Origin of the sequence: Candidatus Regiella endosymbiont of Tuberolachnus salignus (assembly GCF_964020115.1) — a bacterium.
GTDB lineage: Bacteria > Pseudomonadota > Gammaproteobacteria > Enterobacterales > Enterobacteriaceae > Regiella > Regiella insecticola.
This window is the reverse complement of record NZ_OZ026542.1, coordinates 2,880,520-3,111,205: the sequence shown is the minus strand read 5'-3', so window position 1 is coordinate 3,111,205 and position 230,686 is coordinate 2,880,520. Positions and strand designations below refer to the sequence as shown.

The 230,686-nt window shown below is 43.0% G+C and carries 194 protein-coding genes, 5 tRNA genes and 15 pseudogenes (2 of these 214 running past the window's edge); 101 read left to right on the top strand and 113 right to left on the bottom strand.

The genetic code is table 11. The annotated features are described in order from the left end of the window. The 5 genes from AACL30_RS15400 to AACL30_RS15380 all read right to left on the bottom strand — a co-directional run. Positions 1–521, bottom strand: the 5' portion of a protein-coding gene (locus AACL30_RS15400; RefSeq protein WP_339057244.1) for a hypothetical protein. 52 nt of this gene lie to the left of the window's left edge; the window shows 521 of its 573 coding nt (coding positions 1–521); the start codon lies at positions 519–521; its stop codon lies off the left edge, out of view. Positions 522–1,053: 532 nt separating this feature from the next. Beyond that, complete coding sequence (locus AACL30_RS15395; RefSeq protein ID WP_339057243.1) at positions 1,054–1,797, bottom strand: YebC/PmpR family DNA-binding transcriptional regulator; 744 nt, start codon at positions 1,795–1,797, stop codon at positions 1,054–1,056. 24 nt (positions 1,798–1,821) lie between these two features. Next, positions 1,822–1,947 (bottom strand): hypothetical protein, encoded by a 126-nt coding sequence (locus tag AACL30_RS15390; protein ID WP_339057242.1) that lies wholly within the window; start codon positions 1,945–1,947, stop codon positions 1,822–1,824. A 22-nt stretch (positions 1,948–1,969) separates the two neighbouring features. Next, positions 1,970–3,745: an aspartate--tRNA ligase gene (aspS, locus tag AACL30_RS15385; protein ID WP_339057241.1), complete on the bottom strand. Its 1,776-nt coding sequence runs from the start codon at positions 3,743–3,745 to the stop codon at positions 1,970–1,972. A 189-nt stretch (positions 3,746–3,934) separates the two neighbouring features. After that, complete coding sequence (locus AACL30_RS15380; protein ID WP_339057240.1) at positions 3,935–5,047, bottom strand: porin; 1,113 nt, start codon at positions 5,045–5,047, stop codon at positions 3,935–3,937. Here AACL30_RS15380 and AACL30_RS15375 point away from each other — a divergent pair. Beyond that, positions 5,040–5,222 carry a hypothetical protein gene (locus tag AACL30_RS15375; protein ID WP_339057239.1) on the top strand — a complete coding sequence of 61 codons (183 nt, stop codon included), beginning with the start codon at positions 5,040–5,042 and terminating at the stop codon, positions 5,220–5,222. The two genes, AACL30_RS15380 and AACL30_RS15375, sit on opposite strands and share 8 nt — an antisense overlap. A gap of 159 nt (positions 5,223–5,381) precedes the next feature. On the opposite strand, the gene asnS is transcribed toward AACL30_RS15375, so the two are convergent. Next, on the bottom strand, positions 5,382–6,794 hold the full coding sequence (gene asnS, locus AACL30_RS15370) for an asparagine--tRNA ligase (RefSeq protein WP_339057238.1): 1,413 nt from the start codon (positions 6,792–6,794) through the stop codon (positions 5,382–5,384). 253 nt (positions 6,795–7,047) lie between these two features. Between asnS and pepN the strand changes: the two genes are divergently transcribed. The 3 genes from pepN to AACL30_RS15355 are packed head-to-tail and all read left to right on the top strand — an operon-like array spanning position 7,048 to position 10,936. Then, the gene (pepN, locus tag AACL30_RS15365; RefSeq protein ID WP_422389557.1) at positions 7,048–9,714 is read left to right on the top strand and encodes an aminopeptidase N; all 2,667 of its coding nucleotides are present in this window, start codon (positions 7,048–7,050) and stop codon (positions 9,712–9,714) included. A 1-nt stretch (position 9,715) separates the two neighbouring features. Next, positions 9,716–10,726: a quinone-dependent dihydroorotate dehydrogenase gene (pyrD, locus tag AACL30_RS15360; protein WP_339057237.1), complete on the top strand. Its 1,011-nt coding sequence runs from the start codon at positions 9,716–9,718 to the stop codon at positions 10,724–10,726. Positions 10,727–10,780: 54 nt separating this feature from the next. After that, positions 10,781–10,936: a hypothetical protein gene (locus AACL30_RS15355; protein ID WP_339057236.1), complete on the top strand. Its 156-nt coding sequence runs from the start codon at positions 10,781–10,783 to the stop codon at positions 10,934–10,936. Here the strand turns inward: AACL30_RS15355 and AACL30_RS15350 are convergent. From AACL30_RS15350 to AACL30_RS15340, 3 genes are all read right to left on the bottom strand, one after another. Continuing rightward, positions 10,868–12,313: a hypothetical protein gene (locus tag AACL30_RS15350; protein ID WP_339057235.1), complete on the bottom strand. Its 1,446-nt coding sequence runs from the start codon at positions 12,311–12,313 to the stop codon at positions 10,868–10,870. The genes AACL30_RS15355 and AACL30_RS15350 overlap by 69 nt on opposite strands. Then, positions 12,313–14,637, bottom strand: a complete 2,325-nt coding sequence (locus tag AACL30_RS15345) for a TcfC E-set like domain-containing protein (protein WP_339057234.1) — start codon at positions 14,635–14,637, stop codon at positions 12,313–12,315. The genes AACL30_RS15350 and AACL30_RS15345 overlap by 1 nt, the downstream gene beginning before the upstream one ends. A 187-nt stretch (positions 14,638–14,824) precedes the next feature. Continuing rightward, the gene (locus tag AACL30_RS15340; RefSeq protein WP_339057233.1) at positions 14,825–15,358 is read right to left on the bottom strand and encodes a hypothetical protein; all 534 of its coding nucleotides are present in this window, start codon (positions 15,356–15,358) and stop codon (positions 14,825–14,827) included. Between the two features lie 522 nt (positions 15,359–15,880). Between AACL30_RS15340 and AACL30_RS15335 the strand changes: the two genes are divergently transcribed. From AACL30_RS15335 to AACL30_RS15325, 3 genes are all read left to right on the top strand, one after another. Further along, a complete protein-coding gene (locus tag AACL30_RS15335) occupies positions 15,881–16,627 on the top strand; it encodes a hypothetical protein (protein WP_339057232.1) in 747 nt (248 codons plus the stop codon). Positions 16,628–16,747: 120 nt separating this feature from the next. Beyond that, on the top strand, positions 16,748–17,269 hold the full coding sequence (locus AACL30_RS15330) for a CS1 type fimbrial major subunit (protein ID WP_339057231.1): 522 nt from the start codon (positions 16,748–16,750) through the stop codon (positions 17,267–17,269). A gap of 199 nt (positions 17,270–17,468) precedes the next feature. Then, positions 17,469–18,461 carry a hypothetical protein gene (locus AACL30_RS15325; protein ID WP_339057230.1) on the top strand — a complete coding sequence of 331 codons (993 nt, stop codon included), beginning with the start codon at positions 17,469–17,471 and terminating at the stop codon, positions 18,459–18,461. On the opposite strand, the gene AACL30_RS15320 is transcribed toward AACL30_RS15325, so the two are convergent. From AACL30_RS15320 to AACL30_RS15285, 8 genes are all read right to left on the bottom strand, one after another. Further along, complete coding sequence (locus tag AACL30_RS15320; RefSeq protein WP_339057229.1) at positions 18,458–18,778, bottom strand: heavy metal-binding domain-containing protein; 321 nt, start codon at positions 18,776–18,778, stop codon at positions 18,458–18,460. The genes AACL30_RS15325 and AACL30_RS15320 overlap by 4 nt on opposite strands. A 243-nt stretch (positions 18,779–19,021) precedes the next feature. Then, positions 19,022–20,152 (bottom strand): radical SAM family heme chaperone HemW, encoded by a 1,131-nt coding sequence (gene hemW / locus AACL30_RS15315; protein ID WP_339057228.1) that lies wholly within the window; start codon positions 20,150–20,152, stop codon positions 19,022–19,024. After that, a complete protein-coding gene (locus AACL30_RS15310) occupies positions 20,145–20,738 on the bottom strand; it encodes an XTP/dITP diphosphatase (protein WP_339057227.1) in 594 nt (197 codons plus the stop codon). The genes hemW and AACL30_RS15310 overlap by 8 nt, the downstream gene beginning before the upstream one ends. A gap of 140 nt (positions 20,739–20,878) precedes the next feature. Beyond that, complete coding sequence (locus AACL30_RS15305) at positions 20,879–21,652, bottom strand: hypothetical protein (protein ID WP_339057226.1); 774 nt, start codon at positions 21,650–21,652, stop codon at positions 20,879–20,881. A gap of 247 nt (positions 21,653–21,899) precedes the next feature. Beyond that, complete coding sequence (locus AACL30_RS15300) at positions 21,900–22,454, bottom strand: YggT family protein (protein ID WP_339057225.1); 555 nt, start codon at positions 22,452–22,454, stop codon at positions 21,900–21,902. A gap of 9 nt (positions 22,455–22,463) precedes the next feature. Next, entirely contained in the window at positions 22,464–22,658 is a 195-nt protein-coding gene (locus tag AACL30_RS15295) for a hypothetical protein (RefSeq protein WP_339057224.1), read from the bottom strand. Positions 22,659–22,668: 10 nt separating this feature from the next. Beyond that, complete coding sequence (gene proC, locus AACL30_RS15290; protein ID WP_339057223.1) at positions 22,669–23,490, bottom strand: pyrroline-5-carboxylate reductase; 822 nt, start codon at positions 23,488–23,490, stop codon at positions 22,669–22,671. Positions 23,491–23,511: 21 nt separating this feature from the next. After that, on the bottom strand, positions 23,512–24,204 hold the full coding sequence (locus tag AACL30_RS15285; protein ID WP_339057222.1) for a YggS family pyridoxal phosphate-dependent enzyme: 693 nt from the start codon (positions 24,202–24,204) through the stop codon (positions 23,512–23,514). A gap of 307 nt (positions 24,205–24,511) precedes the next feature. Between AACL30_RS15285 and AACL30_RS15280 the strand changes: the two genes are divergently transcribed. Then, complete coding sequence (locus tag AACL30_RS15280) at positions 24,512–25,507, top strand: PilT/PilU family type 4a pilus ATPase (protein ID WP_339057221.1); 996 nt, start codon at positions 24,512–24,514, stop codon at positions 25,505–25,507. Between the two features lie 236 nt (positions 25,508–25,743). Here AACL30_RS15280 and AACL30_RS15275 read toward each other — a convergent pair whose 3' ends face one another. The 7 genes from AACL30_RS15275 to znuA all read right to left on the bottom strand — a co-directional run bounded on the left by AACL30_RS15275 (position 25,744) and on the right by znuA (position 33,147). Then, the gene (locus AACL30_RS15275) at positions 25,744–25,878 is read right to left on the bottom strand and encodes a hypothetical protein (protein ID WP_339057220.1); all 135 of its coding nucleotides are present in this window, start codon (positions 25,876–25,878) and stop codon (positions 25,744–25,746) included. Positions 25,879–25,951: 73 nt separating this feature from the next. Then, positions 25,952–27,898, bottom strand: coding sequence for an ATP-dependent DNA helicase (locus AACL30_RS15270; RefSeq protein WP_339057219.1), 1,947 nt, complete (start codon positions 27,896–27,898; stop codon positions 25,952–25,954). Positions 27,899–27,946: 48 nt separating this feature from the next. Then, the gene (locus AACL30_RS15265; protein WP_339057218.1) at positions 27,947–28,111 is read right to left on the bottom strand and encodes a hypothetical protein; all 165 of its coding nucleotides are present in this window, start codon (positions 28,109–28,111) and stop codon (positions 27,947–27,949) included. A 22-nt stretch (positions 28,112–28,133) separates the two neighbouring features. Further along, positions 28,134–29,603, bottom strand: a complete 1,470-nt coding sequence (gene zwf / locus AACL30_RS15260; protein ID WP_339057217.1) for a glucose-6-phosphate dehydrogenase — start codon at positions 29,601–29,603, stop codon at positions 28,134–28,136. A 126-nt stretch (positions 29,604–29,729) separates the two neighbouring features. Beyond that, on the bottom strand, positions 29,730–30,692 hold the full coding sequence (gene lpxM / locus AACL30_RS15255) for a lauroyl-Kdo(2)-lipid IV(A) myristoyltransferase (protein WP_339057216.1): 963 nt from the start codon (positions 30,690–30,692) through the stop codon (positions 29,730–29,732). A gap of 15 nt (positions 30,693–30,707) precedes the next feature. Beyond that, a complete protein-coding gene (gene mepM, locus AACL30_RS15250) occupies positions 30,708–32,027 on the bottom strand; it encodes a murein DD-endopeptidase MepM (protein ID WP_339057215.1) in 1,320 nt (439 codons plus the stop codon). Between the two features lie 175 nt (positions 32,028–32,202). Continuing rightward, a complete protein-coding gene (znuA, locus tag AACL30_RS15245) occupies positions 32,203–33,147 on the bottom strand; it encodes a zinc ABC transporter substrate-binding protein ZnuA (protein ID WP_339057214.1) in 945 nt (314 codons plus the stop codon). A 77-nt stretch (positions 33,148–33,224) separates the two neighbouring features. Here znuA and znuC point away from each other — a divergent pair, with 77 nt between their 5' ends. From znuC to AACL30_RS15230, 3 genes are all read left to right on the top strand, one after another. Continuing rightward, a complete protein-coding gene (gene znuC / locus AACL30_RS15240; protein WP_339057213.1) occupies positions 33,225–33,941 on the top strand; it encodes a zinc ABC transporter ATP-binding protein ZnuC in 717 nt (238 codons plus the stop codon). A 3-nt stretch (positions 33,942–33,944) separates the two neighbouring features. Then, positions 33,945–34,730: a zinc ABC transporter permease subunit ZnuB gene (znuB, locus tag AACL30_RS15235; protein WP_339057212.1), complete on the top strand. Its 786-nt coding sequence runs from the start codon at positions 33,945–33,947 to the stop codon at positions 34,728–34,730. A 214-nt stretch (positions 34,731–34,944) separates the two neighbouring features. Beyond that, complete coding sequence (locus AACL30_RS15230; protein WP_339057211.1) at positions 34,945–35,439, top strand: ferritin; 495 nt, start codon at positions 34,945–34,947, stop codon at positions 35,437–35,439. 105 nt (positions 35,440–35,544) lie between these two features. On the opposite strand, the gene AACL30_RS15225 is transcribed toward AACL30_RS15230, so the two are convergent. The 12 genes and pseudogenes from AACL30_RS15225 to trmJ form a co-directional block, all read right to left on the bottom strand. Further along, positions 35,545–35,619: transfer RNA gene (locus tag AACL30_RS15225), tRNA-Gln, on the bottom strand. 37 nt (positions 35,620–35,656) lie between these two features. Beyond that, a tRNA-Gln gene (locus tag AACL30_RS15220) sits at positions 35,657–35,731 on the bottom strand. Positions 35,732–35,931: 200 nt separating this feature from the next. Beyond that, positions 35,932–36,016, bottom strand: a tRNA-Leu gene (locus tag AACL30_RS15215). 10 nt (positions 36,017–36,026) lie between these two features. After that, a tRNA-Met gene (locus AACL30_RS15210) sits at positions 36,027–36,103 on the bottom strand. A 168-nt stretch (positions 36,104–36,271) separates the two neighbouring features. Next, the gene (locus AACL30_RS15205) at positions 36,272–37,009 is read right to left on the bottom strand and encodes an oxidative stress defense protein (RefSeq protein WP_339057210.1); all 738 of its coding nucleotides are present in this window, start codon (positions 37,007–37,009) and stop codon (positions 36,272–36,274) included. A 104-nt stretch (positions 37,010–37,113) separates the two neighbouring features. After that, positions 37,114–38,025, bottom strand: coding sequence for a small-conductance mechanosensitive channel MscS (mscS, locus tag AACL30_RS15200; protein ID WP_339057209.1), 912 nt, complete (start codon positions 38,023–38,025; stop codon positions 37,114–37,116). 209 nt (positions 38,026–38,234) lie between these two features. Then, the gene (gene fbaA, locus AACL30_RS15195; RefSeq protein ID WP_339057208.1) at positions 38,235–39,311 is read right to left on the bottom strand and encodes a class II fructose-bisphosphate aldolase; all 1,077 of its coding nucleotides are present in this window, start codon (positions 39,309–39,311) and stop codon (positions 38,235–38,237) included. Positions 39,312–39,498: 187 nt separating this feature from the next. Next, positions 39,499–40,677 (bottom strand): phosphoglycerate kinase, encoded by a 1,179-nt coding sequence (locus AACL30_RS15190; RefSeq protein ID WP_339058498.1) that lies wholly within the window; start codon positions 40,675–40,677, stop codon positions 39,499–39,501. Positions 40,678–40,816: 139 nt separating this feature from the next. After that, positions 40,817–41,843, bottom strand: a pseudogene (gene epd, locus AACL30_RS15185) (erythrose-4-phosphate dehydrogenase). 155 nt (positions 41,844–41,998) lie between these two features. Next, on the bottom strand, positions 41,999–43,990 hold the full coding sequence (gene tkt / locus AACL30_RS15180; RefSeq protein WP_339057207.1) for a transketolase: 1,992 nt from the start codon (positions 43,988–43,990) through the stop codon (positions 41,999–42,001). Between the two features lie 235 nt (positions 43,991–44,225). After that, positions 44,226–44,804 (bottom strand): hypothetical protein, encoded by a 579-nt coding sequence (locus tag AACL30_RS15175; protein ID WP_339057206.1) that lies wholly within the window; start codon positions 44,802–44,804, stop codon positions 44,226–44,228. 121 nt (positions 44,805–44,925) lie between these two features. Next, a complete protein-coding gene (trmJ, locus tag AACL30_RS15170) occupies positions 44,926–45,708 on the bottom strand; it encodes a tRNA (cytosine(32)/uridine(32)-2'-O)-methyltransferase TrmJ (protein ID WP_339057205.1) in 783 nt (260 codons plus the stop codon). A gap of 108 nt (positions 45,709–45,816) precedes the next feature. Between trmJ and suhB the strand changes: the two genes are divergently transcribed. Together suhB and csiE are read left to right on the top strand one after the other, a co-directional pair. Further along, entirely contained in the window at positions 45,817–46,629 is an 813-nt protein-coding gene (gene suhB, locus AACL30_RS15165) for an inositol-1-monophosphatase (RefSeq protein ID WP_339057204.1), read from the top strand. 202 nt (positions 46,630–46,831) lie between these two features. Beyond that, positions 46,832–48,148, top strand: coding sequence for a stationary phase inducible protein CsiE (gene csiE, locus AACL30_RS15160; protein ID WP_339058497.1), 1,317 nt, complete (start codon positions 46,832–46,834; stop codon positions 48,146–48,148). An 89-nt stretch (positions 48,149–48,237) separates the two neighbouring features. On the opposite strand, the gene AACL30_RS15155 is transcribed toward csiE, so the two are convergent. The 7 genes from AACL30_RS15155 to AACL30_RS15125 all read right to left on the bottom strand — a co-directional run bounded on the left by AACL30_RS15155 (position 48,238) and on the right by AACL30_RS15125 (position 56,502). Further along, positions 48,238–49,197: an SPFH domain-containing protein gene (locus AACL30_RS15155; protein WP_339057203.1), complete on the bottom strand. Its 960-nt coding sequence runs from the start codon at positions 49,195–49,197 to the stop codon at positions 48,238–48,240. 115 nt (positions 49,198–49,312) lie between these two features. Continuing rightward, positions 49,313–50,383 carry a 5-(carboxyamino)imidazole ribonucleotide synthase gene (gene purK / locus AACL30_RS15150; protein ID WP_339057202.1) on the bottom strand — a complete coding sequence of 357 codons (1,071 nt, stop codon included), beginning with the start codon at positions 50,381–50,383 and terminating at the stop codon, positions 49,313–49,315. After that, positions 50,380–50,904, bottom strand: coding sequence for a 5-(carboxyamino)imidazole ribonucleotide mutase (gene purE, locus AACL30_RS15145; protein ID WP_339057201.1), 525 nt, complete (start codon positions 50,902–50,904; stop codon positions 50,380–50,382). The genes purK and purE overlap by 4 nt, the downstream gene beginning before the upstream one ends. A gap of 160 nt (positions 50,905–51,064) precedes the next feature. After that, positions 51,065–51,859, bottom strand: coding sequence for a thymidylate synthase (gene thyA / locus AACL30_RS15140; RefSeq protein ID WP_339057200.1), 795 nt, complete (start codon positions 51,857–51,859; stop codon positions 51,065–51,067). An 11-nt stretch (positions 51,860–51,870) separates the two neighbouring features. Continuing rightward, positions 51,871–52,776 (bottom strand): prolipoprotein diacylglyceryl transferase, encoded by a 906-nt coding sequence (gene lgt / locus AACL30_RS15135; RefSeq protein ID WP_339057199.1) that lies wholly within the window; start codon positions 52,774–52,776, stop codon positions 51,871–51,873. A 122-nt stretch (positions 52,777–52,898) separates the two neighbouring features. Continuing rightward, complete coding sequence (locus AACL30_RS15130) at positions 52,899–53,522, bottom strand: two component system response regulator (RefSeq protein ID WP_339057198.1); 624 nt, start codon at positions 53,520–53,522, stop codon at positions 52,899–52,901. A gap of 196 nt (positions 53,523–53,718) precedes the next feature. Then, positions 53,719–56,502, bottom strand: coding sequence for a two component system sensor kinase (locus AACL30_RS15125; RefSeq protein WP_339057197.1), 2,784 nt, complete (start codon positions 56,500–56,502; stop codon positions 53,719–53,721). Between the two features lie 329 nt (positions 56,503–56,831). Between AACL30_RS15125 and AACL30_RS15120 the strand changes: the two genes are divergently transcribed. The 5 genes from AACL30_RS15120 (at position 56,832) to rep (ending at position 62,571) form a co-directional block, all read left to right on the top strand. Next, on the top strand, positions 56,832–57,221 hold the full coding sequence (locus AACL30_RS15120; RefSeq protein ID WP_339057196.1) for a type III effector: 390 nt from the start codon (positions 56,832–56,834) through the stop codon (positions 57,219–57,221). Between the two features lie 298 nt (positions 57,222–57,519). Further along, entirely contained in the window at positions 57,520–59,001 is a 1,482-nt protein-coding gene (locus tag AACL30_RS15115; protein ID WP_339057195.1) for an EscC/YscC/HrcC family type III secretion system outer membrane ring protein, read from the top strand. Between the two features lies 1 nt (position 59,002). Then, positions 59,003–60,217, top strand: coding sequence for a type III secretion system inner membrane ring subunit SctD (gene sctD / locus AACL30_RS15110; RefSeq protein ID WP_339057194.1), 1,215 nt, complete (start codon positions 59,003–59,005; stop codon positions 60,215–60,217). 13 nt (positions 60,218–60,230) lie between these two features. Then, complete coding sequence (locus AACL30_RS15105; protein WP_339057193.1) at positions 60,231–60,458, top strand: EscE/YscE/SsaE family type III secretion system needle protein co-chaperone; 228 nt, start codon at positions 60,231–60,233, stop codon at positions 60,456–60,458. Positions 60,459–60,525: 67 nt separating this feature from the next. Beyond that, positions 60,526–62,571, top strand: coding sequence for a DNA helicase Rep (gene rep, locus AACL30_RS15100; RefSeq protein ID WP_339058496.1), 2,046 nt, complete (start codon positions 60,526–60,528; stop codon positions 62,569–62,571). A 112-nt stretch (positions 62,572–62,683) separates the two neighbouring features. Here the strand turns inward: rep and smpB are convergent, their stop codons facing one another. Continuing rightward, entirely contained in the window at positions 62,684–63,169 is a 486-nt protein-coding gene (gene smpB, locus AACL30_RS15095; protein ID WP_339057192.1) for an SsrA-binding protein SmpB, read from the bottom strand. A gap of 28 nt (positions 63,170–63,197) precedes the next feature. Here smpB and AACL30_RS15090 point away from each other — a divergent pair, with 28 nt between their 5' ends. The 3 genes from AACL30_RS15090 to AACL30_RS15080 all read left to right on the top strand — a co-directional run bounded on the left by AACL30_RS15090 (position 63,198) and on the right by AACL30_RS15080 (position 64,607). Next, entirely contained in the window at positions 63,198–63,383 is a 186-nt protein-coding gene (locus tag AACL30_RS15090) for a hypothetical protein (RefSeq protein WP_339057191.1), read from the top strand. Between the two features lie 194 nt (positions 63,384–63,577). Then, positions 63,578–63,796, top strand: coding sequence for a transcription antiterminator/RNA stability regulator CspE (gene cspE / locus AACL30_RS15085; protein ID WP_339057190.1), 219 nt, complete (start codon positions 63,578–63,580; stop codon positions 63,794–63,796). Between the two features lie 322 nt (positions 63,797–64,118). Beyond that, entirely contained in the window at positions 64,119–64,607 is a 489-nt protein-coding gene (locus AACL30_RS15080; RefSeq protein WP_339057189.1) for a hypothetical protein, read from the top strand. Positions 64,608–64,656: 49 nt separating this feature from the next. Here the strand turns inward: AACL30_RS15080 and AACL30_RS15075 are convergent, their stop codons facing one another. The 6 genes from AACL30_RS15075 to AACL30_RS15050 form a co-directional block, all read right to left on the bottom strand. Next, complete coding sequence (locus tag AACL30_RS15075) at positions 64,657–65,628, bottom strand: hypothetical protein (RefSeq protein ID WP_339057188.1); 972 nt, start codon at positions 65,626–65,628, stop codon at positions 64,657–64,659. Positions 65,629–65,663: 35 nt separating this feature from the next. Then, complete coding sequence (sctE, locus tag AACL30_RS15070; protein WP_339057187.1) at positions 65,664–67,571, bottom strand: type III secretion system translocon subunit SctE; 1,908 nt, start codon at positions 67,569–67,571, stop codon at positions 65,664–65,666. A gap of 5 nt (positions 67,572–67,576) precedes the next feature. Then, positions 67,577–68,071 (bottom strand): type III secretion system translocator chaperone SicA, encoded by a 495-nt coding sequence (gene sicA / locus AACL30_RS15065; RefSeq protein WP_339057186.1) that lies wholly within the window; start codon positions 68,069–68,071, stop codon positions 67,577–67,579. A 432-nt stretch (positions 68,072–68,503) separates the two neighbouring features. Further along, positions 68,504–69,691 carry a type III secretion system gatekeeper subunit SctW gene (gene sctW, locus AACL30_RS15060; RefSeq protein ID WP_339057185.1) on the bottom strand — a complete coding sequence of 396 codons (1,188 nt, stop codon included), beginning with the start codon at positions 69,689–69,691 and terminating at the stop codon, positions 68,504–68,506. Between the two features lie 35 nt (positions 69,692–69,726). Beyond that, a complete protein-coding gene (sctC, locus tag AACL30_RS15055; protein WP_339057183.1) occupies positions 69,727–71,460 on the bottom strand; it encodes a type III secretion system outer membrane ring subunit SctC in 1,734 nt (577 codons plus the stop codon). Next, positions 71,457–72,239, bottom strand: coding sequence for a helix-turn-helix domain-containing protein (locus AACL30_RS15050; RefSeq protein WP_339057184.1), 783 nt, complete (start codon positions 72,237–72,239; stop codon positions 71,457–71,459). The genes sctC (AACL30_RS15055) and AACL30_RS15050 overlap by 4 nt, the downstream gene beginning before the upstream one ends. A 462-nt stretch (positions 72,240–72,701) precedes the next feature. Here AACL30_RS15050 and sctC (AACL30_RS15045) point away from each other — a divergent pair, with 462 nt between their 5' ends. The 13 genes and pseudogenes from sctC (AACL30_RS15045) (at position 72,702) to AACL30_RS14985 (ending at position 85,443) form a co-directional block, all read left to right on the top strand. Further along, positions 72,702–74,435, top strand: a complete 1,734-nt coding sequence (gene sctC / locus AACL30_RS15045) for a type III secretion system outer membrane ring subunit SctC (protein WP_339057183.1) — start codon at positions 72,702–72,704, stop codon at positions 74,433–74,435. 135 nt (positions 74,436–74,570) lie between these two features. After that, positions 74,571–74,819 (top strand): annotated as a pseudogene (locus AACL30_RS15040) (FHIPEP family type III secretion protein); the annotation flags it as partial. A 91-nt stretch (positions 74,820–74,910) separates the two neighbouring features. Further along, positions 74,911–75,674, top strand: a protein-coding gene (locus tag AACL30_RS15035) for an IS5 family transposase (protein WP_422389587.1) whose coding sequence is annotated in 2 segments (ribosomal slippage) — positions 74,911–75,271 and positions 75,271–75,674 — 765 coding nt in all. Because the reading frame shifts where the segments join, the coding sequence is not laid out codon by codon here. Then, positions 75,668–77,497, top strand: a pseudogene (locus AACL30_RS15030) (EscV/YscV/HrcV family type III secretion system export apparatus protein); the annotation flags it as partial. The gene AACL30_RS15035 and the pseudogene AACL30_RS15030, both read left to right, overlap by 7 nt. A 21-nt stretch (positions 77,498–77,518) precedes the next feature. Continuing rightward, positions 77,519–77,929, top strand: coding sequence for an SPI-1 type III secretion system chaperone SpaK (spaK, locus tag AACL30_RS15025; RefSeq protein ID WP_339057182.1), 411 nt, complete (start codon positions 77,519–77,521; stop codon positions 77,927–77,929). Then, complete coding sequence (gene sctN / locus AACL30_RS15020; protein ID WP_339057181.1) at positions 77,929–79,224, top strand: type III secretion system ATPase SctN; 1,296 nt, start codon at positions 77,929–77,931, stop codon at positions 79,222–79,224. The genes spaK and sctN overlap by 1 nt, the downstream gene beginning before the upstream one ends. Further along, complete coding sequence (locus AACL30_RS15015; RefSeq protein WP_339057180.1) at positions 79,208–79,678, top strand: type III needle complex assembly protein; 471 nt, start codon at positions 79,208–79,210, stop codon at positions 79,676–79,678. The genes sctN and AACL30_RS15015 overlap by 17 nt, the downstream gene beginning before the upstream one ends. After that, positions 79,648–81,360 carry a type III secretion system needle length determinant, SpaN/EivJ family gene (locus AACL30_RS15010; RefSeq protein WP_339057179.1) on the top strand — a complete coding sequence of 571 codons (1,713 nt, stop codon included), beginning with the start codon at positions 79,648–79,650 and terminating at the stop codon, positions 81,358–81,360. The genes AACL30_RS15015 and AACL30_RS15010 overlap by 31 nt, the downstream gene beginning before the upstream one ends. After that, a complete protein-coding gene (locus tag AACL30_RS15005; RefSeq protein WP_339057178.1) occupies positions 81,357–82,376 on the top strand; it encodes a FliM/FliN family flagellar motor switch protein in 1,020 nt (339 codons plus the stop codon). The genes AACL30_RS15010 and AACL30_RS15005 overlap by 4 nt, the downstream gene beginning before the upstream one ends. 13 nt (positions 82,377–82,389) lie before the next feature. Next, the gene (locus AACL30_RS15000; protein WP_339057177.1) at positions 82,390–83,049 is read left to right on the top strand and encodes an EscR/YscR/HrcR family type III secretion system export apparatus protein; all 660 of its coding nucleotides are present in this window, start codon (positions 82,390–82,392) and stop codon (positions 83,047–83,049) included. A 78-nt stretch (positions 83,050–83,127) separates the two neighbouring features. After that, on the top strand, positions 83,128–83,388 hold the full coding sequence (locus tag AACL30_RS14995) for an EscS/YscS/HrcS family type III secretion system export apparatus protein (protein ID WP_339057176.1): 261 nt from the start codon (positions 83,128–83,130) through the stop codon (positions 83,386–83,388). Positions 83,389–83,391: 3 nt separating this feature from the next. Further along, on the top strand, positions 83,392–84,156 hold the full coding sequence (gene sctT / locus AACL30_RS14990) for a type III secretion system export apparatus subunit SctT (RefSeq protein WP_339057175.1): 765 nt from the start codon (positions 83,392–83,394) through the stop codon (positions 84,154–84,156). Between the two features lie 120 nt (positions 84,157–84,276). Beyond that, the gene (locus tag AACL30_RS14985) at positions 84,277–85,443 is read left to right on the top strand and encodes an EscU/YscU/HrcU family type III secretion system export apparatus switch protein (protein ID WP_339057174.1); all 1,167 of its coding nucleotides are present in this window, start codon (positions 84,277–84,279) and stop codon (positions 85,441–85,443) included. 203 nt (positions 85,444–85,646) lie between these two features. Here the strand turns inward: AACL30_RS14985 and flgA are convergent, their stop codons facing one another. Then, complete coding sequence (gene flgA / locus AACL30_RS14980) at positions 85,647–86,396, bottom strand: flagellar basal body P-ring formation chaperone FlgA (protein WP_339057173.1); 750 nt, start codon at positions 86,394–86,396, stop codon at positions 85,647–85,649. A gap of 207 nt (positions 86,397–86,603) precedes the next feature. Between flgA and flgB the strand changes: the two genes are divergently transcribed. The 6 genes from flgB (at position 86,604) to AACL30_RS14950 (ending at position 90,670) form a co-directional block, all read left to right on the top strand. Next, a complete protein-coding gene (gene flgB, locus AACL30_RS14975) occupies positions 86,604–86,951 on the top strand; it encodes a flagellar basal body rod protein FlgB (RefSeq protein ID WP_339057172.1) in 348 nt (115 codons plus the stop codon). Between the two features lie 2 nt (positions 86,952–86,953). Further along, a complete protein-coding gene (gene flgC, locus AACL30_RS14970; RefSeq protein ID WP_339057171.1) occupies positions 86,954–87,388 on the top strand; it encodes a flagellar basal body rod protein FlgC in 435 nt (144 codons plus the stop codon). Next, positions 87,388–87,693, top strand: coding sequence for a hypothetical protein (locus tag AACL30_RS14965; protein ID WP_339057170.1), 306 nt, complete (start codon positions 87,388–87,390; stop codon positions 87,691–87,693). The genes flgC and AACL30_RS14965 overlap by 1 nt, the downstream gene beginning before the upstream one ends. Positions 87,694–87,747: 54 nt before the next feature. Then, on the top strand, positions 87,748–88,938 hold the full coding sequence (locus tag AACL30_RS14960; protein WP_339057169.1) for a flagellar hook-basal body complex protein: 1,191 nt from the start codon (positions 87,748–87,750) through the stop codon (positions 88,936–88,938). Positions 88,939–88,964: 26 nt separating this feature from the next. Continuing rightward, complete coding sequence (locus tag AACL30_RS14955) at positions 88,965–89,696, top strand: flagellar hook-basal body complex protein (protein ID WP_339057168.1); 732 nt, start codon at positions 88,965–88,967, stop codon at positions 89,694–89,696. 191 nt (positions 89,697–89,887) lie between these two features. After that, entirely contained in the window at positions 89,888–90,670 is a 783-nt protein-coding gene (locus AACL30_RS14950; protein WP_339057167.1) for a flagellar hook-basal body complex protein, read from the top strand. Here AACL30_RS14950 and AACL30_RS14945 read toward each other — a convergent pair. Further along, entirely contained in the window at positions 90,667–90,816 is a 150-nt protein-coding gene (locus AACL30_RS14945; protein ID WP_339057166.1) for a hypothetical protein, read from the bottom strand. The genes AACL30_RS14950 and AACL30_RS14945 overlap by 4 nt on opposite strands. Before the next feature lie 130 nt (positions 90,817–90,946). On the opposite strand from AACL30_RS14945, the gene flgH reads away from it, so the two are divergent. The 5 genes from flgH to AACL30_RS14920 all read left to right on the top strand — a co-directional run bounded on the left by flgH (position 90,947) and on the right by AACL30_RS14920 (position 96,223). After that, a complete protein-coding gene (gene flgH, locus AACL30_RS14940) occupies positions 90,947–91,612 on the top strand; it encodes a flagellar basal body L-ring protein FlgH (RefSeq protein WP_339057165.1) in 666 nt (221 codons plus the stop codon). 21 nt (positions 91,613–91,633) lie between these two features. Then, positions 91,634–92,749 (top strand): flagellar basal body P-ring protein FlgI, encoded by a 1,116-nt coding sequence (locus tag AACL30_RS14935; protein WP_339057164.1) that lies wholly within the window; start codon positions 91,634–91,636, stop codon positions 92,747–92,749. A 119-nt stretch (positions 92,750–92,868) separates the two neighbouring features. After that, positions 92,869–94,248 carry a flagellar hook-associated protein FlgK gene (gene flgK, locus AACL30_RS14930; RefSeq protein WP_339057163.1) on the top strand — a complete coding sequence of 460 codons (1,380 nt, stop codon included), beginning with the start codon at positions 92,869–92,871 and terminating at the stop codon, positions 94,246–94,248. A 20-nt stretch (positions 94,249–94,268) separates the two neighbouring features. Next, complete coding sequence (locus AACL30_RS14925; protein ID WP_339057162.1) at positions 94,269–95,192, top strand: flagellar hook-filament junction protein; 924 nt, start codon at positions 94,269–94,271, stop codon at positions 95,190–95,192. 11 nt (positions 95,193–95,203) lie between these two features. Beyond that, the gene (locus AACL30_RS14920) at positions 95,204–96,223 is read left to right on the top strand and encodes a hypothetical protein (protein WP_339057161.1); all 1,020 of its coding nucleotides are present in this window, start codon (positions 95,204–95,206) and stop codon (positions 96,221–96,223) included. Positions 96,224–96,386: 163 nt separating this feature from the next. Here the strand turns inward: AACL30_RS14920 and AACL30_RS14915 are convergent, their stop codons facing one another. The 10 genes from AACL30_RS14915 to AACL30_RS14870 form a co-directional block, all read right to left on the bottom strand. Next, positions 96,387–106,781, bottom strand: a complete 10,395-nt coding sequence (locus tag AACL30_RS14915; protein WP_339057160.1) for a C80 family cysteine peptidase — start codon at positions 106,779–106,781, stop codon at positions 96,387–96,389. Positions 106,782–107,395: 614 nt separating this feature from the next. Then, entirely contained in the window at positions 107,396–107,794 is a 399-nt protein-coding gene (gene crl / locus AACL30_RS14910) for a sigma factor-binding protein Crl (RefSeq protein ID WP_339057159.1), read from the bottom strand. 67 nt (positions 107,795–107,861) lie between these two features. After that, positions 107,862–109,043, bottom strand: a complete 1,182-nt coding sequence (gene nhaA, locus AACL30_RS14905) for a Na+/H+ antiporter NhaA (protein WP_339057158.1) — start codon at positions 109,041–109,043, stop codon at positions 107,862–107,864. 363 nt (positions 109,044–109,406) lie between these two features. Beyond that, a complete protein-coding gene (locus AACL30_RS14900) occupies positions 109,407–111,503 on the bottom strand; it encodes a flagellar biosynthesis protein FlhA (protein WP_339057157.1) in 2,097 nt (698 codons plus the stop codon). A 97-nt stretch (positions 111,504–111,600) separates the two neighbouring features. Then, the gene (flhB, locus tag AACL30_RS14895) at positions 111,601–112,746 is read right to left on the bottom strand and encodes a flagellar biosynthesis protein FlhB (protein WP_339057156.1); all 1,146 of its coding nucleotides are present in this window, start codon (positions 112,744–112,746) and stop codon (positions 111,601–111,603) included. Then, positions 112,746–113,519: a flagellar biosynthetic protein FliR gene (gene fliR, locus AACL30_RS14890; RefSeq protein ID WP_339057155.1), complete on the bottom strand. Its 774-nt coding sequence runs from the start codon at positions 113,517–113,519 to the stop codon at positions 112,746–112,748. Before fliR ends, flhB begins: the two co-directional genes overlap by 1 nt. A gap of 5 nt (positions 113,520–113,524) precedes the next feature. After that, positions 113,525–113,797 (bottom strand): flagellar biosynthesis protein FliQ, encoded by a 273-nt coding sequence (gene fliQ / locus AACL30_RS14885; protein WP_339057154.1) that lies wholly within the window; start codon positions 113,795–113,797, stop codon positions 113,525–113,527. Positions 113,798–113,799: 2 nt separating this feature from the next. Further along, positions 113,800–114,558 carry a flagellar type III secretion system pore protein FliP gene (fliP, locus tag AACL30_RS14880; RefSeq protein ID WP_339057153.1) on the bottom strand — a complete coding sequence of 253 codons (759 nt, stop codon included), beginning with the start codon at positions 114,556–114,558 and terminating at the stop codon, positions 113,800–113,802. Further along, entirely contained in the window at positions 114,555–114,980 is a 426-nt protein-coding gene (gene fliN, locus AACL30_RS14875) for a flagellar motor switch protein FliN (RefSeq protein ID WP_339057152.1), read from the bottom strand. Before fliN ends, fliP begins: the two co-directional genes overlap by 4 nt. A gap of 346 nt (positions 114,981–115,326) precedes the next feature. Beyond that, on the bottom strand, positions 115,327–116,223 hold the full coding sequence (locus AACL30_RS14870; RefSeq protein WP_339057151.1) for a FliM/FliN family flagellar motor switch protein: 897 nt from the start codon (positions 116,221–116,223) through the stop codon (positions 115,327–115,329). A 392-nt stretch (positions 116,224–116,615) separates the two neighbouring features. On the opposite strand from AACL30_RS14870, the pseudogene AACL30_RS14865 reads away from it, so the two are divergent. The 9 genes and pseudogenes from AACL30_RS14865 to AACL30_RS14825 all read left to right on the top strand — a co-directional run. After that, positions 116,616–117,398, top strand: a pseudogene (locus AACL30_RS14865) (sigma-54 interaction domain-containing protein); the annotation flags it as partial. Between the two features lie 138 nt (positions 117,399–117,536). After that, positions 117,537–118,300 (top strand): IS5 family transposase gene (locus AACL30_RS14860; RefSeq protein WP_422389587.1). Its coding sequence is split into 2 segments (ribosomal slippage): positions 117,537–117,897 and positions 117,897–118,300, totalling 765 coding nucleotides; the frame shifts between segments, so codons are not numbered across the junction. A 30-nt stretch (positions 118,301–118,330) separates the two neighbouring features. Further along, positions 118,331–118,519: pseudogene (locus AACL30_RS14855) on the top strand (helix-turn-helix domain-containing protein); the annotation flags it as partial. 135 nt (positions 118,520–118,654) lie between these two features. Continuing rightward, the gene (locus tag AACL30_RS14850; RefSeq protein WP_339057150.1) at positions 118,655–119,065 is read left to right on the top strand and encodes a flagellar hook-basal body complex protein FliE; all 411 of its coding nucleotides are present in this window, start codon (positions 118,655–118,657) and stop codon (positions 119,063–119,065) included. A 9-nt stretch (positions 119,066–119,074) separates the two neighbouring features. Next, positions 119,075–120,739 (top strand): flagellar basal-body MS-ring/collar protein FliF, encoded by a 1,665-nt coding sequence (gene fliF / locus AACL30_RS14845; protein ID WP_339057149.1) that lies wholly within the window; start codon positions 119,075–119,077, stop codon positions 120,737–120,739. After that, positions 120,699–121,754 (top strand): flagellar motor switch protein FliG, encoded by a 1,056-nt coding sequence (locus tag AACL30_RS14840; protein WP_339057148.1) that lies wholly within the window; start codon positions 120,699–120,701, stop codon positions 121,752–121,754. Before fliF ends, AACL30_RS14840 begins: the two co-directional genes overlap by 41 nt. Before the next feature lie 5 nt (positions 121,755–121,759). Then, positions 121,760–122,605 carry a flagellar assembly protein FliH gene (gene fliH, locus AACL30_RS14835; protein ID WP_339057147.1) on the top strand — a complete coding sequence of 282 codons (846 nt, stop codon included), beginning with the start codon at positions 121,760–121,762 and terminating at the stop codon, positions 122,603–122,605. After that, the gene (gene fliI, locus AACL30_RS14830; protein WP_339057146.1) at positions 122,598–124,109 is read left to right on the top strand and encodes a flagellar protein export ATPase FliI; all 1,512 of its coding nucleotides are present in this window, start codon (positions 122,598–122,600) and stop codon (positions 124,107–124,109) included. Before fliH ends, fliI begins: the two co-directional genes overlap by 8 nt. 329 nt (positions 124,110–124,438) lie before the next feature. Continuing rightward, positions 124,439–124,864, top strand: a complete 426-nt coding sequence (locus tag AACL30_RS14825) for a flagellar export protein FliJ (RefSeq protein ID WP_339057145.1) — start codon at positions 124,439–124,441, stop codon at positions 124,862–124,864. Positions 124,865–125,308: 444 nt separating this feature from the next. On the opposite strand, the gene AACL30_RS14820 is transcribed toward AACL30_RS14825, so the two are convergent. Together AACL30_RS14820 and AACL30_RS14815 are read right to left on the bottom strand one after the other, a co-directional pair. Next, positions 125,309–125,734, bottom strand: coding sequence for a flagellar protein FlgN (locus AACL30_RS14820; RefSeq protein WP_339057144.1), 426 nt, complete (start codon positions 125,732–125,734; stop codon positions 125,309–125,311). Next, on the bottom strand, positions 125,731–126,063 hold the full coding sequence (locus AACL30_RS14815) for a hypothetical protein (RefSeq protein WP_339057143.1): 333 nt from the start codon (positions 126,061–126,063) through the stop codon (positions 125,731–125,733). Before AACL30_RS14815 ends, AACL30_RS14820 begins: the two co-directional genes overlap by 4 nt. Positions 126,064–126,232: 169 nt before the next feature. Between AACL30_RS14815 and AACL30_RS14810 the strand changes: the two genes are divergently transcribed. Further along, on the top strand, positions 126,233–126,628 hold the full coding sequence (locus AACL30_RS14810) for an inverse autotransporter beta domain-containing protein (protein ID WP_339057142.1): 396 nt from the start codon (positions 126,233–126,235) through the stop codon (positions 126,626–126,628). A 21-nt stretch (positions 126,629–126,649) separates the two neighbouring features. Here AACL30_RS14810 and AACL30_RS16615 read toward each other — a convergent pair. The 4 genes and pseudogenes from AACL30_RS16615 to AACL30_RS14795 form a co-directional block, all read right to left on the bottom strand. Next, a pseudogene (locus AACL30_RS16615) lies at positions 126,650–126,785 on the bottom strand (IS91 family transposase); the annotation flags it as partial. 8 nt (positions 126,786–126,793) lie between these two features. Next, complete coding sequence (locus AACL30_RS14805; protein ID WP_339057141.1) at positions 126,794–126,988, bottom strand: hypothetical protein; 195 nt, start codon at positions 126,986–126,988, stop codon at positions 126,794–126,796. Beyond that, positions 126,972–127,166, bottom strand: coding sequence for a hypothetical protein (locus AACL30_RS14800; RefSeq protein ID WP_339057140.1), 195 nt, complete (start codon positions 127,164–127,166; stop codon positions 126,972–126,974). The genes AACL30_RS14805 and AACL30_RS14800 overlap by 17 nt, the downstream gene beginning before the upstream one ends. A gap of 14 nt (positions 127,167–127,180) precedes the next feature. Continuing rightward, positions 127,181–127,327, bottom strand: a pseudogene (locus AACL30_RS14795) (recombinase family protein); the annotation flags it as partial. 426 nt (positions 127,328–127,753) lie between these two features. Here AACL30_RS14795 and AACL30_RS14790 point away from each other — a divergent pair. The 5 genes and pseudogenes from AACL30_RS14790 (at position 127,754) to AACL30_RS14770 (ending at position 143,862) form a co-directional block, all read left to right on the top strand. Continuing rightward, complete coding sequence (locus AACL30_RS14790; protein WP_339057139.1) at positions 127,754–142,438, top strand: C80 family cysteine peptidase; 14,685 nt, start codon at positions 127,754–127,756, stop codon at positions 142,436–142,438. Between the two features lie 168 nt (positions 142,439–142,606). Continuing rightward, positions 142,607–142,828 (top strand): annotated as a pseudogene (locus tag AACL30_RS14785) (IS3 family transposase); the annotation flags it as partial. A gap of 97 nt (positions 142,829–142,925) precedes the next feature. Further along, positions 142,926–143,002: transfer RNA gene (locus tag AACL30_RS14780), tRNA-Pro, on the top strand. Between the two features lie 198 nt (positions 143,003–143,200). Continuing rightward, the gene (locus tag AACL30_RS14775) at positions 143,201–143,704 is read left to right on the top strand and encodes an integrase arm-type DNA-binding domain-containing protein (RefSeq protein ID WP_339057138.1); all 504 of its coding nucleotides are present in this window, start codon (positions 143,201–143,203) and stop codon (positions 143,702–143,704) included. Beyond that, positions 143,701–143,862 carry a hypothetical protein gene (locus tag AACL30_RS14770; protein ID WP_339057137.1) on the top strand — a complete coding sequence of 54 codons (162 nt, stop codon included), beginning with the start codon at positions 143,701–143,703 and terminating at the stop codon, positions 143,860–143,862. Before AACL30_RS14775 ends, AACL30_RS14770 begins: the two co-directional genes overlap by 4 nt. A gap of 209 nt (positions 143,863–144,071) precedes the next feature. Here the strand turns inward: AACL30_RS14770 and AACL30_RS14765 are convergent, their stop codons facing one another. Together AACL30_RS14765 and AACL30_RS14760 are read right to left on the bottom strand one after the other, a co-directional pair. After that, entirely contained in the window at positions 144,072–144,785 is a 714-nt protein-coding gene (locus tag AACL30_RS14765) for a hypothetical protein (RefSeq protein ID WP_339057136.1), read from the bottom strand. 337 nt (positions 144,786–145,122) lie between these two features. Continuing rightward, complete coding sequence (locus AACL30_RS14760) at positions 145,123–145,524, bottom strand: hypothetical protein (RefSeq protein ID WP_339057135.1); 402 nt, start codon at positions 145,522–145,524, stop codon at positions 145,123–145,125. A gap of 105 nt (positions 145,525–145,629) precedes the next feature. Here AACL30_RS14760 and AACL30_RS14755 point away from each other — a divergent pair. Continuing rightward, positions 145,630–145,764: pseudogene (locus AACL30_RS14755) on the top strand (integrase); the annotation flags it as partial. Positions 145,765–146,192: 428 nt separating this feature from the next. Here the strand turns inward: AACL30_RS14755 and AACL30_RS14750 are convergent. The 3 genes from AACL30_RS14750 to tolC all read right to left on the bottom strand — a co-directional run bounded on the left by AACL30_RS14750 (position 146,193) and on the right by tolC (position 148,682). Then, positions 146,193–146,582 (bottom strand): transposase, encoded by a 390-nt coding sequence (locus AACL30_RS14750; RefSeq protein ID WP_339057133.1) that lies wholly within the window; start codon positions 146,580–146,582, stop codon positions 146,193–146,195. Between the two features lie 33 nt (positions 146,583–146,615). Then, complete coding sequence (locus AACL30_RS14745; RefSeq protein WP_339057132.1) at positions 146,616–146,981, bottom strand: transposase; 366 nt, start codon at positions 146,979–146,981, stop codon at positions 146,616–146,618. Between the two features lie 261 nt (positions 146,982–147,242). After that, positions 147,243–148,682 carry an outer membrane channel protein TolC gene (gene tolC / locus AACL30_RS14740; protein WP_339057131.1) on the bottom strand — a complete coding sequence of 480 codons (1,440 nt, stop codon included), beginning with the start codon at positions 148,680–148,682 and terminating at the stop codon, positions 147,243–147,245. 353 nt (positions 148,683–149,035) lie between these two features. Between tolC and nudF the strand changes: the two genes are divergently transcribed. The 3 genes from nudF to parE all read left to right on the top strand — a co-directional run bounded on the left by nudF (position 149,036) and on the right by parE (position 152,789). Beyond that, positions 149,036–149,686: an ADP-ribose diphosphatase gene (nudF, locus tag AACL30_RS14735; protein ID WP_339057130.1), complete on the top strand. Its 651-nt coding sequence runs from the start codon at positions 149,036–149,038 to the stop codon at positions 149,684–149,686. A gap of 161 nt (positions 149,687–149,847) precedes the next feature. Further along, positions 149,848–150,681 carry a 3',5'-cyclic-AMP phosphodiesterase gene (gene cpdA / locus AACL30_RS14730; protein ID WP_339058495.1) on the top strand — a complete coding sequence of 278 codons (834 nt, stop codon included), beginning with the start codon at positions 149,848–149,850 and terminating at the stop codon, positions 150,679–150,681. Between the two features lie 215 nt (positions 150,682–150,896). Further along, the gene (gene parE / locus AACL30_RS14725; RefSeq protein ID WP_339057129.1) at positions 150,897–152,789 is read left to right on the top strand and encodes a DNA topoisomerase IV subunit B; all 1,893 of its coding nucleotides are present in this window, start codon (positions 150,897–150,899) and stop codon (positions 152,787–152,789) included. Positions 152,790–152,908: 119 nt separating this feature from the next. Here the strand turns inward: parE and pgpA are convergent, their stop codons facing one another. The 12 genes from pgpA to queA all read right to left on the bottom strand — a co-directional run bounded on the left by pgpA (position 152,909) and on the right by queA (position 163,269). Next, positions 152,909–153,382, bottom strand: coding sequence for a phosphatidylglycerophosphatase A (gene pgpA, locus AACL30_RS14720; RefSeq protein WP_039907285.1), 474 nt, complete (start codon positions 153,380–153,382; stop codon positions 152,909–152,911). Continuing rightward, positions 153,366–154,379 (bottom strand): thiamine-phosphate kinase, encoded by a 1,014-nt coding sequence (gene thiL / locus AACL30_RS14715; RefSeq protein WP_339057128.1) that lies wholly within the window; start codon positions 154,377–154,379, stop codon positions 153,366–153,368. The genes pgpA and thiL overlap by 17 nt, the downstream gene beginning before the upstream one ends. Positions 154,380–154,444: 65 nt before the next feature. Then, entirely contained in the window at positions 154,445–154,951 is a 507-nt protein-coding gene (gene nusB, locus AACL30_RS14710) for a transcription antitermination factor NusB (protein ID WP_339057127.1), read from the bottom strand. Positions 154,952–154,967: 16 nt separating this feature from the next. Continuing rightward, entirely contained in the window at positions 154,968–155,444 is a 477-nt protein-coding gene (gene ribE, locus AACL30_RS14705; protein WP_006704621.1) for a 6,7-dimethyl-8-ribityllumazine synthase, read from the bottom strand. Between the two features lie 111 nt (positions 155,445–155,555). Then, a complete protein-coding gene (gene ribD, locus AACL30_RS14700) occupies positions 155,556–156,701 on the bottom strand; it encodes a bifunctional diaminohydroxyphosphoribosylaminopyrimidine deaminase/5-amino-6-(5-phosphoribosylamino)uracil reductase RibD (protein ID WP_339057126.1) in 1,146 nt (381 codons plus the stop codon). 52 nt (positions 156,702–156,753) lie between these two features. Next, a complete protein-coding gene (gene nrdR, locus AACL30_RS14695; RefSeq protein ID WP_039907287.1) occupies positions 156,754–157,203 on the bottom strand; it encodes a transcriptional regulator NrdR in 450 nt (149 codons plus the stop codon). 7 nt (positions 157,204–157,210) lie between these two features. Beyond that, on the bottom strand, positions 157,211–158,215 hold the full coding sequence (secF, locus tag AACL30_RS14690; RefSeq protein ID WP_039907288.1) for a protein translocase subunit SecF: 1,005 nt from the start codon (positions 158,213–158,215) through the stop codon (positions 157,211–157,213). Positions 158,216–158,224: 9 nt separating this feature from the next. Beyond that, positions 158,225–158,434 carry a hypothetical protein gene (locus tag AACL30_RS14685; RefSeq protein WP_339057125.1) on the bottom strand — a complete coding sequence of 70 codons (210 nt, stop codon included), beginning with the start codon at positions 158,432–158,434 and terminating at the stop codon, positions 158,225–158,227. A 106-nt stretch (positions 158,435–158,540) separates the two neighbouring features. Then, entirely contained in the window at positions 158,541–160,394 is a 1,854-nt protein-coding gene (secD, locus tag AACL30_RS14680; RefSeq protein ID WP_339057124.1) for a protein translocase subunit SecD, read from the bottom strand. Between the two features lie 30 nt (positions 160,395–160,424). Further along, positions 160,425–160,757: a preprotein translocase subunit YajC gene (yajC, locus tag AACL30_RS14675; protein WP_039907291.1), complete on the bottom strand. Its 333-nt coding sequence runs from the start codon at positions 160,755–160,757 to the stop codon at positions 160,425–160,427. A 126-nt stretch (positions 160,758–160,883) separates the two neighbouring features. After that, a complete protein-coding gene (tgt, locus tag AACL30_RS14670; RefSeq protein ID WP_339057123.1) occupies positions 160,884–162,026 on the bottom strand; it encodes a tRNA guanosine(34) transglycosylase Tgt in 1,143 nt (380 codons plus the stop codon). Position 162,027: 1 nt separating this feature from the next. Then, positions 162,028–163,269: a tRNA preQ1(34) S-adenosylmethionine ribosyltransferase-isomerase QueA gene (queA, locus tag AACL30_RS14665; RefSeq protein WP_339057122.1), complete on the bottom strand. Its 1,242-nt coding sequence runs from the start codon at positions 163,267–163,269 to the stop codon at positions 162,028–162,030. 299 nt (positions 163,270–163,568) lie between these two features. Here queA and AACL30_RS14660 point away from each other — a divergent pair, with 299 nt between their 5' ends. After that, a complete protein-coding gene (locus tag AACL30_RS14660; RefSeq protein ID WP_176487911.1) occupies positions 163,569–164,168 on the top strand; it encodes a peroxiredoxin C in 600 nt (199 codons plus the stop codon). Positions 164,169–164,211: 43 nt separating this feature from the next. Here the strand turns inward: AACL30_RS14660 and AACL30_RS14655 are convergent, their stop codons facing one another. The 3 genes from AACL30_RS14655 to brnQ form a co-directional block, all read right to left on the bottom strand. Beyond that, positions 164,212–164,643, bottom strand: a complete 432-nt coding sequence (locus AACL30_RS14655) for a DUF29 domain-containing protein (RefSeq protein WP_339057121.1) — start codon at positions 164,641–164,643, stop codon at positions 164,212–164,214. A gap of 161 nt (positions 164,644–164,804) precedes the next feature. Beyond that, positions 164,805–166,178: a proline-specific permease ProY gene (proY, locus tag AACL30_RS14650; RefSeq protein ID WP_339057120.1), complete on the bottom strand. Its 1,374-nt coding sequence runs from the start codon at positions 166,176–166,178 to the stop codon at positions 164,805–164,807. A gap of 226 nt (positions 166,179–166,404) precedes the next feature. Beyond that, positions 166,405–167,724 carry a branched-chain amino acid transport system II carrier protein gene (gene brnQ / locus AACL30_RS14645; RefSeq protein WP_339057119.1) on the bottom strand — a complete coding sequence of 440 codons (1,320 nt, stop codon included), beginning with the start codon at positions 167,722–167,724 and terminating at the stop codon, positions 166,405–166,407. 477 nt (positions 167,725–168,201) lie between these two features. Here brnQ and dnaB point away from each other — a divergent pair, with 477 nt between their 5' ends. After that, the gene (gene dnaB / locus AACL30_RS14640; protein WP_339057118.1) at positions 168,202–169,605 is read left to right on the top strand and encodes a replicative DNA helicase; all 1,404 of its coding nucleotides are present in this window, start codon (positions 168,202–168,204) and stop codon (positions 169,603–169,605) included. 197 nt (positions 169,606–169,802) lie between these two features. On the opposite strand, the gene uvrA is transcribed toward dnaB, so the two are convergent. Further along, positions 169,803–172,628 carry an excinuclease ABC subunit UvrA gene (gene uvrA / locus AACL30_RS14635; RefSeq protein WP_339057117.1) on the bottom strand — a complete coding sequence of 942 codons (2,826 nt, stop codon included), beginning with the start codon at positions 172,626–172,628 and terminating at the stop codon, positions 169,803–169,805. Between the two features lie 513 nt (positions 172,629–173,141). Between uvrA and AACL30_RS14630 the strand changes: the two genes are divergently transcribed. Beyond that, positions 173,142–173,936: a hypothetical protein gene (locus AACL30_RS14630; protein ID WP_339057116.1), complete on the top strand. Its 795-nt coding sequence runs from the start codon at positions 173,142–173,144 to the stop codon at positions 173,934–173,936. A gap of 498 nt (positions 173,937–174,434) precedes the next feature. Here the strand turns inward: AACL30_RS14630 and AACL30_RS14625 are convergent, their stop codons facing one another. After that, the gene (locus AACL30_RS14625) at positions 174,435–174,560 is read right to left on the bottom strand and encodes a hypothetical protein (protein WP_339057115.1); all 126 of its coding nucleotides are present in this window, start codon (positions 174,558–174,560) and stop codon (positions 174,435–174,437) included. A gap of 94 nt (positions 174,561–174,654) precedes the next feature. Continuing rightward, positions 174,655–174,912: pseudogene (locus AACL30_RS14620) on the bottom strand (helix-turn-helix domain-containing protein); the annotation flags it as partial. A 179-nt stretch (positions 174,913–175,091) separates the two neighbouring features. Between AACL30_RS14620 and AACL30_RS14615 the strand changes: the two are divergent. Further along, positions 175,092–175,484 carry a DNA-binding protein gene (locus AACL30_RS14615; protein ID WP_339057114.1) on the top strand — a complete coding sequence of 131 codons (393 nt, stop codon included), beginning with the start codon at positions 175,092–175,094 and terminating at the stop codon, positions 175,482–175,484. Between the two features lie 75 nt (positions 175,485–175,559). Here AACL30_RS14615 and ispB read toward each other — a convergent pair whose 3' ends face one another. Next, positions 175,560–176,543, bottom strand: coding sequence for an octaprenyl diphosphate synthase (ispB, locus tag AACL30_RS14610; RefSeq protein ID WP_339057113.1), 984 nt, complete (start codon positions 176,541–176,543; stop codon positions 175,560–175,562). A gap of 214 nt (positions 176,544–176,757) precedes the next feature. On the opposite strand from ispB, the gene rplU reads away from it, so the two are divergent. From rplU to cgtA, 3 genes are all read left to right on the top strand, one after another. Continuing rightward, a complete protein-coding gene (gene rplU / locus AACL30_RS14605) occupies positions 176,758–177,069 on the top strand; it encodes a 50S ribosomal protein L21 (protein ID WP_006707225.1) in 312 nt (103 codons plus the stop codon). A 21-nt stretch (positions 177,070–177,090) separates the two neighbouring features. Continuing rightward, complete coding sequence (rpmA, locus tag AACL30_RS14600; protein ID WP_006704285.1) at positions 177,091–177,348, top strand: 50S ribosomal protein L27; 258 nt, start codon at positions 177,091–177,093, stop codon at positions 177,346–177,348. 678 nt (positions 177,349–178,026) lie between these two features. After that, a complete protein-coding gene (cgtA, locus tag AACL30_RS14595; RefSeq protein WP_339057112.1) occupies positions 178,027–179,154 on the top strand; it encodes an Obg family GTPase CgtA in 1,128 nt (375 codons plus the stop codon). A gap of 173 nt (positions 179,155–179,327) precedes the next feature. Here the strand turns inward: cgtA and lpdA are convergent, their stop codons facing one another. From lpdA to epmB, 4 genes are all read right to left on the bottom strand, one after another. Then, the gene (lpdA, locus tag AACL30_RS14590) at positions 179,328–180,755 is read right to left on the bottom strand and encodes a dihydrolipoyl dehydrogenase (RefSeq protein WP_339058494.1); all 1,428 of its coding nucleotides are present in this window, start codon (positions 180,753–180,755) and stop codon (positions 179,328–179,330) included. Positions 180,756–181,033: 278 nt separating this feature from the next. After that, positions 181,034–182,350 carry a dihydrolipoyllysine-residue acetyltransferase gene (gene aceF, locus AACL30_RS14585; protein WP_339057111.1) on the bottom strand — a complete coding sequence of 439 codons (1,317 nt, stop codon included), beginning with the start codon at positions 182,348–182,350 and terminating at the stop codon, positions 181,034–181,036. Positions 182,351–182,379: 29 nt separating this feature from the next. Then, a complete protein-coding gene (gene aceE, locus AACL30_RS14580) occupies positions 182,380–185,037 on the bottom strand; it encodes a pyruvate dehydrogenase (acetyl-transferring), homodimeric type (protein WP_339057110.1) in 2,658 nt (885 codons plus the stop codon). Positions 185,038–185,328: 291 nt separating this feature from the next. Further along, entirely contained in the window at positions 185,329–186,345 is a 1,017-nt protein-coding gene (gene epmB, locus AACL30_RS14575) for an EF-P beta-lysylation protein EpmB (RefSeq protein ID WP_339057109.1), read from the bottom strand. Positions 186,346–186,380: 35 nt separating this feature from the next. On the opposite strand from epmB, the gene efp reads away from it, so the two are divergent. The 7 genes and pseudogenes from efp to AACL30_RS14545 all read left to right on the top strand — a co-directional run. Continuing rightward, positions 186,381–186,947 carry an elongation factor P gene (gene efp / locus AACL30_RS14570; protein WP_039906931.1) on the top strand — a complete coding sequence of 189 codons (567 nt, stop codon included), beginning with the start codon at positions 186,381–186,383 and terminating at the stop codon, positions 186,945–186,947. A 198-nt stretch (positions 186,948–187,145) separates the two neighbouring features. After that, on the top strand, positions 187,146–189,095 hold the full coding sequence (dnaK, locus tag AACL30_RS14565) for a molecular chaperone DnaK (RefSeq protein ID WP_339057108.1): 1,950 nt from the start codon (positions 187,146–187,148) through the stop codon (positions 189,093–189,095). A 341-nt stretch (positions 189,096–189,436) separates the two neighbouring features. Further along, a complete protein-coding gene (gene dnaJ, locus AACL30_RS14560) occupies positions 189,437–190,576 on the top strand; it encodes a molecular chaperone DnaJ (RefSeq protein ID WP_339057107.1) in 1,140 nt (379 codons plus the stop codon). Positions 190,577–190,691: 115 nt separating this feature from the next. After that, positions 190,692–190,754: pseudogene (locus AACL30_RS16610) on the top strand (tail fiber protein); the annotation flags it as partial. A 658-nt stretch (positions 190,755–191,412) separates the two neighbouring features. Next, complete coding sequence (locus tag AACL30_RS14555; RefSeq protein ID WP_339057106.1) at positions 191,413–192,324, top strand: GNAT family N-acetyltransferase; 912 nt, start codon at positions 191,413–191,415, stop codon at positions 192,322–192,324. A 161-nt stretch (positions 192,325–192,485) separates the two neighbouring features. Then, complete coding sequence (locus AACL30_RS14550) at positions 192,486–193,277, top strand: class I SAM-dependent methyltransferase (protein ID WP_339057105.1); 792 nt, start codon at positions 192,486–192,488, stop codon at positions 193,275–193,277. 201 nt (positions 193,278–193,478) lie between these two features. Then, positions 193,479–193,730, top strand: a pseudogene (locus AACL30_RS14545) (PTS transporter subunit EIIC); the annotation flags it as partial. On the opposite strand, the gene AACL30_RS14540 reads toward AACL30_RS14545, so the two are convergent. Beyond that, complete coding sequence (locus tag AACL30_RS14540; protein ID WP_339058515.1) at positions 193,679–193,834, bottom strand: hypothetical protein; 156 nt, start codon at positions 193,832–193,834, stop codon at positions 193,679–193,681. The pseudogene AACL30_RS14545 and the gene AACL30_RS14540 overlap by 52 nt on opposite strands. Between AACL30_RS14540 and istA (AACL30_RS14535) the strand changes: the two genes are divergently transcribed. From istA (AACL30_RS14535) to AACL30_RS14525, 3 genes are all read left to right on the top strand, one after another. Further along, positions 193,833–195,011, top strand: coding sequence for an IS21 family transposase (istA, locus tag AACL30_RS14535; RefSeq protein ID WP_339056344.1), 1,179 nt, complete (start codon positions 193,833–193,835; stop codon positions 195,009–195,011). The genes AACL30_RS14540 and istA (AACL30_RS14535) overlap by 2 nt on opposite strands. Beyond that, positions 195,008–195,805 carry an IS21-like element helper ATPase IstB gene (gene istB, locus AACL30_RS14530; protein WP_339058365.1) on the top strand — a complete coding sequence of 266 codons (798 nt, stop codon included), beginning with the start codon at positions 195,008–195,010 and terminating at the stop codon, positions 195,803–195,805. The genes istA (AACL30_RS14535) and istB (AACL30_RS14530) overlap by 4 nt, the downstream gene beginning before the upstream one ends. A gap of 268 nt (positions 195,806–196,073) precedes the next feature. Then, entirely contained in the window at positions 196,074–196,757 is a 684-nt protein-coding gene (locus AACL30_RS14525) for an ATP-binding protein (RefSeq protein ID WP_339057104.1), read from the top strand. A 34-nt stretch (positions 196,758–196,791) separates the two neighbouring features. Here the strand turns inward: AACL30_RS14525 and istB (AACL30_RS14520) are convergent, their stop codons facing one another. Continuing rightward, entirely contained in the window at positions 196,792–197,589 is a 798-nt protein-coding gene (istB, locus tag AACL30_RS14520; RefSeq protein ID WP_339058365.1) for an IS21-like element helper ATPase IstB, read from the bottom strand. Further along, entirely contained in the window at positions 197,586–198,764 is a 1,179-nt protein-coding gene (istA, locus tag AACL30_RS14515; protein ID WP_339056344.1) for an IS21 family transposase, read from the bottom strand. The genes istB (AACL30_RS14520) and istA (AACL30_RS14515) overlap by 4 nt, the downstream gene beginning before the upstream one ends. Between istA (AACL30_RS14515) and AACL30_RS14510 the strand changes: the two genes are divergently transcribed. The 5 genes from AACL30_RS14510 (at position 198,763) to AACL30_RS14490 (ending at position 201,917) form a co-directional block, all read left to right on the top strand. Beyond that, positions 198,763–198,894, top strand: coding sequence for a hypothetical protein (locus tag AACL30_RS14510; protein ID WP_339057103.1), 132 nt, complete (start codon positions 198,763–198,765; stop codon positions 198,892–198,894). The genes istA (AACL30_RS14515) and AACL30_RS14510 overlap by 2 nt on opposite strands. After that, positions 198,891–199,484, top strand: coding sequence for a DUF669 domain-containing protein (locus AACL30_RS14505; protein ID WP_339057102.1), 594 nt, complete (start codon positions 198,891–198,893; stop codon positions 199,482–199,484). The genes AACL30_RS14510 and AACL30_RS14505 overlap by 4 nt, the downstream gene beginning before the upstream one ends. A gap of 3 nt (positions 199,485–199,487) precedes the next feature. Then, positions 199,488–200,108 (top strand): lambda exonuclease family protein, encoded by a 621-nt coding sequence (locus AACL30_RS14500; protein WP_339057101.1) that lies wholly within the window; start codon positions 199,488–199,490, stop codon positions 200,106–200,108. A 103-nt stretch (positions 200,109–200,211) separates the two neighbouring features. Continuing rightward, positions 200,212–201,204, top strand: a complete 993-nt coding sequence (locus tag AACL30_RS14495; RefSeq protein WP_339057100.1) for an Rpn family recombination-promoting nuclease/putative transposase — start codon at positions 200,212–200,214, stop codon at positions 201,202–201,204. 149 nt (positions 201,205–201,353) lie between these two features. Continuing rightward, positions 201,354–201,917: a KilA-N domain-containing protein gene (locus AACL30_RS14490; RefSeq protein WP_339057099.1), complete on the top strand. Its 564-nt coding sequence runs from the start codon at positions 201,354–201,356 to the stop codon at positions 201,915–201,917. Here the strand turns inward: AACL30_RS14490 and istB (AACL30_RS14485) are convergent. From istB (AACL30_RS14485) to AACL30_RS14455, 7 genes and pseudogenes are all read right to left on the bottom strand, one after another. Then, complete coding sequence (gene istB / locus AACL30_RS14485) at positions 201,914–202,711, bottom strand: IS21-like element helper ATPase IstB (protein ID WP_339058365.1); 798 nt, start codon at positions 202,709–202,711, stop codon at positions 201,914–201,916. The genes AACL30_RS14490 and istB (AACL30_RS14485) overlap by 4 nt on opposite strands. After that, complete coding sequence (gene istA, locus AACL30_RS14480; RefSeq protein WP_339056344.1) at positions 202,708–203,886, bottom strand: IS21 family transposase; 1,179 nt, start codon at positions 203,884–203,886, stop codon at positions 202,708–202,710. Before istA (AACL30_RS14480) ends, istB (AACL30_RS14485) begins: the two co-directional genes overlap by 4 nt. A gap of 62 nt (positions 203,887–203,948) precedes the next feature. After that, positions 203,949–204,542, bottom strand: coding sequence for a hypothetical protein (locus AACL30_RS14475; protein WP_339057098.1), 594 nt, complete (start codon positions 204,540–204,542; stop codon positions 203,949–203,951). Positions 204,543–204,628: 86 nt separating this feature from the next. Next, positions 204,629–205,147, bottom strand: a pseudogene (locus AACL30_RS14470) (hypothetical protein); the annotation flags it as partial. An 80-nt stretch (positions 205,148–205,227) separates the two neighbouring features. After that, positions 205,228–205,686 carry a lysis protein gene (locus tag AACL30_RS14465; RefSeq protein ID WP_339056567.1) on the bottom strand — a complete coding sequence of 153 codons (459 nt, stop codon included), beginning with the start codon at positions 205,684–205,686 and terminating at the stop codon, positions 205,228–205,230. Next, complete coding sequence (locus tag AACL30_RS14460; protein ID WP_339056568.1) at positions 205,679–206,197, bottom strand: lysozyme; 519 nt, start codon at positions 206,195–206,197, stop codon at positions 205,679–205,681. Before AACL30_RS14460 ends, AACL30_RS14465 begins: the two co-directional genes overlap by 8 nt. After that, positions 206,194–206,391 carry a class II holin family protein gene (locus AACL30_RS14455; RefSeq protein ID WP_339057097.1) on the bottom strand — a complete coding sequence of 66 codons (198 nt, stop codon included), beginning with the start codon at positions 206,389–206,391 and terminating at the stop codon, positions 206,194–206,196. The genes AACL30_RS14460 and AACL30_RS14455 overlap by 4 nt, the downstream gene beginning before the upstream one ends. A 36-nt stretch (positions 206,392–206,427) precedes the next feature. Between AACL30_RS14455 and AACL30_RS14450 the strand changes: the two genes are divergently transcribed. From AACL30_RS14450 to AACL30_RS14440, 3 genes are all read left to right on the top strand, one after another. Next, positions 206,428–206,562: a hypothetical protein gene (locus AACL30_RS14450; RefSeq protein ID WP_339057096.1), complete on the top strand. Its 135-nt coding sequence runs from the start codon at positions 206,428–206,430 to the stop codon at positions 206,560–206,562. Positions 206,563–207,373: 811 nt separating this feature from the next. Continuing rightward, positions 207,374–208,090, top strand: a complete 717-nt coding sequence (locus AACL30_RS14445) for a hypothetical protein (protein WP_339057095.1) — start codon at positions 207,374–207,376, stop codon at positions 208,088–208,090. 77 nt (positions 208,091–208,167) lie between these two features. Further along, complete coding sequence (locus tag AACL30_RS14440) at positions 208,168–208,998, top strand: hypothetical protein (protein ID WP_339057094.1); 831 nt, start codon at positions 208,168–208,170, stop codon at positions 208,996–208,998. 204 nt (positions 208,999–209,202) lie between these two features. Here the strand turns inward: AACL30_RS14440 and istB (AACL30_RS16605) are convergent, their stop codons facing one another. Both istB (AACL30_RS16605) and AACL30_RS14425 read right to left on the bottom strand, forming a co-directional pair. Further along, complete coding sequence (gene istB / locus AACL30_RS16605; RefSeq protein ID WP_422389608.1) at positions 209,203–210,324, bottom strand: IS21-like element helper ATPase IstB; 1,122 nt, start codon at positions 210,322–210,324, stop codon at positions 209,203–209,205. Between the two features lie 13 nt (positions 210,325–210,337). Then, positions 210,338–210,847 carry a Mu transposase domain-containing protein gene (locus AACL30_RS14425; RefSeq protein ID WP_339057093.1) on the bottom strand — a complete coding sequence of 170 codons (510 nt, stop codon included), beginning with the start codon at positions 210,845–210,847 and terminating at the stop codon, positions 210,338–210,340. Between AACL30_RS14425 and AACL30_RS14420 the strand changes: the two genes are divergently transcribed. Both AACL30_RS14420 and AACL30_RS14415 read left to right on the top strand, forming a co-directional pair. After that, positions 210,799–211,587, top strand: a complete 789-nt coding sequence (locus AACL30_RS14420) for an Rpn family recombination-promoting nuclease/putative transposase (RefSeq protein ID WP_339058492.1) — start codon at positions 210,799–210,801, stop codon at positions 211,585–211,587. The genes AACL30_RS14425 and AACL30_RS14420 overlap by 49 nt on opposite strands. A gap of 150 nt (positions 211,588–211,737) precedes the next feature. Beyond that, the gene (locus AACL30_RS14415; RefSeq protein ID WP_339057092.1) at positions 211,738–212,496 is read left to right on the top strand and encodes a KilA-N domain-containing protein; all 759 of its coding nucleotides are present in this window, start codon (positions 211,738–211,740) and stop codon (positions 212,494–212,496) included. 411 nt (positions 212,497–212,907) lie between these two features. Here the strand turns inward: AACL30_RS14415 and AACL30_RS14410 are convergent. Continuing rightward, positions 212,908–213,805 (bottom strand): annotated as a pseudogene (locus AACL30_RS14410) (IS5 family transposase). A gap of 353 nt (positions 213,806–214,158) precedes the next feature. Here AACL30_RS14410 and AACL30_RS14405 point away from each other — a divergent pair. Continuing rightward, a complete protein-coding gene (locus AACL30_RS14405; RefSeq protein WP_339058224.1) occupies positions 214,159–214,842 on the top strand; it encodes a helix-turn-helix transcriptional regulator in 684 nt (227 codons plus the stop codon). A 65-nt stretch (positions 214,843–214,907) separates the two neighbouring features. On the opposite strand, the pseudogene AACL30_RS14400 reads toward AACL30_RS14405, so the two are convergent. Continuing rightward, positions 214,908–215,336, bottom strand: a pseudogene (locus AACL30_RS14400) (GNAT family N-acetyltransferase). A gap of 510 nt (positions 215,337–215,846) precedes the next feature. On the opposite strand from AACL30_RS14400, the gene AACL30_RS14395 reads away from it, so the two are divergent. The 6 genes from AACL30_RS14395 (at position 215,847) to AACL30_RS14370 (ending at position 222,049) form a co-directional block, all read left to right on the top strand. Next, the gene (locus AACL30_RS14395) at positions 215,847–216,044 is read left to right on the top strand and encodes a TraY domain-containing protein (RefSeq protein ID WP_339057091.1); all 198 of its coding nucleotides are present in this window, start codon (positions 215,847–215,849) and stop codon (positions 216,042–216,044) included. A gap of 275 nt (positions 216,045–216,319) precedes the next feature. Next, positions 216,320–217,083, top strand: a protein-coding gene (locus AACL30_RS14390) for an IS5 family transposase (protein ID WP_422389587.1) whose coding sequence is annotated in 2 segments (ribosomal slippage) — positions 216,320–216,680 and positions 216,680–217,083 — 765 coding nt in all. Because the reading frame shifts where the segments join, the coding sequence is not laid out codon by codon here. Between the two features lie 535 nt (positions 217,084–217,618). Then, positions 217,619–220,087, top strand: a complete 2,469-nt coding sequence (locus tag AACL30_RS14385) for an autotransporter domain-containing protein (protein WP_339057090.1) — start codon at positions 217,619–217,621, stop codon at positions 220,085–220,087. After that, a complete protein-coding gene (locus AACL30_RS14380; RefSeq protein ID WP_339057089.1) occupies positions 220,084–220,425 on the top strand; it encodes a hypothetical protein in 342 nt (113 codons plus the stop codon). The genes AACL30_RS14385 and AACL30_RS14380 overlap by 4 nt, the downstream gene beginning before the upstream one ends. A gap of 152 nt (positions 220,426–220,577) precedes the next feature. Then, a complete protein-coding gene (locus AACL30_RS14375) occupies positions 220,578–220,700 on the top strand; it encodes a hypothetical protein (protein WP_339057088.1) in 123 nt (40 codons plus the stop codon). 380 nt (positions 220,701–221,080) lie between these two features. Next, entirely contained in the window at positions 221,081–222,049 is a 969-nt protein-coding gene (locus tag AACL30_RS14370; protein WP_339057087.1) for a hypothetical protein, read from the top strand. Positions 222,050–222,100: 51 nt separating this feature from the next. Here AACL30_RS14370 and AACL30_RS14365 read toward each other — a convergent pair whose 3' ends face one another. Further along, a complete protein-coding gene (locus AACL30_RS14365; protein WP_339057086.1) occupies positions 222,101–222,514 on the bottom strand; it encodes a hypothetical protein in 414 nt (137 codons plus the stop codon). Positions 222,515–222,858: 344 nt separating this feature from the next. On the opposite strand from AACL30_RS14365, the gene AACL30_RS14360 reads away from it, so the two are divergent. Beyond that, the gene (locus AACL30_RS14360) at positions 222,859–224,634 is read left to right on the top strand and encodes a hypothetical protein (protein WP_339057085.1); all 1,776 of its coding nucleotides are present in this window, start codon (positions 222,859–222,861) and stop codon (positions 224,632–224,634) included. Here AACL30_RS14360 and AACL30_RS14355 read toward each other — a convergent pair. After that, positions 224,621–225,384, bottom strand: a protein-coding gene (locus tag AACL30_RS14355) for an IS5 family transposase (RefSeq protein ID WP_422389587.1) whose coding sequence is annotated in 2 segments (ribosomal slippage) — positions 224,621–225,024 and positions 225,024–225,384 — 765 coding nt in all. Because the reading frame shifts where the segments join, the coding sequence is not laid out codon by codon here. The two genes, AACL30_RS14360 and AACL30_RS14355, sit on opposite strands and share 14 nt — an antisense overlap. Positions 225,385–225,665: 281 nt before the next feature. Here AACL30_RS14355 and AACL30_RS14350 point away from each other — a divergent pair. Continuing rightward, the gene (locus AACL30_RS14350) at positions 225,666–228,680 is read left to right on the top strand and encodes an ankyrin repeat domain-containing protein (RefSeq protein WP_339057084.1); all 3,015 of its coding nucleotides are present in this window, start codon (positions 225,666–225,668) and stop codon (positions 228,678–228,680) included. Between the two features lie 39 nt (positions 228,681–228,719). On the opposite strand, the gene AACL30_RS14345 is transcribed toward AACL30_RS14350, so the two are convergent. Beyond that, the gene (locus AACL30_RS14345) at positions 228,720–228,866 is read right to left on the bottom strand and encodes a hypothetical protein (RefSeq protein WP_339057083.1); all 147 of its coding nucleotides are present in this window, start codon (positions 228,864–228,866) and stop codon (positions 228,720–228,722) included. Here AACL30_RS14345 and AACL30_RS14340 point away from each other — a divergent pair. Then, a protein-coding gene (locus AACL30_RS14340) for a toxin TcdB middle/C-terminal domain-containing protein (RefSeq protein WP_339057082.1) crosses the window boundary here: on the top strand, positions 228,859–230,686 show its 5' portion. It continues 236 nt past the right edge of the window; the window shows 1,828 of its 2,064 coding nt (coding positions 1–1,828); it begins with the start codon at positions 228,859–228,861; its stop codon lies beyond the right edge, outside the window. The two genes, AACL30_RS14345 and AACL30_RS14340, sit on opposite strands and share 8 nt — an antisense overlap.

Sequence of the window (230,686 nt, the reverse complement as noted above, 5' to 3'; positions counted from 1 at the left end):
AACTTACAACGAGCAGGATCCTGTTCGATACAGTCTTGTATCTCTTTATCCTTAGCATCCGGTTTCCATGCCTGACCGGAGCTTAATGCGAAAGGCTGTAAAGTTTGTAACGACGGGAACGGGGGAAGCGGTGGTAATGGCTGCACCGAAAGGTCTGCTAAAACCAGGGTCATTCCCATTTTATTCGGCTCCTTCGATTGGTAGTAACATTGGACTTTTTTATCTTCAATGCTCACTGCATTGAGGGTAACTCCCCTCTTTTTTAGATCACCTATATTGGCCTGACGATGATAACTGATCCATAGGTTTCCATCTATCATTGCCGTGTAATCAATGCGTTTGTCAGTTTCGTTCTTTATCTCCGTTATGTCCTTAACTGCTGGACAAGAACTCTTAAGCGGTGAGGCATGGCTAGTGCTAGTCAATGCTACAATGGCAGCGGTACAGGCTAAAATATTTCTCGTATATCTATTCATTAATAAAATTCTCCCTTTTTTAATAACTACTGTTTCATTCAACAAAATTAATTGTGCCGTAGGGCTCCATGGAAGAAGTGAATAACCTAAACACCTCTTCGTCATAAATACTAGGGAAACTACATTTGTTGTATAAATAACTTAATAAATTTCATCAGGATAAGCAAATAATGTTGAAAAATCATCCCAATTTTTAGGCTAAATATCCTACTATTAACGTCCACAGTTAATAAAGGAACTATTAAACCGCTTTTCTTTTATATATCCTTTACGTCGGAACAACTATTAATTCTAGGCACTATTTTATTAATTGTTATTGGAAAATACTTTTTTATTCTCAATAGTGGCATATGCCGTATTAATTAGGATCGATATGATGATTGTAAAAAGCAAATTTTTCTGCATACCCATATTCTCAAAATAATTGGGGTATTAATATTACATCCAATTAAAGTTATACATATGATCTCAATACGTTATATAGCGCCCGGAGCACAACAACCGCAGTGTACATGAATATGTGAGCACCGCGTAACGCAGAATTCACGCCACGCAGTAGGTTATGCAAGAAATCTAATTATAAGGTAGCGGCCACTTCATCAGAGATTTCACCATTGTGATAAACCTCTTGCACATCGTCTGATTCTTCTAGCATATCGATTAACCGTAATAATTTGGGCGCCGTTGCTGCATCTAAATCAACTGTGATAGCAGGAATCAAAGCAACTTCAGCCTGTTGTGCGATAAAACCCTCGGCATCTAAGGCGTCCTTCACCGCGCCAAACGTTTCCGGGGTGGTGAAAACATCAATAGCACCGTCGTCATAAACTTCAATATCAGCAGCACCCACGGCTAATGCGCAGTCCATCATCTTTTCTTCTTCCAGACCTGGAGCATAACTAATAACGCCTTTTTTGTTGAATAGATAAGATACCGAGCCGTCTGTACCCAAATTACCCCCCGTTTTAGTGAAAGCATGACGGACTTCCGATACCGTACGATTACGGTTATCGCTTAAACATTCAACCATCACCGCTATCCCTCCAGGGGCGTAGCCTTCATAAAGGATGGTTTCCATATTATTTTCTTCGTCATTACCCACCCCGCGAGCAACGGCTCGATTCAGTGTATCGCGGGTCATATTATTGGATAATGCTTTATCAATCGCCGCGCGCAAACGAGGATTAGCCGCCGGATCACCGCCGCCGAGTCTAGCCGCAGTCACGAGCTCACGAATAATTTTGGTGAAAATTTTTCCACGTTTTGCATCTTGGGCTGCCTTACGGTGTTTGGTATTCGCCCATTTGCTATGACCGGCCATAGGAATCTCCCAAAATCATTTTATTTAAGATTTATACCCTTCGCCTTTCAAGTTACGGCTTTGTTGGCTGCGGGTGCTCGCCGAATCACATAGTCTATCTACGCTCATCGGTCTCCCCCCCTGGCTGCCTTGCCGTAACTCGAAATCCATTGGGTATAATGCTGCTGTTTTTTTACTTTTTTTTATTATCCGTCTTGATAGAAAGTTCTGCTAAAACATCAGGATTAGCAAAGCTAGGCGCTTCCGTCATTAAACAAGCGGCAGCAGTGGTTTTTGGAAACGCAATCACATCACGAATATTATCGCAGTCAGTCAATAACATCACTAAACGATCAAGACCAAAGGCCAAACCAGCGTGGGGCGGCGCGCCGTATTTTAGCGCATCAAGCAAGAAGCCAAATTTTTTACGTTGTTCTGCTTCTTCAATACCGAGTAAAGAAAAAACCTGTTGTTGCATTTCACTGCAATGAATACGAACCGATCCACCACCCACTTCATAACCATTAATTACCATATCATAAGCATTCGCGATGGCAGCAGTTGGATTAGTACTCAATTCAGCTGATGTCATCTCTTTGGGCGAAGTAAAGGGATGGTGCATGGCGCTTAAACTGCCCTGATCATTTTTTTCAAATAGAGGAAAATCCACCAGCCATAGCGGCTTCCAACTATTCGGTTGAATTAATTTTCTGTCATGACCCAACTGCAAACGCAATGCTCCCATCGCCTCAGTGACCGTATTAAAACTTCCTGCCGCCAAAAATAACATATCGCCATTGTTAGCCTGAGTACGCTGCAAAATATTTCGCAACATATCCGCATTAAGAAATTTACCAATCGAACCTTGCACGCCGGCAACCCCAGCCCGGCTGTCGTTTACCTTTAAACAAACCAGGCCATTAACACCTCGTTGTTTGATAGTTTCAGTGTATTCATCAATTTGTTTACGACTAATTTGTGCCCCTTTTTCAACACATATCGCAACGACTCGCCCTGTTATATTATTGTTAGGATTGAGCACATCGGCAAAAAGCGGCAACTCGATGCCCTGAACCAAATCGGCAATATCAATTAATTCTAGCGGATTACGTAAATCCGGTTTATCCGAACCAAAACGGCGCATGGCTTCATCAAAACTGAAGATAGGAAAGGTACCGAGATCAACTCCTCTGATTTCTTTCCATAGCTTGCAGATTAACTGCTCCATTAAATCCCGCAGCTGTTTGGCAGTCATAAAGGAAGTTTCAACATCAATTTGAGTGAATTCAGGCTGACGATCAGAACGTAAATCTTCATCACGGAAACATTTAACAATCTGATAATAGCGATCAAATCCTGACATCATCAGTAACTGTTTGAATAATTGAGGGGATTGTGGCAACGCGTAAAATTTGCCTTGATGGACTCGACTGGGAACCAAATAATCGCGCGCACCTTCTGGTGTGGCTTTGGTTAGCATCGGGGTTTCAATATCAAGAAAGCCCTGGTTTTCCATAAATCGTCGCACCAGCGCGGTGATTTTAGCGCGAGTTTTTAACCGTTGCGCCATTTCTGGACGCCGCAGATCCAAATAACGATATTTTAACCGTTGTTCTTCACTGTTAATGTGATTGTTATCCAGAGGCAAAGGAGCACTGGCATTAATAATGGTGAGTTTCGTCGCAAAAACCTCCACTTCACCGGTTGGCATGTCATGATTGATTTTATCTTTGTCCCGCGCATGCACGATACCGGTGATTTGAATACAAAATTCATTACGCAGTTTTTTTGCTTCATCAAGAGCCAGGGGTTGATCTTGATCGAAAAATACTTGGACAATACCTTCTCGATCACGTATGTCGATAAAAATGGATCTCCCGAGATCTCGGCAACGATTAGCCCAGCCACAGAGTGTGACTTCTTGATTTACATGGGACAAATTTAACCGCCCACAATACTCAGTACGCATACTTTATCCTTAATGAAATCTCTTTTTTCACTGCCATGCGGCGAAGGCGAAATAGGATATCACCCTATTGAAAAACGTCATCCATTTTATAGCCGAATCAAATTAAACTGATTTGGCTATAACAGCAAAAAGCAGAGTCGAAACTCTGCTTTTTGGTTTATTCACCTTATGTTAGACAACAATAGATGATTAGAACTGATAGAATACGCCAATAGCGACAACGTCTTTAGTATTCACAGCATGGTATTCAGTAAAGTCATTTTTCTTCAGCAAATTAACTTTATAATTAACATAGGCGCCGAAATTTTTGTTGAAGTTATAGTTAGTACCAACAGTCATATATTTCAACAAGTATTCACTACCCTTATTCCCTGCGGCATTTGAGCCTTCGCCTTTAGATTGCACATAAGAAACGAAAGGCTGTAGACCAAAATCTAACTGGTAGCGGGCGAGGAGTTCAATATTTTTTGTTTTCGAGGCAATACTATTTGCCACCTCTTCAGGTGTATTATGAGCGCTCTTGCTACCATAGGGGGTCATATTTCTGGTTTCTGCATACATTGCCGCTAGGTATAAGTCGTTATCATCGTATTTTGCCCCGATATTCCACGCTTCCGCTTTGTTACCCTTCGCATAAGAAGCTCTTTGTGCATCGGTACGATTAGAAGAAGAGTAAGCCGCACCTACCGCAACTCCGTAACCGAGATCATAAGTAGAAGAGGCAGCAAAACCTTCACCATTCTGGTTTTTCACTTCATTTCTATTCTTATTTGCACCTTGGTATTGCAGCGCAACATTCAAGCCTTCAACCAAGCCAAATAAATTATTGTTACGATAAGTGGCTACACCAGTAGCACGTGAGGTCATGAAATTATCAGGATTAAAGATGGTATCACCACCAAAAATGGGCTGACCATCAGTCCAGGCGTTAACATCATACAGCAAGCCGTAGTTACGACCGTAATCAAATGAACCATAATCAGCAAATTTCAAACCGGCAAAAGCAAGACGGGTTCTGCTGCCTGAATAACTCGTAGATTCGGGACTATTGGCGTTAACTTCGTATTCCCAGTTGGCATAGCCGCTCAGGTCATCAGCAATCTGTGTTTCGCCTTTTAAGCCAAGACGTACGTAAGAATCATCACCCTTTTCAATGTCGCTATCGGAAAATTTATGGCGCACATCGGCTTTACCGTAAAGGGAAAGCCGATGGTCACCTTCATTATAAATTTCTAACGCATTGGCTGCATTAGCCGCCAGCAGAGCGGGAACCAGTATGGCGAGAATATTGCGCTTGAACATAGCTATTACCTTTATCGGTGTTATTGTTATACAAAATAATTATTTTAAAAATAATGATTTAATCATGATGCACAATTTTTCATTTTTGGGGAACTATTGTCAATACTTCGATGTCGCTTGTGCTATCAGCACTCAGTGTTCCATTCAAGAGGAAGTTAATCTACCTAGAAAGTGATACAAAATACATAAATTAGTTTCAATTTGAAACTAAGCGTAAGCAAATGTTAATGAGTAAGGTTTTTTAATAAAAATCGACTAGCTAAATATGAATAAAGCCAGCAAATACTGGCTTTTGTTTATTAAATCAATATAAATAATTATTAAAATAATGAAATTAAAAACTAACATTCCTCGGCGTGCGTGGAAAAGGGATCAAATCACGCACATTTGTCATCCCGGTGACATAAGCAATCAGGCGTTCAAAGCCTAGCCCAAACCCTGCATGGGGCACGGTGCCGTAGCGGCGTAGATCACGGTACCAACTGTAATCTTCTTTTTTCAATCCCATCGCGGTTAAACGCGCGTCGAGTACCTCAAGCCGCTCTTCACGTTGTGCGCCGCCGATAATTTCACCGATACCGGGCGCTAACACGTCCATGGCGGCAACGGTTTTATTATCGTCATTAAGGCGCATGTAAAAGGCTTTAATCTCTTTAGGATAATTTTTCACCACCACAGGGGCTTTGAAATGCTCTTCCGCCAAATAACGTTCATGTTCAGAAGAAAGATCGATTCCCCAAGTCACGGGGTTTTCAAAGGATTGCTTCGATTCCTGCAAAATTTTAATGGCGTCGGTATAGTCAACCTGTGCAAAATCTTTGCTGATAAAATCTTGCAGGCGCGTGATCACTGTTTTATCTATCCGCTCAGCAAAAAACGCTAAATCATCCGCACGTTCATTTAATACTGCTTTAAAAAGGTATTTCAGCATTTCTTCTGCTAAACCAGCGACATCATCCAGATCAGCAAAAGCCACTTCCGGTTCAACCATCCAAAATTCGGCAAGATGGCGGCTGGTGTTAGAATTTTCCGCGCGAAAAGTAGGGCCGAAAGTATAGACTTTTGATAGCGCACAGGCGTAAGCCTCCGCATTTAATTGGCCTGATACGGTGAGAAAGGCTTCTTTACCAAAAAAATCTTTATCGAAATCTATCTTGCCATTCTCAGTACGTGGCAGATTTTCCAGATCCAATGTCGAAACGCGGAACATCTCACCGGCGCCTTCGGTATCTGAAGCAGTGATCAGCGGGGTTGATAGCCAAAAATACCCTTTTTCATGGAAAAAGCGGTGAATGGCCTGGGCTAAGGTGTGGCGAACACGTGCAACCGCGCTAATCAAATGAGTACGTGGACGTAAGTGCGCAACTTCACGTAAATATTCAATACTGTGACATTTTGCCGCCATGGGATAAGTCTTAGGATCATCCACCCAGCCCTTCACCACCACCTCGGTCGCTTGCATTTCAAACGCTTGTCCTTTTGCCGGCGAGGCAACAATTTGCCCGCTAATTTCCACCGAACAACCGGGAGTCAAGCGCAGTATTTCTTTTTCATAATTAGCCAGCGAGTTATTAACGACCACCTGTAGTGAAGCAAAACAGGAGCCGTCATCAACAGCGATAAAAGAGAGACCCGCTTTAGAATCCCTCCGAGTGCGTACCCAACCGCGTATCATAACTTCACTGTTCTCGGGGGCTCGCCCTTGCAATACATCTACAATAGGAAATACGTTAAGCACTATGCTCATAAGTTTCTCTCTGTTAATAATAAAAATAGGGTTTTTGCGAAAATATAGCCGAATCAGTTTAATTTGATTTAAGGCGGAGGAGCACAGACAGTACAAATAGTACGGCAAATGACGACGACACAGAATCAAATTAAACTGATTTGGCTATAGTGAGTTAACAAACAGAGCACAACTCAATACAATGACGTCACACTATGTTACTGGTGACGATCCTGGACACAGGTAACAATCATTGATGAGGCCAAAATTTTTTATGACAACATCCACAACTCAACCGTCTACCATCAAATCAGAGCCACCGGTTAAATACCGTCACGATTACCATCCCCCGGATTATACCATCACCGATATCGATCTGGATTTTACTTTAGATGCAGAAAAAACTACCGTGACGGCAGTGAGTAAAATTAAACGCCAAATAAAAGAAAATGCGCCTTTGATCTTAAATGGCGAGAATTTAGTTTTACTGAGCGTCTGTGTCGATGGGCAGCCATGGAAAAAGGCTTATCAACAAAGTAATCGCCTGATCCTCGAAAATTTGCCAGCCGATTTCACGCTAACCATTGTCAATGAAATTAATCCCGCCGCAAATACTGCCCTTGAAGGGTTGTATCTGTCGAATAACGTATTATGTACACAATGCGAGGCAGAAGGTTTTCGCCATATTACTTTTTATTTAGATCGCCCTGATGTACTAGCGCGTTTCACTACCCGTATTACCGCGGATAAAGCGCGTTATCCTTATTTGCTTTCCAATGGGAATTGTATTGAGAAAGGGGATTGTACTGATAAAAAAGGGCAACCGGATGGTCGTCACTGGGTGAAATGGCAAGATCCTTTTCCAAAACCTTGCTATCTGTTTGCGCTGGTCGCAGGGGATTTTGATCTGCTGCGCGATCACTTTATCACCCGCTCTGGCAGAAAAGTCTCATTAGAACTTTTTGTCGACCGCGGTAATTTAAATCGGGCAGAGTGGGCGATGACCTCACTAAAAAGCGCCATGAAGTGGGATGAAACGCGCTTTGGCTTGGAATATGATCTGGATATCTACATGATAGTGGCGGTTGATTGTTTTAATTCCGGCGCGATGGAAAACAAAGGGCTGAATATTTTTAATGCCAAATATGTATTGGCAAATGCGGAAACAGCGACGGATAAAGACTATCTGGATATTGAAGCCGTGATTGCCCATGAATATTTTCATAATTGGACTGGCAATCGTGTGACCTGCCGTGATTGGTTCCAATTGAGCCTTAAAGAAGGGTTGACGGTATTTCGTGATCAGGAATTTAGTTCAGATTTCGGCTCGCGGGCAGTGAATCGTATCAAAAATGTTCGGCTGATGCGTTCGGCTCAATTTGCCGAAGATGCCAGCCCCATGGCGCATCCTATTCGCCCCGATAAAGTCATGGAAATGCGAAATTTTTATACACTAACGGTGTATGAAAAAGGATCTGAAGTGATCCGCATGATCCACACTTTATTGGGCGAAGAAAAATTTCAAGCTGGCATGAAACTCTATTTTGATCGCCACGATGGCTGTGCGGTGACCTGTGATGATTTTGTCCAAGCGATGAGTGATGCCAGCAACATTGATCTCGAGTTATTTCGTCGCTGGTATAGCCAATCTGGCACGCCATTACTAACCATCCGCGATCACTATGATGCCGAAAAACAGCAGTATCATTTAATGGTCAGTCAAAAAACATTGCCCAGTCGAGAACAAGCGGAGAAATTGCCATTACATATTCCGTTAGATATTGAGCTCTATGATGATAGTGGCAATGTGATTGCGCTAAAAATGAATGGCGTGGCGCAGGACTCAATACTGAATGTGACAGAAGCAGAGCAGCGTTTTACTTTTGATCAGGTTAATTGCCGACCGGTTCCTTCTTTATTGCGTGAATTTTCCGCGCCAGTAAGGCTAGATTATCCTTACTGTGATCAGCAATTAACTTTCCTGATGCGGCATGCACGTAATGCATTTTCACGTTGGGACGCCGCCCAAAGCCTGTTGGCGATCTACATTAAACAAAATGTGGATCATGCACAGCCAGGCGCCCTCTTGTCTTTACCGCCGCAGGTTATTGATGCTTTTCGGGCTGCATTGTCAGATAAAGATATCGATCCCGCTTTAGCCGCCGAGATAGTCACCTTACCGGCTGAAAATGAGATGGCGGAACTCTTTACCATCATTGATCCACACGCCATTCGCCGGGTTTATTACGGCTTAACCCGTTGTCTGGCGAAGGAATTAGCCGAACAATGGCAAACGCTATATCACAGCAACAAAATCACTGTTTACTCAGCAACACATGGCGATATGGCTAAACGTGCCTTAAGTAACATTTGTCTCAAATACCTTGCCTTTGGTGATAACACCGACGTAGCGGATGAAACCGTTAGCACTGCATACTATCAAGCCAATAATATGACCAATGCCCTGGCAGCACTGGCGTCTTCGGTGGCAGCTCAACTGCCTTGTCGTGATGAACTTTTGGCGCACTTTGAACAGCGTTGGGAGCAAGATGGCTTAGTGATGGATAAATGGTTTACATTACAAGCCACCAGCCCGGCTGACGATGTACTTGATCGCGTGAAAAAATTACTGGAGCATCCTTCATTTAGCTTAAATAATCCTAACCGCACACGTTCACTGATTGGCAGCTTTACTGCCTCCAATCCAGCGGCCTTTCACGCCCTCGATGGGAGCGGTTACCAATTTTTAGTGGAAAGGTTATCTATTTTAAACAGTAAAAACCCACAGTTAGCATCACGTCTCATCGAACCATTAATCCGCTTTAAGCGCTATGATCCTGAACGTCAAAAATTAATGCGTAATGCACTGCAACAGTTAAAAACATTAGCTAATTTATCGAGTGATATGTATGAAAAAATAGAAAAAGCATTAGGAGAATAATATGTACTACCCCCTCATTAAAAAAGTGCTATTTCAACTTGATGCTGAACGAGCACATGAACTCACCATGCAGGGATTACAACGGCTAGCAGGCACACCCCTAGCGTTTTTATTACGTCAGTCGGTACCAACTAAAGCCCTCAGCTGTATGGGGCTATCCTTTAAAAATCCGTTAGGGCTTGCCGCCGGATTGGATAAAGACGGTGAATGCATCAACATTTTAGCCGCAATGGGATTCGGATTTATTGAAATTGGCACCGTCACGCCACGTCCTCAAGCGGGGAATGATAAACCCCGTTTATTTAGAGTGGCGAAAGCCGAAGCCTTGATTAATCGCATGGGTTTTAATAATAAAGGCGTTGATAATCTGATCAAAAATGTAAAAAAAGCGCGTTTTGATGGCATCTTGGGCATTAATATCGGCAAAAACCATGATACCCCGCTGGAACAGAGTAAAGAGGATTATTTGACCTGCATGGATAAAATTTATCCTTATGCCGGCTACATCACCATTAATATTTCATCGCCTAACACCAAAGGATTACGCTCATTACAATACGGTGAGCTGTTAGATGATTTATTGGTGTCGATTAAAAATAAACAAAACGAACTGCATCAGCAGCAAGGTCGCTATGTTCCAATCGCCATCAAGATCGCGCCGGATCTAACCACCGATGAATTAATTCAAGTGGCTGACCTGTTAGTGAGACACCGTTTGGATGCGGTTATTGCCGCTAATACCACCTTGGATCGTACGTTAATTCAGGGGCTCGATTACTGTGAACAAAGCGGTGGCTTGAGTGGTCGGCCGTTGCAATCACGCGGTACTGAAGTGATCCGCCTGCTATCACAAGAATTAAAAGGCCGCCTGCCGATCATCGGTGTTGGCGGTATCGATTCACTGATGGCAGCGCGAGAGAAAATAGCCGCAGGAGCCTCTTTGATTCAGATTTATTCCGGCTTGATCTTTCATGGGCCGAAATTGATCAAAACTATCCTGGCTGATCTGTGAAATGAAATACCCACAGCCCTTGAAGTTGCCTTCGGCTGCCAGGGTGTGAGACCGATGAGCGTAGACATACTACGTGATTCGGCGAACACCCGCAGCCAACAACGCGGCGGCTTCAAAGGCGAAGGGTATTTTAGAGAAAGGTTAATTATGAATATTGGCATCAAATACAATGGTGACATTGCCTTTATAGGTATCCGGCGGATCAGTTAATAAAGTGTCAATGTGTTCTTTGCCACTGACTTCAAAATCAATATGGCCGGGATAATTTTGCGCTGGGCTATTGGTGTGAAAGATATTACGGCTGGTATTTTTATCGATATAGAGTTTTTGTGCAGTGACTGATTTTGTCGTGTCTTTCTGCACAATATTGCTGGCAAGGGTTAAAAAAGCGCTGACAGGAACCTTTTTATTCTTGTGTTTTTCGCTGGTTAGCGCACATTCTCCCTTGTCTTTGTTAAAGTTTTTTTCACATTGCAAATAAACAGTAAATTCCCCCGAAGAAGACAACCTGAATTTACTGCGACCGGTAAGCTTAGTCGGTTTGCTACCGCCACTAAGATAGCGATCCCAGCCGCGCTGACTGCCGTCTTGTGGTACCAGGATAACCTTTTCAGCACCGAATTCCGGCGTGACTTTGAGATCATGAGCCACCTCGAGCTTGAACTTTAAGGTGACGTTCTGATCACCATCCCATCTAAAATTATTGCCAAAATCAATATCGTCGCCTGTACTATTGCCGATAGTGAAGGCCAAGGTATCAACATTTGTATAGGTGCCGCTGGCCATGGATAAAGGGGATGGCAACTTTAATGCATAGGCAAAACTGATAGCTCGCAGCGTTGCCACACATTCCGGATTTTTAGCTAAACATCTACTTTTATTAGAATTTGGTGCTTCCGGAGCCGCCCCACCATTAGCATAATAACTCAGGGATTCAGTATTATTTTTAGGGCGAGCATAATGCGATTTTTTGACACAGATACCATTGGGTGACATCTCCCATATAAAGTGGTAAGCACCATATGACCCAGACTCCTGGTGTCCAATGCCCTGAGTGCCAAGACAGGAGGGAGGCTTGGAATCGGATCTCTCGGGAGAACCATCTACCCAGGCCTCATTAGTCCCCCACCCATAAGCCCGATTCTCCTTTATCCTTACGTAAAAACGATCTCGATAGCTAGCACCGAATCTTGTTATGGTAAATTGTGCCGGCTCTTTTGCTGGTTTCGAATCTTTGTCTTGTAACTTAATATCCAAAGGATTACCCGGTGGAGCCGGAAATTTAACATAAATACTGTCTCTCTCCTCACCATTGGCTGGTATATCCTTACTTTGCATCGCATCACCGGGCAACTCAATGCTAAATATTTTTTTCGCTTTACATTGCCCTGCAATAGTAGAACTAGGAGCACATATCCCCGTACTCTCGGTTCTATTCTGAAAACCATCCTGTCCCCTGTTCAGCAACGATGGCCGGAATTCCGCTTTAATTTCGATCTCTTGTGCCCTGCTCTCACTCACCAGCCCCCATAACAACAGCATCACCGCCAATAGGCGGTGAGCACTGTTTTTGCGGGAGCGGATCATCATGATAAAGGCGATGCTGAAGGGGTTAATACATCGACAAAGCGCACCTCATCGCGTTCACCCTCTGGGCTCGGCGGCAGTGAATAGACTAAACGTGGTTTGCCATCGTCGCCAGTCACTGTGATCTGCGGTTTGGCGGCACTGACCTCGAGTGTGAACACCCCCTCGCTATTAATACGCGCTTTACCGACATCACTGGCTACCTCTTGATTATGCAGCAAATTACCTTGTTCATCTTTAAGCATACCGACCACCGTTTGCGTTTTGACTGCCCGTAATTTTAAGTAATTGACGCTGCCGCGATTCATGCGTAATGAATAATCTTCCGGATAGATCCTAACGCCATCCTCGCCCTGCCCATGAAACTGCAAGCGTTGCTGCTGCCAGGTTGAGACCCCGACAATATTTTTGCCGGGCTGTAAACGGGGCGTTTTCCCTTCACCGCCCGAGACTTCCAGTTTTATATCGGGTTGATCACTTTCTACATCGATGATCACCGCTGCTTGGCTGCTGCGCAATTGCTGACCGGTGGCGATGCTGCCGCCGCCGAGTACTAAGCTGTTGCGTAAATTCGCGCCGCCGTAGAAATTCTCTGATTTGGATCCGCGTTGCAAATAAACATCACCATTCAACCAACGGTTATCGAGCCCGGCGTTACCACTGAAGGCTAAACCGTCTGGATTGGCGGTAACGGTCGCACCGGCGTACTCTATGGTGCCGCGCTCTTCAGGACGCCAATTGTAATTGAGATTAGTGTAGGGTTTGCGATCCTGCAAGCCAAACTGCGCCGAAACACTGTGCGTTTTACGTTTCCGCTCTAAACTAAAGGACAGGCCGATTTCCGCGCCGCGATCACGCTGTTGTTCTGTGCGATAACTTGGTCGATCATAGCCTATCAAACGCACACTGACATCGCGCCCTGCTAGCGTGGCGGTGGTATTTAAACCAATATCCGCCGACGCCCCACGACGCGCACCGGCCGTTGTATACTCGCCTCTCAAGGTCATCGAGCTGCGATAGGGTAACGTTTGGCTCAGTGTCATCCCCCAGCTATCACTGCTTTTTTGTTTATCTTTGCGGTCTTTATCATCAAGCACGTAATTCATATGGCGCCAGTTGAGGCCAATACTGCCGCGATGATAATTGCGTTGATAACGCAAATCGCTCGAGGCGGTTTGGCCGTTGCCAGTGCTCAGTTGGCCGTACAGGGTGTCGCGTTCACCCAGGGTGATCTCAGAGCGCGCACTGATATTTTGACGCCTTCCTTTATGCGCTGCGGCCATGCCGACGATCACCCGCGGATGCAGCAGATAATCGGCAGCGCCGCCGAGTGCTAACGGACGGTGTTTATCAGCGCTGGATGAGACGCTGTTTAATTGACCTGACCACAGATTATAACGCCAGCGTTTGCTGCTATCGCCCCAACGTGAGGGTTTATACACCTGCGCACTTTGCTCGCCGATTTTTTTGCCGTTTTCCATAATATTGATGGTGACATCATAAATGCCACTGGGCAGCCGTTGCGTGTCCAGCGGTTGAATACCGGCTTTCAGCGGTTGGCTGTAAATTAAGCGGCCGTTGCGATAGATTTCCGCTATCGATTCATTTTGTCCCGTGACATAAATCGGGTACAGGCTAACGCTGTCGTATTCCGCCAATAAGGTGTCGGAGCTGCCCCACATGCCACCTATCGCATTGTCACTGCCAAAACCACTGGTTTGTACATTGCCGGTATCAGAGCCGGGGCTAAAATAACCCAAGCGTAAAAAATGGCCTTGCCATTCTTTCTGTGTGTAAAATTCGTATAAATTAAAATTATTTTTATCGGCGCGATTGGCTTCATAGGCGACCGATTGAAATGACAGCTTTTGGCTCCACCCCATTAAGGAGGAAGTCCAGGAAGAATTAAACCTTGAGCTGTGTGAGCTGTTTTGTCCGCCGGAATAATTAATATCATTATTAATGATCAGCCCTGCCGCAGTATCGGTAGGCACATCAAAATAACGGCTTTTTATTTTTTCTTTATCATAATTATTGCTGTAAAGTTTTAATGCCGAGGCATCCAAACTGTATTCTGCCGCCATTAAACCCAACGGATGATTATTTTGTTTTTTGCCCAAAACAATACCTTGAGTTAATTGTTTTTCCCAACGGCGTATTTCTTCTTTTTGATAATGAGTGCTATCAAAGTTAGTCACCCGCATTAAGGTCACCTGACCTTGTTCGGTCATGGTGATATCCCCTTCAAATAATAACTTGTCATTTAAATAAACCAGCACCGGAATTTCGGAATGATAAAAGTAATTTTTAAAATCATCCGGCATTGCCTGTGAATCAGTCATTAATGCTAATGGGCTGTCAGTATGATTACTGGCCCCAGCAAATAGGGGTAAAAGTAATATAAAGAGTGTCGTTAAACGCATAGTTTTTATTTTTTATTAAGGCCTAATTATTATTAGGCCGAGTGAAAGGGGGTGATGCTGTGTGGGGTGGAGATTAATTTTACTATTATTATGTAGTAACTTCGAAAACAATAGTCAAATCTGCCTGATAAGATCCTGGTGCTGGATTAGCAGGGTCTTTTGCATTAATAGTAATACTTTCTTGTTGCACGTCATTTACACTGCCAGTGTGGATCTTAATTGGGGCGGACTCACTCAGTATTATTTTTTGCTTATCTTTTTTAATATATTGAACTAATAATGGAATCCTTGCACCAGTTTTACTATCATATAATGATGAATGACCACTAATAATTGCTTCTGTGCCGCCGCCAGTATTTTTAAAATTCACTGGAATAACTGCTTCTCCTAATTTTTTCGTGATTTTATTATAAGGCAATACTTTTGTCTCACCATCATTAACATTATCTTGACGAAGAACTTGGAATTCATCTGAAGGAATATCCGCTGCAAGTTTAATATTCAAATTAGTTTGATCTCCTGCTTTTACTGTTGAGTCCGCATGACTCGCCGTAAATAAAGTACTCAGTGCTAATACCGCAGTAGCAAATAGGGGGGCATTTTTAGTGATGATCTTTTTCATGTTTTCTCTTCTTTAATTTATTTAGATTAATATTATTCCCGTGCGGGAAAGGTTATTTATTTATTACTCAATCGCTCATCTCCAAATGAGCGTTTTTTGTATGTTGTTATCCTTGTTCTGTTGTTATCCTAGCGTTGAATTTATTTTTGCTGCCTTGCTGAACTGGTGGCTATCATGCCTGAGGGAATAAGAATGATCCTGATGAAATCATAATGATTTATGATGATTTATGATGGAAAGAAAAAAGGATGATGATAAAAATGGCTTGCCTATATCGCCTTCGCCTTTCAAGTTTCCGCCGCCAACAACGCGGAAACTTGAAAGGCGAAGGCGATATAATTGATCCTATCATTTCATAAATAGCTGCAAACACGTCTTGCACGCCTCAATAACCGATAAAAAAATCTGCGGTATGCCAAGCAGCGACTAAAATAAAGTATCACCGTAAAGATTATCCGCGGAAAAGGCGTGAAAGCAGCGCTTTCACACAAAATATCATCAGCTTATTTGACGGATCAGGCCATGAATAAATACCTTGTGCTCTTTGTTTTATTAACCGCCTTTTTGTTTACCGGTGCCGCCTACGCAGGCCCGATGATTAACATTGGCAGCATGTACGACATGATGATGTCTGGCGAAAAAACGTTCAGTAAACGGGTGTATAACGGCGGGGATACCACTGCTTTCGTACGCATTGATATCTTACAAATGGTTATCGATGCTAAGGGCAGTTTGGACACGCCGATTAAACAGGTTAATGATGGCCAATTGAATAAAGAAATGCTGGTTGCCACACCGCAGCGGCTGATTATTCCCCCCGGTGGCTTTCAAAATGTGCGTCTAATTTGGCCGAGTAAACGCGATAAGGAATATTACTACCGCGTGCGCTTTACGCCCGTTTTACCGAAAAGCAATGAAGGTTTTAACGCTACTGCTGAGCAATTAAAAGAATACGAGACCGATCAAGTGAAAGCCGGGGTGAATGTGTTAACCGGTTATGGCAGTATTTTATTTGTGGCGCCAGATACCCCGCGTTTTGACAGCCACATCACGCAAGATAAGCAAACCATGACAATAAAAAATAACGGTAATGCCACCATCGTGTTAGAAAAAATCCAAACCTGTCAGCAGCCCAGCAACAAATGCGATGAAGAAGGCCGTTCATTTGTCCTGCCCGGTGGCAGCCATCAATTAAAGAAAAACAGTGAGCAAGAAACGATTAAATACATGTTAGTGGAAGGTAAAAACGAACAGGCAAAGTCGTTTTAATTTAGCTTACTTACATTGTTTTGTTGCGCTTAGTCTATTACGAAATCTTCTTTAGCAAGCACCAGAGATTTCTAACAGGCTATTTTTCTTCCTGCCCATAGCTTATTTGAGGAAAATGCCATGAAAAAAAAGAGCGCTTTATTTGCCAGCGCCCTGTGGGTACTCAGCAGCTTATGGGCTGTTAATCTTGATGCCGCAGATGGGGATGAGAAGGGGATATCTAAACTTCCAGTAGAATTAGAGATCAAGGTGCCTAGCAAAAAGTTTTATATTGTCCCTCTGGATGGTCGGCAGGATGTGCGGCAGATCCGCTATGATCCGATCCGCAAAAAATTTTTTCCCTTGCGAATATCGTATCGATTTTTCAATCACAATGATCAGTTTATTAGCGCCAAATTGAATACTCAGGCAGAACTTACCCGAAAAGGGAAGAGCAATAAAATTCCATTGACAGTAGAAATATCTACTGTCTCCATCACGACGAATGCAGCGACTACCATTCCGGGTACCAAAGCAATGAAGCAGCCAAAAGTAGAAGATATTGTTATTTCGGTTGTTGAGCAAGATTCATCGCCCCCACCCGGTATCTACCAGGGCACAGTAAGTCTTATTTTCGAATCGACCATAGCCGAATCATTTTAATTTGATTCTTAGTAAATAGGCTGGGAGTGCCTCATTAATCTGATTTGCGTTTTTTCGCTCATTTTTTCCTCGTCTGCGCGCAGCTCAAAGAAAATTTCGAATAAGCGCTTAGAGTATTTTTATTAAAAAAGATAACGTAGAATATAATATTATTTAAATTGATAGCTATTTTAATATTTTCTACTCGGTTTATAAAAATATGAATATTGTTTATTTTCGTTTAGGGTTGTGGCTATTCTTTAGCTGTATTTCATGTTCTGTTATTGCCATCTGTTGCCAACATCCGCAAACACCCGTGGAATATAGCATCTGTAACAACAATGATTTACGTTGGCTAGACGATATATTACATGATATTTATTGGGAAAATCGTGTTAATAAAGATAGAAAAAAAGTGGATCAACAATGGTTAGATTGGCTGGAACGACGTAACGGTTGTACTGACGATAAATGTATTGAACAGGTTTATTATCATGGAATTGCTTTATTTTCTGATATTGACCTTCAATTTAATTGGGCTGGGAGTTGGTGGAATTTAACAGCAACCAATGGCAGTGGTGGTAATATATTGATTAATGATATAAAAAATGGGAGCGCCCATTTAGATAGTAAGATTTGGTCTGGTATTAATCGTGGTGATTATCAGGCTGAAATATATAAAAACATCGGATTAGGCATCGTCAATAATATTGCTGATACCAGTAACTGTAAATTGCTATTGATTCCATTAAAAACCGCGGCGATTAAAGTACATAGTAATGGCAGCAAAGAATGTCAAATATCTATGCCTAAAGATGTGTTTATTGATGGTTGTTATATTCGAGCAGATAAAGATCCGCGACCTGAAGCAACATTGCTTTCTATCGGTATATTTACTGAAGCCTATTTAGAAAAATCATTTAAAGAATTGGTCGGTGATCATTATAGCCGCTTTATTAAAACCGCTAATGTTTATGTTTATCGTGATGATTTAGATAATATCGGTGCGAAAGTGATTTCACTATGGGTGAGAGGGATGGCAAATAAACAAGCGGCGATCATCATGTATACGCCCAGTGGAAAAATATGGGCCGCCCACGTCGAGCCAGATCATTTAGGGCAGCCAATGATGGGTTATTGGAGTAATGTTTCTCCTGATAACGATAAAATGCCAAAAACATTAAAAATGTGGCAACGAGATTTGATGGATTAGCCTAATTTGACCGCGGTTCCGCTAAGACTCAACATCAGCATATTGCCGTTTTTACCTACTACATGATAGTCAATCGTTATACCGACGACGGCATCTGCTGCTAACTTTTCAGCCTGTGCTTGCAGTTTAGTAAAAGCGATTTGGCGTGCTTTGTGTAACTCTACTTCGTAACCACACAGACGCTTTCCAATAAGGTGGCGTATATTAGCAAAAAAGCCATGGAAAATATTGACACTGAGCATCGCTTCGCTACTGACAATGCCGCAATATTGCGCAATGGTAGATCCTTGCAAGGTTGGAGTCGTCGATAATTGCATAAGGGAGCACTCATCAAAAAATAATAATAATCTTAAATTGTGACGCGGGGCATCACAAAAGTATTTTTGTATTCTATACCCTTCGCCTTTCAAGTTACGGCGGCGTTGGCGCGGCGGGTGCTCGCCGAATCACGTAGTCTATCTACGCTCATCGGTCTCACACCTTGGCCGCCTTGCCGTAACTCGAAATTCATTGGGTATATAGCGCGCATAACGAATTACTGTTTTCGAAGCGTTTTATTTTTACAAAAACAACTCTAACAGCGAATTGAGAAACAACTTGCCTTTTTCGGTGATCTGCCAGTGTTGTTTTGTTTCTAACAAGTAGCCTTTAGCTAACGCCTGATCCAATGGCAAACGAATGCTACTTTCTGCCAATCCAGTCAAGTGGTAAAAATCGGCACGCGGAGCCGCTTCAAATAGTCGAAAGCGATTCATAAAAAACTCAAATGGGCGATCAGCAACCACAACATTATATTGTTGATCAAGGTACTTACCTTGCATAAAACCACGCGGATGCTTTGTTTTTACTGTACGTAATATTTCACCGTTACTGCGGGTGATTTTGCCATGCGCCCCACAGCCGATACCAATATAATCACCAAAACGCCAATAATTTAAATTATGCTGACATTGATAGCCAGGCTTTGCATAAGCCGAGGTTTCATATTGCTGATACCCGGCACCTTGCAAAATCTGCTGACCTTGTTGAAAAATAGCCCATAACACATCTTCATCAGGCAGTGTGGGGGGGCGAGAACTAAAAGCGGTATTGGGCTCGATAGTGAGTTGATACCAAGAAATATGCGCGGGATCTAATGCGATAGCCTGGTGCAGATCATCGAGTGCCTCTTGATGCGATTGATCGGGCAAGCCGTGCATCAGATCCAGATTCACGCTACGAAATTGCAGCAAATTTGCCAATATTGCCGCCTGTTTTGCTTCGTCAGAACCGTGTACCCGCCCTAATTTTTTTAGCTTACTGGCACTAAAACTTTGTACGCCGATAGAAATACGATTGACGCCTGCTTGCTGATAGTGGCGGAAACGTTCCGCTTCGACAGCCCCTGGATTCGCCTCCATAGTAATTTCAGCGTGCTTTGCCAATTTAAGCCGTGCGTTAACGCCCTCCAGTAATTGCGACATGGCCTCAGCACTCAGCAAACTGGGCGTTCCTCCTCCGATAAAAATACTGTTAATTTTTCGCCCATCGATCAATGGCAAATCGGCATCGAGATCGGCAAGTAAATGCTCAACATATTTTTGATGAGGAATATCGCCTTTTAACGCATGAGAATTAAAATCACAGTAAGGACATTTTTGGATGCACCAAGGAATATGAATATAAAGGCTCATTGGTGGCAATTTAAGCATTTTTTAAGGCATCCAACAGCAGTTTTAACGCTTGGCCACGATGAGAAATTTTTTGTTTTTCTACCGTGCTTAATTGTGCCGCAGTGCGTTTTAGTGCGGGAAGATAAAAAATAGGATCATAACCAAATCCATCCTGGCCAATAGGCTTATCAGTAATTTTTCCCCGCCAGCTGCCGTGAAACACCAAGGGGGTAGGATCAGTGGCACAATGAAAATAAACCAATACGCAATGATATGCTGCCCCTCGTTGCTGATCAGGAACCTCTGCCATCTCCGCCAGTAATTTTGCTACATTTTGTTGATCGGTGGCATTACAGCCTGCATAGCGAGCCGAATAGAGACCAGGTGCTCCGCCCAGTGCATCAACCACTAAGCCAGAATCATCAGCAATGGCAGGAAGCCCCGTCATTTGTGCTGCATGACGTGCTTTTAAAATAGCATTTTCAACGAAAGTAAGACCCGTTTCTTCAACCGAAGTGACGCCTAATTCGTTTTGTGCCACGACATTGAGATCCCAAGCGGCCAGTAAATTGGCTAACTCACGCGCTTTACCTGGATTACTGGTCGCTAAAACAATTTTTTTCATCATGGATCCTAAGGCAACGAAGAGAGAGAATTTTTTTATAGCCGAATCAGACTGATTGGTTATATGATAAAAATCGACAACGGCGACAGCCTCAGCAGAGGCTGTTTATAAGGTGAATGCTAACAGGCTGGCTCAAGAACTTAAAGATTATCTTTATTTTGCTTGGTGGGGCTTTCTATCTCAGCCTCAGCTGTTAACGGTAACGTGCTGATCTTCTGTCGTTTGTGATTTTCTGCCTCAGTGTCTTCATTTGCGGCACGTTTTAGTTCAGTACAAAAAGATATCGGAATTTTTAATTGCGTGGGCCAACCTTTCAGGGTGGACTGTTTTATGCCGGTCAATGCGCCTAGCTTCCCTTCACGCATAGCAAACCCGTTATCGCTCATCATATAACAGGCAATGTAATGACATTTTTCAGGGTAGGGGCCTCTTAATACCTCGCGCCGTTTACGAAACCAAATAAGAGCTTTGATTAAAATATCTTGATCGGTTTCTTTAACGGTATCTTTGAAGTCAGCGGTTATTTTATCGTTAGGATACGCTAAAATTTTCTTTAATTTCGGCTCTGGGTTTATATCCACTTTGGCTTTGTGATTAGCCAATATATTGACTGGACTGCTTTGTTGTGAGACAGGTGGCTGGTGGATACTGGTAGGATCAAAATATTGGATTGTTTTTACAAAAGCTATGGGCAAAATATCGTTAGGGTTGACACAACCAAGCTTTAAATCTTCTTCTTCTTTTTCATCAAAAGAACCAAAATTTGGTTTTTCCGAGTTTAGTTTTTCAAAAGAAGAGTAGACATCTATCAAATTTGAACACACTGGATTAATGAATGCAGGATCATTTTCTGTCGTATCGGTGGTTTGTATTATTGTTGGCCAATCGCCGGATAATAGAAGATCATTTGGCATTTTAATTTCCTTCTCTAGTTAACGAAAACAGGTAAGAAAAGGTTCTGGTGATTAAAATGAATAGCCTAACGATTAAAGATACTAGATAAAAATAATGCGTTTAGATGTTCTTTAATTAGCCTATATTGAATATGTACTGAGTTTTTATCTCTCTCTATATTCAGCATAGTCAACGGAAAAATTATTTTCCTCCTCAATTCTTTATTTTGCTTTTGAGGAGAGGAGGAAGAAGATTTGGAATAGACGTTTAGAGTACGAACCAAAGCTCTCCTAACAGATCCATTCCCAGATAATTAATTAAATATAAAAGGAGTATTACTATCATCGGAGAAAAATCAATACCGCCCATTGATGGAACCACGCGGCGAATTTTTGTTATCAGTGGATCAGATAATTGGTATAACAAATAATCCATTGGGCTGTTCCCTTGGCTAATCCAACTCATTAATGCCCTAATAATCATTACCCAAAAAATAAGATGCCCGGCGGCTTTAAGTAAAGAGATAACACCAAAAAGAAGATTATAAGGGCTTAATACCAACCCCCCGCCTTGAATTAATAATAACAGCGGATATTTTATCGTCATTAATAAAAATGCAAACAATAAGGATGCACTCTCAATAGGGCCTAATGAAGGCAGTATTCTGCCTAAAGGGCCGATGATTGGTTGAGTCAATTTGGCAACAGATTGTGTAAAGGGGTTGTAAAAATCACTATTAACCCACCGCATCCAAATGCGCAGTAATAGTAGCATCACGTAAAGGTCGATAACGGTTTTAGTCAAAAAAATCAGCGTTAACATGGATAAATTTTAATCCTTGATATTATGTTTCAGATAGCGTTTACAGTAGATATACCCTTCGCCTTTGAAGCCGCCGCGTTGTTGGCTGCGGGTACTCGCCGAATCACGTAGTCTATCTACGCTCATCGGTCTCACCCCCTGGCAGCCGAAGGCAACTTCAAAGGCGAAGGGTATATATCGAAAGAGGTCTAGTTTTTCATTCATTTGGTATTTTTCAAAACGACTTTTCCATTTCCTCTGCCCGGGTGATCGCGGCTTGCATCGCTTGGGAGACAATATTTGCCATATTATTTTCTTCAAATATCTTTAGTGCAGCCTCGGTTGTGCCTCCCTTCGACGTGACTTGATGACATAATTCTGATAAAGAATATTGTGGTTTGGCTTCCACTAATGCTGCCGCACCAGATGCCGCTTGTTGTATCAGCAGCCTTGCTTTTTCGGCATCAAAGCCCTGTTTTATCGCTTCTTGCTGCATGGCGTCCATTAATAGAAAAAAATAAGCAGGCGCACTGCCCGCCGCTGCGATCACGGTATTAATATCGCTTTCAGCATTTAACCAGCAAACCTCACCGACTGAACGCATAAAATCTTCAGCAAAATTAAGGTCAGGTTGATCTGTGTTTTTTGGTGCGAATAACCCACACATTCCCTTTCCGACCGATACAGGAAGATTAGGCATGATCCGGATTATATTAAGTTTATCGCCCAATAGAGCATAAAAACGCGCAATGCTCATTCCAGCTGCGATAGATAATACTAATTTTTTAGAGAAATCAATCTTCTCTTTCAGTGAATTACACACTGTAGCCATGATTTGGGGTTTAACAGCGAGCACGATAACCTCTGCTTGCTGAGCTGAAACGATATTATCAGCGCTACTAATAACGCCAAATTCTTTCGCCAAAGTGTCACGATTCTGCCCAGAAGGGGCATAAACGCTTATCTTTTCGCTGGGATACCCCCGATGACACAATCCAGCAATAATTGCACGAGCCATATTGCCCGCGCCGATGAAAGTAATACTGCGATGTTCCATAAAATTTTCTCTTAAAATTGATTATGTTTTACCTCGACTACCAAAAATAGCCGTCCCAATACGCACTAAAGTACTGCCAGCATGGATAGCCGCTGTCATATCATGGGTCATCCCCAAAGATAAGGTATCTACTTGCGGATAATTTTTTTTGAGTAACAGAAAAGCCTGATGCATCTGCTGAAAAATCGCTAGTTGGCGCGGATAATCATTATCTGCCGCTGGAATCGCCATTAATCCACGTAACTGCAGATTGGGCAAGGTATAAATGTTCTCCGCCAATTGTGATAGTTCATTTAATGAAATGCCTGATTTGCTTTTTTCACCACTAATATTAATTTGGATAAGAATATTTAACGCGGGCATATTAACCGGCCGCTGATGACTTAGTCGCTGGGCTATCTTCAGGCTATCTACCGTATGGCACCAAGTAAAATATTCGGCAACTGAACGACTTTTATTGGATTGCAATAAGCCAATAAAGTGCCATTCCAGTTTCGAGTGGTGCGCAAAATAAGCAATTTTATCTATCGCTTCTTGCACATAGTTTTCGCCAAAGGCGTATTGTCCAGCGTCGATCGCTTTTTTGATCGAGCTCACAGATTGAGTTTTACTCACTGCAAGCAGAGACACTTCTTTGGGCGAGCGTCCGCAATTCTCTGCTGCTGATGCGATTTGTTTTTTAACATCATGTATATTTTGTTGGATAGTGATCATGTCATGCTCACATGAATTGAAGAGCTTATATCCTTCGCCTTTGAAGTTGCCTTCGGCTGCCAGGGTGTGAGACCGATGAGCGTAGATAGACTACGTGATTCGGCGAACACCCGCAGCCAACAACGCGGTGGCTTCAAAGGCGAAGGGTATATGCGAAATTTTCTCTGAGCCATACTTAATGTGGCGCACAGCAACCGCAGTGTACACAAGTACATGAGGATTGCGAGTACCGCGTAATCTAAAACTTCAAAGGCGAAGGGAATATCAGCGAGCACAAGAGATTTCGAATAGGCTCTGAGGGATTGCCATGGATTTTGAACAATTAATCGTGCTGAGTACGAAACATAATGCATCTGATCTGCATCTTTGTAGTGGCCATTACCCTCGGTTACGTATTGATGGCCTACTACGTCCTTTCCCAGAATATTCACCAGTAAATAATAATGAGCTACAAGCATTATGCCAACAGCTATTAAACGAGGCGCAACGCTTAAAATTACGACAGGACGGGCAATTGGATTTCGCCTACACGACAAAAAATAAACAAAGGCTTCGGGGAAATTTTTTTCAGCAACAGCACGGTTTGTCGGTGGCCTTCCGGTTGATATCCAGTCACTGCCCTCAGCTGACTGCCCTCGCGGTGCCGGACGTCATTGAGCAACTAATGCAACAGAAAGATGGATTAATTTTGATCACTGGCGCTACGGGTAGCGGTAAGTCAACCACATTGAATGCGATTATTGGGGCGATTCATCAGCAAGGAGGACGGCATATTATTACGTTGGAAGATCCTATTGAATATATTCATGAGCAAGGTGCAGGTCTGATTCAACAAAGAGATTTGGGGTGTCATACGCATTCTGCTAGTGCAGCCTTAAATGCAACACTGCGTCAGGATCCTGATATTATTTTGCTGGGTGAATTACGTGATACCGAAAGTATTCGCCTGGCATTGACAGCAGCTGAAACAGGGCATCTTGTATTAGCGACTTTACACACTCGGACAGCAGCACAAGCGATTGATCGACTCATTGATGTTTTTCCAGCAGCAGAAAAAATCGCTGTTCGCGGACAATTAGCCGCTGGGCTGGTTGCGGTCATCGCCCAAAAGCTTGTCAATAAGCAAGGAGGGGGACGTATCGCTTTATTTGAAATTTTAACGCGCAGTACTGCGGTTAGTAACCTGATCAGAGAAGGTAAAACACATCAACTAGAAGGTGTAATGCAAACTAATGGGCAACTGGGTATGCAAACTTTTATTCAAGGAATGCAACAGCGCCAACGACAAGGGCTATTGGCATAGCCTGCCGATTTTGGATACTAAAACAGCATTCGACTTGTTGCCTAATAATATACCCATAGTCCTTCAAGTTGCAGCGTCGCGCCCAGGGCGTGAGAACGGTGAGCGCGTAAACCTAATGAATTTCGAGTTACGTCAAGGCGGCAATCAATCTAATCCTATGAGTGTATACCCAATTCTGTGTTGTCATCGCTTGCCGTACTATTTGTACTGTCTGTGCGCCTCTGCCTTGAATCAAATTAGACTGATTCGGCTATATACCCTTCGCCTTTCAAGTTACGGCTTTGTTGTCTGCGGGTGCTCGCCGAATCACGTAGTATGTCTACGCTCATCGGTCGGTCGCCCTTGCCGCCTTGCCGTAACTCGAAATTCATTGGGTATAAGTAACGCAAAAACGACGCCAAAAAATGCCTAAAAAAAGTTCTTTTTATTTGTTATCGCTTGTGTTTAAAGTCTTTGTGGTTTAACGAACTCAATAGCGGTGGTTAAATCACGTGTGCGTGGTGTTGGTGGCAGACTGTTAAGAAAAATAGCACCGTAAGGACGTGTTACTAATCGGTGATCACAGATAACCAATAGCCCTCTATCGCTAATATCACGAATTAAACGCCCAACGCCTTGTTTTAGCATAATAATTGCGTCAGGTAACTGAACGTCATTAAAAGGATTTCCACCCCGTAAACGGCAGTCTTCCATTCTCGCTTTCAACAAAGGATCATCGGGAGTAGTGAAGGGCAATTTATCAATAATGACACAGGACAATGTATTTCCTCGCACATCGACGCCTTCCCAGAAACTATTGGTTGCCACCAACAAGGCATTGCCAGCGGTAATAAATTGATTTAATAACGCCTCTTTACTGGTTTCTCCTTGTACTAAAACAGGCAATGTCATACTGGCGCGAAAAGCTTCTGCCAGTTCACGCATCATTTGATTGGATGTACATAAAAAAAAGCACCCTCCATGATTGGCTTCGATCACAGGTTTAAGCATATCCACTAATTTTTGTGCTACATCGAATTGATTCGGTGAGGGTAAATGGCGTGGTACACAAAGTAATGCCTGGTTGGCATAATCGAATGGGCTAGGTAACAGCAAGGTTTTGCTTTCTGTCAATCCGAGACGTTGAGTAAAATGCTCAAATCCTTCATTAACGGAAAGCGTTGCTGAGGTAAAAATCCAACTACTGGGTTTTTCGATCATTAATTCCCGAAAACGCTCAGCAATAGAAAGAGGGGTTAACGCCAGTATAAAGTGGCGGGGACTACATTCATACCAGTAGCTAAAACCAGAGATCGTGACTTCTTTGAGTCTTTTAAATCGATTAAGGTACAGCATCACTCGTTCGTAAAGGGTATCAAGTGTAGTGGAACGCCCAAGGGATGACTTGACGGTGTCATGACAAAATACCAATGCCTCTTCCAATAATCCCAGTGCTTGTTGCAACGGTGCGGTTCGTCGTAAGTTCTTTTGTAATAGATCAGTCAAATCTCCTCGAAAATTACCCAAAAAGTGAGATTGAGGCGTGAGGGAGCCAAAAGCTGAGCGGAGATCTTGTATGTATTTAATCAATTGATCAGCACTGGTTTGTAATTGAGATGTGTCCTGTAGTTCCGTTCGATAGATAACGATAATATCTTTGGCTAAATTCATTAACTGACGGCTGGTCAATTGTTGCCCGAAATACTGGCTGGCAATATCAGGAATTTGGTGAGCCTCGTCGAAGATCACTGCATCAGCACAGGGAATGAGTTCAGCAAAACCACTTTCTTTCACCACCCTATCGGCCATAAAAAGATGATGATTGATGACGACGATATCAGCATCCATCGCTCGGCGCCGAGCCTTTACGACAAAACAATCTTGATATTTTGGGCAATCAGCTCCTAGACAATTATCATGGGTACTGGTTACCAATGGCCAGATAAGACTGTCTTCTGCTATTTTAACGCAGGTATTGATGTCGCCGTCCTCTGTTGTTGATGACCAACGGCGTAAGTAGGCAAGATCCTTTAGTAGGTTATCTGTCTGTTGATTGCCAACGAGCAATTGTTGAGCCAAACGCTCGAGACAAAGATAATTTGACCGTCCTTTTAATAAAGCCAACTGGCCTTTAAAATCTATTGCCTGCACGATGGTAGGTAGATCTCGCCCATAGAGCTGATCTTGCAACGCCTTGGAGCCGGTAGAAATGATAATTTTACATTTTGCCCGTAATGCTGGAACTAAATAGGCGAAGGTCTTGCCAGTTCCCGTACCGGCTTCCACCACTAACTGTTGTTTGGCTTTTATAGCTTCGCGGACTGCTTGCGCCATTTTTTGCTGTGATTCTCGGGGGTTAAATCCCGTGATGGCGCGTGCTAACACACCCTCTATTGCAAAATCATTCGTCACACGATGCCTCGATAAAAATCACCGTTAAAGCGATTATACCTTTCGCCTTTAAAGCCGCCGCGTTGTTGGCTGCGGGTATAGTCGATTTTTTAATATATACCCAATGAATTTCGAGTTACGGCTTTGTTGTCTGCGGGTGCTCGCCGAATCACGTAGTATGTCTACGCTCATCGGTCGGTCGCCCTTGCCGCCTTGCCGTAACTCGAAATTCATTGGGTATAGCCGAATCAGTCTACTATTCGTTCCATGAACGACTATCATTGGTGAGCATATCAGCAGAAGTTTTTGGCCCCCAGCTACCTGATTCATAGGGTTCTGGTGCCTGATTTTCAGTTTTCCAAGCTGCCATAATGGAATCAACCCATTTCCAGGCTTCTTCCACTTCATCACGACGGACAAATAATGCTTGGATGCCTCGCATGACTTCCAATAGTAGACGTTCATAAGCATCAGCAAGATGTTCTTGATGAAAAGTTTCCGAAAAGCTTAAATCAAGTTTAGTTGTTTGCAATCGGTGTTTATGCTCTAAGCCGGGTACTTTATTGAGAATTTGTATTTCGATGCCTTCATCAGGTTGTAAACGAATGGTTAATTTATTTTGTGGTAGTTCTAGATAAGATCCCGTAAATAAATTGAGTACTTGATTTTTGAAGTACACCACGACTTCAGAGCATTTAGTTGTCAGCCGTTTACCAGTACGTAGGTAGAAGGGTACCCCTGCCCAACGCCAATCATCGATATCCACTCGGATTGAGACAAAGGTTTCGGTAATGCTATTTTTATTTGCCCCGTCTTCTTCCAGATAACCGGGCACCTGATGGCCTTGCACTTTTCCAGCGATATATTGGCCACGAACGGTGGTATCACGCACGTTACGATGATCGATACGGCGTAAAGATCGTAATATTTTCACTTTTTCATCACGGATATCATCGGCATTAAGCTTGGCAGGAGGCGCCATAGCAATCATAGTGAGGATCTGCAATAAATGGCTTTGCACCATATCTCGCATTTGACCTGCTTCATCAAAATATCCCCAGCGCCCTTCAATGCCAACTTCTTCAGCAACGGTAATTTGTATGTGATCGATAGTACGGTTATCCCAGTTAGAGATAAACAGGTTATTAGCAAAACGCAAGGCCAGCAAATTGAGCACGGTTTCTTTGCCTAAATAGTGATCGATACGATAAACCTGAGATTCGTCGAAATATTCAGCGACTTGATTGTTAATCACCTGTGATGAGGCAAAATCTTTGCCTAATGGTTTTTCCATCACGACTCGATTGGGGGGGCTATTTAATCCTGCTTGTGCTAATCCTTTGCAAATCGAGCCAAAGGTACTTGGTGGCATAGCGAAATAATGGATCGCAGGATGATCTTTCTGATCAAGCAATTCTTTTAATTTTTTAAAATGTTCATTGTCTTCGACATCTAGCTTACAAAAATTTAATCTCGCTTGGAGTTTAGACCAGAGTAAATTATCTAACTTTTCTTTTATAAATTTGTTAAGGGATTCTTTCACTTGCTTGCTATACTGCTCTTTATTCCAATCGGCACGAGCCATACCAATAATTCGTGTATCCGGATGGAGATGACCGGCTTTTTCTAGCTGGTAAAGTGAAGGCAGTAGTTTTCGGCGTGCTAGATCACCTCTAGCGCCAAAAATAACGAGATCACAGGCGGGTGTAGGATCGCTTGCTGCCATATCAATGCTCCTTGATTATCCTATGGTTGTGTATTAGAGCTTATTCAAAATCTTTTTCGTCCCTTTTTTCCTCGTCGGAGCGTAGCTCAAAGAAGATTTCGAATAGGCTCTTAGTGGACGGTGGGATTAAAGATCCTTACGCAAATAAGGTTGTATCTCACCGTGTTTTCGGGTTTTAATGAATTTCAATATCCAAGCGTAATGTTCTGGATTTGGAGTGATCAATGTTTCTATTTCTTCGTTGACTCTCCGTGCGACATAAGCATCATCTGCACCGGTTAAATCATCCATCGGTGGGCGAATATAAATATCAAAACGATGTTTATTGTAATCGTAGACAGAGAACATGGGCACAATTGCAGCGTTGCATATTTTCATTAAGCGTCCAAGCGTTGGTAACGTTGCTTTATAAGTGGCAAAAAAATCCACAAATTCGCTTTGATCATTTCCGTAGTCTTCATCAGGTAAATAACCACCCCAAAATCCTTGACGTACCGAGCTAATAAAGGGTTTTATGCCTCCCTCTCGTGAATGAATACGGCCACCAAAGCGTAGTCGGGTGCGATTCCACAAATAATCGATGAGTGGATTACGTTGATGATGGAACATGCCGGCTACTGGTTTTCCTTCTGCTGCCAACAACATGAAAGGGATATCTATCATCCAACCGTGAGGAACCAGTAAAATGATATTACGTCCCTGCTTTTGTACATCGTCCCATATTTCTCTGCCATGCCAATGTACACGTGAACACAGTGATTTAGTGCCACGTAAATATAATTCAGCCAGTATCACCATGGGTTGTGCTGCGGCCGCAAACATGTCATCAATCAGTTTTTCGCGTTTTTTTTCATCTAATTGCGGCATACAATAGCAAAGATTGATACGTGCACGCCGCCGTGCACCTTTAGCAAATTTTCCGACGAGGCGTCCGAGGCTAGCCCAAAATGGATCCCGTATTCTAGCAGGGACATAAGCTGAGACAATAAGAAGCATAATGCTAAACCAAATTAGCCAATAACGAGGATAAAGAAATGATTTTTGAAAGCGTGGAATAAACCCTTCGTTTTTATTTTTTTCTTGATGCATAACACACTCTGTCGATTAATTAAAACGCAGCTGCGATACAACTTGTCTGGCTGTTGCCATATATTTCCGGCGACTTTGGCCTGTTAACCCTTCAGAACGTGGCAACTTTGCGGTGACAGGATTAACAGCTTGCTGGTTAATCCATAATTCATAATGCAAATGAGGCCCGGTGGAGCGTCCCGTATTACCGGATAAAGCGATGCGATCTCCCCGTTTTACTTTTTGCCCTGGCTCAACCAATAATTTTTTTAGATGCATATAGCGCGTGGTGTATTGGCGCCCGTGACGGATAACAACATAATTACCTGCCGCACTGCTTCGTGTGGCTGTCAACACTTCACCATCCCCGATGCTGAGTACCGGTGTCCCTATTGGCATCGCAAAATCTACCCCTTTATGTGGGGTAATCCGCCCGCTGACCGGATTAACACGGCGTAGACTGAATCCAGAAGAGATACGGAAGTGTTTCATCGTCGGAAAACGCATAAAACCCCGTGCTAAACCGGAACCATGGCGATCATAAAATTTACCGTCGCTGGCGCGAATCGCGTAATAATCTTTACCGTCTGAAAGTATATGGACGCCAAGTAGTCGGCTTTGCTCATGACGGCCTTCAAATTTTTCCCGTGACATCAATACTGAAAACCGATCGCCGCCTTGCAGTTTATTAACGTTTAATTGCCATTGTAGTGCTTTAGTAACAGCACGTATTTCGGCGGTATTTAATCCGGCATTTTTTGCACTTTTGATAAAATTTCCTTCGAAACGCCCTTTTAGTACACTGTCATGCCATTCACCTTGTTGCAATACTTTTTTTTCTTTAAAGTGATTGCCGATGCGATCATAAGTACGGCTTTCGCGAGCTGAGACCTCCCAAATCAAGCGTTGCAAATCACCATTTTTATCGATAGACCAGGAAATCTGTTGACCTACTTTTAGATGACGCAATGCCCGATGTTGTGAAGCCAACAAGGCAATATCCGCCTTATCGATGCCATATTGAGTCAGAATATTGCCTAAGGTATCCCCTGACGAAATCACATATTCATTGGTGCTGGATCCATTAGGAGACTTGGTATCCAGTTCATCTTGGAGAATTTCATCAGGTTCGGGTATTGTTTGCTCAAGCGGTTCGTTGACATCAAGGGGTAATGATCTTGGCTGAGTGAGGTTAAGTGTTATGTCTTTGCTGATAGGCTCATTTTCTGGAAGATGAACAGCAGGTTGCCAAATAAACACAGCCAGCGTTACTAGAATCAAAGACCCCAGCATTATACGGTGTGGGCGTGATAGGCTGTTATACGTTAAAGTGATAGTTCGGACTACCTGCTGCAATTGTTTTTATCCTTACAATGTATACCCTTCGCTTTTTGAGTCACGGCGGCGTTGGCTGCTTACTCTCATCCTCTGTCATGTACTACCTGTATCCTCTTCGTCTTTGAAGGGGATACACTTCTAAGATTCGATTGATTGCCACCTTGCCGTAACTCGAAATTCATTGGGTATCGATCTATTTCAGGCAGCTTAGATATTGATCGGACAATTGAGATAAAAACTCTACATAGCTGTCCTTGCGCAACTCGATGCTTCCCCCCAGTGGATCTAACATACCTACACGTACATCTGTACCTTCGGCAATAGCATTGATCACGGCTGGCCTGAATTGTGGCTCAGCAAAAATACAGGTTGCTTTTTTATCAAGCAACTGGGTTTTTATTTGATCTAAACGTTGTACTCCAGGCGGTATTGCGGGATTGACGGTAAAATGCCCCAATGGCGCTAAGTTAAACCGTTCTTCAAAGTAGCCGTAAGCATCATGAAAAACAAAATATCCTTTGTTTTGTATAGGCTTAAGCATCTTAGCAATTTTTTCCTCGCGTTGCGCTAGTTGATCTTTAAATTGACGCAGATTTTCATCTAGTTTGTCTTTGTTTTGCGGCATAAGTTCCAATAATTTATCATGAATCGCGATTGCTGCTAACTTGGCTATTGGAGGCGATAACCAAAGATGCATATTATAATCGCCATGATGATGATGATGATGATCATCATCTTTTTCTGCTGTTACCTGTTCAGAAACGGGATGATCATGTTCAGTGTCTCTGATTAATAACGCTTCAACTTTAGGTAATTGTGCAATGGCGATCTGTTTATTAGTAGCAAAACGGGCTAATGGTTTACTAAGAAAGCTCTCCATGTCAGACCCAATCCAAATAACTAAATCTGCATCGCGCAGCAGTGTTAGATCCGATGGACGTAAAGCATAGTCATGAGGCGAAGCGCCATTAGGCAATAAGACTTTTGTTGACGAGACACCTTCTGTGATAGCAGCAGCAATAAATCCCAATGGGCGTATTGACGTAACTACAGTGGCAAAAGCAAGATTAAAGGTGTTAAAGGTGAGGCATACAATAGTGAGAGCCGCGTACTGCTGCCATCTCTTTTTCTGGAACATAAAGTAAATTTTCTCGTCGTGTGAATCAATCAAATGTAATATTATAACATTAAATTGATTTTGCAAATGTGATCATTATGTCCACGCTAATAATGCTTAATAACATCTCGGTTACCTTAGGTGAAAAACGAGTACTCAGTGATATTTCTCTTTGCTTGCAATCGGGGCAATTACTGACTTTACTCGGCCCCAATGGGGCGGGTAAGTCAACGTTAGTTCGGGTAGTTCTGGGGCTTCTCGCGCCCACGAGCGGTACGTTGACGAGAAAGCCGGCTCTACGTATCGGCTATGTGCCACAAAAATTGTATTTAGATGCGAGCTTACCTTTGACAGTAAACCGTTTCATGAGCCTACAGGCAAAAAGCCAATCAGCAGATATTTTGTCGGCACTCAACCGAGTTCAAGCCCTTCATTTGTTAGAAAGCCCGATGCAGAAATTGTCTGGTGGTGAAAGTCAGCGTGTATTACTGGCCAGAGCATTACTGAATAAACCCCAATTATTGGTATTGGATGAGCCGACACAAGGTGTGGATATTAACGGGCAATTGGCACTTTATGATTTAATTGAGCAATTACGAATGGAATTAGGCTGCGCTCTGTTGATGGTTTCACATGATTTACATTTAGTTATGGCTAAAACTGATGAAGTACTTTGCCTCAATCAGCATATTTGCTGTTCAGGTACGCCTGAAGCGGTTTCTATGCATCCTGAATTTATCGCGATGTTCGGTAAAAGTGGCGCTGAACAACTGGCGATTTATCGTCATAACCATCGTTATGAAGTGGAGCGATGACCGATGATTGAACTGCTTCTTCCCGGTTGGTTAGCTGGCATGTTATTAGCCACGGTAGCAGGTCCATTAGGCTCTTTTATCGTATGGCGTAGAATGTCTTATTTTGGCGATACGCTGGCGCATGCTTCTTTACTCGGTGTGGCTTGTGGCCTGCTACTACATATTGATCCATTTTATACTGTGATAGTCATTACATTAATGTTGGCATTAATATTAGTGTTGATGGAGCGAAAACCACAGCTTGCTGTTGATACTTTACTTGGTATTTTAGCGCACAGTGCTTTGTCTCTCGGTTTAGTGGTCGTCAGCTTAATGCATAATGTGCGCGTTGATTTAATGGCTTATTTATTTGGTGACTTGCTGTCGGTTAGTTTAAGTGATATTTGGCTTATCTCCAGTGGAGTCGCTTTGGTATTACTGATGCTTTGTTGGCAATGGCGTCCATTTTTGTTGATGACCATCAGCCCTGAACTGGCTCACGTGGACGGTGTTAATTTGCAACGATCCAGGATGCTACTCATGCTGATTACTGCCATTACCATCGGTTTGTCGATGAAATTTGTCGGAGCGCTAATTATCACTTCGCTGTTGATCATTCCTGCTGCTGCTGCTCGTCGATTTGCACGCACTCCGGAGCAAATGGCAGGGATAGCGGTGGTTATTGGCATGCTAGCGGTAAGTGGAGGACTCATCTTGTCAGCTTGTTATGATACACCCGCCGGCCCGTCTGTCGTTCTTTGTTCCGCTGTTATGTTTATACTCAGTTTGTCACGAAAAGCGCGGGGTTAGTCTTTAGATAGTTTTATTTTAAGACTCCCTATGTAAGGTATTGCTCTGAGTCTTTATCATTATAATTTTGTTTTTAAAATATGATTTTAAATCGATTAAACTATAAATAGTGATAATTATTTTTTCGGTAAGATATTTTTATTATGGCATACTGAATTTAATGGATACTCTCTACGGTTTTGCAAGGAGTCTAATAAAATAATCAGGAGTCAGTATGTTGAAAAAAGAGATAGAAAAGCGACTTACGCAGCAATTAAATTTAGAATTTTCCTCGGCTAATCTTTATTTGCAGATGAGTGCTTGGTGCTGTCGCCAGGGTTTTGATGGTGCAGCTAGCTTTTTGAAGGCACATTTTCAAGAAGAAATACAACATATGTTACGTTTGGTTGATTACCTGAATGATCACGATGTTTCATTTGTGATTGAAGCTATCACGCCGCCCATTGAATCTAAATCGCTAGCAGCGATTTTTGAACAAGCCTATCAGCATGAATGTTGCAACACGAAAAAAATTGATGAGCTGGTGTCAATTGCTAAGGATTTAAAAGATTCTTCTACTTTTCATTTTCTACAATGGTATGTTGCTGAACAGAGTGAAGAGGAAAAATTATTTAAATCTATTCGCAACAAACTTAGGTTGGCGGGCAAGAGTGAAAGTAGTCTATTGCTTATAGATCAAAATTCAAGGACTTATGTAAAATCTCCTTAAGTGACACCAAAATAACATCATTTGTCGTCAATGGTCAGTTTTCTAGTATGTTTGCTCCGATAGTCATACGGATGAGGTGCAAGTTAAGTTTTATAAAAAATTTATTGGCTGGGATACCAGGATTCGAACCTGGGAATGCCAGGATCAAAACCTGGTGCCTTACCGCTTGGCGATATCCCAATAAATCAGAGGAAACTGTTGTAAATTTAAAAAATAGTGGCTGGGATACCAGGATTCGAACCTGGGAGTGCCAGGATCAAAACCTGGTGCCTTACCGCTTGGCGATATCCCATCTCTACCCTTCGCCTTTGAAGCCGCCGCGTTGTTGACTGCGGGTGCTCGCCGAATCACGTAGTCTATCTACGCTCATCGGTCGGTCGCCCTGGCCGCCTAGCGGCAATTTCAAAGGCGAAGGGTATCAATACATCTAAGAATCTATTCTAAATCTTTTGTACTCGCCGATACCTGGCGAATAAAGACTTCGATAATACATGGTGCGGAAGGCGAGACTCGAACTCGCACACCTTGCGGCGCTAGAACCTAAATCTAGTGCGTCTACCAATTTCGCCACTCCCGCAAAACACAGATGGTGGCTACGACGGGATTCGAACCTGTGACCCCAGCATTATGAGTGCTGTGCTCTAACCAGCTGAGCTACGTAGCCATCTTTACTTATTACCGCAACTTCATCAGTGTTGCGGGGCGCAATTATGCGGATATGCTGGATTTGCGTCAACTGCTTTTTCGTTAAAAAATGCGGAAAAAGTGTGATTGTTTGGCTTATAAGCGTTATGGAGATAATTTAATCAATTCATGGATGTTGATGATGAACTCACTTCGCCGCCGCTTTTGTTGGCTGTAATTCAAACACCACATCAACCTGATCATTAAAGCGAATACTTTGTTGCTTATAGGTTTCAGCAGCCTCATTTGACGCTGCGGGGGCGCTGTCTTGCATCCGCATCATCATCGGCACTGGCTGGTCGTTAACCGCACGGTAGCGGATGCTGTATACCGACCCGAGGGTGCTTTTAAAATCCTGTGCTACAGAACTCGCTGTGGATAAAGCATTGTCTATCGCTTTCTTACGCACCTCTTCACGATACTTTTTTGGATCGGCAACGTCTAAGTCTACTGCGCGAATTTCATTAAGACCTAACTTCAGTGCCTGATCAAGTAACTCGTTCATTTTGTCGAGATGACGCAATGTAACTCTAATCTGACGCACAGCACGATAGCCTTTTAGCACGGTCTCGCCGGCTTTTTTGTAATCGTACTCCGCTTGAGTCCGTAGATTAGCCGCATTGATATCTTTTTTATCGATATTTTGTTTTTGTAGAAAATCAAAATATTGTGCTACCCGTTGATCGACCTGTTTTTTAGCGGCAGCCGCCTCTTTAGTCAATTCACTTACTTCAATCGTTAAGATGGCAATATCTGGTACAACGTCAATACCGGCACTGCCTGAGGTAATAATATGTGGCCCAGCAGGCACTTCAGCAGCTGATAACACCGCAGGTAAAATACTGAATCCTATTAAGGTTGCTAAAGCGAGTGTATTTAATTTCACAATCCATGCCTCCCAATGATTTATTTTGACTTATACCCTTCGCCTTTGAAGCTGCCGCGTTGTTGGCTGCGAGCCCTCGCCCGAATCACGTAGTTTGTCTACGCTCATCGGGTCTCACGCCCTGGCCGCCTAGCGGCAACTTCAAGGGCTGTGGGTATATTCATATCGACTTTAGCCGGCGGATACAAATGTACATCCATTTGTGGATAGGGGATGCTGATATGATTCGCATCTAACGCTCGCTTAAAGTTTTCCATCAAATCCCAGTACACCTCAAATGAATCAGCGTTACTGCTCCACACCCGCACGATAAAATTTAACGAAGACGCAGCCATCTCATTTAAACGGATCGTCACCCCTCTGTCGTGTATGATCCGATTATCCGCGGCGACAATATCCCCTAATATTTTTTTTACCACATCAATATCTGCATTGTAAGCCACGCCCAGGGTGATCTCAGTACGACGTTCCGGATCGCGCGTGGTATTGATGATATTGCCACTGATAATTTTACCGTTGGGTACCACCACAATTTTGGCATCAGGTGTGCGCAGGGTAGTGGAAAAAATCTGTACTTGTAATACCGTCCCCGCTACGCCGCCTAAATCGACATATTCACCGACGCGGAAGGGACGCAATGCGACTAACAATACGCCTGCGGCAAAATTAGAAAGCGAGCCTTGTAATGCTAAGCCAACCGCTAAACCGGCGGCACCTATCACCGCGATGACGGAGGTGGTTTGCACACCCAGACGACTTAATACCGCAATGATAGTAAAAGCTAAAATACTGTAACGTATTATAGCCGATAAAAAATCGGCCACAGTGACATCGATAGCTTTTAGTTTCATCACGCGGTTAGCCGTGCGTGAGATCACTTTAGCGACAATCGACCCGATGATAAGTATCAACAGTGCCGCTATCAGATTGACGGTATATTGCAGCAAGAGATCTTTATTGTTTAATAACCAGCTTCCTAGGTTATTAAAGCTAGCGACGACGTTTATTGGTTCCATTATCCACCCAGTATGATCATAACCTCCCACGTGGCGCGGATTCGGCGTTACGTGGGAGGTTATGCGAAAAGTCTCATCACCTGTTCCAAATCTTCTTGAGCGACGCTCAGACAAGGAAAAAACGAGTGAAAAAGCGCAGTCTACATAAAGTAAATGCGCATTTTGAGCTCGTTTTTGACGAAGTATCAGCGAGCACAAGAGATTTCGAACTATAATACATCGACCGCATTGAGATCCTTGAAGGCTTGTTCTAAACGGGTCACCATGCTTGTTTGAGCTGCTCTCAGCCATACTCGGGGATCATAATATTTTTTATTCGGTTTCTCCTCTCCCTCTGGATTACCAAGCTGCCGTTGCAAATAACCTTCGTTTTTTTGGTAATATTGCAGCACCCCCTCCCAGCTCGCCCATTGGGTATCAGTATCAATATTCATTTTGATCACGCCATAGCCGATAGCTTCTCTGATCTCTTCCCTACTCGAGCCGGAGCCGCCGTGAAAAACAAAGTTCAAACTGTTATCCGGTAGGTGAAATTTCTCGGAAACATGTTGTTGGGAATTGTGCAAAATTTTTGGCGTTAACTGTACGTTACCGGGTGTATACACCCCATGAACATTGCCAAAAGCAGCGGCAATAGTGAAATTGGGGCTGATGGCGTTTAATTTTTCATACGCATAAGCCACCTCTTCGGGTTGCGTATAAAGTTTAGAATTATCCAAGTGGCTGTTATCGACCCCGTCTTCTTCACCGCCAGTACAACCGAGTTCAATCTCTAGTGTCATGCCGATTTTTGCCATACGTTTTAAATATGTTTCACAAATGGTGATATTTTCTTCTAACGGCTCTTCCGATAAGTCGATCATATGAGAAGAGAACAACGGCTTACCTGTGGCGGCATAATGTTTTTCCCCCTCATCAAGCAGGCCATCTAACCAAGGCAGCAATTTTTTCGCACAATGATCAGTATGCAAAATAACCGGCACGCCGTAATGTGCAGCCATTTGATGCACATGATGTGCGCCGGAAATAGCGCCAACAATAGCCGCTTGCTGACTTTCTAATTTTACGCCTTTGCCTGCGATGAAAGCGGCGCCGCCATTGGAAAATTGAATAATCACAGGTGCTTTTACTTTGGCTGCGCTTTCTAATACAGCATTGATAGAATCGCTATTGATACAGTTGACTGCTGGTAATGCAAAGCCTTTTTCTTTTGCGTAGGTGAAGAGTTTTTGTACATCATTACCTGTAATAACCCCAGGCTTTAAGAAATTAGGAATTTCTGACATGTTATTTGTCCTATTTGTCAGCCAATCAATAGACCTCTTCGGAAACTTACTGCGTGACACGGATCCTGCGTTGCCCGGTGCGCGCAATCCTCATGTATTTATAGCAACGAAGGTTGCTGTGCGCCGGGCGCCTTGACTCCGCATAACGAACTACGGTTTCCAAAGAGATCTAATAAAATGAAATGCTTTAACAGGCTGATTTAACCTGTTTAGCACGTGCTTCTAGCATCGCCACGGCCGGTAATTTTTTCCCTTCAACAAATTCGAGAAAAGCACCACCTCCAGTAGAAATGTAAGATATTTTATCAGCAATACCAAAAAGATCGATGGCCGCTAACGTATCTCCCCCACCAGCGATAGAAAAGGCGCTACTGTCAGCGATTGCTCTTGCTAAAATTTCAGTGCCTTGGCGAAAATTGGGGAATTCAAAAACACCCACTGGACCATTCCACAAAATGGTTTTGGCGTTTTTGATAATGTTAACCAGATTCTGGATAGAAGCATCACCCAGATCGAGGATCTCTTCATTATCGTTAATATCCGTCACGGGTTTCACTACCGCTACCGCATTTTCAGAAAACTCAGTGGCGACACGAACATCTATCGGCAAGGGGATATTACAGGTTTTTAACAGTTCTTTAGCGTGCGGCAACAAGTCTTTTTCATACAACGATTGACCGACGTTATGACCTTGAGCGGCAACAAAGGTGTTTGAAATGCCGCCACCGACAATCAGTTGATCGGCGATCTGCGCTAAGCTATCCAACACCTTGAGTTTAGAAGAAACTTTAGCGCCGCCAACAATCGCCACCATCGGGTGCGCTGGGTTATCTAAGGCAGTGGCCAATGCCGTCAACTCTGCTGATAACAATGGCCCTGCACAAGCGATAGGGGCAAATTGGCCAACGCCGTGCGTTGATGCCTGCGCACGATGTGCGGTGCCAAAAGCGTCCATCACATAAACATCACAAAGTGCGGCGTATTTTTTTGCCAAGGCTTCATCGTTTTTTTCTTCGCCTTGATTAAAGCGCACGTTTTCTAACACCACCACTTCACCCGCACCTACCTCAACCCCATCAAGATAGTTTGTGGCTAAACGCACCGGAATCGACAGTTTTTTTTGTAAATAATGCACGATGGGCAGGAGTGAAAAAGCGTCGTTATATTCGCCTTCAATCGGTCGCCCCAGGTGAGAGGTCACCATGACATGCGCCCTTTTATCTAGTGCGGCTTTGATCGTCGGTATTGATGCGTCAATACGCGCTGTGGAAGTGATTTCCCCCTCTTTAATCGGTACATTGAGATCGGCTCGGATCAGTACACGTTTCCCTGTTAGGGCTAAATCAGACATATTAATTACAGACATGTTATAACCTCTTTTTAATGCGTTATACCCTTCGCCTTTCAAGTTACGGCGGCGTTGGCTGTTCGCACTCATCCTCTGTCATGTACTATCTGTACACTCCTGGGATTCGATTGATTGCTTCCTTGCCGTAACTCGAAATTCATTGGGTATAAAATCCGCTTTTCGCCATGGCTAAGGTGGTATCCAACATTCTATTGGCAAAGCCCCATTCATTGTCACACCATACTAAGGTTTTAATCAGATGTTGTCCGCTAACCCGGGTTTGTGTGCTGTCGACAATAGCACTGTGTGGATCATGGTTAAAATCGGTCGAAACCAAGGGCAATGTGGTGTAATCGACTATACCATGAAACGCTTTTTGCGCTGCCTGTTGTAAGCATTGGTTGACTTGCTCAACTTGCACGGTTTCAGTGACCATTACCGTTAAATCGATAGCGGTGACATTAATGGTGGGTACCCGTACGGAAATGGCTTCAAATCTGCCCTTAAATTTGGGCAAAATACGAGCAATGCCAGCAGCCAATTTGGTATCGACAGGAATAGATGGATTGACTGGCGGCACGCGTGCGGCGTAAATCTTGATGATAGGCATCAATCACCGGTTGGTCATTCATCAATGAATGGATGGTGGTCACCGCGCCGGATTCAATCTTATAGGCGTCATCCAGTATCTTAATAATGGGAATGAGGCAATTGGTGGTGCAAGAGGCGTTAGAGACAATTTTATGTTCAGCCAGTAAATGCTGATGATTAACACCATAAACCACGGTGGCATCTAAATCGGCTGCCCCGGGATGGGCAAATAACACCTTTTTAGCCCCGGCGGCCAAATGCGCTTTACCGTCTTCGCGACTGCCAAAAACACCACTACAATCCAAAACCACATCGATGTTTAACCCATACCAAGGTAAATCTTTAATTTCAGCTTGATGCATTAAGCGGATAAAATCGCCATCGACATAAAGACCATCATTTTTCAAGCTCAGCTCACGAGCAAAGCGCCCATGGCTCGAATCATATTTCAATAAATGTGCCATTGCCTCGGCACTGGCCAATTCATTGATCGCCACCACTGACATGTGGGCTCGTTTATCCGATTCATACAGCGCCCGTAAAACATTACGCCCGATACGCCCGAAACCATTGATTGCGATGTGGATTGTCATATTATTACCTGCTGATATCCCCTTCGTCTTTGAAGTTACGGCGGCGTTGGCTGCTTGCTCTCATCCTCTGTCATGTACTACCTGTACACTCCTGGGATTCGATTGATTGCCGCCTTGCCGTAACTCGAAATTCATTGGGTATATTTATTAGACCTCTACTGCAATAAAGCCTCTGCTTGTTCAATTACATTTTCAACAGTGAAGCCAAATTCTTTAAACAGTAATTCCGCCGGCGCAGATTCGCCAAAAGTATTCATGCCGATCACCGCGCCCTTTAAACCCACGTATTTATACCAATAATCAGCACTGCCCGCTTCTATTGCCAGGCGAGCACTAACGGCAGATGACAATACCGATTCACGGTAAGTCGCTTCTTGCTGATCAAACAGATCGGTCGAGGGCATTGATACCACGCGAACCTGATGGCCTTTTTCGGTCAATTGTTTAGCGGCATCGATAGCGAGTGAAACTTCTGATCCGGTGGCAATCAAAATCAGCACAGGTTGACCAAGGCAATCTTGCAGTACATAGCCCCCTTTGCTGATATTTTCTACTTGTTGCTCGGTTCGCGGTTGTTGTATCAAATTTTGCCGAGAAAAAAGCAGGGCACTGGGGCCATTTTGGCGTTGCAACGCGCATTGCCACGCCACCGCTGATTCGACCTGATCACAAGGGCGCCAGGTGCTTAGATTAGGTGTCAAACGTAGACTGGCGATTTGTTCCACCGGTTGATGGGTCGACCCGTCTTCACCCAGCCCAATCGAATCATGGGTATAGACAAAAATACTGCGTATTTTCATCAGCGCCGCCATGCGCACCGCATTACGTGCATATTCGACAAACATCAAAAAAGTGGCGCCATAAGGGATAAAACCGCCGTGTAACGCAATACCATTCATGATAGCGGACATGCCGAATTCACGTACACCGTAGTGAATGTAGTTGCCATCGTGGTTTTCCATCAGCGGTTTAGAGCCTGACCAGTTGGTCAGATTACTGGGGGTGAGATCCGCGGAGCCACCCAATAATTCCGGCAGTATTTTTCCAAAGGCTTCTAATGTATTTTGCGATGCTTTACGGCTGGCGATATCAGCGGGTGTATTTTGCAACGTTTCAATAAATTTTTTAGATTCCATCGCCCAATCATCAGGCAATTGGCCTTGGACACGGCGTTCGAATTCCGTAGCCAATTGAGGATAGGCTTGGGCATAAGCCGCCCATTTTGCGTTCCAAGCGGCTTCTTTTTCTTTGCCTGTTTCTTTAGCATCCCAAGCGGTATAAACAGCGGGCGGAATTTCAAAGGGTGGATAGTGCCAGTTGAGTGTGACGCGGGTAGCAGCGATTTCTGTATCCCCCAAGGGCGCACCATGAACATCATGACTGCCGGCTTTATTCGGTGATCCTTGGCCAATAATGGTTTTACAAATCAGTAGCGAAGGTTTATCCGTTACTCGCGCTTCGTCAATCGCCTTTTTAATCGCCTTCGCATCATGACCATCGATATTCTCTATCACATGCCAACCATAGGCGACAAAACGCGCGGCGGTATCATCAGTAAACCAGCCTTTAACATCACCATCAATGGAAATACCATTATCATCATAAAAAGCGATGAGTTTGCCCAATTGCAGAGTGCCCGCAAGTGAACAGACTTCATGAGAGATCCCCTCCATCAGGCAGCCATCGCCGATAAAAACATAGCTGTAATGATCGACTATTTTGTGATCGGGGCGATTAAATTGTGCCGCCAAGGTGCGTTCAGCAATGGCAAAACCGACCGCATTTGCCAGACCTTGTCCCAAGGGACCGGTGGTGGTTTCCACGCCGGGCGTGTAGCCATATTCAGGATGCCCTGGTGTTTTGGAATCGAATTGGCGAAAATTTTTCAGCTCCTCCATCGACAGATGATAACCGGTAAGATGAAGCAGGCTGTATATCAACATCGAGCCATGGCCGTTAGAGAGTACAAAACGGTCACGGTTGATCCAATGGGGGTTGCAGGGATTATGCTGCATATAATCACGCCACAGTACTTCGGCAATGTCCGCCATCCCCATCGGGGCGCCGGGGTGGCCAGATTTGGCTTTTTGCACCGCATCCATGCTCAATACACGGATAGCGTTAGCAAGCTCTTTACGAGAGGTCATGTTTTTCTCCTGGTGGGATTAAAAAAGCGTCCAAGGCTAACATTCTCTCAGACAGAGGATTAAAACAGCAATGATTAAAATTCAGCAGAAAATGTTGTGAGGGGTTTCTTTTTGAAAAGATAGCCAGTGCTTTGCGGAAGAGTAAACGAGGATGAGATACTTTGTTATAAGTGACGATGCCAAATCCCTCACTGGAATTTGGCATGTTTCTCTAAAAATGGTGTGTAGAGGAAGATTAAATCTGTTTTGCAAGTTTTTTTTCTTCCGCAAGCCTTTGCGTCACACGCTGTTGCCGTGCTTCTATTTGCTGCTTGATATGTTCCTCGCGATCTTGCTGCGCCACGCTTTCTTTTTCTGCTTCGGAGGCTTTTATTTCATCGATTTTTTCTGGGTTATTATACGCTTCTTTAGCGTCGTCATTAGAAATTCTTCCGGAATTTTGTAATTTTTGCAAATATAAATTGTCAGAAGCTTTCATATTTTTCAACTCTTGCAAAAAATTAGAAGTACTTTCAAAAATTTTTTTATTTTTAAACATTAGATCAAAATGGGTTTGAGAAATTTTTCCTTCTTTATGTAATCTATTCACATAGTATAGTTCTCTCGGTGTCAAGTTCGGTGATTCATGAAAATATAAAACATTATTATGCAACCCTTGACGATATTTTTTTTGTAATTCAGTTACTGCATTTGGGGCTTGCTTCACCGCTATTAGGGCTTTCTGTACCTTGCTAGCAACTGCTGGTGTTGAACATGCTGATACGCTTGTTTTTTCAAAACTGGAGCTGGATAATGATGTAATTCCTGTTGGCATTTTATAAATCCTCGGTTAATTTAGTTAATTTAAAAATATCTACCTTTGTTGACAGATATTGATAAATATACAGAAAATTTATATAAAACTTTTTCAAAAAACGCTCATTAAATAAACTAAATTAATCTTTCGGGTCACGATGTTTTTTACTTTTATCGATTAAATGCAGTATACCGCGCAGGATACTGAGTTCGACCGTCTCAAGGCGTGCGCGGGTAAACAAACGTCGCAATTTAATCATAATCTCTCCTTGATGGGCTTGGCGGATAAAACCAATATCGCCTAAAACCTGTTTTAAGCATTGATAAAAACGTTCAAGATCCTTGTTCGGTGGGTAGAGTGCTGTTTTTTGTTTTACTGCACAGGAGGGTAAAGAGGAGGGTAAGTTTGAGGGGGGCTCGGTGGCTACCCTTGTTGCATCGAGCCAAGCGTTTCGTATTTCATAAGCAATAACTTGTACTGCCATTGCGAGATTAAGTGAGCTGTATTCGGGATTGGTGGGGATCTCGACATGGAAATGACATTTTTGTAATTCATGGTTGGTTAAACCTGAACGCTCACGGCCAAAGACCAATGCCACAGGCGTAAAGTGAGCTTCAGCGACGCTTTTAACACCGCACTCCCGCGGGTGTAACATTGGCCACGCATGGGTGCGTGAGCGAGCGCTGGTACCTATCACAAGCGAACATTCTGCTACCGCTTGATCCAAATTATCAACAATCTTTGCGTTATCAATAACATTGCTGGCTCCTGCCGCTAACGCGATGGTATGAGAATCGATTTTTTCCAGTGGATCCACCAGATATAGCTCGGTCAATCCCATCGTTTTCATCGCTCTTGCCGCAGAACCGATATTTCCAGGGTGTGAGGGTTCAACTAAGATGATGCGGATGTTGTGTAGCATATGCGGTTTTGCCAGAAGTCTGTTGCAGATAATGGCATTTTAACACAGACCCCTGTTATACTGCGCCACTTCATTTTTTGTTCCTTAACATCCTAGTGGAAAAGACCCATGCACCCGATGCTGACTATCGCTATACGTGCTGCACGTAAGGCCGGCGATCTCATTGCCAAATATTATGCTGAACCCCAGGGTTCAATCAAAACGAATAAAAAAAACAGCAACGACTTTGCTGTTGATAAGAGTGCAGAGCGGTTGATTATCAATGTGATCCGTGATTCTTATCCCAGCGCCAGTATTATTAGTCAAAAATGCCCTGCGTTAAATGGTGGGGATAATGAGACGCAATGGATTATTTCATCGCTGGATGAAAATAGTAATTTTACTAAACGCCTCCCTCACTGTGCCGTCTCTATTGCTGTTCGTATAAAAACACATACCAAAGCACATACCGAAGTTGCCGTTATTTATGATGCCATACGTAATGAATTATTTACTGCTGTCCGCGGGCAAGGTGCTCAACTTAACGGTTATCGTTTACGCATTCCTGAATATAAAAATTTAACGGGCACTACGCTTGCCGCAGGTATTTCTATCAAAGCAAAGCAACATGCCCATGTCTATTATAATTTGCTAAGCCAACTGTCTGCTCAATGTGACAATATCCACAGCTCAGATTCACCCGCGTTAGATTTGGCCTATATTGCTGCCGGACGTGTTGATGGTTTTTTTGCGATAGGTTTGTCGCCTTGTAGTTTTGCTGGTGGTGAATTACTGGTTCGTGAAGCAGGGGCGTTAGTAACCGATTTTGTCGGTGGCGACAATTATTACAACTCCGGCAATCTTGTGGCGGGGTCTCCGCGCGTGGTTGAGACAATGCAGCGAATTATGGATGAAGAATTAACCGCGGCGTTGAGATGCTAATGCATCATTTTTATTGTATATCTTTGCGCCTGTTGGAGCCGCTGCCTTGTTGGCTGTGGTATGAAAAACAAGAGTAAATTACTCTAGATTATATACAGTGAGTTGTAAACCAATGTAAAAACGACGCCTTAAACCACCTCAATGTATCCTTTTTGCTATGCTTATATCTGTAAAAATAAAAACCGTTTTTGCAGAAGGCGATATGAGTCTAGACACCTTTCCAGTGATTAAATTATCCAATCAACAGCGACGATGCCGCGCGTTGTTGATGCTTTTTTCACCTATGTCTGCAGTGCAGTTAGAGACGATAAGTCGTTTCAATGGTGTTGCTCCTACGGTGAGTCGACAGGATATAGCACAGATTTCTGATGAAATTAATCAATTATATCACCTGGATATTTGTATCCAGGCTAATAATTTTTGCCAAATCGAAGGAAAATTATTGGATAAAAGATTATGTCTGATTGATTGCTTGCGTCGCGGGTTACGTTACTGTCCTGAATTTATTGATAACTATTTTTCTGTTGATCTCTATCGCGCCCTGGCGTTGGAATTACACCAGGTGAATAACTGGTTAAAACCACAATTGCAGAAAATAATGGAGTGTTGTGAAAAGTTACTCGCGCAACCTTTTAGTGAAAGAGATCGCCGGTTTTTACCGATTTATATTTTTTATTGTGCTTGGGAGAATCAACAGCAACGTAGCTTACATTTAAAAACAAATCAGCGGGATTGGCTGAATCAAAAGCGAGAACGCGCTGCGGCTAATATCTTATTTCATTCAATCAATCCGCTGTTACCTACGCCTTTAGCGACCATTGAACGAGATATGATCATTCTGATGCTGACAATGCTAAAAACCCATAATTATAACAATAGCAATTCAGTGGAAGACACTCGATTAATGAATTCTGTTCATAATATGATCGGCCGTTTTCAACGATTTTCAGCGGTGTCGTTCAGTAACAAAACCGCTTTGGCAAGTCAACTGTACTCTCATCTCGCCCCGGCTATTGCACGTTGCTATTTTAATATTGGCGTTGATAATCTGTTGTTAGATAGAATTACCAGTAAATATCCACGTTTATTGCGGACTACACAGCAAGCGTTAGTCGATTTCGAGCGAGAACATCAAATCCAATTTTCATCGGAAGAAATAGGTTTGATTGCCATTAGTTTTGGTGCTTGGTTGATGCAGAGCAATTCGTTGCAGGAAAAACAAGTGCTTTTGTTAACGCGAGATAATTCTCAACTCGAAGAGGAATTAGAGCGGCAAATTCGCGAATTGACGATATTGCCGCTCCATATCAAATATTACCCCCTGGATAAGTACCTTCAATGCAATACACCGCAGGATGATGCTTTAGTCATAACGCCCTATTTTGTTCTTTCCCCGCCTTTAACCTCTTCCTTGATACAAGCTTTACTTCCCTTAACGAAACAGCAAAGCGAGCAAATTCGGATTTTGTTGGAAGCGCCTCAACATCCGACATCAAATTCATTGGGTGTCCGCGCTTAAGTGCGTCATCACTCTTTATACCCTTCGCCTTTGAAGCTGCCGCGTTGTTGACTGCGAGCCCTCGCCCGAATCACGTAGTTTGTCTACGCTCATCGGGTCTCACGCTCTGGCCGCCTAGCGGCAACTTCAAGGGCTGTGGGTATAGCCTCTTTTTTGCTTTCGGCGATAAGTGCCCCGATGCCACCAATAGCCCCCATCAAATTACTGGCTTCCAGTGGCATCATGATAATTTTACTGTTATTGGCAGAGGCAATATTTTGTAAAGCATCGGTGTATTTTTGCGCAACAAAATAATTGACGGCTTGGATATCTCCGGCAGCGATAGCTTCTGATACCAGTTTTGTCGCTTGGGCTTCTGCTTCTGCGGCTCTCTCTCGTGCTTCTGCTTGTAAAAAGGCAGACTGGCGCTCTCCTTCCGCTTTTAAAATCTGTGATTGTTTCTCCCCTTCAGCCCGTAAAATGGCTGCTTGTCTGACACCTTCTGCTTCCAGAATATCGGCTCGTTTAGTTCTTTCTGCTTTCATTTGTGCATTCATTGCCGAGACGAGCTCCGCTGGGGGACGAACATCACGGATTTCAATACGTGTGATTTTGACGCCCCAGGGATTGGTTGCCTCATCGACAATATGCAGTAAACGACTATTGATGTTGTCACGTTGCGATAGCATTTCATCCAATTCCATCGAGCCTAATACTGTCCGAAAGTTAGTCATGGTTAAATTAACGATTGAGAGCTCTAAATTACTGACTTCATAAGCCGCTTTCACCGGATCAATGACTTGAATAAAGCAAACAGCATCAATAGCAACATTAGCGTTATCGCGCGAGATAATTTCTTGCGAAGGAATATCTAACACTTGCTCCATCATATTAATTTTACGACCGACACGGTCGACAAAAGGGACAACGATATTTAAGCCAGGCATCAGCGTTTTGGTATAGCGCCCAAAACGCTCGACGGTCCATTGATAACCTTGAGGCACAATTTTTACAGCGCAGAGCACCCCGATAACGGTTAGCATGATAATAATAGGGAGAATGCTTAACATATTTCACTTCCTGTTTGGCAAGGGATTAATTTTTTATACCCGCAGTCCTTCAAGTTGCCGCTAGGCGAACACCCGCAGCCAACAACGCGGCAGCTTAAAAGGCGAAGGGTATATACTACAATGACAGTTGTTCCTCTATCCATTCTAGACCACTTCGGTATTCATCAGGGAGTAAAGGCGCGAGCGCTGTCAATGTGGTATGGAGCTGTTGCATTGAGGGGGCATGCAAATTCAAATGACCCACTTTACGCCCAGGGTGTATGTCTTTTTCATACCAGTGTAAATGGAGTAGTGGTAATGTTAGCCATTCCGTATTCACTGGAGTGCCGATCAGGTTGATCATGACTGATTGCCCGCTGACAACCGGTGTCGGTAAGGGTAAATCAAGAATGGCGCGTAAATGCAGTTCAAATTGGCTAATAGAGGCGCCATTTTGTGTCCAATGACCACTGTTATGAACACGGGGAGCTAACTCATTAATCAGCAGTTTATCGTTGTCAATAAAACATTCCATCGCCATCACCCCGACATACTCGAGTCTCTCCATAATGGCGGACAACATGCTTTCGGCCTGTTGCTGCCATTTTGCTCTAACCTGAGGCTGGAGAATACTCACACGTAGTATCCCGTTTTCATGCAAATTATCGGTCAGTGGATAAAAAACCGTTTGTCCTTGGTGATTACGTGCGCCAATCAGTGACACTTCAGCAGAAAAATGGATGCCTTGTTCAACAATGCATTCACCGTATACATCTGGCGGCAAATCGGTTTGACCACCCCCGGTTAAACGCCATTGGCCGCGGCCATCATAGCCTCCAACGCAGCGTTTAACGATGGCTAAATCACCAAATTGCGCGAACACTTGTGGCCATTGCTCGGCATTCTCCAATAAGCGCCAGGGGGCTGTTGCTAAACTCAGGCTATCAAGCAATTTTTTTTGTGTTTCGCGATCGGCTAAAAGTGGAAAAACAGTACGATTAACAAAGGCCTTTTTTTCAGCCAATTGGCAGGTTAATTCGGTTTCAGGCCAACGCTCAATTTCAGCAGTAATGACACTTTCCTCATGAGGTACATGCTCTGGCCTAGCATCCAAACCAATAGGGTAAACCTTGATCCCCAGAGGCTCACCGGCCTGACGTAACATTCGTCCTAATTGACCGTTACCCAGTACGCAAACCGATTTCATATTTTTGACCTCGGATCGGCGTTTTTCAAGACGTCATCAGTTTGTTTTTGACGCCAATCGGTTAATCTGATGGCCAATTCGTTATCTTGCAGTGCTAAAATTTGCGCCGCTAACAAGGCCGCATTGGCGGCTCCTGCCTTACCAATTGCCAGTGTTCCTACCGGGATCCCCCGTGGCATCTGTACAATGGAATAGAGACTGTCGATGCCGTTTAGTACTGCGCTTTGGATCGGAACGCCGAGTACAGGTACTAACGTTTTCGCCGCTAACATCCCCGGTAAATGCGCTGCGCCGCCGGCTCCGGCAATGATGACATCAAATCCGTTTTCTTTAGCGCTATTGGCAAAGCTAAATAATTTGTCTGGAGTGCGGTGGGCTGAGATGATTTCGACATGAAATGCAATCTTCAGGTCGTCGAGTTGCTCGGCAGCACATTGCATTGTCGCCCAGTCACTTTTTGATCCCATGACGATTGCGATTTTAGCCTTAGCCGGGTTAGTCGAATCGAGATTGGTTGGCATGGAAGGAGGCTCCTTGTTTATATTAATGTATACCCTTTGCCTTTGAAGTTGCCTTCGGCTGCCAGGGCGACCGACCGATGAGCGTAGATAGACTACGTGATTCGGCGAACACCCGCAGCCAACAACGCGGCGGCTTAAAAGACAAAGGGTATAAAACCTGTTAAACGGCGATCGGCGCTTTAATAGCAGGGTGAGGATCATACCCTTCGATTTTAAAATCGTCGAAGCGATAATCAAACAACGAAGAGGGCTTGCGGTTGATTGATAAGGTAGGCAACTTGCGCGGCGCTCTGGTTAATTGTAAAGCTACTTGTTCCAGATGATTATGGTAAATATGAATGTCTCCCCCGCTCCAAACGAAATCGCCTACTTCCAGCTCACATTGCTGCGCCAACATGTGCACCAACAGTGCGTAGCTGGCAATATTGAAGGGTAATCCAAGAAATACATCGCATGATCGTTGATATAACTGGCATGAAAGTTTGTTGTCAGCGACATAAAATTGAAAAAAGGCATGACAAGGGGCTAACGCCATTTTATCTAGTTCACCGACATTCCAAGCAGAAACCACCAGGCGTCGTGAATCGGGATTTTTCTTTATCTCGTTAACCAGGAGATCGAGCTGGTCAATGTGACGACCTTCCGCCGTGCCCCAACTACGCCATTGTTTGCCGTATACCGGGCCGAGATCGCCTTGTTTATCCGCCCATTCATTCCAGATAGTAACGCCATTTTCTTTTAAATAGGCGATGTTAGTATCCCCTTTTAGAAACCATAACAGCTCATGGATAATCGCTTTTGTATAACAGAGTTTGGTGGTCACCAAGGGAAAGCCGTTCTGTAAATTAAAACGCATTTGATGTCCAAAGATCGACAGGGTACCGGTACCGGTTCTGTCCTTTTTAGCAGTGCCTTCTTCTAATACTTTTTTCATTAAAGCTAAATATTGTTGCATGATGCCCCTCTTTACAACACTGGGTTAGGACGGGATGTACCCTTTGTCTTTGAAGCTGCTAAACTACTTCGGCTATAGGACCAAATCATTATTATTACCCCAGTCAAAACCATCGGTATCGATAACAGTTGTCCCATACTGATGACACCATCAAGTAAACCGATTTGCGCATCTGGCTGGCGGAAATATTCTACGATAATACGGAAAATGCCATAACCAATAAGAAATAGGCCGGAAACACTTCCCATTGGCCGTGGTTTGCGAATAAAGAGATTCAGCAGGATAAAAAGCACGACACCTTCAAGGATCATTTCATACAATTGAGAGGGATGGCGCGGTAAGAGGCCGTATTGCTGTAGTATATTTTGCCAAGCAGCATGAGTAGGGGCTATTTTAATGTCTTCACTCTGCGAGGTTGGAAATAACATAGCCCAAGGGGTGTTTATTGTGACTCTTCCCCATAATTCACCATTAATAAAGTTACCTAAACGCCCGGCGCCTAAACCAAAGGGAATAAGTGGCGCGATAAAATCAGAGACTTGGAAAAAATGACGCTTTGTGCGCCGTGCAAACCATAACATGACAGCGATCACCCCGATCAGCCCGCCATGGAACGACATACCGCCATCCCATACTTTGAAGAGATAAAGTGGATCCTCGAGAAATTGGGAAAAATTATAAAACAGGACGTAACCGACACGTCCTCCGATAAACACCCCCAAAAAACCTGAATACAGCAGATTTTCGACTGCTTCTTTGCTCCAATGACTGCCTGGTTTATTCGCTCTGCGGATTGCTAGCCACAGGGCAAAAACAAAACCAATCAGATACATCAAACCGTACCAGTGGAGAGAAACAGGACCGATTGAGAAAATAATCGGATCAAATTGAGGAAACGCCAGATAGTTATCGATCACCTATAATAATCCCCGTTAGTCTATTTTTCCCCAGAAGGGTAAGAAGAATGGTATGGTAGCATAGCTCCGTTTGTTATTTTTTTGAAAGTACTCTGCTGATTTTTATTATCATAAATCCTATTTCATGAATGGGTTAATCCCAATCGACGTGACCATTCAATAAGATGTACAACTTTGTGTGCATCGAGCTTTCTCATCATATTAAGACGATGGGTTTCTACCGTTTTTTTACTGATGGTAAGCTTCTCAGCAATAATCCGGTTACAGGCTCCTTCTGTGATTAATTTGAGCACTTGTCGTTCACGGGGCGTCAGTAATTGACAGGTTTTCATCAGTTGTAATATGTGGTCGTGATCTAACGCAGGATCAATATAGCGCTTGCCTGCCATGATCGTTTGTATGGCAGCGAGCAGGACTTCTTGTGGACTTTTTTTCAATACATAACCCAGTGCCCCGATATTTAATATTTGACTAACATAATATTCTTCTTGTCGGGCAGTTAATGCCAGGATACGTAACCGAGGCCAACGGCGTAATAAATCTACGCTAACATCTTGCCCATCCATACCAGGTAATCCTAAATCAAGAATGACCATATCTGGCTCAGTTTTTTGACACATGTTACGAACATCCAGCCCATTTTCTACTTGACCCACAATTTGATAACGTGGGTAAGGGGAAAGCATATTTTTTACCCCATTAATAATGAGCTCATGGTCATCAACAATTAATATTTTGACATTCATGAATCTATTTCCTTTTATTTGCTACTGTAACAACTATCTTATAGTTGCTGAAACCTATTGTAATCTATACCCTTCGCCTTTGAAGCCGCCGCGTTGTTGGCTGCGAGCCATCGCCATCATGGTAGGTCTACACTCATCGGTCAGTCGCCCTGGAAGCCGAAGGCAACTTCAAAGGCGAAGGGTATATACAAGTAATTCAGCCAATCTTATCAACTGTAGCGTTTGCTATATCATCAAAATGAAAACTGATTAGCTGATATAGCGTCTCTATCTCTTTCTTCGTTACTGCACCACCGGCGTGAAGACAGGTTTCCAGCTCAGCAGTGTTGTTTTGAAGATCTGTCAGACCCGCCTGTCCGGCACAGCCTTTTAATGTGTGAAGATGATGTAACAAAGCGCTGGTATCGTCGATTGATTCAGTAATCTTTCGTACTAACGTCAATAATGCCTGCTTTATTTTCTTACTTAATTGATGATCAGTCAGATCAAGTATGGGTTTTGGGGCGACTGATTGCGGCAACAGCGGGATATCACGTTCTAATTGAAATTGTGTGGCTAAATCAATTAATTCAGCCAATTGCGCCATAGTGGCTGGTTTTGATAAATACTCATTCATCCCGGCTTGACATACCCGTTTTTTTTCTGCTGGGCTGGCGTTAGCGGTCAGTGCCGCTATCATGCATGCACTGTCAATATTTTTCGCATCGACTCGCCATTGTGCTGTTGTTTCTAATCCGTCTAATCCTGGCATCCTGATATCCATCAGCACCAAATCAAAGCGTTGTTGGCGGCCTAATTTAAGCGCCTGTTCACCGTTTTCAGCCAACTCGACCTGGTGGCCTAATTGTCTCAACATCATACCGGTAATATCACGGTTGGTTTCAGCATCGTCGACTAACAGAATTTTTATTTGCCAAGGTTGTAATGGTAGCTTCGATGGAGTGGGTAATGAATATTCGAAAAGACGTTGTTTAACATGAGTATAAAGACGCCCTGGCAGATAAGCGAGTTCGGCATCGGCAAAATCTTCATTACCATCATCTGATAAGCAGGTAATGCCCCATGCTTTAAGTTGTGGATGCAACGTGCTTGGTGCCGCTAAACTGCCGCTAAAAATGGGGGCAGAAAGTGTTTCGTTCAGAGGTAATTGCAGTGAAAAACAGGTTCCCACTTTAGGTGTGCTTTGTAATTGCAAGGTACCTTGCATTAATTTGGCTAGATTACAGGCTATCGCTAGCCCTAAACCGGTTCCCTGTCCGTGGGAGCGGGTTTGAAAAAAGGGTTCGAATATTTTCCGCTGATTTTCAGCATCAATACCACAGCCAGTATCTTGAACAATAAAATACAATTTATCTTTTTCACGTTCAACACGGAGGGTAATGGCACCAAATTCAGTAAATTTTACCGCATTACCTAATAAATTGATCAAAATTTGTCTTAAACGCAATACATCTAATTGCAATTTTAGCGGGACGTTTTCACCGACATAGGTACATAACGTTAATGATTTCGTCATCGCAGAACTTTGAATCGCCAGCATGGCTTGATCAAGCAGCGGCAGTAAAGCGGTTTCTTCCAATGCCAGCGTCATCTGTCCCGATTCAATACGAGAAAAATCGAGTAGATCATTAATAATGCCTAATAAAGAAAATGAACATAACCGAGCAGTATCTGCCAATCTTAATTGTGCGGGGGTCAGTGGGGTATTTTGCAATAATTCAATGGCACCTAAGGAACCATTGAGCGGCGTGCGAATTTCATGACTGATAGTCGTTAGATGTAAACTTTTACGGCGACTGGCTTGCTCCGCTTCTTGCTTAGCCTGTGCAAGCTCGAGGGTGCGTTCTTTAACTTTTAGCTCTAAGGTATCGTACTGTTCGTGGAGGGTATCCAATAGATGATTGTATGCCCGCGCAATATGTCCCAGCTCATCAGTACGAGTGGCAGGTAGCCGCGCATCCATTGCATCTGGGCCGGTAGCGCCAATAATATTAACAAAATTGGACAGCGGAATAGCTAAGTAGTAGCGGAGTAAGAAGAATAAAACCAGGGTGAGTAATACCAAAATCGCCAGTGCGAAGGGTAATTGATGCAATGAGGGTTTAGCCGCTTCCCAAGCGAAACCGATACGTGGATAGATCACCAATTGTTGCCATCTTGGTCCTTTAAGCTGAGTACGAAATATTAAATAGTCTTCGCTTTGTTGCCATCCGTCATGTAATTTCATTTGGCTCAGTTGCTCGAGAATTTTATTTAATTGTTCGGCAGGTGCGCTTTGTTGAGACATTGGCAATAGTTCACCGTTGCTATCTAATAATAAATTAATATCTTTTTGTTCTGTTACTCGGCCATGAGAAAGTATCCCATTCAGTTTTAAAGCAAAACCGGCTAACATTCCGCTGTTATCGGATACAGCAACAGAAACATGCCAACCATTATTAGGTGTGTAAACAGGTGTTCCCCAGAAAACATTGCTGTGTATTGGGAACGTTGGCAACTGAAATAACTCTCGACGGCGCTTGGCAAAATAGTCTTTTGATATTTTTTGCGGTGGTAGCAAAGTAATGCCTTCGCTGCGATCTATAATGAAGCTATCCAGATAATAAGTTTGATCGGCTGCACCGTATGCCTGAATGATCCAACAATCATTGCTACGTTCCGGTGACGTACAACTGCTGTCACCCGTTAATGGGATATAGAAGCTGTCATAATTATTGAGAGACTGTGGGGTTTCTGTCTGTGATTGATAATGTTCACGGCGGCTAGCAAGCAACCTGGCATCACGTTCTGCCCCCTCAAATTGCTGGTTGCTTAAATCTGCTCGCAAAATAGCCACGTGAGTTAAATCCTCAATCAAACGATGCCGCGTATTTTCAAACGAAAAAAAAGCATTAGTTGCTATGGATATTAACCATATTGCAACCAGAGTTGCACCCAATAATAATGTCAATCTAGTGACCAGTGATGATTTATTTTCCATAAAAGTCACCTAAATTATTTTTTTCAGTACGCCATAGGAAGCAATTGAGATCAAGAGTTAAGTGAATTTTGTTGTGAATTTTGATATATTGAATACATAATATTGAAATTAATGATTACTTAAGGTTTTTGCTCGATAGAAAATTATTCTATATAATTATTAGTTTAAACCAACAATTATACCCAATGAATTTCGAGTTACGGCAAGGCGGCAATCAATCGAATCCCAGAAGTGTACAATGGTACATGACAGAGGATGAGAGATGGTTGCCAACGCTGCCGTAACTTGAAAGGCGAAGGGTATAACCCTTAGCTCTGTAGGCTATACTTATGCTCGAAATATTGGAAACGCTTCCATTGATTGCGATTATTCCGGTAGTACCAGGGTCTAATACTGTTCGCTTTAAAGTGGATGACATTTTAGGTATGGCAAAGGATTATGGCCATTCTGCTTGTATTGGCTTATCGTTATTAGACAAAAATGGCATACCTGATAAGGCTCTGCAGCACATCACGTTATTATTAGCCTCTAGAGAAGAGACTAAAGATTATGCTTTGCAGCTGCATGAAGAGCGTTGGTGGCTGTGGCTGCGTTGTAATGCTGAAAGCAAAACTGAGGAACTCTCCATTTTATTAGAACAACTGCTTGCTCTGAGCCGATATATTATTTCTCAGGTATCTGTAATAACTTCTTTAGAGCCTACTCGAAATTTTCTTTGAGCTGTACTCAATTGGTGAAAAAATGGGCTAAAAAACGCAAAGGTCTTTTTTTATAAAAACAGAGTATTTTGAGCCCTTTTTTGACAAAAGAGTTCTTGTAAAACCGTAGCGAAGGGTATGAAGTCAAGGCGCATGGCGTACAGCAACCGTAGTGCTCATGCGATTACATAAGGATTGCGAACCGCGTAACACGGAATTCACACCACTCAATAGGTTATGCAAGAAATCTAGAGTATCAGCGAGTACAAGAAATATCGAATAGGCTCTTAATGAGAGGCAAGCAATAGGAAGTAGTGATATGAAAAAAATTGCTGGGTTGATCTGTCTGTTATCTAACCCACTGCTCTATGCACAACCGATTAATTGGCAGGGTTCTCCTTTTTTTATTTATAGTCGAGGAATAGCTGTTGCTAATTTGCTACAAGAATTAGGAAAGAACTATGGTATTCCGGTAATCGTGAGTCAGGAAATTACAGAAAGTTTTAGTGGCAAATTAAAAAACCAAACACCTGAAGAAATGCTTGCTTATTTATCAGCTAAATATAATCTTACTTGGTATTTTGATGGTGATGTGCTTTATTTTTATAAAACGCAGGAAATTAGAAAAGAAATTATATCACCCGATGATTTGTCAATAAAAACCTTGATTAACTATCTAAAAAACAGTGGGTTGTCAGATGGAAAAAACTGTACAGTCAAAGCGATCTCTTCACTAAATAGTTTAGAGGTAAGTGGTGTTCCTGTGTGTATTGAACGTGCTGCTAGATTAACAAAGTTGCTTAATCAACAGGTGCGAGACAATACTGATAATAAAGAAACGGTAAAAGTATTTTTACTGAAGTATGCGTCTGCAACAGATTCAAATTATCAATATCGAGACCAAGAAGTTCAATTACCTGGTTTAGTCACGGTTCTACGTGAGATGAGCGCTGGAAATGCACTACCGGTTAATACCGCTAATGGTGGAAAGATTGAAAATACCAGTTTGCCTCTTTTCTCTGCCGATCCACGCCAAAATGCGGTTGTTGTCCGTGATCGCCAGGTTAATATGCCAATCTATAAAAGTCTCATTAATCAATTGGATATACGTCCCATCGGCATAGAAATCTCAGTTACGATTATTGATGTAGATGCGGGGAATATTAATCAATTAGGCATTGACTGGACATCCTCTACGTCCCTAGCGGGCAATAAAGTTTCCTTTAGAAGTGGGTTAATACCGGGCAGCAACGATAGTTTCTCTAGTGTTATTGGCGATACAGATAATTTCATGGTTCGTCTTAAAGCATTACAACAAAACTCCCGCGCTAGGGTGTTATCTCGTCCCTCGGTGGTGACACTGAATAATATTCCAGCTGTACTGGATAAAAACATTACTTTTTATACTAAATTACAAGGCGATAAAGTTGCTAAACTTGAATCTATTACCTCAGGTTCTCTATTACGAGTGACACCAAGAATGATTAACGACAATGGGCGGCACGAAGTATTACTGAATCTTAATATTAAAGACGGGGTACAAAAAAGTTCGAATAATGCTACTGAACCCTTGCCACAAGTACAAGATTCTCAGATTTCAACACAGGCAACGTTAAAAATCGGACAAAGTTTACTCTTAGGGGGATTTATTCAAGATAGGCACAGTGAAGCAGAAAACAAAGTCCCCTTATTGGGGGATATTCCTTTCATTGGTGAATTATTTCGTAGTACTGATAAGCACTCACATAGTGTCGTTCGGTTATTTTTAATTAAAGCAGTACCGGTTGATACAGGGCATTAAAATGAATGCGCAGCTAAAAATGCGTCTGTTAAACGGAGAACTCAATGGACGTGAGATCCGTTTGCCCACAGGGGATTTCACGCTTGGAGAACAGGGATGTGATGTGCTTTTGCCGCTACAACAGGGTGAAGTATTGACGCTAAAAATAGAAGAAAATAAAGTTTTTATGCAAACGGCGGGGCGGGTTTGGGTCAATGGTCGTGTTTTTGACTCGCAAAACGCATTGCCTTTGCACGAGGTAGTCGAAACAGCCGGTCTAATTATGGTATTAGGAGAGCAGGACGATATACTTAGTGGCATAACTATTCCTCGTCGGTATTCTGGGCAAGAGTCATTGTTGTTATTATCAGGGGCTGTATTATTGCTACTGCTGTTAGTGTCTATGAGCTTATTTTGGTTATCTCATTCTAAAACGGGCAGTGTAGATCAAGCATTAGCACTGCAAAACCAGCTAGAAGAGCAACTGCAACTATTAGAATTAAAAGATGTTAAAAGTAGCTGGCAGCCTGATGGTAGTGTGATATTAAATGGCTATTGTTTATCTTCGGCTGCGATTCGGCAGTTACAAAATTTTTTGATTATGCACGGTGTCATATATCGCAACCAATTGGTATGTGACGATCATTTAATTGTTAGTGTTAGTGATGTGCTACGGCAATACGGTTATCAAGATGCTGAGGTGAGCGAAGGTAATCAACTGGGGCGTGTTACTATTCATGGCACCATTCAAGCGGGCCCGCAATGGGAAAAAGTGCAAGAAGTACTTACGCTGATGCCGGGATTAAAAGGATGGACGGTAATTAATCATCAAGGGGAGATGATTAATCTATTGATAAATAAATTAAGGGTTTCTGAATTACTTGGCTATTTAAGCTTGGCACAGAATAAAAAAAATATTGTTATCAGTGGGCAACTCTCTGGCGAACAGCAGCAAAAATTAAATGCAATATTCACCAGCATTCAGCAGGATCTGCCTGACTTTCCTCCTATTGTTTATCAAAATATCCCCGCTTCAGATCAATCCAAACAATTACTTCCGGCAGAAATTGTCAGCTATGGTGGTAATCAAAACTCTGAATTTATGGAACTGGCTAATGGACTTCGTCTGCAGCAAGGAACGATATTGCCCAATGGCTATAAAATTGTTTTTCTCAGTGCTCATGGTCTTCAATTAATGAGAGGAAATAATTTAGTGCATATTCCACTGAGTTTTTAATAGAGGTTAACACATGCAACGCATCACCGAACTGGAAAATTGTATTAAATATGATCATGAACAAACTCAAGCTAAGTTAGATGAATTGGCAGAAGCTTTAATTCAATTAAAAAAAATGACCTCGATACCGGAAAAACCTGATATTCAAAAACAATTTCTTCAGCTAACTGAAGCCGTATTAAGTGCACAAAAAATTATTGAGACGTTGACGTGTCGTTATCAGAAAAAGGGCGGCTATTAGTAATATGCAATACAGCGATACTAAAATAAATATTTCTTCTGATGATCCCGCCGAATCATCAAGCAAAATGCGAAATCCTCGCCAACTTAACGTTAGCCAACAACAGGCTGTTGAATTTGTCTCAGGTCCTTGTCTCGTATTAGCAGGTGCTGGATCAGGTAAAACCCGAGTGATTATCAACAAAATCGCTTATTTAATTCGTCATTGTGGTTACCATCCCCGCCGTGTTGCCGCCGTGACCTTTACCAATAAAGCGGCTCGTGAAATGAAAGAGAGGGTAGCGCAAACGTTAGGGAATAAAGAAACACGTGGTTTAATGATCTCAACCTTTCATACATTAGGCTTGGAAATTATTAAACGGGAATATGTGGCTTTGGGGATGAAAGCAAATTTTTCGCTTTTTGACGCTTATGATCAAATGGCATTATTAAAAGAGCTGACACAGCAATGGATAAAAGGAGATAAAATTCTATTGCAACAGTTGGTTGCCCGCATTGCTCATTGGAAAAATGAATTACAGGATCCGTTAACCGTTGCTGCTCAAACTGAGGGTGAGCCTGATAGATTGTTTGCCCATTGTTACGCATTATATGACGCTCATCTTAAAGCATGTAGCGTGCTCGATTTTGATGATCTCATTGCTTTACCGACGTTATTATTGCGAAACAATCAACAAGTGCGTGAACGTTGGCAACATCGACTAGGTTATTTGCTGGTGGATGAATATCAGGATACCAATACTAGCCAATATCAATTGGTTAAACTGCTTGCCGGTGATAAAGCCTGTTTTACTGTAGTGGGTGATGATGATCAATCCATCTATTCATGGCGGGGTGCTAATCCACAGAATCTACAATTGTTAAATGAAGATTTTCCACAATTACGTGTGATCAAGTTGGAGCAGAATTATCGTTCTTCTGGGCGAATACTTAATACTGCAAACATTTTAATTGCTAATAATTCTCATATTTTTGAAAAAAAACTGTTTTCCGCACAAGATTACGGTGAGAGATTAAAAGTGATCACCGCTGATAACGAAAATGATGAAGCGGAAAAGGTAGTAAACGCAGTGATCACGCATCATTTTATCAAAAAATCAAAATATGCTGATTACGCTATTTTGTATCGAGGAAATCACCAAGCCAGAATTTTTGAAAAAATTTTGCTGCAAAATCGTATCCCCTATAAAATTTCCGGCGGCGATTCTTTTTTCTCGCGGCCGGAAATTAAAGATTCTCTTGCTTATTTGCGGTTGCTAACCAATCCTGATGATGACAGTGCATTTTTGCGTATTATCAATACCCCTAAACGTGAGATTGGATCTGTCACTGTTCGGAAATTAGGCGAATGGGCAAATTTACGTCATAAAAGCCTTTTTAGCGCCAGTTTTGATCTGGGGCTAACGCAACATTTGACAAGCCGTAATGCCACTTCATTGCAGCGTTTTACTCACTGGATGGCAGAAATTATGCCATTGGTAGAGCGAGATCCTAGTGCAGCAATACAGCATTTGCGCAATGCGGTGGATTATGAAAGCTGGTTATATGAAATCTCACCCAGTCCGCTCGCGGCAGAAATGCGGATGAAAAATGTCAACTTATTATTTCTCTGGCTGGAGGAAATGCTGTCCGGCTCTGCATTGCACGAGCCCATGACATTAATACAGGCGGTCACTCGTTTTACTCTGCGCGACCTAATGGAAAAAGGAAAAAATAATAAAGAAGAGGATGAAGTACAGCTGATGACACTACATGCTTCTAAAGGGCTAGAATTTCCCTATGTATTTTTAGTTGGCATGGAAGAAGGATTATTGCCACATCAAAATAGCCTCGATGAAGGCCATCTCAATGAAGGTAATGTAGATGAAGAAAGACGTTTGGCTTATGTCGGCATTACCCGTGCTCAGCGCGAACTCTTTTTTACCTTGTGTAAAGAACGACGTCAGTACGGTGAATTAATCCGCCCAGATCCTAGCCGTTTTTTGTTAGAGTTGCCGCAAGATGATCTTGACTGGGGATCCGCACGACAAGAGATCAGCATTGAAGAAGGAAGACGTAAAGGGTTGTCGAATTTGGCTGCCCTTCGCGCTCAGTTAGCGAGCGTGCAAAAATAACGGGTGTCACTATTTCTTAACGACGTTAAGCGTTAGAGCCTGTTTGAAATCTTCTTGAGCTCGTTTTTGACGAGATATCACAGCGTGAGTACAAAAAGATTTCAAGCGGGCGCTAAGCGCGATTGGTGCTTTTCATGATTCGGGCTTTGTCCACGCGCCATTCTTTATCTTTCAGGCTTGCTCGCTTATCGTGATCTTTTTTACCCTTAGCCACCCCAATCTTGATTTTACTCCATGCATTTTTCCAATACATAGAAAGTGCCACCACGGTATAGCCTTCACGATTAATACGACCAAACAGGGAATCGATCTGGCGTTTATTGAGCAGCAATTTTCGGGTACGCATTGGCTCACAGATCACGTGAGTAGAGGCTACCGTCAGGGGAGTAATGGTGGCACCAAAAAGATGAGCTTCACCATTCTTGAGCACCACATAGCTATCACTAATATTTACTTTACCCGCCCGCAAGGATTTAACTTCCCAACCTTGGAGAACCAAACCGGCTTCAAACTCTTCTTCGATGAAATAGTCGTGCCGAGCGCGCCGATTTTGTGCGATGCTAGCTGAGCCGGATTTATTTATTTTTTTCTTTATCATAGTGTGGCTTATTATACTGAGTGCGTTGATGAATGAAATCATTTTTAGCAAAAATACACCCTTCGCCTTTGAAGTTGCCTTCGGTCGCCCTTGCCGCCTTGCCGTAACTCGAAATTCATTGGGTATAGACTTCTTGATTGAAAAAAATTTGGCCGCTCCTTTTAAAATTCGCCGCCCCTTTAAAAAAAAGATTGCTATTAAAGGCTCTTTATGAGTTAATGCGCCCCGGCCTGTGGTACAGATCTATTTATGCACGACATCTTGAGTAAAGCAGTTCATATTTAAAGCGTTATCATTGATAATTCTTCACTGACGAATTTCCTTCAATAAGTGCCTCCATAAGTAACGATTGATAACCGGCTATAACACGCCCGTGGTGGCAAATTTTTTAAACAAAGGAAATAATAAATGTCTAGTCAAAATAGTCAACAAGGTCAGGTAAAGTGGTTCAATGAATCTAAAGGTTTTGGTTTTATCACTCCAGAAGACGGCAGCAAAGATGTATTTGTACACTTCTCCGCCATCCAAGATAACGGTTTTAAAACCTTGGCAGAAGGACAGAAGGTAGAATTCGCTATAGAAAACGGTGCTAAAGGCCCGTCTGCAGTGAACGTCACTGCCCTCTAGTTCTTTCTTCACTACCGCGCCCTATGTTCGCTTCCTCGTCGTTAGGAAGCCGCTGGGCGCGGTTTTTTTATCCCGCCAATTAAAATATAGCCGAATCAGTTTAATTTGATTCAAGGCGGAGGAGCGCAGACAGTACAAATAGTACGGCAAGCGACGACAACACTTAAATCAAATTAAACTGATTTGGCTATAACGAATTAAAGTCTATTTACGATCTTTTGAGCCTCGTAATAAAGATATCAGGTCTGCTCCTTATTTTATGAAAAAGTTATCCGATATTAAATTGTTAACTATCATCGATATAAATTAAGGTCGGGTTATTATGAAGAATGATATTAATAATACTTTATTATCCTTTCCTGTACTTATTGATACGGAAAAAAAATTGCAGGAAATTTTTGATGATCAACAAAAAAATATCAACTTCTTTAAAAAAATTGTTGATATTTTTAGGTCGATTTTTACCGGTAAGAAACGGAATGAAAAGTTATCTACTATATTTTCAATGTTAACATCTAAAAAAATATCAGATAATCAAGGAAGAGATCAGTTATTTTCTTTTCTTTATTTGGTAAAAAACAGTACAGAAGATAAAAAAAAGAATTATACCTTTATGATCAGTGATGATAATAGAGTGGATCTTATCTACGATAATCTAATATTAAATTATTTTTATATAGACTGTACTCAAGTAAACCTCATCGGTAGTTTATTAAATTCAGATGGTTCTATTCGTACCAGTCATATACAAAAATTTATTATCAAATATCTCTCTATTATTCAAACTCATCAGGATTATGGTAAAAAATAACAATACCTATTGCTATCCCGCTTGATCAGCGGGCAATATGAATGTGTTATTAAATTCCCCGTGTGGTAGTTATTTGCTGGCCTGCTGCATTAGATTTTTCGTCTATCATCTTTTTAATTTCGTTCCACAGCTCAGTCATACGTTGCCCATACTTTTCTTCTATTTGTCTTATCAGCGCCTCGAAAGTCCTGAGCTCAGTAGAGGATGCATCTATATGAGACATTCGATACTGGGTAATACCATTAATTAAACCTGTGAAAGCGGGAATTAGATTACCTATAGCCTGAGCGGTCATTCTAAATCTATCTGCTTGTGCTATTGATTTGTTCATCGCTCTCTCGTGTCCCTCGGACTCGAGTCCAGCATTCTTGCTAGCTAAGAATAATGTTTCTTTGTCTTTGCCAGTGGCTTTTTCGGCTTTGTTTCGCAGATCTTTTTCCAGATCTCTGGTATTCTTTGCCAGTTCCTTCTGTTTGTTCGCCAGGTTTGTCTGTTTTACTGCCTTAACCTGCAGAGCCGTCGTGGTTGCCGTCAGGACAACAGCAGTTACAGCGGCTAATATCGCTCCTGCTAACGCCGTTTCTCCCTTATCCAATTCATTCTGCTTAAGCTGTTCCATTATGGCCATGCTGACAGCCACCGTGAGGGTGCTTCTCTCGTGGTTAAGCATTAATTTTCTTGCAACCTCATTTATCAGGAGGTCTATTAGATGAAAGAGAGAAGGGAGACTCATCAGTGTTTGCATAGCCGCATTTGAGACAGATATAGCGGTGCCCATCATTTTTTCTTCTGGCGTATCAGCAGCATTAAGCGACATAAGCTCTGTTAATGCGGCACTTAAATTGGCTTTTGCTGCCTCTAACTCGGTTGGGTTCTTATCCATGGCGCTTTTTACTATGGCGCTGTCTATATGGGTTAATGGGGTTTTAACCGAACTATCACCAGCAAAATTTGGGTCATGTCGTACTTGAGTTAGGCCACGTGATGATAATTTACTTTCATAATTTAATGTATTTGGCATTTTATTATTCCTCTATTTTATTTAAAATTAATCGATTAAGCTAACATAGCAAGTGATGTCTTATGACTGTTGCTCATGGAATCATAAAGTGCTTTTGTCATTTCATTATTAACATTGAATGATTCCATAAATGTTTCAACGGGTTTTAACGATAATTCTTGTAATATGTCTGCCATTTTTTTGATCATTATCATGGATGCTTGCATATCAAAAATCTGTTTCTTCGATACGCCATCATTGATATCAAAACCTGCTTTTACTGATACGTTAATCATTCTTAATGACATTGTTGTATAATCAACCGCGTTTCCATTTACTAAATTTTTTAAAACAAATTCATTTAATTTAGCGACCCATTCTTTGAGCTTTTCTGGTATCTTTTTTATTACAAATTTTGATATGTTCTGACCAAAATTCTTTATTACCGTGGCAAAAGCACTGGTAGCGATTTTGCTCATTATTTTAGTGAACATAGGTCCAAGCTGTTTTGCAATAAAACTGCCACCCACTTTCGCTACCGCCATTAAAACTACCATGCCTATTATTGCTGTGACTGCGGCTAATGCACTGGCAATGATCTCGGTAATATCTTTTCCGGCTGCTTTATTGATCAGATCACCTAGCCCGGTTTCTTTTAACATTTTTACGAACATCTTAGTAAGCCATTTTATTGCGGGTTGGACAACCTCGGTCATCAGCGGGCTCATCATCCTGGATGAGAGTGATTCCATCCCCGCGGCTTCCATCGCGCTGTCCGTTACGAGTAGCGCTATGCCAATCGCCGCAACCGCCAGGCTAGCGCCAGCCGTGAATACCGCTCCTATTACAGATACTGCCACGATGAGATAGGTAAGAACTTTAGCAATACAGGTGCCAATTTTTCCGAGTTTGGCTGCTTTTTCAGCTGCCTCTGTTGCCTCTTGCTCTTTTATTTTTAATTCATTGATATTGGCGAGCTGTACTTTTTCAATTATATTCTTATTATTATTTAATTTTTCTATTGAGTTTTTATTGCTTGTTTCAATAAACATTCCTATCACTAAATCCACCAAGGCTCTACCGTATAAAGTGATTTGCGCTAAATCTTGTTTTACTGATTGTGGATCAGCAAGAGGTATATTTTTTATTTCTTGAAGTAAATGATCACTTTTTACCAACTTTTCTGTTGCTACATTGATAGCCGTGAGGAAAGTTTCTTTAACATCATCGGGTGCCTGGTTCGTATTATCGAATTTTTCTAATGTTGTTTTATGTTGTGTAACATCCTGAATGGCTATCTTTAATTGCGCCATTTCTTTGCTAAATTGATCCGATACCTTATCCAAGTTCTCTCTCATTAGATTACGTTCTGTCGCGCGCAGGGATAAGGTTTCTATGATCTTTTCAGGCGTAAAGCCCTGCTCTAATTCACTCCATTTCTCCATGAAAACTTTTTGCTGACTCTGACTATTGTTATATAAGTTTTCAGTATTTTTTGTTTGCTGCTGACTTTTATTTTGTTCTTTTATTCCCTCTTGTTTTATATCTTGTTTTTTAGCGCGATCAGCTAAATTTTCTTTTCGCTGTTCCATTGATTCCTCATCAATCGAGGTCATCAAGTGTTCCATTTGTGTATACTGTTTACTGTTAATATTTTCAGTATTTTCTACTGCTATTTTTTGTATTATTGCTGATCGTTGTAATACATTTTTTTGGCTAATTAACCGTTCAGTTTTAGGTGGAGTCAATTCTGGTGCACCATTAGTATCTTCAAGAATCATTTCTTCGTTTGCAAGATCAACAGCTAGAACCTCATAAAATAATTTTTCGGCGTCACGACTAATAATCCGGATCTGTTCTTTGCTGATTTGTGTCTTCTCAGCAATAATTTGCGCCAATGGATGGTCGCCACGATTAATACTAGTAGACATACGTTTTATATTTTCTTTATCTATCTCAGCCATTTAATTTATTCCTTTTCAATTGTCTTTTCAGATTTTATGGAGGGTTTTATTGTGTCTAGATAAGCTTTTGCTTTAAAACATAATGTATTGTCATCACTGCTTTGATAAACCAATTCAAAGCATTGGATTGCACTTGATGTTTTACCCATGAGTAACTGGCATTGGCCGCTGAAAAATACCGGTTTGTAATCGTTTTTACTTAATGCAAAAGCGACTGCATATAAATCGGCTGCTTTCTGGTAATGTTTTTTCAGTTGGTACACTGCCGCCAGACCGGTAAAATAGTCAGGATTATAAAAATCGTACATACAAAGAAAACGAAAAAACGTTTCTGCATCATCAAGCCTGCCTTTTTTATAAAAGTCATAAGCATGTGCATACAGTCCCTCCATCATTTCGTCAGGTATGGAATGAATATCTTTTAATGTCGCAGAATCACTGATTGCCTCCAAAACCATCTCTGTCATTTGTTCTTCATTGGTATCGTCAAACTTATTCATAAAAACTCCGGTTATAATCTCACTACCAGAAACAGGGGTGTGAGTAAATTAAAGCAGAATAAAAAAAAGCAATCTTTCAAATATCGTCTATTTAAAATGCTGAGGCTTTTATTTATCTTTTTTTGTAAAAAAATGATTTTTCGATTAACTATTTTTAATTAAATCGATATTTAAATTTAATAATATTTTTATATGTAGAGCGATTTTTATAAAAACATTCTATAGAAAAATGATAATAATTTTTTATTATAATTAATTTACCTTAGTTAATCGTCATGAAATGTAATGTAGTGTATATATGTCATAATAAATATTATCAAGTCCATTTAAGCGCTTATTTTAAATTTTTTGTGCTCGCGATAAATAAACGCTAATAGCTGGCTAATTGTATTTTTATCTTATTTACAATAGGCAAATAGTAGGAAATGATCGCTATAAACTAAGCACTTCTCTCCGTTTATTTTGTTGTGGCCGATAAATAAATCCAGCTGATTTTTCATGTTGTTCCATCGCTCTTTGATGCTCAATCAGCTCTTGGCCATAGGCAATTTTTGCTAATTTTTCAAATTTTTCGGCTAAAAGCTGGCTGTAACCTGGTTCGATAAAAAGTTCCAGTGGCAGCGATTTACAAGCACGATAAATGACTTGCAATAATGAAGAACGCAATGCACTTCGACTAAAAAAAGTACGTTCACCAACGACTTCTGTTAAAAAGTCATCTAGACCATCAGGATCTTGTAAAATACAAAGCATAAAAAGCAACCAAGATTTTTCACTGTCATTAAAGGTGCGAACCAGTGGGATCCCAAGTATTTTTTTAATAAAAAGAGCATCGCTTGAACGTAAAAGTTTGAGCTGCCCCAGTTTACCGAGTAAATTACCAAATTCATGTCTCGAACAGCTTGGATCTTGCGAATCAATATCAGTGAGTAATGCGCCTTCCATAAAATCGACGATGGCAGCCCGTTTTTGATAGCCGTAGCTGATGATCCAATCTTGATATATTTCAATCTCTCTGGCATCGCTTTCTAGAAAATAGCGGTAACTCTGGCGAATTAATGCTGGATTAATGTTTAATGCCTTACCAAAGAGACGTGCCTTTAGTGCGGTATTGATCCCTGCTTTTAAGCGCCGTGGGTCTGCAGTCGCCTCAACGTGTTTGAGTAAAGTAAGCAGACGTTTTCTAATCAGTTCATCTAGATTCCGTCGCTTTAGTACTTCACGTAATACCAGCACCAGATCGCTATCGTCCATAAAGAAAAGGTGAGCATGACGCAATAGATTTTCAATACTCCCCTCTTGCAGCGAAGCGACCGCTTTTAATAATGCGTTGATTTTAGGAAATACATCTTCATCAAGAATGCGTTCAAAACTCTCTGATAAATCTCCTGATTTCTTTTCATAATCACGTCTATTACGAAACTGTGTCAGTGCCGCTGACATTTCATCGGTAGACTGATGAAAACGCTGTAATTGTGCTGCTGGGGAATCATCATCGAGGATCTCTAAATCGCCTCTCTGCATTGATTCTTCTCGTAGCATCTGTACTTTTTCATTTTCTTTTTCTGCTTTAACCTTTGCTGCTTTTTTAGCATTGTATTTAGCAGGGTTCATGATCATAGCAGGATTTATGATCACAGGTTGATGAGTGTATTTTATGTCCATTTTTGGCTATCCATATAATTCCGCATCCAATCCTGCAAGGGCTCGGCGTTGAGATCTTTTACCATCTCGCCGGCGATATCACTGGCATCACGGCTTAAGGGGCCTTCAATTTCGCGCGGTTGAATCAAAAAGACGCGGACGGTGTTGGCGCTGGCGCCTTGCCGGTAGCGAAAGAGTCCGCCGACCCACGGCAGGCTGCCTAAACCGGGGATTTTGGCTTCGGTGTTGTTACTGCTGTCGCGGGTATAGCCGCCGATCAGCAAGCTTTTGCCTTTTGGCACCCGTGCCACGGTACTGATTTTGGTGCGACCGACTTTCGGTAAGCTGGTTTTAATTTCGTTGTCGCTTTGGGCAATTTCATTGCCGTCTTCGATGTTTAACATCATTTCGATTTGGCTTTGTTCGGCAAAGCGGGGTAACACGCTGACGGAGGTGCCGTAGGTGACACTTTCTAAGGTCGCGACCCGATCGCCCTTGACTTCACTGTAGAAGGCACGGTTGTTATCGAAAATCGCCGGAATATTTTCTTGCGTCAGTACAATCGGGCGCGAGACGATATTGGCTTTATTTTGTTGACTGAGCGCCATGATAGAGGCAATAAAGCGACTGCCGTCCAAGGTGCTGGCACCGCCGCCGTTGAAACTGGCACCGAATTTGCCATTGATATTGATGCGCCCGTTAAAATTGACGCCCAGTTGGTCTAAGGCGGTTTTTTCTAAATCGATGATCCAGACAGACAGTTCGATATGCCGTTTCGGCTGATCTAATTGCGCGATCAGTTGTTTTACGAAAGCAATGTGTTCAGCGCGCCCTTTGACCAATAAACTGTTGGTGCTGGGATTGGCCACCACCTGCAATGCGATGTCGGAACGGACTTTACGCGCGGCGACCGACGGGGTGGCCACTGGCGTGCTTTGACGCATTTGTAATGATTCGGCTAACCCCATCGGCGCTTTGTAGGGCAGGGCGGCAGGGCGCTGCTCTGAAAAAGCCGGCATGGCAGGCGCATATTGACCGGATTCGCTTTTTTCTTGCGGCAAGATTTCAACTTGCTGCGGCTGTTGCTGGTTGGCCAACAGATTTTGAATGATTTTGGCCATCCCCGGCAGGCGGATGGTTTGGCCGCGGTAATCGTATTGACGATCATCGACAAAGGTATTATGGAGTTTGATCACCGCCACTTTTTCGCGGTTATCGACGCTTTCATTTTGGTTATCTAAAAATTTCGCGGTGCGGGTGATTAATTCGATGTACACCGGCGGGCCGGAGACATAGAAGGTGGTGCTGTTTTCATCGCCGCGCAGGGGATAGCGTTTATCGTACAGCTGCGCTTGAACCAAAAAGTTTTTCACCGCACTGAAGGAGCTGGTATGCAAACTTATCATGGTATTACGTATTTCTGAGGCGTCGTAGACATAGATGGACTGGCCATCGTGATACCAAATCAGCCCTAACTGGGTGGCCAATTGTGCTAACACCTGTTGCGGAGCAGTGAAATCAAAATGCCCGCTGACTTGTTTACGTGCCGCCAATTTGCTGAGCACCACCGGTTTGTTAAGGCGTGAAGAGAGCGCATCAAACACCCCTTGAATGCCTTCTTTTTTCGCCAGATAGCCTTGCGCCTCGCCTTGTGGCGCCATCAGGGGCGCTGATTGCGCCAGACTGCCCGGGATCAGGCTGAGAAAAAGTACCGATGTTAATAGACAGGATAATATTTTTTTCATAGACCAATCTTGTTTAAGTGAGTTGAATTATCTGCAATGATATGGCGCAGCCCTCGGGGCGAAACACCTAAGGTTTCTTTAAACTCATTAGAAAAATGAGAAAGAGATGAATAACCATGCTCAAATGCAATTTCAGTTAAATTTTGGTTTTCATCGATTAAAGCAAGTACTGCTTTTCCCATCCGCCAATCACGTAATGCCACTTTGGTGGTATTGCCTAATGCTTGACGACAAAGTCGACGAAAATGTGAAGTTGATAAGCCATAACGTTGACCCAGATCTTGCAATTTATTACTACCGGTAAATTCATCTAATAAAAAATACACTAACCAATACCACTCAGTGCTACGCAATAAATCAACAAAACCTTCCATACCAGGCTGTGGATTAAGTGTTTGTCGTAGCAACCAATATTCGAGCTCGCGCCGAGAAGTTAAAATTGAAATTTCGTCTGTTTTTATTAAAGAAAAATCGCATTGAGAAACATTTTTCTCTTCTTTCCTATTCATTGATTTATCAATAAAAGACTGTAATTTTGTCATTATCATTAAATCTATTTCATGAAAAAACAAATAACCTTTTTCTATTTTTAATGATAGACGTCTCATCGCTAATAGCCCTTTCCAACCAGGCATTAGGGATACTAGCTTATTTTCACCTCCCAACCTTATATTAATTTCACAGGGAAAATCGCCTACCGATATCAACCAAAGATTAGGTTCTAATATGTTTTTCTTCTGCCCATTTTTTAGTAATTTTTGAGCATGTTGTGTTTCCATTTATTACCACCGTTGGACTATTAAGTCAGCTGCTCCTATTAATTGACGGCGATAATGCCTTAAAAATAGAATGGGATCCTGATGTAAATATGATGAATAGAAAAAAATAATATTACCTTAGATAAATGTAATGTTTTTTCGATTTAAATAATAAAACGTCAATAAATAAATTCTGATTAAAATAAAAACAAGAATAATATAAAAATGATTATTTTTATTTAGACTGTTATAAAAATTCAAGATATGTAAGATATTATTTTTTAAACAACTGAACAGTTGACATTATGTTAAAACAGAGTGAGGCCATTTATTTATTTTTGTCTACATTATATTTCTTCATCATATTTACATCAGGATCCCATTCTATTTTTAAGGCATTATCGCCGTCAATTAATAACGCTATTGATGTGATATCAGTAAAGTTACTGCAGATAATTCAACTCACTTAAACAAGATTGGTCTATGAAAAAAATATTATCCTGTCTATTAACATCGGTACTTTTTCTCAGCCTGATCCCGGGCAGTCTGGCGCAATCAGCGCCCCTGATGGCGCCACAAGGCGAGGCACAAGGCTATCTGGCGAAAAAAGAAGGCATTCAAGGGGTGTTTGATGCGCTCTCTTCACGCCTTAACAAACCGGTGGTGCTCAGCAAATTGGCGGCACGTAAACAAGTCAGCGGGCATTTTGATTTCACTGCTCCGCAACAGGTGTTAGCACAATTGGCCACCCAGTTAGGGCTGATTTGGTATCACGATGGCCAGTCCATCTATGTCTACGACGCCTCAGAAATACGTAATACCATGATAAGTTTGCATACCAGCTCCTTCAGTGCGGTGAAAAACTTTTTGGTTCAAGCGCAGCTGTACGATAAACGCTATCCCCTGCGCGGCGATGAAAACAGCACCACCTTCTATGTCTCCGGCCCGCCGGTGTACATCGAATTAATCACCCGCACCGCGAAATTTTTAGATAACCAAAATGAAAGCGTCGATAACCGCGAAAAAGTGGCGGTGATCAAACTCCATAATACCTTTGTCGATGATCGTCAATACGATTACCGCGGCCAAACCATCCGCCTGCCGGGGATGGCCAAAATCATTCAAAATCTGTTGGCCAACCAGCAACAGCCGCAGCAAGTTGAAATCTTGCCGCAAGAAAAAAGCGAATCCGGTCAATATGCGCCTGCCATGCCGGCTTTTTCAGAGCAGCGCCCTGCCGCCCTGCCCTACAAAGCGCCGATGGGGTTAGCCGAATCATTACAAATGCGTCAAAGCACGCCAGTGGCCACCCCGTCGGTCGCCGCGCGTAAAGTCCGTTCCGACATCGCATTGCAGGTGGTGGCCAATCCCAGCACCAACAGTTTATTGGTCAAAGGGCGCGCTGAACACATTGCTTTCGTAAAACAACTGATCGCGCAATTAGATCAGCCGAAACGGCATATCGAACTGTCTGTCTGGATCATCGATTTAGAAAAAACCGCCTTAGACCAACTGGGCGTCAATTTTAACGGGCGCATCAATATCAATGGCAAATTCGGTGCCAGTTTCAACGGCGGCGGTGCCAGCACCTTGGACGGCAGTCGCTTTATTGCCTCTATCATGGCGCTCAGTCAACAAAATAAAGCCAATATCGTCTCGCGCCCGATTGTACTGACGCAAGAAAATATTCCGGCGATTTTCGATAACAACCGTGCCTTCTACAGTGAAGTCAAGGGCGATCGGGTCGCGACCTTAGAAAGTGTCACCTACGGCACCTCCGTCAGCGTGTTACCCCGCTTTGCCGAACAAAGCCAAATCGAAATGATGTTAAACATCGAAGACGGCAATGAAATTGCCCAAAGCGACAACGAAATTAAAACCAGCTTACCGAAAGTCGGTCGCACCAAAATCAGTACCGTGGCACGGGTGCCAAAAGGCAAAAGCTTGCTGATCGGCGGCTATACCCGCGACAGCAGTAACAACACCGAAGCCAAAATCCCCGGTTTAGGCAGCCTGCCGTGGGTCGGCGGACTCTTTCGCTACCGGCAAGGCGCCAGCGCCAACACCGTCCGCGTCTTTTTGATTCAACCGCGCGAAATTGAAGGCCCCTTAAGCCGTGATGCCAGTGATATCGCCGGCGAGATGGTAAAAGATCTCAACGCCGAGCCCTTGCAGGATTGGATGCGGAATTATATGGATAGCCAAAAATGGACATAAAGATTTCAAATTCTCTTTGTCCGAGCGTCGCTCAAGAAGATTTGTAACAGGCTATTTAGAAACAGAAATTTAGGAAAAAATGAGATTTATGATGATTGCTCGTAACTTTATAATACAGATAAATGGACAAAATCCATGATGAATAAGCTTTTATACCATATGCGTACTCGGCCAGAGCTCTTGATCTTAGCGTTGGTGATGATGATCGTCTCGATGTTGATCATTCCATTACCCACTTATCTTGTCGATTTTTTAATAGGTTTGAATATCGTTATCTCTATGCTGGTCTTTATGAGTTCGTTTTATATTGATCGCATTCTGAGCTTTTCGACTTTCCCCGCTGTGTTATTGATTACAACCCTTTTTAGACTCGCGTTGTCTATTAAGTAGTGTCGTCACGTAATAAAAAATATATTATCATGTAACAAATAACGACAACTGTTGAGATGATTCAATAATGAAAGATGATTCGGGAATGAATTTAGCCCATCGCCGCCACGATATATCCGATCATGTTTGGAGCCTATTGGAAGCTCATCTCCCGGGGAGAAAAGGCACTTGGGGTGGCATAGCCAGAGATAACAGGCAGTTTATTAATGCTGTTTTCTGGATATTGAGAACCGGCGCTCCCTGGCGTGATTTACCGCCTGATTATGGCGGTTGGAAAAATACTCATCGCCGGTTTTGCCGCTGGCGTGACAAGGGGCTATGGGAGTCTCTGCTCGAAGCGCTGATTGTGGAGCCAGATTTTGAATGGCTGATGATTGATGCCACTCATAGCAAAGTTCACCCTCATGCAGCAGGCGCAAAAGGCGGTAATCAGGATATGGAGCGCACAAAAGGGGGCTCAACAGTAAGATACATCTGGCCGTGGATGCGCATGGTATGCCGGTCAGAATTTTTATTACATCAGGTACCACAGCAGATTGTCAGCAAGCAACGAATTTAACCAAAGGTATTGCAGCAGAATATCTGTTGGCTGACAAGGGCTATGACAGTGATAACATCATTAAAAAAGCAGAAGAAGCCGGCATGCAAATCGTAATACCACCTAAAAAGAATCGTAAAATTCAACGTGAGTACGATAAAGCGCTCTACAAGCATCGACATCTCGTGGAAAATGCTTTTCTGCACCTAAAGCGCTGGCGAGGTATTGCTACTCGTTATGCAAAAAATACCTCCTCTTTTCTCGCTGCTGTACAAATACGATGCCTTGCTCTATGGCTCAAGATCTCATGACGACACTATATAGTACCAGTCGATTGATATTAAATGATGCTGATGCTGGTGAGATTATCGCGACCTTTGGATTATTTGTTATCGGTGATAATTTAGTGGTTGGGTTTGTTATCTTTGCCATTGTTACTATCGTGCAGTTTATGGTGATTACTAAAGGGGCAGAACGTGTCGCCGAAGTTGCCGCGCGTTTCTCTCTTGATGCGATGCCTGGTAAACAAATGAGCATCGATGCTGATTTACGTGCCGGCGTCATCGATGCAGAGGGCGCAAAAGAACGACGCAGTGTATTGGAAAGAGAAAGCCAGTTGTATGGGTCTTTTGACGGTGCCATGAAATTTATTAAAGGGGATGCTATTGCCGGTATTATCGTCATTTTCATCAACTTTATTGGTGGGATCAGCGTGGGCGTTAGTCAACAGGGAATGAGTATGTCTAATGCGTTGTCTACCTTCACTATGTTAACTATTGGTGACGGTCTCGTTGCACAAATTCCTTCTTTATTAATAGCTATCAGTGCTGGATTTATCGTGACACGGGTTAGCGGAGATGGTGACAACATGGGGCGCACCATGATGGGTCAATTGTTCTCTAATCCCTTTGTTTTGGTAATAACTGCAGGATTAGCAATGGCTATTGGTTTTTTACCTGGCTTCCCTCTGTTTGTTTTCGTTATTTTAGCGTCGCTGTTCGCAGGATTGTTTTTCTATAAACACCGTATGAAACAGCAGAAAAATAAAACCGCCGGGTCAGGAAAAGCTGAAAGCGCACCCGATGAAGCGTTGTTTAATGATAGTCATGCGATTGATAGTTCATTAGGATTAATTGGTGATTTGGACAAGATTTCTTCTGAAACCGTTCCTTTTATCATTCTTGTTCCTGCGAACCAGTTAGAAAAATTAGAAAAAGAAAAACTTTCCGATCATTTACGTAGTCAATTTTTTATCGATTATGGCATTAAATTGCCCGATTTATTATTGCGTGCTTCTAATACCTTGGCTGAAAATCGCGTCATGATCTTAATTAATGAGATCCGGGCTGATGAGTTCGTGCTGCACTTTAATCGTTTGTGTGTGGTTAATAGCACCGATGAATTAATGCAGCTGGGGATTGAAACCGTGATTGATGAGGGTCGCATTTGGATTGAACCACAGGACAAAGCCACACTGGTCAATCTGGGTTATCAACTGCGATCGGCTGTTGATGAGCTCTATCAAAACATGGCAGTACTATTGTCACGTCATGTCAATGAGTATTTTGGTGTACAAGAAACCAAAGATATGTTGGATAAATTAGAAAATAAATTCCCTGATTTATCCAAAGAAGCTATGCGTCATGCCACAGTACAGAAGATTGCCGAAGTATTACAGCGTTTACTTTCCGAGCGTATTTCGGTACGTAACATGAAGTTAATTATGGAATCTCTGGCCTTGTGGGCACCGCGTGAAAAAGATGTCATTTCTCTGGTTGAGCACATTCGTGGGGCATTATCTCGCTATATTTGTCATAAATTTGCGGTGAATAATGAGCTACGTGCTGTTGTGCTGTCCGCAGAAGTGGAAGATAAGTTGCGTAAAGGAATACGTAATACCTCATCAGGATCCTTCCTAAACCTGGAACCCGCAGTGTCTGATGAGTTGATGGATTTGTTTTCGGCTAATTTAGATAACTTATTCATCGCTTATAAGGATATTGTGTTGTTGTCGTCGGTAGACACACGACGCTTTATTAAGAAATTTATAGAAACACGTTTCCGTGATTTGGAGGTCATTTCGTTTGGCGAACTTTCCGAAAATGTATCGGTCAATGTGATAAAAACCATTTAATTATTAAAAGTAGAGAGAATTATGGAAAACGTAAATATTGCAGAATTAGTCCGTGGCGCACTGGAACAACAGGGATGTGATCCTCGTTTATTAGACAATTTTGATAGCCATTCCACCATTACATTAGATTTTAAAGACAGTCCTAGCATTCTAGTGAGTAGAGATGAAGAAGATGATGAAATTTGGGTTTGGGCGCGTATCGAAAATGTGTATGAAAGCGCTTATCGGCAAAGTCTTGAAAAATTGTTACTGCAACAACAGCAAGGATGTGATTTTACGCCGAGCCGGCAGGTTCAGTTTTATTTTCACGATGGTATCCTTGAAATTAAAGCACATGTACGCCGAAACTATCTAGAAAATGCAGAAAAATTTGCGCTGGTTTTAGACGGGTTTTTCCACATTTTGAAAGAATTTAATGAGGCTATCAAGTAATGAATGAGCTACGGTTGTTGCGTTGCCAAGCTCACCCCCTGCGATTATCAGGACCGATTATCGAGGCCAGTCTCACTGGTGTGAAAGTGGGTGAAATATGTGAAATCAGGCCGCATTGGTTGGATAAAAACACCGTCGCTAAGGCTCAAGTATTGGGTTTTAATCGCGATAGAGCTTTGCTGAGTTTAATCGGCAATGCACGTGGTTTATCACGAGAAGCCGTTTTATCGCCAACAGGTGCCGGTTTATCCGTTACTTTAAATGATTCACTATTGGGCACGGTATTAGATCCGTCAGGTAAAATTGTCGAACGTTTAAGCGATCAAACTGAAAATGCGCATAATAGTGCTATTCGGCCGATTGATACGCCGCCACCGTCTTATCTTGATAGAGAAAGTATCCAACAACCGTTTATTACCGGTATTAAAGCTATCGATGGCTTGTTAACTTGTGGGATCGGGCAGCGTATGGGGATTTTCGCCGCTGCCGGCTGCGGTAAAACATCATTAATGCATATGTTGATTGAACAAGCCGATGCCGATGTTTTTGTCATTGGTTTGATTGGTGAACGAGGGCGAGAAGTGACTGAATTTACACAGGAGCTTGTCAAATCTGGCCGTCAACAAAAATGTGTGGTGGTGTATGCCACCTCTGATTTTTCCTCATTAGATCGTTGTAATGCTGCTTTATTGGCGACTACCGTCGCTGAATATTTTCGTGATCAAGGTAAGAAAGTGGTGTTATTTCTCGATTCGATAACCCGATATGCTCGTGCATTACGTGACGTTGCTTTAGCCGCCGGGGAAGCCCCCGCGCGGCGCGGGTACCCCGCCTCCGTTTTTGACGCCTTACCGGCGGTACTTGAACGGCCAGGTAATACTAAAAATGGCAGTATTACTGCCTTCTACACTATTTTGTTAGAAAGTGATGAAGAGCCTGATCCTATCGCGGATGAAATTCGTTCTATTCTCGATGGCCATATTTACTTAAGCCGAAAATTAGCGGTACAAAATCATTACCCGGCAATAGATGTATTACGGAGTGTCAGTCGTGTATCTGGGCAAGTATCGAGTCGAGAACACCAATTATCAGCGTCAGAGATCAGGGCACTGTTAGCCAAAATTGAAGAATTACAAATGCTATTGGATTTAGGTGAATACACCAAGGGAGAAAATGCACAAAATGATCGGGCAATCGCCAAGCGGGATGCCTTATTACAATGGTTACAACAGGACATGCATGAAAATGCGCCTATTGATAAAACCTTGCAGGTTATGAATGCACTTACTAAATAAAATTGTTGCTCTATTGCGCCGTTGCGAAACGAATCAGCAACGTTGTGAATATTTGATCCATCAGGTCGCCAATAAAGTGCGTGCTTTAGATGAAGAGAAAAATTCTCTTGATTTACAAAAAAAAGCATTACAAACCCTACTGCGTTCACAACAACCTGAAGGCATGATCAGCAGAAGTGAGCTGTATGCTATTCAACGCCGTTTATCGATAGTCCGTCGCCAATTAAGCGAATTGGATCTGCAAGAAGTCGGATTAAAAGAAAAGCAGCTACAATATGAGGAAGAAAAGCATAAGTTATGGCAACAACGCCAACATTGGCGCAAAAAACTGGATAAATATTCACATTGGCAGACGGTGACCAAACGGTCACGTCGTCTTATGCAACTAAGACAAGAGGAAATAGAAATGGAGGAAATTATTACATGTCGCAAATCAATCCCAATCATGAATTAGGGCATTCATCCCAATCAGTCGTTGGTGTCATCGATGATCCTTACGAGCTGGTGTCTTTATTTGATAAATTTCAGCAAAAAGAGGAGAAATCAGAGGAGAAATTGCTTATTTTTATGGAGCAATATCCACAGATACCTCATTTATCGTCTGAATCTACTGCAGTTGGCAAAACCGCTTTAATAAAAAATAAAAAGAAAGAGGATCAGGCTGCTGTGGAGACGATTTCCCCCAATCCTCTTATTGCTGAAAACATTGACAGAAAAAATCAAGCGCCGGGTAAACTGGGTTTACGCGGTGATTTTTCATTATTGATGCCAGCGGCGCTACAAAAAAATGGCGTATTGTCATCGAAAGCATCATTGCAAAAGCCACTGGGTGATGCCATTGAACACAGAGTGAATAAAGAAGGGATAAAATCAACCAGCAGTGATGCTTTGATGCACTTAGCTTATGGTAAGAAAAGAAAGCTGAAACAAATGCCAGAGGTTGCTTCTTTTTTGTCTAACACGATTATGACTTCTCAGCCCGCACAATATAGCGTCGAGAACAACAAATATCCGTTAGCGACAACACTTTCTTCTCTACAGCAAAAAAATAGGATAAGCCATAGCGAAATGGGGCGATCAGCTAAAAAATCGCGCTTGATGCCACTGACAAAAAAAAATGAGCCTAGTTTGACGCCGCTAAAAGCAAATGAGCCTAGTTTGACGCCGCTGAAAGCAAATGAGCCTGGTTTGACGCCGCTAAAAGCAAATGAGCCTGGTTTGACGCCGCTAAAAGTAAATGAGCCTGTTTTGACGCCGCTAAAAGCAAGTGAGCCTGTTTTGACGCCGCTAAAAGCAAATGAGCCTGTTTTGACGCCGCTAAAAGCAAGTGAGCCTGTTTTGACGCCGCTAAAAGCAAATGAACCTGGTTTGACGCCGCTAAAAGCAAATGAACCTGGTTTGACGCAGTTTAAACAAAGCTCAGCTGAAATACCGTTACCCCCAGAGCCGTTAGCCGCAAAACCGGTATCCAATCAGCCATTATCTGGCGCTTTATTATCCAAAATGGGTGTTGCAGAATTGAAAAAAGGGGGAGTAGCTGCCGCGCGTCAAGAGACTGTTCAGAGCGCCCAGCTGGCAGAGAATAAAGGCTTGGTTTCTGTATCACCTGATAATGTGTTATTAAAAAAGCCGTTGCAGGGCTTAGTTGAACAAGAAACCACGATATTAATGAAAAATGACGCCTTAACGAAAGGAGCAGCACGCGCTGATAAACCACTGAAGGAAGAGAGTGATATTATTCAGAAAAGTGAGATGGCGCCTTATCAGCCGGTTAATCATGATAAACCGCAAGCGACCTTGTCAAAAACACCGACACAGTCACAGCATCTGCCTAACGAAATGACCCATGCTAATCCTCAGCCTTCAGAGATGAAACAAGCTGAGAATTCAGGCACGGTTTATCATTTTCAACGTTGGGGAAAAGGACATAGTGTCAATATCGTGCAGCAACAAGCTGACAGCGCAAAAGTGGTTTTCCATCCTTCCAGCCCGGAAGTAGGACAGCGTTTAGAGAGTCATTTACAACAGACAAACCCAAACCGAGCTGAACATTGGACACTAGCTCGTGATGATGAGCAGCAAAAGCATCAACCTCAACATCAACATCAACCACTGGACGATGAGGAACAACAGTGAGTCAATTACGATTACGCCAGTTCGTTCAATCACGTGAAGATCGGGCGGAAAAGCTGTGGTTAGCGCGTGGAATCACCGTCACGCGATCAGTACCCGACTCGGCTTGCGAATTACTGGAGTTTACCGCGGATGATCGCTGGCAAGGGATCATCAAACTGCGTGATTGGTTTCATCATGTCGCCCCTGATTTGGCCGCGTTGTCATCAAAGGCATACAGCAGCGAACAATTAAAAGCGCTTTTTATGACGACACCGCGTCCGTTTGAGTTGGGGATAGAAGAATTGTCCTATCAGAAATTGCAGGCTATAGGCTTACTGGATGCTGATCAAATCTCACCCGCATTGATGTTGTGTGTGGAAACGCCAATGGGGTTTGTTTGGCTGCGCCAATTACCCGATCTGGATTTTTTACCGTCCGAATCGATGCAAAAATTGCCGGTGTTAGGGCTGCCGTTGCCACTTTTATTTGAAATCGGCGTCAGCAGGTTGAGTTTAAAATGGTTAAAAAAGCTAGCCCTAGGCGATGTTTTGCTGATTACGCAAAAAACGTCTCATGTTATCAGTAATGGGGTTTGTATCGGCCGTTATCAAAAAAAGGATCAATACATCATGATTGAAAAAAAGACTGACTATGAAGAAGATGATAATGAAGACTTCGATTACGATGAATTAGAGGATGAGTTGGATGATGAGTTAGATATTAATGAAGAAAAAGATAATGATGATCATAACGACCAGCCACATTCACAAAAACCAGTGAGCGACAGTGAAAATCAAGCCGCCATCGTAGATACTGCTAAGGTGCCAATAAAATTGACCTTTATTCTAGATAAAAAAGATTCAACGGTGGCAGAATTGGCAGAGATGTATAAAGGGAAAAAAATTAAATTGGAGCCGAACGCTGAAAACAATATTAAAATCAAAGCGAATGGCCGCACTATCGCCAAGGGTGAATTAAAACAATTTGAAGATAGATTAGGTGTTGAATTAACAGAAATATATCGAACTATATCTTGAACGAGGGCGCTACATGTCAAACGACATTTCTCTTATTGCGTTTTTGGCTTTTTCTACGTTATTGCCTTTCCTTGTCGCCTCGGGCACTTGTTATATTAAATTTTCGATTGTCTTTGTGATGGTTAGAAATGCGCTGGGTTTACAGCAAATACCGTCAAATATGACGCTCAATGGGGTGGCATTATTATTATCCCTATTTGTCATGATGCCGATTGCTAAAGATGTTTATGTCAATGCAAAAAATGAAAATGTCGATCCCAGCAGCGTTGAATCAGTGAGCCAATTTGTTGAAACCGGTCTTGATGGCTATCGTACTTACTTGCAAAAATATTCCGATCCAGAATTAACGCGCTTTTTTAACAAAGCGCAAGCGAGCCGCAAAGACAGCGAAGTGGATGTTAGCCGAGAAGAAGAAAAAGCCTCCATTTTTGCGCTCCTCCCTGCTTATGCATTGAGTGAAATAAAAAGTGCTTTCAAAATTGGTTTTTATCTTTACTTACCTTTTGTTGTGGTTGATTTATTAATATCGAGCATTTTGCTGGCATTGGGGATGATGATGATGAGTCCAGTGACACTGTCTGTGCCGATCAAATTGGTTCTTTTTGTGGTGCTCGATGGCTGGAGTCTATTATCTAAAGGGCTGATATTACAGTATATGGATTTAGTAGGATAAACCGTCCTTCACAGGCGAAGGGTATACCCTATAGCAGAATCAAATTAAACTGATTTGGCTATATTATTGAGGTTTCACATGAACGATCTGGTATTTGCCGGCAATAAAGCGCTCTACTTAGTGCTGATGTTAACCGCGATCCCGGTTGCTGTGGCAACGATGGTTGGATTATTGGTCGGCCTGATTCAAACAGTGACACAGCTCCAAGAGCAAACTTTGCCGTTTGGCATCAAATTATTGAGTGTTTCACTTTGCTTGTTTCTACTCTCCGATTGGTATGGTGAAACCTTACTGAGTTTTGCGCGTGAAGTATTAACTATGGCGCTAAAGCGTCCGTAGCCCATGCAAAATACGCTGATTTTCGAAATATTTGACTATTTTTCCGTTACGGCTCTGTCTTCAGCTCGCATAGCCCCGGCGTTTTTCCTATTACCCTTTTTTAACAACAACGTATTAAGTGCTGGCATACGCATTCCCTTAACCATGTTGGTTGCCTTTGCATTATGGCCACATGCGCCGACAGAACGCCCTCCTTTTGATGCTTTGGTCTATCTGGGTTTAATTAGTAGAGAAGTGACCATCGGATTATTATTAGCCAGCGTCATTGCTTGGCCATTCTGGGTATTACATGCTGTGGGATCGATTGTCGACAACCAAAGAGGGGCGACAATCAGTAGTAGTATTGATCCTATCAGTGGGGTTGATACCTCTGAATTAGCTAATTTTTTTAATCTCTTTGCTGCCGTTATTTTTTTGCAAGGCGGCGGGATGACATTATTGCTGGAAGTTTATGATGCCAGTTATCGTTTTTGTGATCCCTTAACGGAGTGTTCCCCTGCATTATTACCGCTATTATCTATCTTGACTCAACTAATGGTTAAAGCGTTAGTTTTGGCGAGTCCGGTCATCGCGGCGCTATTAATGACAGAAGCCATATTGGGACTGCTCTCACGCTTCGCGCCACAGTTAAATGCGTTTTCTATTGCATTAACGATTAAAGGAACGGTTGCCTTTGTCATTATTATGATTTATTTCTCGGCTCGTTTGCCGGATATTATTATGCAACTTTCTTTTCATCCTGATTTATTAAACATCTGGTTTAATTAACTTTTAAAATAACGCGCATTACCTTACCTTTCATGACAGTTAACGCCATGAGCTTAATTTATAATACCCAAGAAAATTTTTCTGCTTATTAATAGATTAACGCCGAGTCGGACAAAATAAATGTCATCAAATAAAACAGAGAAACCTACCCAAAAGAAATTAAAAGATTCCGCTAAAAAAGGTCAATCCTTTAAAAGTAAAGATTTTATTATTGCCTGTCTTATCCTTTGTGGCGCGCAATACCTTATTTCAATGGGCTCTTTTGTCGAACTGATGGGCGCCTACCGGCGTGTTATCGCCAATGATTTTGACTATGATATTCATCGTTATGCGACGGCGGTATTATGGATAGGATTACAAATCCTGCTGCCTATTATATTGCTTTGCGTATTTGCTTCCGCGTTGCCTACGTTATTACAAACGGGCTTTGTCATCGCGACCAAAGCGTTAAAATTTAATTTTGGTGCCATCAATCCCGCCAAAGGTTTCAAAAAAATATTCAGCTTACGGACAGCAAAAGATGCCGTGAAATCTCTGCTTTATTTAGCGACTTTTTTTATTTCTGCGCTCCTGGTATGGCATAACAAGAAAGGATTATTATTCCAACAATTACATGGTACGCCTTATGATATGACGGTGGTTTGGGGTGAATTATTGCAAGCGATCATTTTCACTTGTCTTGTGTGTATTATCATTATTTTAATTTTAGATGCGTTAGCTGAGTTTTTTCTGTATATCAAAGATCTGAAAATGGATAAACAAGAAGTTAAACGTGAGATGAAAGAACAAGACGGTAATCCGGAAATAAAAAGCAAACGACGTGAGCTGCACAGTGAATTACTTTCTGAACAAATTAAATCTGACGTTAAAAACTCAAACTTTATTATTGCTAACCCGACTCATATTGCGGTGGGGATTTATTATAGACCTGATCCTGAAACCACTTCGCTCACTATCCCCTTTGTTTCGGTGTTGGAAACTAATCAGCGCGCATTAGCGGTAAGGGCTTATGCCAAAAAGGTGGGCGTTCCGGTCATTCAAAACGTTCCTTTGGCGCGCCGTATATTAAAAACCCATAAGCGTTATACTTTTATCAGTCTTGACGCGCTTGATGAGATTATACAGTTGATGATTTGGTTGCATCAGGTAGAAAATGCGGGATATGAAGAAGTCTCAAACGGTGATAATACACATAATGATAGTCAGGAAGAAGTAAAGGCTGAAAACAGTGAGAGTAAAGCGATCTCTAATAATGAGCATAAAGATAACGTAGAAAACGGATCCTAAACAACACAGAATCAAGTTAAAATAACCTGGCTATAAGAGGAATCGGTGAGCGCTAACATACCCTCACCGATTTTTTTTGCATTATGAGCTGTATTGCCAATTTTAATCTCTTTAACTGATCACCACGCTTTAGTAAAAACATAGTGATATAGTTGGAAAACACACATTCTCCATCGAGGCTCAGATTTTTATAAAGAGATCTACTATAGCCTTGGCCTCATTAGCATTTTTACCACGCCCAGATCATTGACGACGGCCTCTATTATTTTACCACTACTCAGATTTCTTACTTTTATTCGCTCTCCTTTTCGGCCATTTTTTAACACTTGGCCTAGCATTTGTGCAACGACACCTTCCTCTTCGGCGATCATAACAACCTGCTGCCCTCGGGTGACCAAAATAGGTTGTTCGAGATGGGAGAGTGATAAAGGTTGGCGATCATGAACACGACGTTTTACCATCAAGCCAATAATTTGATTGGCATCGGTAATGTAATGATCCGAAATAGTACTGATATTATGTTTATGTAATACGATATCTTCTTGACTGATTTTTGTGCCACGTTCAATAACTTTATTAGCGATCCAAATAGGTAAATGAATCTCGGGTTTTACCGTCACTGCAATTTCCCAACGCCGCTCATCTTCACATCGAACAATATAACGAAAACGCGCTAAATCATTACGACCACTACCGGATCCAGCAAGCTGCAACGGTGTTTTGCATAATAAAAAATGATCGATTTCATTAGGAATGAAAATATTCATTTTCACGCTGTAATGTTGCCAATTTTTGTCTTTGGCGATGCGCTTAATATCATGATTGGCCACGGAAACGGTTTTTGCATACAGCTGTTTTTTAGCGTTTTGCTCTGCACTGGCAACCTGGCTAGCGTAAAACAACAGACTAAAAAACAATGTCAATAATAGTACTGTGTCATGAAGAAAAAGCATCTGCTTCCAGCGCATTCGAGCATGATTAATCGTTTTTCGGAAAAGGATAATCAGGAAATTATATTTCCATTTTTGGAATGATAATGAATAAAAATATATATTAATCATAATGTTATTTACCTGGCATATGGATTGCATTAATAAAAATGAATTAAGAAGATATGCAAGCCCATTTTTAACATTAGATAAATAGATAGGAAGGATTTCGTGGGGATTAATTTTGACAAAGTGCTTGGTGTTAATGTTACCGCAATACAGCTTCGAAATATCAGATCAGAACTGATAGCGGCTAACTTAGCTCATGTTAATACCCCAAATTTTCAGGCTCAGGATATTGATTTTGTCAATGAAATGCAACGGGCAAAATATAAATGGGCAAGAAGAGCAATACAAAAAAAATATCGTATTCCTTATCAGCCCTCTATGGATGGCAATACAGTGACATTAAATGTTGAACAAACTGAATTTGCTAAAAATGAGCTCCATTATCAAACCAGTTTATTTTTTCTCAAGATGAAATTGGCGGGGATAAAAAAAGCAATAGAAGGAAAATAAATATGTCTTTTGACGCTATTTATAACATAACGGGGTCGGCGATGACGGCACAAATGATTAGGTTAAATATCATAGCCAGTAATTTAGCCAATGCTAATGTAGTGGCATCCAGTGCTGAAGAAGCTTATAAAACTCGCAGTCCAATCTTTGCGACATTTTATCCAATTAATAAAAAAATGTCGCGTAAAGAGAATAGGCTTAATGGTGCAGGGGTAGCAATAGCCGATATTGTTGAAACCGGCGAAGCAGAACGACGTTATATCCCTAATCACCCCCTTGCTGATCCTCAAGGTTATGTCTTTTATTCGAATGTTAATGTGATCGATCAAATGACCGATATGAAATCAACTTCCAGCAGCTTTGCCGTCAGCATGGCAGTTTTCAATGCGACCAAAAAAATGCAAATGAATATGTTAAAACTTGGAGAAAATAATTAATGAAGATTATGTCTCACAATCCGTCAGATCTATTGGCGAATAAAAAAGAGCAATTACCTATCGTTCCGAAAGAAGAAAAGAAATTGGATTTTAAACAAATTTTAATAAAACAAATGGCATCTCCCGATATAAGTGCGCTGATGGGTGATAATAATGGAGGGGGGAATCAGACCAGTATGGTGTCTCAAATGATGGTGATGACAGGGATGAATAATATAACTGAAATACTTAACGAACAGACAGAATTATTAAAAAATATTTCTGCATTCTCAGATGAGAAAAATAACAAATCTATTGCGGTATAAATATCGTTTAAAACCGTTATAAAACCTAACTAATTAATTTAATGGAATACAGATATGACTGATCTGATAGCTGCTTTCTCGGCGAATAAAATTGAGCAACAAGCTCACAGTAGTAATATCACTAATGCAAAAACCCCAGGTTATAACGAAGAAAACGTACACTTTGCGGCTCTCTATAATAAAGGAATAGTAGCAGGGATAAAAGTCGACAGCGTAACGCACAATATGGACAAACCAGGCGTTCAAAAAAATACTGACAGGGCATTAGATCTGGCCATTGAAGGTAAAGGCTATTTCATATTAGCTCAAGGTGAAGGCAATCTTCGCTACAGTCGTGTTGGTAATTTTGATGTTGATCGTGAGGGCAACTTGATTCGCCAAAAGAGCAACCTAAAAGTACAGGGATATAGCATCGGCGCTAATGGCGAAGTCAACACCGGTACGTTGAACGATATAAAAATAAGCCAGGCTTGCAAGCCTGCCAAAGCCACCGATACCCTGACCTCTACAGGTAAATTAAACCGCACAAAAGCGGCGCCTAGCATTGCTTTCAATGCGACTGATGAAAGCAGTTACAGCTTTAAGCGCATGGATACCGTATTCGATTCTAATGGAGAAAAACATGACTTTTTCCAATACTTCGTTAGGGATGCTGCGGATCCAAAGAAATGGACAGTGCACTACCAATTAGATAATCAGGGTGCAGGAACAGCAAATTTAGCATTTGATGACAATGGAAAAATTTCACCTGCTGACTTTACAGCCACTACCAATGCGCTAACACCTGACAACGCGCAACCGATGACAATCAACGTTGATTATACCAACCTCACGCTCTCTGTCGAAGCATCCAATCTCGGAGGCAGTAGCGCTAATGGTTATGCCTCAAGTGAGTATAAAGGGGCGAAAATTGATGAGACGGGGATTGTTTCTGCAGAATATGCTGATGGGAAGCCGCTGCCGGTAGGGCAAATTGTGTTAGCGAATTTTGCCGCAGAAAGTGAGTTGACATCAGTAGATGGAACCAATTTGGAACACAATAACCGATCAGGTGAACCAATATTAAGTACACTGGACAAGAATTCAACAAGGCAACTTAAATCGGGATACTTAGAAGGCTCCAATGTTGATATGCAAGGCGAGCTGATTGCGATGATGGATACCGGAATGCAAACGGCTGCCCTGGCTTCCATACTCAAAAGTACTAGAGAAAATACTGAGACGATAATGCGAGCAATAGGCTAGATGTTAAGCATAGCGAGGTCATAATAATGACGGCGGTATATATTGCCAATGAGGGTATTAAGTATCGGCAGAAGAGTATGGAGATGAGCTTGCAAAATTTGGCCAATGGGAGTACGCGCGGTTATCTGGCTGATGTCCCACAAGCGACCACCACGCCAATAGTGGGGGAAGGCTATCCTACTCAATTTCCTGTCGTCTTAAAAAATGTGCTGGTGGATATGACAGCAGGGGCGTTAGAAAAGACAGGCCGTGATTTGGATATTGCGGTGGAAAATGACGGATTGATTGCTTTGCAAGGAGATAAGGGGGAAGGTGAAGTTTACACCAAGAATGGTCATATGCAGCGTGCATCGAATGGGCAATTGACTATCAAAGGTTGGCCGGTGGTAGGTGAAGGGGGGGCTATTTTTTTGCCAGAGCGCTATGAGTCATTAGTCGTGACCAGTAACGGTACTATTACTGTTACGGTAAACAGAAATCTAGAAAATATCGGCCGTATCAAACTGGTCGATATTCCAAAGGCACAATTACGCACCTTACACAAAAATGATAACGGCTTGTTAGTGGCCGAGAGCCGTTCGTTGCCCCGAAGTGAAAATATCCGCGTAGTTCAAGGATATTTGGCAAATAGCAATGTTTCCCCGATACAGGAAACAATGGCAGTCACATCAGCAAAAAATGATTCTGCGGTGATGACCAATGTAATGAAGTCTGTATTTGAAATGGATCAAATGGGCAATAAAGTGCTTGAAAATTAGCAGTATGAATAGACTTCTTGCCACATATACCCTTCGCCTTTGAAGTTGCAGCTAGGCGGCCAGGGGGTGAGACCGATGAGCGTAGATAGACTACGTGATTCAGCGAGCACCCGCAGACAACAAAGCCGTAACTTGAAAGGCGAAGGGTATAGAAGGTTCGGCAAGAAGTCTAATAGATAAGGAGCAAAATTATGACGGATGCAGTAGTACAGATTGCGCAATCAGCTGTGGCAGTATTGCAGCAGAAATTAAACGCCCATGTCCAAAATATAGCTAATGGGAGTACCGAGGGTTATAAAGCGACTAATGTTACTTCTAGCGATAGCGGCTATTACACTCAGCGGGCAGCAGGCTCACCCGTAGATCAAAATAATAATTCGCCGACCGGTATTCAGTATGGAACGGGCACAAAAATTATCGCTACTGAAAGAAATTTCAGCCCGGGTTTAGCCAAACACACCGGTGAGGAGCTGCATGTTGCTATCAATGGTCAAGGTTTTTTCCAAGTAGAAAAAGCAGGTCGTCTCGCCTATACGCGCGCGGGTAGGTTGCAAAAAAAAGACGGGCTGCTGACCAATGCAGCGGGATTACCACTCGATCCCCCGATTAATATCCCCGAATCTTATGAAGAATTGATGATTAGTGGCGATGGTACTGTCACCGCCAAAATACTGGGAGAAGATGATGCGGTCGAATTGGGTCAGCTGGTGCTGTTTAATTTTAGTAATCCAAATGGGTTAGAAGCGATTGGCGACAATCTTTATCTAGCAACATCAGCCAGTGGAGAGGCGGTAGAAATAGATGCTGGGGAAGGGATGTCGGATCAAATTAAGCACAAATTTCTAGAAGAATCCAACGTAGACTCATTTACCGAATTGATGAGGATCATGCCTCTTACTGATCTTATGAAAGCCATCAGTAATGCAGTCAAAATGTGTGAAGAGGCACATAAATATATTATCGAGCATTCTTAGTCTTCTCGCCGATTACTTGAAAAGCGAATATACCCTTCGCCTTTCAAGTTACGGCTTTGTTGTCTGCGGGTGCTCACCGAATCACGTAGTCTATCTACGCTCATCGGCCTCACCCCCTGGCCGCCTTGCCGTAACTCGAAATTCATTGGGTATATACCTTTCGCCTTTCAAGTTACTGCGGCGTTGGCAGCGTCACTCATCCTAGTCATGTACCACACTCCTGGGATTCGATTGATTGCCGCCTTGCCGTAACTTGAAATTCATTGGGTATAGTGCATGAAAAAATTTTTAATATTAGCACCGGTGGTGTTAGTGCTTTGTGGATGCGAATCGCCAGCATTATTGGTGAAAAAAGATGATGTGGCTTATGCGCCGCCAGAAAGGGTGGTTCAACCGGATCCGATAGCGCGAGGCGGTGGATTATACCAATCCGCTTATAACTGGTCTTTGTTGCAAGATCGACGTGCTTATCGTGTTGGCGATATTTTGACCATAAAATTGGCCGAATCGACCCAATCGAGTAAGCAGGCTAGAACCAATTTTGGCAAAAAAAATGATATGGCCATCGGTGCACCTGAGGTGCTAGGTGTCAAAGTGGACAGATTAAACAGCCAATTTTCGGGTAAACGTAAATTTGATGGTACCGGGAGTTCACAACAACAAAATATGTTACGAGGATCGATCACAGTCGCCGTGCATCAGGTGTTGCAAAATGGCGTGTTAGTGATCCGAGGTGAAAAATGGCTGATGCTTAATCAAGGCGATGAATACATACGAGTCACTGGGTTAGTACGCGCTGAAGACATTGAGAGTGACAATTCAGTTTCTTCGCAACGTATTGCTAATGCGCGTATTTCTTATGCGGGTCGTGGGGCGCTGAGTGATGCTAATAGCGCGGGTTGGTTGGCGCGTTTCTTTAATCACCCATTATTTCCTTTCTAGGCACACAGGGGACTGTCAATTATGTTTAAGCGTTACTTTATTTTGCCTAGGTTATTATTCATTGGGTTATGGCTATCCCTACCGCCGGCTACCGCTCAATCACTCGGTTCGTTAGTCGATATCGAAGGGGTGCGTGGTAACCAGTTGGTTGGTTATAGCTTGGTAGTGGGGTTAGACGGAACCGGAGATAAAAATCAGGTTAAATTTACTGGTCAATCCATGGCAAACATGTTGCGTCAATTTGGCGTACAGCTCCCCGCAAAGATTGATCCTAAAGTAAAAAATGTCGCGGCGGTCGCCGTCAGTGCCACTCTGCCCTCGATGTATGGCCGTGGTCAATCGATCGATGTCACGGTCTCATCCATTGGGGATGCTAAAAGTCTACGCGGTGGAACGCTATTATTGACACAATTACGCGGTGCTGATGGTGAAGTTTATGCTTTGGCGCAAGGCAATGTGGTTGTGGGGGGCGTGAAAGCGGAAGGCAATAGCGGCTCCAGTGTGACGGTCAATACTGCTACAGTGGGGCGTATTCCTAATGGGGCGAGTATTGAACGCCAGGCGATCAGCGATTTTCAGACCAACAACCAAGTGATCCTCAATTTAAAACAACCTAGCTTTAAATCGGCCAATAATGTTGCGGTTGCACTGAACCGGAGATTTGGTGCTAATACCGCAACGGCGCAAAGTGCCACTAACGTGGTAGTCAATGCACCCCAGGATCCTGGCGCACGCGTGGCTTTTATGTCGATGTTGGAAGAGGTACAAATTAATGCGGGTAAACCGACACCACGTATAGTATTTAACGCCCGTACTGGCACGGTAGTGATTGGCGATGGTGTCGCCGTGCGAGCGGCGGCAATCTCTCACGGCAATCTAACAGTAAGTATTCGTGAAGATTACAAAGTCAGCCAACCCAATGCGTTAGCTGGGGGGGAAACGGCAGTGACACCGCAAAGTGATATTGATGTGAATAAAGAGGGCAACAACAAAATGATGATTGTCCCTGCAGGTACACGTTTACGCAGTATTGTTAATACTATTAATAGTTTAGGTGCTTCTCCAGACGATGTGATGGCTATTTTGCAAGCATTACATGAAGCCGGGGCATTGGATGCTGAATTAATTGTCATTTGAGGAAAAATCACCATGGTGGTGAATGTTAAGTCTAAGGCAGAGTGAGTCGTTTAGTTGTTAAAGATGAAATATAAAAAACGATTTATTATTAATTGGTTAATACGCAGGAAAATGTCGAAATGACCGATCATATACTGAGTGGAATAAAAGTTGCTCGAGCAAATTTAAATACTGTTGCCATGAATATGGAAAATAAACTGAATCCAAATTATTCAAGCCAAGAAGTGACAATCAGTACCATTGGCCCTGGCTTAAATAGTGGTATCAATCCGGGCAATGGGGTGAAAATTGAGGGTATTCACCGTAGGGTCAATGAATTTCATATTAAGCAAGAATCACAGACGAGTAGCGAGTATCATTATTCTGAAACCATGAGTGACTCTTTAACGTCACTGGAAAAGTCTGTTACCGTTAATTTAAAAAACCAATTGCAATTAAAGCTGAATGATTTTGTTGTCCAATTATCCGAAGCCGAACTTCATTCTACAGATCAAACTACCCGTCTTTCAGTCATCGAAAAAGCCAAGGGGCTGGCATCCACTTTTAATGATTTTAATCAACAGATTAATCAACAAAAAGAAAATTTGGCTGAAAAAAGTAAATCTGTGGTTAACGATATCAATCAATTGTGCGCTCAGATCGCTCAGGCTAATCAAAAAATCATCGAATACCAAAGCAATGGCACTACTAGTAATAGTTTATGTGATCAACGCGATGCTACTGTGAGAGAACTCAGTACTTTATTGGAAATGGATCTGCATAGAGATGCTAAGGGTCAGTATAATATTTCGTTGAAAGACGGCAAGCAGTTAGTGGATGGCAATATGGCAAGAAAGCTGGAACTCACGCCATTACCACAGGGGGGACAAACGGTAAAATTGCACTATTCACACACCTCTGATGCCATTAATCCCGCTTGTGGGGGGCAATTAGGCGCCATAAACGATCTCGCTTTCGAGACGCTAAGCGATCTGCAAAAAAATATTCAGACTATTGCAAAAACCCTCGCCGATAAATTTAATCAGCAGCTACAAGCGGGGTATGATTTAAATGGAAATAAAGGTGAGCCATTATTCAAGTTTTTTAATAATGATCCTCAAGGGAAAATATTGCAAGTTGAGGAAATCACCCCTGATCAATTAGCCTTTTCTGCTGATGCTACTTTGCCTAATGATAACGGCAATATAAAAGAATTAGAAAATTGTCTCATTCTCAATAAAGAAGTACGCATTAATACTATGAGTGAAATGACGATTAGAGAGACTCTCGATGCAGTGATTAATCAATTTACGGTGGGAGTAGCAGGACATCAAGAAGTCACTAAATTAGCAAAAATGAATTTGGAAGAAATATATCAAATACGTAAAAGTCTCAGTGAAGTAGACGAGAATGAGCAATGCGAGAAACTTATGGAAGTTACGCAACATTATCAAGCCATGATGAAATTAATATTGTCTTATAAAGAGATGTTTGATTCACTGTTAGCAGTAATAAAATAATAAAAAAGAGGAGGTCATAGATGAATGCTTCTGTTGGTTTTATGGAAAATGGAATGAGAAATCCTATTGCTAGAATGCAAAAAGAGATTAATCGGATATTCGAACAAATTGAAAATAAAAAACAAGTGAATCTCCCTTCAGAAAATCCTATCGCCAGTGCTTATAACGCTCTAATAGAGCGTGAAATAAAACAGTGGGGATCTTATAAGGAAATTAATCAACATCTCACCTCTAGCTTTTCGAACCAAAAAAATTACATAGGGGATATTCAAGAAACATTAGAGGGTATTCGAAATATATTATTGCAGGCAGAAAATGATGTTCACTCCACTGAAGATAGGCGGTTTTTTGGTCAGGAATTAGCCGGAGAGATTGATCAGATAGTGTCGAGTCTTAATGCTCAAGATACACAGGGACATTATCTTTTTGCTGGCACTAAAAGCGATAAGCCTGCAGTGAAGGAAGTCAATGGCAGTTATAGTGATAACGGTAATCAACAGTATAAAGAAGTGAGCGTAGATCAAAATAGAATGATGAAAGCTAACATTAATATCACGTCTGCTTTTTCAACCAATAATGACACTCGTTTGGATCTGCTCGATAGACTCAAAAAGCTCAGTGATGAGATGAAACAGGGCAAACCCCTGGCTGATTATCAAGATCATATTAATGCCCTCTTGGAGCCAACCGAAAATGCGATAAACAGTATCATCGCGGCAAACGCTGAATTGGCAATACGAATAGAAAGTCTAGTGTCGTTAGATGAAGATCAACAAACAAAAATTGAACTCCATGAAAATTTATCGCAACAACTGGTTGGAATGACTGAGGATGAAGAACACAAACATATAAATCAAATAATTGATTTATATTTAAGTCAAGAAAAGTATTCAAGGCTCCTTAGTAAAAAGTACGAATTTAATATTTGGCAAACTATTAGGTAAAGAAACACTCTATGTCGGTAAAATTACAGACCACCGCAGCAGCAAGCAAAGGGCTAAGAAAACAGCGGGCTGTGGCCAAAGTTAATCACAGCAGAGCGCAAAAAAGTCGTCAATTAATCACCACTTTTCCTGATTATCCGCTGATTTCTAGTAGGCCATTACGTTATAACGTGCAGCTAAATCAACAGCTCACCTCGGTTCAGCAAGCTTATGATTATTTAATTAAACTCGAATCTCAGTTATCCCATCTGTATTCGATAATAGATCAGGAAAAAGATCTGAATGTGATTCAACAGCAGGCAAATACATTATTCTCATTGTTATTGCAGAGAACCACACTTTCTGCTGGTACTGTGGATAGACAGCTAAAAATTGTATTGGCCGGCAGCGCAAAAGTTAATTTTTTCTCAGATGAGTTTGATAAGTTATTACAACAATCAGCAGGTGAAACCCTCCTCTTTTCTTTAGCGGGGCAAAAAGAGGAGATGATTGGGCTGAAGTTGCCAGAACAAAGCTTGCCGAAACAACGATTACTACAATTAAATAAAGGATTAGGGCGTTTAGGTATTCATGGCCGATACAATGATCATGATCAAGTGGTATTTACCATAAATGAAAGGCGTTGGAGCCGTCTCAATAATCATCTTAAAGTGAAAAGAGAAGGCCACTGTTATCCTGAAAATGAATTCGTTTTAGTCCAATTGCGGCTTGAAAGTGCATTGGAACAACAGATCCAGCAAATCATCAGCGATCCTAGCGGCGCTAAAAGCTATCTTGATCAGATAAAAGCCTCTTTACATCAGATAACACAACAGCTGCATTGGCTTGCAATACATAAAAAAAATGTCGGTAACCGTATTACAGCGATGTCTACTTTCCCTGAAGCCGGGGCGGCGATATTAGCTTCGCATGCTTTATTTCAGCAGCTCAGTGATGACAATATAAGTTACAGCACACTATCACAAGCCATTAGCGGGCAAGGCAATGTGCGTACTGCGACGGTGAAGAACTTGTTGTTGGGTTATGCGTGACGGCTCCCCGCCCTATTGGGCGAGGCTTCCCACTTCACAGGCCGCTGCTTGTGCATGACAAGTCTTATAGCCGAATCAAATTAAACCGATTCGGCTATAATCTTCCCTACTGAGTAGGGAAGAAAGTTATTGAGAGAACATCACTACGTTGCTACAACGAAACCTATACAGGCAATGAACTACTTGAAGCGGGTAGCCCGCCGGAAATGGTGGCTTGCTGCTTTGACTCAACGAATGACCCTATGGCCTGCAACCCAAAAAACGAACTCCCGGTAGATTGATCAACAAATGACCCCATCGTCTGTGTTAGCAGATCCAAGGTATTTCTGCTAGGCGGATCATCACTTTGTTGGAGTAAACTGCTCAGGGGGATTTCTTCTGTATCCTCCGCATTAAAGTCCATGACAGCGCTCAACAGCTGATGAATATCATACGCTTTGCCTGCTATCTGTAATGTTTCTAGGCGGTGATTGGCCAAAGAAAAGTGGTTTTCAACCTGAATTTCACCGGCATTTTTGCCCTCTTGGGCGGTAATTAATAGATAGAGATGGCTTCCTTGTCTTTTCAGCTGAATATCATCAACAGTAATGTCGCCCAAAAACCGCAGCGTATCATTGCCACCCATTTCTTTGATCTTATCATTGCCATCCCCTCGGCGGTATAAGTAGATGTCGTCTCCTTGTCCACCGGAAAGCCAATCATCGTCCTTGCCGCCATCCAATACATCATTACCGGTATGACCGAAAAGATAATCGTTCCCGGCATCGCCGCGCAGGTGATTATTGCCCGCCTCACCGTAAAGTTGGTCATCCCCCTCGCCACCTTCTAATTCATCATCCCCGCTACCGCCGTGAAGCACGTCGTTCCCTGTGCCGCCTGACAGTTTATCTCTTCCAGCATGACCCCTGAGGGTATCGTTTCCTGCCCCGCCAACAATGACATCGTCCCCTATACCGCCGTCTAGCTTATTGTCTCTCTCATCACCTTCAAGGCGCAGCGAGGTACGGGTCAGTAGTGCTTCGAGGGTATAAGATTGTCCGGCTATTTCGACACTATTACCGCCGTGGTAGCTCATGGTAATGAAATGGCTTTCATCATCATTACCACGACCATCCAGAGCAGGAAAAATAAGGTGAATATTATCCCCTACCACGCGCGTTCGAAGATTATCGAGGGTGATATCACCGAATAATTTCAGGGTATTGTGACCCTGGTTATCCATGATCACATCATTGCCATCACCCTGGAAGTACAGATAGGTATCATCCCCCTCTCCGCCCTCTAAACGGTCGTGGCCTTGGTTACCTCTCAGCATATCGTCGCCGACGCCGCCATCAAGGAAATCATCACCGGCTCCCCCCGCAAGAAAATCATTGCCGGCTTCGCCATAGAATCTTTTGTTTCCTTTTCTGGCTTTATCCACAACCAGGCTATCATCACCTGCACCGCCATAGACAGTGATAGCAAGGTCACTCCGATCAATGACCGTATCGTTACCGGCTAGCGCGCGGAAAGTATTTTCTGGCAATAGCGCCGCATTGGATAAGGTCACCCAGTCATCACCCGAGGTGGCTTGCTTTTGCAGATTATCTTGTTGTATGCCTCGTTTAAATCCACCGCTCTTCTTATCAAAATACGCAGAATAGATATGCGCCCTGTCGTCTTCCCCTTTTTCCACAAGATAGTAATCGCCGACTTTATCGAGGATAAGCGCATGTTGATAACGCTGATGCTGCATAAAGTGACGCAGACGGAGCTCAAGGATACCCACTGCGATATCGGGGGTCGCCGCCCTTAACACCAAATCACCATTGGGGTGCTCGGTCAGGGTATTCAATTGATCCATCGAAACCGAGTGCAGGATAATCAGATCGGTATCGGGCTTGGTGCTGGTATCTTCATTATCAATGGTGATGGTTTTGCTGATGTTGGGCTGATGGTAGAGATGATAGACATCGCTGCCGGCTTTTCCTTTCAGGCTGTCATTGCCCTGAACGCTGGATAAATCGTTGTTGCTGTCATCGCCCTCTATAGCATCGTTATAGCCGGTATCGCCCAATTGCAATCTCATCCATTTCGGCAATACCGTTTTTTGACCACCGATCGTTATCTCACTCTGTCCCTGCGCATTTTTCTGTATCAGTTCAATCGTACTTTGCTCTGCTGCGGCACTGGCCAAAAAGGCGCTTCTTTTACTGTCATAAATCGGCACATATTGCGCCGCTAGCACCGGCAGTGACCAGCTATGTAACCCGTTTTCATTGGTCGTTTTATCGGCTACCAGAAGAGTTTTTGGCCAACTGCTGGTATCGATTTGTAGGCCGTCACGGGTGGTTACGCTATAACGGTTGTGCAATTTCAGCTGTCTGCCATCCGCTGAGATCTTATAGGCATCTTCTAAATCAAGTTGAGTGGTGGTGCCGTTGTCGTTGGTCAGCAAGATACGCAGTGTATAATTGTCTCTCTGTTGCCAGCTTTCGTTTACCCAAGCCTTATCTTTTATCATCAATGTGATGGATTGGATTTGCACTGCATCCTGTTTCAATATCAGGTGGTTGTTCTCTGCGGCGGCACTGCCAGTGTCTATAATCGCTATTTTGACGTTTTCTGCGCTAGCGTTTTGCAAAATAATATAGCTGTCTTCTTCTGTCCCGCCATCGGCTACCCCCTCCGCTAATATGAGAATATCATTGCCGCCCATGCCATAGAGTTTACTGTGCCCGCCTTGCCCATTGAGTTGATTGTTATCCTCATCACCCCGTATCCAATCTTCCTGTGTAGCGTCCCCAATAACCGTATTAATCTTAGCAATAGTGGCTTTTAATGCCGGTAAAGAATAAGCATTGGGCTCTCTTGAAAGATTAAAAGAACGATCAGCCGGCTTTCGATTATCCAAAGACGCCACATACTGCGCCGCCAGCACCGGCAGTGACCAGCTTTCTACTCCCCCCACTGTTTTTTTATCGGCGACATTCAGGATTTTTGGCCAGCTGCTGGTATCAATCTGCACACCGTCATGGGTGGTTAAGCTATAGCTATTATGTGACTGCAATTGTGTGCCATCCGCTGAGCGCTGATAAGCGTCTTCTAAATCAAGTTGCGTGGTGGTGCCGTTGTTAGTGAGCAGGATACGCAGCGTATAATTGTCTCTGTTTACCCACCGTCTATTTACCCACGCGCGGTGTTTTTTGACCAAGGTGATCGATTGGATTTGCGACGCATAGTGTCTTAATATGACATGGTTTTTTTCTGCACTAGCACTGCCGGTGTCTATAATCTCTATTTTGGCGTTTTTTGCGCAGGAATTTTGCAAAATAACGTAGCTGTCTTCTTCTGTCCCGCCGTCAGCAAAACCCTGTTCTAGGGTGAGAACATCATTTCCTCCCATACCATAGAGGGTACTCACCCCACCTTGCCCATTGAGCTGGTTGTTATGTTCATTCCCTATCATGCGATCATTAAGTGTCGCGTGCCCTGTAACCTGTTCAATACCCGTAATGGTTGCTATCTTTTCGGCACGGTTTTCGTGGCGGCGGTAATACACTGACCCGGTAGAAAGATCAACATCATAACCGCTGATCTCTGCTGGGGTGGCGACAATAATCAGCGTATCTTCACCGGCTTTTCCGTCAAAATAACTGCCGAGGAAATCAGCGGCGGTGGCAGAGCCGCCGCGGCCTAAGTAGAAGGTGTCATTTAATGTGTTGCCCTGATAGTTTTTGGCGCCCTTACCGCCGAGAAAGGTATTACGTTTTCCGCTGTACCCTGTCGCCGTATCCTTGCCGTCACCGAGATTAAACAGAACGATGCCATCGGCGCGGCCATTTCCTAGATTGTCGAAGCGCACCGCGTTTTCTATCGTGCCAGAAGCACCGTCAACAACATCATCCACTTCCTTAAAAACCGGCGTGTAATAGTATTCGCCCGTTCTTCTCGCCTCAAGTGACCCGGTTACTGATTCGCCAAATTGCTCTATTAATGCTTGTCTTTCGCTGTCTAGGTCTTCTTCACGTATTCTACTGACGTATTCCTTTCTCATTCTACTGAAAGGCGGCAGCTTGAATTCCCAATATTCACGCGCTTCCAAATCAAAATCTTTACTACTGTAAACATAGTGGTAAATCGGCGTGATACCTTGCTTACGCACCATTTGTCGGGCATTTTCTATTAAGAATTCATCACACATTTCACGGTAGGTTGAGCGCTGTGTTTCAGCCATTTTATCTTGTATCGCCTTAGCGGGATGATTCCCCCAAAATACCCGCCAGCCGGTATCCCATTTTTCCCCCACCGTTAAATAAATATGTTTCTCTATCTCTTCCACTTGACGTGCTGCTGCATAGCCTAGACCCACGAGCAGCAATACGCCACCCACAATAAGACCAAGGGGCCCTGCCGCTGCCGCGCCTCCGATAAAAAAAGCAGTCGCTACCCCCAGGCCAACGATAGCATTGGCTACCGAGAGGCTGCCCGAGACGATCAGATCTTGCCGAGCCTTAGGATCAGTCTCAGTAAGCAGTTGTGAGAATGATCGACGGGCATCGTTGAGATCTATCGCCACACCGACGAGGCTCAAGATCCCACCGCCCACTTTAATCAAGCGCGCTTTGGTCGCCATGTTGCCACCGAGTTTCGCCGCACTGCCGCTCATCGATGATGCCATTCTACTCAGCCCATATTGCCCGATATCAACGGCGAAATTGGTATTAACAGTAAACAGAGCCAAATTGCGCTCAAATTCAAGCGCCTGCCTTTTTTCGGGCGTTAATCCTTGCTGCCTTAAAGCTTCCTCATAACCGACGATAGCCTTATATCCCAAATAATAACCCAGCACAGACATCCCCGACCCAGCGTAGCCCGTCACTTGGTTAACCCGATGCATCAGACCTTTGGGTTGCAGCGCTGCCATCAATGTCGGCTTTACCGTCAGCGTTCCGTCAGCGTTAACGCGGGTATGCGCACTCACCTGTTTGAGTAAGCTTAATGTCTTTCCTGAAATTTGCTGATCTTGCAGTAACCCCCGCGCCAACAGCGGTGAGCTATCCCCCGCTGCCCCGTCTATTCTTTTCCTGAGCAGACGCAGCGAAGGTTCGAGCGCCGGATCATTGAAATTATTTTTAGTTAAGAAATCGTGTAATTGTTGAGGCTGAAAGCGCAGTTTCTTTAACGAAGTCCCCTCAGCGGAAATCAGATGCTCAAGCGTCGTGGGTTTGCCTTCAAAAGTGGCGCCCATATCCAGCAAGATTTTTGTGGGCAGCGTCACGCCATCGAAGGTAACAGAGGACAATAGATTGCGTGTGGCCACTTGATTGTTAAGTAAGGTTTGCAATTTACCGAGCGGGGTGAGCGCGCGAGCCTGTTCAATATTCACCCGATAGGCATCAAAAGCGTATCCGGTGCTTGTCTTTTCAATGCCATACTGCTGAGCACGTGTTTGGCCGACACTATCTTTCCCTTGTAAATAGCTGTCCAGTAGGCTGTGTAACGCCGGGCGATTTTCCCCCGTACTGAGCGCGGTTAAATCGAAACTCCCCACCTGAGGATCATACAATGAATAACGGTAACCGGCTGATTCATCCTGATGAATATGCAATGCCACCGAATGGTATTTGCCTTTTAACAAATAAGCCCCGGGCGCAGGCGTGGCACCGAATAAATCCTGCCCGTTATGACGGGTAAAAATCGTGGGATTGTCAACAGAGAGCGCGGCGCTATTTTTTAATTGCTCGAACTGGCTATGCAGGTGATAGCTGTCAGCCAGTTCAGCCCCCGAGGCACTCTCCTCGATGATGCGCACTCGCCGCACGGCATCGGCCGCTAATCCAGCAGAAAAAATATCATATTGTGTTTTACCGGCCTGTTTAGCGTCTAAAAAAGCCAACGACCAGGCATCGCTATCGCGCCGGGTGTCAATGCCCTCTCTGAGCGAATACCAGGGAGGTATCAAGTGCGCGTTAATCTCCACCCTGGGATGCGCTTTTTGCGTCTTTTCGCCCGCTTGAAAAAATTCACGGCTACGCTGTTGTTGCTGCTGGATTGAGTGCTGTTGTTGCGCTAAAGCGGCCTGCACGCTTAAATTTGCCTGCTCATTATAAGTTGCCGGATCTTGTAACAATTGTCTGATAGCCTTATTCCATGCCTGACGCTTTTCTGGGCTATGCGCACTGAGCAGTAACTTTTGCTGATCTAACTGCCCATCGGGCAAATGAAAAGCGTCAGTCAACAGCGTATGCGAAACCCTGTCCAGCGATTGCACGGTGCGACCTGTCGCCAACTTATTTAATAACTCGTTGGTCCAACGGACTTTAGTCGGGAGATCGGCGACAATTTCATGTGTTACCCTTCCATCCTGATTTTTGTGATAAATGATTTTTTCACGGCGCGTAGTATCCACTTTACCCTGATCATCCAGGAAGAATTTACGCCCCTGCCCATTGATACCAATATCATGCAGATAGGCTGTGACTGAGACATTGGTTAGATCAAAAGATTGAGTGAATTGCTCGGCAAAACTGCGGGTGCTATCAGGGCTAAGGCTGCCTGACGAACAGCTGGCTAAAACTATGTGTTTGGGTTCAAAACCTTTACTCACGAAAAAGTGTTTCATCTCCTGGGCAAATGCTTGCGGGGTTTTACCCCCCAGGGTCATCGCGCCAGTATCGTCTATCTGACTATGCGCCACCACTTGCACCCGCAGATTATCGCCGCCGACATAGACTGTTTTGTTTTTCAGGCTCGGATGATAATGCCCCTCCGCTTCTCTGTTAAAAAGCAGTGAATGAGGGTGCTTGTCGGCTAAATTTTTCGCGGCATCGGCAGTAATCGAATCATTGCCAAATTGAATAATGACCTGCGTATCAAATCGGCTACTGTCTCCGTTATTTACTGGAATACCTAAGCGGGAAGGAATATCGTCAAGAACCTGTAATTTTTCTGTTGACAGGGTCTCCAATGCAGGCAGCCCTAGACGAAGAGCCATACCGGGTAAGAAGCTGGTTTCTGATTTACTGGATAAAAGATAACTTTGTGGATAAAGTGCGATGAATTTTTCATTTTTTAGTAGTTTTACTACCTCTGTCTCATTCACATCGCTTTTTTGCAGTTCACTTTCCGATTGGCTTGTTGGTTGTATAGTAACCAATTTGATACCTAGGTCACGAGCGCTCAAGCACAATTGCCCCAGGACAGTATTGAGTTTTTGCTCAGACAGCGTTTTAAAGCCCTTCATAAAGAGATCGATTTCACCCGATGAAAAAGAAGTCGATTTATCTAACCAGAGATAAATTTTAGTGCCACCCTCTGATTTGAGTCTAGCCAGAGAGCTGTGAATGTACCGTAGACTGGATTTATATTGAGCCTCATCCTTATAACCTAGTAGTAACTTTTTTTCTGCCGGTTTTAGCGTTGCAAGTCCTTGCACGACATTTTTTTGTTCGCTAAGCCGTTGGTTCAATGCTGCCCGTGCTGCACCTGCATACTGACTATCCCACTGATTTACCTCCGCTGTCGGGTAGTGAAGAGAGGCATCATAAACACGTTTTATCTCTGCAAAAGAGGCGGCAGTATTCGCTGAAATTCTTAGTTTATCGATCAAAAAAATCATTGCATCTGATTGGAAAGTTTGTGATAAGCCGGATACCCATTGATAGCACTCAACCACTAATGACAGATTATCTTTTGCAAAATTCGTGATTTTCTTTATATCAGACGGCCGCATTTGCGTAGTAAATAGAGTGGTATTAATTTGCTTATCTAGTCTCTGCAAGGCATTCCAACGTCTGAGATCCTGACGTTCTGCGGTGTTATAGCGCGCTATCAAGCTTTTTAAGCTAAAAGCGGCGGTGATCTGTTCAGTGCCGGATGAGGCCTGTAATTTGTCAAGGGCATCAAGAATAGCCTGATACGACGAACCAATACGTTTACCTGGTACCGCCGCTCTTTCCCGCAGGTGACGACTCTGCATCACAAATTCAAACTGACCGGCCTTTTGTTTTAGGAAATGTTCATTGCTCTTGAGAATAGTGACGATAGTTTCTTTATTAGCGCCGTTAAGCGCCTCTGCTTCTGACAGAGCCTCATTGTATATGTCATCTAACTTGTCACTATTACGGCGGATACTGGCTAGCTGTTGCACCATATTGTCATTTCCTCGACGTATAGCCCGTATCAAGGCTTCAGCCGAGTCATCTCTCACTTGAAACTTTAACAGCTCTTCCACCATCGCGGGATCTTCTGACAATACAGCGCTTAACAAAATAGAGGGGGTATTTGGCTGCAAACTTTTTTCGTTCGGATCCACCTCAACCTGTAGCAACTGTCGCAGTATTTTCAAATTTTTATGTTTAATCGGATAGTAAAGCAAACTATGTTTGTCTGATGGTTGATAAGCTGGCCAGTCATGTTTCGATAATAGCTGAGATACCACCGAGTTTAGATTTGCATCCAGCGCAGCTACTAAAGGATTCCTGGACGTTCCAAAGCGATTTTGTGTGAGGTGAATATTCTGTTCTTTGATCAATCTACTGGCCATATCCTCATTTTTAGCGTCGATAGCATGTATTAGCAATTGACCCAGTACATGAGCGTATGGCTCTGATTTTTTAACACTGGCTACCTTACCTTCCGTACCGGCCTCGGTAAGCAACCTATCTATAATACTATGATGATTATTATTAAGAGCATCAGCTTTATCAGCAGCCCTGTCTATTTGCTGGTAAATAACCTGCAACAACTTTGGCCCAAACTTAATATCCATGGATTGCCAATATTTGAAAAAATCGCTTATGTCACTGAGGGTCATCGCATGCAACACCTCAGAGTTTATGTTATTAGTCAATGTACTGTCAGGATACAAGGAGAGTATATGGAATAGAACTTCTTTAGGCGCTAAACCATTAAACCAATCAAAGTGACTTGCTATATAGTCGATGCTGACTCGAGCGCCCCATTTTGATAAAAATTGTTGGCGTTCCAAGAGGGTTGTTTTCACCAATAACACCGGGGGAATTTCAGCTAATGTGGCTTCCGCCGGATCTGCGGTTAAAATCATGTCGATCAAGGGGTTGAAGCTTAACCTATTGAACCAATCAAAATGAAATGTCGCATAGTTGATGCTGGCTTCAATGCCCAGTTTTGAGAAAAACTGTTGGAGTTCTGTGCGCTTTATTTTCACTAATAACGCCGGATTAATTTCAGCTAATGTGGTTTCCGCCGGATCTGCGGTTAAAATCATGTCGATCAAGGGGTTGAAGCTTAACCTATTGAACCAATCAAAATGAAGTGCCGCATAGTTGATGCTGGCTTCAATGCCTATTTTTGAGAAAAATAAAGCGATATCTTTCGTGTTGCTGGCTTGCAGATATTTAGGCGCTATATGACTAAGTAGCGGCTCGGTTGTGGCTATTTTCTCAATGTTATAGATCAGTTGCTGGTAAGCGACTTTATCCACATATTTTACAAGATCGGCAATGGTCGGCTGATACACTTTATTTTCTACCTCTTGCCAAAACAGGTTACCTATCCGCTTGAGTCTCTTACCTTCTACTTCAATGGTTTCCCAATTTAGCCACGTAATTTCCGGTGGAAAAGAAGAGATTTTTTGGGCAATGTCAACTTGTAGCCAAAGGGGATCCTGTCGTAACTGATATTGATCTTCGGTATCGGGCAACTTTTCTGCAAAAGAGTCAAATTTTATTTCTTGATAGCTTGATTTAAGATTTGATAGTACTTCATTTATCTGTTTCCATTCGACTGTATCGCCGATAAAATTACGGAGATTATCCAGATGTTCCGTAGCCAACTGAGCCGTGATGCTATAGGGTGTGAGAGCCCGCTGCAGTGCATTTTGACAAAGTTGGTTATTTTCTCTACTAATAACCATTTTTTCAGTGATTGAATCTTTAATAGGGTCAGAACCGAATGTTGGAGCAAAATGATCCCAGTATCTATTAAAGATATGTACGCTACCCAAACCCCAGGGCATACGGACGCTGATAAATTCGGTTATTACAGCACGGGCTATCTTATCTTTACAGGCTGAAAAATTATCCGATAATTCACCTGCATAGCCACCTAACTTTAGCTGAGTATCCATAGCGTAGCTATATACACCGATGCCACAAAATTTAACTTTTCTTGCTAGCTCCTGAACTTCATCCAATTTTGTCCCCTTAGGGATAGGCGTGATTTCAATAAGAGATAGAGCAATCTTTTCTATATTTATCTTTGTTTTATACTGGCTATGAAGGTACCCAGGGTCAACGTTTTTTCCAAATAGCTTCTTTTTAAAGTCATTGAACAGAAATTCTACTGTAGCTTTCTCTCCCTCCCTACCTTCGAGCTGAATTGGAGTCTTTCCTTGATTAGGGGAATTTTGTTTATAAAAATCAATTATAAGCTGAATGGCATGTTCATACTCTTGTTTAAATTTAAGATAATTGGCTGAACGTTTAAAGCTAGCAACCTCCTTTGGCTCTGTTCCATTGTAATAGGTGCAAAAATTAGGATTTGAAGGCGTTTTTGGCTGATTACTTCCTGTAGCTTGATCAGTATTTTTCATAAAATCACCTTTGATTGAATTAAATATAATGAAACCTTATTTAATTTTATTATTAATAAAGTATTTATTAAAAAATAAGGCTTCTTTAAAAAAGGAAAAATGACACCGACAATAACCATTGCATATTTAATAAATAAATTATCGATGCTAATAAGAATATAAATGAAATGTATATTCAATAATGATTAAAAAAATTATATTTACTTATTTTCTGCTTAATTAACACCATAGCCCATTTTGTAGTGACAATGAAGGTGTCCCATAAGATTATTGGTTCAAAAAATAAACTCTAGATCTATTTTTGATAAAAAATTAAAAAATCTGAAAAAAAGGCGTTATAAAATAGAAGAAAAAGAAAATAAACGATAGATATAATTTAGGGTAATTACGCTATAAATTCTCTTGAAAATGTACTGATAATAGTTTTGTACAAAAAAACCGCATATTTCGCCCATTTTTTCATCCATTAAGCGCCGCTCAAAGAAGATTTCGAATAAGCTTTAAATTTGATAAAAAGCAGATTAACGTCCCAAATTTGCTGGTGCACAGCACTGAAGGCGTCATCGATCTGGCTGTTTTCAGTGCTTATCGAGTTGATGATGGATAAAAGTGGTTTATGCCGAGAGTTTAATATTGAGATCACTGTGATCTTGCGCGGGCTCAAGCGTTAATTCCATTGCTGCTATCATGTCGTTCAATCGCTGATGAAAAGTTCGCAATGTTGTCTCCAGCTTAGCTTGTACTTCTAGCTTCTTAATTTTTTCTGCCTGCCAACCTTTATTTTTACTGTATAAACCCAGTTGATAAATATAAGTGAATCCTCTTTCTTTAGGTTTGAGCTCTATCCACCAGCCCCAAAATTGGCGTTTTTCAGCACTCAGTTTCACATTGACGCATATCGCTAAACAATCAAAGAAAAAGTGGTCGTTTTGGCACTGTTCTTCACGCAAATAAGGCCCTAATAGAGCGAAATTCTTCATTAATTTACTTTTTGGATGAGCACTTAACGTCATTCTTCAATCTCCTTATTTTTATTACAATCTGTTCCAAAGCTTCTTGAGCGACACTCAATTGATGAAATTAATGAGATTCCGTTATTTTAGTATCGGATAATGTTAAGCGTAGCAGAAGATAACCTGTCACTGCCGCAGCTGTTGAACCCAGTAAAATGCCTAGTTTGGAATAAGTCAGTAATGCGCTATCTACTTCATCAAAAGCCAGTGAAGCGATGAATATAGACATGGTGAATCCGATACCACAGAGTACAGAAACTGCAAAAATATGTTGAAGATTAATTTTATGCGGCAATTTAGCAACACCGGATTTAACCGCTAACCAACTAAAAAGAAAGATACCGAGCGGTTTACCGATGAATAAACCACAGGCAATACCCAAGGGTAATAAGGTGGTTAGACCCGACAACGACACGCCTGAAAGAACCACGCCTGCATTTGCAAATGCAAATAATGGCAAAATTAAATAAGCAACCCATGGATGCAGGCTATGTTCTAATGTTTCAGAAGGGACAGCTTTGGTTTTAGTGTGCAGGGGGATCATAAAACCAAGGATAACGCCCGCTAAGGTAGCGTGTACGCCTGATTTTAGTATTGCTACCCAGAGTATGAGTCCTACGCTCAAATATACTGAAGTCTTCCCTATGCCGCGATAATTCATATAACTTAACAATGCTATTGCTGCCGCGGCAATCCACAGTGCAGGCAAAAAAACCTGATTAGTATAGAAAAAAGCAATAATAACGATAACACCGAGATCATCAATAATAGCCAATGCCAATAAAAAAACTTTTAGACTGGTCGGCACTCGATTCCCCAATAGCGCCATCACGCCTAAGGCAAAGGCAATATCTGTGGCGGCGGGAATCGCCCACCCTTGCCGGGTTATCTCATCGGCACCATTAAATAATAAATAGATCATAGCAGGCGCTAACATGCCGCCTAACGCTGCGATAGCAGGAAAGAGCGCTTTATCATATCCGGCTAGGGATCCTTTCAATAACTCCCGTTTTACTTCTAATCCTACTACGAGGAAAAAAATAGCCATTAGGCCATCGTTAATCCATAACAATAGTGGCTTATTGATCTCCAATGAAGCAATTTTCACCGCAATGGGTAAATCGAGAAACAACTGGTAAACATAATCCAGGGGGCTGTTCGCTAGTATGAGCGCCATAATGGCAGCAACCATTAAAATGAGGCCACTAGCTGCCTCTAACCGTAAAAATTGACGAATAATATTTGTCACAATGAATACTCCTTAAGCATCATACTAAACACCAGTACTTGGCTGAGATAAAGTGTGAGCTTGAATTAAATACCAATAGACTTCTTGCATAACCTACTGTGTGATGTGAATGCTATGTTACAGGGAGCTGACAATCCTCATGTGCGCTTCGAGCCCCTTGATTTCAGATCACGAACTACGGTTTTGCAAGAAGTCTAATTAAAAAACTTACTGTAATTAAAGATACCAAAAAATTTTATTTATAATAGTTATTTACGTTACTTATCATTTAAAAATAGTTCTCAGATAGGTTAGGTGTTACCGCAGGTAGTTAAATATATCGCCGTCTCTCTCTCAGACCCATACAGATTTAAGTCGTTCTGATCACTCCAAGGTACCCACGATATCCAAATCAATATTATCGGGTATCTCATTATAAGAGAGGACATTTAAGCCTTCAGCAAATAGCCGAGCATAACGCGCGATGATCGGCCTGATTTGCGGTGCTACCAATAGTATCTGCGCGTTGCCTTGCGCTTTCATTTTTTCTTTAATGATCGGCATATTTTTTTGTAACTGATTTAAAATATTAGGGTCAACAGGGAAATTATCTAGCGCGACTTTACTGGTTTGCTGTGCATGATTTAATGCCTCAAGCAATATGTTTTCTAGCTTATTATTGATGGTATAAACCGGTAGATCTTTTTTACCTTTATTTAATTCGTTGACGATAGCATGACGTAACGCATAGCGCACATCGGCGGTCAATAACATCGGATCTTTGGTTATCGCCGCGCTTTCTATCAGTGTGGCCGCAATACGTACGATATCTTTTAACGGCACTTGCTCAGCCAATAGTTGACGATAGATGCGCAATAATTGACTAAAATTTAGCGTCGTGGCCAGATCTTCGGCTAAACGGGGTGATAATGTAGCCAATCGTCCGTGTAGTGGCGTAATATCATCATAATTAAACAACTCGGGCAGATGGTGACGTACGACTTTATTGACATGGGTCGCCAATACACTCGCACAATCGACCACCTGATAGCCTAGCCCTAGCGCCTGAGGTTTCTCCTCAGGATCAATCCAAACAATGGCGATGCCATAAGCCGGATCGTTATCCAATATCCCATCGATTTCACCGTATAACTCAGGGGTGGGGATAGCCATCAATTTATTGACATGCACTTCACCTTCGGCGACCTTGACGTTATTAATATTAATAGAATATTGCGTTGGTTTCAGACGAAAATTTTCTCGAATACGAACTTCAGGAATCAATATGCCACAGGTTTCAGAAATAATTTGTCGGGCACCCCGTACTCTTTGAGTAAGCGTATTTCCTTTTTCTTTATCGACCAAGGTGACTAATTTATACCCCAATGTCAGCGCAATAGGTTCGATAGTTGGGATGCTATCCCAACTGATATTAAGCACTTCGTCAGAAGAGATGGCTTGTGTAATGGTGTGAATGTTCGGTTCAGATTTGCCTTGCTGAATTTTTTTGCCTTGTCGCCAAGCGGCAAAGATCAGTAAAGCGGTAAAACTGAGAAACGCGATATGCGGCATGCCAGGGACGATAGCGAGGATAAACATGACAAATGCCGCTGCATACAAAACATTAGGTTTGGCAAGGAGTTGATCTTTGACTTCATCACTCATATCACCACCATCGCTAACGCGTGTAACGATAATAGCCGCTGCCGTGGCGAGTAATAACGAAGGGATCTGAGCCACCAGGCCGTCACCAATCGTCAATAGCACATACTGCTGAAAAGATTGGCTGGCATCGAGATCATATTTAAAAATACCAATACATACGCCACCAATCACATTAATGATCAGGATCATAATACCGGCGATAGCATCCCCACGAACAAATTTAGAGGCGCCATCCATTGCGCCGTAAAAATCCGCTTCGTTAGCAATTTCTTTGCGGCGTTGGCGCGCTTGTTCCTGATCGAGCAAACCGGCATTCAGATCGGCATCTATCGCCATCTGCTTGCCCGGTAAAGCATCCAGCGTAAAACGAGCGGAAACCTCAGAGATACGCTCCGCGCCTTTGGTAACGACAACAAAATTGATGATCATCAGGATGATAAATACCACAAAGCCAACCACAAAATTGCCACCAATCACCACTTGGCCAAAAGCTTCGATGACTTTACCAGCAGCGCCTATTCCTTCATGGCCATGAAGTAATACCACGCGAGTTGAAGCGACGTTTAATGTTAAGCGCATTAATGTGGTGATAAGTAATATAGTCGGGAAAACAGCAAAATCGAGTGGCCTCTTGCTATTAACACTCACCAGCAATACTAAAACTGACAACACAATATTAAAAGTAAAGAGGATATCTAATACCAAAGGCGAAAGAGGCAAAATAATCATCGCTAAAACACATAACAGCAAGATAGGGACGCCGATATGTGTATGCTTAAAAAAGTGGGTAATATTTTTTAAACTATTATTTATCATGGGTTTTTACATCTCTATAGGAATTCTTAGCGGTATATCCCCATCGTCCTTGAAGTCGCCGTGTTGTTGGCTGCGGGTATTCGCCGAATCACGTATTCTATCTACGCTCATCGAGCTTACTCCCTGGCTGCCTAGTGGCAACTTCAGGGACGGTGGGGATATTCAACGTCGGTTTTTTTGCCCGTCCCGCTCGCCAGGACTTTATTTGCATCACGTAAGTGAGTACTTGTGCTATTGCCCGATAAAGCGGGGCTGGGATTTGTTGATTAACGCGGGTAGTGTGATATATCGCCCGTGCTAGCGGTGGCAGCTCCACGACTTCAATACCATGTTTTTTAGCAACTTCACGAATATATAACGCGATATCGTTTTTTCCTTTGGCAACAATATAAGGAGCATTGGCCTTGTTAGGATCGTATTTCAATGCTACTGAGTAATGAATAGGGTTGGTAATAACAACATCTGCTATAGGCACGGCTCTATTAATTTGTCCCATAGAAAATTGATGCTGTAATTGTCGTATCCGTGATTTAATTTGTGGGTTACCGTCGTTATTTTTATGTTCTTCTTTAACCTCCTGCTTAGTCATTTTCATTTTTTTGGTAAATAAATATTTGCTCAATGGAAAATCAAGTAATGCAAAAATCACGATAATGGCGATAAAATAAGTCAATATATGATGATAATTATCGAATCCTGAAGAAATCGCTTCTTGCAGGTGAATCGATTGCAAATAGATTAATTCTGCCAGATGATTTTTCACCATAATATACAGCGTAAAAAGTAATAGGCTGCATTTCAATAACATTTTCATTACATCAATCAAGTGACTGATAGCGAATAAACGTTTAACACCGCTAATAGGATCCAGCTTCTTTAAATCAGGTATTAATTTTGATGGGGTGAAAATCCAGCCACCGGGAACTAAAGAAGCAATAATACTCGCTAAAGGAATCGGCAATAGTGTCGCGATAAATTTAAAAATAACGAATAAATGACGCAATATAAATTGCTCCATAGCGCCATTATCATCAAGCTTGCCGGACATAATACTAATAGCAATAAATGACTCTTCACATAACTTTTTATAATAAGGAAAAAATAAAGTGATAGTGATAAAAGCAGTTAATAATCCTGCGGCCATAGAAATATCTTTTGATCGCGCGATATCTCCTTTTTTCCGTGCTTTGGATAATTTTCGCTGTGTTGGTTTTTCACTTTTTTCGCCGCTGCTATTTGACATCAATAACCCTTCATTTTATCTAGCTGAGTTAATATCTCATTACTCAAATGAAGATAATGATCAGGTATATTGGTTATTATCAGCACTAAACAAAATAGACCGAATAACATACTAATGGGAAAACCGAGTGAATAAAGATTAAGTGTCGGTGATACTCGGTTTAACAAGCCAAATACACCTTGAACCAGTAGCATAATAAAAGTAGTGGGTAAGGCTAATAGTGTGGCTGATGAAAAAATCCAACTAAGACTTAATGCCAATGATCGCAATGAAAACGCATTAATAGCATCGCCGATAGGCCAATAAGTAAAACCTTTATATAAAATGGTGATGAAGAGCAAATGGCCGTCAATAGTAAAAAATATTAACACACTAAAAACAAATATGATTTGCGAAATAACAGTGGTTGATACGTCACTACCGGGATCGTTCATCGCCGCCATCCCAAGCCCCATATTCATTGACAAAATTTGCCCGGCGGTTTGCAGCGCAATAAAAATTAAACTCAATATTGAACCAAACAACCAACCCCATAAAATCTGCTCGCTAATTAATAACACTTGATGCATCGATAATAAATCTGTTAAGACAATATTTTGCTGTAGCATCGGTGTAATTAATATTGCGAGCACTAAGGCGCAGCCAACCTTAGCTTTTACATTAAATGCTTTTTGGCTTAAGACAGGGCAAAAATGCAAAAAAGACAGGATGCGCACAAAGGGTAACCATAATGCAAATAAGGGGGTGGTCAACGCCTGAATATTGATTTCCATCAATGTTATCCCACTAGCTGAGCCGCTTGAGTGAAAATAGCAACAGTGAAATCATGCAATCGAGTCATCATCCATTTACCCGCAAAAATCAATACTAATAAGGTCATGCTCAGACGGGGTAAAAAGCTTAACGTTTGTTCATTAATTTGTGTGGTGGCCTGAAAAATACTGACACATAAGCCAATTAATAGGCTGGGTATAATAGCAACCATCGAAATGATTAAAACTAAACTGACCCCTTGAGCAACAATATCTCCAGCAATATCCATGGTCATCATGTTTATATCCCTCGTACGCTAGCGGTTAAGGTTCCGACAATAAGTGTCCAACCATCACAAAGTACGAATAACATTAACTTAAAGGGTAAAGAGACAATTAATGGTGACATCATCATCATGCCCATTGCCATCAAAATACTGGCAACAATCAAGTCAATCATTAAAAAAGGCAGATAAATCATAAAACCAATTTGAAAAGCCGTTTTTAATTCACTGAGTATATAAGCAGGCGTGATTACACTGAGATCTTGCTCAGCCGCCGAGCCTGTAACCTGTGCTATTTTCATCATTTGTTCTAATGATGTGACACTGGTCTGCGCTAACATAAAACTTTTGAGTGGAATTTGAGCATTGGCCAGTGCTTGTTTGAGTGTGATTTCGTCATTTTGAAAAGGGATTACGGCGCTATCGTGAATTTTTGTCCACACGGGGCGCATAATCATGAATGTTAGCGCCATAGCAATGCCGACCAAAATTTTGTTGGGCGGGCTTTGTTGTAATCCTAATGCCTGGCGTAAAATCGCCAGGACGATAACAAAACGAGTAAAGCAAGTCATCATTAAAAACAGGATAGGCAGCAAACTCAGCAGCGCCATCAAGATAAGAATTTCAATTTTTACATTGTAATCCTGCCCATTTGCTGTCGAAGTGGTGCTAAAAAGGGTAATCCCCCCATCTTGAGCCATTAAAACAGGAGAGCAGAGCAACCCAGCGATTAACAGTAAAAAAGGGGCATGTTTTAAATAGCGCCGTACAGTCATAGCGCTAACTCATCCAAATCGCGATTATTAAGCTCGAGAATACGTAGGCCATATTTATCGTTACACACCACGACTTCAGCCTTACCAAACAAAATGCCATTCACTTTTATGTCAAGAGGTTCGCCAGCGAGCTTGTTTAGCTCAACCACCGAGGTGTTATTAATTGACATTAATTCAGCGAGTGACATTTCAGTAGAAGCTACCTCGAGTGTCAGTGTGACAGGAATACGATGAAGCAGGGATAGCTTATGCGCTTTTTCAGCCAGTGCTTGTTTGGCCGCATGGGTTTCAGATAGCGAGGGCTCTTTAGATTCAACCGCCGGAACGGCCTCTGATGTATCCTCTGCCTCTACTGTCTTATCCTCTGGCAGAATAAAATCGAGATCAAGATCGTCATTTAACTCTTTTTGCTCATTAGTCATGGTATTTCTCCGTTCAGGACTGTTTATATCCTTCGCCTTTGAAGCTGCCGTGTTGTTGGCTGCGGGTGTTCGCCTCATGGTATAGCTAAATCATTTTAATTTGATTTAAGTGTTGTCGTCGCTTGCCGTACTATTTGTACTGTCTTCGCTCCTTCGCCTTGAATCAAATTAAACTGCTTCAGCTATATGTCCACGCTCATCGGCCTCACACTCTCGCCTAGCGGCAACTTCAAGGGCTGTGGGTATATCATTAGACTTCTTGCATAGCTATATACCCTTCGCCTTTCAAGTTACGGCTTTGTTGTCTGCGGGTGCTCGCCTCATGGTATGTCTACGTTCATCGGCCTCACCCCCTGGCCATAACTCGAAATTCATTGGGTATAAGTCTATTTTTTTCATTGAACTCGGTAAGGAAGAGCTTTCCACGATTTTCTGTAATGATGGCACTGAATATCTGTTCAGTGCCGATAAAAACCGGGAAATGATCAGGCATTGATATGCTAATAATCTCTCCTTTTTCGAGCGCTTTTAATTCAGCTAGTGTTAGATTAACGCTGATTAACTTAATATTTAAACTAATCGGTAATTTATTAAATAGTTTTTCTAAAGGTAATGGTGAATTATTATCCGTGGTTTTTTTATTTTCTTCATCATTAGCATCTTGAGAATGCAGAATTCTATCAGCGTGATTCGCATCAAGCAGAATATAAAAAACATGTTGTTCATCGCCGGCTAATGAAAATATTAGCCGATAAGACCATTGTTTAATAAAAACACCATTGGTTGTTTTAAATGCTAACTTCTCACCAAAATCATCATGATTTAAAAATAATTCAGTTAATTCAAGACCCAACTTATTTTTTAATCTGTCTTCTGTTTGCGTAATAGGAACATGTATACTGGGTTCAATAACGCTGTTTTTACTTAGTCCATAGTAATCATTCAAAATATTAAGCAAAAAATTTCGTTCTGTATCAAAAGCAACATGCCCTAATTTACTGCTAAATATTTTGGTATTTTTATGACTACAATCCATCTCGGTAGTAACATTTTTTAATGATAAGTTCACCCGGTATTTTTTTAAGAAAAAAAAGCTAATTTTAGCATCTAGAATATCAAAATAATCCGCAATTATTTTTGGTAATTTATAGTAAGGGCGCCCAAGCTTATTGATATCGAGTTTTTTTATATCAGATAATTGCTCACCATTATAGATTTTTGCTTTGATTTTTTCTAACTGCATTTTTTCATCCAAAAATATTATATTAGCCCCTGCTTATTTTTACCGCATAATCAGAAGATGCAGCGACATTCACAGATATTAGAATTATACAGGCGTTAATTAGACATGCTATTACAGAACTGCACAATAGATATTTTATTATTTATTTATTTATTAGTTCTTAATTAAATTAATTAATTTAGATTAACTTGTTGATTTTAAATGAATTAATTTTTTTAATTTTTTTTTAAAGTTATTTTTTACTTTGTTATCTGTATACTTTTTTTCAATGATTAAATATTGCTTATCAATTAACTTAATCAGATTTAGGTAAAAATTTTACTGAGGCAATAATTTTGTATCCTTGTTGATTCATCGTCTACAGGATTTATTTTTCAGGGTGAAAACACATTATGATGAATATCACTATGAACTTATTATCTAAAAATGATCATGGTTTTGTTGCTCATTCTCCGTCTAGCGTGAATGTATTTACCCTTGCACGCCGAGTGGCTGACTTTAATATTCCGGTACTGATCACTGGCGAAACAGGAACCGGTAAAGAATGTATAGCAAAATATATTCATCAAAAAGCCATCGGAGAAAATTCACCTTATGTTGCGGTTAATTGCGCTGCCATTCCTGAAAGTATGTTAGAAGCTATTTTATTTGGCTACGAAAAGGGAGCTTTCACTGGCGCTATTGCCAGTGTTCCCGGAAAATTTGAGCAAGCAAATGGAGGAACATTATTACTCGATGAAATTGGTGATATGCCATTGGCACTGCAAGTGAAATTATTGCGCGTTTTACAAGAGCAAGAAGTTGAACGCCTTGGTGGACAAAAAACAATTCCACTTGATATTAGAATAATAGCATCAACCAATAAAAATTTAGAACTGGAAATAGCTGAAGGGCGTTTTAGGCAAGATCTTTTTTATCGTCTTTCAGTCGTCCCTATCCATATATCACCTTTACGTGAACGTCCAGAAGATATTCAACCATTAGTGCAGCAATTTATTAAGAAGTACCATGATTTTTTGAAAGTAAAAATACAATTAACACTCGAAGCCAAGCAAAGATTACAAACATATAGTTGGCCGGGTAATGTGCGGGAATTAGAAAATGTTATCCAACGTGGCATTATTATGAGTCGTGATGGCGTAATTGATTTCTCAGATTTAGGCTTGCCTCTCTCAACAGACACTATCCAGATAGAATATCCAGCAAAAAATGCGAGCCACCTAAGTAGTGTCGTCACGTAATAAAAAATATATTATCATGTAACAAATAACGACAACTGTTGAGATGATTCAATAATGAAAGATGATTCGGGAATGAATTTAGCCCATCGCCGCCACGATATATCCGATCATGTTTGGAGCCTATTGGAAGCTCATCTCCCGGGGAGAAAAGGCACTTGGGGTGGCATAGCCAGAGATAACAGGCAGTTTATTAATGCTGTTTTCTGGATATTGAGAACCGGCGCTCCCTGGCGTGATTTACCGCCTGATTATGGCGGTTGGAAAAATACTCATCGCCGGTTTTGCCGCTGGCGTGACAAGGGGCTATGGGAGTCTCTGCTCGAAGCGCTGATTGTGGAGCCAGATTTTGAATGGCTGATGATTGATGCCACTCATAGCAAAGTTCACCCTCATGCAGCAGGCGCAAAAGGCGGTAATCAGGATATGGAGCGCACAAAAGGGGGCTCAACAGTAAGATACATCTGGCCGTGGATGCGCATGGTATGCCGGTCAGAATTTTTATTACATCAGGTACCACAGCAGATTGTCAGCAAGCAACGAATTTAACCAAAGGTATTGCAGCAGAATATCTGTTGGCTGACAAGGGCTATGACAGTGATAACATCATTAAAAAAGCAGAAGAAGCCGGCATGCAAATCGTAATACCACCTAAAAAGAATCGTAAAATTCAACGTGAGTACGATAAAGCGCTCTACAAGCATCGACATCTCGTGGAAAATGCTTTTCTGCACCTAAAGCGCTGGCGAGGTATTGCTACTCGTTATGCAAAAAATACCTCCTCTTTTCTCGCTGCTGTACAAATACGATGCCTTGCTCTATGGCTCAAGATCTCATGACGACACTATATAGCAAATAATAATGAAAAGAAAAGTAATATCAAATTAAGAGGGCGTTTAGCTGAATATCAATATATTGTTGATTTATTGCAACGTAACCAAGGTAGCAAAGCAAAAACTGCGGCATTTTTAGGAATCACCCCAAGGGCTTTGCGTTATCGCCTCGCTTCCATGCGTGAAGAAGGCATCAATATCGAGTGTTACTCATATACCCAATGAATTTCGAGTTACGGCAAGGCAGCAATCAATCGAATTCCCAGGAGTGTACAAATAGTACATGACAGAGGATGAGAGATCACTGCCAACGCCGCCGTAACTTGAAAGGCGAAGGGTATAAATGATTAAGGAAAAAAAATGGATATAACGGATGAATGCAACCACCTTGAGCCTATTAAGGGACATTTGGGGCAAGCCTTCATGTTGCAAGAAATGCGTCAACTGGCAGCAATAGCGCATTACACGCCCTATATCGAATCAGCTAAACCCTATGCCAATGACGGATTAACAATGGATAAGGATAGAAAAGACAGAAAGGACAGAATTCATGGTTCTTTCTTGTCTGTTCTGGAAGAGGCCGTTGATAGCGTAGATGCTTTGCAACACGTGGCCAGTCAAAAACAAGAGGCAATAGACATGGGGCTTAGTGACGATTTAACAGGCACCATGATCGCGAATGAAAAAGCCAGTATTGCTTTTTCGGCTACTCACAAAGTGTCAGAAAAGCTCCTGACTGCAATAACTGAAACCATGAACACGTCGCTTTAAGGTAAAACGGTGTTAGATAAACTCAAACAAAAATTGCCACCCATTCGGTTAGGCAAAAATAAAAATGTGGTCTTAATGGGGATCGCAGCGGCCATGATCAGTGGCGCGATCATTTTTAGTCTTTGGCGTAGTTCGCAAAGCTACACCGTATTATTTGGTTCACAGGAACAAATTCCAACGACCCAAGTGGTGGAGGTCTTAGGCAGCGAATCGATTCCATATCGGGTCAACCCGGATAACGGCCAAATTTTAGTCGCAGAAAATCAGTTAGGCAGGGCGCGCATGGCATTGGCCGCAAAAGGTATCACCGCGGCTTTACCGGTTGGCTATGAGCTAATGGATAAAGAAACGATGCTAGGCAGTAGCCAATTTATGCAGAACGTCCGCTATAAACGCAGCCTAGAAGGTGAGTTGGCTCAGAGTGTCATGGCGCTAGATGCGGTTGAATACGCTCGGGTGCATTTGGGGATGAGCGAAGCCAGTTCTTTCGTCATTACCACAAAACCCGACAGCAGTGCTTCTGTTATCTTACGTTTAAAACCCCGCCATCAACTGACTCCTGAACAAGTGGGTGCCATTATTCAATTGGTTTCCGGTAGTGTTCCGGGGATGAAAGCATCACAGGTTCGGGTTATCAATCAAAATGGTGAATTGCTTTCTGAAGGTTATCAGAACAGTAATAATGGCTTGTCAACGCTCAAATCAGGGCCAGAATTGGCTCGTAAGCTGCAACTGGCAGTGGAAAAAAACGTGGCTAACCTACTCAATCCTATTGTTGGCGCCAATAACTACCGTATCAGTGTGACTACGCAATTGGACCTCAGTAATATCGAGGAGACACTAGAGCGTTACGGCGCGGATCCGCGAACCCTAGATGAAAATGTCAATCAGGAAAGCAGTAGCGATGAACGTGCTATGGGCATCCCCGGTACATTAAGTAATCAGCCGGCGGCAAAAAATAATGCCCAATCACCCTCCACGATGCTCAATCGTAGCCAATCCCAGCGTAAATTTGCCTATGATCGCGATATTCGTCATGTGCGTCATCCCAGTTATAAGCTGGAAAAAATGACGGTGGCCATTGTATTGAATAAAGCTGCCTCCGCGCTGGAGCAATGGACAACCCCACAACTCGATGAACTAAAACGCTTAGCGATCGATGCGGCCGGGATTAATTTTGATCGTGGAGATTCGCTGACGATGAATCTGATCACCTTTACACCACAAACTGAATACGAAGAAACACCTTTACCCTGGTGGCAAGAGCCAGCGGCTTTACGATGGGCGCAAATGGGCGGAATAGGTTTAATCGCATTCTTTTTCTTGTGGTTTGGGGTTCGCCCTTTAATACAACGTGTGACACGTGAAGAGCAAACATCGTCGACATCGGTTGCATCACCTGATCAACCACAAAATCTGACGCCCGAAACAACAGCAGCCATGGGTGATGCTGCTCCGAAAATCAATGATGAAAAAGTATTAGCCGACGTGCTACCAAAATCTTCATTCCAAGAAGAAGACGATTTGCCCTCACCGGCTTCGGGTCTTGAAACCAAAATTAGCCATATGCAGATGCTGGCTTATTCTGAAACCGACCGTGTAGCCGAAGTTATTAAACAATGGATTAATAGTAATGAACGAACCCGAGCAGAACCCGATACTAGAGAAAGTTAATCAACCCGAAACACCGGTGGGGAAAGAAATCCGAACACGTTTAGATCAGGCCGGTATCTTACTGTTAAGCATGGGGGAAGACGCCGCCGCTGCCGTAATGAAAAAATTGAGTCGTGAAGAAGTCCTTTGTATCAGTGAAACTATGTCACGGCTGCAAGGCGTAAAATTGATCCAGGCGCGTGAAGCATTGAATGATTTTTTTCGTGCTTACCGTGAACAAAGTGGTATTAACGGCGCTTCCCGCAGCTATTTACAAAGCATTTTAGAAAAAGCATTAGGGGGTGAAATTGCTAAGAGTGTGATTAATGGTATTTATGGCGATGAAATTCGTCATCGAATGGCGCGTCTACAATGGATCGACCCGGTACAACTCTCGGCGCTTATTGAGCAAGAACATTTGCAGTTACAAGCGGTCTTCCTTGCGTTTTTGCCGGCGGATGTTGCTGCTGAAGTGCTCTCTTATCTGGATAGAGATCGACAAGATAATGTTTTGTACCGTATCGCTAAATTAGATGATGTTAATCATGATGTGGTCAATGAGTTAGATCGTCTTATTGAGCGCGGTGTAACCTTGCTCTCTGAGCATGGATCTAAAGTTTTGGGAATAAAACAGGCAGCCAATATTGTTAATCGTATTCCGAGTAATCAACAGCAGCTTTTGGAACAGTTAGGGGAGCGTGACGAAAATGTGCTTAACGAATTGAAAGATGAAATGTATGAATTTTTTATTCTGAGCCGTCAATCAGCACCGACGTTGCAACGTATCGTTGATGATGTACCGATGAGTGATTGGGCCATCGCTTTAAAAGGAACCGAGTCGATATTACGTAAAGCCATTTTCGATGTGTTACCAAAACGCCAAATTCAACAGCTACAGAATATTACTGATCGTATGGGGCCGGTCACTGTCAGCCGAGTTGAACAAGTACGTAAAGAAATTATGGCGAGAGTGCGTGAATTGGCAGAAGGAGGGGAGATTGAAGTACAGCTCTTCGCCGAACAGACTGTGGAGTAATTAACATGCTGAATAAAAATAATAAAATAGGTATGGGAGAGGCTATACCCACAGCCGTTGAAGTTGCCGCTAGGCGGCCAGGGCGTGAGACCGATGAGCGTAGACAACGAGGTGATTCGGCGACCGCCCGCAGCCAACAAGGCGGCAGATTCAAAGGCGAAGGGTATAAATATCGGCTACATCAATTTCCCCCCTTGTGTCAAACCCCTCCGCCATTGTTAGAAGAGCAGCATAGCCTCGGCTTGACACCAGCAGAATACCAAAAACAGTTACAGCAAGGTTTTCAGCAAGGGGTTGAACAAGGTTTCACCAAGGGGATGCTCGATGGTAAAGAAGAAGGATACCAAGAAGGGGTCAATTTAGGTTACGACGAAGGCATGAAAAGAGGGCGTGCCGAAGGAAGAGCCTCGGGTAAAGCCCTTTTTAGCCAGGCAAGCAAACCTTTTTCTACGCTATCTACTGCGATGCAGGACTATTTGAATCAGTATGAAAGCCGTCGGCGAGACGAGTTAGTTAAATTGGTCGAGCGAGTGACTCGTCAGGTGATCCGCTGTGAACTGGCATTACAGCCAACACAGTTATTGACGCTAGTAGAAGAAGCTTTAGCCGGTTTACCTTCCATGCCGAAACAACTGACCGTTTATCTTAATGCTGAAGAATTGAGTCGTATCAATGATGTTGCACCAGAAAAGGTAGAGGCATGGGGGTTGCGCGCCGATCCTGCTATGCAAGCGGGGGAATGCCGTGTTGTAACGGAAAGCACTGAAATAGATGTCGGTTGTCAACACCGTTTGGATCAATGTGTTGATGCATTAAAAAGTCATTTACTAACGGATAGTACTCATGACTGATGTTATGGATCCGCTTGTTGATCACCCCATTGTAGATGTATACCGTTCGTCTTTGAAGTTGCCGCTAGGCGGCCAGGGCGTGAGACCGATGAGCGTAGACAACGACGTGATTCGGCGAGCACCCGCAGCCAACACAAAAGCGAACGGTATAGATAGCGTCGAGGGCACCTGTGACACTGTCTCTGATCATTCCATTTTAGATAATGCATTAAAATCTATTGAAAATATTAATCTTGTTCGTGTTTCAGGGCGTCTAGTTCGTGTTAACGGCATGTTACTTGAGTGTACTGGTTGCCCTCTGGCTATTGGCCAGCGCTGCCGGGTTGAAAATATTGACGACACTTTGATTGAAACACAGGTCGTGGGTTTTGATCGAGATGTGACCTATCTTATGCCGTTTAAACCGCCACATGGTCTTATTGCTGGAGCACGCGTGTTCCCGAAAATCGAAGAAAATAAACAACTTATTGGTGACAGTTGGCTAGGCCGGGTGGTGAATGGTTTAGGAGAGCCTATCGACGGAAAAGGAGACTTGGGCGGAGAAACCCCTTTGATGCAGCAGTTACCACAAATCCATCCGCTGATGCGTCGCGCCGTCTCCGAGCCCCTTGATGTGGGGATCAAAGCTATCAATGGCCTATTGACTATCGGTAAGGGGCAGCGAGTGGGTTTGATGGCGGGGAGTGGCGTGGGTAAAAGTGTGCTTTTGGGGATGATCACACGTTATACCCAGGCTGATGTGGTGGTGGTTGGGTTGATTGGTGAACGGGGAAGAGAAGTTAATGAATTTATTGAACATGCATTACAGGCGGCAGGGATGAAAAAATCGGTGGTGGTTGCTTCTCCTGCGGATGAATCCGCATTAATGCGGATCAAAGCGAGTGAAATCTGCCATTCGATTGCAACTTATTATCGCGATAAAGGTAAAGACGTCTTGTTATTGGTTGATTCTTTAACACGCTATGCGATGGCTCAACGTGAAATTTCTCTCTCACTCGGTGAACCGCCCGTGACTAAAGGTTACCCGCCTTCTGCGTTCGGGGTGATCCCCCGTTTGGTAGAAAGTGCGGGGAACAGTAACGGTAATGGTACTATGACAGCGATTTATACTGTTTTAGCCGAAGGAGATGATCAGCAAGATCCCATCGTTGATTGTGCCAGGGCAGTATTGGATGGGCATATTGTGTTGTCACGCCAATTGGCAGAAAGCGGGCATTATCCCGCGATTGATATGGGACAATCGATTAGCCGCTGCATGAGTCAAGTGACCAGTGTCGAACACCGCCGATCGGCACGGAGTTTAAAACGATTGTATGCTGATTATATTGAGCTTAAACCTTTGATTCCATTAGGAGGGTATGTCGCAGGAGTTGATCAGCACGCCGATAGAGCCGTCAAGCATTATCCAGCGATAGCGCGTTTTCTACATCAAGAAGTCGATCAATCAGCTTCCTTGGTGGCAACACTTGATCACCTTGCTGAGCTTTATCAAAGTTGGACGTAGAACATCTTCGAAATATCTTGTGTTCGCATAACTGCGTGGTGTGAATTCGGCGGTGCTCGGTGCTCGCAATCCTCATGTACTCATATGGCAGTGAAGGTTGCTGTACGCCGAGCGCATTGAATTCACACCCCTCGCTATGGTTTTGCAAGCAGTCTTTTGTCAAAAACGCGCTCAAAATGTTTATTTACGCTCTGCATTAAGTATAAAAGGGAACGGCGCTTTTTCGCGCATTTTTTCCTCAATTGAGCGTCGCTCAAGAAGATTTCGAATAAGCTCCTACAAAACCGCTATTCGTAGCACGAAGATAACCCTAATAGAGATAAACGCAGATGATTTCTATACTGGAAAAACTATTACAATTACGTCATCAAAAAGTAAATACATTAATTAGCCAATTAGCACAACAAAAAAAAATATGTCTAATTTATGAAAAAAATATTAATGACTTACTCGCTTTATCAAATGGAAAGCATTCTATTAATAGCCGCTGCTCTGCGCTTAAAATGGCCAACATGTCTAATTATAAAAAAAATATTCAGGGAATAATTAATTGGCAAGAGCAAGAAAAAAAATCCGAAGAGAATAAAATAAAAAAAATACAAACCAGTTTAAAACAGGAATCTTGTCAAGAAAAAATCGTACAAATAATATTAGAAAAACAACAGCAGAAAATATTGCTTGAGCAAATGCGTAAAGAAAGAAAAATTGCTGATGGTATTGCCAGCCAATCTTGGTCACGTAATCATACTAAGTAACGTTCATAAAATTAGAGATCAGTTACTTTTCAAACAGGGTGATTAAACAATAAAGGTATATTTTAACTAATATAGCAGAATAAAATTAGGATGATTCTGCTATACCATGCTTTACTGTTTGTTTGATCGTCTGCTTTACTGTCTGTTTGATAGTGATAATCATATTTTCTGGCATATTATCAATACATTTTTTAAGTGCAATTAATTCGATATTTATCGTTTGTGACACTAATATAAAAAGAGTGATAAAAATGATGAAGGTTATAAGTACGTTATTTTTATTAATCATATAATTTTTTTACGATGAGGATAAGATAAACTATAAACTGATGCGAAAAACAAATAGATAATTACATGATAAGCAATAAATCATTACAGGATTATAAATATTATTTAATAAGAGAAACCATCCAATCTTTATAGAGATAAAAAATCGTTGTGGCATTACCCTGCGTAAATAAATTCCTCTTGATAATTAAATGACGATGTCAAAATATCCTTTTGCATTGACAATAATTGCCCATTACGTTGATTTTGTTGTTGGCAATTTTTGACACGTTGTTCTAAATCTGCCCATAGTGCGGTGACATGCTCGCGGTACTGTTCTGGCAAACGATTAAACAGTGTTTGCAGTCCTTCTTTATTGGGAGCAACTTTTAGCTCTTTTAGGAGCGCGATGCGCTCCATTGTGGTTTGGGATAAGGCTTGATAAAGCTCAGTTAAATGATCATTCACTGCTAATAATTTTGCCGATTGATATCGAATAACATATTGGCGTTGTTTCAATAGCAATTTTTCTAGAGCAATATAATATTTTCGATCCGTCTGAATAGTTAAAAGCAGCTGTTTTAGACTTTGGGTTGCGTTCATTTTATACGGCCTTTATTGTAGAAATTCATCGTATCTTTAGCTGCCTGATCGGCAAAATTACGCCGCCGAATTTGTGCTTCAATGTTTAATAAATTAGCTTTTAATTTCTTTACCCGCTCTTGATCGACATAATCCATCCGACGCAATTCTTCACTATGCTTATCGATAATATTAAAGCTTCGACGCATGTCTTCACTATACTTATCGAGAATATTATAGTTTCCTGGAGTACCTTGATCAGGCTGACGAACCTTGGGTTCGGCGGTGTCTTTTTTAGTAGCATTTCTCGGTGGTTGATAATTCTCGGTACGGCGATTGATTTCAGTCATAAGATCCCTCTATTAATAAACCAAAAATTGGCAAGAATTCTTCTCATACCGACAAAGCGACACAAATCGCTCTGATCTTTAATTTGGGAAAAAATTTTTTTCCCAATGATATTAAGCTTTGTAGTGATGTGATGGATACCCCCTCGGGTGCCTAACAGTACAAGGAATAATGACCACCGGATCATTGTTGTCCAATACTGATAATCCTACTCATGCGGCAATCAATATGGCTCGCTCAGCGGTGGTATCTGAAGCTAACGCTAGCATTGGGCAGTGGCTAAATCAGTTTGGTACTGCTCGGGTACAACTTAATATCGATAACAATTTTCATCTGGACGGCAGCGCCCTAGATTTCATGCTCCCCCTGTACGACAACTCAAAATCGATATTATTTACCCAACTCAATGCCCGTAATAAAAGTGGCCAAAATACCTTTAATATCGGTGCAGGGGCACGTATTTTCCAAAATAATTGGATGTTTGGTGTTAATACGTTTTTTGATCATGATTTAACAGCTAACAACCGGAGGATTGAGTTAGGTGCCGAAGCGTGGGCTGAATGGTAAGATTACATCCAGCCTGACTTTTACCGCCAACGTCCCGTAGGCAAACAGTTTAATTAGGTTATCGACCACCGCCGGTCGTATTTTATCGGCATGAGCGCAATAATAATCCCACCACGCATGACCCAACCTGAAAAGGGTGACGGTGTTTACGGTTCATTTTTCAGCTCAAGTATCACGCGAGCCTAAATCAAACAGTCGGCACTCCGGGCAAAAATAGACCGCATTCATTAATGATTCTGCTGGATAAAGTGCCCAGAATATTCCCCAAAAAGTCTCCGTAATGAAAAGGTTATCTCCGCGAGTAAGGATCTGATGCACTTGCTGATAAGGCATGGACAAGGTTTTAGCAATTTCTTTCAAGGTGCGCTTCACCATTTTGGATATGGGGTGTTTGATGTGAGTGACAGATATTTTTAGGCATATACCCTTCGCCTTTCAAGTTACGGCGTCGTTGGCTGCGGGTGCTCGCCGAATCACGTAGTATGTCTACGCTCATCGGTCTCACCCCCTGGCTGCCTTGCCGTAACTCGAAATTCATTGGGTATAACACATCCCCTTTCGCCCATGCGTGCGTGCTGACTTTAATCCCGCCTGTGTACGCTCTCTGATGAGTTCACGTTCAAATTCAGTCAATGAAGTGAAAATACCAAAAATCAATCGGCTCTGTGTGGTGATGGTATCAATCGGAGCATTTAAGCTGACACCGACAAATAGAATGAAAGTATATTTAAATATAGAGTGATATGTACTTTTAATTTATTAAATTTATTAAATTTGTTTATGAATTTTATTTATTAAATTTCACATTTCATTTATTTGTGTTATTTTGGTGATAATTAATTGGTAATTTATTTATTTTTTAGTACCAATACATAAAATAAAATCATATTTAAACATAGAGTAATATCCACTTCATTTTTATGAATTTAAATGGTCATTAATAATAAAAATAATCTATTTCCTGTAACAGGGATTAGGGCGAATGCGCTTAATGACTACCTCTGTCAACAACTTAAAAAAACTGTGATTACTGTACGGTTTGTATAAGTCATATATAAAAATTATTAAATAAAAAATCATTTAAATCTCTTTTCTTAAGATTATTCAGACAATCAGGGAAATATTATGGAAATAAAATCCTTCTCATTGACATTCGATCAACTTGATTTTATCAAAAATCATCTAAACCTCCTCCCCCTGTACCAGGATATTTTAGCAGAAGTGACGGGTAATGATTTTCAATTAAGAGAAAAAATAACTCAACAAGGACTTGGTACTGGTTTAGCAATTCGCTATATGATAGAAGCTTGTACCGGAGGGCCTCAGTTGGTAAAAGACTATATTAATCATGTGACACGACTGATAAACGCTTATCAACAAACTCAACTAACCCCCCAACCGTTAGATAAAATAAATACCTTCTTTAATCAACAAAATGAAGAACAACTACGAAAGATAATTAAAGATTTAATCCTATTACAATTGAACGAGCAAGATCCCGTTTTTCGAGCTGCTCACCCCAATATAGAAAGCAAATTTGCTACCAGTGGTTTGCGTAGAAATCAATATCTTTCTCCCCAAAATGGCCAAATGATAAACGCTTCCATGCTGTTAGATTATCAATTGTTTCTGCAAAGGCTCAGCAACCTCAATGAAATCTCCCATATTCTTTTCGGATCAGAAAATAATAAAATGGTTATTCAGATATGCCAGCTAGATAACCAACCTTCGTTTTCACTCTTTGACCCACGTTCTGGCACCAGAACATTTGATAATGTTTCAGAATTGAAAAGTTATATACAGACTTTAATTTGCGCTAATAATGACGTTTACCCGTTTCCATCAAACTCAGAAACCTTTGTTTATTTAAATGAATTTACTGCCCTCGAGGAGCCCCAGGTTAAATCCCCTATTGGAGAAAATGAATACGAAAATGGCAGTAGCCAATGGTTTGAACATAATAAACAACACTATTTAATCGCGCATTTAAAAGAAACAGGTGAGATTTTTAATTTAAATGAAGATGTCACCTTTAAAATCATCAGGTATACCAATAAAGGTGATGAGTTTCATGGCATTAAAACCATTGATTCAGTCACTGTTGAAATTAATGTTAAAACGACGGGTAAAAAGCTGAAAGTCAAGGTTCCAGTGCAAAATTTCATCCGATTGGAAACAACATTAACATTTCATGTTGACGAAATGACGCATTGGGCTAATGCGCAAAAAACTCAGGAAAATAGCGTGTTTTTAGATCTACCCAAGGTCTACGGATGGGATATGTTATCTCCTGATTCCGTTGAAGCGAGTATTCACGGAGATACACGCTATCAGGGAGGGCAAGTCATTATTCAGCTGCAAGATGATTACGAGGCTATGTATAGCTCGGGTCTTTTAGCAGAGAAGAATCCGAATTCTTGGATAATTCAATTGGCTGATGATGGTAGTTTTCGCGTGGTTTATGCAAGTTCAGAACAATTGGGTCATCCACTACGATGGCAAATCCTAGGCCATGGCTTGGAGTATGTTGCTGTTGAAAAACAACAGATGGCAGGACGAACCGCACAGCAACTGGCTACAGATTTATCCCATTTTAATCAGAAATTTACTTTAGAAAAGGGATTTTCTATTGCCCCTGAACACATCAGTCTAGTCGGATGTGAATTGATGGCTCATGACAAACAAACCGGTTTTGCGCTGGATTTTGCCAACGTACTGGATATACGGGACTTTACTAAGGCATCAGCCAATAATCGTATTTTTCCTACGATTTCTGCTCGTACACAATACGTAAGGGTGAGTAGTATTAGCCATCCCGTCGGTAACGGCCGAAAATTAACCTCGTGGTTCAGTAACGGTTATGAGCAAAACAAAGACAAGCAGGTTAAGGTCATCTTACGCAGGGATGAGCAACAAGGAGGCTATATCGTACTCAATGACGTAGAACAAGAAGCCTGGTCAAACAGGCCAGCAGCCACTCATCAGTCCTCTGATCTTCAATCTCCTTCATTTTCTAATCATAGGTATGATGCATTTGCCCCCCGTTTCGGTACCTCGGGTTGGGGAGAAAGCGTTAACGGTTTGTCATTCCACTTTGATTGTGAAACTGATCTGACGGACAGGTTAGGTGACATGCTTTCTACTGATCAACAAAGCCGATTACTTACAGCGCTATCCGAACGGTTGTTCATGGAAATACGTACTGCCGGGTTACAGGGTGCTGTAGCGTACCTTTCCTGGTTAAAAGAACTGGCAGCAACTTATCAAAAAAATGATGTTCCGGATCACATAACCACCCCTAAAGAGGTATACCGGCGGTATCATTTAATCAACATGGTTAGCGATCTTTTGTCATTAAACCTGATGGATGAACATACCTTGGCTCAGGCTGGCTTGAAGACAATCACGCAGGATGTGACGATGGATCCTGCTTTCCCTGTAATGACCACCAAAGAAAGTTACGCCGCGTTTATGCGTGACCTTCGGCAAATCGATGATTCTACCTATATCGATTTCAATATATACGGAAACGAAGATTCTTATTCAACGATGGCTATCGTTGCTAAAAAGTTACAGGATAAACTCATCTGGTTACTCATCGATACCTACAGTGGCTGCAGGGCATTTGATAGCTACGAAAAATTAGAGCAGTTTATGGATAAAAGTTTTTTAGGTAGTGTATCAAGCATCTCCGTTATCCGACGTCTTAAAGAAGACGTAAAAACCTCTCTCGATCCCGTGCCAAATTTCCTTGCTGATCAATACGAAAGTGGCAGCAGTGTAAAAATCAGGTACAACGAAAAAGCCTATCTGGTAGAACAAATGAAAGTGCAAAACGAACCCTTGTACTTGCCTGACAATGCCAGTAGCAAAATAATAAACAGTGATCATGTTGTGAATGCTGAAGGCTTTAAGACCGTGACTTGGATTGAGGTTGAAGTGACAATCCCTCAAGATCAGGAAGCAAGCACAACTAAAGTGGTAACCGTTGTCGTTCCGGTTAGCAATATTGAACAGTTGGCATACGCGTTGCAGTTCAATTTTGTCGAGATTGCCCGGTTACCACCTGGCGCAAGATGGGTGATGAACGAGGTCAATACCTGGAATAGACCGACAATCACCCCTAATAGAAATGGCGGAACCACGCTTTATAGTGCTCAATATGTGATTCAACTTGAGAATGATAACGTCATTGCCTCATTAGCAGCACGATTGGCCGCTAAGCACCCTGCTGAAACAGAGCTGCATCAACTCGATAGGTATGGAAAATCACGTAAAATTTATGGTGATCTAACACCGGAGCAAATAGGAGGAGAAAAATTATGCATACAATTGATGGGACATAGTGTTCACGGCGAATATCAGTATTCTTTCTCAGAGCAGCCTCCCGAAAAATTGGCAGAAAATCTCGCCATTTTTATGCGCGAACAGCGGCAAAAACACCCTAATCTTCCTGAAATTGAACATATCAGCTTAATAGCCTGTGAAGCGGTGACGGCTGACAGGCAGAACGGTTTTCTTTGGCAATTCGCTAACGAGCTCATTAAACAGGGCGTAAAACATCAAACGATTGCTGCCTATTCACCCCCGACTGTGATTACACCTGATGGCATGAGCATCGATCCTGGCCGCAAAGTGACAATGGAATTATTAGAGCATTATCATCATGATACTAACGTTAAGGCCACGCTAAAATGGGATGATGTTAAAAAGAAACATCTCCTGCTAAATCCGTTAAAGATGCAGAAAAGAGAATTAGTTGACTATATAGATAGGTTATTCGCCGATCAACCTATCCCAACCATGGGGAGAAAAGGATTACGCCTTAACTTGTCTATTCCATTAGATACAGAAAATGAAGAACAAGGCGCTGTGATAGGACAAGGCTTAGTTGGAGAAGTCAGAGAAAGTCCGCTGGACAAAACTATCGTTATTAAAGCGGTAGTCACAACCTACCAACAAGCTAAACAGGAATCTGATTTATTTAATCGCTACTACGGTAGCGACGCTTCTGAAGTTATGAATCCACCAGCTCCAGGGGAACAGGGGGCAGAAGGTAACAAAAAATATTATATCAAGATGTTAAAAATACCGGGAAAAACATTAGCGCAATATGTTTATCAAGGTGCCACCGATAAATTACCTCAAAATAGTCGAGCGCTTTTCAGAAAAATGATAGGCGATTTGAATGAATTGCGGATAATTCATGGTGATCTGCATGCGAAAAACATCCTGTTTGATGAAAAAACACAAAGATTTTGGCCGATTGATTTCAGTAATAGTTATTCAAGATATTTTGGTGAAGAGGGAGAGGAAACCTCACCAGCACAGAAAGCACTGATGAATATGGATGATCAACACCGTTTTGATGCCATAATGCAACTGCTCCCATCAGAGGAAAGCGATGTGCCTGACCATATAGCAATGACAAAAGGATTAGCCTCTGATTTTCAGATCGGTACGGATTTGATTGACAAGCTCCCTCAGGATCCCTTTTTTACTCGTGCCCGACGAGCATTAGGTGTCGTCAAGAGCTTGATTGACGGTCAAACACTTCCCACCTTGGGTGAACAGGGGTCTTTTGAGTTCCGTGAAATTTTTGTGCAGCCTGATGGAACGCTCAATGAAAGACAATTGCAGCTGACGATAAGCTCTCCAGCCCAGCTTGACCAATTAAGAAAAGATTTGAAACAGGTGTTGCAGTTGGAAAGGGTTGATAACGACTTAACCTTAGGCCAAGCGGTTGCACAGGTGCAAAATTTTCCTGACATTGCCACGCTAGGGAATAAAGCAAGAATAGAAAACCGCTCCTTTGATTTCAATCAACAGGCCAATTTTATCGATGTTTTAGCAACAGTGATCCCTGATGATATAAAAAGTAGGCTGTCTTGGGCTTTTGCCAGAAGGGGCATCATGGAAAACCGTATTCGTGGGAACAGGGGTTCAAAAGAATATCTTACTTGGTTAAAGCAATTGCTCGATGACTACAGAGGAGAAAATAGCAATGAAATACATAAAGATTTTAGTGCTAAGAGAGCCTATCGTGACCATCATCGGACTCTCCTCATTCAGGATTTAATCTCATTACAAGATGACAATGGTACTTGGGGGCAAAAATTCACACGAATTGGGCTTAACGTTGCCACCAGCGATTTTACCCAGGATCCCATTGATGATGCTTTCAATATTATTAAAACATACGATTATGCAGAGTTCATGAGCAAGTTAGCCACAACACCGGTGGATGCAACTGAAGATAGTCATTTCCTTTTCCATGCAACAGACACCACAACTGCCAAAATTTATACAGCGATGACGATTTCGTTTGTAGAAATTGCAGGGATAACCTTTTGGTCATACTTCGATCCTACAACAGGCTATAGCTCATTTACTCACTATCAGGATTTAAAGCGGTTTATGGACAGCCGTTTTGCCACGGCTGATCAAACAAAACTGAAAATTCATTTTCAAAAATTTAACGAAGTCTATGCAACAAGCCACTCTATTCCCCCTGCGTTGCCTGCTCACTACACCAGTGGTAGCAGTCAACAAATTCAATTTAATGAGAAAATTTACGTAATAGAAGAAACTGAAAATAGAAAAATGCCCTTTGAAGTGGCAAAAAATGTGATGGCTACCCTCATTGCCCATGCTGAGCCGGTAGAAGATGAAGACGGTAACAGGATCATAAAAAGCGTCACGGTTAAAGTCGCAGTCACAGCGGCAGAGCCTGAAAAAGAAACCAAAGTTATCACTGTGGTGATCCCGCGGGGAAGTGTCGAAGAAATACACGCTGTATTAGCCTCCAATAGCCGTCAGATTGCCGATCTTCCCGATAATCATCTTTGGTTGATGAGCGAGGTCGACACCTGGAAGACGCCGAAAATTGTCAAGAATGAGGAGGCTAGGGCGACTAAGCGTAGCCACCAATACGTTATTCAGCTTGAAAACGATCGGTGCGTTGCTCAATCAGCAGCACGGTTAGCGGGGAAACATCCCAATGAAACAGAATTTTTTCAGCTTGATCAGCAAGGTAAATCTCGTAAAATTAGCGGAAAGTTCACTACACAGCAAACCCATGCGGAAAACCAATTGCGTGTGCAATTGGTAGGACATGGCGATCGTGGTGAATATCAACAGCATGTAGCGGAGCAAACGCCGGAAAAATTGGCCGAGAATTTTGCCATTTTCATGCGTGAACAGCGACAACTTCACCCCAATCTCCCTGAGCTGGCGCACATCAGTCTGGTGGCCTGTGAAACGGTGACGATCGATAAAACAGACGGGTTTCTTTGGCGATTTGCTGCCAAGCTGATTGCGCAGGGTATCGAACATAAGACGATTTCTGCCTACTCAGGAAAAATCACTGTTACTGAATCAGCAAACAACGTCGGTTCAGGTCGCAAAAGGACAGTAATATCATCCTCTACCGACGGCACCCTTGCCCTTAAACATCATCGTGACCCCCGTGTTAAAGCCACCCTAAAATGGGATAAAGCCCAGAAGAAACATATCCTACTCAATCCCGTCGATACGATAATCAGTGAGTGCGATGATTTGCTGAAAGACTTATCTTTAGGTCATCCTATCCCGCAAAGAGGTGAGAGAGGGCATGCTGAGCTTAGGAAAATTTTTTATCGGCCTGATGGCGAATTAGATGTCGAAACCCTCATACGCACTGCCGGTGATCAAGAACAGCGCCAGGCATGGAATGAAAAAATGCAGCGGGCACAGCAGCTAATTGAAATCCATCCCGAGACAGCGCAATTAAGCCTGTCAGAAGCCGTTGATCTCTTACAACAGGCTAGGGTCGCGCAGTATCTGTCTGAGTACCTTAGCGCTGCGTTGGCACAACAGTATGGGATGCGTCTTGACCCTGATGGGTCATTCTCGATCGAGGTGATACCGGTCATTCTAGCTAAAAGCGGCGAGCACGCGGCGCTATTGCAGCGTACACAACAGTCACTGGGCAATGTGCGCACTGAAGAACAACGTTTCCAGCAAACAGCAGATATTGAGGTTGATGGAATAACGTTGAAACCGAGTCTGTTAAATGACATGGGCGTGATGGTCGATGGCAAGCCGATTTTATCCGGCGATCTTCATAAGACGGGTTTGCTATGGTCAAGGCTACGTTTTGATGCAAAAAAACTGCTTCACTATCTGAAAGATCTCAATATTCACAGTGCCACGGGAAGCGCCGCCATCGCGCTATTAAAAAACGTCATAAACCGGTTTAAGCAGCGCCTCGGTCACGCGGGCAGTTACAACCTTCAGCCCTTGATTGCCGATACAGCAGAGAGTGCGGTGCGCACGCTGGCGTGGCGGGCGTTGGAAACGATTGAGCAACATGTCGCCAGCGAAGGCGATGCAAAATTAGCGCATTCATTGCATCACGCGCCATCAGCACCATTGAACAAGTGGCATCGTTTGCAGGCTGGGCTTGATCGCGCTTCTTTTTTAGGGCAAGGGGCAGGTTATATCCTGTCTCTGATTGGCATCAGTCGTCTCAATCGAGAAATACTGAACGTCAATTTGACAGAAGCGCAGCGGAAAGAACTGATCGCCGAGAGAGATTTTGCCGTGCTGTCATTGAGTTACAATCTGTCTACCGATGCGCTCCAATTTGGTATCGGTAAATGGCAAGCGTCCCTGATAAAACAGTCGGCTCGCGGGATGCGTACCGCAGGTACCAAGTTAATTGCCACCAAAGCCTTCGGCGGCTTACTCAGTATTATCGGTGCCGGTTTTGATATATACAGTTTTTACGATGCCATCAAGAAACTCGATACCACGACCGATCCGGAGCAGCAGCAAGATTTGCTGGTCAGCGCGGGGCTTTCCGCCGTAGGCGCCATGGTGGGTATTGGCACGACGCTCGCTTTTATCGCCGGGGTGGGCGCCGTCGCAGGGCCGGTTGGTGCCATTATTGGCCTCTGTTTACTGGTCGGGGGAACCATTTATTCTGCGGTGCGTGAGGTGCAAAGAATAGAAAAAGTTATCACGTTGAGTACCGATGAACGCATTGAAACCTTTTTTCGTGGGATTGTTGCTATGTATCCGACGCAAGCCATACAAGATAGGATGGCAGAAAAGGAGCAGCTCCCTGTGTTTCGCAGCGAATATGATCAATTTTTATTTTCAGCCGCGCATGACCATCTACGCAATAACACCGGTATTGATACTTATTATTACAGTCGAGGCAGTGTTGAAAAACAAGGTTATCCCTTTTTGAAATTACAGCTATTGACTGAAGTTTCGGAGGGAGAGGATAGAGAAGAGTTGGCTGACGGCATTCGTCGAGACGATTTATCGCAGTATAAAGATAAATATAGTGGGAGATTGCGTAGTGAGCGTCACTCGTTTTGGGTTTCAGAAACGGGGCTTTACTACTACACACCAGCCCACCAAGGGGTTGATGATGATTTTGACGCAGAGAAAAAGGCGGATATTTACGCGCATATCGATGCGCTCGCCAGCGAATGCTCTAAAAAAAATCTCGATAGACAGGTTCCTCGACAAAATGAAGTCAATGTTCGCGTGGCGAGCATGTTAGCGGAGAACGATTACCCTGATGTGGCGGTATTGGCCGATAAGACGGCAAGAGAAAAGGGGTATGCTGATGTGCAGGCTCAGGCCAATGCGCAGGTATACAGTGAAGCGCAAATTAAGCATAAAGCCAATGCCATCGCTCAACGTAGGGGGTATCGCGATGCTAGCGATGAAGCCCAAAACCTGCCTTGGGGATACACTGAAGCCCTTGAGCAATTGGAAAAAGAAGCCCTGTATCAGTTAAGAAAATCAGCACGGGATAAACTTAAGCAAGCGGCATTGGAGCAGCTGATTGCGCAGTTGGCGGAAGAGGCAGCGAGACAACAGGGTCATGCCGATCTCAGGACACAGGCCATCAGCGAGGGCAAGACTGAACAAGCACTCAAACAACAGGCTCTCGACACCTTTAGACAAGGCGCAGGACTGGTCAATATCAAGGCAGAAGCGGTCAGAAAGCTGACAGAAGCGTTGCGTGAAGCGGCTCGAATCAAAGCTTATACCGAACATTTTTTGGCGTTAGAAGCCACGTATTTCCCCGATCAGGCGGCGAGTTCTGTCAGAATGATCACGGCTCCGCCTTCAGAGAAGAGAGAAGCCCGCGTGCTATTTGATCTCGGCGACGGTAAAGATAGGGTGAGAGGGTATCAAGAAAAGAGCAATATTTTTAAAGGCGGAGCAGGCAAAAAAGAGTACATTGGCGGTCAATTAGCCGATATTTTTTATTTAGGTGATCCCAGCGCAGCAAACCCCAACCTGTTTGATGGCGGCTCCCCGACCTCCCCCCTGCCTGTTGGGGAAAACGCTGCTGTACTGTCTTCTCTTACCATGGCGCAAGTTGATAACCATGATACGTTGATTATCGATGATAAACCCTTCGCCTTTGAAGCTGCCGCGTTGTTGGCTGCGAGCCCTCGCCCGAATCACGTAGTAGACCTACGCTCATCGGGTCTCACGCCCTGGCCGCCTAGCGGCAACTTCAAGGGCTGTGGGTATAAACCTTTAGAGGCAGGCGGCGGGTATGTTGTCAATTTGAAAGAAGGTCAGGTTCGCCGTCGTGATCGTAACGGCGTGGTCGGCGAGGTGGTGGCTGAGATCAGAAATATTGAGCATGTGATAGGCAACGGCCACTCCAATGATTATTGGGTTGGCGATGCGCACAACAACACCTTGGCCTTAGCAAAAGGTGAGGCGTATGGCGGTGATGGCGTGGATTCTTACCGCATCTTGCAAAATTTATCACTCAGTAACTCGACCATTTTGCTAAAAGACAGTCAGGGACGGCAGGATAATATAGCTAGGCGGACAGGGCGTGAGGCCGATGAGCGCAGACAACGACGCGGCAGCTTAGAAGGCGAAGGGGATAAAACACAAGAACAAAGTCGTTTGGTACTAGAACATGATGCAGCGCAGATTAGCGCGATCAGCTTGGCGCCCCTTGCTGGATCACATTTTTATCAAATCATTATCGTGCTCACTAACGATAACGGTAGTGTCACCACCCTCTATCTACAAGATGCTTATCGGCTTTCTGTTGATGGTACACAACTTGAGTTAACCAATCCCTATGAGCTGATCACCCGCAACGGACTCCACCTTGGTATAAAAAGTTGGCCGCAAAAAATCAAACCGCAAAATGGACAATGGCGATTACCCAAACTCTCCGTCAATTATGTATCGCTATTGGATAAAAAAAATCAGGACGTTTTAACCGAGGCAAAGGTAAAACAAACAAGTATTAACTTACAACAGAATAATGGCCAGGGGGTCTCACAGGTTAACGTCAATGATAGGGTGATGTTACTGCCCTCGTTTTTGTCACTGTCGCTGGTAGATACGCCTCTTAACGACACAATAAAGGGCGATGACAGCGATAATATATTCTACAGTAAGCGCGGTAATGATTGCTTAACGGGGGAGAAAGGCATCGATAGCTATTATATCGATCATGATCCTCACCAAAGCAGGATCATTGAAATTAATAATTATGATCCTTTATTCAATAAAGACCCCGATCCTACTAAAAACGACGTTCAAAATAATTATCAACGAGACAGAGTGATACTGCTGGCTATTGCTATCGATCAACTGAACCGCCTCACGCGAGAAGGTGACGATTTGGTATTAAGTAGCCGTAAACCTGATCTAACCCTGGGTATTGTTCAACTCCGTATTAAACGCTTTTTTGTTAGTGCGCATTATCGTCATCTGGCGGTGCAGGATCGGGATGGGGAGACTTATCTGCTGGACATCGATGAAAGCGGAAACGCCTATCTCGGCCAGAAAAAGCGTGACATTGAGCGGCTCGCCACCTCAGGTCGTGACATTATCCGATTATCTCCGGCGATCACATTGCCCAATAATACGTTCTATGCGGGAGTCGGTGATGATCGCATCATTGATCAAAGTCGCGGTGATCGGGTGATATATGGCGGAGCGGGGGATGACATTATCCTTGTCAGTCATGCTAACACCGATACCGCTGGCCAATATGGCACTAAAACCTTTTATGGCGGCAAAGGAAACGACGCCCTCTTTGGCGGTCAGGGCGCAGATAAACTCGTTGGCGGTCAAGGCAAAGATACCCTGGCGGGTCATCAAGGAGATGATGAACTGGATGGGGGTGAAGACGATGATACCTATTTATACGCGCTGGGGGAGGGTCATGACCTGATCCGCGACAGCCAAGGCCTCAATATCCTTAAATTATTTGGGGGTATTACCCTCGAAAAAATCCGTATACGCCGCGTCGGACATGATTTGCAACTTATTTTTGCCACACTCGATAGCCAAGGGAATGATAATGAAAGTCAGCGCATTACGCTGAGAGATCACTTTACTGCTGCTGTTATTAACACCCTAGAGATAGCAGGAAAAAGTTACCGTATTGCTGATATCGTGGCGCGCGCGTCATTACCGCTTAAAAGCGCGGGAACATTTACCGGGGGCACAGGGGACGATGTGCTGGAAGGGAGCCTGAGCGACGATACGATACAGGGCAAAGCAGGACGCGATCATATTGATGGCGGCGGCGGAAACGACAGACTCTATGGGGATAGTGGCAATGATCGCCTCCGCGGTGGCGCAGGAGATGACCAACTTTTTGGCGGCACAGGTGATGACCAGCTTGAGGGGGACGTCGGAAACGATAAGCTCTATGGCGAAGCAGGAAACGATAGGCTGCGAGGGGGGGAAGGTGATGATCAGCTTAAGGGAGGCGCAGGAAATGATCATCTCTATGGCGGCGCGGGAAACGATATCTTGCAGGGTGATGCCGGTGATGATCAGCTTGATGGCGGTGCCGGAGATGATACCTATTGTTACCGCCGTGATGAAGGTAATGACATTATCCGAGATGCGAGGGGGACTAACACCTTAGTGTTGGGTGCGGGGATTTTTCTGGAAGACCTTGATTTGCAAAAAGACGGCCATCACCTAAAAATTATTATTTCCGCCAACTCAGTACAGGGTAAAAAAAACACCCTTACCGTGGCAGAGCACTTCAGTTCAGATTATCGGGTAATCAGTCAGATAAAGGTCAATGGAACCCTTTATACCCTTGATGAATTGATGGAAAAAATCGCTTTAATGGCAGAAGCCATCATAAATGAAGATGTCTTTTTTTCCGCTGACTACATAAGACATTGTATAAAAGCAAGGCATTCTCTGATTCCTATCGACCGAAAACAGAAGCCGATCATTGGCGGTAGAGGAAAGGATACCCTCTATGGCAGTAATGAAGACGATATTATCTTTGGCGGCGCGGGGGACAACCCGCTGTTTGGCGGTGGTGGCGATGATCGCCTCGAGGGAGGGAAGGATAACGATACGCTACACGGTGGCTTAGGCGCGGATAAACTCTATGGTAATGCAGGAAAAGACAGGCTTTTTGGGGCTGAAGGCAATGATGATCTTTATGGGGGTCAAGGCGATGATAAACTCTACGGCGGGGCAGGGCAGGATTGGCTCTATGGCGATGAGGGCAACGATTGGCTTTGTGGTGGTGAAGGCTATGACAGTCTCTACGGCGGTGCAGGAGATGATTGGCTTCATGGCGGCGGCGGAAACGATGGTTTAAGCGGCGGGACAGGAGACGATATATTACAGGGAGGGGAGGGAGACGATACCTACTGGTATAAGCGGGGTGACGGTAACGATATTATTTTCGACACCGGTGGCACAGACACCCTGGTTTTGCTCGATGATATTGCTGAAGCCGCTGTTCATTTACGCAGGGAAGGCCATAGTTTACGGGTCATTGTCACGGCTGAAAATGGTGAGAAACAGACGATGACATTAGTCGATCACTTTCGTGCTCATCGTCAAATCGAAAAAATAGAAATAGGGCGATCACAGAGGAAAAAGGTTTATACCCTCAGCACACTCCTTCAGGAGCATCTCTCATTCCGCGCTGGCACATCAGAGCTCGTCAGGCTCGATCTTATGCTAAACAGCGCTCAGGTTGACCCGGAACAAGGTATCGCTTATCAACAAGCACAGGGATCACTCAATATACGTCAGAGTGAAAAAGTTCAGCGTTTGACGTTGCTTGGCGGTATCACGCCCAACGCTATCACCTTACAACGAGAAGGAAATAATCTGCAAATCGTGGTGGCCGCTAAGGGGAATTACACGCGCACCGTTATTACCGTTGAAGATCACTTTGCCTCATCCGTCCATCAACTGAATAATATCAATATACAAGGGAGAAATTACACCCTTGCTCAGTTGCGGAGCATGTGCCCGTTACACATTAATGGCAGCACAGGGGATGATGAACTGCGTGGTGATGAAAAAGTGGATAAAATCTACGGTTATGCGGGCAACGATGAACTGCGTGGTGCGGCCGGAAATGATGAACTCTATGGGGGCTTCGGTGCTGATGACCTCTATGGGGGCGCCGATAACGATTACCTGAGCGGCGGTAAAGGAAACGATTATCTTGATGGTGATGAAGGAAACGATAATCTCTATGGCGACGAAGGGGTCGATTTCCTTCACGGCGGGGCAGGAGACGACTACCTTAACGGTGGCGAAGGCAATGATTATCTCAACGGTGGCGGCGGAAACGACATTTACGGATACCGTTGGGGTCAGGGTGATGATGTTATCCAAGACAGGGGTGGAGTAGACACATTAAGACTAGAGGGTTTACTGACTGTACAGCGGGTTAAATTACAAAGAAAAGGCGATGATCTGCTGGTCATTGTCACCTCTGAAGAGGGCAGTAATGAAAATACCCTTCAATTGTCCGATTACTTCACGGTAGGCGCTTATCAAATCGAAAAAATAGCGATCGGAGAAGGCGAAAATAAAAAGAGTTACCTCTTTAATCAACTGACGCAAAACAGATTGGCATTCCATTTGAATGGAGTGGAGCCTGGCTCAAGGGTAGCTTTAAGCGCATTGATTAAAAATAGTGAACCTACTCAGCGACGTGACGGTGTATATCACTATGAAAGGGATGAAGGCGCTTATCGGTTATCAAATAACCACGACATTGACACATTGGTATTACAACACATTAATCTGCGTGATATTCGCTTGCAAAGAAAGGGGGATGATCTCGGTATCGTGCTGGTTAATTATCGCACTGACATTGAAAATATCATTACGTTTGAAAAACACTTTGCGTCGTCTTCCCCTACATTGAAGCGCGTGAGGATACAAGACAACACGTATACCATAGAGCAACTGTGGCAAATCTCCCCACTGCGTATTTATGGTGATGATAAAAACAATAGGCTCAGTGGTGCGACCAAAGGGGATCGTATTGAGGGAGGCAAAGGAGATGATCATCTTGATGGTCGCGCAGGAAACGATAGCCTTGATGGGGGGGTAGGAAACGATCAGCTTAATGGTGGCGAGGGGTATGATACGTTGGAAGGCGGCGCGGGAAATGACACTTACCATTATGCGTTGGGTGACGGTAATGACATCATTAGAGAAATCAGCGGGGGAGGCATTGATACTCTGGAACTGGCTGAAAATATTAATCAAAGTCAGGTTTCTTTGCATAAAGAGGGGGGCAGTTTACATTTTTTGATTACTCATGGAGAAGATATTTGCAATGATATTAATGATATCAATCATGGCATCGAGCAATTAAAGGTAGGAGAAAAAACCTTTGATACCACTAAATTAATAGAAGCCATGTCCTCATTTCGCAGTCAGAAAGCAGCCTCTCGCCCCCCGACTCTAGAGCAGTTGATCGCTTACCCTGGTCATGGTCAGTTAGCTACGATAACCGCTAATGCTTAATCATTGGCGTATCAAAAATGAACGTTTTTTGCGACAAGTCGCTTGATTCATTTTTGAAAATGATGAAATTTTATAGAAAGGCGGTTTTACGGATTTTCGGGGCTATTTTCTAGTTCCTTACGAATGGGAGTGATTTGGATTAGTGTCCCACACTTTTTTATGCTCTCAGGGAAAAGCCCCGCAGGCTCTGCGATTACACAAGAACAGCAAAAAATCCGCGAATTAGAAAAAAATCAGACGAATAGAGGAAGAAAATACTATCTTAAAAAAGGCTTCCGCGATCGAAATGTCAGACTTCCTGAACAATTCTCGTTAGTAGAAAAACTTAAGAAGAGCCACCCAGTGACACGCTTATGTCACGTGTTCGGGGTACATCGAAGCAGTTATAAATAGTGGGTCAAGGGCGTTAATACAATCAAACCTGAACAGGAAGCAGCACTTAGTACTTGCATTTGTGAAAAGAAAAGGTACTATGCCCCAGCAACGTCGGCATGTAGCGCAGCTTGGTAGCGCACCGTCATGGGGTGTCGGGGGTCGAAGGTTCAAATCCTTTCATGCCGACCAATATTTCTATCGGTTAGTAATCAGAAACTGACTGTAATCTTGCAAGAACCCGCATTCTAACTAAGTTTGCGGGTTTTTTGTTGCCTGTTATCTTTCGGTGTGGCAAGGTTATACTCTGTTTTTTAGGGACTAGATTTGGGACTCTATTTTTTAGTGCCCAAAATAAGTAGTCCCATAGTCCTATTAATGGTGATTAATATGGCGATACAAGTAAAGCCTCTAACCAATACCGAAGTGAAAGAAGCAAAGGCAGTCAACAAAGATTTATCTTTGTATGATGGCGGTGGATTGCTGCTGTTTGTTAAATCATCAGGCGTTAAAACGTGGCGTCTACGCTACTATCATCCCTCAACGAAAAAGCGAACAACCTTAACGCTAGGACATTACCCCGCTTTATCTCTGGCAGAAGCCAGACGTGTACGAGAGGAGATAAGAGCACTCTTGGCACAAGGAATCGACCCGCAGGAGCAACAAAGGCAACAGCAAGAGAAAGAAAAGGCATCTAATAACAATACTTTTGCTAAAATCACTGCCGATTGGTTTGCAGTAAAAAAATCAAAAGGTTTGCGGGCACATACACTTAATGATATCTGGCGATCACTGGAAAAGAACATCTTTCCTTATGTGGAAGGGGTGGCTATCACTAAACTGACCGCACAAACCTTTATCCAAGCGGCCGTTTGGAAACAGTGCGACGGGTGACCCAGCGTATTAATGAAGTGATGAACTATGCTGTTAATGCAGGCTTCCTTCAAGCCAACCCTGCTGCGAAAATTAGTCAGGTCTTTGAAAAACCAGTGATTAAGCACATGCCGACGATTAGGGCAGAGCACCTAAAAAAATTATTGATGACAAAATAGACTACTTTTATCAGTTCTTCAGGGTTTCCCTATGGGATGATAAAGCCATTTGGGTAGTGAAAAATACCGGCAAGCCTTGTTATGCTTACGCGGGTGTTGACTGCTTTTCGGCACAGGAAGGGAAGGTATTGACCGATTGTTAATACCCTTCCCTAGCAAAAAGAAAAGATACCTTCCATTACATTTCGATTATTTAATATCAACAGGGTTTAAGGGAGTAATTGCATGATTACGTTAAAGCGGTGCTCATCATCAATGTTCATCATATTCCTCGCCTCATGTGACGAATAGTAATTAGAATATCCATTACTCAAATCAATTGGCCAAAATCTTTTATTAGTTGGATCAAACATTATATTTCCTGGATGCATATCACCATGAATGATCTTTAGTTCATTAAGTTCAGATATCATTTTTAAAAAAAGTAATTTACTATCTTTAGGTAGTTCATCAAATTCACATTTATCCAGTGATTTTCCAGGCACTTTTAACATTCTTACACGTATGGGATTTCCATCACTGAGAACTTCAGCACTTCCCTCACCATAATACTGATTAAATAATTTAGCCTCTGTACAGGCTAATTCGTAATTTTTATTAAAATTTTTAATCACAAATCCTGGATTTTTAGGGTCTTTTCTTACTATCCCAGCTGCGCCCTGTCCTATTATCTCTCCTCCTTCTTTTATTTCAAAAATATTAAGAAATTTGGGTCTTTCTTTCTTAGAACCTGTTATTACGGGGGTTACTTCTATGTGTGAATTGTTTACATTACATAGAGCATCAAAAGGAGCTTGCTCGGTTTCTTTTGGAACAAAGTGAGATGTAATAGTCGTATCTGGCAACCACACTGCAGATGAAGATGTGCTTATCGGCGATTTCATGATGATTAACCTTAATAAATAATTATTAAAATATTTCATGTAAATTGACATCATGCTATTTCACAGAATTAATTAATATCAAAAATAATTTAAGACTATCAGAAAAAACTCGATAACCACGTATAGCGGGGGTTATATAAATTGATTGTGATAATCAACATTAATATATTGATATAAAGTATTTTTTATAAATAAATGCCATCATGCTATATAACTATATAAGACAAACACAAAAACTATATAAGTAGATTTTACTTTTATATATAAAAATTATTAGATAAAAAACTTACTCTTCGGCTGTTTACCACAAGCCCTCTTCCTAATCCCCCTCAAACCCGCATCGGCACCCTCGCTTTTTTTACCTTCTGCCGTATGATCACTTTTCGTTCAAGAGGACAGTTATTGCCACGAGTCCGAGTCCGAGTCCAACCAACAAACTCTGATTAATCCAGGCATGAAAAATGTCGCTATCGATATTGCACTGGAAAGCACAGAGGGTTATCAGCACTCCCTTCAGTAAGGCGCCGATAATATTAACGCTGCCTTTCGCCAGCCAATTGTTTTTGCCATAACATCTTTTCCCCTTAATATCTATTTTGGTAGCCGGTTTATTGTGCGTCGTGCAAGGCATTATGCGGCGATTCCAGCGCATAAGACTGGCCATCCCTGCGCCAAAACGAGACGCTGTTTTCGCATACGTCAGTTTTTCTTTTTCTTTAATGGCCAAAACATGTTGGCGAAATTTTAATGGATAAGTCATCAGATTAATATACATCATAAAATAAGGTGCTAGCTGCTAGAGAGTGCTCTTAAGAATGAACCGATTGTTTTTATGGATTCAGCCCATCCAACGATGGCCACCAAAGTGGTCTGCGGTTGGATAATCAGAAGTTTATCCGCAAGGCTACATAGTGAAGCCAGAGGTAAGGATTTTGCACAAAAATTGCTGGGACATAAATCCTCTGCCATGACAGATAAATATCGTGATAGCAGAGGGAGTGAGTGGAACGAAATCTGATATCAATTTATGGTTTTTAGGTTATCAAGTAAGATGTTAGGATGCGAAATACTTTGCTCGGCATTTTGACCTAATTTCGATTGATTGTGATTTATGTGTTTTAATTTATTGATTTTTATAATAAATAAATTTTGCTCTCTATGCAACATAGCATACCAAACCATTCTGTGAGACTGTTCACCGTACCCTGCCAAGGAGCGCCTCCCCTTTCATTTTCAAAAATATTTCTAAAGTTACCTAGCGCTATCGCCATGAATTTTTCAGGTGCCCATCTTCGATGAAAAAACAAGAACGGAATAAATTTTAAAGGGAATATTCCCTTACCTAGCGAAAACATATCATAGCCGCTCCGTTGCTATGAGCGTTTAATGAAATTTTTTAATAGCATTAAATATAAGATTAAAAAAACTATATCATCTAGGGAACTGTTAATAAAATAATTTAAAAACCTTAAGACAAGCGATGGCGAAGAAAGAAAAGAAGGTGACATCCAGCTTATCAAAGCGTAAAGCGAGTCTTTTCTGTTCTTTTATTTTGCCGAAGAAACGTTCAATGGCATTACGTGTTTTATATTTTTCTTTATCTTTTGGCGGGATACCGGGATAAATCGCGCCTTGGCGGCGAAGGATAACCGGGTATTTTCCACTATCTCGAATAAGCTTTTTGACATCATAAAAATCGTAGCCTTTATCCGCGATGACATCGTTTATCTGTCTCCAGTCTCCCTTTGCCCACAAAATAGGAAAGACTTTCATATCGGTACGTTGTCCGTAAGAATAAACAGACACTCCTGAGATAATCGCCTGAAAGGCCAACATGAATTTTAGTACTCATTCCTTTGCGACCGCGCCCTATCGACTGAACTCCTTTTTTTTTAAACTCCCTGAGCCAGGGCGGTGTAGGCTCACTGTGGTGCTGTCTATCCAGACGCAGTCAAGGCTGATTTTCTTTTTTTTCTGCAATAGATAAAGCAAATGCCAGAATAGCCCATTCTCACTCCAGCGTTTAAAACGCGTGTAAATCGTATGCCAGTGGCCATAAAAAGTAGGCACGTCACGCCAAAGGATACCGGTTCTCAATACGTATAACACTGCCGAGAAAAAGTGATAATGACTGATACCCGTGGGTCTGCCTGGACGCTTGTAATATTTAAGAATATGAGGCTCGATTTCTTTTATAAAATCGGACGCTTTGATCGGATAATGTCTGTTTTTCATCCTTAACAACCCCACAAAAAGCGGAGCTTATCTCAATACTCACTTTGTTAACAGTGTCCTAACATAGGGTAAAATACCAGCAATTTCGTAGTCCTTCAGGATAGACTGTAGTACTAGGAGCTAACAGCAGGATAATCGTCAAAACGCCGGATGCTGGGCAAGAAGAGAAAAAAGTAAAGAGAACAGGTTGGCAAAATTTCGCCTAAAAATAAATCGGGCGCTAAAATCAGCGTCCGACATCATTTTTTTATCCGTTAGCGACTAACTACGGAATGGATTACCCCCCTTTTTTGGAGAAGTATCGATGGACATGGGGGCTACATCGGTTGGTGTATCTTGTTGATTTGACGTGGGCGCTATTTCTTCCGTTGTTAGAACCAGGCTGGAAGTCGCAATAGGTGTATCTAATATTTCATTGAAGGCGATTAGATCGTCTGGGTTTAAGACGCCCAGTGCTGATTTTATTTTTAATTCATTGATTAAATAATCATAACGCGCATTGGCCAACTGCTGTTTAGCATTATAGAGCGTAGTGGTTGCATTGAGCACATCAAGAATAGTACGAGTACCAACCTGATAACCGGCTTCCATAGAATCGAGTGAACTTTGACCAGAAACCACTGCTTGTCGATAAGCGCTGATACTGCTGATGGAAGCTGAAATATTATTGAATGAAGAACGAACCTCTTTCACTGCACTACGATGCGCACTTTCTAATTCTGCACTGGCTCCAATAAAATCATACTGTGCTTGTTTAACCACAGAATAAGTAGCGCCACCGCTATATAATGGCATATTGAAAGACAGACCGATTTTATGCTCGCCGTTGTCACTATCACTAAACTGATTCGTATTACGGCGATTACTCACTGATGTAGAAGCTGTTAGATCTAGCGTCGGCATATAACCGGTTTCGGCTTTTTTAATTTTTTCTCGTATTAAATCTTGCTTGAGACGAGCAGAGATCAATCCCAAATTATGTTTTTCGGCTTGTTCTAATAAATGATCAACCGTCTCGGGGTGTTTTGTTTTTAGACGTTTGAGATTTAAAGAAGCCAATTCAGGATAGTAAACACCTGTCACTTGACGCAGGGATTCCAGAGCGTTATCGAGTTTGTTGCGAGCATCGACTTCCCTCGCTAATACTTCGTCGTAATTGGCTTGTGCAGTTTGTACATCAGTGATAGCAACCAGACCCACATTAAAACGTTGGGTTGTTTGGTCTAATTGACGATAAACGGCTTTCTTTTGTGCCTCAGTGTAAGACAACTTATCTATAGCACGTAATACATCAAAATAACTGGTCGCAGTATCAAGAATTAATTTTTGTTCATTGGCTTGAAAAATAATATTCTGAATATTCGCTTGCTTCTCTTCTAATGTTAAATTTCGCCATTGTGACATATTAAAAATAGTTTGCTTTAAACCTACGCTCCCTGAAGTGACATGACTATTAGAGTTACTATTATCACGAAATCCCCGTGAGTAGGAATAACCCGCATCTAACCCCAACTGTGGTAATAATGAGCTACGGGCTTGATTGATTTTTTCGAATGCAGCATCACGTTCAGCGACCGCTTTACGTAAATCTGGATTACTTAGTTGCGCTTGTTTATAAACTTGCAATAGATTCTCTGCTTGGCTTAAAGTACTGATGCCGACTAAACTCAATCCGATCATCAGGGGGAGCAATTTCTTCATTTATAATCCTTAAATTGTGCAGTCGCTTATTTTTATAATAAAGATAGTCTGTTGCGTCATCTTGCCTTAAATCACTTAAATTTAACCTAAACTTAATCAGATATATACCCTTCATCTTTGAAGCCACCGCGTTGTTGGCTGCGGGTGCTCGCCTTCATGGTATGTCCACGCTCATCGGTCGGCTGCCCTGGCAGCCGAAGGCAGCTTCAAAGGCGAAGAGTATATTAAGTTGAAAATCTCTGTTAGGTCAGCATATTAGTAATGTGAGTAATGCTTATTATGATAAATTAAAAAAATAGAGAATGTTTCTATTAAAAATGAAAATAAACATAATCTCTTATAGGAAAAAGATAATGACACTATACCCTCAAGATGGCCAATCTTCACCGGTTAATTTCAAAAAAAAAGATGTAGAAATTACCGGATGTAAAACACTTTATAAAGGTTTTTTTACTTTAAAGTCATATCAATTACGTCATAAATTATTTGATAATAAAGGCATGAGCAATGAAATAATACGGGAAGTCCTTATCCGTGATCATGCGGTGGGTTTATTGCCTTATGATCCATTACTCGATCAAGTGGTATTAATAGAACAATTACGTATTGGTGCTATTGGGGCTAATGAAGATAACAGCCCCTGGTTATTGGAAATAATTGCTGGGATGATAAAGACAGGTGAAAATCCTGAAGAAGTAGCACGTCGAGAAGCACGAGAAGAAGCCGGTATTGAACTTAAGCGTTGTAGACCAATGTTGCGCTATTTGGCCAGTCCTGGGGGGATGAATGAACGTTTGTCGATTATGGTCGGTGAAGTTGATGCCACTACAGCTAAGGGCGTTCATGGTTTGTTAGAAGAGAATGAAAACATTCGTGTTCATGTTGTCAGTCGTGAACAAGCTTATCGCTGGGTTGAAGAAGGCGTGATTGACAATGCCGCGTCAATCATTGCACTACAATGGCTTGCGTTACATTTTCAAGCCCTCAAGGAAGAATGGAAATAGTGGTAACAAAATAGTAAAAGTGCGTCTTCGTTAACAGATTTGCCATTTTTAAACAAATTATACTTATTCAAAACTTTCTTGAGCGAAAAAGCGCAGTTACTTTTTATATACCCTTCGTCTTTAAGGGTATATATAGAGTTTCGATGAAAAAAGGAGCGTATTTGGAAAACTTGTTTAAACTGCCTGTGCCCGCCAATGAAACTGAGATAAGAATTTTACAATTAACCGATACTCATCTTTTTGCCGATAAAAAGAAAACCTTATTGGGGATTAATACCGCAGATAGTTATAGTGCGGTATTGGAGGCGATAGCTACCCAGAAACAGCGTTTTGATCTGATTATCACCACCGGTGATTTGGCGCAAGAGCCTGCTATTACCAGCTATCAATATTTTGCAAGGAGCATGGCTGAATTATTACCCACACCTTGTGTTTGGCTACCTGGTAATCATGATGATCAGAAAATAATGGCGGATGTGCTTTTCGATGAGGGCATCACTGCCACTAAGCAAATTACCATCGGTGATAACTGGCAAATTCTTTTATTAGACAGCCAAGTATCAGAGCAACCTTACGGTCATTTGAGTGATCATCAATTATTATGGATGGAACAGTGCTTACAAATGTTTCCACAGCACTATACTTTAGTGGCACTACATCATCCTCCACTCGCTTGTGGTTGTCGCTGGCTTGATAAAAATAATTTACGTAATGCAGCAATGTTAGCAGAAATAGTATTGCGTTATCCGCGGGTGACAACCTTACTATGTGGGCATATCCACCAAGAGATTGATTTGAATTGGTGTGGTAAACGACTATTAGCAACGCCTTCTACTTGTATCCAATTTAAACCAGACCATGCTACTTTTACGCTTGATAATGCGGCACCAGGATGGCGTTGTATCAATCTACAACCTGATGGCACGGTGAAAACGCAAGTACAACGTTTAGCCAACGGATTGTTCTATCCTGATATCAATGCGAATGGTTACTAAACTTTTTGTAAAACCGTCATTACATTCCTTGCCAACAAAGGATAGAATCTGCTGGCAGCTGACTCGTCGGTCGGTCTCTAAGAGCCGATTCGAAATCTCTTGTGCTCGCTGTCTGAGCATCGCTAAAGAAGATTTCGAATCGGCTCTAGCATAATATTGTATCGATGCTCTATCTTTTAACGCCTAATTCTAAATCTACTTTGAGCCAAGTGAAAATGAATCACTCCAATTATAATGCGGATGCTATTGAAGTACTCAGTGGTTTAGAGCCAGTGCGTCGTCGTCCAGGAATGTATACCGATACCAGCCGCCCAAATCATCTAGGCCAAGAGGTTATCGATAATAGTATTGATGAAGCGCTGGCTGGATACGCTCATCGTATCAATGTTATTTTGCATGCTGATCAGTCGTTGTCAATCAGCGATGATGGGCGTGGCATGCCGGTAGATCTCCATCCAGAAGAGGGTGTTCCGGCAATTGAACTTATTTTATGTCGCCTTCACGCGGGCGGAAAATTTTCGAATAAAAGTTATCAATTTTCAGGTGGATTACATGGTGTTGGTATTTCCGTCGTCAATGCCTTATCTCGGCGACTTGAGGTAACAGTACAACGCAACGGAAAGATTTATCGTATTGTTTTTGAACAGGGTAATAAAGTACAGGATTTACAAATTATCGGTACTTGTACTAAAAGTCACACCGGTACCCATGTTCATTTTTGGCCTGATGCTTCTTTTTTCGATAGTCCTCGCTTTTCTGTTTCACGTCTATCACATTTATTAAAAGCAAAAGCCGTGCTTTGCCCTGGCATCAAAATCTGTTTTAAAGATGAAGTGAATAACACCGAACAACGTTGGTGCTACGCAGATGGGTTGACTGATTATTTAATGGAATCTGTCAATGGTCTGATAACATTGCCGAAAAAACCCTTTATCGGCACTTTTAGCGCGGCCACCGAAGCCATTGACTGGGCATTATTATGGCTACCAGAGGGAGGCGAATTACTGACGGAAAGTTACGTTAATTTGATTCCAACGATACAAGGAGGAACCCATGTTAACGGATTACGTCAAGGCGTATTGGATGCAATGCGTGAATTTTGCGAATTTTGTAATATTTTACCCCGGGGCGTGAAGCTTTCTGCCGATGATATTTGGGAGCGCTGTGCTTATGTCTTATCGGTCAAAATGCAAGATCCACAATTTGCGGGGCAAACCAAAGAGCGGCTTTCTTCTCGCCAATGTGCAGCCTTTGCTTCCGGGATTGTGAAAGATACTTTTAGTTTATGGCTGCATAAAAATAGATCAACAGCGGAACAACTCGCCGAATTTGTCATTAGTAATGCTCAACGCCGACTGCGGGCGGCTAAAAAAGTGGTACGTAAAAAATTGATGAGTGGCCCGGCGCTACCAGGTAAGTTAGCAGATTGTAGTTCAAATGAGCTGAGTCTTACCGAATTATTTTTGGTAGAAGGGGATTCTGCCGGAGGCTCAGCAAAACAAGCCCGTGATCGTGAATATCAAGCCATCATGCCGCTCAAAGGTAAAATTTTAAATAGTTGGGAAATTGCTTCTGATGAAATTTTAGCCTCACAAGAAGTGCATGATATTTCAGTTGCTATCGGCATTGATCCTGACAACGAGGATTTAAGTCAGCTTCGTTACGGTAAAATTTGTATTTTGGCCGATGCTGATTCGGACGGTTTGCATATTGCTGCGTTACTATGTGCACTTTTCGTGCGTCATTTCCGTTCTTTGGTGCGTGATGGGCGTATTTATGTGGCGATGCCGCCACTGTATCGCATCGATTTAGGTAAAGAAGTTTTTTACGCTCTGGACGAAGAAGAAAAAACCGGAATATTAGAACAACTTCAGCGTAAACGAGGCAAACCGAATGTACAGCGCTTTAAAGGATTAGGGGAGATGAATCCGTTGCAACTGCGTGAAACTACGCTAGATCCCAATACCCGACGACTGGTGCAATTGACTATCGATGATGACAATATGGATCACACATTAGCGATAATGGATATGCTGTTAGCCAAAAAACGGGCAGAAGATCGACGCAATTGGCTACAAGAGAAGGGAAATTTAGCTGAAATTGAATGATAGAGTGTAGGATATCAATATAGCCGAATCAGTCTAATTTGATTCAAGGCGGAGGCGCGCAGACAGTACAAATAGTACGACAAGCGACGACAACGCAGAATCAAATTAGACTGATTCGGCTATATCGCTAAACAATAGATAATAGCCGCGGCACCTAAACCCGCAATGATATCGTCAAGCATAATGCCGATACCGCCCGATACATTGCGGTCAAACCAACGGATAGGCCAAGGTTTCCAAATATCTAGCGTGCGGAAGAGAACAAAACCGAACGCTACCCATTGCCAATTATTAACCGGTAATGCCATCAGGGTGATCCACATACCAACAAATTCATCCCAAACAATACTTCCATGATCATGCACTTGCATATCTTTGGCGGTACGGTGACAAAGGTAAATACCGAGGCCAATACTCAATATCAGTAACAGAAAATAAAATGGCCATGAGAGTTGAATCAACAGTAACCAAATTGGAATAGAAGCCAAAGATCCCATAGTTCCGGGCGCGACAGGAGACAGACCACTGCCGAATCCGGTCGCTAAAAAATGGTAGGGATTGCTTAGCTGTAAACGTTTACTTGCTTTCATCATCAACTGTTGTCACAGCAAAATGGTCAAAACCATAACGGTTAAAATAGGGTGCCTTTATTTCAACAGACTGTTCTTTTTTAAAAAAATGAATTTTTTCGATGTCTGAGGTAATGCTGCCAATACAGCTATAATTAACCTCTGTGTGGTTAAGTCTTTCTTCTAACGCGACTCTATTGCATTCCGGCACGGTAAAACACAATTCATAATCTTCACCGCCATTAAGTGCCCAGCCCTGTTTTTTTTCAACATCATCATACTTTTGCAATTCATCTGAGTAGGGCAGTTTATCTAGTTCAATTTTTGCACCACATCGACTGGCTGTTAAAATATGCTGCAAATCAGCAATCAATCCGTCAGAAATATCAATCGCTGAATTGGCCAGACCGCGCAGTGCTAAACCGAGTGAAACGCGTGCTTCCGGTCGTAAATGCCGCTCAATAAGCCTCTTTCTATCCTCGGCATTATCAATGGCTAATTTTTTTTGCAAGATGGCTAAACCTGCGGCGCTATCACCTAAGGTGCCACTGACATAAATCCAATCGCCACTCTTGGCACCCGCGCGGGTCAGCGCTTTGTTTGCCGGCAAGTGCCCATGGACAGTTAGTGTCAGGCTCAGGGAGCCTCGAGTGGTATCGCCGCCAATCAATTGCATACCCTGATAATCAAGCTGTTCGAACAAACTGTCACTGAACGCTTTCAGCCAATGTTCATCCACTTTAGGCATTGTTAACGCTAAGGATAACCAACAGGGCTCTGCCCCCATCGCAGATAAATCACTCAGATTTACGGCTAACGCTTTATAAGCTAAGTCCTGTGGCGCAATCTCAGGCAGAAAGTGAATTCCTGATACCAAAGTATCAGTACTAACGGCTAACCATTGTTCATCGGTCACTGCCAAGAGTGCACAATCATCACCAATCCCTAACTGTACATCCGGGCGTTTATTTTTAGAGCAGTTAAAATAGCGAGTAATGAGATCAAATTCGCCACAGGTCATAAAATATTTTCCAGATAGGCTATACCCTTCGCCTTTGAGATGTTGGCTGCGGGGGGTCGCTCAAATCACGTAGTATGTCTACACTCATTGGTCTCACGCCCTGGCTGCTTAGCGGCAACTTGAAGGGTTGTGGGTATAAGCTGGCGAGCATTTAATTGTTTTTTTTTGCGAATTATCGGGGCGATTTTATCCAGCACCCCATTAACAAATTTATGGCTGTCTTCTGCGCCAAAGATTTTGGCCAGTTCAATAGCTTCATTAATCACGACTTTATAAGGGATATCATCACGCTGACTTAATTCAAATACAGCAAGACGCAAAATGGCCTTTTCAATCTGCCCCAAATCTTCGATCTGACGAGACAGATAAGGTGCCATTAATCGATCTAAAGTTGCAGTATCGACGGCGACGCCAGATAATAATTGGCGAAAATAATTAATGTCTACCTCTTTCATATCCTGCTCTGATAGAAAGTATGATTGAACATCAGCGATGTCGTTTTTAGATAATTGCCAAGAGTAAAGCGCCTGAGCAGCACACTCACGAGCGCGACGGCGAGCTATCGGTTTCACTCAATTTCCTTTTTAACTAAATTTCAGATTTGATAGCTTTCATTACGCTAACCATTTCGAGTGCTGCCAAGGCTGCCTCTGAACCTTTATTTCCTGCCTTTGTACCGGCTCGTTCGATGGCTTGTTCAATATTTTCGGTGGTTAACACCCCGAACGCGACAGGAATATTACTATTCATCGCGATATTTGATAAACCAGAACTGCATTCACCAGCCACATATTCAAAATGCGGCGTTCCGCCCCGAATCACGGTGCCTAACGCAATAATCGCATCGTAACGCTTGCTTTCTGCCAACGCTTTGACTGCCAGCGGTAGCTCATAAGCGCCAGGCACCCAGACGACCGTAATTTTTTCTTCTGGCAAACCGCCAAAACGTTTTAACGTATCCCTTGCTCCTTCGAGCAGGCTGTTGTTGATAAAAGTATTAAAACGTGCAATCGCAATCGCCACACGGGCATCCGGATTATTCACAATACCTTCAATGACATTCATGGTGATTCCTTACATGACAATGGGATGTCCGTTGTAAAGGGCGCATTCTATCATATTCTTTCATTGGCTGTGTTAGCACATTTGTAAAATAAGGAAGGAACAAGGGGGTCGCTATGGGTTCGGTGTTAAACGCAAGCGCAAATCTGAACCGATCTGGCAAACCTCTTGGAGAGTGAAATTGTGAGCTTGATTCAATTTATCTATCCCGGGAAGAACACACAATCCACGCGCATTATCACCTAATAATTTAGGGGCTAAATAGAGGATTAATTCATCTACTACCCCTATTTGTAATAACGCCCCGGCAAGTGTCGCTCCCGCTTCGACCCAAATTGAGTTAATTTGACGCCTGCTCAGCTCCATCATAAGTAAGCGTAAATCGATGCGTTTTTCCTCCTCCGATGGTGGCAAGAACAGCTGCTCAATATTATCAGGCCAGATTTGTTGATCGGCGGTCATTCTTGCTAATAAACAAGCACCTGGTTCCGTAATCACTCGATGACAGGGCATGACCCGATTGCAGCTATCTATGATGATTCTGGTGGGTTGGCGGAGACCCTGTTTTGGATAGATTTTCTGAACGGAGGTTGCTAACGCTCCGTGCCGTACTGTCAGTGCCGGATCATCGGCCAAAACTGTGGCACTGGTACTGAGAATAGCATCACTTTGCGCGCGAAAATTTTGCACATCCTGCCGTGCTTCCTTTGAAGTGATCCACTGACTTTCACCCGAGGCCATCGCCGTACGACCATCCAGAGAAGCAGCCATTTTTAATTGCAGATAAGGAAAACGGGTACGCATCCGCTTTAAAAAACCACGATTAATATCTTCAACTTTAGCTTTTATCGTTGTTGAGCCGATATAATCGACCACAATCCCTGCCTGTTGCAGCTGATAGATACCACGCCCACAAACTTGTGGGTTAGGATCAGGCATAGCGACCACCACACGTTTAATTCCGGCTGCTATTAATGCATCAGTACAAGGGGGTGTACGTCCGGTATGACAACAGGGCTCTAGTGTGACATAAACAGTCGCATTTCGAGCCTCATCCTTTGCCTTTGCTTTGTTAAGCGCATTGATTTCAGCATGTGGCTCTCCTGCACGTGCATGATAGCCCTCACCGACTATTTTTCCTTCACGCACAATAACACAGCCGACATTGGGATTAGGGGCGGTTGTAAATCGCCCCAAAAGCGCTAGCTCTAAAGCTCTTTCCATATATACATCATCAGAAAGTGTATTATTTTCGTGCATATTATTTTATGTTCTGTTTTTTGAAACCGGTAATCATACGTTTTTATCGCCACTAATCTTCCAATTTCGCAATTTCTTCACCAAATTCACGAATATCTTCGAAGCTACGGTACACTGAAGCAAAACGGATATAGGCCACTTTATCCAATTTTTTTAGCGCGTCCATTACCCAATTACCTACCATTTTTGTTGGCACTTCTCGTTCACCTGTCGCCCGTAGCTGAGATTTAATATGGTTAATCGCTGTTTCAACATCATCTAAACTCACCGGGCGCTTTTCCAACGCTTTTAGCATCCCTTGGCGTAGTTTTTCTTCATTAAATGGCTCACGAATGGCATCACTTTTGATCATTCTAGGCATAACCAATTCAGCAGATTCAAATGTCGTCAAGCGTTCATGACACACCAAACATTGGCGCCGACGACGGACTTGTGAGCCATCACTCACTAAGCGAGAATCGATGACTTTGGTATCAACAGCTGCACAAAATGGGCAATGCATAGGTATCTTAAGGTGAGAGGGAAGACTGATCGGCGCCTTCTTTTTCAACTTTTTGCTGTAGCATGTGTTCGCGTTTCACGCCTAATCTTAACGCTAATGCCGAAGCAACATAAATCGATGAAACTGTGCCGATTGAAACACCAATTAACATGGTTAATGAGAAACCTTGTAGCATAGTGCCGCCAAAAATATACAGCATCAACACCACAACCAGGGTCGTCGCAGAAGTCATAATGGTTCGACTCAATGTCTGGGTTAGCGAAATGTTAATGATTTCATAAGAAGTCCCACGGCTTATCTTACGAAAATTTTCACGGATGCGATCCGAAACCACAATGCTGTCGTTTAATGAGTAGCCTATAACCGACATCAAAGATGCCACTATGGTCAAATCGATCTCAATGTCACATAACGATAAAATACCTAGCGTTATGGCAACATCATGACCCAGCGCAATAACAGCCCCCAGTGCCAATCGCCATTCAAAGCGAAAGCCGACGTAAATTAAAATAGAGAGTAACGCAATCAGCAGTGCCATCGCGCCCGCTTGCGCTAACTCACTCCCCACGCTTGGCCCAACAAATTCAATGCGTTTAACCGTGGCATTCTTATCAATAGATTCATTGATAATAGTGATAATTTTATTGCCGATTTCTTGATTAGCACCGCTAGTGGGCATTGTTGTCGATATTGCTGTTGCGGCAGGTAGCGTCGGTGCAAGACGTATCATAACATCACGTGTACTGCCAAAATTTTGAATCACTGGTGTAGAAAAACCTGCTTGTTGTATGCTATCACGCATTTTATCGAGATTAGCGGGATGTTCTAGGTTGACTTCAATGACCGTGCCGCCAGTAAAATCTAAACCCCAGTTAAAACCCCGTGTTGACATCACCAGGATAGCGGCGACTAATAAAAGTAATGAAACCCCAAATGCGATGCTATCCCAACGCATAAAATCATAGACTTTACGACCGTAGTTTAATTGTTCGACAGTATAATTTTGCGCCACTTGCATTCCTTATAAATAAAGGATCCCTAAAAATAAACTTCTTGCAAAGTCGTAGCGAGTGGTATGAAGCCGAAGCCCCGCGGAGCGCAGCAACCGCTGTGTATACCCTTCGCCTTTCAAGTTACGGCGGCGTTGGCGGCGGGTGCTCGCCGAATCACGTAGTTTGTCTACGCTCATCGGTCGCCCGCCCTGGTCGCCTTGCCGTAACTCGAAATTCATTGGGTATATACACAGAGTACATGAGGGTTGCGAGCAGCACCGCACAAGGCAAAAACTCACACCACGCAGTAGGTTATGCAAGAAGTCTAATATTATTTTTGTAAGATCAGATCGACAGCTTATTAATACGTTTTCCACCGTACAGAAGATTAACAATAGCACGTGTGCCGACTATTGCCGTAAACATTGAGGTTATTACGCCTATTACTGTGGTGATCGCGAAACCTTTAATCGAACCGGTGCCGATCGCGTAAAGAATAATGGCCGTGATCAGTGTTGTGACATTAGCATCAACAATACTAGAGAAAGCCCCTTGGTAACCTTGATGTATCGCTTGTTGGATAGAACGCCCATTGCGAAGTTCTTCTTTTATCCGCTCGTTAATCAGTACGTTAGCATCAACAGCAACCGCTAATGTTAGCACTATGCCTGCAATGCCCGGCATGGTTAATGTCGCTCCTGGAAGTAGTGACATGATACCCACGATCAACACCAGGTTAACCAAGAGCGCGCTACTGGCTATCAAGCCAAATTTACGATAATAAATGACCATAAAGATAATGGATGCGATCAGACCCCATAAACAAGCGGCTAAACCTTGAGTAATGTTTTGCGCGCCGAGTGTCGGGCCAATGGTTCTCTCTTCTACAATTTGGATCGGCGCAATCAAAGCACCTGCACGTAATAGTAAAGAAAGTTGGCGTGCTTCAACGGGGTTAGCAATCCCTGTGATCCGGAAGTTGTTGCCCAAACGTGATTGAATGGTCGCTACGTTAATGACTTCTTCTTGTTTAACGAAAATCGTTTTACCATTAACATCTTTTTTCCCACTGTCTTTGTATTCTACAAATAAAGTGGCCATCGGCTTGCCAATATTATCTTTGGTAAAATTAGACATGATTGACCCACCCGCACTGTCTAACGAAATATTAACCTGAGCTTGATTATATTCATCCGTGCTAGATGTTGAGTCGGTAATATGATCACCGGTTAGGATCACCCGTTTATAAAGCACTACCGGGCGTCCTTCGCGGGTCAGTTTCACTTCAGAATCACCGGGGACACGGCCGGCGGCGGCGGCGCTGGGGTCGATGTTAGTATTTTGTAACCGAAATTCAAGTGAGGCAGTGGCACCCAAGATTTCTTTAGCCCGTGCCGTGTCTTGAATACCAGGTAATTCAACGACGATCCGGTCAGCCCCTTGCTTCTGCACTAAAGGCTCAGCCACCCCCAATTGATTTACTCGATTACGTAGAATGGTAATATTTTGTTGCAGTGCATACCCACGTGCTTCACGCAAACGTTCATCACTCATCAAGGCTTTTAATTGATTATTGCCATCAGTGTTAATGACCAGATCACGGTGACGTGATGAAAGGTAGCTGATCGCCGTATCACGTAATTTATCGTCTGCAAAGCGGATGACAACCGCATAGTTGGTCTGATCCTGCTTAGCTGCCGAGAGATAGGGGATATTTTTTTGCCGCAGATCAGCGCGTAGGCTATCTATATTGTGTTCTTGCAGCTTGCTTAATGCCGTGTCCATATCAACTTCCATTAAAAAATGGACACCACCGCGTAAATCAAGCCCCAATTTCATCGGATCAGCCCCCAGTGCCGCCAGCCAAGCGGGCGTCGCAGGGGCTAAATTTAATGCGATGACGTATTTATCGCCCAGTGCCGTCATTAATACTTCACGCGCATGTAACTGAACATCAGGATCACTAAAACGCACTAAAATTGCGCCATTTTCAAGCGCCATTGATTTGCTCGGTATTTTTTCTTTTACTAACACCGCCTGGACTTGATGCAGCGTTGTTTCATTGGCGTCGATGCCTCGCACGCCAGTGATTTGAACTGCTGGATCCTCACCATAAAGGTTAGGAAGCGCATAGAGCAAACCGATGAGGATAAAAAAAATCAACATCAAATACTTCCACAAGGGATAACGATTTAGCACAGCAGTTCCTTTAGAAAAAATCGGAATTATTTATAACGCTTTCATAGTACCTTTGGGTAACACGGCAGCGACAAAATCACGTTTAATCATCACTTCAGTGGTGTCATTAAGCGCAATCACAATATAACCGGTTTCGGCAATTTTAATAACACGACCCAGGAACCCGCCGGTAGTTAATACTTCATCGCCTTTAGCAATTGAGTCCATCAATTTTTTATGTTCTTTGGTTCGTTTTTGTTGCGGTCGTAGGATCATAAAATAAAAAATTAGGCCAAATACCACTAGCATAATGATCATTGAATACGGATTTCCTTGTGCCGGATCACCAGCAGAAGCGATAGCTTCAGGTATAAGAAAACTCATTAACATTACCTCTTTAATTAACGTTATCAATAATAGGAAAATAGTTTACTACAAATCAGTCCTTGCTTTTGCGAGCTGTCTCTTAAAACCGGGCATTTTAAAATTAAAGGGGGAGATTTTTCTAGCTTAATCTTTACACCGTATCGGCAAATCCAAAGACAAAGGGGATATACCAATTTGATAATAAAATTCTTTGACAAAGTCCTCTAATTTTTTATCTTCAATAGCTTGTCGTAAAGCGGCCATTAAACGCTGATAGTAACGTAAATTATGGATGGTATTAAGCCGAGCGCCTAGCATTTCGTTACAACGATCAAGATGATGCAAATAGGCTCGACTATAATGGCGGCAAGTGTAGCAATCACAGTCTTTGTCCAGTGTAGAGTCATCCTCTTTATGCTTAGCATTACGTATTTTTATCACCCCTTCAGTGACAAATAAATGACCGTTGCGCGCATTACGGGTCGGCATCACACAGTCAAACATGTCAATACCACGACGCACCCCTTCAACCAAATCTTCCGGTTTACCTACGCCCATTAAATAGCGGGGTTTTTCTTGTGGGATCTGGCAGCAAATATGCTCTAAAATGCGGTGCATCTCAGCTTTTGGCTCCCCCACGGCTAATCCCCCCACCGCGTAGCCATCAAAACCAATCTCTAGCAGTTTATTCAATGAAATATCGCGTAAATCGGGGTAGATCCCGCCTTGAATGATACCAAATAACGCATTTTGATTATTCAATTCGTCAAAGCGTTGGCGACTACGCTGTGCCCAACGCAATGATAATTCCATAGACTTTTTAGCATAATCCCAATCAGCCGGATAGGGAGTACATTCATCGAAAATCATCACAATATCAGAGCCCAGCTCCTTTTGGATCTCCATCGATTTTTCTGGACTCAGGAATACCTTGCTGCCATCAATGGGGCTATTAAAATAAACCCCTTCTTCTTTTATTTTACGCATTGCGCCTAAACTAAAGACTTGAAAGCCACCAGAATCGGTTAAAATCGGGCTCTGCCATTGCATAAAATCATGCAGATCGCCGTGTTTTTTGATGATTTGTTCACCGGGGCGCAACCAAAGATGAAAGGTATTACCTAATAAAATTTGAGCGCCACTGGTTTTGACTTCTTCTGGTGTCATCCCTTTAACCGTGCCATAAGTGCCAACGGGCATAAAAGCAGGGGTTTCAACTGTGCCACGTTTAAATACCAAGCGGCCACGGCGGGCGTTGCCATCGGTGTTTAGTAACTCGAACTTCACGTCACCTCCCAGTGTTTATTTTTTCTTGTGCGGCCAGGGGATTACGGCTAATAAACATGGCATCGCCATAGCTAAAAAAGCGGTATTCTTTTTCTATTGCAAGCTGATAAGCTGCCATCGTATTTTTATAACCGGCAAAGGCGGCAACCAGCATGATCAGGGTTGATTTCGGTAAATGAAAATTAGTGATCAAGCCGTCGACTATTTGATAATGGTATCCCGGATAAATAAAAATCCGCGTATCGCCGAAAAAAGGCATTATTAACGCATTGCTACCGGGGTTATACCCACAGTCTTTGAAGTTGCCGCTAGGCGGCCAGGGCGTGCGACCCGATGAGCGTAGATCTACTACGTGATTCGGGCGAATGTCCGCAGCCAACAACGCGGCGGCTTCAAAGACTGTGGGTATATTCTCATTTTTTTCCGCACGTTGCATGGCGGCACTTTCCAATGATCGCACCGAGGTTGTTCCTACGGCGATCACTCTTTTTCCTCTGGCTTTACAGGCTAATACTGCCTCTACCACCGTTTGCGGTACCTCTGCGTATTCAGCGTGCATGCTGTGCTCTTCGATATTTTTTACCCGTATCGGCTGAAAGGTGCCAGCACCAACATGCAAGGTAACAAACGCCATTTCGATACCTTTTTTTCGTAATGCATCAAGCAGTGGTTGATCAAAATGCAGCCCTGCAGTCGGGGCGGCAACCGCGCCAGGACGTTGGCTATATACTGTTTGATATAATTCACGATCACTTTTTTCATCTGGGCGATCAATGTAAGGAGGCAAAGGGATATGACCGATAGCGCGTAAAATAGTCAGCACATCCCGTTGATCATCAAAACGTAATTCAAATAGATTGTCTAAACGTGCCAATACAGTAGCTTGAATCGCAGTATGCTCGCTTTTATCATCGCCCAATTGTAATTGCGTACCGGGTTTCGGTGCCTTAGACGCTTTGACATGCGCTAATACCCGATGATCATCCAGTAGGCGTTCCACCAAGATTTCTAGCTTGCCCCCGCTGGCTTTTTTTCCAAATAGTCGCGCGGGAATAACACGAGTATCATTAAACACCAGCAGATCACCTGCTTGTAATTTATTCAATACATCGGTAAAAACGCCGTGCGTGATGCTGCCAGTTTGCCCATCCAACGATAATAAACGACAACCGCTGCGCTGAGAATGTGGATAATGGGCAATCAGTGATCCTGGCAGGGTAAAAGAAAAATCGTCAACACGCATGTTTTCACTTCAATTAACTTTAAAAAAATAAGCGGCCTAGTCTAGAGCCGTCGATAATTAGCTGCAAGGAATTAATGGAGGAAATATTTTTTACTGCTATTTGTTTCTTTCTTTTGTGATTAATCTACTATACTCCCTGTGCTGTTTTATCCCCAGAGTCCTTCAAGTTGCAGCGTCGCGGCAGGGGTAAGGCCGATGAACTTTCGAGTTACGACAAGGCGGCGGCTTCAAAGACAGAGGCTATAGACAGAAAAAAATATAAAGCAGATTCATTGATATTAACCAGAGGAGAATAATTTATGGTTTTAGTCACTCGTGAAGCCCCTGATTTTACTGCCGCAGCGGTGCTCGGTACCGGCGAAATTAATAATAATTTTAATTTGAAAAAACACCTAAATGGCAAAGCGGCGGTGTTATTTTTCTGGCCGCTGGATTTCACCTTTGTCTGCCCTACAGAACTGATTGCTTTTGATAAACGCTACCAAGAATTTGAAAAACGTGATGTTGAAATTATTGGTGTTTCCATCGATTCACAATTTACTCATAACGCCTGGCGTAATACCTCTACTGATGAAGGAGGAATTGGTGCAGTGCAATATCCTATGGTGTCTGATGTTAATCACAAGATTACCCAGGCTTATGGTATCGAACATCCAGCCGGCGTCGCACTGCGGGCTTCTTTCTTAATCGACAAAAAAGGGATAGTACGTCATCAAGTGGTCAATGATCTGCCATTAGGTCGTAATATCGATGAAATGCTGCGTATGGTAGATTCGCTTCAATTCCATGAAGAAAATGGTGAAGTTTGCCCAGCACAGTGGGAAAAAGGGAAAGCAGGTATGACAGCTTCAGCTGATGGCGTAAAAAAATACTTATCTGAACACACTGCTAAGCTTTAGTGCCGCTCGATAATAAAACCGCCCGAAAAGCGGTTTTATTATTTTAATCTGGATAAAATTCGCTATTGATAATTTGTTCAAACGACCAAGGGCAGACGCTGGGGAAGACTTTACGGCTAATATTGGTTTCTTTTTCTGCGCTGATCAGCGAATAACGATATGCTTTTGCTAAAGATTCACTGAGTTTGTGTTTTAAACTGGGGCTTTCAGCAAGGCAATCGTTTACTTTTGCTCGTTGGCCTACAATAGTCAGCCGCCAGCTACGACTACGTAACCCTTCTTGGTATTGCCATTTAAGCAGATGGGTGATCAGAACCTCTAAACGCGATTCCAATTCTCTACGTTCGCTCCGCCCCATTGATTCTATTTCCTCTAACAAATTTTCTTTGTCTAGTTGATTTACATCACCAGACCTTAATAACTCTGCTTGCTGTTGTGTCCAACCATAAAAATCGGTGTTGTAGGAGGTTGCCATAATTAACTTATACCTTTGTTTTAAAGCGGCGGTTATACCCAATGAATTTCGAGTTACGGCAAGACGGCAATCAATCGAATCCTAGGAATGTACAAGTAGTACATGACTAGGATGAATGATCGCTGCCAACGCCGCCGTAACTTGAAAGGCGAAGGGTATATCTACCGTTTTTTGTTTCGCTGATAACCTATTTTAAGATAATAACTGATTGCAAGTAATGCTATCCACGCGAAACCAACATAAAGCGAGACACGAGTAGCAGGGAAGTAACCAATTAATCCAATAATAAACAGCAGAAAGATAATTGCCACCACTGAAGTAAAAACACCGCCTCGTAGCGGAAAATCTAGTGCTTTAATTTGATTTTGGTTTAAAGAACGGCGAAAAGCGATTTGCGAGCACAGGATCATGATCCACACCCAAACTGTGGCAAAGGTCGCCAGTGAAGCGATCACTAAAAAAACGTTTTCTGGCATAAGGTAATTTAAATAAACCGCCACCAGCATCGCACACATCATAGTAACCACCGTTACCCAAGGCACGCCTCGCTTCGAGATAGCGGTACATACTTTAGGGGCGTTTCCTTGTTCTGCCATTCCGTGCAGCATACGACCCACGCCAAAAACGTCACTGTTTACTGCTGATATAGAGGCAGTAATGACGACAAAGTTAAGAATACTTGCCGCAATGGTGATGCCTAAATGTTGAAAGGTCAGCACAAACGGGCTGCCATGGGTGCCAACCTGGTGCCATGGATAAATGGACATAATGACGAACAGGGTACCTACGTAAAAAACTAAAATGCGCCAAGGTACAGAATTAATCGCTTTTGGAATGGATTTTTTAGGATCTACCGCTTCACCGGCAGTGATGCCAATAATTTCAATACCGCCATAAGCAAACATCACCATTTGCAACGACAGCAGCATGCCAATAATCCCGTGACTAAAAAAACCACCCTGAGTCCAGAGATTATGTATTCCTGTCGGTTGGCCTCCGTTACCTATACCCCAGAAAATAATACCAATACCCGCCAATATCATAACGATAATAGTGGCGACTTTAAAAAATGAGAACCAAAACTCCAACTCACCAAAGACTTTAACGCTCATTATGTTGATAGCGCCAATGATTAACACCACACTCAACACCCAAATCCAATGTGGTACCTCAGGAAACCAAACCCCCATGTAGATACCAAAAGCAGTGACATCGGCAATGGCGACAATCAAAATCTCAAAACAGTAAGTCCAGCCGGTAATATAACCTACCATCGGCCCTAAATAATCTTGAGCATAACGAGAAAAGGAACTGGCTTGTGGATTGTTAACCGACATTTCTCCCAGCGCGCGCATAATAATAAACGCCACTACACCGCCGATTAAATAAGCCAATAATACACTAGGCCCTGCCATTTTTATCGCATCTGCCGAACCATAGAACAAACCAGTACCAATGGCTGATCCCAATGCCATAAAACGAATATGTCGGGCAGTTAAACCTCGTTTTAGTTTATTTTTGATGGGGTGTTCCATAAAAATTCCCTTAGAAAAAAACCACGTAATGAATACGTGGTTAATATTGTCACACTGCCTGCAAAACCGTAGCGCAGAATTCGAACCACGCAGTAGGTTTTGCAAGAAGTCTATACCCAATGAATTTCAAGTTACGGCAAGGCGGCAATCAATCGAATCGGTACATGACAGAGGATGAGAGATCGTTGCCAACGCCGCCGTAACTTGAAAGGCGAAGGGTATATTATTATTTCACGGCCACTTTATCACTAGAGCCATACAAGCGATCTAACAGGCCAACTCCAATAAATACCAGTACTGACGGCAACAGCCATGCCAATCCTTGTTCCACCATCGGCAAATGCTGTAACCAAGTAGGCAGTAGTTGCTCAAAGGGAGACGCTTTTATCGCATCCAAAATCCCAAACAACAAGCTAACCAACATAACGGGCGCCATAATGAGTGTCGTGTTATGCCACCAACGTAAAGTAAAACTCAGCACCACTAAGACGATACAAGGGGGATAAATCGCCGTCAACACGGGAATTGAAATTTGGATCAGATGCGTTAACCCTAGATTGGAAACCAGCATAGAAAAAATGCCAAGAATAAACACTAAAGCACGGTAAGATAGCGGTAAATATTGGCTAAAAAATTCAGCACAAGCACAGGTCAGACCAATCGCGGTCACAATACAAGCGATAAAAATCAAAGCAGCCAAAAAGACACTACCCAAACCACCCAAGGTATGTTGAACATAAGCATGCAAAATGACGGCACCATTTTGGGCATCTGGCGTTAAAATACCGCTGCTTGAACCGAGTTTAAATAAGCTAAGGTAAAGCAGTGTCAGCCCCAACCCGGCAATCAATCCTGCTAAAACGGTATAGCGTGTCAATAAACCAACGGAAACAACCCCCCGAGAGCGAGCAGCGTTAACAATAACAATACCAAATACCAACGCGCCAAGCGTATCCATGGTCAGATAGCCATTAATAAAGCCAGAAGAAAAAGGCATTTGTTGATACAACTCAATAGCGGGAATAGAAGTACCGGCAGGCCATAACACAGCGGTGATCCCCAAGATGCTAAATGCGATGATTTTTAACGGCGCTAAAATATGGCCGATGGTGTCTAATAAACGGCCAGGATAAAGTGAAACACCAATAACTAATGAAAAATAAATAAGACTATAAATCAGCAGTGGTATAGCCCCGTCGCCCGTTAAAGGCGCAATCCCAACTTCAAAAGAAACCGTTGCCGTACGAGGCGTTGCAAACAAAGGTCCCACTGCCAAATAACAAATGGTAGCCAATAACAAACCCGCCCGTCGCCCAATCGGCGTACTCAGCGCGTCAATGCCTCCGCCGACTTTTGCCAAAGCGACAACGGTTATCACTGGCAAACCGACAGCGGTTATCAAAAAACCAAGGGCAGCCAACCAAACGTTTTCACCCGACTGCAAACCAACGATAGGGGGAAAAATAATGTTCCCTGCCCCCACGAACAAAGCAAAAGTCATAAAACCTAATGCTAAAATATCTTTAAACGATAAATGATGAGCCATAAATTGTTGCCCTTTTCAGTGATCAAAAAAGTAAATTGTTGACTTTTCGGTTTGATCAAAATTATCTAACAAAGTTTTACTGTGTTTTAATTGTATGAGGATCAAGCCAACAACAAAAATCAAGATAAACTTTTATAACAAAAAAAGGCAAGCGGGACGAACAAAAGCGGGATTATTATCTTTAATAAGATAAAATTGCAGTCAAACACACTAATAACAGTCAAATATACCTGATAAATTTTCAGGCAAGTAGAATGCTCGCAATCCTTCTTTACTCTGTGTACACTCCGGTGGCTCTATACCCTTCGCCTTTGAAGCTGCCGCGTTGTTGGCTGCGGGGATTCGCCCGAATCACGTAGTATGTCTACGCTCATCGGTCGCCCGCCCTGGCAGCCGAAGGCAACTCCACAGGCGAAGGGTATGTTGCCTGTCCTAACTTCACTTAAAATAAAAAATTAGTAGATAAAAGCACGTTTTATGGCCGAAAACAAACTCACTAACAATATCATGACATCAAGAGATCGCCAGATAGAAGGCTTAAAGCTACCACCGTACTCGTTGGAAGCAGAGCAGTCGATATTAGGGGGTCTAATGTTGGATAATCAGCGCTGGGATAATGTCTCTGAACGTGTCACTAACAGTGACTTCTTTAGTTATCCGCATCGGCGGATTTTTACGGAAATGCAATGTTTATTGGAAATCAATCAACCAATTGATTTAATAACATTATCCGAATCTTTAGAGCAGAAAGGCGATTTAGAATCTATAGGCGGTTTTGCCTATCTTGCCGAGCTTTCTAAAAACACGCCCAGTGCGGCAAATATTGGCGCGTATGCAGATATCGTGCGCGAACGTGCCATCGTGCGCGAGATGATATCGGTAGCGAATGAAATAGCCGACGCGGGTTATGAGCCACAAGGACGTAGTAGTGAAGAATTGCTGGATCTAGCCGAATCCCGCGTTTTTCAAATTGCCGAAAAGCGCGCGAACAAAAATGAGGGTCCAAAAAACATCGATAGTATCTTAGCCGATACCATTGAACGCATTGAACAACTTTATCAACGTCCTCATGATGGCGTGACTGGCGTTCCAACCGGTTATCAAGATTTAGATAAAAAAACCGCAGGGTTACAAAAATCAGATCTTATTATTGTCGCCGCCCGTCCTTCAATGGGAAAAACCACCTTTGCCATGAATGTATGTGAAAACGCCGCATTGACGGAAGATAAACCGGTGCTGATTTTCAGTTTAGAAATGCCGGCTAATCAACTTATGATGCGAACGCTTTCATCACTTTCTCGCGTCGATCAAACTCGTATTCGTACCGGTCAGTTAAACGACGATGATTGGGCACGTATTTCGAGCAGTATGGGGATTTTGCTAAAAAAACGTAATATCTATATTGACGATTCTTCTGGCTTAACACCGACTGAAGTGCGTGCGCGATCGCGACGGGTCTTTCGCGAACATGGCGGCTTGAGTCTCATTATGATCGATTATTTGCAATTAATGCGTGTCCCAACGTTGTTGAACAACCGTACCTTAGAAATTGCAGAAATTTCTCGTTCACTCAAAGCGTTGGCAAAAGAATTGCAGGTACCTGTGGTGGCATTATCTCAGCTCAATCGTAGTCTAGAACAACGTGCTGATAAACGTCCGGTCAATTCAGATTTACGTGAGTCTGGCTCTATTGAACAAGATGCTGATGTAATTATGTTTATTTACCGTGATGAAGTGTATAACGAAAACAGTGAACTAAAAGGGATTGCGGAAATTATTTTAGGCAAGCAGCGAAACGGCCCCATCGGATCAGTGCGTTTGACATTTAATGGCCGATGTTCGCGTTTCGATAATTATGCGGGTACAGGGTATGAGGATTGATGCTATGTCAGTAGCCTGTAAATCTCTTATGCTCGCTGATACTTCGTCAAAAACGGGCTCAATATGCTCATTTACCGTCTTGTTTTTTTAACAAAAGGAACTGCTTTTTCCTTGTCTAAGCGCCGCTCAAGAAGATTTCGAATAGGCTCTTAATCAATTTGCACTCTCAATATGGCAAACTGCTTTAGCATCATCACCTATTCCAACATTTTCTTTAAAAATTCAGCGGTATGAGAATGGGGGCACTGTGCCACTGTCTCTGGCGTACCCTCGACCAAAATTTCTCCACCGCCATCGCCCCCTTCGGGGCCGATATCAACAATCCAGTCGGCGGTTTTAATTACGTCTAAATTATGCTCAATCACCACAATGGTATTGCCCTGGTTCCGTAACTGGTGCAACACCTTCAACAGCTGTTCAATATCGGCGAAATGTAGACCGGTCGTGGGTTCATCTAAAATATACAACGTCTGACTCGTGCCACGCTTTGATAATTCCCGCGCCAATTTAACCCGCTGCGCCTCCCCCCCGGAGAGCGTGGTAGCCGATTGGCCGAGAGAAAGATAAGACAACCCGACATCAATTAATGTTTGTAATTTTCGAGCAACAGCAGGGACAGCGTCAAAAAAACATCGCGCCTCTTCAATGGTCATGGCCAGTACTTGGTGGATATTTTTATCTTTATATTTTATTTCTAAGGTCTCGCGGTTATAGCGTTTGCCTTTACATTGATCGCAGGGCACATAGACATCGGGCAAAAAATGCATTTCCACTTTGATCACCCCATCACCCTGACAGGCCTCACAACGCCCTCCTTTGACGTTAAAACTAAAACGTCCGACATGATAACCACGGGCTCGAGATTCAGGAACCCCCGCAAACAATTCACGTATCGGGGTAAATATGTCGGTATAGGTCGCGGGATTAGAGCGCGGAGTACGTCCAATAGGGCTTTGATCAATGTTGATCACTTTATCAAAATGCTCTAGCCCTTCAATTTCTTTGTAGGGTGCGGGTTCGGCGGTAGCGGCACCGTTCAGTTGACACTGAGCGATACGATAAAGGGTGTTATTAATCAATGTTGATTTACCCGATCCGGAAACACCGGTAATGCAACTAAATAAACCGACGGGGAGGGTTAAAGTGACATTTTTCAGATTATGGCCTGTGGCACCGATTAATTTTAATCGCTTTTGGGGATCGGCGATGGCTCGCTGAGTGGGTACCGCAATTTTACGCTTACCACTAAGAAATTGGCCGGTTAAAGAGAGAGGATCCGCTATGACATCAGCAACGGAACCTTCAGCGACTACCTTCCCACCGTGAACCCCAGCGCCGGGGCCGATATCAATTAGGTGATCAGCAGCCCGGATCGCCTCTTCATCATGCTCAACCACAATCACCGTGTTACCTAAATCACGTAGATCAGTTAATGTTTTTAGTAGGCGTTGGTTATCTCGTTGATGCAGTCCGATAGAAGGTTCATCCAGCACGTACATCACGCCAACTAAACCAGCGCCAATTTGGCTGGCGAGTCGAATACGCTGAGCTTCACCGCCGGACAAGCTGTCTGCGGAACGAGAAAGTGATAAATAATTCAACCCCACGTTGACTAAAAATTGCAGGCGATCGATGATTTCTTGTAATACTTTTTCAGCAATCTGTGCCCGTTGGCCGGTTAAGGTCATGTTTTTGAAAAAGGTTAATATCTCTTCAATACTCAACACAGAAAGATCAGGTAGTGTGCACTTGTCGATAAAAACATGACGTGCCTCTTGGCGTAATCGAGTGCCTTCGCAAGATTTACAGCGACGATGACTAATAAATTTAGCTAATTCTGTTCGTACCAGGCTGGATCCCGTTTCTTTATAACGGCGTTCCATATTGTGTAAAACGCCCTCAAATGCATGGCGTTTTAGGGTAATATCACCCCGATCATGGACATACTTAAATTCGATAATTTCTTTACCCGAGCCATACAACAGGATGTTTTTTGTTTTCTCATCTAATTGATCAACAGGGGATTCAATATCAAATTGATAATGATTGGCTAACGAATTCAGCATTTGAAAATAATAAAAATGCCGCCGATCCCAACCACGAATAGCACCATCGGCCAAAGACAATTTGGCATTTTGTATGATTCGAGCCGGATCAAAAAACTGCTGCACACCTAATCCATCACAGCTAGGACAAGCGCCAGCCGGATTATTAAAAGAAAATAAACGCGGCTCGAGTTCACTGATGCTGTAATGACAAGTCGGGCAAGCAAAATTAGCCGAGAACACTAACTCCTGTTTATTTTTATCCTCCATATCGGCGACTATCGCGCTGCCACCCGACAAGGCTAATGCGGTTTCAAATGACTCCGCTAGACGTTGAGCCAAATCTGACCGTACTTTAAAACGATCAACTACCGCTTCAATGGTATGTTTTTTTTGCAATGCGAGTTTTGGCGGATCAGTCAGATCGCAAATCTCTCCGTCTATTCGTGCACGAATATACCCCTGAGAGGTTAAATTCTCTAAGATTTTACTGTGTTCACCTTTACGATCTTGCACCAGTGGCGCTAATAACATCAATCGGCGCCCTTCCGGCTGGTTTAATACATTATCAACCATTTGGCTCACCGTTTGTGCCTTTAAGGATAAATCGTGCACTGGACAACGCGGCTCGCCGATACGGGCAAATAATAAGCGTAAATAATCATGTATTTCAGTAATGGTACCCACGGTAGAGCGTGGATTATGTGAAGTTGATTTTTGTTCGATAGAAATGGCGGGTGACAGACCTTCGATGTGATCGACATCCGGTTTTTCCATTAACGATAAAAACTGGCGCGCATAAGCAGAAAGCGATTCAACATAACGACGTTGTCCCTCAGCATAGAGGGTATCAAATGCCAATGAAGACTTTCCTGAACCTGATAAGCCAGTGATAACAATCAATTTATCGCGTGGAATAGTCAAATTAATGTTTTTCAGGTTATGCGTACGTGCCCCCCGAACTTCGATATTGTTCATGTCAACTTCCCGGATCCAATTGAGCCTGCCGGAGTCTAGCGCAATTTATCGGCTAGAGCCATGCGCTCAGGGATCAATCGCATTAACTAATCCCTAGACTGTTATGACGCCAAACTTTTTTCGATATGGCCAAATCAGTTTAATTTGATTCTGTGTTGATCTATTTTAATGAATTAATTTATATTATTATTTAGCTATCTGTTTATTTATTATTTACTTATAAATGATTTCTTGGCTATTTTTTATTCGTGCTCAATCAATTTATAACAGAGCATCAATGAATTTTATTTTGCTAGGGCACAAGATAACCTGATAGGCATAAAAAATAATCAATACAGTTTTTGGTTAATAATCAGCGATATTGCCAAATATATTCCAACAACAGTCCAAGATTAAGGGTTAATTAAAATGAATGTAGAAGACGTGGGCAAGCCCTTCTCGCTCATAGCACGAGAAAGTGTTAAACCGCCGGCTAAATCTGGGGGGTTCCTTGGAAGAACATGTAAACTCTGGATGTCTCAAGAAGGCTGGGAGCATGCATTAGATCATAACAGACGCAAATGTAAATATAGTTGTCTGCGGCAATTAGCGACCTCTAATCGTAGACAAGATCTGACTAGTGCTGGCTATGGAGTAGGGTCACTGAATAATAGAGCAGCAACTCCTATTCCTCAACCTTTGCCTCATACCCCTGATCAGACACTAAGACCTACTCCCACAGTTCACTCTCGCGCCCCAGTAGACAGACTAAGATCTCTGAGTAGTTCACAATCTTTCGCGCCCAGCCCATCTGGTAATGATAATGCACGGGAGGAAACTCAGCGTTCACTACGCTCTCAACGTGTGAATAAAGCAGCAAAAGCAGCTGAAATAGCCGGAACTGGGGAGGTAGCCGCTTCTACGCCTTCAAAAGATCAATGCTGTCTAGCTAACGAGCCACCGGCACAGAATAATCAGGCGCTTAATCGCAAAGTTCGCTTTCACGCCCCAGTAGCAGACAGAGTAGAAGAGCCACCGAAAGTAAAGAGTAGTACACAATCTTTCGTGCCCAGCCCATCTGGTAATGGTGATGATCGGAAGAAAACTCGAAATAGCAGTACTCAAACTCCGCTTACACCCGGCTCTAAGCACGTGAGTAAAACAACAATGAGAGTTCAGAGGAATATTGTTCAAGCACATGCTGGAATGGGAGGGACTGGACAAGCAAAGGCTTCTACATTAGCTTATCTAGAGCAATCGCCTCCAGCTGGCCATCGGCAACTTCATGTAGCGGATCCTACTCATCATAATTTTGGAATACCGTTATAAAACCACGTGGACACTGAATGTTATTTATTCTTAGCGCTGATCAATGCTAAGAATAAAGGCAAATATCACCATTTTTTATCTGTTGGCATGTTGTCTTTAAATTTAAAAAAGTATTGGAATCACGGCGCGGGTCACAGAGTCAACCTCTTTCTGCCAAGCAAACGAGTGCCTGGTAGAGCGTCAATAAATTTAGTTTATTCGTGGCGCAACCCAAGGGAGACGCCTCATAAGTTGCAACGCAGGGCTTTATTGATTCATGGATCGATAATCTGATGTCAACAGCAATCGAATTTTGGGTCTTCCGCAAATAATGTTGGTGCTGAACGCTGCAGCTAATTGAGATATAAATTCTTTTCTGACTTTTTATCTATTGAAAATAATCATGCTTAAAAAATTACTCGCTCTACCCCTAAAATGGGAGATCGCCCGTTATTTCTTCAGTGACCAACACGTTGAATTATCTCTTCAGCACCAACATTATTTGCGGAAGACCCAGTTTTACATTGCTGGTGACATTACATAGCCTGCTGCTCGTTCACGGGTTTCAGAACGGCGAAATAAACTCCCCAGCCTATTCGTTAATTTTTCAAAAATCGTTGAGCCACCAAAATCATCTAATAGCATAGGGTACAATACCACCAATCTCGAGCTCCTTCATTGTACGTGAATTAACTACGACTGTAGTACTATCTTGGTTGTCTTCCGAGACGCGATATGAACGTATTTTATTTTTACGATCAATCAGCGTCCCTGTCTTTTTATCAAAATAGCGGCTAGGCCATATTTTCGAGGGATGAATACCAAGACATTCCGCGATAATCCATTCCCCTTTCGGCCATGCTCTTGTCAGGGCGTTGGAAAGCGTGGAAGAATTTAATCCAGATTTTCTAGATAGCGCTGCCATAGTAGTGCCTTTCTTACGTAGTGCCGCAATGATATCGGCAGGATGCCAATCAGAAGATTTCCTTAATATCATCATTTAATCCTTTTTCCTGCTGAGATATTAGTCTATTAGTGGTATAACTAACGTTATATCGTTAAGTGTGTTAAGAAAAACAGTAACGATTCAGAAATTATAACATTAATTTTCTGAATTTTTCCATTTTTTAGAAAAATATTTATCATAGAATAGAAATAATTAGAGAAAACAAATTTATGAAAAAAGAATGGTATGCAGCCAAAGAACTTGCAGGTATTCCAGGATTTCCATCATCACCACAAGGAATTAACCTACGGGCTAAGCGTGATGACTGGAAAAAACGGCGGCGCTCAGGTGTTCAAGGTAAAGCACTGGAGTATCATATTGATAATTTACCAGATAATATTCTTAATATATTGAAATTAAAAGAAAATAATGTCCAATATCACGTAAATAAAAGAGAAAGTTCATCAATATTGATTGAAGCTATTGAGCGTTTAACTGAATCTAAACGCGAAAAAGTGATCAACTTTATAACAAGTTTTGGAACTGAAGGACTTATCGAGCTTATTGATCAACGACAGGCTAATAATTCACAAGAAAAAAATCCTCCAACACAGGAGGATTAAATCATTTTTTAAATAAAAAAAATCATCAAGTTATTTTCATACTCAAAAATTGCTAGAAAATGTTAAAAAATATAATTAATACTCACGCATAATAGAAAATTCTGCGAGTTTTTCTAGTGCTATACGGTAAGGGGTTTCAGGCAATACTTTTAATTCGGCAATCGCTTTATCGGCTTCTGTTTTTGCACATTGGCGGGTATAGTTCAAAGAATCACATTCTTCTAACACTTGCTGCACGGAGGTGAACAAGTGACGACCATTATCCTGCTGAATCGCGTTGCAAAGTAGAGCTGTTTGCTCTGGCGTACCTTTTTCAATGGCATGTAATAATGGTAGTGTTACTTTTCCTTCGGCAAGATCGGCACCACTCTTTTTGCCTGTACTACTTTCTGGGCTGTAATCAAGCAAATCATCAATTAATTGGAAAGCAATACCGATATGGTGGCCATAACGTTGCAACGCTAATTCTTTTTCTTTATTAGCACCTGCCAATATAGCAGAGGACTGTGACGCCGCTTCAAACAACTTGGCCGTTTTACTCGCAATCACACTCAAGTAGGTTTTTTCCGTGATCCGTGGATCCTTACAATTTATTAACTGCTGTACTTCACCTTTAGCGATCATATTAGTTGCGGTAGACATCACTTCTAATACACGCATCGAGCCGAGTTGAGTCATCATTTGAAAAGCACGAGTATAAATGAAATCGCCGACTAATACGCTTGCTGCATTACCGAATTGAGCATTAGCTGTTGCTTTACCGCGCCTTAGATCAGAATTATCGACCACATCATCGTGCAATAATGTAGCGGTGTGAATAAATTCTATTAATACGGCAATGGTAATATGCTGATTACCTTTATATCCTAGTGCTCGAGCAACAAGAATAGCGATCATAGGACGAATACGTTTGCCGCCATTATTGATAATGTAGTGACTAATTTCTGTGATTAATGCAACATCAGAGCGCATTTGCTCTTTAATCGTATGGTTAACGGTAGCCATATCTTTTGCTGTTAATTCTTTAACTTCATCCAATATACTTGCATTATTCAGCATTTTTTCTCATTATTCAGCTTTTGAAATTGGCTTATTGTACTTAAAAAATGCGCTAAATAAACGTTATGTTGGCACTCCACTCTTTTTTCTATTTTAGTCTTGATTCTATTCTTGTGATCTGTACTCTTTTTACGTAGAATTTCCGCTTTCATGTGAATATTTATAGTGCGCTCTCGGTTAACTATGGTGGGGGTGTACGGAAGGCGGAGTTTATATGTACGGGGTTTTCCAAAGTGGTGGTAAACAACACCGAGTCAGCGAAGGACACATCGTTCGTCTAGAAAAGTTAGACGTCAAAGAAGGTGAAATAGTTGAATTTGATCAAGTGCTAATGGTAGCTGATGGTGAAAACATCAAAATTGGAGCGCCTTGGCTTGATGGTGTGAAAATTACAGCTACCGTAATGGCTCATGGTCGTGGTGAAAAAATTAAAATTGTTAAATTTCATCGTCGTAAGCATTACCGTAAGCAACAAGGCCACCGTCAGTCGTTCACTGATATTAAAATAACTGGCATCAGCGCTTAGTTTTATTAAGGAAGCGAATTTATGGCACACAAAAAAGCAGGTGGTTCGACACGTAACGGTCGCGATTCTGAAAGTAAACGTCTTGGCGTAAAACGTTTTGGTGGAGAGACGGTTCTAGCGGGTAGTATTATTGTTCGTCAACGCGGTACAAAATTCCACGCTGGTGTTAACGTCGGTTGCGGTAGAGATCATACTTTGTATGCCTTGACTGATGGCAAGATAAAGTTCAATGTTCAGGGTGCGAAAAATCGTAAATTTGTTAGCATTGAAGCTGAATAAATTTTCTTTATTTTATCGAATAAGATATAAGCCCCGCAGAAATTGCGGGGCTTTTTGCTATGGCACTGTTAACAAAGTTAAATTATTGAATAACAAAGAATTTATAAAAATATTTAGGACGCATAAAATAATGATGAGATAAAAATAATACTTTTTGTGATCGGCTTCATCATTGAGAGAATTCGCCGATCGCTGCCATAAAAAATCGATTCATCTGTTTTTTTAAAGAGGAACCGTTTACTTTGAATGTATTTAAATTATAATTATTTCAATAAGTTAAATGAATACACTTTGTTAACAGTGCCATAGCCGAATCAGTTTAATTTGATTCAAGGCGGAGGAGCGCAGACAGTACAACAAATAGTACGGCAAGCGACAACAACACAGAATCAAATTAAACTGGTTTGGCTATATGAGCCCCTGATAAAAAAGATGACTTAACACCTGTTCGAAATCTCTTGTGCTTGCTGATACTTTGTCAAAAGAGGGGCAAGACAAACAACCTATCGACCCATTATATAACCACATTCCTTGAAGTTGCCGCTAGGCGGCCAGGGTGTTAGGTCGATAAGCGTAGACATACTCTACCTGATGAGGCGAGCACCCGCAGACAACAAAGCCGTAACTTGAAAGGCTAAGGGTATAGTAGCCAGGTTAATGAATTATGGAGTGTATTAAATGAAATTTGTAGATGAGGCTACCATCCTGGTCGTGGCAGGTGATGGTGGTAACGGCTGTGTTAGTTTTCGACGCGAAAAATATATTCCCAACGGTGGCCCTAACGGAGGCGATGGGGGTGATGGCGGCGATATTTATTTACTGGCTGATGAAAATTTGAATACATTGATCGACTACCGTTTTATAAAAACTTTCCGTGCCGAACGCGGCCAAAATGGGCAAAGCAGTGACTGTACAGGGAGACGCGGCAAAGATATTACTATTCATGTGCCAGTAGGAACCCGTATTTTTGATCAAACTACGGGCGAAATACTAGGGGATATGCTACATCACCAGCAACGTCTGATGGTGGCAAAAGGAGGCTTCCACGGATTAGGAAATACACGTTTTAAATCATCGATTAATCGCGCCCCTCGCCAAAAAACACTGGGTACAGCAGGTGAAACGCGAGAGCTGGCATTAGAGCTATTATTGTTGGCCGATGTAGGCATGTTAGGGCTACCGAATGCCGGCAAGTCTACGTTTATTCGCGCGGTTTCTGCCGCTAAACCTAAAGTTGCCGATTATCCCTTTACTACTTTGATCCCAAGCCTGGGTGTAGTGAGAATGGATCATCAACAAAGTTTTGTGGTGGCGGATATTCCTGGATTAATTGCCGGGGCATCGGCGGGAGTCGGTTTAGGTATTCGTTTTTTGAAACATTTAGAACGATGCCGGGTGTTATTACATTTGATTGATCTCGCGCCTATAGATGGCTCCGATCCGGTTGAAAATGCAAAAATCATTATTAACGAACTACAGCTATACAATGCCAACCTTGTTGATAAACCCCGTTGGTTAGTTTTCAACAAAGTCGATTTACTCGACGAAAAAGAAGCCGAAGTACGCGCTAAAACCATTGCCGCTGCTTTAGGATGGCAGGAAAAATATTATACTATTTCGGCGGTCAATCGGCATGGTGTTGAGGCACTTTGTTGGGATGTGATGAATTTCATCAATACTCAGCCCAAAATGCTGCCGGTAGAGGAAAAAACATCGGAAGACATGGCTTTTAAGTGGGATGACAATCATCAACAACCGTCAACGTCTTCCGACACAAAAGCAGAACAAATCTGGCAGGATGATTAAGATAAATCTGAATCATCAGTAGACTTCGTGCATAACCTACTGCGTGATACGGATCCTGCGTTACCCGGTGCGCGCAATCCTCATGTACTTATATTGACGAAGATTGCTGTGCGTCGGGCGCCTTGATTTCGCGCCACACATAGCAGTTTTGCAAGAAGTCTATTGAGAAAAATTTATTTCTTTTTAGCTTTCGGGTTAGGTAAGTCAGTAATGCTGCCTTCAAATATCTCAGCCGCCAGACCCACAGATTCATGCAAGGTTGGGTGAGCATGAATGGTCAGCGCCAGATCTTCTGCATCACAACCCATTTCAATCGCTAAACCGATTTCACCTAATAATTCGCCACCATTGCTGCCGACAATGGCACCACCGATGAGGCGGCGAGTTTCTTTATCAAAAATCAGTTTGGTGATCCCTTCAGCACAATCAGAGGCAATCGCTCTCCCTGATGCGGCCCATGGAAATGTTGCAGTCTCAAAGCTGATACCTTTTTCTTTTGCTTCTTTTTCAGTTACACCCACCCAAGCTACTTCTGGCTCGGTGTAGGCGATAGAGGGGATCACTTTGGGATCGAAATAATGTTTTTTGCCTGCGATCACTTCCGCAGCAACATGACCTTCATGTACTCCTTTGTGTGCTAGCATCGGTTGACCAACGATATCACCAATGGCGAAAATATGTGGCACATTGGTACGTAACTGTTTATCAACGTTAATAAAACCATGCTTATCAACCTCGACACCTATTTTTTCCGCATCCAGTGATGCACCATTGGGCACGCGGCCAACAGCAACCAGAACCGCGTCATAACACTGAGGCTCTGTAGGCTTTTTGCCTTCCATCGTCACGTAGATGCCATCTGTTTTCGCTTCAACCTTGGTGACTTTAGTTTCGAGCATTAATTTAAATTGTTTACTGATCTTTTTAGTAAACACCTGAATGACGTCTTTATCTGCCGCTGGGATCACTTGATCAAACATTTCAACCACATCAATTTTAGAGCCTAGCGCACGATAAACCGTCGCCATTTCTAAGCCGATAATGCCTCCACCCATGATAAGCAATTTTTTAGGAACGCTTTTCAGCTTCAGTGCATCGGTGGAATCCCATATGCGTGGATCTTCATAAGGAATAAAAGGAAGTGCCGTTGGACGAGAGCCTGCGGCGATAATGGCATTCTCAAAAGTGATAGTGGCAGTAATTTCACCTGCTGTATTTTTTACTTCTAATGTATTAGCGCCGGTGAATTTACCTTTTCCCTTGACCACGTTAACTTTACGGCTTTTGGCCATCCCCGCTAAACCACCGGTCAATTGCGAGATGACTTTTTCTTTCCAGCCCCGCACTTTATCCAGATCAATGCTAGGTTCACCAAACGCAATGCCATGATTACCAAGCGCCTTGGCTTCGTTGATCACTTTAGCCACATGTAATAACGCTTTGGAAGGGATGCAGCCAACGTTGAGGCAGACACCACCCAAGGTGTCGTAACGTTCAACCAATACGGTTTTCAGGCCTAAATCTGCGCAGCGAAAAGCAGCCGAGTAGCCTGCCGGACCAGCGCCTATTACCACCACCTGAGTTTCTATTTTCGTACTCATCATGCCCTCTTACATTTTTTGTCTAGTATAGCCTTCGCCTTTGAAGCCGCCGTTTTGTTGGCTGTAGGGGTTCGCCGAATCAGTCTACGCTCATCGACCTCACGCCCTGACCGTCTAGCGGCAACTTGAAGGACTGTGGGTATACCCTTCGCCTTTCAAGTTACGGCGCGGCGTTAGCTGCGTGTGCTCGCCGAATCACGTAGCCTGTCTACGCTCATCGGTCGGTCGCCCTTGCCGCCTTGCCGTAACTCGAAATTCATTGGGTATATAGATAATAATTACATAATCAAACGACGGATATCCGCCATGATACTGCCAATATGGCTAACAAAACGGGCACCCGCTGCCCCGTCGATCACACGATGGTCAAAAGAAAGGGAGAGCGGTAACATCAAGCGCGGCTCAAATTCTTTACCATTCCATATCGGTTTGATAGAGGATTTGGAAACACCCAGGATCGCCACTTCCGGCGCATTAACGATAGGCGTAAATGCTGTACCACCAATGCCTCCCAAGCTGGAGATGGTAAAACAGCCTCCCTGCATATCAGCCGCCGTCAGCTTACCTTCACGTGCTTTTTGAGAAATTAAGGCCAATTCCCGTGACAATGCTATAACGCTTTTTTTGTTAACATCACGGAATACAGGGACAACTAAACCATTAGGGGTATCAACCGCTACACCAATATTGATATATTTTTTTAGCGTGAGTGTCTGTGCATCTGCGGACAGCGAGCTGTTAAAACGTGGATAAGCCTCGAGTGCATTGGCTGCCGCTTTCATGACAAACACTAATGGGGTGATTTTTACCGCCAACTTTTTCTTTTCTGCTTCGCTATTTTGTTGTTTGCGGAAAGCTTCAAGCTCAGTGATGTCGGTTTCATCAAATTGAGTGACATGTGGAATAACGACCCAGTTACGGCTTAGATTGGCACCTGAAATTTTTTGAATGCGACCCAATTCGACTTCTTCAACTTCACCGAACTTGCTGAAATCCACTCGCGGCCAAGGTAACATGCCTGGCAAGCCCCCGCTAGTAACGGCACCCGATTCAGCAGCGTTGACCACTTTTTCTACATATCGCTGTAAATCTTCACGTAGGATGCGTCCTTTACGACCAGTGGCCGTCACTTTTGCCAAATTAATACCGACCTCACGTGCCAAACGCCTGATAACGGGTGTTGCATGCACGTAAGCTGAGTTTTCGGTAAAATCACCAGTGTTTGCTATTTGACTGTGATCCGCGTCGTTGTTATCGATTTTTGTCTTATCAATATGACTGTTATCCGTGGCGATAGGCGCTGTTTCCACAGCGGTTTTTTCTTCTACATTGCCAGCCGCGGGCGCAGGGGTATGATTATCACTAGCCGCCTCACAGATCATGATAAGCTTGCCCGTTTCGATTTTGTCACCTAGCGCTACTTTGATTTCTTTGATGATACCCGCGTGAGGAGAAGGGATCTCCATCGACGCTTTATCCCCTTCAACGGTCAGCAATGATTGTTCAATTTCAATCGTATCACCTACCTTGACCATAATTTCGGTGATTTCCACTGCGTCAGTACCAATATCCGGTACCTTGATTTCAATAGACATAAATAGTTTTACCTTTTATTGCTAGCCTGTTATGCCAAACGAGGATTGATCTTATCAGCATCAATACCAAATTTAATGATGGCTTCTGCCACTACCTTGCTATCAATGTCACCCTGTTTAGCCAATTCGCTTAAGGCAGCGACCACCACATAAAATGCATCAACTTCAAAGTGATGACGTAAATTTTCGCGGCTATCAGAACGACCATAGCCATCCGTGCCTAATACGCAAAATTGGCGGGCTGGAAGATAGCTCCGGATCTGCTCAGCGAATAATTTCATATAGTCAGTCGAAGCAACGGTAGGAGCATCATGCATCACTTGCGTGATATAAGGCGTACGTGGTGTTTCTGTCGGATGCAGCCTGTTCCAGCGTTCACAATCTTGACCATCACGTGCTAATTCGGTAAAAGAAGTGACACTATACACATCAGAGCCTAGGTTATAGTCTTCAGATAAGATCTGCGCCGCTTGACGCACATGACGCAAAATAGCGCCTGATCCCATCAACTGCACTTTACCTTTACTGCCTTCAAGCGTTTCTAATTTGTAAATACCTTTGCAAATACCTTCCTCTACCCCCTTTGGCATGGCAGGCATGTGGTAATTTTCGTTCAATGTAGTGATGTAGTAGTAAATATTTTCTTGCTTTGATCCGTACATGCGTTCTAAGCCGTCATGCATAATAATGGCTACTTCATATGCATAGGCCGGATCATAAGAAATGCAGTTGGGGATGGTGAGTGATTGAATATGACTATGGCCATCTTCGTGTTGTAAACCTTCACCATTAAGTGTAGTACGACCCGAGGTGCCGCCGATAAGGAAGCCCCGCGCCTGTTGATCACCGGCTGCCCAACAGAGATCGCCAATACGTTGGAAACCAAACATCGAGTAGTAAATGTAAAAGGGGATCATCGGCAAATCATTAGTGCTGTATGATGTTGCCGCGGCGAGCCAAGAGGCGGCGGCTCCTAATTCGTTAATGCCTTCTTGTAGAATTTGTCCTTTTGTATCTTCTTTGTAGTAAGCCACTTGTTCACGATCTTGCGGGGTATATTGTTGACCCTCTGGGCTGTAAATACCAATTTGACGGAATAACCCTTCCATACCAAAAGTCCGTGCTTCATCAGCAATAATAGGCACGATGCGATCTTTTATCGATTTATTCTTTAACAACACATTCAATACACGTACAAAAGCAATGGTAGTGGAAATTTCTTTGCTTTGTTCTTCTAGCAGCGCATTAAAATCTGCCTGGGTGGGTAAGGTTAATTTTTCAGTGAATTTTGTTAATCGAGTTGGTAAATAACCTGACAATGCCTCACGGCGAGCATGGAGGTATTGATATTCTTCGGAATCTTTATCGAAAGTGATGTAGGGCAATTTTTCAATATCGGCATCAGTAACAGGTACCTCAAAGCGATTACGTAAGTGGTGAACTCCCAGCATATTCATTTTTTTGACTTGGTGAGCGATATTTTTGCCTTCCGCGGTTTCACCCATACCATAACCTTTGACGGTATGCGCAAGGATCACCGTCGGTTTGCCTTTAGTGTCTTGTGCTTTTTTCAGGGCAGCAAAAATTTTCTTGGGATCATGACCACCGCGATTGAGTGACCAAATTTCATCATCACTCATGTCTTGGACTAATGCTTTGGTCTCTGGAAAACGTCCAAAGAAATGTTCACGGACATAAGCCCCGTCTTTAGATTTTAAGGTTTGATAATCGCCGTCCAAGGTTTCATTCATGAGTTGAATTAATTTACCGCTGGTATCTTTGCGTAATAAGGCATCCCAGCGATCGCCCCAAATGACTTTTAGCACTTGCCAACCCGCACCGGCAAAGATACCTTCTAGTTCATTGATAATTTTACCATTACCGATAACCGGACCATCCAGGCGTTGCAAGTTACAATTGATCACGAAAACCAAGTTATCCAGTTTTTCACGGCTGGCTACGGTAATTGCACCCTTAGATTCAGGCTCATCCATCTCACCATCACCGAGGAAAGCATAAACCCTTTGCCCCAAGGTATTTTTTAAGCCACGGTGATTGAGATATTTGAGGAATTTTGCCTGATAAATAGCATTGATTGGCCCTAATCCCATAGAAACGGTCGGAAATTGCCAAAATTCGGGCATCAATTTAGGATGAGGATAAGAAGAAAGCCCTTTACCGTCGATTTCTTGACGGAAATTATTCAGCTGCTCTTTCGTCAGCCTGCCTTCAAGAAAAGCACGGGCGTAGATCCCTGGAGAAATATGGCCTTGGAAAAAAACTAAATCGCCACCGTCTTTTTCGTTACGGGCACGGAAAAAATGATGAAAACACACTTCGTAAAAGGTCGCTGAAGATTGGAAAGAGGCAATGTGGCCACCCAAGTCTAAATCTTTTTTCGATGCGCGCAGTACCATCATTACTGCATTCCAACGGATAGCAGAACGGATACGTTGTTCTAGCTCCAGATTACCGGGATAATCCGGCTCTTCCTCTAAGGTGATAGTATTAATATAATCTGTGGCACCCAGGGTAATATTAACGCCGTCTTTGCGGGCAGCATTCAATACTTGGTTAAGCAAATAATAGGCACGCTCAACCCCCTCTTCGCGGATAACCGATTCGATGGCTTGTAGCCAGTCACCGGTTTCAACTGGATCCACGTCATTTTTTAAATCATCTGACACGACGGTATTCCTTTCATCTTTTTTAAACGGTTTGTCGATAGTTTATCATTAGACTACTTACATAACCTACTTACGGTTTTGTAAGCAGTCTATTAGCACCTATTTCTAAATCTCTTACTACTTGCTAATACTTCGTCAAAAACGAGCTCAAAATGCTCATTTACGCTATGTAAACTGCGCTTTTTCGCTTATTTTTTTCTCAATTGAACGTCGCTCAAGAAGATTTGGAACAGGTGCTTAGACCACTTGTGAAATCGCTACTATTTTGCAAAAACCAGCCTCGATTTTGTATTAGCTTAGCGCCAGCGGCGTTTTACTTTTTTCTCCAGCAATCTCTCTCACTAAACGTGGAACCAAATAACCAGAAATACAGCCTAATAATCCGTTGATGAGTCGTCGAGCCTCATCATCATTGACCATAAAATGGGCGGCACCTTTTACCTTATCCAAAACGTGAAGGTAGTAAGGTAAAATACCTGCATTAAACAGAGCATTGCTAAGCTGAGCCAGCACCTCGACGTTATCATTGACACCACGGAGTAATACACTTTGATTGAGTAAAGTGACCCCCTTTGTTTTAAGTTTTGCCATGCTATCGCATAATGCGTTGTCAATTTCATTAGCATGATTAATATGTGTCACCAGTACAATTTGTAAACGTGATGCATGAAATTTTTGACAGAGTGCGGTAGTAATACGTGCGGGGATCACGACGGGTAAACGAGTATGAATACGTAATCGCTTAATATGCGCAATTTTTTCTAACGCATCGATTAACCAACTGAGTTCGCGATCTTTCGCCATCAAAGGATCCCCCCCCGAAAAAATGATTTCGTCCAATTCAGGATGCTGGCGAATATAATCTAAGGCTAATTGCCAATTTTTTTTATTGCCTTGATTATCTTGATAAGGGAAATGTCGACGAAAACAGTAGCGACAATTGATAGCACAGCTTCCTTTCACCAATAAAAGCGCCCGGTTATGATATTTATGTAATAAACCCGGTGTCGCAGTGCGCTGTTCTGCCAGTGGATCAGTGATGAAATCCTCTGGGCTGGTAAATTCAGCAGAAGAAGTGAGCACTTGTCTCAGTAATGGATCATTGGCATCACCCTTTCTTATTCGTGCCACAAACGCTCTAGGAACCCGCAGGGGAAACAGGCTTCGCGCATTTTTGCCTTTCAGAAGCTCAGGATGGGTATCCAGTTGCAAAAGCTGCAACAACTCATCAGGATCAGTGATCACGTCCGCAAGCTGTTGCAACCAATCTTCTCTAACTGGCTTATTTAAGGTTACAATGGTCGTCATTTTTTGATTTAGTTACTCATTTCAAGAGGGCCATCATGGCAACTTATTCTAGCAACGAATTTCGTTCCGGTCTTAAAATCATGTTAGACGGGGAACCTTGTTCAGTGATTGAAAGTGAATTCGTTAAACCCGGCAAAGGCCAAGCCTTTGCTCGTACCCGTATTCGTAAACTCATTTCCGGAAAATTATTAGAAAAAACCTTTAAATCTACCGATACCGTAGCCGCTGCAGATGTAGTTGATATGAATTTAACCTATTTGTACAACGATGGCGAGTTTTGGCATTTTATGAATAATAATACTTTTGAGCAACTCGCCGCCGATGCTAAAGCCACTGGCGACAATGCGAAATGGTTAGTTGAACAGGCCGAATGTATTCTGACATTGTGGAATGGTCAGCCTATTGCGGTAACCCCACCTAATTTTGTTGAACTGGAAATTGTTGAAACTGATCCTGGTTTAAAAGGAGATACGGCAGGTTCCGGTGGTAAACCCGCCACCTTGAGTACCGGCGCTGTCGTTAAGGTACCCTTATTTGTCCAAATCGGTGAAATTGTTAAAGTTGATACCCGCTCTGGTGAATATGTTGCTCGTGTTAAATAACTGTTTTCAACGAGAAATAAAAACGATTTAACGCGATAAAAAATAATTTTTTCATTTTTCCCCTTGATGCTGGGATGCATGACCCCATCTTATCTCCTAACTGTAATGAATAATACTGTGGCGTGGTGAAATTAATAGACCGTTAAAATTAACAATCCGTTCACATATCGATTATAAATTTCTTTGGGAGTAACTCAGATGACTGAACAAAAAAAACGTAGCGGTAAAATTATTGGGATCGATTTAGGTACAACTAATTCTTGTGTTGCTGTGATGGAAGGCACGCAAGCTAAAGTTATAGAAAATCAGGAAGGAGATCGTACCACGCCTTCAATTATTGCCTATACCAACGACGGCGAAACACTAGTCGGACAACCTGCGAAACGGCAAGCTGTCACCAATCCGAAAAACACATTGCATGCTATCAAACGTTTGATTGGTCGTAAATTCGAGGATCAAGAAGTTCAACGTGATGAAAAGATCATGCCTTATAAAATCGTTAAAGCTGCTAATGGCGATGCTTGGGTTGATATCAAAGATAAGAAAAAAGCGCCGCCGGAAATTTCTGCCGAAATCCTGAAAAAAATGAAAAAAACGGCGGAAGATTATTTGGGGGAAAAAGTCACAGCAGCGGTTATCACCGTGCCGGCTTATTTTAACGATGCGCAACGGCAAGCCACTAAAGATGCGGGGCGTATTGCCGGTTTAGAAGTGAAACGTATTATCAATGAACCCACTGCCGCGGCTTTGGCGTACGGATTGGATAAAGGTGACAGTACTATCGCTGTTTATGATCTCGGCGGGGGAACTTTCGATATTTCGATCATTGAAATAAATGATACCGACGGTGATAAAGTTTTCGAAGTACTGGCTACCAATGGTGATACCCATCTCGGTGGTGAAGACTTTGATAATCGAATGATTAATTATTTAGTAGCTGAATTCAAAAAAGATCAGGGAATTGATCTCACTAATGATCCCTTAGCTATGCAGCGTTTAAAAGAAGCAGCAGAAAAAGCAAAAATCGAACTTTCTTCTGCTCAACAGACGGATGTTAATTTGCCCTATATTACTGCCGATGCCAGCGGCCCTAAACACATGAATATCAAAGTGACGCGGGCAAAACTGGAATCATTGGTAGAAGATCTGGTTGCCCGTTCTATTGAGCCATTGAAACTGGCATTAAAGGATGCAAGTTTATCTGTCAGTGATATTAGCGATGTCATTCTAGTGGGTGGCCAGACACGTATGCCGCTGGTGCAGCAAAAAGTGAAGGAATTCTTTGGTAAAGAACCCCGTAAAGACGTCAATCCCGATGAAGCGGTTGCGGTCGGTGCTGCTATTCAAGGAGGGGTGCTCTCTGGTGATGTAACAGACTTACTGTTACTCGATGTAACTCCTCTGTCGCTGGGTATTGAAACCATGGGTGGGGTAATGACACCACTGATTTCAAAAAATACCACTATCCCTACTAAACATAGCCAGGTGTTTTCTACTGCAGAAGATAACCAATCTGCCGTCACCATCCATGTGTTACAGGGTGAACGTAAACGTGTTAGCGATAATAAATCTTTGGGACAATTTAACCTCGATGGTATTAATTCCGCACCACGGGGTATGCCGCAAATCGAAGTCACCTTCGATATTGATGCTAATGGTATTTTGCATGTCTCTGCTAAAGACAAAAATAGTGGAAAAGAACAAAAAATAACCATTCAAGCATCTTCAGGTCTCAGTAAGGAGGAAATTGAAAAAATGGTCAGAGATGCTGAGGCAAATGCTGAAACCGACCGTAAATTTGAAGAGTTAGTAAAAATACGTAACGAAGCCGACCAACTGATCCATAGCACAGAAAAACAGCTAAAAGAGGTTGGTGATAAGCTAGCAGCAGAAGATAAAACCGCCGTTGAAGCAGCATTGCAAGCATTGGAAACCGCGAAAAAAGGCGAAGATAAAGCTGATATAGAAGCGAAGAGCCAGGCGTTAATTCAAGTCTCTAGCAAACTACAAGAAATAGCAGCGCAACAAAACACTAATGATCCGGCTGCTGGTACGGATAGTAATAACAATACCCCACCAAAAGAGGATATTGTTGACGCTGAATTTGAAGAAGTGAAAGATGACGAACAAAAGAAGAATAAAAAATAATCGCCCTTAAGCGGGCACAGCAGTAGTAGTATTTACTATAGCTGGAAACCGGCACGGGCGTCGAGGCAACTCTATACCCACAGTCCTTCAAGTTGCCGCTATAGCCGAATCAGTTTAATTTGATTCAAGGCGGAGGAGCGCAGACAGTACAAATAGTACGGCAAGTGACGACAACACTTAAATCAAATTAAACTGCTTTGGCTATAGGAGGCAAGGGCGTGAGACCGATGAGCGTAGGCATACTACGTGATTCGGGTGAACACCCGTAGCCAACAACGCGGCGGCTTCAAAGGCGAAGGGTATACGTCTGTGCACGCATGTGAGGGGTAGGAAAAAAACAAATGGCGGATAAAGATTATTACCAAATTTTAGGCGTCGACAGAAATGCGACAGAGAATGAAATCAAAAAAGCCTATAAAAAACAAGCAATGAAATGTCATCCGGATCGTTGCCCTGGTGACAAAAGTGCTGAAGCTAAATTTAAAGAAATTAACAAAGCTAATGAAATCTTAAGCAATAAGGAAAAACGTGCCGCGTACGATCAATATGGCCATGCGGCCTTTGATCAACAAGGCGGCGGCGCTCATTATAATACGCAATTCGAAGAGGCTTTCGGTAGCGTATTTAGCCATTTTTCTGATATTTTTGACGGCGGTGCTCGACGAGGCCGTAATCGTGGTCCATCAAAGGGCTCAGATCTCGGTTATCCAATTAGCTTAACTTTGGAAGAAGCAGTAAAAGGAGTCACCAAAGAAATCACCATTCCAACACAAGAAAAATGTGGCTGTTGTCATGGTAGCGGTGCAAAACCAGGAAGCTCTCCAATCACTTGCTCAACCTGTGGTGGCGCTGGACAAGTGCTTATGGGTCAAGGATTTTTGAAGATACAACAAAGCTGTCCTAAGTGTCATGGAGAGGGAGCTATCAATAAGAATCCGTGCACTCAGTGTCATGGGCAGGGGCGGATAAAAAAATCAAAAACCCTGGCAGTAAAAATTCCCCCCGGAGTCGATACAGGGGATCGTATTCGTTTAACCGGGGAAGGAGAGGCTGGCACTCACGGTGGATCCGCGGGCGATCTCTATGTTGAAATGCGGATCAAACCGCATTCCATTTTTCAACGTGACGGCAATAATCTGTCTTGTGAAGTGCCGATCAATTTTACACTAGCTGCGCTAGGGGGTGAAATTGAAGTCCCTAGCCTCGAGGGAAAGGTTAAATTAAAAATACCCGCAGAAACGCAAACGGGTAAATTGTTCCGCTGTGCTGGCAAAGGTGTTAAATCTGTTCGTAGTGATGGCCCAGGTGATTTACACTGTCGTGTTATCGTTGAAACACCGGTTAAATTGAATGAAGAACAAAAACAGCTGTTATCTAAGTTGAGAGAAAGTTTTTCAGGCACCGCAGGTGAAAAAAATAGCCCACTCTCTCAAAAATTTTTAGATCGGGTTAAAAAGTTTGTTGATCATTTAACGCGTTGATTAAGAGGCTCTTGTTGCTTTTTCATCGAAATTTGCTGAGTAAAATAAAAATCCTCGCTATTAATCGAGGATTTTTGTCGTGTGCGCCCGGCATGGGCGCGCTTGAGGTAGCGCTACCGACAGTGACAGCGAAACTCACGCCACCACACCAAAAACGGTCAAAACTGCCTATCAATGAGCCCGTGATGCCAATAACAATGCCAACACTAAACTAGCAAAAACACTTACGTACAATAAAAATAGCCGCATCTTTTTCGATCTGTAGTGTCATGTAATTGATAGCTTGTTTCATTATCGTTTACCGTGATCTTAGCACTGGGATTGAATGAAGTTAGCACTAGACCTGCAACAAGAGCCAAAGGTAATAGTTTCATAGCTTATTCCTCAACAATTAAATTTTCGTATTTAATTTAGCCAATGTATTATAGCTGTCAATATTTACTCAACCAAGTGGAATCAAACACCCGTTCTCTATTCAAGGATAGCCACTAACTGAACCTGCCCAAGGCTGCCATTTTGTTTACTGCCGTGGCGATTTTTTTTGACGGTTTGGTATTTAATTACCTGATTCGTCAATTAAATTCGCATTACTCCATATGGCCAAATCATTTTAATTTGATTTAAGTGTTGTCGTCGCTTGCCGTACTATTTGTACTGTCTGCGCTCCTCCGCCTTGAATCAAATTAAACTGATTCGGCTATAGAATGCAGTCTCTCGTTTTCTTTCTTTGTTAAGGCTTTAGTTCCTTTGAGTAAATACTCTCTGGATGGAGCACAGGTCATTCGAACGAGGACTATATTTAAAGAAACATCAAAAACAGGGGATTTTATAAAACCATGAATGATAAAAATCATACGCCATCACTATTTTCTTCTTATTACCAAATAGAAAACTATTTTTTCACCGCCATTAGTCAACGGTATTATTACGTTACTGATGACGTTTGTGCCTACTTTACTGGCGTCGAATCAAGTGGTCTTAATTTTTTGATCGTAAACAAAAAAAATTGTCATATAGACATAGAGGCCGTTTTACAAAGGGGTATACATTTTTTTCACACAACTGAATGCCCATTTAACATTATGATCCGAAGTGAACTCATTGATACTAAAATAAAAAATAAATTGAACAACGAAAATTTTCACATTGATGATACGTCAACTGTTATGCAACTCAATAGGGAGGATTTCCCATCAAGCAATTTGCGCAACAATGTAATATACCCACAGTCCTTGAAGTTGCAGCATCGCGACCAGGGCGGGCGACCGATGAGCGTCGACATACTAGGTGATTCGGCGAACACCCGCAGCCAACAACACGGCGGCTTCAAAGACGAAGAGTATATTCAATGCACAGACAGCTGTTTGATAGATTGGGTCACACCGCTAGAAAGTGCATTTTCATCGACCCCAACAGTCATGAACCAATATCAGGCAAGGCATCAAGCAGCAATAGATACCAAAAAGGATCTTGTTCACTTTTCACTCTATGCAAAACAGCAGCCTGTTTGCTCACTCACACTTTCTATACAAAAAAATATTGCTCGTTTGGACGACATTGGGACAAAAGTTGAGTTTCAGGGGCAAGGATACGCTAGTGCTTTAATACAGCATGCGCTGTGCTACGCAAAGTCACGAAATATTGCTCACTGTTTTCTGGATGCGTCTAATGAAGGTCTTTCCCTTTATAAACGTATAGGTTTTTCAGCACTATTTGAGTACAGTATTTTTCATCGCCAGCAGTGTTGATTATACCGTTCGCCTTGGAAGTTGCCTTCGGCTACCAGGGCGACCGACCGATGAGCGTAGAAATACCATGAGGGCGAGGGCGCGCAGCCAACAACGCGGCGGCTTCAAGAGACGAAGGGTATATCCAGACGAACACTAAAATAAGAGAGGTTAGTTTAATTATGTCAGATCCTAATTTTGATTATCTCACTCACAATCGCGCTGCATGGGATCAACAAGCCACAAATGGAGAAGAGTGGTCCCGCCCGGTCAGCAGCGATTTGATTGAGAAAGCCCGGAAAGGGGAATGGCAAATACATCTCACACCCCGCTCATTGCCTCCGGAGTGGTTGGGTGATATCAGTGGCAAACACATTCTTTGCCTGGCTTCTGCCGGGGGTCAGCAAGCTCCTGTTTTAGCAGCAGCAGGTGCCAAAGTGACTGTCTTCGACATTTCAGACCAGCAACTTCAGCAAGATCGCCTAGTGGCAGAGCGTGATGGTCTCGAACTGGAAACGCAACAAGGTAGCATGTGTGATCTGAGCTGCTTTCCTAAACCGAAATTTGATCTTATCCTTCACCCCATTTCCAATCTCTATATTTCAGATGTTAACCCAGTGTGGCGTGAATGCTACCGTGTTTTGAAGACAGGTGGGGCTTTACTGGCTAGTTTCTATAATCCGGTGATGTTTATTGGTGATCGCGACCCAGCTTATTTTGATCTGGGAATCATTATACCGCGGTATACACTCCCTTATTCAGATCTTGAAGCCCATACTGAAGAAGAACTCAAGGCAAAACAGGAGCGTGGCGAGGCGGTGGTGTTTGGGCATACGTTGACAGATTTGATCGGGGGGCAAATTAAGGCAGGATTCAGTATCGACGGATTTTATGAAGATAAGCAACCTAATCCTCGCTTTGTGGTGGACAAATTCATGCCAACTTTCTTGGCCACGCGCGCCGTTAAACGATAAAAAATCAATTTTTTATAGCTGAATGTTAGAAAGCCTCTTATATACTTTCTTCCCGCCAAGGCAGTAAGCACCTTTTCGAAATCTCTTATTCTCACTCATACTTTATCGAAAATCAGTCGGTACTAAAGAAAATTTCGTAAAAGATAAACTTTAACCCGATTGCAATGCCGCATTAAGATCAAAAGAAGGAGACAAGCGAATATGTTAAGTTATTTGCAAAAAGTGGGGCGGGCATTAATGGTTCCGGTTGCTGCCCTGCCGGCTGCCGCGATACTAATGGGGTTAGGCTATTGGATTGATCCTAGCGACTGGGGTGGAGGTAATTCATTAGCAGCATTATTAATTACATCTGGCTCTGCCATTATCAACAATATGTCGACATTATTTGCCATCGGGATAGCTTATGGTATGTCAAAAGATAAAGATGGTGCTGCAGCGTTAGCCGGTTTTGTTGTCAGCGCTAATGATAAAAGACCGTAAATTGCTAATTTAATTTGTCCACTCAAGCCAGAATGCAGTTTCCTTTGTGGTGACAAAGCCATGAGGGAAATAAGCATGCTAAGAAGAGAGGACCACTACATGATAAAACAACGCCATCAACAGGGGGCATTTATTGTTGATATTGCCCATCAGATAGGGTGTTCAGAAAAAACGGTGAGACGGCACATTAGCTATCCTGCGCCGCCAACAGCAAAACGCGGTAAAAAACAGGTTGCTAAACTCGAGCCCTTTAAAGACTACATCGATTCAAGGTTGAGTGAACAGGTTTGGAATGCGGCGGTTATTTTTGAGGAAATCCGTGAAAAAGGCTACCGGGGTGGGAGTGCGATGCTCCGACGTTATATACATCCCAAACGTCCGCTCAGGGCCTCGAAAAACACGGTACGCTTTGAAACCCTCCCCGGTTATCAACTTCAACACGATTGGGGAGAAATCATCGTTGAGGTGGCAGGCTCTGCCTGTACGGTTAATTTTGCCGTTAATACGCTCGGTTTTTCGCGTCGCTTTCATGTCTTTGCTGCCCCTAAGCAAGATGCTGAGCACACGTATGAATCGCTGGTTCGCAGCTTCAATTACTTCGGTGGCAGCGTAAAAAATGTCTTGGTAGATAACCAAAAAGCCGCTGTTATCAAACATGGACAAAATGGCCACATCGAGTTCAATGCGGGCTTCCTGCAACTGGCTAATCACTATGGGTTTAGCCCTCGCGCCTGTAAGCCTTATCGACCGCAAACGAAAGGCAAAACCGAACGGATGGTGGGCTATGTTAAACACAATTTTTTCACTCGCTACCGTCAGTTTGAGAGTTTCGCTCATGTTAATCAACTGCTAGCGATGTGGCTGGCGAAAGTGGCAGACCAGCGTCATCTTCGTCAATTCAAGCAGACACCGGAAAATCGTTTTGCTGAGGAAAAAATAGCCTTGATGCCACTCCCTGCGACTGATTTCGATACCAGCTACTTCGACCTACGACAAGTGGCATGGGACAGCTATATCGATGTCAGAGGTAATCGCTATAGCGTGCCTTCATTCTGGTGTGGTCGTGCGGTTAATATTCGTATCGGTTTAGATAATACGCTACGTATTTACGGCGATGAGCAACTGCTCGCGACGCATCTCTTGCAGGAGGTAACGCAGGGCTGGCAAAAGGTGCCAGAACATCATCAAGCCCTTTGGCAACAGGTCAATCGAGTAGCGTCTCGTTCGCTCAGTGTGTATGAGGAGCTACTCTGATGGAAATGGAAAACTTGTTGATACGGTTAAAAATGGATTACCTGGGCGATGCGTTGGAGAGTTTATGTGAAGAAGCCACCAAGAAAGCACTGAACTACCGTGAATTTCTCCAGCAGGCATTAGCCCAGGAATGGAACGGGCGTCACCAAAAAGGCTTGGAATCGCGGTTAAAACAAGCACGTTTGCCGTGGATAAAAACCTTGGAGCAATTTGACTTTACTTTCCAACCAAGTATAGACAGGAAAATTATCCGCGAGCTGGCGGGGCTGAGGTTTGTCGAACATCATGAAAACGTCATTTTGTTAGGCCCACCTGGGGTAGGGAAAACGCATTTGGCGATAGCGCTGGCTGTCAAGGCAGCTACAGCTGGGCATCGGGTATTGTTTATGCCTCTGGATAGACTCTGCTGTACCTTAATGAAGGCAAAGCAAGAAAACCGTCTGGAACGCCAACTTCAGCAACTGTGCTATGCCAGGGTATTAATACTGGATGAAATCGGGTATTTACCGATGAATCGCGAAGAAGCTAGCCTATTTTTCAGGTTATTGAGCCGTCGTTATGAAAAGGCGAGCATCATTCTCACATCAAATAAAAGTTTTACTGATTGGGGGGACGTATTCGGTGATCACATTTTAGCAACTGCGATTTTAGACAGGCTTTTACATCATTCAACCACATTGAATATTAAAGGAGAAAGCTATCGACTCAAAAATAAACGCAAAGCAGGCATGTTGCCTATAAAAACGACTGATATTATCCAGGCGCCTGGAATAGAAACCCAACAGGAAAATTAGCAAAAACTGGACATTTTAAAGTAGCAAAAAGTGGTCAATCTAAAGTAGCGTTGACAACCCACAGGAACAAAAAAGCGCTCACCGCATCGGCTTAACCCCATCATCAAAGATAACGTCTTGCTCATCATGAGCAACGGCGCGATCCCTTATTTTATTAACACTGCGTGGGGGTATTCACAAATGTTGAGTCTGTATTGCCAAAGTCAGGGACGATGACGATAAGCAACGGACAGGCGCTTAAATTAACCACAACAGAAAGGAGTTAACAATGGGAACCGCCACATTAATACTCGGTGAATCGGGAACAGGAAAATCAACGAGCTTGCGAGCGCTCAACCCGAAAGAATGCTTATTAATCCAAACCATTAACAAACCGCTGCCCTTTCGCTCGACAGGGTGGCAACGGTGGGATAAAAACGTCCCTGAAACCGCGCTTTATGTCACCGACCAGTGGCAAGCTATTATTCTTGCGATTAAAAATGCGTCTTTATACGGCAAGAAAATCGTGATTATTGATGATTTTCAATACGTGATGGCAAATGAGTTTATGCGCCGTTCGCATGAAAAATCATTCGATAAGTTTACTGAAATTGGTCATCACGCTTGGTCAATTATCGATAACGCCATTAAAGAAACCCCGGCTGACCTGCGTCTTTATTTTTTATCGCACACCGAAGAAACCACCTCAGGAAAAACCAAGATTAAAACCATCGGGAAAATGTTGGATGAAAAAATCACCTTGGAAGGCTTGTTTACCCTGGTGCTACGTACTTTGGTTCAGGACGGAAATTATTTGTTTACGACACAAAATAGCGGCGCAGACACGGTTAAATCCCCTATAAACATGTTCGATAGCCATGAAATTGACAACGACCTTGCCAAGGTGGATGCCACGGTTTGCCACTATTACAACCTTGATAAGGTTCACCATGTCAACGCTACTTTAGATTGACCACTTTTTGCTACTTTAAAATGTCCAGTTTTTGCTAATTTTCCTGTTGGGTTTCTATTCCAGGCGCCTGGATAATATCAGTCGTTTTTATAGGCAACATGCCTGCTTTGCGTTTATTTTTGAGTCGATAGCTTTCTCCTTTAATATTCAATGTGGTTGAATGATGTAAAAGCCTGTCTAAAATCGCAGTTGCTAAAATGTGATCACCGAATACGTCCCCCCAATCAGTAAAACTTTTATTTGATGTGAGAATGATGCTCGCCTTTTCATAACGACGGCTCAATAACCTGAAAAATAGGCTAGCTTCTTCGCGATTCATCGGTAAATACCCGATTTCATCCAGTATTAATACCCTGGCATAGCACAGTTGCTGAAGTTGGCGTTCCAGACGGTTTTCTTGCTTTGCCTTCATTAAGGTACAGCAGAGTCTATCCAGAGGCATAAACAATACCCGATGCCCAGCTGTAGCTGCCTTGACAGCCAGCGCTATCGCCAAATGCGTTTTCCCTACCCCAGGTGGGCCTAACAAAATGACGTTTTCATGATGTTCGACAAACCTCAGCCCCGCCAGCTCGCGGATAATTTTCCTGTCTATACTTGGTTGGAAAGTAAAGTCAAATTGCTCCAAGGTTTTTATCCACGGCAAACGTGCTTGTTTTAACCGCGATTCCAAGCCTTTTTGGTGACGCCCGTTCCATTCCTGGGCTAATGCCTGCTGGAGAAATTCACGGTAGTTCAGTGCTTTCTTGGTGGCTTCTTCACATAAACTCTCCAACGCATCGCCCAGGTAATCCATTTTTAACCGTATCAACAAGTTTTCCATTTCCATCAGAGTAGCTCCTCATACACACTGAGCGAACGAGACGCTACTCGATTGACCTGTTGCCAAAGGGCTTGATGATGTTCTGGCACCTTTTGCCAGCCCTGCGTTACCTCCTGCAAGAGATGCGTCGCGAGCAGTTGCTCATCGCCGTAAATACGTAGCGTATTATCTAAACCGATACGAATATTAACCGCACGACCACACCAGAATGAAGGCACGCTATAGCGATTACCTCTGACATCGATATAGCTGTCCCATGCCACTTGTCGTAGGTCGAAGTAGCTGGTATCGAAATCAGTCGCAGGGAGTGGCATCAAGGCTATTTTTTCCTCAGCAAAACGATTTTCCGGTGTCTGCTTGAATTGACGAAGATGACGCTGGTCTGCCACTTTCGCCAGCCACATCGCTAGCAGTTGATTAACATGAGCGAAACTCTCAAACTGACGGTAGCGAGTGAAAAAATTGTGTTTAACATAGCCCACCATCCGTTCGGTTTTGCCTTTCGTTTGCGGTCGATAAGGCTTACAGGCGCGAGGGCTAAACCCATAGTGATTAGCCAGTTGCAGGAAGCCCGCATTGAACTCGATGTGGCCATTTTGTCCATGTTTGATAACAGCGGCTTTTTGGTTATCTACCAAGACATTTTTTACGCTGCCACCGAAGTAATTGAAGCTGCGAACCAGCGATTCATACGTGTGCTCAGCATCTTGCTTAGGGGCAGCAAAGACATGAAAGCGACGCGAAAAACCGAGCGTATTAACGGCAAAATTAACCGTACAGGCAGAGCCTGCCACCTCAACGATGATTTCTCCCCAATCGTGTTGAAGTTGATAACCGGGGAGGGTTTCAAAGCGTACCGTGTTTTTCGAGGCCCTGAGCGGACGTTTGGGATGTATATAACGTCGGAGCATCGCACTCCCACCCCGGTAGCCTTTTTCACGGATTTCCTCAAAAATAACCGCCGCATTCCAAACCTGTTCACTCAACCTTGAATCGATGTAGTCTTTAAAGGGCTCGAGTTTAGCAACCTGTTTTTTACCGCGTTTTGCTGTTGGCGGCGCAGGATAGCTAATGTGCCGTCTCACCGTTTTTTCTGAACACCCTATCTGATGGGCAATATCAACAATAAATGCCCCCTGTTGATGGCGTTGTTTTATCATGTAGTGGTCCTCTCTTCTTAGCATGCTTATTTCCCTCATGGCTTTGTCACCACAAAGGAAACTGCATTCTGGCTTGAGTGGACAAATTAAATTAGCAATTTACGGTCTTTTATCATTAGCGCTGACACACCACACAGAAGGACAGGCAGCATGAATGACGTCATCTTTACGTATCACCAAGAAACTGCGCTCGCCGCAGGCCAAAGTGGATTTATCAGTGAGTCAGGTGCCTATATTTTCAGCATCACAGAAGCCAAATACATGAACAGCCCCAGTGGCGCCAAATCGATTGAATTTTCTGTTGAAACGGACGATGGGCGCAAAGCCAACTATCTGAACCTCTATTACGAAAAGAAAGACGGCACCGCTAATGCCTACGGTGTCAACCTGATTAATGCCTTAATGGGCTGTACCGGCATTAAACAGCTCACGCGGGTAATAAAGAGCAATCTCCTTCTGGCGCCGGAATTAAGGGGTAAAAAAGTGGGACTGGTGCTGCAAAAAAAGCTGAAAACCAAAAGCGACGGCAGCGATACCTACAGCTTTGATATTCAGCTGCCTTTTTTCGCCCAAACGAGACAAACCTTACCAGAAAAAATAGCAGGAAAACCCGCAACCCACATCGACAAACTTATCACGATGCTGAAAGATAAAGATGAACGCCTATCGCCTATTGCTCAGCAGACTTCAGCTGCCTACCCGGGGGATGATCAATTTTTTGGCGAATCGCAATTATCGAGGTGACACATGGAACAACGAACAGAAGCCTGGTTTGCTGCCCGCTGTGGCAAAGTGACCGCCAGCCGATTAGCGGATGTGATGACGAAAACCAAAACGGGCTATAGCGCGACCCGACAAAAATACCTGGCAGAGTTGATTTGCCAGCGGCTCACCGGGCAACGGGAAGACTTCTTTATTACCGCTGACATGAGACGAGGTACCGAACTGGAAGCGGTTGCCCGTCAGGTGTATGTGTTTAATGAATTTGCGTCCAATGTCACGGAGGTAGGGCTGATTGATCATCCCCGCATCAAAGGATTTGCCGCCAGTCCTGACGGATTAGTGAATGATGATGGCCTGGTCGAGATTAAATGCCCTAAAACCTGGACGCACTTAGAAACAGTGAGAACAGGGAAAATCAAAAATCAATATGTATTGCAAATGCACGCGCAAATGCTTTGTACTGGGCGTAAATGGTGTGACTTTGTCAGTTTTGATAATCGACTGCCCCCGGAACTGGCTTACTTCAAAACCCGCGTTCAGTTTGATAAGGCGCTGGGGAAGGAAATGGAAACCGAAGTACGCCTGTTTTTAGCTGAACTGGAAAAAGACATCGCCGCCATTCAACGTTATAGGCAGGTGGCGTAATTGCTGATGAAAAAATTCAGCGTCTATGAATCATAATGCGTGTAAAGTTATTCGGTGATAAATCGACACCGTAAGGTAACCATAATCAGAGAGAAAACACGGAATGTCTAGCATATCAAAGCCCCATGACGCCCTTTTCAAGCGGTCGTTACAGCATAAACAAATTATGGTCGATTGGTTGGTGCATCATCTTCCAAAGGAAACATTAGCATTGATTGATACTGCTACATTAGTGATGACCCCCAACGAATATGTCCCCAAATGGCCTGATACGCTGTACAGCGATATTGTTTACAGTTGCAAGATAGGCGGAAAGCCGGGCTATATCTACCTGGCGGCGGAGCACCAGAGCAGTGATGATGAGATGATGGCGTTTCGCATCCTGTGTTACGTTGTCGAGTTGATGAATAATCACCTGAAGCAAGGGCATAAAAAATTACCGATTGTGTTACCCCTGGTACTGTATCACGGAGAAAAATCGCCTTATCCTTACTCAACCAAGATATGGGATTGCTTTGAGAATCCCGAATTAGCCAAAGCGATAGCACTCAAGCCCTTTCAACTGATTGATTTAACGGTCATGTCAGATGAAGAGATAAATCAACACGGTTTAGCGTCAGTGATGGAAATCTTATTCAAACACTATCGCCAAAGGCAGTCACCTTTTAGCTGGTTAGGAGCCTTGTTATCGAAAGGCAAAATGACTACAATTTACACACAAGTGAGCCCAGATTATTTTAAAGATGTCCTGCGGTACTTTATTGAAATATGTGGTAAAGCCAATGAAACCGGCACAGATGAGCTCGATAAAGCATTGGCACTGTGGGTTCAATCCGTTCCAGAGCAGGCACAGGAGGACATTATGACATTTGCACAACAACTCGAAAAACGCGGTGAAGAGCGCGGTGAACAACGCGGTGAACAACGCGGCATGCAAAAGGGCATGCAAAAGGGCATGCAACAGGGCATGCAACAGGGAGAAAAAAAAGCATCCTTAAAAATAGCGAAGCAACTTCTGGATAGCCATGTAGACCGTACCCTGGTGAAAGTAGCTACCGGACTTTCGGATGAAGAGCTTGATACGTTGTTACATTAAGTTGATTTTAACTCCCGCTACCTATTTCCTCAGCTAACCGATACCGCCTACGCCAGTACGCGGTTTTTTTACGCCTGTTGATTCAATTAGACCATTACTTAAACACACTCAATCCTTTCCCGATAGGCAATAATCAAGGAGAACTCACTATGCCTAAAGAAAATCTTCCCATCGTGGCCGGCATCATTGTCACCACCGATGCAATCGACCGTTTTAACCTTAATGCCATTCACAAAGCGAGTGGCGAAGGTGAACATAAACGGCCATCCAAATGGCTCGCCACCGCTCAATCTCAAGAACTGATAACAGAACTGGAGGCAAGTTTGTTGAAAAATAGTCAAAGCCCGAATTCGGGCTTTGCTCATAACGTCATCGAAGTAAAACATGGCGGGAAAAATTCAGGTACCTATGCCCATGAAATCCTCGCAGTTGAATACGCTGGTTGGATTCGACCTGATTTCCGTATTAGGGTTAATCAGACGTTTATTGATTACCGCCGTGGAAAAATCACGAAAGAGACGCCAAAAAGACAGCCACACCGTGATGAGGGCAGCGGATTACCGGAATTTCGGAAGGCCAAAGCGATGCAGATGGCGATGGAAGTAGCAGAAAAAACCTTTGCCTGGGCAACTTTACTTTCTCCGCTATCCCGATGTCAACGCTACTTTAGATTGACCACTTTTTGCTACTTTAAAATGTCCAGTTTTTGCTAATTTTCCTGTTGGGTTTCTATTCCAGGCGCCTGGATAATATCAGTCGTTTTTATAGGCAACATGCCTGCTTTGCGTTTATTTTTGAGTCGATAGCTTTCTCCTTTAATATTCAATGTGGTTGAATGATGTAAAAGCCTGTCTAAAATCGCAGTTGCTAAAATGTGATCACCGAATACGTCCCCCCAATCAGTAAAACTTTTATTTGATGTGAGAATGATGCTCGCCTTTTCATAACGACGGCTCAATAACCTGAAAAATAGGCTAGCTTCTTCGCGATTCATCGGTAAATACCCGATTTCATCCAGTATTAATACCCTGGCATAGCACAGTTGCTGAAGTTGGCGTTCCAGACGGTTTTCTTGCTTTGCCTTCATTAAGGTACAGCAGAGTCTATCCAGAGGCATAAACAATACCCGATGCCCAGCTGTAGCTGCCTTGACAGCCAGCGCTATCGCCAAATGCGTTTTCCCTACCCCAGGTGGGCCTAACAAAATGACGTTTTCATGATGTTCGACAAACCTCAGCCCCGCCAGCTCGCGGATAATTTTCCTGTCTATACTTGGTTGGAAAGTAAAGTCAAATTGCTCCAAGGTTTTTATCCACGGCAAACGTGCTTGTTTTAACCGCGATTCCAAGCCTTTTTGGTGACGCCCGTTCCATTCCTGGGCTAATGCCTGCTGGAGAAATTCACGGTAGTTCAGTGCTTTCTTGGTGGCTTCTTCACATAAACTCTCCAACGCATCGCCCAGGTAATCCATTTTTAACCGTATCAACAAGTTTTCCATTTCCATCAGAGTAGCTCCTCATACACACTGAGCGAACGAGACGCTACTCGATTGACCTGTTGCCAAAGGGCTTGATGATGTTCTGGCACCTTTTGCCAGCCCTGCGTTACCTCCTGCAAGAGATGCGTCGCGAGCAGTTGCTCATCGCCGTAAATACGTAGCGTATTATCTAAACCGATACGAATATTAACCGCACGACCACACCAGAATGAAGGCACGCTATAGCGATTACCTCTGACATCGATATAGCTGTCCCATGCCACTTGTCGTAGGTCGAAGTAGCTGGTATCGAAATCAGTCGCAGGGAGTGGCATCAAGGCTATTTTTTCCTCAGCAAAACGATTTTCCGGTGTCTGCTTGAATTGACGAAGATGACGCTGGTCTGCCACTTTCGCCAGCCACATCGCTAGCAGTTGATTAACATGAGCGAAACTCTCAAACTGACGGTAGCGAGTGAAAAAATTGTGTTTAACATAGCCCACCATCCGTTCGGTTTTGCCTTTCGTTTGCGGTCGATAGGGCTTACAGGCGCGAGGACTAAACCCATAGTGATTAGCCAGTTGCAGGAAGCCTGCATTGAACTCGATGTGGCCATTTTGTCCATGTTTGATAACAGCGGCTTTTTGGTTATCTACCAAGACATTTTTTACGCTGCCACCGAAGTAATTGAAGCTGCGAACCAGCGATTCATACGTGTGCTCAGCATCTTGCTTAGGGGCAGCAAAGACATGAAAGCGACGCGAAAAACCGAGCGTATTAACGGCAAAATTAACCGTACAGGCAGAGCCTGCCACCTCAACGATGATTTCTCCCCAATCGTGTTGAAGTTGATAACCGGGGAGGGTTTCAAAGCGTACCGTGTTTTTCGAGGCCCTGAGCGGACGTTTGGGATGTATATAACGTCGGAGCATCGCACTCCCACCCCGGTAGCCTTTTTCACGGATTTCCTCAAAAATAACCGCCGCATTCCAAACCTGTTCACTCAACCTTGAATCGATGTAGTCTTTAAAGGGCTCGAGTTTAGCAACCTGTTTTTTACCGCGTTTTGCTGTTGGCGGCGCAGGATAGCTAATGTGCCGTCTCACCGTTTTTTCTGAACACCCTATCTGATGGGCAATATCAACAATAAATGCCCCCTGTTGATGGCGTTGTTTTATCATGTAGTGGTCCTCTCTTCTTAGCATGCTTATTTCCCTCATGGCTTTGTCACCACAAAGGAAACTGCATTCTGGCTTGAGTGGACAAATTAAATTAGCAATTTACGGTCTTTTATCATTAGCGCTGACACCGATCCGCTAATTTTATTTTCAGACCGGGGTCGATTGCCATGTGCATCCCCTTCCGCAAGCTCTTTCATCCATTGCGCCAGCGCGTTATCCGTGCCAGGGGTGGCCTCGTGGTTTAAATTATATGCCTCGCGCTCGCCCTTAATCAGCTTCAGCTGCGCCTCCACCCCGGCGCTAAAGGTGCGTGCCAGCGCGGTATGATTGTCTTCGGTGATAACGGTGTCCATAAGGAAGCCTTTCAGGTTAGCCGCAATTTGCCGCCAGCCGGCTAAATCAATCCGATGAGACAAAACGACAGAAGCCGCTTCATCCGCCGCGGCGTGGATAATGTCGGTCTCCGTTCGCACGGTGGGAGCGTGCAAACCCCCTTTGCGAACCAGCTGAATGTGGGTGGCTGTCTTCACTTTATCCGTCAGGTCACGCAACCAATGGCGTTGGATCGCTTTTTTGCGGATAGCGGTGTCACTGACGTGATAGCGTTTGCCGATAGCGCGAATGGACAACGAACCCGCGCGATACGCCGCTTCGATGGCCTCCCAGTCCGGTGTTGCCATGGTGGCTCCTGTGTTGATGTGATCGACATGTTCTGTTGTTATGTCGATAAAAGTGAATATTATGAACATGAAAAAACGCGGCTTGTTTACGCTGCGAGGCGATGGATTTCTTTAATCAGCTCGGCATTATGATTGCGTGTAAATAATTGCTGTAACTGAACCTTCCGGCTTTCAAAATTCATCCCCATTGAAATAAATACCGTATTGGCACGCTGTAATTCTGTCACACAGCGTAATTGTTCGGGTGTGAGGTGATCACGAATGCTACCCTGTTGACCGATATCATGATACACACGAAACTTAGCCGCGGTCATATTGAGTGCAATACGGTTGATAAGATCGGCTTCATTACTGAAATGATGGGGGGCGATTGTTTTGCCTTGTGCTTCACGCTCATGTTGAATGGCCTCTGTCATGGGTTTGTACTCAAGTCGCGCCCTATTGCGATCAACTTCTTTAGAGCTAAGTACTCCTCGCATAGTGAAAAATTCTTTGACCAGCTTCTTTTTGAATGCTCGAACGATATCGTTATTACGCATATAAGTGATGAGGAGCGTTACTTGTTGCTCGTTGAGCAAGGCAATTTCAAAATTTTGCTTACCGCCCTTTGAAAGTCTGTGAGTGAAGTCACCATCAGCATTTCAAATGCGCATGCTGTATCTACTTATCTTATCTTTTCGAGGGTTTATTGCGCCAAACAGACTTGGGTAATGTAGTCCTGTAATCCCTTGATTTGCTGGGTGACTATTTCAATTCCGTTTCGGAGACGGAAATAAGCGTGGACAGCGGTATCGTCAAGTCGGGCACCGGCAACATCATCCAGGCGGGCGGAGGCGGCGGTGTGGGGCAATTTTTCACATCGGGCAGCGAACTGCAACCGACGCTGGCCAGTATGAACAGCACGTTCAAGCGCCGCAATTTGTCTGTTGGCATCATTGAGTTCCTGCATGTGTTGGCTATCGAGTACAGCGAGCTGCTGATGCTGCTTTTTCATGCTTTCCATCGTCATCCACGCATTATCGCGTTCATGGAGTAGTGCTTTAATGGCATTGTCTTTTTTTGCTGATTCAGCGTGATAATAAATAGCCGTGAGACTCACGAGCAGAATGAGACTCAACAGGATAAAAAATAATCGATTAAACATCCCTCCCCCAACAGGTCAGCTCACTTTCCTGCGCGCGTCTTATCACTTGACCCGCACAATTATTGGCACGAAGGCGACAATCTTTACCGCCATCGAAAATCCAGCGCTTGATTTCTGCACAGGCGCCTTGATAGTCACCGGCATTGAGTTTGCGATAGAAAGTGGACGCCGTGCATTTACTCGCGCCAAGGTTATAAGGACAAAACGAAGCAATACCGGCTTTCTGCGCCTCGGTTAACGGCAGCTTGATATGACGCTCTACCCAAGCAATCGCCTTATCCACTTCAAATTGGTTAACTTGCTCACACTGCTCGCGACTGAGTATCATGCCGGGCTTCACCGGCTGGCCATCGACCCGTGTCGCCCCGCGGCAAATCGTCCAAACATGTGCGCCATCGCGATACGCCGTTAGCCGATTGCCTTCTTTTTCCTGCAAAAATTGCGTCAGGATGGCGGTTGTTGTTGCTCCTGCCAAAATCAGTCCCAGCAGGGGTTTGCTTAGCGTGCTCATTTTCCTGCCCTGCTCTTACGTCGGTCTTCTTTAATCTTGAAATACAAATTCGTCAGATAGGTGAGTACCGCCAACGAGACGCCCGCCAGCACACCAATGGCATTCCATTGTTCTGAGCTGTCGCTGCTCAGCAAACCATTAAAAATACTCCCTGCGCACGCCGCATAGGTCGCGCCTGTGGTCACTTTTTCCATGGTTAGTCTCGTCTATTAGTGGGGAAGGAGAAGGTGTTGCATAAAAAAATAGCGCCGTCCCCGTTTACCCTCTCGTGGATAAAAGCGTTAAGCACTGATGGGCAGGGGGATGCGCTAAAAGGTGAAAAGGCCGCGCGAGGCGCAGCCATTGAAATAAAAAGCGGTCAATAACGTTAAATAATAAACAGGTAATAAAAATTGAAAGGGAAAATTGCTTTTCTGGTGACTATGCTAATAACAGATCAAAAACCAGTATCGATTAAACGAAACTAACCGGAAAACAGGAGGTGGGCAGATGAAAAAAATAAGAACCTGCTTAAAAATAGTACCGATTTTATTGTTATCGATGCCTACGTTAGCCTCTCAAGAAGAAATACAAGTTTGTAGAATGCGATGGGGTCAAATTTTGCCTAACATCATATGCTCCTCGCAACCGCTTACCGTCCAGCAGACGAAATATGCTAATACAGAAAACCCGTCCGCTTCTTCTGCACGAAGGGAAGCGGAATTGCGGCGATTGAAAAAAATGACTCTTTTTTTGTAGCAGCACAATAGCGGTAAACTACGTCTATTTTCTACTCCCTTTAACCAGTGAGTAGAGTAGTGCCACCTGTATAAAATCTCATAAAAAAGGCCAGTAGAGGCCATCTTTTGACACCGTAAAAGTGGGTGACAAAGAAAAATTTACTGTAAAGACCTCCTCGCCAATAAAGTCTTTTTTGTTCGTAAAATAAGCGTTTTTTGCAAGCACGCGACAAAACAATTTGGTACAACCTCGCTGGGTATGAATACGTAAAAATACGTCAGTATTATATTACTAAACGTAATTACGTTATTTGAAAGAATATTTTCATCTATCAAAATCAGTCGGATTATTATTACGCAATAGCGTTAATTATCATCAATTAAATAAATGCCATTGGTTTTTTATTTAATTACGTAAAACATTACGCTAAATTTAATCAAAATAGGAAAGAATAAAATGCCATTAAGCCCAATAACTTCAGCTACAGTATTATCTAGCCCGCTTACAGCATCACCGCCAAAGCAAGGAGAATTAGCAACAGCCACCGGAGCCGGGAACATCGGTGACCTACCGCAACCAATGCCAGATATTGCTCCGTTATCAACAGAGGGTAGCGAGGAAGCTCAAGCGATGGCAGAGCGCCACGCAAAATTTTATCAACCAGTCAGTGCTCTACTTGCTGAAGGCGGAGCATTTAGTCATAAATACTTTTCTGGTTCATTCGGGCATGAAATATTAACTAAGAGCCAATCATCTGATGGTACAACTTCTTTATCAGATTCTTTATCACAGCGTGATAAGATGATTCTATTATGCATGCTTGAACATGCATCACAACCGGAAGGTTCACTATCTCAAGCGTGTAGAGATGGTATAGAGAGTTTAACTGATTTTAATAATGTGGAAAATTTCCATGAACTTATCAAAGCTTATAATAAATTCAATTTTTTCCATTTCATCTCCCTAGAAAAGCTTCCTGAAGTATTCGCATTAATCCTAAAGAGGGCAAATGAAGCCGGCATAAAAGACGCTTTCATGCACTTAATCAAGGCGCTCTCAACAGGCCATACTAATTATCTAGGCGAATATTCTGAACTTTATCCCCAATATTTCAATAATTTTCGAAGAGATAATACGGATACATTGCGTACACGGGCGGTAAGTCCCTTTTGATGAAAAAATAGCGCTTGCAAAGACGTAGGCAAGACGGTATCTATCTTGTTGCACACAGCAGATATGTCTCAATAATAATGAGGGGTCTCGATACGGTTATCGATGGCCTAAGGGAATCTGATTCTGCTTTCGATAAAATAGCAGTAGAATTGTATGACTGGGCAAAAAAATGTGATCAAAATCTAAATAAAAAGCGTGTTGAAGCATTAGAAAAAACGTTGGTATATCTTACTAACGAGCAATGTAATGGTCATGAATTAAAGCTGTCCGACCTGGGATTAAGGAGTTTTCCTAATGTGCTAGAAAAATGCAAACATTTAGTTTCTTTAGATTTTCAATACGACGAACTAATTGATATTCCTTTTGGATTTCCCCCATCATTAACTACACTGGATCTCCGTAATAATCTCATAACACAGATAACCCCAGACACATTAGAAAATGTACCAGCGAACTGTGAAGTTAATCTTTTGAGGAATCCTCTTTCAGCAGACACAATTAATTGGCTTGATCAACGACGTAAAGCCGGTGATGATAAACCCTACATTCACTTTCGTATGCAACCACCCCAACCTACCCCATCCTTGTCTACAGTGCTCGCTAAATTGGACGTCGTAGAGACCGTAGCCTGGAAAAATATACAAAAAAAAGAAGCTTATTTCGCGCAGTTTTTGGCGCTTATTTTCCGAATAAAGCAGACAAGCAACATCAGCAATCCTGATTTCAAAAAAAACGCGGGGGCTTTTTTAACAAACTTGGTTTCAAAGGATCGAGCTTTTCGAGCGCCCATTTTTATGACCGCAGATAATACACAATGTCACTGTGACCCCTGCGTGTTACGGTTTTATAATCAGGCAGTATTGATTGCGGAAAGTATGACAATCGAGGGGGAGAAATTGTCCAGTTAGCCCGTGGTATGTTTGCAACAGTGAGTCCATGATTTCATTTCGTTGATTATCTTCATGCTGGCGTAAACAACGATATTTTCCGTCACATTCAAATACAAAAAACCCAACACAAAAGTTAGGGTTTTATGGTTGCTCATTATCAAAACACAGACACGGCAACGTACCCTGTTATCCTTGCTCATTTGCTCTTTTAAGTCAATAGCATTACGCCACTTTCTTTACTTTAGCGACAGGTTGACGATGGTTAAATGCTTGTTCGAGTGCAGGATGAAGTAGATATAGACTTTTCTCGAGTACCTGATCGACCTCCCTGCGGCAAGTGGCGAGGGAGGGAGTTTTCAATCGGTTGCCGCCTCGGGTGCTGATGTTGCGGGGTAGGGCTGTCTTTTGACGGTAAATCGCTATCGAATAGCGAGATAATCGTTGCACGTAGTAACTGAGCAGGATGCCAAACGCCGGGTTATCTGCTGCTAGCACTGTATCTACCACCTGTGAAATTAACAGGCCATCATCATCGTTACACAGGGGGCGTGTGTGATGTGCTTGCGGTGTTACCGTGGCCATAAAATAAGCAAGGAGGTTGCTCTGTGGCTTTTCTAATCTGCCGCTGTATACCCATGCCCCCCAGCGCTCCAGCCAGTGGTTAATCCAATGGTACTGCTCATAATTGAGCCTACCCTGTGCGACGTTCATGCGACCTCCCATCTGGTACCAATTAGCAACAGGGAGCTGGCGGGTGATGAGTGTGGAAGTACGATCGTATCTGGCATCGATTAGCTCCAATAAATCTCCCCGCTGCTGAGAGTTAAGTGGCTCTAATCCCCAATCGTCGAGTAGCAAAAGCGAGCAATTGGCTAATGTATCCAGTAATTTTCGATAACTGCCCTGGGCTTGTGCCAGGTACATTTGTGCTAGCAGTTGCTTGAGCCTGAAGTAAAAGACGCTCATCCCTTGCTGGCAATAATGGTGACCGAATGCACAGGCTAACCAAGTCTTGCCGCACCCGGTAGCGCCGGTAATCAGTATATTTTGATGGTGTTTCAACCATTCCCCTTGTGTCAGTGAGCGGATAGTGGCTTTATCGAGTTGGCGTGACGCTGAGTAGTCAACATAAGCCAGTTCTGCTTTTAACCGGAAGCGTGCCTGGCGGGTTAAGCGTTCGATTTTACGCTTATCACGCAGGCTAATTTCCTGCTCCAGTAATAGGCTTAAACGCTCTTCGAAGCTGAGCTCTTGATAATGAACCGGTTGTTGCTGTTGCAGGGTGAGAGCGGCTTGCACCCCACTGAGTTTGAGTCCTGCAAGTTGTTGTTGCACTGTCTGCATAAAGGTATTTTCCTTAATGATAATAACGGTTGCCACGGATATTTTGATGCTCGAGTTGCCCTAATAAGTCAGGTTGAGGCGAAGGAATCGGCTGACTATCCAAGCCTTTTTCTATTGAGCGCAAGGCGGATAGCCGATAAACCCCCAGGGCGATGGCTCTGCCGCAGGCGGCATTGAGTCGCTGTGGGGAATATTTTTTGCTCAGATGACGTAAACCCAGGCAGGCACGATAGGCTTGCTCTGGATGCGATTTGATTTGTAATAGCTGGCTGACCATCCTGTGAGTTTCGGGGCAAAGAGCGCGCCCCCAGGCTTCTAATCGGGACGCTGTCCAGCGACCCTGTTGTTTATGGGCTTCAGGCATATGATTTTCTAGCGTGGAGTGACCGCCCACGTCGTGTGAGCGTGGATGTACCGCGACTAGCTCACCCCGATGAAACAGGTTGACAAGTTCTCCACTGACATGCGCTTCTAATTTTTGTTTCAGTAACGTATGCGGGACGGAGTAATAATGCCTATCCACTTCAACGTAGTTGCAAGATAGGCTATATCTACCTGGCGGCGGAGCACCAGAGCAGTGATGATGAGATGATGGCGTTTCGCATCCTGTGTTACGTTGTCGAGTTGATGAATAATCACCTGAAGCAAGGGCATAAAAAATTACCGATTGTGTTACCCCTGGTACTGTATCACGGAGAAAAATCGCCTTATCCTTACTCAACCAAGATATGGGATTGCTTTGAGAATCCCGAATTAGCCAAAGCGATAGCACTCAAGCCCTTTCAACTGATTGATTTAACGGTCATGTCAGATGAAGAGATAAATCAACACGGTTTAGCGTCAGTGATGGAAATCTTATTCAAACACTATCGCCAAAGGCAGTCACCTTTTAGCTGGTTAGGAGCCTTGTTATCGAAAGGCAAAATTTACACACAAGTGAGCCCGGATTATTTTAAAGATGTCCTGCGGTACTTTATTGAAATATGTGGTAAAGCCAATGAAACCGGCACAGATGAGCTCGATAAAGCATTGGCACTGTGGGTTCAATCCGTTCCAGAGCAGGCACAGGAGGACGTTATGACATTTGCACAACAACTCGAAAAACGCGGTGAAGAGCGCGGTAAACAACAGGGTATGCAACAGGGTCGTCAGGAAAGAAATGTAGAAATTGCCAAACAGCTTCTTGCCAGTAATGTTGATCGCTCCGTGATTAAAATGTCTACCGGGCTTTCGGATGAAGAACTTGACATGCTGTTACATTAAGTTTCTTTTCGCTCCCGCTACCTATTTCCTAAGCTAACCGATACCGCCTACGCCAGTACGCGGTTTTTTTTACGCCTGTTGATTCAAGTAGACCATTACTTAAACACACTCAATCCTTTCACGATAGGCAATAATCAAGGAGAGTTCACTATGCCTAAAGAAAATCTTCCCATCGTGGCCGGCATCACTGTCACCACCGATGCAATCGACCGTTTTAACCTTAATGCCATTCACAAAGCGAGTGGCGAAGGTGAACATAAACGGCCATCCAAATGGCTCGCCACCGCTCAATCTCAAGAACTGATAACAGAACTGGAGGCAAGTTTGTTGAAAAATAGTCAAAGCCCGAATTCGGGCTTTGCTCATAACGTCATCGAAGTAAAACATGGCGGGAAAAATCCAGGTACCTATGCCCATGAAATCCTCGCAGTCGAATATGCCGGCTGGATTCGACCTGATTTCCGTATTAGGGTTAATCAGACGTTTATTGATTACCGCCGTGGAAAACTCACGAAAGAGACGCCAAAAAGACAGCCACACCGTGATGAGGGCAGCGGATTACCGGAATTTCGGAAGGCCAAAGCGATGCAGATGGCGATGGAAGTAGCAGAAAAAACCTTTGCCTGGGCAACTTTACTTTCTCCACTATCCCGACAAGGGGTTATTGCTGGACTGATCAACCCATTAGCCGGGTGTGAGGTCGTTCCCCTGCCGCTACTTGTTGAAAAACTGTATACCGCAAGTGAAATTGGCAAATTGTTTGATGTCTCAGCGAATAAAATTGGGCGGATTGCAAATGACAATAACATGAAAAGCGAGCAATACGGGCAGTATCATCTGGATAAATCTCGGCACATCATTACAAAAGAAGGGGAGTGCGTTTCGGGCATCCCCGAAACTCAGTGTTGAACAAATTTCGCTTGGACAGCGGCTTCTCACCGAGGGAAATTCTGTGAGAGCGGCTGCTTGTATCTTAAATGGCCATCATGCCACGCTATATCGTGCAATCAGAGTATCTCTATCTTCTAAAAAAGATAACTGATGACATTGACTCTGACAATCTGCTGACATCAACTTAGAAAAGTCACAATGGTTGACGTCATGATTAGGCAACAAGTCAAACGTTACCTCTAAACTCCCCAAAGGCGGCGTAGGAGGCTTTGTCACTAGCGCGGGCGGATTGGGAGTACTCTCTGTAGAAGGTAGAGTCTTCATATTCTGCTTTAGCTAATCTGTAGTAGGTATGGAAGCCCTGAAAAACCGATAATGAATGCTATATTTTGAGCTAATAGCGTTACATTTTTCAGTATCAAGGGTCAATTAGGGGCGACAAAACAAAATTTTTCTAGCGAGAAAGAGATTGGTCAAAGCAAATAAGCTGAATAATTGCGCCGTATTTTTAGCTAAGCCTTTGTAACGCACTTTTCTAAAGTTGAACTGGCATTTTAATACACGGAAGGGGTGTTCTACTTTAGCCCGGATTTTCGCGTTGAGACTTTGCTGATGCCGATGTTTTTCCCATACCTGCTGCTCCTGCCCGGGCAAGGGCAATACCCTCCGTCGGGGGATGTGCCAAGTGACCTGGCTAACCGGCATCACCATGAACAACCTCTTCTTGGCCGTGAAGAAGGTGATGAACTTGCGTCACATCGGCTACATTCGCCGAGGTTCCCACCAGGGAATGCACCAGACCCGTCTGTGCATCCACACCAATATGCGCTTTCATACCAAAGTAACACTGATTGCCTTTACGGGTGGCTTTCATTTCAGGATCGCGGCCATTTTGCCGGTTTTGAGTTGAACTGGGTGCATGAATGATCGTAGCATCAACAATACTACCCCGTTTGATAAACAGCCCACACGAAGCTAAATGCGCATTGACCTCTTCAAACAATGATTCGCTTAAATGATGTTTTTCCAGCCAGTGTCGAAAATGCAGAATGGTGGGATCGGAGGGAATCGCATCGACGGAGACACCGGTAAATTGACGTAGTAAGGGGATGTCATATAACGCTTCTTCCATCGATAAATCAGCATAATTAAACCCATTCTGTAAAAAATAAATCCGCAGCATCACTTCTAACGGTTTCGCCGGTCTGCCGCCTTTAGAGCTTGCCTTCGGATAATGACGACTGAGTTTGGCCAGAATCTTTTCCCAGGGAACTATCCTATTCATTTGCGCTAAAAAGTCGGCTCTTCTCGTCGATTTCGTTTTCATTTCACTATTAACCTAAAAAAATTATTGCTAACAGAATAGACTACTTTTAGCGGTTCTTCAGGGTTTCCATAACAGTGTCCTATGAAGCCAGTTTTCAAAAAAATTGTGTTCATAGGTGAAACGATCACCCACATCAAAACCAAAATCATCCAGTGTTACCAAATGGGGATCATCCGAAAAACCTATTCCACCTTCGTAGGCTATTCCGTAGTCTTTGCCATTATGATGAAGATGATCATCATCCCAAATTTGATAGAATTCTATTTATATTAAAAGATAATAAGTTAGTGTTGATATAGAAATAATAATTTTACTTATTACTAAAATTAAATATGGATGCAATTTTGAAAAAAATGCCAGAAATTTCCACAGAACAGCTCAATTCTCTTATTTTTTCTATAGATAGTTTTAATGAAGCTTGGGGAATAAAAAATTTACAATCACAGCATCTGCACATGAATCAGGCTGCCTTAAATTTCACAGGTATACCCTCTAACTTTAATATTGAAGGGAAATTGGATCATGAATGTCCTGTCCCCTGGGCGGAATTAGCGCCAGAATTACAAGACCACGATAGACGTGCTGAAAAGACTGGAAGAAGTGTCAGTATTATTGAAACCCATTTTTGGAATAATGGAGAATCCATTCAGCCTTATTTTTGTGAAAAATTTCCAGTCTACAATAAAGATAAACAGTGCGTAGCGACGGTTTGGCATGCCAGGAAATTTAACTTTTTATCTCCATTGGAATTTATTGATAAACGTTCTCCATCTGTATTAATACTAGAACCTCCTAATGATCTATTTACAAAATCAGAATTGAGGTTAATTTTTTTTGCAGTAAATAGATTATGCTGCAAGGAAATAGCCAAAAAACTTGAACTATCTCATCGGACAGTAGAAAATCGACTGCTCATCATATATCAAAAAGTAGGAGTTAATTCATTACATCAATTTATAGCATATTGCAAACATACCGGTTTTGATAAATACATTCCTGCTGAACTTATTTCTAAAGGTGTTCTCTTCATTTCATGAAGCGTTCAAAAAACGGCGAGACCATGAGGTAGTTCATCACCATTAATTTGACTAAATATATTGTATTATGCTGTGGGTGTTAGCTGAGGTGGTAGTTTTTTGGATAAAAAATAGCGGGTATATTTGTGCACAAAACCTGATAGTTCCCCGTACTCACGGTATCCCCGTTTGTGATAAAACCCCTGCGCTTGGAAGCTAAAAGTGTCGACATAAGCAAAATGACAACCACGATTGGCGGCTTCTTTCTCTGCTTTCTCCATTAATTGCTTACCAAAACCCTTCTTACGGTGGTGTTTATCTACCCATAGATACTGGATTTCAAGACCTCCCTACCACGTTCTAGCTATTAATCCGGCGATAATTTTACCTTTATCGCTTTTCCTCGTGACAACTAAAGACCGAATGTCTACGGCATTATACTGCGCGTTATGCTCCCAGAGTTGATCTATGATAAATTTTTCTTCCTGTTCATTAGGTTTGTCACTAAAACACATATTTACCTCTTAATTGTAATGAGACTATTTTCGTCAATAACCGGTATTCGGAATAATCCTAACTGGCAATCATCGAAATTTTGATCAGAACTATTCAGGTCTTTTTGCTCGATCATATAAAAAATTATTAATATAAGTATAAAATTTTTACACTATACGATAATAGTATTTTTTGCCAAAAGAAGCTTGTTAATACACAGATAGTTAAATGTTTTTCATTATGAATGATGAAATATTGAGAATAGGAACATTATTTATTTTATATTTTAGCAAGAGTAAAATTCACTCTAATAATAATGTATGTAAGTAGTACTGTTGTATCACAGCAGGGTATGAGTAAATCATAATTATGGCTTACTTAATTAAACACTATTAATTGTGTGTAAATAATGAAGGCCAGAGATGAAATACTAAAAAATAATTTTTATGAAATTTTATATCTGTTAATAATGGAATCGGCATGTATAAATATAAACTAAAAATACATGAGTGAACTTTAAGGATGGGAGAGTGAAAGTAAATATTGAGGCAACCGAGACAGGGACAATGGTCACTGTTAAAATATCAGCCACCGCAAATAGTTTATTAACTATCAGCGCACTTAAATCTAAAAGAAGCAAAAAATGTGAATCTGAATTGAGGCTAGAAGATCACTTACGAAAATTTTCATCTATATCTGAAATCGGTGTCACAGAAAAAAGAGAGTAGTGATTGAGTGGGGTTGACTGGCTATGACCGATATTAAAGGAGGGCGTCGTGATGAGTAACCGACAAAATAGAGCGAGAAAATGCGCGTTAAAAGATAAAATAGTAGCGGCCACGCGAAATGAAAAGAAAATAAAGAAAGCCAGAAAACCGCTATTTGCTCAGTATAAAATAAAACGCCTTTCCTAAGTAGTGTCGTCACGTAATAAAAAATATATTATCATGTAACAAATAACGACAACTGTTGAGATGATTCAATAATGAAAGATGATTCGGGAATGAATTTAGCCCATCGCCGCCACGATATATCCGATCATGTTTGGAGCCTATTGGAAGCTCATCTCCCGGGGAGAAAAGGCACTTGGGGTGGCATAGCCAGAGATAACAGGCAGTTTATTAATGCTGTTTTCTGGATATTGAGAACCGGCGCTCCCTGGCGTGATTTACCGCCTGATTATGGCGGTTGGAAAAATACTCATCGCCGGTTTTGCCGCTGGCGTGACAAGGGGCTATGGGAGTCTCTGCTCGAAGCGCTGATTGTGGAGCCAGATTTTGAATGGCTGATGATTGATGCCACTCATAGCAAAGTTCACCCTCATGCAGCAGGCGCAAAAGGCGGTAATCAGGATATGGAGCGCACAAAAGGGGGCTCAACAGTAAGATACATCTGGCCGTGGATGCGCATGGTATGCCGGTCAGAATTTTTATTACATCAGGTACCACAGCAGATTGTCAGCAAGCAACGAATTTAACCAAAGGTATTGCAGCAGAATATCTGTTGGCTGACAAGGGCTATGACAGTGATAACATCATTAAAAAAGCAGAAGAAGCCGGCATGCAAATCGTAATACCACCTAAAAAGAATCGTAAAATTCAACGTGAGTACGATAAAGCGCTCTACAAGCATCGACATCTCGTGGAAAATGCTTTTCTGCACCTAAAGCGCTGGCGAGGTATTGCTACTCGTTATGCAAAAAATACCTCCTCTTTTCTCGCTGCTGTACAAATACGATGCCTTGCTCTATGGCTCAAGATCTCATGACGACACTATATAGATGAGATTATTGAATAATTAGCCTTATGAGAAAAATCATAAATTGCTTAAAAATCAGGCGGTATTCATCTAAAACTTTACGTCTATTCTGTTCAACAAAGAGATAATTTCGTTATTGCAGAGTCATTTTCGTTTAAAAACACGCATTTTCTGAACATTAGGTGCAACTTGCCTGTAAAGGCTAAATCCCCTCCATCACGGTTATTCAGTACGCAAATAGCTTCACTATTGTTGCGCACACGCTGACAGAACAAAACGTGGAGGATCCCTCTCAGGCAGAGCCTCTGCTCTAAATATAGAAGAGCCAGTCACTCAGGTAACTGCTGATGGGGCTTATGATGGCAGCCCTACTTATAAGACGTTGACTAAACGCAATAGCGAATTGCTATTCCCCTACGAGCCACTGCAGTAGCCAGTAGCACGATAGGGTCACCGACCCAACGCGATCATACTTTTCGGTTCATCACTTATGAAAATTTCTAAAATGACAATCAATTTCTGTAATGCAAAAAAGAATTATTTAATGTGTTTGTTATTTTTTTTCGGAGCACCGCTGCTGGCTTTTTCTGAGGTAATTGAAAAGAGAAATTTAGAGACGTTAGAAGATGATAATTTGAAGCAATCTTTAGTACGTGCATTATCTGCTGATGGAAAAATAGCGGGCGGATATGCTGATAATGGTTCAGGTCTGTTCAACGCGGTTATTTGGTCTGGCGATAAATGGGGAACTAAAACCGTTTTAAGGACGTTAAAAAGTGATGATTCTGGTTTTTTTTCAGTACGTGCATTATCTGCTGATGGAAAAATAGCGGGCGGATATGCTGATAATGATTCAGGTCTGCGCAACGCGGTTATTTGGTCTGGTGATAACTGGGGGACTAAAACCGTTTTAGGGACGTTAAAAAGTGATAATTCGGAGGAATCTTTCGTACTAGCATTATCTGCTGATGGAAAAATAGCGGGCGGAGCTGCTGATAGTAATTCAGGTTTTTTCAACGCGGTTATTTGGTCTGGCGATAAATGGGGAACTAGAACCGGTTTAGGGACGTTAAAAAGTGATAATTCGGGGTATTCTTCAGTATATGCATTATCTGCTGATGGAAAAATGGCGGGCGGATATGTTGATAATGGTTCAGGTGTGCTCAACGCGGTTATTTGGTCTGGTGATAACTGGGGGACTAAAACCGTTTTAGGGACGTTAAAAAGTGATAATTCGGGGAAATCTTTCGTACAAGCATTATCTGCTGATGGAAAAATAGCGGGCGGATATGCTGATAATGATTCAGGTCTGCGCAACGCGGTTATTTGGTCTGGTGATAACTGGGGGACTAAAACCGTTTTAGGGACGTTAAAAAGTGATAATTCGGGGAAATCTTTCGTACAAGCATTATCTGCTGATGGAAAAATAGCGGGCGGATATGCTGATAATGATTCAGGTCTGCGCAACGCGGTTATTTGGTCTGGTGATAACTGGGGGACTAAAACCGTTTTAGGGACGTTAAAAAGTGATAATTCGGAGGAATCTTTCGTACTAGCATTATCTGCTGATGGAAAAATAGCCGCGGGTGTTTCTGATACAGATTCTGGAGTCAAACATGTATTTATATCAAGAATAAGCAGGTCAGTTCCGGCGCCGGTTGAGGCGCCTCAACCGGCTCCAGTAGTGCCCCAGGCGCTTCAACCGGCTCCAGTAGTGCCCCAGGCGCTTCAACCGGCTCCAGTAGTGCCCCAGGCGCTTCAACCGGCTCCAATAGCGCCTCAGGCGCTTCAACTGGCTCCAATAGTGTCTCAGGCGCCTCAACCGGCTCCAGTAGTGCCTCAGGCGCCTCAACCGGCGCCAATAGTGCCTCAGGCGCCTCAACCGGCGCCAATAGCGCCTCAGGCGCCTCAACCGGCGCCAATAGTGCCTCAGGCGCCTCAACCGGCTCCAGTAGTGCCTCAGGCGCCTCAACCGGCTCCAGTAGTGCCTCAGGCGCCTCAACCGGCGCCAATAGTGCCTCAGGCGCCTCAACCGGCGCCAATAGCGCCTCAGGCGCCTCAACCGGCGCCAATAGTGCCTCAGGCGCCTCAACCGGCTCCAGTAGTGCCTCAGGCGCCTCAACCGGCGCCAATAGTGCCTCAGGCGCCTCAACCGGCGCCAATAGCGCCTCAGGCGCCTCAACCGGCGCCAATAGCGCCTCAGGCGCCTCAACCGGCGCCAATAGTGCCTCAGGCGCCTCAACCGGCTCCAGTAGTGCCTCAGGCGCCTCAACCGGCGCCAATAGTGCCTCAGGCGCCTCAACCGGCGCCAATAGTGCCTCAGGCGCCTCAACCGGCTCCAGTAGTGCCTCAGGCGCCTCAACCGGCGCCAATAGTGCCTCAGGCGCCTCAACCGGCGCAAGTAGTGGAATCAAGCGCCTTCCAGGATGTTGTTTCCGTATTTACTATCGATGCGACAAATACTCGCGATACCATTTCTAAATTAGCAACAGATACTTTTTCTGTTATGGCGTTTCAGCAGCAAGCTTTGACGAGGTTGCAGCAGGGGTGTATTTCAGCGCGCGGTGATTGGTGCTGGTCAATTAATACGAATACTTCTCATGTGATGACGAAAGATATTGTTCCCGGGTTTAATTTGGGGTACGGCCTGACAGAGATATTTTCCCTCGGTGGCGTGATTGAACATGCGTTTTCCCGTCCTTTTTCAGATAGTCATGAAATTAATGGTAATAATTTTGGCCTCGGTTTTTATGCTGACTGGCATTTTCCGTTTAGCTTTGGCAAAAGCTATTTGCGTCCGGCGGTTTCGTTCAGTCAGTATGACCTGGATATTGAACGTTCTGTTTTGTCTCACACCGAAGGTGGAAAAGGCAATAGCAAACTGAACGGGTTAGGCGCATCCATTGAAGGGGGGCAAAACTTTATTTTTAGCAATAGAGTTTCACTGGGCTGGCATGCGGGGCTACGTTATAGCCACCTTTCCCTAAATACTTATCAGGAGAAAATGCAGTGAGTTTCCCTGTAGAGTACGATGAGATTAATTATGACAATGCGACCGGTTACATGGGGGCGGATGTCCGAGTTTCTGTTTTACCCTCTCTAATGTGGATGTCGGGCATTGAAATCGCACACACGCTAAAAGACAATGATTTGATATACAACGCGCAAGCCGATGCCATAGGCGCATTTAGTACTAAAGCCGATTTAACCGAAACGCGCAATATGCTAAAAACAGGCGTGACATACACATTACATAAAAACCTTTCTTTATCGGTGCTGACATCGTTAAATCAAACAAATGAAGGTAATAAAAACTGGAATACCACTTTTAGCCTGAATGGACAGTTTTAGTCTAATAAGGTGTTCTACGCCGTACCACCGGAAATTTTGTCACCCCAGCTTAGGGTGTTGTAAGCACAAAATATATACTCAATGAATTTCGAGTTACGGCAAGGCGGCAATCAAGCGAATCCTAGGAGTATACAAGTAGTACATGACAGAGGATGAGTGCGAGCTGCCAACGCCGCCGTAACTTGAAAGGCGAAGGGTATAGACGGGTCAATGCTCGCCTTGGCGATCCGCGTAGCGACTTGGCATTGACGCGACAGAGCGACTTTACCCTTTAGGGGCTCCTTTTTCAGGAGATTTATATGAACGCCCTGCTGCGTAACATCAGTAAATGAGATAGATAAGCTCTTTTTGTTATTTTGGCAATTCGATGTAATTGTCTGGGTTAGAAAAAAAAGTACAAAAACAAAAATAATAGAAATTTATTATATATATTGCTTGCAATATTATGTTAGCGTTATTTTTGTGGTTTTCTCACATGTATTAAGTGGCAATACCATCATGCTATTTAATTGTTTTGATTTTATCTTTTAGCCGGTAATTGTTGAGCATCGCTAGCCAGTAAGACATGTCGGCTCAGTGTGAAATGCTAGACAGGTATAATGATTTACCACCGGTTTTAATTCACTAACGGTATGATTATCATCATGGAGGCAGCATGGAAATAATTTATCGACCACCGGGCAATTATTTTAATACTACCCGGCTAAACCTCAGAAGAATCCGTAGGGTAATTAAAGCAACTTCGCTTCAAGAAGCGACGAAAATGGGATTGTTCGATAAAATTTTTGATAAATTTTTAAGAAACGGAGGCAAAAGAAAGCGCATTATAGAACTGTACCAACAACTGACTGAACCTGATTCTTGCGAGTCAAGTGAAAACACGCCAATAAAAATGGCCTCTAAATTTAATAAATTACGGGAAATAGCCAATGAGGACTATAAACACGATTTTCAAATTGCAATCCATCAAGATATGGAGCAACCAGATCGCTGGTCATATTCTTTTAGCATTGAAAAATATCTAATTTATCAATCTGAACCATTAGATTATCGTTATGAAAATAATTTCAATGAATTATGTGCACTAAAAATAGGTAACGATTTTGAAAATGATTTCGATGAATGTAAAGAACATTTATCACAAGAGAATTTTATTGCGTCACGAATTCAAACAATGTCAGATAATAAGTCAGTGATAGAAAAAATTCACAAAGAACTTGATAACCCTAACTATGCTAAAGATAAACTGTTAGGGCTGTTTGACGCTGAAAATAGTGATGACATATTCTTCGTGCATTTTAAAAGTGATTTACCTGAATTATCGCGTCATGTACTTGAACTATCAAACCGGGGTAACGAAAATGGTGAATTCCGTGGGAGCCTTTTGAAAAAGGCAATACAAGAATCTCACTATAAAAATTTAAGAGAACTGTGCAGTCATGGCTTTATGACTAAAGATGATTCCCTTCTTGTTTATTTTTCTACGCCACACAAATTTAATCTAATAAATTACATCGGTAAGGATAATCTTGGAAACGTCCAGCATATTTTACGTAATAAAAAAGTAGGAAATACTAACCTGTGTGAGTTATTTAAGCTAGATTTGCCAGAGCGGGTCTCTTAGAGACTATTAAGTCTTTTTGAGCTGTGCTCAATGAGAGCACAGAGAATTGAATCAGTAACCGTTTTTTGCTAACGAGTCATTACCAAAAACGAGAAGGGCGTTAATGGGCTCGGTATTATTTTCTGGGCTCCTGAGCCATTGAATCAAGTTAACCTGTTGGTCACTCTTTTGGGCACATTCCCTTGGCGTCAGGTTATTGAGTGCAGGAATGGGTTCATTCAGTATCTTACGGTAATGTTGATCTAATGACGCGGTTATCAATTCAGGAAAATCGAGTGGCTCAGCAGGCGGTAAACCTTTTGTCGAATAATTTTCCATCAGGGATGAAATGTTCTCATGGACAGAAAGGGGGTTGCCAATTAAATTATCCAGCAAATTATTGAGATACACTTTTACCGCGTCTGCTCGCTCTACCGAATTGACCGTAGCGATCAAAGCATCGTCAACGAGAGACAACTGACCCAATAGGACTGTCCCAATATCCCTAACAAATCGATCTGTAGTAGCATAGTTAATTTGGCCACTACACTAGCCAGACTCAGACTTGAAAAACAGATTTTGCTAAATCTATACAACCAACTAATGCACAGTAGTTCTCTATAGCCAAACCAGTTTAATTTGATTTAAGTGTTGTCGTCGCTTGCCGTACTATTTTTACTGTCTGCGCTCCTCCGCCTTGAATCAAATTAAACTGATTCGGCTATACGGCTAATACGAAGCAATAAAATTGCTCAAATAGTGAATTTTTCAACAAAGCTGTTAATAATAAATAAAAATTATTTTTATTTATTAAATTTAAGGAAGTGATTATGCCAGCTCAACCCACTGTAGAAATAAATCAACCAGAGGCGATTTCTTCCGATTCTCATTCTCCGATCTATTACACAGGAAAAACAAAATCTGATTTGCATCACTTTAAACATTCAGCCAATTTCCCTAAATTTAAACAAGAATATGAACAAGCTATTCAAAGTATCATTGATTTTTATAAGCAACATGCTCCGAACCAAGGACAAAACAAAATCATATCCGAATGGCTAGGAAATAAAACGACGGTAGAAGATAGGCTCAAGGAATTTAAAACCAGTCTATTTTCAGAAAGCTCAGATGATCGTCTTCGTAGCCTATATCAAGCAAAAAAATCTATAGAGGCAATTGCTCAATCGCTTCAGGAAGAGCGATCTATTTCCACGGCAACAAAAATGGATGAAATTCGGGAACTGGCAGGAAAAATTATGTTGTGTGGTTCAGGTGTACATAGCCACATCATAGGAGCCAAACTCAGTTTAACTGCCCCCTCAGGTGAATTATCGGATAATTTCTCGACATATAAAGACACCATAGCGCATGCAGTAATAACGGAATTTATTAGCCACCATCTTCTCGATACAAGTGGAGGAGTACATATCTTTAATAAGTTCTTGAATCATTTTAGTCAAGCATTAAATTTTACCCCTATTTATGATGAATATTCTGACTTAGCCTTTATTAGCACAGTAGCTCTCGAGTGGTGTCAAAATGCACTACAAGAGGCTCTCGCGCCCTATAGCCTTACTGATAAGCTGGCGACAGATCATTGGAATAACCTTCATAACATTATAGGCGATGCCGCGGAATGGGAGCAGATAAACAATATACTGGCCGGTGTTAAATCGAGCTATAAGCCAATAAACGTTTATGCTTTAATAGAAGAGGCGCCTGACAGCCCAGGAAAATATCGGTTACGACAAGATAAAACCTGGCTACAGGTTGAAATTGCCAAACAACTTTCTCTTTTACCATCACAGATTGCCTGGATAGATTGGACACCTATTGCGGTAGAGGGTCGTAGACTCCAGAGAATAGGCGATCTTTTTTGGCAGGAGATAGACGGTGAATTAAGCCCGCCAACGATTGAAGATCTGGTGAAACATCTGACTCAAGTGGCTTACGAGCAATTAATCGATGGCATTGCACGCGCTAAAGAACAAGATGCTCCCTTGCTAAGCGAGATTGATCCGCAATACTTGCAAGTCACCAACGCCAAAGATCTCGCCTTATTTTTCTCAAAGTTAGGCGCTGAAAGGAGTATTGAGTATGTAAAAGTTAACCTGCTCTGGTTTAATAGATTAGTTTTTAATCCCTTGATAACAACCTTTTTAACCCTGACGCCTGAACGGTTGGCCACTATTCCCACTCATCTATTAAACAAAGCGAACGCTACTCAACTTTCCCAATTTTTCGCAAAATTAGGAGCAGAAAGAGGTATTGAATATGTAAAAACTAACCTGCTCTGGTTTAATGAGCTAAAATTCAATCCCTTGATAACAACGCTTTTAACCCTGCCCCCTGAGCAACTGGCTACCCTTTCCACCGATCTATTGTGTCACCTGAGCAATGAAGAATTGATCTCATTTTTTTTAAAATTAGGCGATAAAAAGCTCATTCGCTATGCGCAAGATCATCCTGATTGGTCGGCAAAATTGACGCTCTCCCTTCAAGCACTGATCAAGGTGCTTTCAACGATGCCTGATAGTGAAGTGGCTAACGTGGATACCAGTTTTTTACATTGGATAAACTTATATAGTGTCGTCATGAGATCTTGAGCCATAGAGCAAGGCATCGTATTTGTACAGCAGCGAGAAAAGAGGAGGTATTTTTTGCATAACGAGTAGCAATACCTCGCCAGCGCTTTAGGTGCAGAAAAGCATTTTCCACGAGATGTCGATGCTTGTAGAGCGCTTTATCGTACTCACGTTGAATTTTACGATTCTTTTTAGGTGGTATTACGATTTGCATGCCGGCTTCTTCTGCTTTTTTAATGATGTTATCACTGTCATAGCCCTTGTCAGCCAACAGATATTCTGCTGCAATACCTTTGGTTAAATTCGTTGCTTGCTGACAATCTGCTGTGGTACCTGATGTAATAAAAATTCTGACCGGCATACCATGCGCATCCACGGCCAGATGTATCTTACTGTTGAGCCCCCTTTTGTGCGCTCCATATCCTGATTACCGCCTTTTGCGCCTGCTGCATGAGGGTGAACTTTGCTATGAGTGGCATCAATCATCAGCCATTCAAAATCTGGCTCCACAATCAGCGCTTCGAGCAGAGACTCCCATAGCCCCTTGTCACGCCAGCGGCAAAACCGGCGATGAGTATTTTTCCAACCGCCATAATCAGGCGGTAAATCACGCCAGGGAGCGCCGGTTCTCAATATCCAGAAAACAGCATTAATAAACTGCCTGTTATCTCTGGCTATGCCACCCCAAGTGCCTTTTCTCCCCGGGAGATGAGCTTCCAATAGGCTCCAAACATGATCGGATATATCGTGGCGGCGATGGGCTAAATTCATTCCCGAATCATCTTTCATTATTGAATCATCTCAACAGTTGTCGTTATTTGTTACATGATAATATATTTTTTATTACGTGACGACACTACTTAGAGGAGATAAAAAATTTTTTCGCCTATTGGGAAGCGAACGCTATCAAGCCCGGCAGTCCGCTGTTAAAAAAACTGTATCAGCGGACACATCGAGAAGTTATTGATGCTGATAAATTCAGCCTCAATAATCTGTGGGGGCTTTTCAAAGGTAGCAAGAGACAGATCTACGCCCATATCATGGGGCAATTATTGAACTATAGCATCGATATTGCAGAAAAATCGCTGATTGAAAACTTACTGAAAGAAAAGCATATCCATCTCAAACAAAGTGATCATGGAGTGGGGGATAACCCCTTGGTGAGGGCACTGGATAAAAACCTAAGCTGGATGATACCTGAGTTATTATCGAAACATAATCTGCAGGCTTATCAAGCGTCATACCAATACAACTTGCTCTATTACCCTATTAAAAACAAAAATTTGACGGCATTGCAGTTGTTACTGAATGCCGGCGCCGATCCGAATAAATATTTAAAATGGGAACCCTCAATTTTACAACAAGCGGTTTTATCAGGAGAGCCCGATTTGGTCGCCCTGCTACTAAAGCATAACGCCCAAGATAACGCCGGCGACGCATTAAAGGCAGCGATACAGCAGGGCAATGTCGAGATGGTAGAGCAACTCGTCGCAGTCGCCCGCCCCATAGATCTTTTAATGCCACTTACCCCATCACTGCTCTCATTAGCCCGCACTGCACCAAACTCAGAAAGAATCATCGACATCCTAGAAAGCCAGATAAATGTAAAACAGCAGCGGTTTGATCAGATAATGTCAGCCAGTGCAGTGAGAGAAATAGCTTATATCCCCTTCAAACCGGTTGGCAGAGTGTATCAAGCTATCCTTGATTCTCTCGAGCGATTACATAACACATTCGATAGTGAACAAATTATCACCGCCTTCATATTGAAAGCCCAAATAGCGGATTATAGTGAAGATTATTTTCATGATGAGAGGCGTGAAGAGGTTTTTCGCGTGTTAGATGCACAACTTGATACCGCCTTGTTTACGCCGGAAACCACAGAGACTAGCATAGAAATCATCACCGATTTTGCCCAAAATAACCTCCCCTTTGCCATTGACCTGTATCAATGGGTCTCCAGTCATGCCCTGCACGCCTCAATGAATTTTTTGCTCGATGAGCTGAAACAACAACAAGATCCTGCTGCCTATTTTAAGGAGATAAAAAACATTTATGGTACCGCCACCCATCTTGCTGACCCATTAGCGGTCACACAGTGGGAGAGCAAATACAGTGGCGCGGCGCGAAATGCGCTGAATCGACAGCTTGAACAAAACCTGGGAGAGAATAATGATGATCCCATCAGTGTCGCGCTAAGACAGGAAGCACAAGGATTGCTATTCGGCTATAGCGATGATGTTCATTATCAGAAAAGCCTGGACTATATTCAACGCTATATGCCTAGCCTCAAAAAAAAGGGCGTTACGACGATTGTTTTGCCGCTGAATGAAGTGGAAGAACAATCCATAAAATCCTACATGAAATCACCTGGGGTGATGAGGGACATCAACAAATTAACCCATGTTAACACCGCGTTGAAACACCTCTGCATTGAAGCCTATCTGCGCGGTATAAAAATTAGGGCACTAATGCCAGAAGACAATCCGCAAAATACCCTTCAGCGCGTGCTATCCGATGACTTCGTGGTGACAGGGTTACAGGAGGTGTTAACCCAATTGCCCCGCAATGAAAAATTTATTGCCCTCTATCCACAACACCGTTTGCTATCACAAAAACTCCAAAACGGCTTCTTACCGGGTATCGCCCGGCGTCTGGGGCTCCCCGCGCTAGCCGTCTCAGGCCATCGATTGTCTCTGCTAAACGACCCGTTACAAAGCGCATCCCCATTCCATTCCGTTGAAGAAATGCCATCCCAGTACGCTTACCACATTGCGGTGGTCGATCCGCATGATACTCATGCGCTCTGGGCGGCGGGTCAATGGTTAAAAGGCGATCCCAAGCGTCGTTATCTTGTTGGTATCGATGGCGCGCATTTCAATCTTTATTCACCGAATGGCCATCCAGCGGATGTGCCGCAAGAGGCGCTGCATAAGTTTAGAACTACCCTCACCGCCCAGCCGGATGCACGCATACAGGTGCTATTTGTCGGTGAAAAATCGCTGTTTTTACCCACGCCAGAGGACGCATCGTCTACAGAAAAATGGAATGGCCAATCATTGGTCGAAACCCGGGAAAAAATAAGTGACTTGATTACGCAACATTTACCCGGCCTACGCACGGAAAATATCCAGGTTATTTTAGGCCAAATCAGTGTGATCACCGATCTTGATGAAAACAACCACCCTCTCCCCCTGCGCACTGAAGTGACGGTTGACTATCTTGCCCCCCTACGCACTTCTGCCGACAACATTATTGTTGATCCCCTGCTTCCGCAGTCACCGCACCGCGTAAGCCCCACAACCGGCCTGCCCGGAGGGCAGGCTGAACACAGTGACGCCATCAAGCTCATTCAGCTTATTGAGAGACAGACGCTGCCGCCCCCTTCAGCCGAAGTGCACATTCAGCCGCCGGCGATAACCTCCGCGGATAAAGCGTTACTCTTAAAGATGGCGACAGTGCAGAAAAAAATCCATCTACAGGCGCTCGCCCGCCACGTCACCACCGTTATTGAACAGATGACACAGCAACTCAATAATAATGTAGAAAAAATCCGCTATCGGTTTAAAAAATTTGTCACCACAACGGAAAGTGAAACCGCGCTCCTTTTTGTTCAAGCCAGACCGACAGCACAGCAAAATCAGCAACAAGCGCCACTGGAAAAACGCCTTACCCCTGATAACGCTATTTTCGTTACTATGCGCGATAAAATGACAGCGCTCGAGCCTGAAATCGCGCATGTCGATGGCGTGTCGACGTTGAATGTCGCCTTTTTAGCGATGCACCTGTTGGCGCGGCAACATGAAGATGAGGCATCGGCGTGGCGAAAATTTGTCACCGTCGCCAATTTGACCCAAATCCTGCATGGCATAGGGCAAGATATGGGGCGTCTGGCTAACTGCATCAAAATAGTCAATGGCGCCGGTGCCAAAGCAGAGGGAATGTTAGGCAAACTGATGGGGGGCGCGGCTTACACCCATGCCGGGAGTGTGGTCAATGTGGCGGTGGATATCATCAATCTTATCGATGCAATCGAAGAGCTGAAACAGATGTCAACGCTACTTTAGATTGACCACTTTTTGCTACTTTAAAATGTCCAGTTTTTGCTAATTTTCCTGTTGGGTTTCTATTCCAGGCGCCTGGATAATATCAGTCGTTTTTATAGGCAACATGCCTGCTTTGCGTTTATTTTTGAGTCGATAGCTTTCTCCTTTAATATTCAATGTTTTACAGACAGACAGTGCATTGCCCACCAGCACCGCCCACAATACCGCATCAAGCTCTGCACCCTCCCTCCACAGCCCTACCCTGCTGAAAAAAACCTGGTATCACACTGGGCAACATAATGGCCAGACCCCTGTCGGCTACGATCGCAGTGATAGTGAGGCGATAACGCTAGCAGCAAGCCAATTTACCCGCCTCCTAGAGGCTACAGGCTATGATCAGCTGATCACTGATCTCGATCCGATCACACAACAAGATATGCAGCGAGCATTGCGAGGCCGAGTTCGCCGTTGTGAAATTTTTAGTTTAGCCAATGAAAAACAAGCCTCTTATCCTTATACCGTCAGTGAAACACGCTATCGCCTACGACAACGACAAGCCAAAAAACAACAGCGTTACGGTGTCACGCTTTGTTTGCCGTTAGAACGGCTGCACTATAATTACGAACGTATGCCGCATGATCCACGTGCTGATCACCGCATTAACCTAAAATGGGACGATTACGGCTACCTGACCCACAGTGTACAAATTCACTATCCAAGGCGCGCCGCGACATCAGCATCGATTGCGTTGCATGATCCCCATTATCGTTATTGGCAAGATAGTTTTGACGCTGGGCAAAATGTATTGCGGATCAAAGAAAATCAGGCACGCTGGCAGCATAGCGCAGGATCTGAAATCTGGCATCTAGGATTACCCTATGAAACCCGCATTGATGCCCTTGAATGGTCGGCAGAAAAAGTGAAACAACGCGCGGATTTGATAGCAGGCTGTGGTTACGAAAGCTTTATTGATAGCGCGGGTATCATGACCGCCACCAGCCCGTTACAACCCACTGAGCCTCGCGTAATAGAAGCGTATCAACGCCATTGTTATATGCATGATCTGTCTCCTAATGAAGACAATGTGCCACCTATTGAACAAACTGACGCCATCATACAAAGCAGCTCCCCACCGGAAGCATTATTCGCCTACAGTGACACCGCCGAACTAGACCCTATCGCCCTCGAAGTTTATGCACCTTACCTAACCAGTGAGCAACGGCAAAACGAATTAAAAAACGCGGGCTATCGTCTCCTTTCTGCTTCTGAATTATTACCGACTGCTTTAGCTGAAAACGTCTGGACGAAGCGTGAAAATTTATGTGAATACAGTCCGCCAACGGTGTTTCGACGCTTAGTTGCCCATCGCGTTAACACCTCTGTGGGAAAAACCCATATAAGCTATGATCAATATTGGTGTTTACCCACCCTTATCACTGACGCATTAAAAAACACCCGCCAAGCAAGCTATGATTATCGCTATTTGTTGCCAATAAAAATTATCGATGCCAACAACAATACTCATGAAGCAGCCTATGACACACTTGGGCGGTTATCTGTCACTACCTTTTATGGTTATCAAGACGGAAAATTAACCGGCTTTGCCCCTCTCACCAAACCTCTCACCAAAGATAATTTAACGCCCTTATCGCTTGAACAAGCTATCGCCAACCCACAACAGGCATTACAAGGCAGAGCAAGGTTACATTTGTATGATCCTTGGGCTTGGTATAGCAGAAGACAACCGGTTCATAGCCTAATGATGTGTGCTGATCGCTATCCAAACGAAACCGACGCACAAATACGCATCCAATTAGTCTATGCCGATGGTTTCGGTCGCCGATTGCAATCTAAGCAAAAAACCAGTGACGGCTCGGCATGGCAAGCGACAGAGCACGGATTGGTTTGCACCCCCGTGGCTCCCGGCAGTCAATCGCAACCGATTAGCGCGCCGACCACCAGCCGCTGGTGGGTCTCGGAACGGCGAGAGTATGATCACAAAGGACTGATTATCCGCAGCTATCAAC

Coding starts and splice junctions, on each gene's coding strand:
- AACL30_RS15395 (WP_339057243.1), bottom strand. CDS start 1,797: ATGGCCGGTCATAGCAAATGGGCGAATACCAAACACCGTAAGGCAGCC.
- AACL30_RS15390 (WP_339057242.1), bottom strand. CDS start 1,947: ATGGATTTCGAGTTACGGCAAGGCAGCCAGGGGGGGAGACCGATGAGC.
- aspS (WP_339057241.1), bottom strand. CDS start 3,745: ATGCGTACTGAGTATTGTGGGCGGTTAAATTTGTCCCATGTAAATCAA.
- AACL30_RS15380 (WP_339057240.1), bottom strand. CDS start 5,047: ATGTTCAAGCGCAATATTCTCGCCATACTGGTTCCCGCTCTGCTGGCG.
- asnS (WP_339057238.1), bottom strand. CDS start 6,794: ATGAGCATAGTGCTTAACGTATTTCCTATTGTAGATGTATTGCAAGGG.
- pepN (WP_422389557.1), top strand. CDS start 7,048: ATGACAACATCCACAACTCAACCGTCTACCATCAAATCAGAGCCACCG.
- pyrD (WP_339057237.1), top strand. CDS start 9,716: ATGTACTACCCCCTCATTAAAAAAGTGCTATTTCAACTTGATGCTGAA.
- AACL30_RS15355 (WP_339057236.1), top strand. CDS start 10,781: ATGAGCGTAGACATACTACGTGATTCGGCGAACACCCGCAGCCAACAA.
- AACL30_RS15350 (WP_339057235.1), bottom strand. CDS start 12,313: ATGATCCGCTCCCGCAAAAACAGTGCTCACCGCCTATTGGCGGTGATG.
- AACL30_RS15345 (WP_339057234.1), bottom strand. CDS start 14,637: ATGCCGGATGATTTTAAAAATTACTTTTATCATTCCGAAATTCCGGTG.
- AACL30_RS15340 (WP_339057233.1), bottom strand. CDS start 15,358: ATGAAAAAGATCATCACTAAAAATGCCCCCCTATTTGCTACTGCGGTA.
- AACL30_RS15335 (WP_339057232.1), top strand. CDS start 15,881: ATGAATAAATACCTTGTGCTCTTTGTTTTATTAACCGCCTTTTTGTTT.
- AACL30_RS15330 (WP_339057231.1), top strand. CDS start 16,748: ATGAAAAAAAAGAGCGCTTTATTTGCCAGCGCCCTGTGGGTACTCAGC.
- AACL30_RS15325 (WP_339057230.1), top strand. CDS start 17,469: ATGAATATTGTTTATTTTCGTTTAGGGTTGTGGCTATTCTTTAGCTGT.
- AACL30_RS15320 (WP_339057229.1), bottom strand. CDS start 18,778: ATGCAATTATCGACGACTCCAACCTTGCAAGGATCTACCATTGCGCAA.
- hemW (WP_339057228.1), bottom strand. CDS start 20,152: ATGCTTAAATTGCCACCAATGAGCCTTTATATTCATATTCCTTGGTGC.
- AACL30_RS15310 (WP_339057227.1), bottom strand. CDS start 20,738: ATGAAAAAAATTGTTTTAGCGACCAGTAATCCAGGTAAAGCGCGTGAG.
- AACL30_RS15305 (WP_339057226.1), bottom strand. CDS start 21,652: ATGCCAAATGATCTTCTATTATCCGGCGATTGGCCAACAATAATACAA.
- AACL30_RS15300 (WP_339057225.1), bottom strand. CDS start 22,454: ATGTTAACGCTGATTTTTTTGACTAAAACCGTTATCGACCTTTACGTG.
- AACL30_RS15295 (WP_339057224.1), bottom strand. CDS start 22,658: ATGAATGAAAAACTAGACCTCTTTCGATATATACCCTTCGCCTTTGAA.
- proC (WP_339057223.1), bottom strand. CDS start 23,490: ATGGAACATCGCAGTATTACTTTCATCGGCGCGGGCAATATGGCTCGT.
- AACL30_RS15285 (WP_339057222.1), bottom strand. CDS start 24,204: ATGATCACTATCCAACAAAATATACATGATGTTAAAAAACAAATCGCA.
- AACL30_RS15280 (WP_339057221.1), top strand. CDS start 24,512: ATGGATTTTGAACAATTAATCGTGCTGAGTACGAAACATAATGCATCT.
- AACL30_RS15275 (WP_339057220.1), bottom strand. CDS start 25,878: ATGAATTTCGAGTTACGGCAAGGCGGCAAGGGCGACCGACCGATGAGC.
- AACL30_RS15265 (WP_339057218.1), bottom strand. CDS start 28,111: ATGAATTTCGAGTTACGGCAAGGCGGCAAGGGCGACCGACCGATGAGC.
- zwf (WP_339057217.1), bottom strand. CDS start 29,603: ATGGCAGCAAGCGATCCTACACCCGCCTGTGATCTCGTTATTTTTGGC.
- lpxM (WP_339057216.1), bottom strand. CDS start 30,692: ATGCATCAAGAAAAAAATAAAAACGAAGGGTTTATTCCACGCTTTCAA.
- znuA (WP_339057214.1), bottom strand. CDS start 33,147: ATGTTCCAGAAAAAGAGATGGCAGCAGTACGCGGCTCTCACTATTGTA.
- znuC (WP_339057213.1), top strand. CDS start 33,225: ATGTCCACGCTAATAATGCTTAATAACATCTCGGTTACCTTAGGTGAA.
- znuB (WP_339057212.1), top strand. CDS start 33,945: ATGATTGAACTGCTTCTTCCCGGTTGGTTAGCTGGCATGTTATTAGCC.
- AACL30_RS15230 (WP_339057211.1), top strand. CDS start 34,945: ATGTTGAAAAAAGAGATAGAAAAGCGACTTACGCAGCAATTAAATTTA.
- mscS (WP_339057209.1), bottom strand. CDS start 38,025: ATGGAACCAATAAACGTCGTCGCTAGCTTTAATAACCTAGGAAGCTGG.
- fbaA (WP_339057208.1), bottom strand. CDS start 39,311: ATGTCAGAAATTCCTAATTTCTTAAAGCCTGGGGTTATTACAGGTAAT.
- AACL30_RS15190 (WP_339058498.1), bottom strand. CDS start 40,677: ATGTCTGTAATTAATATGTCTGATTTAGCCCTAACAGGGAAACGTGTA.
- tkt (WP_339057207.1), bottom strand. CDS start 43,990: ATGACCTCTCGTAAAGAGCTTGCTAACGCTATCCGTGTATTGAGCATG.
- AACL30_RS15175 (WP_339057206.1), bottom strand. CDS start 44,804: ATGCCAACAGGAATTACATCATTATCCAGCTCCAGTTTTGAAAAAACA.
- trmJ (WP_339057205.1), bottom strand. CDS start 45,708: ATGCTACACAACATCCGCATCATCTTAGTTGAACCCTCACACCCTGGA.
- suhB (WP_339057204.1), top strand. CDS start 45,817: ATGCACCCGATGCTGACTATCGCTATACGTGCTGCACGTAAGGCCGGC.
- csiE (WP_339058497.1), top strand. CDS start 46,832: ATGAGTCTAGACACCTTTCCAGTGATTAAATTATCCAATCAACAGCGA.
- AACL30_RS15155 (WP_339057203.1), bottom strand. CDS start 49,197: ATGTTAAGCATTCTCCCTATTATTATCATGCTAACCGTTATCGGGGTG.
- purK (WP_339057202.1), bottom strand. CDS start 50,383: ATGAAATCGGTTTGCGTACTGGGTAACGGTCAATTAGGACGAATGTTA.
- purE (WP_339057201.1), bottom strand. CDS start 50,904: ATGCCAACCAATCTCGATTCGACTAACCCGGCTAAGGCTAAAATCGCA.
- thyA (WP_339057200.1), bottom strand. CDS start 51,859: ATGCAACAATATTTAGCTTTAATGAAAAAAGTATTAGAAGAAGGCACT.
- AACL30_RS15130 (WP_339057198.1), bottom strand. CDS start 53,522: ATGAATGTCAAAATATTAATTGTTGATGACCATGAGCTCATTATTAAT.
- AACL30_RS15125 (WP_339057197.1), bottom strand. CDS start 56,502: ATGGAAAATAAATCATCACTGGTCACTAGATTGACATTATTATTGGGT.
- AACL30_RS15120 (WP_339057196.1), top strand. CDS start 56,832: ATGCTCGAAATATTGGAAACGCTTCCATTGATTGCGATTATTCCGGTA.
- AACL30_RS15115 (WP_339057195.1), top strand. CDS start 57,520: ATGAAAAAAATTGCTGGGTTGATCTGTCTGTTATCTAACCCACTGCTC.
- sctD (WP_339057194.1), top strand. CDS start 59,003: ATGAATGCGCAGCTAAAAATGCGTCTGTTAAACGGAGAACTCAATGGA.
- AACL30_RS15105 (WP_339057193.1), top strand. CDS start 60,231: ATGCAACGCATCACCGAACTGGAAAATTGTATTAAATATGATCATGAA.
- rep (WP_339058496.1), top strand. CDS start 60,526: ATGCGAAATCCTCGCCAACTTAACGTTAGCCAACAACAGGCTGTTGAA.
- smpB (WP_339057192.1), bottom strand. CDS start 63,169: ATGATAAAGAAAAAAATAAATAAATCCGGCTCAGCTAGCATCGCACAA.
- AACL30_RS15090 (WP_339057191.1), top strand. CDS start 63,198: ATGAATGAAATCATTTTTAGCAAAAATACACCCTTCGCCTTTGAAGTT.
- cspE (WP_339057190.1), top strand. CDS start 63,578: ATGTCTAGTCAAAATAGTCAACAAGGTCAGGTAAAGTGGTTCAATGAA.
- AACL30_RS15080 (WP_339057189.1), top strand. CDS start 64,119: ATGAAGAATGATATTAATAATACTTTATTATCCTTTCCTGTACTTATT.
- AACL30_RS15075 (WP_339057188.1), bottom strand. CDS start 65,628: ATGCCAAATACATTAAATTATGAAAGTAAATTATCATCACGTGGCCTA.
- sctE (WP_339057187.1), bottom strand. CDS start 67,571: ATGGCTGAGATAGATAAAGAAAATATAAAACGTATGTCTACTAGTATT.
- sicA (WP_339057186.1), bottom strand. CDS start 68,071: ATGAATAAGTTTGACGATACCAATGAAGAACAAATGACAGAGATGGTT.
- sctW (WP_339057185.1), bottom strand. CDS start 69,691: ATGATCATGAACCCTGCTAAATACAATGCTAAAAAAGCAGCAAAGGTT.
- sctC (WP_339057183.1), bottom strand. CDS start 71,460: ATGAAAAAAATATTATCCTGTCTATTAACATCGGTACTTTTTCTCAGC.
- AACL30_RS15050 (WP_339057184.1), bottom strand. CDS start 72,239: ATGGAAACACAACATGCTCAAAAATTACTAAAAAATGGGCAGAAGAAA.
- sctC (WP_339057183.1), top strand. CDS start 72,702: ATGAAAAAAATATTATCCTGTCTATTAACATCGGTACTTTTTCTCAGC.
- spaK (WP_339057182.1), top strand. CDS start 77,519: ATGGAAAACGTAAATATTGCAGAATTAGTCCGTGGCGCACTGGAACAA.
- sctN (WP_339057181.1), top strand. CDS start 77,929: ATGAATGAGCTACGGTTGTTGCGTTGCCAAGCTCACCCCCTGCGATTA.
- AACL30_RS15015 (WP_339057180.1), top strand. CDS start 79,208: ATGCACTTACTAAATAAAATTGTTGCTCTATTGCGCCGTTGCGAAACG.
- AACL30_RS15010 (WP_339057179.1), top strand. CDS start 79,648: ATGTCGCAAATCAATCCCAATCATGAATTAGGGCATTCATCCCAATCA.
- AACL30_RS15000 (WP_339057177.1), top strand. CDS start 82,390: ATGTCAAACGACATTTCTCTTATTGCGTTTTTGGCTTTTTCTACGTTA.
- AACL30_RS14995 (WP_339057176.1), top strand. CDS start 83,128: ATGAACGATCTGGTATTTGCCGGCAATAAAGCGCTCTACTTAGTGCTG.
- sctT (WP_339057175.1), top strand. CDS start 83,392: ATGCAAAATACGCTGATTTTCGAAATATTTGACTATTTTTCCGTTACG.
- AACL30_RS14985 (WP_339057174.1), top strand. CDS start 84,277: ATGTCATCAAATAAAACAGAGAAACCTACCCAAAAGAAATTAAAAGAT.
- flgA (WP_339057173.1), bottom strand. CDS start 86,396: ATGCTTTTTCTTCATGACACAGTACTATTATTGACATTGTTTTTTAGT.
- flgC (WP_339057171.1), top strand. CDS start 86,954: ATGTCTTTTGACGCTATTTATAACATAACGGGGTCGGCGATGACGGCA.
- AACL30_RS14965 (WP_339057170.1), top strand. CDS start 87,388: ATGAAGATTATGTCTCACAATCCGTCAGATCTATTGGCGAATAAAAAA.
- AACL30_RS14960 (WP_339057169.1), top strand. CDS start 87,748: ATGACTGATCTGATAGCTGCTTTCTCGGCGAATAAAATTGAGCAACAA.
- AACL30_RS14955 (WP_339057168.1), top strand. CDS start 88,965: ATGACGGCGGTATATATTGCCAATGAGGGTATTAAGTATCGGCAGAAG.
- AACL30_RS14950 (WP_339057167.1), top strand. CDS start 89,888: ATGACGGATGCAGTAGTACAGATTGCGCAATCAGCTGTGGCAGTATTG.
- AACL30_RS14945 (WP_339057166.1), bottom strand. CDS start 90,816: ATGAATTTCGAGTTACGGCAAGGCGGCCAGGGGGTGAGGCCGATGAGC.
- flgH (WP_339057165.1), top strand. CDS start 90,947: ATGAAAAAATTTTTAATATTAGCACCGGTGGTGTTAGTGCTTTGTGGA.
- AACL30_RS14935 (WP_339057164.1), top strand. CDS start 91,634: ATGTTTAAGCGTTACTTTATTTTGCCTAGGTTATTATTCATTGGGTTA.
- flgK (WP_339057163.1), top strand. CDS start 92,869: ATGACCGATCATATACTGAGTGGAATAAAAGTTGCTCGAGCAAATTTA.
- AACL30_RS14925 (WP_339057162.1), top strand. CDS start 94,269: ATGAATGCTTCTGTTGGTTTTATGGAAAATGGAATGAGAAATCCTATT.
- AACL30_RS14920 (WP_339057161.1), top strand. CDS start 95,204: ATGTCGGTAAAATTACAGACCACCGCAGCAGCAAGCAAAGGGCTAAGA.
- AACL30_RS14915 (WP_339057160.1), bottom strand. CDS start 106,781: ATGAAAAATACTGATCAAGCTACAGGAAGTAATCAGCCAAAAACGCCT.
- crl (WP_339057159.1), bottom strand. CDS start 107,794: ATGACGTTAAGTGCTCATCCAAAAAGTAAATTAATGAAGAATTTCGCT.
- AACL30_RS14900 (WP_339057157.1), bottom strand. CDS start 111,503: ATGATAAATAATAGTTTAAAAAATATTACCCACTTTTTTAAGCATACA.
- flhB (WP_339057156.1), bottom strand. CDS start 112,746: ATGTCAAATAGCAGCGGCGAAAAAAGTGAAAAACCAACACAGCGAAAA.
- fliR (WP_339057155.1), bottom strand. CDS start 113,519: ATGGAAATCAATATTCAGGCGTTGACCACCCCCTTATTTGCATTATGG.
- fliQ (WP_339057154.1), bottom strand. CDS start 113,797: ATGATGACCATGGATATTGCTGGAGATATTGTTGCTCAAGGGGTCAGT.
- fliP (WP_339057153.1), bottom strand. CDS start 114,558: ATGACTGTACGGCGCTATTTAAAACATGCCCCTTTTTTACTGTTAATC.
- fliN (WP_339057152.1), bottom strand. CDS start 114,980: ATGACTAATGAGCAAAAAGAGTTAAATGACGATCTTGATCTCGATTTT.
- AACL30_RS14870 (WP_339057151.1), bottom strand. CDS start 116,223: ATGCAGTTAGAAAAAATCAAAGCAAAAATCTATAATGGTGAGCAATTA.
- AACL30_RS14850 (WP_339057150.1), top strand. CDS start 118,655: ATGGATATAACGGATGAATGCAACCACCTTGAGCCTATTAAGGGACAT.
- AACL30_RS14840 (WP_339057148.1), top strand. CDS start 120,699: ATGAACGAACCCGAGCAGAACCCGATACTAGAGAAAGTTAATCAACCC.
- fliH (WP_339057147.1), top strand. CDS start 121,760: ATGCTGAATAAAAATAATAAAATAGGTATGGGAGAGGCTATACCCACA.
- fliI (WP_339057146.1), top strand. CDS start 122,598: ATGACTGATGTTATGGATCCGCTTGTTGATCACCCCATTGTAGATGTA.
- AACL30_RS14825 (WP_339057145.1), top strand. CDS start 124,439: ATGATTTCTATACTGGAAAAACTATTACAATTACGTCATCAAAAAGTA.
- AACL30_RS14820 (WP_339057144.1), bottom strand. CDS start 125,734: ATGAACGCAACCCAAAGTCTAAAACAGCTGCTTTTAACTATTCAGACG.
- AACL30_RS14815 (WP_339057143.1), bottom strand. CDS start 126,063: ATGACTGAAATCAATCGCCGTACCGAGAATTATCAACCACCGAGAAAT.
- AACL30_RS14810 (WP_339057142.1), top strand. CDS start 126,233: ATGACCACCGGATCATTGTTGTCCAATACTGATAATCCTACTCATGCG.
- AACL30_RS14800 (WP_339057140.1), bottom strand. CDS start 127,166: ATGAATTTCGAGTTACGGCAAGGCAGCCAGGGGGTGAGACCGATGAGC.
- AACL30_RS14790 (WP_339057139.1), top strand. CDS start 127,754: ATGGAAATAAAATCCTTCTCATTGACATTCGATCAACTTGATTTTATC.
- AACL30_RS14775 (WP_339057138.1), top strand. CDS start 143,201: ATGGCGATACAAGTAAAGCCTCTAACCAATACCGAAGTGAAAGAAGCA.
- AACL30_RS14765 (WP_339057136.1), bottom strand. CDS start 144,785: ATGAAATATTTTAATAATTATTTATTAAGGTTAATCATCATGAAATCG.
- AACL30_RS14760 (WP_339057135.1), bottom strand. CDS start 145,524: ATGATGTATATTAATCTGATGACTTATCCATTAAAATTTCGCCAACAT.
- AACL30_RS14750 (WP_339057133.1), bottom strand. CDS start 146,582: ATGTTGGCCTTTCAGGCGATTATCTCAGGAGTGTCTGTTTATTCTTAC.
- AACL30_RS14745 (WP_339057132.1), bottom strand. CDS start 146,981: ATGAAAAACAGACATTATCCGATCAAAGCGTCCGATTTTATAAAAGAA.
- tolC (WP_339057131.1), bottom strand. CDS start 148,682: ATGAAGAAATTGCTCCCCCTGATGATCGGATTGAGTTTAGTCGGCATC.
- nudF (WP_339057130.1), top strand. CDS start 149,036: ATGACACTATACCCTCAAGATGGCCAATCTTCACCGGTTAATTTCAAA.
- parE (WP_339057129.1), top strand. CDS start 150,897: ATGAATCACTCCAATTATAATGCGGATGCTATTGAAGTACTCAGTGGT.
- pgpA (WP_039907285.1), bottom strand. CDS start 153,382: ATGATGAAAGCAAGTAAACGTTTACAGCTAAGCAATCCCTACCATTTT.
- thiL (WP_339057128.1), bottom strand. CDS start 154,379: ATGACCTGTGGCGAATTTGATCTCATTACTCGCTATTTTAACTGCTCT.
- ribE (WP_006704621.1), bottom strand. CDS start 155,444: ATGAATGTCATTGAAGGTATTGTGAATAATCCGGATGCCCGTGTGGCG.
- ribD (WP_339057126.1), bottom strand. CDS start 156,701: ATGCACGAAAATAATACACTTTCTGATGATGTATATATGGAAAGAGCT.
- nrdR (WP_039907287.1), bottom strand. CDS start 157,203: ATGCATTGCCCATTTTGTGCAGCTGTTGATACCAAAGTCATCGATTCT.
- AACL30_RS14685 (WP_339057125.1), bottom strand. CDS start 158,434: ATGAATTTCGAGTTACGGCAAGGCGACCAGGGCGGGCGACCGATGAGC.
- yajC (WP_039907291.1), bottom strand. CDS start 160,757: ATGAGTTTTCTTATACCTGAAGCTATCGCTTCTGCTGGTGATCCGGCA.
- queA (WP_339057122.1), bottom strand. CDS start 163,269: ATGCGTGTTGACGATTTTTCTTTTACCCTGCCAGGATCACTGATTGCC.
- AACL30_RS14660 (WP_176487911.1), top strand. CDS start 163,569: ATGGTTTTAGTCACTCGTGAAGCCCCTGATTTTACTGCCGCAGCGGTG.
- AACL30_RS14655 (WP_339057121.1), bottom strand. CDS start 164,643: ATGGCAACCTCCTACAACACCGATTTTTATGGTTGGACACAACAGCAA.
- proY (WP_339057120.1), bottom strand. CDS start 166,178: ATGGAACACCCCATCAAAAATAAACTAAAACGAGGTTTAACTGCCCGA.
- brnQ (WP_339057119.1), bottom strand. CDS start 167,724: ATGGCTCATCATTTATCGTTTAAAGATATTTTAGCATTAGGTTTTATG.
- dnaB (WP_339057118.1), top strand. CDS start 168,202: ATGGCCGAAAACAAACTCACTAACAATATCATGACATCAAGAGATCGC.
- uvrA (WP_339057117.1), bottom strand. CDS start 172,628: ATGAACAATATCGAAGTTCGGGGGGCACGTACGCATAACCTGAAAAAC.
- AACL30_RS14630 (WP_339057116.1), top strand. CDS start 173,142: ATGTCTCAAGAAGGCTGGGAGCATGCATTAGATCATAACAGACGCAAA.
- AACL30_RS14625 (WP_339057115.1), bottom strand. CDS start 174,560: ATGCTATTAGATGATTTTGGTGGCTCAACGATTTTTGAAAAATTAACG.
- AACL30_RS14615 (WP_339057114.1), top strand. CDS start 175,092: ATGAAAAAAGAATGGTATGCAGCCAAAGAACTTGCAGGTATTCCAGGA.
- ispB (WP_339057113.1), bottom strand. CDS start 176,543: ATGCTGAATAATGCAAGTATATTGGATGAAGTTAAAGAATTAACAGCA.
- rplU (WP_006707225.1), top strand. CDS start 176,758: ATGTACGGGGTTTTCCAAAGTGGTGGTAAACAACACCGAGTCAGCGAA.
- rpmA (WP_006704285.1), top strand. CDS start 177,091: ATGGCACACAAAAAAGCAGGTGGTTCGACACGTAACGGTCGCGATTCT.
- cgtA (WP_339057112.1), top strand. CDS start 178,027: ATGAAATTTGTAGATGAGGCTACCATCCTGGTCGTGGCAGGTGATGGT.
- lpdA (WP_339058494.1), bottom strand. CDS start 180,755: ATGAGTACGAAAATAGAAACTCAGGTGGTGGTAATAGGCGCTGGTCCG.
- aceF (WP_339057111.1), bottom strand. CDS start 182,350: ATGTCTATTGAAATCAAGGTACCGGATATTGGTACTGACGCAGTGGAA.
- epmB (WP_339057109.1), bottom strand. CDS start 186,345: ATGACGACCATTGTAACCTTAAATAAGCCAGTTAGAGAAGATTGGTTG.
- efp (WP_039906931.1), top strand. CDS start 186,381: ATGGCAACTTATTCTAGCAACGAATTTCGTTCCGGTCTTAAAATCATG.
- dnaK (WP_339057108.1), top strand. CDS start 187,146: ATGACTGAACAAAAAAAACGTAGCGGTAAAATTATTGGGATCGATTTA.
- dnaJ (WP_339057107.1), top strand. CDS start 189,437: ATGGCGGATAAAGATTATTACCAAATTTTAGGCGTCGACAGAAATGCG.
- AACL30_RS14555 (WP_339057106.1), top strand. CDS start 191,413: ATGAATGATAAAAATCATACGCCATCACTATTTTCTTCTTATTACCAA.
- AACL30_RS14550 (WP_339057105.1), top strand. CDS start 192,486: ATGTCAGATCCTAATTTTGATTATCTCACTCACAATCGCGCTGCATGG.
- istA (WP_339056344.1), top strand. CDS start 193,833: ATGCTAAGAAGAGAGGACCACTACATGATAAAACAACGCCATCAACAG.
- AACL30_RS14540 (WP_339058515.1), bottom strand. CDS start 193,834: ATGCTTATTTCCCTCATGGCTTTGTCACCACAAAGGAAACTGCATTCT.
- AACL30_RS14525 (WP_339057104.1), top strand. CDS start 196,074: ATGGGAACCGCCACATTAATACTCGGTGAATCGGGAACAGGAAAATCA.
- AACL30_RS14510 (WP_339057103.1), top strand. CDS start 198,763: ATGCTTATTTCCCTCATGGCTTTGTCACCACAAAGGAAACTGCATTCT.
- istA (WP_339056344.1), bottom strand. CDS start 198,764: ATGCTAAGAAGAGAGGACCACTACATGATAAAACAACGCCATCAACAG.
- AACL30_RS14505 (WP_339057102.1), top strand. CDS start 198,891: ATGAATGACGTCATCTTTACGTATCACCAAGAAACTGCGCTCGCCGCA.
- AACL30_RS14500 (WP_339057101.1), top strand. CDS start 199,488: ATGGAACAACGAACAGAAGCCTGGTTTGCTGCCCGCTGTGGCAAAGTG.
- AACL30_RS14495 (WP_339057100.1), top strand. CDS start 200,212: ATGTCTAGCATATCAAAGCCCCATGACGCCCTTTTCAAGCGGTCGTTA.
- AACL30_RS14490 (WP_339057099.1), top strand. CDS start 201,354: ATGCCTAAAGAAAATCTTCCCATCGTGGCCGGCATCATTGTCACCACC.
- istA (WP_339056344.1), bottom strand. CDS start 203,886: ATGCTAAGAAGAGAGGACCACTACATGATAAAACAACGCCATCAACAG.
- AACL30_RS14475 (WP_339057098.1), bottom strand. CDS start 204,542: ATGGCAACACCGGACTGGGAGGCCATCGAAGCGGCGTATCGCGCGGGT.
- AACL30_RS14465 (WP_339056567.1), bottom strand. CDS start 205,686: ATGTTTAATCGATTATTTTTTATCCTGTTGAGTCTCATTCTGCTCGTG.
- AACL30_RS14460 (WP_339056568.1), bottom strand. CDS start 206,197: ATGAGCACGCTAAGCAAACCCCTGCTGGGACTGATTTTGGCAGGAGCA.
- AACL30_RS14455 (WP_339057097.1), bottom strand. CDS start 206,391: ATGGAAAAAGTGACCACAGGCGCGACCTATGCGGCGTGCGCAGGGAGT.
- AACL30_RS14445 (WP_339057095.1), top strand. CDS start 207,374: ATGCCATTAAGCCCAATAACTTCAGCTACAGTATTATCTAGCCCGCTT.
- AACL30_RS14440 (WP_339057094.1), top strand. CDS start 208,168: ATGAGGGGTCTCGATACGGTTATCGATGGCCTAAGGGAATCTGATTCT.
- istB (WP_422389608.1), bottom strand. CDS start 210,324: ATGCAGACAGTGCAACAACAACTTGCAGGACTCAAACTCAGTGGGGTG.
- AACL30_RS14415 (WP_339057092.1), top strand. CDS start 211,738: ATGCCTAAAGAAAATCTTCCCATCGTGGCCGGCATCACTGTCACCACC.
- AACL30_RS14405 (WP_339058224.1), top strand. CDS start 214,159: ATGCCAGAAATTTCCACAGAACAGCTCAATTCTCTTATTTTTTCTATA.
- AACL30_RS14385 (WP_339057090.1), top strand. CDS start 217,619: ATGTGTTTGTTATTTTTTTTCGGAGCACCGCTGCTGGCTTTTTCTGAG.
- AACL30_RS14375 (WP_339057088.1), top strand. CDS start 220,578: ATGAGTGCGAGCTGCCAACGCCGCCGTAACTTGAAAGGCGAAGGGTAT.
- AACL30_RS14370 (WP_339057087.1), top strand. CDS start 221,081: ATGGAAATAATTTATCGACCACCGGGCAATTATTTTAATACTACCCGG.
- AACL30_RS14360 (WP_339057085.1), top strand. CDS start 222,859: ATGCCAGCTCAACCCACTGTAGAAATAAATCAACCAGAGGCGATTTCT.